The organism is Maritalea porphyrae, from assembly GCF_030159895.1.
GTDB classification, from domain to species: domain Bacteria; phylum Pseudomonadota; class Alphaproteobacteria; order Rhizobiales; family Devosiaceae; genus Maritalea; species Maritalea porphyrae.
In genome coordinates this window covers 1,080,306-1,310,991 of record NZ_BSNI01000002.1, presented here as the reverse complement: position 1 = coordinate 1,310,991, position 230,686 = coordinate 1,080,306, and the positions used below count along the sequence as shown (strand labels likewise).

General features: G+C 50.5%; 217 protein-coding genes, 3 tRNA genes, 3 pseudogenes and 1 riboswitch (1 of these 224 running past the window's edge). Of the genes and pseudogenes, 104 read left to right on the top strand and 119 right to left on the bottom strand.

Annotated features, from left to right (window positions below):
• Nucleotides 1-365, bottom strand: partial view of a histidine--tRNA ligase gene (gene hisS, locus QQL65_RS09800; RefSeq protein WP_284364076.1) — the start only. 1,120 nt of this gene lie to the left of the window's left edge; only the first 365 of its 1,485 coding nucleotides appear in the window; it begins with the start codon at nt 363-365; its stop codon lies beyond the left edge, outside the window.
• 122 nt (nt 366-487) lie between these two features.
• Nucleotides 488-1,108 (bottom strand): DNA-3-methyladenine glycosylase I, encoded by a 621-nt coding sequence (locus QQL65_RS09795; protein ID WP_284364075.1) that lies wholly within the window; start codon nt 1,106-1,108, stop codon nt 488-490.
• A gap of 118 nt (nt 1,109-1,226) precedes the next feature.
• On the opposite strand from QQL65_RS09795, the gene QQL65_RS09790 reads away from it, so the two are divergent.
• From QQL65_RS09790 to QQL65_RS09780, 3 genes are all read left to right on the top strand, one after another.
• A complete protein-coding gene (locus QQL65_RS09790) occupies nt 1,227-1,676 on the top strand; it encodes a response regulator (RefSeq protein ID WP_284364072.1) in 450 nt (149 codons plus the stop codon).
• Nucleotides 1,677-1,821: 145 nt separating this feature from the next.
• Nucleotides 1,822-2,466, top strand: coding sequence for a L,D-transpeptidase (locus tag QQL65_RS09785; protein ID WP_284364070.1), 645 nt, complete (start codon nt 1,822-1,824; stop codon nt 2,464-2,466).
• 55 nt (nt 2,467-2,521) lie between these two features.
• Nucleotides 2,522-4,129, top strand: coding sequence for a TadE/TadG family type IV pilus assembly protein (locus QQL65_RS09780; protein ID WP_284364067.1), 1,608 nt, complete (start codon nt 2,522-2,524; stop codon nt 4,127-4,129).
• A 51-nt stretch (nt 4,130-4,180) separates the two neighbouring features.
• Here QQL65_RS09780 and QQL65_RS09775 read toward each other — a convergent pair.
• A tRNA-His gene (locus tag QQL65_RS09775) sits at nt 4,181-4,257 on the bottom strand.
• A gap of 231 nt (nt 4,258-4,488) precedes the next feature.
• Between QQL65_RS09775 and QQL65_RS09770 the strand changes: the two genes are divergently transcribed.
• The 3 genes from QQL65_RS09770 to QQL65_RS09760 all read left to right on the top strand — a co-directional run bounded on the left by QQL65_RS09770 (nt 4,489) and on the right by QQL65_RS09760 (nt 10,443).
• Nucleotides 4,489-7,479 carry a histidine kinase dimerization/phospho-acceptor domain-containing protein gene (locus tag QQL65_RS09770; RefSeq protein ID WP_284364065.1) on the top strand — a complete coding sequence of 997 codons (2,991 nt, stop codon included), beginning with the start codon at nt 4,489-4,491 and terminating at the stop codon, nt 7,477-7,479.
• Between the two features lie 210 nt (nt 7,480-7,689).
• Nucleotides 7,690-8,721 (top strand): extracellular solute-binding protein, encoded by a 1,032-nt coding sequence (locus QQL65_RS09765; protein ID WP_284364063.1) that lies wholly within the window; start codon nt 7,690-7,692, stop codon nt 8,719-8,721.
• Between the two features lie 141 nt (nt 8,722-8,862).
• Nucleotides 8,863-10,443 (top strand): ABC transporter permease, encoded by a 1,581-nt coding sequence (locus tag QQL65_RS09760; protein ID WP_284364061.1) that lies wholly within the window; start codon nt 8,863-8,865, stop codon nt 10,441-10,443.
• Between the two features lie 74 nt (nt 10,444-10,517).
• Here QQL65_RS09760 and QQL65_RS09755 read toward each other — a convergent pair whose 3' ends face one another.
• Complete coding sequence (locus QQL65_RS09755; RefSeq protein ID WP_348529144.1) at nt 10,518-11,156, bottom strand: hypothetical protein; 639 nt, start codon at nt 11,154-11,156, stop codon at nt 10,518-10,520.
• A gap of 628 nt (nt 11,157-11,784) precedes the next feature.
• Here QQL65_RS09755 and QQL65_RS09750 point away from each other — a divergent pair.
• The 4 genes from QQL65_RS09750 (at nt 11,785) to QQL65_RS09735 (ending at nt 16,910) form a co-directional block, all read left to right on the top strand.
• Nucleotides 11,785-13,263: an ABC transporter substrate-binding protein gene (locus QQL65_RS09750; protein ID WP_379863719.1), complete on the top strand. Its 1,479-nt coding sequence runs from the start codon at nt 11,785-11,787 to the stop codon at nt 13,261-13,263.
• 38 nt (nt 13,264-13,301) lie between these two features.
• Nucleotides 13,302-14,264: an ABC transporter permease gene (locus QQL65_RS09745; RefSeq protein WP_284366261.1), complete on the top strand. Its 963-nt coding sequence runs from the start codon at nt 13,302-13,304 to the stop codon at nt 14,262-14,264.
• Complete coding sequence (locus QQL65_RS09740; RefSeq protein WP_379863721.1) at nt 14,239-15,105, top strand: ABC transporter permease; 867 nt, start codon at nt 14,239-14,241, stop codon at nt 15,103-15,105. The genes QQL65_RS09745 and QQL65_RS09740 overlap by 26 nt, the downstream gene beginning before the upstream one ends.
• A 266-nt stretch (nt 15,106-15,371) precedes the next feature.
• Nucleotides 15,372-16,910 (top strand): dipeptide ABC transporter ATP-binding protein, encoded by a 1,539-nt coding sequence (locus QQL65_RS09735; protein ID WP_284364051.1) that lies wholly within the window; start codon nt 15,372-15,374, stop codon nt 16,908-16,910.
• A 130-nt stretch (nt 16,911-17,040) separates the two neighbouring features.
• On the opposite strand, the gene QQL65_RS09730 is transcribed toward QQL65_RS09735, so the two are convergent.
• From QQL65_RS09730 to QQL65_RS09690, 9 genes are all read right to left on the bottom strand, one after another.
• The gene (locus QQL65_RS09730; protein ID WP_284364049.1) at nt 17,041-18,411 is read right to left on the bottom strand and encodes an aspartate aminotransferase family protein; all 1,371 of its coding nucleotides are present in this window, start codon (nt 18,409-18,411) and stop codon (nt 17,041-17,043) included.
• Between the two features lie 38 nt (nt 18,412-18,449).
• Entirely contained in the window at nt 18,450-19,946 is a 1,497-nt protein-coding gene (locus QQL65_RS09725) for an NAD-dependent succinate-semialdehyde dehydrogenase (RefSeq protein ID WP_284364046.1), read from the bottom strand.
• A 138-nt stretch (nt 19,947-20,084) separates the two neighbouring features.
• Nucleotides 20,085-20,567, bottom strand: a complete 483-nt coding sequence (locus QQL65_RS09720) for an Lrp/AsnC family transcriptional regulator (protein WP_284364043.1) — start codon at nt 20,565-20,567, stop codon at nt 20,085-20,087.
• Between the two features lie 12 nt (nt 20,568-20,579).
• The gene (locus QQL65_RS09715) at nt 20,580-21,581 is read right to left on the bottom strand and encodes a cyclodeaminase (RefSeq protein WP_284364041.1); all 1,002 of its coding nucleotides are present in this window, start codon (nt 21,579-21,581) and stop codon (nt 20,580-20,582) included.
• The gene (gene eutB, locus QQL65_RS09710; protein WP_284364038.1) at nt 21,571-22,572 is read right to left on the bottom strand and encodes a hydroxyectoine utilization dehydratase EutB; all 1,002 of its coding nucleotides are present in this window, start codon (nt 22,570-22,572) and stop codon (nt 21,571-21,573) included. The genes QQL65_RS09715 and eutB overlap by 11 nt, the downstream gene beginning before the upstream one ends.
• 6 nt (nt 22,573-22,578) lie before the next feature.
• Nucleotides 22,579-23,394, bottom strand: a complete 816-nt coding sequence (ehuA, locus tag QQL65_RS09705; RefSeq protein ID WP_284364037.1) for an ectoine/hydroxyectoine ABC transporter ATP-binding protein EhuA — start codon at nt 23,392-23,394, stop codon at nt 22,579-22,581.
• Between the two features lie 48 nt (nt 23,395-23,442).
• A complete protein-coding gene (gene ehuD / locus QQL65_RS09700; RefSeq protein WP_284364035.1) occupies nt 23,443-24,228 on the bottom strand; it encodes an ectoine/hydroxyectoine ABC transporter permease subunit EhuD in 786 nt (261 codons plus the stop codon).
• An 8-nt stretch (nt 24,229-24,236) separates the two neighbouring features.
• Nucleotides 24,237-24,998 (bottom strand): ectoine/hydroxyectoine ABC transporter permease subunit EhuC, encoded by a 762-nt coding sequence (ehuC, locus tag QQL65_RS09695; protein WP_284364033.1) that lies wholly within the window; start codon nt 24,996-24,998, stop codon nt 24,237-24,239.
• 98 nt (nt 24,999-25,096) lie between these two features.
• Nucleotides 25,097-25,900 carry a transporter substrate-binding domain-containing protein gene (locus QQL65_RS09690; protein WP_284364032.1) on the bottom strand — a complete coding sequence of 268 codons (804 nt, stop codon included), beginning with the start codon at nt 25,898-25,900 and terminating at the stop codon, nt 25,097-25,099.
• 156 nt (nt 25,901-26,056) lie between these two features.
• Here QQL65_RS09690 and doeA point away from each other — a divergent pair, with 156 nt between their 5' ends.
• From doeA to QQL65_RS09655, 7 genes are all read left to right on the top strand, one after another.
• On the top strand, nt 26,057-27,241 hold the full coding sequence (doeA, locus tag QQL65_RS09685) for an ectoine hydrolase DoeA (protein ID WP_284364029.1): 1,185 nt from the start codon (nt 26,057-26,059) through the stop codon (nt 27,239-27,241).
• A 4-nt stretch (nt 27,242-27,245) separates the two neighbouring features.
• Entirely contained in the window at nt 27,246-28,403 is a 1,158-nt protein-coding gene (gene argE / locus QQL65_RS09680) for an acetylornithine deacetylase (protein WP_284364027.1), read from the top strand.
• A gap of 9 nt (nt 28,404-28,412) precedes the next feature.
• Nucleotides 28,413-29,114, top strand: a complete 702-nt coding sequence (locus QQL65_RS09675; protein ID WP_284364025.1) for a GntR family transcriptional regulator — start codon at nt 28,413-28,415, stop codon at nt 29,112-29,114.
• Nucleotides 29,115-30,460: 1,346 nt separating this feature from the next.
• Nucleotides 30,461-30,874: a hypothetical protein gene (locus tag QQL65_RS09670; RefSeq protein WP_284364023.1), complete on the top strand. Its 414-nt coding sequence runs from the start codon at nt 30,461-30,463 to the stop codon at nt 30,872-30,874.
• Nucleotides 30,875-30,986: 112 nt separating this feature from the next.
• Nucleotides 30,987-31,223 carry an HP1242/YdcH family protein gene (locus tag QQL65_RS09665; RefSeq protein ID WP_284364021.1) on the top strand — a complete coding sequence of 79 codons (237 nt, stop codon included), beginning with the start codon at nt 30,987-30,989 and terminating at the stop codon, nt 31,221-31,223.
• A 78-nt stretch (nt 31,224-31,301) separates the two neighbouring features.
• Nucleotides 31,302-31,859 carry a hemerythrin domain-containing protein gene (locus QQL65_RS09660; RefSeq protein ID WP_284364019.1) on the top strand — a complete coding sequence of 186 codons (558 nt, stop codon included), beginning with the start codon at nt 31,302-31,304 and terminating at the stop codon, nt 31,857-31,859.
• A 69-nt stretch (nt 31,860-31,928) separates the two neighbouring features.
• The gene (locus QQL65_RS09655; RefSeq protein ID WP_284364017.1) at nt 31,929-32,342 is read left to right on the top strand and encodes a hypothetical protein; all 414 of its coding nucleotides are present in this window, start codon (nt 31,929-31,931) and stop codon (nt 32,340-32,342) included.
• A gap of 88 nt (nt 32,343-32,430) precedes the next feature.
• On the opposite strand, the gene QQL65_RS09650 is transcribed toward QQL65_RS09655, so the two are convergent.
• Nucleotides 32,431-33,432: an ABC transporter ATP-binding protein gene (locus QQL65_RS09650; protein ID WP_284364015.1), complete on the bottom strand. Its 1,002-nt coding sequence runs from the start codon at nt 33,430-33,432 to the stop codon at nt 32,431-32,433.
• A gap of 23 nt (nt 33,433-33,455) precedes the next feature.
• Entirely contained in the window at nt 33,456-35,114 is a 1,659-nt protein-coding gene (gene bglA, locus QQL65_RS09645; protein ID WP_284364012.1) for a beta-galactosidase BglA, read from the bottom strand.
• A 228-nt stretch (nt 35,115-35,342) separates the two neighbouring features.
• Here bglA and QQL65_RS09640 point away from each other — a divergent pair, with 228 nt between their 5' ends.
• Nucleotides 35,343-36,431 carry a LacI family DNA-binding transcriptional regulator gene (locus QQL65_RS09640; protein ID WP_284364010.1) on the top strand — a complete coding sequence of 363 codons (1,089 nt, stop codon included), beginning with the start codon at nt 35,343-35,345 and terminating at the stop codon, nt 36,429-36,431.
• Here the strand turns inward: QQL65_RS09640 and QQL65_RS09635 are convergent.
• The 3 genes from QQL65_RS09635 to QQL65_RS09625 are packed head-to-tail and all read right to left on the bottom strand — an operon-like array spanning nt 36,407 to nt 37,534.
• Nucleotides 36,407-36,637, bottom strand: a complete 231-nt coding sequence (locus QQL65_RS09635) for a hypothetical protein (RefSeq protein WP_284364008.1) — start codon at nt 36,635-36,637, stop codon at nt 36,407-36,409. The two genes, QQL65_RS09640 and QQL65_RS09635, sit on opposite strands and share 25 nt — an antisense overlap.
• Nucleotides 36,634-37,221, bottom strand: a complete 588-nt coding sequence (locus tag QQL65_RS09630) for an SdpI family protein (protein ID WP_284364006.1) — start codon at nt 37,219-37,221, stop codon at nt 36,634-36,636. The genes QQL65_RS09635 and QQL65_RS09630 overlap by 4 nt, the downstream gene beginning before the upstream one ends.
• Nucleotides 37,214-37,534 (bottom strand): autorepressor SdpR family transcription factor, encoded by a 321-nt coding sequence (locus QQL65_RS09625; protein WP_284364004.1) that lies wholly within the window; start codon nt 37,532-37,534, stop codon nt 37,214-37,216. Before QQL65_RS09625 ends, QQL65_RS09630 begins: the two co-directional genes overlap by 8 nt.
• 362 nt (nt 37,535-37,896) lie before the next feature.
• On the opposite strand from QQL65_RS09625, the gene QQL65_RS09620 reads away from it, so the two are divergent.
• Entirely contained in the window at nt 37,897-38,937 is a 1,041-nt protein-coding gene (locus QQL65_RS09620) for an SH3 domain-containing protein (RefSeq protein WP_284364002.1), read from the top strand.
• Between the two features lie 78 nt (nt 38,938-39,015).
• On the opposite strand, the gene QQL65_RS09615 is transcribed toward QQL65_RS09620, so the two are convergent.
• From QQL65_RS09615 to QQL65_RS09595, 5 genes are all read right to left on the bottom strand, one after another.
• Nucleotides 39,016-40,203, bottom strand: a complete 1,188-nt coding sequence (locus tag QQL65_RS09615) for a carbohydrate ABC transporter permease (RefSeq protein WP_284364001.1) — start codon at nt 40,201-40,203, stop codon at nt 39,016-39,018.
• A complete protein-coding gene (locus QQL65_RS09610) occupies nt 40,203-41,201 on the bottom strand; it encodes a carbohydrate ABC transporter permease (protein ID WP_284364000.1) in 999 nt (332 codons plus the stop codon). Before QQL65_RS09610 ends, QQL65_RS09615 begins: the two co-directional genes overlap by 1 nt.
• 123 nt (nt 41,202-41,324) lie before the next feature.
• Nucleotides 41,325-42,626 (bottom strand): ABC transporter substrate-binding protein, encoded by a 1,302-nt coding sequence (locus QQL65_RS09605; RefSeq protein WP_284363999.1) that lies wholly within the window; start codon nt 42,624-42,626, stop codon nt 41,325-41,327.
• 313 nt (nt 42,627-42,939) lie between these two features.
• Complete coding sequence (locus QQL65_RS09600) at nt 42,940-43,626, bottom strand: MOSC domain-containing protein (RefSeq protein ID WP_284363998.1); 687 nt, start codon at nt 43,624-43,626, stop codon at nt 42,940-42,942.
• A gap of 17 nt (nt 43,627-43,643) precedes the next feature.
• Nucleotides 43,644-44,159 carry a MarR family winged helix-turn-helix transcriptional regulator gene (locus QQL65_RS09595; protein ID WP_284363997.1) on the bottom strand — a complete coding sequence of 172 codons (516 nt, stop codon included), beginning with the start codon at nt 44,157-44,159 and terminating at the stop codon, nt 43,644-43,646.
• 119 nt (nt 44,160-44,278) lie between these two features.
• Between QQL65_RS09595 and QQL65_RS09590 the strand changes: the two genes are divergently transcribed.
• Together QQL65_RS09590 and QQL65_RS09585 are read left to right on the top strand one after the other, a co-directional pair.
• Nucleotides 44,279-45,028 carry a hypothetical protein gene (locus tag QQL65_RS09590; protein ID WP_284363996.1) on the top strand — a complete coding sequence of 250 codons (750 nt, stop codon included), beginning with the start codon at nt 44,279-44,281 and terminating at the stop codon, nt 45,026-45,028.
• A 76-nt stretch (nt 45,029-45,104) separates the two neighbouring features.
• Complete coding sequence (locus QQL65_RS09585; protein ID WP_284363995.1) at nt 45,105-46,199, top strand: ATP-dependent DNA helicase; 1,095 nt, start codon at nt 45,105-45,107, stop codon at nt 46,197-46,199.
• Nucleotides 46,200-46,937: 738 nt separating this feature from the next.
• Here QQL65_RS09585 and QQL65_RS09580 read toward each other — a convergent pair.
• From QQL65_RS09580 to fsa, 3 genes are all read right to left on the bottom strand, one after another.
• Entirely contained in the window at nt 46,938-48,245 is a 1,308-nt protein-coding gene (locus QQL65_RS09580; protein ID WP_284363993.1) for a GH1 family beta-glucosidase, read from the bottom strand.
• A 135-nt stretch (nt 48,246-48,380) separates the two neighbouring features.
• Entirely contained in the window at nt 48,381-49,439 is a 1,059-nt protein-coding gene (locus QQL65_RS09575) for an Mrp/NBP35 family ATP-binding protein (protein WP_284363991.1), read from the bottom strand.
• Nucleotides 49,440-49,478: 39 nt separating this feature from the next.
• Entirely contained in the window at nt 49,479-50,132 is a 654-nt protein-coding gene (fsa, locus tag QQL65_RS09570) for a fructose-6-phosphate aldolase (RefSeq protein ID WP_284363990.1), read from the bottom strand.
• Between the two features lie 188 nt (nt 50,133-50,320).
• Here fsa and QQL65_RS09565 point away from each other — a divergent pair, with 188 nt between their 5' ends.
• Complete coding sequence (locus tag QQL65_RS09565) at nt 50,321-50,839, top strand: hypothetical protein (protein WP_284363988.1); 519 nt, start codon at nt 50,321-50,323, stop codon at nt 50,837-50,839.
• Nucleotides 50,839-51,345, top strand: coding sequence for a hypothetical protein (locus tag QQL65_RS09560; protein WP_284363987.1), 507 nt, complete (start codon nt 50,839-50,841; stop codon nt 51,343-51,345). Before QQL65_RS09565 ends, QQL65_RS09560 begins: the two co-directional genes overlap by 1 nt.
• 6 nt (nt 51,346-51,351) lie before the next feature.
• On the opposite strand, the gene pdxR is transcribed toward QQL65_RS09560, so the two are convergent.
• Nucleotides 51,352-52,767 carry a MocR-like pyridoxine biosynthesis transcription factor PdxR gene (gene pdxR / locus QQL65_RS09555; RefSeq protein ID WP_284363985.1) on the bottom strand — a complete coding sequence of 472 codons (1,416 nt, stop codon included), beginning with the start codon at nt 52,765-52,767 and terminating at the stop codon, nt 51,352-51,354.
• Nucleotides 52,768-52,919: 152 nt separating this feature from the next.
• Here pdxR and QQL65_RS09550 point away from each other — a divergent pair, with 152 nt between their 5' ends.
• The 4 genes from QQL65_RS09550 to QQL65_RS09535 all read left to right on the top strand — a co-directional run bounded on the left by QQL65_RS09550 (nt 52,920) and on the right by QQL65_RS09535 (nt 56,504).
• Nucleotides 52,920-54,065 (top strand): 2Fe-2S iron-sulfur cluster-binding protein, encoded by a 1,146-nt coding sequence (locus QQL65_RS09550; protein ID WP_284363984.1) that lies wholly within the window; start codon nt 52,920-52,922, stop codon nt 54,063-54,065.
• A 37-nt stretch (nt 54,066-54,102) separates the two neighbouring features.
• On the top strand, nt 54,103-54,741 hold the full coding sequence (locus QQL65_RS09545) for an FMN-binding negative transcriptional regulator (RefSeq protein ID WP_284363983.1): 639 nt from the start codon (nt 54,103-54,105) through the stop codon (nt 54,739-54,741).
• A gap of 205 nt (nt 54,742-54,946) precedes the next feature.
• Nucleotides 54,947-55,534, top strand: a complete 588-nt coding sequence (locus QQL65_RS09540) for a TetR/AcrR family transcriptional regulator (protein WP_284363981.1) — start codon at nt 54,947-54,949, stop codon at nt 55,532-55,534.
• Between the two features lie 10 nt (nt 55,535-55,544).
• Nucleotides 55,545-56,504, top strand: coding sequence for an MBL fold metallo-hydrolase (locus QQL65_RS09535; protein WP_284363980.1), 960 nt, complete (start codon nt 55,545-55,547; stop codon nt 56,502-56,504).
• A gap of 1,381 nt (nt 56,505-57,885) precedes the next feature.
• Here QQL65_RS09535 and QQL65_RS09530 read toward each other — a convergent pair.
• Genes QQL65_RS09530 through QQL65_RS09520 form a run of 3 tightly spaced genes read right to left on the bottom strand, consistent with a single transcriptional unit; the run spans nt 57,886 to nt 59,825 of the window.
• Complete coding sequence (locus tag QQL65_RS09530) at nt 57,886-58,071, bottom strand: hypothetical protein (protein WP_284363979.1); 186 nt, start codon at nt 58,069-58,071, stop codon at nt 57,886-57,888.
• A 56-nt stretch (nt 58,072-58,127) separates the two neighbouring features.
• Nucleotides 58,128-58,670 (bottom strand): carbonic anhydrase, encoded by a 543-nt coding sequence (locus QQL65_RS09525; protein WP_284363978.1) that lies wholly within the window; start codon nt 58,668-58,670, stop codon nt 58,128-58,130.
• Nucleotides 58,671-58,715: 45 nt separating this feature from the next.
• A complete protein-coding gene (locus QQL65_RS09520; protein WP_284363977.1) occupies nt 58,716-59,825 on the bottom strand; it encodes an NmrA family NAD(P)-binding protein in 1,110 nt (369 codons plus the stop codon).
• An 80-nt stretch (nt 59,826-59,905) separates the two neighbouring features.
• Here QQL65_RS09520 and QQL65_RS09515 point away from each other — a divergent pair, with 80 nt between their 5' ends.
• Nucleotides 59,906-60,568, top strand: coding sequence for a winged helix-turn-helix transcriptional regulator (locus QQL65_RS09515; RefSeq protein WP_284363975.1), 663 nt, complete (start codon nt 59,906-59,908; stop codon nt 60,566-60,568).
• Nucleotides 60,569-60,925: 357 nt separating this feature from the next.
• Here QQL65_RS09515 and QQL65_RS09510 read toward each other — a convergent pair whose 3' ends face one another.
• Complete coding sequence (locus QQL65_RS09510; RefSeq protein WP_284363973.1) at nt 60,926-61,363, bottom strand: Lrp/AsnC family transcriptional regulator; 438 nt, start codon at nt 61,361-61,363, stop codon at nt 60,926-60,928.
• A 157-nt stretch (nt 61,364-61,520) separates the two neighbouring features.
• On the opposite strand from QQL65_RS09510, the gene ocd reads away from it, so the two are divergent.
• Nucleotides 61,521-62,588 carry an ornithine cyclodeaminase gene (gene ocd / locus QQL65_RS09505; protein ID WP_284363970.1) on the top strand — a complete coding sequence of 356 codons (1,068 nt, stop codon included), beginning with the start codon at nt 61,521-61,523 and terminating at the stop codon, nt 62,586-62,588.
• A gap of 56 nt (nt 62,589-62,644) precedes the next feature.
• On the opposite strand, the gene QQL65_RS09500 is transcribed toward ocd, so the two are convergent.
• Entirely contained in the window at nt 62,645-63,316 is a 672-nt protein-coding gene (locus QQL65_RS09500) for a glutathione S-transferase family protein (protein WP_284363969.1), read from the bottom strand.
• Nucleotides 63,317-63,444: 128 nt separating this feature from the next.
• On the opposite strand from QQL65_RS09500, the gene QQL65_RS09495 reads away from it, so the two are divergent.
• The gene (locus QQL65_RS09495; RefSeq protein WP_284363968.1) at nt 63,445-63,828 is read left to right on the top strand and encodes a MarR family winged helix-turn-helix transcriptional regulator; all 384 of its coding nucleotides are present in this window, start codon (nt 63,445-63,447) and stop codon (nt 63,826-63,828) included.
• 46 nt (nt 63,829-63,874) lie between these two features.
• Here QQL65_RS09495 and QQL65_RS09490 read toward each other — a convergent pair whose 3' ends face one another.
• Nucleotides 63,875-65,062 (bottom strand): amino acid aminotransferase, encoded by a 1,188-nt coding sequence (locus QQL65_RS09490; RefSeq protein WP_284363966.1) that lies wholly within the window; start codon nt 65,060-65,062, stop codon nt 63,875-63,877.
• A 142-nt stretch (nt 65,063-65,204) separates the two neighbouring features.
• On the opposite strand from QQL65_RS09490, the gene QQL65_RS09485 reads away from it, so the two are divergent.
• Nucleotides 65,205-66,038, top strand: a complete 834-nt coding sequence (locus QQL65_RS09485; protein WP_284363965.1) for an FG-GAP repeat domain-containing protein — start codon at nt 65,205-65,207, stop codon at nt 66,036-66,038.
• A gap of 118 nt (nt 66,039-66,156) precedes the next feature.
• Nucleotides 66,157-67,329 carry a M20 aminoacylase family protein gene (locus tag QQL65_RS09480; RefSeq protein ID WP_284363964.1) on the top strand — a complete coding sequence of 391 codons (1,173 nt, stop codon included), beginning with the start codon at nt 66,157-66,159 and terminating at the stop codon, nt 67,327-67,329.
• Between the two features lie 54 nt (nt 67,330-67,383).
• Here the strand turns inward: QQL65_RS09480 and QQL65_RS09475 are convergent, their stop codons facing one another.
• The 7 genes from QQL65_RS09475 to QQL65_RS09445 form a co-directional block, all read right to left on the bottom strand.
• Nucleotides 67,384-68,313 carry a 2-hydroxyacid dehydrogenase gene (locus QQL65_RS09475; RefSeq protein ID WP_284363963.1) on the bottom strand — a complete coding sequence of 310 codons (930 nt, stop codon included), beginning with the start codon at nt 68,311-68,313 and terminating at the stop codon, nt 67,384-67,386.
• On the bottom strand, nt 68,310-69,242 hold the full coding sequence (locus tag QQL65_RS09470) for an AEC family transporter (protein ID WP_284363962.1): 933 nt from the start codon (nt 69,240-69,242) through the stop codon (nt 68,310-68,312). Before QQL65_RS09470 ends, QQL65_RS09475 begins: the two co-directional genes overlap by 4 nt.
• Nucleotides 69,243-69,350: 108 nt before the next feature.
• Nucleotides 69,351-70,799: a M81 family metallopeptidase gene (locus tag QQL65_RS09465; protein WP_284363961.1), complete on the bottom strand. Its 1,449-nt coding sequence runs from the start codon at nt 70,797-70,799 to the stop codon at nt 69,351-69,353.
• A gap of 12 nt (nt 70,800-70,811) precedes the next feature.
• The gene (locus tag QQL65_RS09460) at nt 70,812-72,728 is read right to left on the bottom strand and encodes a beta-N-acetylhexosaminidase (protein ID WP_284363959.1); all 1,917 of its coding nucleotides are present in this window, start codon (nt 72,726-72,728) and stop codon (nt 70,812-70,814) included.
• A 63-nt stretch (nt 72,729-72,791) separates the two neighbouring features.
• Nucleotides 72,792-73,571 carry an SDR family oxidoreductase gene (locus QQL65_RS09455; protein ID WP_284363957.1) on the bottom strand — a complete coding sequence of 260 codons (780 nt, stop codon included), beginning with the start codon at nt 73,569-73,571 and terminating at the stop codon, nt 72,792-72,794.
• A 26-nt stretch (nt 73,572-73,597) separates the two neighbouring features.
• Entirely contained in the window at nt 73,598-74,464 is an 867-nt protein-coding gene (locus QQL65_RS09450; protein WP_284363954.1) for a MurR/RpiR family transcriptional regulator, read from the bottom strand.
• A 9-nt stretch (nt 74,465-74,473) separates the two neighbouring features.
• On the bottom strand, nt 74,474-74,872 hold the full coding sequence (locus QQL65_RS09445; protein WP_284363952.1) for a RidA family protein: 399 nt from the start codon (nt 74,870-74,872) through the stop codon (nt 74,474-74,476).
• A gap of 109 nt (nt 74,873-74,981) precedes the next feature.
• On the opposite strand from QQL65_RS09445, the gene QQL65_RS09440 reads away from it, so the two are divergent.
• Genes QQL65_RS09440 through QQL65_RS09430 form a run of 3 tightly spaced genes read left to right on the top strand, consistent with a single transcriptional unit; the run spans nt 74,982 to nt 78,077 of the window.
• Entirely contained in the window at nt 74,982-75,467 is a 486-nt protein-coding gene (locus QQL65_RS09440) for a hypothetical protein (protein ID WP_284363950.1), read from the top strand.
• A 12-nt stretch (nt 75,468-75,479) separates the two neighbouring features.
• Entirely contained in the window at nt 75,480-76,961 is a 1,482-nt protein-coding gene (locus QQL65_RS09435; protein ID WP_284363947.1) for a M81 family metallopeptidase, read from the top strand.
• 48 nt (nt 76,962-77,009) lie between these two features.
• Nucleotides 77,010-78,077, top strand: a complete 1,068-nt coding sequence (locus QQL65_RS09430) for a D-TA family PLP-dependent enzyme (protein WP_284363945.1) — start codon at nt 77,010-77,012, stop codon at nt 78,075-78,077.
• Here QQL65_RS09430 and QQL65_RS09425 read toward each other — a convergent pair whose 3' ends face one another.
• Nucleotides 78,078-78,488: a PaaI family thioesterase gene (locus QQL65_RS09425; RefSeq protein ID WP_284363943.1), complete on the bottom strand. Its 411-nt coding sequence runs from the start codon at nt 78,486-78,488 to the stop codon at nt 78,078-78,080. It lies immediately after the preceding gene.
• A gap of 199 nt (nt 78,489-78,687) precedes the next feature.
• On the opposite strand from QQL65_RS09425, the gene QQL65_RS09420 reads away from it, so the two are divergent.
• Nucleotides 78,688-79,074, top strand: coding sequence for a nuclear transport factor 2 family protein (locus QQL65_RS09420; RefSeq protein ID WP_284363941.1), 387 nt, complete (start codon nt 78,688-78,690; stop codon nt 79,072-79,074).
• An 85-nt stretch (nt 79,075-79,159) separates the two neighbouring features.
• Here the strand turns inward: QQL65_RS09420 and QQL65_RS09415 are convergent, their stop codons facing one another.
• From QQL65_RS09415 to QQL65_RS09360, 12 genes are all read right to left on the bottom strand, one after another.
• A complete protein-coding gene (locus QQL65_RS09415; protein ID WP_284363939.1) occupies nt 79,160-80,284 on the bottom strand; it encodes an ABC transporter ATP-binding protein in 1,125 nt (374 codons plus the stop codon).
• Nucleotides 80,285-80,356: 72 nt separating this feature from the next.
• Nucleotides 80,357-81,574 carry an ABC transporter substrate-binding protein gene (locus QQL65_RS09410; RefSeq protein ID WP_284363937.1) on the bottom strand — a complete coding sequence of 406 codons (1,218 nt, stop codon included), beginning with the start codon at nt 81,572-81,574 and terminating at the stop codon, nt 80,357-80,359.
• Nucleotides 81,575-81,614: 40 nt separating this feature from the next.
• Nucleotides 81,615-82,457 carry a carbohydrate ABC transporter permease gene (locus QQL65_RS09405; protein ID WP_284363935.1) on the bottom strand — a complete coding sequence of 281 codons (843 nt, stop codon included), beginning with the start codon at nt 82,455-82,457 and terminating at the stop codon, nt 81,615-81,617.
• Nucleotides 82,454-83,344: a carbohydrate ABC transporter permease gene (locus tag QQL65_RS09400; RefSeq protein WP_284363933.1), complete on the bottom strand. Its 891-nt coding sequence runs from the start codon at nt 83,342-83,344 to the stop codon at nt 82,454-82,456. Before QQL65_RS09400 ends, QQL65_RS09405 begins: the two co-directional genes overlap by 4 nt.
• Entirely contained in the window at nt 83,345-84,544 is a 1,200-nt protein-coding gene (locus QQL65_RS09395; protein ID WP_284363931.1) for a Gfo/Idh/MocA family protein, read from the bottom strand.
• 174 nt (nt 84,545-84,718) lie between these two features.
• Nucleotides 84,719-85,468: a copper homeostasis protein CutC gene (locus QQL65_RS09390; RefSeq protein WP_284363930.1), complete on the bottom strand. Its 750-nt coding sequence runs from the start codon at nt 85,466-85,468 to the stop codon at nt 84,719-84,721.
• Complete coding sequence (locus QQL65_RS09385) at nt 85,468-86,388, bottom strand: ROK family protein (protein ID WP_284363927.1); 921 nt, start codon at nt 86,386-86,388, stop codon at nt 85,468-85,470. The genes QQL65_RS09390 and QQL65_RS09385 overlap by 1 nt, the downstream gene beginning before the upstream one ends.
• Entirely contained in the window at nt 86,388-87,584 is a 1,197-nt protein-coding gene (nagA, locus tag QQL65_RS09380; protein WP_284363924.1) for an N-acetylglucosamine-6-phosphate deacetylase, read from the bottom strand. The genes QQL65_RS09385 and nagA overlap by 1 nt, the downstream gene beginning before the upstream one ends.
• Complete coding sequence (locus QQL65_RS09375; protein ID WP_284363922.1) at nt 87,584-88,369, bottom strand: GntR family transcriptional regulator; 786 nt, start codon at nt 88,367-88,369, stop codon at nt 87,584-87,586. Before QQL65_RS09375 ends, nagA begins: the two co-directional genes overlap by 1 nt.
• 227 nt (nt 88,370-88,596) lie before the next feature.
• Nucleotides 88,597-89,508 carry a carbohydrate kinase family protein gene (locus tag QQL65_RS09370; protein WP_284363920.1) on the bottom strand — a complete coding sequence of 304 codons (912 nt, stop codon included), beginning with the start codon at nt 89,506-89,508 and terminating at the stop codon, nt 88,597-88,599.
• Between the two features lie 137 nt (nt 89,509-89,645).
• Nucleotides 89,646-91,517 carry a nucleoside-diphosphate sugar epimerase/dehydratase gene (locus QQL65_RS09365; protein WP_284363917.1) on the bottom strand — a complete coding sequence of 624 codons (1,872 nt, stop codon included), beginning with the start codon at nt 91,515-91,517 and terminating at the stop codon, nt 89,646-89,648.
• 88 nt (nt 91,518-91,605) lie between these two features.
• Nucleotides 91,606-92,622, bottom strand: coding sequence for an MraY family glycosyltransferase (locus QQL65_RS09360; RefSeq protein WP_284363915.1), 1,017 nt, complete (start codon nt 92,620-92,622; stop codon nt 91,606-91,608).
• Nucleotides 92,623-92,765: 143 nt separating this feature from the next.
• On the opposite strand from QQL65_RS09360, the gene QQL65_RS09355 reads away from it, so the two are divergent.
• The 4 genes from QQL65_RS09355 to rfbC are packed head-to-tail and all read left to right on the top strand — an operon-like array spanning nt 92,766 to nt 97,589.
• On the top strand, nt 92,766-95,195 hold the full coding sequence (locus QQL65_RS09355) for a tetratricopeptide repeat protein (protein WP_284363913.1): 2,430 nt from the start codon (nt 92,766-92,768) through the stop codon (nt 95,193-95,195).
• A complete protein-coding gene (rfbF, locus tag QQL65_RS09350; RefSeq protein ID WP_284363911.1) occupies nt 95,192-95,965 on the top strand; it encodes a glucose-1-phosphate cytidylyltransferase in 774 nt (257 codons plus the stop codon). The genes QQL65_RS09355 and rfbF overlap by 4 nt, the downstream gene beginning before the upstream one ends.
• Nucleotides 95,966-95,967: 2 nt before the next feature.
• Nucleotides 95,968-97,035, top strand: coding sequence for a CDP-glucose 4,6-dehydratase (gene rfbG, locus QQL65_RS09345; protein ID WP_284363908.1), 1,068 nt, complete (start codon nt 95,968-95,970; stop codon nt 97,033-97,035).
• Complete coding sequence (gene rfbC, locus QQL65_RS09340) at nt 97,032-97,589, top strand: dTDP-4-dehydrorhamnose 3,5-epimerase (protein ID WP_284363905.1); 558 nt, start codon at nt 97,032-97,034, stop codon at nt 97,587-97,589. Before rfbG ends, rfbC begins: the two co-directional genes overlap by 4 nt.
• A 62-nt stretch (nt 97,590-97,651) precedes the next feature.
• Here the strand turns inward: rfbC and QQL65_RS09335 are convergent, their stop codons facing one another.
• Nucleotides 97,652-98,464, bottom strand: coding sequence for an NAD-dependent epimerase/dehydratase family protein (locus QQL65_RS09335; RefSeq protein WP_284363902.1), 813 nt, complete (start codon nt 98,462-98,464; stop codon nt 97,652-97,654).
• Nucleotides 98,465-98,570: 106 nt separating this feature from the next.
• Between QQL65_RS09335 and QQL65_RS09330 the strand changes: the two genes are divergently transcribed.
• Nucleotides 98,571-99,413, top strand: coding sequence for a cephalosporin hydroxylase family protein (locus tag QQL65_RS09330; RefSeq protein WP_284363901.1), 843 nt, complete (start codon nt 98,571-98,573; stop codon nt 99,411-99,413).
• Nucleotides 99,414-99,423: 10 nt separating this feature from the next.
• Here the strand turns inward: QQL65_RS09330 and QQL65_RS09325 are convergent, their stop codons facing one another.
• From QQL65_RS09325 to QQL65_RS09255, 14 genes are all read right to left on the bottom strand, one after another.
• Nucleotides 99,424-100,416 carry an MDR family oxidoreductase gene (locus QQL65_RS09325; protein WP_284363900.1) on the bottom strand — a complete coding sequence of 331 codons (993 nt, stop codon included), beginning with the start codon at nt 100,414-100,416 and terminating at the stop codon, nt 99,424-99,426.
• A 126-nt stretch (nt 100,417-100,542) separates the two neighbouring features.
• The gene (locus QQL65_RS09320) at nt 100,543-102,126 is read right to left on the bottom strand and encodes a carbamoyltransferase family protein (RefSeq protein ID WP_284363898.1); all 1,584 of its coding nucleotides are present in this window, start codon (nt 102,124-102,126) and stop codon (nt 100,543-100,545) included.
• 48 nt (nt 102,127-102,174) lie between these two features.
• The gene (locus QQL65_RS09315) at nt 102,175-103,323 is read right to left on the bottom strand and encodes a class I SAM-dependent methyltransferase (protein ID WP_284363896.1); all 1,149 of its coding nucleotides are present in this window, start codon (nt 103,321-103,323) and stop codon (nt 102,175-102,177) included.
• The gene (locus QQL65_RS09310) at nt 103,320-104,120 is read right to left on the bottom strand and encodes a phytanoyl-CoA dioxygenase family protein (protein ID WP_284363893.1); all 801 of its coding nucleotides are present in this window, start codon (nt 104,118-104,120) and stop codon (nt 103,320-103,322) included. The genes QQL65_RS09315 and QQL65_RS09310 overlap by 4 nt, the downstream gene beginning before the upstream one ends.
• A 119-nt stretch (nt 104,121-104,239) precedes the next feature.
• Nucleotides 104,240-104,315 (bottom strand) — tRNA-Phe (locus QQL65_RS09305).
• Between the two features lie 187 nt (nt 104,316-104,502).
• On the bottom strand, nt 104,503-104,712 hold the full coding sequence (yacG, locus tag QQL65_RS09300; RefSeq protein WP_379863448.1) for a DNA gyrase inhibitor YacG: 210 nt from the start codon (nt 104,710-104,712) through the stop codon (nt 104,503-104,505).
• Nucleotides 104,713-104,714: 2 nt separating this feature from the next.
• The gene (locus tag QQL65_RS09295) at nt 104,715-105,350 is read right to left on the bottom strand and encodes a Maf family nucleotide pyrophosphatase (RefSeq protein ID WP_284363890.1); all 636 of its coding nucleotides are present in this window, start codon (nt 105,348-105,350) and stop codon (nt 104,715-104,717) included.
• A gap of 35 nt (nt 105,351-105,385) precedes the next feature.
• Complete coding sequence (gene infA / locus QQL65_RS09290; RefSeq protein ID WP_027833738.1) at nt 105,386-105,604, bottom strand: translation initiation factor IF-1; 219 nt, start codon at nt 105,602-105,604, stop codon at nt 105,386-105,388.
• 63 nt (nt 105,605-105,667) lie between these two features.
• A complete protein-coding gene (locus QQL65_RS16550; protein ID WP_348529143.1) occupies nt 105,668-106,627 on the bottom strand; it encodes a UPF0262 family protein in 960 nt (319 codons plus the stop codon).
• A gap of 36 nt (nt 106,628-106,663) precedes the next feature.
• Entirely contained in the window at nt 106,664-107,044 is a 381-nt protein-coding gene (locus QQL65_RS09275; protein WP_284363879.1) for a hypothetical protein, read from the bottom strand.
• Nucleotides 107,045-107,127: 83 nt separating this feature from the next.
• A complete protein-coding gene (hisD, locus tag QQL65_RS09270) occupies nt 107,128-108,420 on the bottom strand; it encodes a histidinol dehydrogenase (RefSeq protein ID WP_284363878.1) in 1,293 nt (430 codons plus the stop codon).
• Between the two features lie 14 nt (nt 108,421-108,434).
• The gene (locus QQL65_RS09265; protein WP_284363876.1) at nt 108,435-108,869 is read right to left on the bottom strand and encodes a DUF2948 family protein; all 435 of its coding nucleotides are present in this window, start codon (nt 108,867-108,869) and stop codon (nt 108,435-108,437) included.
• A 118-nt stretch (nt 108,870-108,987) separates the two neighbouring features.
• A complete protein-coding gene (murA, locus tag QQL65_RS09260) occupies nt 108,988-110,280 on the bottom strand; it encodes a UDP-N-acetylglucosamine 1-carboxyvinyltransferase (RefSeq protein WP_284363875.1) in 1,293 nt (430 codons plus the stop codon).
• A gap of 154 nt (nt 110,281-110,434) precedes the next feature.
• Entirely contained in the window at nt 110,435-110,584 is a 150-nt protein-coding gene (locus QQL65_RS09255) for a hypothetical protein (RefSeq protein WP_284363874.1), read from the bottom strand.
• A 146-nt stretch (nt 110,585-110,730) separates the two neighbouring features.
• On the opposite strand from QQL65_RS09255, the gene QQL65_RS09250 reads away from it, so the two are divergent.
• The 3 genes from QQL65_RS09250 (at nt 110,731) to QQL65_RS09240 (ending at nt 114,871) form a co-directional block, all read left to right on the top strand.
• Nucleotides 110,731-110,805: transfer RNA gene (locus QQL65_RS09250), tRNA-Thr, on the top strand.
• A 149-nt stretch (nt 110,806-110,954) separates the two neighbouring features.
• A complete protein-coding gene (locus QQL65_RS09245) occupies nt 110,955-113,132 on the top strand; it encodes a putative bifunctional diguanylate cyclase/phosphodiesterase (protein WP_284363873.1) in 2,178 nt (725 codons plus the stop codon).
• Nucleotides 113,133-113,215: 83 nt separating this feature from the next.
• Nucleotides 113,216-114,871: a U32 family peptidase C-terminal domain-containing protein gene (locus tag QQL65_RS09240; protein ID WP_284363872.1), complete on the top strand. Its 1,656-nt coding sequence runs from the start codon at nt 113,216-113,218 to the stop codon at nt 114,869-114,871.
• Here the strand turns inward: QQL65_RS09240 and QQL65_RS09235 are convergent, their stop codons facing one another.
• The gene (locus QQL65_RS09235; protein ID WP_284363871.1) at nt 114,872-115,897 is read right to left on the bottom strand and encodes a LacI family DNA-binding transcriptional regulator; all 1,026 of its coding nucleotides are present in this window, start codon (nt 115,895-115,897) and stop codon (nt 114,872-114,874) included.
• 203 nt (nt 115,898-116,100) lie between these two features.
• Between QQL65_RS09235 and QQL65_RS09230 the strand changes: the two genes are divergently transcribed.
• The 12 genes from QQL65_RS09230 to QQL65_RS09175 all read left to right on the top strand — a co-directional run bounded on the left by QQL65_RS09230 (nt 116,101) and on the right by QQL65_RS09175 (nt 129,216).
• Nucleotides 116,101-117,336, top strand: a complete 1,236-nt coding sequence (locus QQL65_RS09230; protein ID WP_284363870.1) for an ABC transporter substrate-binding protein — start codon at nt 116,101-116,103, stop codon at nt 117,334-117,336.
• A 130-nt stretch (nt 117,337-117,466) separates the two neighbouring features.
• Nucleotides 117,467-118,363, top strand: coding sequence for a carbohydrate ABC transporter permease (locus tag QQL65_RS09225; RefSeq protein WP_284363868.1), 897 nt, complete (start codon nt 117,467-117,469; stop codon nt 118,361-118,363).
• Nucleotides 118,364-118,385: 22 nt separating this feature from the next.
• Nucleotides 118,386-119,267, top strand: coding sequence for a carbohydrate ABC transporter permease (locus QQL65_RS09220; protein ID WP_284366256.1), 882 nt, complete (start codon nt 118,386-118,388; stop codon nt 119,265-119,267).
• 2 nt (nt 119,268-119,269) lie between these two features.
• The gene (locus tag QQL65_RS09215; RefSeq protein WP_284363866.1) at nt 119,270-120,346 is read left to right on the top strand and encodes an ABC transporter ATP-binding protein; all 1,077 of its coding nucleotides are present in this window, start codon (nt 119,270-119,272) and stop codon (nt 120,344-120,346) included.
• A 26-nt stretch (nt 120,347-120,372) separates the two neighbouring features.
• Complete coding sequence (locus tag QQL65_RS09210; protein ID WP_284363865.1) at nt 120,373-121,119, top strand: sugar phosphate isomerase/epimerase family protein; 747 nt, start codon at nt 120,373-120,375, stop codon at nt 121,117-121,119.
• A 13-nt stretch (nt 121,120-121,132) separates the two neighbouring features.
• On the top strand, nt 121,133-122,254 hold the full coding sequence (locus tag QQL65_RS09205; protein WP_284363864.1) for a Gfo/Idh/MocA family protein: 1,122 nt from the start codon (nt 121,133-121,135) through the stop codon (nt 122,252-122,254).
• A gap of 21 nt (nt 122,255-122,275) precedes the next feature.
• Nucleotides 122,276-123,916: a glycoside hydrolase family 43 protein gene (locus QQL65_RS09200; RefSeq protein WP_284366255.1), complete on the top strand. Its 1,641-nt coding sequence runs from the start codon at nt 122,276-122,278 to the stop codon at nt 123,914-123,916.
• A complete protein-coding gene (locus QQL65_RS09195; RefSeq protein WP_284363863.1) occupies nt 123,916-124,974 on the top strand; it encodes a sugar phosphate isomerase/epimerase family protein in 1,059 nt (352 codons plus the stop codon). The genes QQL65_RS09200 and QQL65_RS09195 overlap by 1 nt, the downstream gene beginning before the upstream one ends.
• Before the next feature lie 8 nt (nt 124,975-124,982).
• Entirely contained in the window at nt 124,983-126,116 is a 1,134-nt protein-coding gene (locus tag QQL65_RS09190; protein ID WP_284363861.1) for a Gfo/Idh/MocA family protein, read from the top strand.
• Between the two features lie 67 nt (nt 126,117-126,183).
• Nucleotides 126,184-127,464, top strand: coding sequence for an NAD(P)/FAD-dependent oxidoreductase (locus tag QQL65_RS09185; protein WP_284363860.1), 1,281 nt, complete (start codon nt 126,184-126,186; stop codon nt 127,462-127,464).
• Between the two features lie 117 nt (nt 127,465-127,581).
• Nucleotides 127,582-127,710 (top strand): hypothetical protein, encoded by a 129-nt coding sequence (locus QQL65_RS09180; protein WP_284363859.1) that lies wholly within the window; start codon nt 127,582-127,584, stop codon nt 127,708-127,710.
• Between the two features lie 117 nt (nt 127,711-127,827).
• Nucleotides 127,828-129,216: a serine hydrolase domain-containing protein gene (locus QQL65_RS09175; protein ID WP_284363858.1), complete on the top strand. Its 1,389-nt coding sequence runs from the start codon at nt 127,828-127,830 to the stop codon at nt 129,214-129,216.
• On the opposite strand, the gene QQL65_RS09170 is transcribed toward QQL65_RS09175, so the two are convergent.
• The 3 genes from QQL65_RS09170 to QQL65_RS09160 form a co-directional block, all read right to left on the bottom strand.
• On the bottom strand, nt 129,213-129,692 hold the full coding sequence (locus QQL65_RS09170; RefSeq protein WP_284363857.1) for a tryptophan-rich sensory protein: 480 nt from the start codon (nt 129,690-129,692) through the stop codon (nt 129,213-129,215). The genes QQL65_RS09175 and QQL65_RS09170 overlap by 4 nt on opposite strands.
• A gap of 117 nt (nt 129,693-129,809) precedes the next feature.
• A complete protein-coding gene (pcp, locus tag QQL65_RS09165; protein ID WP_284363856.1) occupies nt 129,810-130,457 on the bottom strand; it encodes a pyroglutamyl-peptidase I in 648 nt (215 codons plus the stop codon).
• Nucleotides 130,454-131,803, bottom strand: coding sequence for a mechanosensitive ion channel family protein (locus QQL65_RS09160; RefSeq protein WP_284363854.1), 1,350 nt, complete (start codon nt 131,801-131,803; stop codon nt 130,454-130,456). Before QQL65_RS09160 ends, pcp begins: the two co-directional genes overlap by 4 nt.
• 138 nt (nt 131,804-131,941) lie before the next feature.
• Between QQL65_RS09160 and QQL65_RS09155 the strand changes: the two genes are divergently transcribed.
• On the top strand, nt 131,942-132,931 hold the full coding sequence (locus tag QQL65_RS09155; RefSeq protein WP_284363853.1) for a zinc transporter ZntB: 990 nt from the start codon (nt 131,942-131,944) through the stop codon (nt 132,929-132,931).
• 2 nt (nt 132,932-132,933) lie between these two features.
• On the opposite strand, the gene QQL65_RS09150 is transcribed toward QQL65_RS09155, so the two are convergent.
• Nucleotides 132,934-134,394, bottom strand: coding sequence for an NAD-dependent succinate-semialdehyde dehydrogenase (locus QQL65_RS09150; protein ID WP_284363851.1), 1,461 nt, complete (start codon nt 134,392-134,394; stop codon nt 132,934-132,936).
• 289 nt (nt 134,395-134,683) lie between these two features.
• Between QQL65_RS09150 and QQL65_RS09145 the strand changes: the two genes are divergently transcribed.
• On the top strand, nt 134,684-135,166 hold the full coding sequence (locus tag QQL65_RS09145; RefSeq protein ID WP_284363850.1) for a TspO/MBR family protein: 483 nt from the start codon (nt 134,684-134,686) through the stop codon (nt 135,164-135,166).
• On the opposite strand, the gene QQL65_RS09140 is transcribed toward QQL65_RS09145, so the two are convergent.
• A complete protein-coding gene (locus tag QQL65_RS09140) occupies nt 135,163-136,164 on the bottom strand; it encodes an EAL domain-containing protein (protein ID WP_284363849.1) in 1,002 nt (333 codons plus the stop codon). The two genes, QQL65_RS09145 and QQL65_RS09140, sit on opposite strands and share 4 nt — an antisense overlap.
• 438 nt (nt 136,165-136,602) lie before the next feature.
• Between QQL65_RS09140 and QQL65_RS09135 the strand changes: the two genes are divergently transcribed.
• The gene (locus QQL65_RS09135) at nt 136,603-138,063 is read left to right on the top strand and encodes a pyridoxal phosphate-dependent decarboxylase family protein (RefSeq protein WP_284363847.1); all 1,461 of its coding nucleotides are present in this window, start codon (nt 136,603-136,605) and stop codon (nt 138,061-138,063) included.
• Nucleotides 138,064-138,067: 4 nt separating this feature from the next.
• Here QQL65_RS09135 and QQL65_RS09130 read toward each other — a convergent pair whose 3' ends face one another.
• Nucleotides 138,068-139,321, bottom strand: a complete 1,254-nt coding sequence (locus QQL65_RS09130; RefSeq protein ID WP_284363845.1) for a Mur ligase family protein — start codon at nt 139,319-139,321, stop codon at nt 138,068-138,070.
• A gap of 83 nt (nt 139,322-139,404) precedes the next feature.
• A complete protein-coding gene (locus QQL65_RS09125; RefSeq protein ID WP_284363843.1) occupies nt 139,405-140,652 on the bottom strand; it encodes a Mur ligase family protein in 1,248 nt (415 codons plus the stop codon).
• Nucleotides 140,653-140,982: 330 nt separating this feature from the next.
• On the opposite strand from QQL65_RS09125, the gene QQL65_RS09120 reads away from it, so the two are divergent.
• The 3 genes from QQL65_RS09120 (at nt 140,983) to hemA (ending at nt 143,265) form a co-directional block, all read left to right on the top strand.
• Nucleotides 140,983-141,516: a DUF2975 domain-containing protein gene (locus QQL65_RS09120; protein WP_284363842.1), complete on the top strand. Its 534-nt coding sequence runs from the start codon at nt 140,983-140,985 to the stop codon at nt 141,514-141,516.
• Nucleotides 141,517-141,528: 12 nt separating this feature from the next.
• Entirely contained in the window at nt 141,529-141,738 is a 210-nt protein-coding gene (locus QQL65_RS09115) for a helix-turn-helix domain-containing protein (protein ID WP_284363841.1), read from the top strand.
• 246 nt (nt 141,739-141,984) lie between these two features.
• Entirely contained in the window at nt 141,985-143,265 is a 1,281-nt protein-coding gene (gene hemA / locus QQL65_RS09110) for a 5-aminolevulinate synthase (RefSeq protein ID WP_348529142.1), read from the top strand.
• On the opposite strand, the gene QQL65_RS09105 is transcribed toward hemA, so the two are convergent.
• Nucleotides 143,262-143,660, bottom strand: coding sequence for an ACT domain-containing protein (locus tag QQL65_RS09105; protein ID WP_284363839.1), 399 nt, complete (start codon nt 143,658-143,660; stop codon nt 143,262-143,264). The two genes, hemA and QQL65_RS09105, sit on opposite strands and share 4 nt — an antisense overlap.
• Before the next feature lie 174 nt (nt 143,661-143,834).
• Nucleotides 143,835-144,473 carry a response regulator transcription factor gene (locus tag QQL65_RS09100; RefSeq protein WP_284363838.1) on the bottom strand — a complete coding sequence of 213 codons (639 nt, stop codon included), beginning with the start codon at nt 144,471-144,473 and terminating at the stop codon, nt 143,835-143,837.
• Between the two features lie 502 nt (nt 144,474-144,975).
• On the opposite strand from QQL65_RS09100, the gene QQL65_RS09095 reads away from it, so the two are divergent.
• Nucleotides 144,976-146,565 carry a hybrid sensor histidine kinase/response regulator gene (locus QQL65_RS09095; RefSeq protein WP_284363837.1) on the top strand — a complete coding sequence of 530 codons (1,590 nt, stop codon included), beginning with the start codon at nt 144,976-144,978 and terminating at the stop codon, nt 146,563-146,565.
• Here the strand turns inward: QQL65_RS09095 and QQL65_RS09090 are convergent.
• Nucleotides 146,562-146,912 (bottom strand): antibiotic biosynthesis monooxygenase family protein, encoded by a 351-nt coding sequence (locus tag QQL65_RS09090; RefSeq protein WP_284363836.1) that lies wholly within the window; start codon nt 146,910-146,912, stop codon nt 146,562-146,564. The genes QQL65_RS09095 and QQL65_RS09090 overlap by 4 nt on opposite strands.
• A complete protein-coding gene (locus tag QQL65_RS09085; protein WP_284363834.1) occupies nt 146,912-147,235 on the bottom strand; it encodes an NIPSNAP family protein in 324 nt (107 codons plus the stop codon). The genes QQL65_RS09090 and QQL65_RS09085 overlap by 1 nt, the downstream gene beginning before the upstream one ends.
• 70 nt (nt 147,236-147,305) lie before the next feature.
• Between QQL65_RS09085 and QQL65_RS09080 the strand changes: the two genes are divergently transcribed.
• On the top strand, nt 147,306-147,995 hold the full coding sequence (locus QQL65_RS09080) for an ArsR/SmtB family transcription factor (protein WP_284363832.1): 690 nt from the start codon (nt 147,306-147,308) through the stop codon (nt 147,993-147,995).
• On the opposite strand, the gene QQL65_RS09075 is transcribed toward QQL65_RS09080, so the two are convergent.
• A complete protein-coding gene (locus QQL65_RS09075) occupies nt 147,992-148,654 on the bottom strand; it encodes a response regulator (RefSeq protein WP_284363830.1) in 663 nt (220 codons plus the stop codon). The two genes, QQL65_RS09080 and QQL65_RS09075, sit on opposite strands and share 4 nt — an antisense overlap.
• A gap of 97 nt (nt 148,655-148,751) precedes the next feature.
• A complete protein-coding gene (locus QQL65_RS09070) occupies nt 148,752-149,159 on the bottom strand; it encodes a MerR family transcriptional regulator (protein ID WP_284363828.1) in 408 nt (135 codons plus the stop codon).
• A 206-nt stretch (nt 149,160-149,365) separates the two neighbouring features.
• Between QQL65_RS09070 and QQL65_RS09065 the strand changes: the two genes are divergently transcribed.
• From QQL65_RS09065 to QQL65_RS09045, 5 genes are all read left to right on the top strand, one after another.
• Nucleotides 149,366-152,854: a peptidoglycan-binding protein gene (locus tag QQL65_RS09065; RefSeq protein ID WP_284363826.1), complete on the top strand. Its 3,489-nt coding sequence runs from the start codon at nt 149,366-149,368 to the stop codon at nt 152,852-152,854.
• Nucleotides 152,855-152,980: 126 nt separating this feature from the next.
• On the top strand, nt 152,981-153,910 hold the full coding sequence (locus QQL65_RS09060) for a sulfite exporter TauE/SafE family protein (protein WP_284363824.1): 930 nt from the start codon (nt 152,981-152,983) through the stop codon (nt 153,908-153,910).
• On the top strand, nt 153,907-154,671 hold the full coding sequence (locus QQL65_RS09055; protein WP_284363823.1) for a TIGR02186 family protein: 765 nt from the start codon (nt 153,907-153,909) through the stop codon (nt 154,669-154,671). The genes QQL65_RS09060 and QQL65_RS09055 overlap by 4 nt, the downstream gene beginning before the upstream one ends.
• Before the next feature lie 7 nt (nt 154,672-154,678).
• A complete protein-coding gene (locus tag QQL65_RS09050; RefSeq protein WP_284363821.1) occupies nt 154,679-155,137 on the top strand; it encodes a DUF3429 domain-containing protein in 459 nt (152 codons plus the stop codon).
• Nucleotides 155,137-155,580 carry a GNAT family N-acetyltransferase gene (locus QQL65_RS09045; protein WP_284363819.1) on the top strand — a complete coding sequence of 148 codons (444 nt, stop codon included), beginning with the start codon at nt 155,137-155,139 and terminating at the stop codon, nt 155,578-155,580. The genes QQL65_RS09050 and QQL65_RS09045 overlap by 1 nt, the downstream gene beginning before the upstream one ends.
• On the opposite strand, the gene pdeM is transcribed toward QQL65_RS09045, so the two are convergent.
• From pdeM to QQL65_RS09030, 3 genes are read right to left on the bottom strand one after another with little or no spacing between them, the layout of a single operon-like run.
• Nucleotides 155,577-156,290 carry a ligase-associated DNA damage response endonuclease PdeM gene (gene pdeM / locus QQL65_RS09040; RefSeq protein ID WP_284363817.1) on the bottom strand — a complete coding sequence of 238 codons (714 nt, stop codon included), beginning with the start codon at nt 156,288-156,290 and terminating at the stop codon, nt 155,577-155,579. The genes QQL65_RS09045 and pdeM overlap by 4 nt on opposite strands.
• Nucleotides 156,287-156,739, bottom strand: a complete 453-nt coding sequence (locus tag QQL65_RS09035) for a GNAT family N-acetyltransferase (protein ID WP_284363814.1) — start codon at nt 156,737-156,739, stop codon at nt 156,287-156,289. Before QQL65_RS09035 ends, pdeM begins: the two co-directional genes overlap by 4 nt.
• Nucleotides 156,740-156,743: 4 nt before the next feature.
• Nucleotides 156,744-159,287, bottom strand: a complete 2,544-nt coding sequence (locus tag QQL65_RS09030; protein WP_284363811.1) for a ligase-associated DNA damage response DEXH box helicase — start codon at nt 159,285-159,287, stop codon at nt 156,744-156,746.
• Between the two features lie 80 nt (nt 159,288-159,367).
• Between QQL65_RS09030 and QQL65_RS09025 the strand changes: the two genes are divergently transcribed.
• The 5 genes from QQL65_RS09025 (at nt 159,368) to QQL65_RS09005 (ending at nt 163,154) form a co-directional block, all read left to right on the top strand.
• On the top strand, nt 159,368-159,667 hold the full coding sequence (locus QQL65_RS09025) for a hypothetical protein (RefSeq protein WP_284363809.1): 300 nt from the start codon (nt 159,368-159,370) through the stop codon (nt 159,665-159,667).
• Nucleotides 159,668-159,793: 126 nt separating this feature from the next.
• A complete protein-coding gene (locus tag QQL65_RS09020; protein WP_284363806.1) occupies nt 159,794-161,149 on the top strand; it encodes an MATE family efflux transporter in 1,356 nt (451 codons plus the stop codon).
• Between the two features lie 920 nt (nt 161,150-162,069).
• Nucleotides 162,070-162,471 carry an MAPEG family protein gene (locus QQL65_RS09015; RefSeq protein ID WP_284363804.1) on the top strand — a complete coding sequence of 134 codons (402 nt, stop codon included), beginning with the start codon at nt 162,070-162,072 and terminating at the stop codon, nt 162,469-162,471.
• Between the two features lie 150 nt (nt 162,472-162,621).
• Nucleotides 162,622-162,831 carry a hypothetical protein gene (locus QQL65_RS09010; RefSeq protein WP_284363802.1) on the top strand — a complete coding sequence of 70 codons (210 nt, stop codon included), beginning with the start codon at nt 162,622-162,624 and terminating at the stop codon, nt 162,829-162,831.
• A 5-nt stretch (nt 162,832-162,836) separates the two neighbouring features.
• Entirely contained in the window at nt 162,837-163,154 is a 318-nt protein-coding gene (locus QQL65_RS09005) for a YbjQ family protein (protein ID WP_284363800.1), read from the top strand.
• Nucleotides 163,155-163,157: 3 nt separating this feature from the next.
• Here QQL65_RS09005 and QQL65_RS09000 read toward each other — a convergent pair whose 3' ends face one another.
• Nucleotides 163,158-164,252: a 2'-deoxycytidine 5'-triphosphate deaminase gene (locus QQL65_RS09000; RefSeq protein ID WP_284363798.1), complete on the bottom strand. Its 1,095-nt coding sequence runs from the start codon at nt 164,250-164,252 to the stop codon at nt 163,158-163,160.
• An 87-nt stretch (nt 164,253-164,339) separates the two neighbouring features.
• A riboswitch (SAM riboswitch) is annotated at nt 164,340-164,418 on the top strand.
• Nucleotides 164,419-164,453: 35 nt separating this feature from the next.
• Between QQL65_RS09000 and metZ the strand changes: the two genes are divergently transcribed.
• Nucleotides 164,454-165,683 carry an O-succinylhomoserine sulfhydrylase gene (metZ, locus tag QQL65_RS08995; RefSeq protein WP_284363795.1) on the top strand — a complete coding sequence of 410 codons (1,230 nt, stop codon included), beginning with the start codon at nt 164,454-164,456 and terminating at the stop codon, nt 165,681-165,683.
• On the opposite strand, the gene QQL65_RS08990 is transcribed toward metZ, so the two are convergent.
• Nucleotides 165,680-166,291, bottom strand: a complete 612-nt coding sequence (locus tag QQL65_RS08990; protein ID WP_284363793.1) for a CDP-alcohol phosphatidyltransferase family protein — start codon at nt 166,289-166,291, stop codon at nt 165,680-165,682. The genes metZ and QQL65_RS08990 overlap by 4 nt on opposite strands.
• A 139-nt stretch (nt 166,292-166,430) precedes the next feature.
• Here QQL65_RS08990 and QQL65_RS08985 point away from each other — a divergent pair, with 139 nt between their 5' ends.
• Nucleotides 166,431-167,876 carry a TrkH family potassium uptake protein gene (locus tag QQL65_RS08985; protein WP_284363791.1) on the top strand — a complete coding sequence of 482 codons (1,446 nt, stop codon included), beginning with the start codon at nt 166,431-166,433 and terminating at the stop codon, nt 167,874-167,876.
• Between the two features lie 467 nt (nt 167,877-168,343).
• On the opposite strand, the gene QQL65_RS08980 is transcribed toward QQL65_RS08985, so the two are convergent.
• The 5 genes from QQL65_RS08980 to QQL65_RS08960 form a co-directional block, all read right to left on the bottom strand.
• Nucleotides 168,344-171,499 carry an efflux RND transporter permease subunit gene (locus tag QQL65_RS08980; RefSeq protein ID WP_284363789.1) on the bottom strand — a complete coding sequence of 1,052 codons (3,156 nt, stop codon included), beginning with the start codon at nt 171,497-171,499 and terminating at the stop codon, nt 168,344-168,346.
• 2 nt (nt 171,500-171,501) lie between these two features.
• Nucleotides 171,502-173,034, bottom strand: coding sequence for an efflux RND transporter periplasmic adaptor subunit (locus QQL65_RS08975; protein WP_284363787.1), 1,533 nt, complete (start codon nt 173,032-173,034; stop codon nt 171,502-171,504).
• 94 nt (nt 173,035-173,128) lie between these two features.
• A complete protein-coding gene (locus QQL65_RS08970) occupies nt 173,129-174,130 on the bottom strand; it encodes an Hsp33 family molecular chaperone (protein WP_284363784.1) in 1,002 nt (333 codons plus the stop codon).
• Nucleotides 174,130-175,059, bottom strand: coding sequence for an ornithine carbamoyltransferase (gene argF, locus QQL65_RS08965; RefSeq protein ID WP_284363782.1), 930 nt, complete (start codon nt 175,057-175,059; stop codon nt 174,130-174,132). Before argF ends, QQL65_RS08970 begins: the two co-directional genes overlap by 1 nt.
• Before the next feature lie 51 nt (nt 175,060-175,110).
• Complete coding sequence (locus QQL65_RS08960) at nt 175,111-176,283, bottom strand: aspartate aminotransferase family protein (RefSeq protein ID WP_284363780.1); 1,173 nt, start codon at nt 176,281-176,283, stop codon at nt 175,111-175,113.
• A 376-nt stretch (nt 176,284-176,659) separates the two neighbouring features.
• Here QQL65_RS08960 and QQL65_RS08955 point away from each other — a divergent pair, with 376 nt between their 5' ends.
• Together QQL65_RS08955 and QQL65_RS08950 are read left to right on the top strand one after the other, a co-directional pair.
• On the top strand, nt 176,660-177,223 hold the full coding sequence (locus tag QQL65_RS08955) for a GcrA family cell cycle regulator (RefSeq protein WP_284363778.1): 564 nt from the start codon (nt 176,660-176,662) through the stop codon (nt 177,221-177,223).
• Nucleotides 177,224-177,355: 132 nt separating this feature from the next.
• Nucleotides 177,356-177,742, top strand: coding sequence for a VOC family protein (locus tag QQL65_RS08950; protein ID WP_284363774.1), 387 nt, complete (start codon nt 177,356-177,358; stop codon nt 177,740-177,742).
• A 3-nt stretch (nt 177,743-177,745) separates the two neighbouring features.
• Here the strand turns inward: QQL65_RS08950 and phoB are convergent, their stop codons facing one another.
• From phoB to QQL65_RS08910, 8 genes and pseudogenes are all read right to left on the bottom strand, one after another.
• Nucleotides 177,746-178,447: a phosphate regulon transcriptional regulator PhoB gene (phoB, locus tag QQL65_RS08945; RefSeq protein WP_284363772.1), complete on the bottom strand. Its 702-nt coding sequence runs from the start codon at nt 178,445-178,447 to the stop codon at nt 177,746-177,748.
• Nucleotides 178,448-178,479: 32 nt separating this feature from the next.
• Entirely contained in the window at nt 178,480-179,184 is a 705-nt protein-coding gene (phoU, locus tag QQL65_RS08940) for a phosphate signaling complex protein PhoU (protein WP_284363769.1), read from the bottom strand.
• A gap of 25 nt (nt 179,185-179,209) precedes the next feature.
• Complete coding sequence (gene pstB, locus QQL65_RS08935) at nt 179,210-180,016, bottom strand: phosphate ABC transporter ATP-binding protein PstB (protein WP_284363767.1); 807 nt, start codon at nt 180,014-180,016, stop codon at nt 179,210-179,212.
• A 35-nt stretch (nt 180,017-180,051) separates the two neighbouring features.
• A pseudogene (pstA, locus tag QQL65_RS08930) lies at nt 180,052-180,867 on the bottom strand (phosphate ABC transporter permease PstA); the annotation flags it as partial.
• Nucleotides 180,868-181,401: 534 nt separating this feature from the next.
• Nucleotides 181,402-181,890 (bottom strand): annotated as a pseudogene (locus tag QQL65_RS08925) (DUF3333 domain-containing protein); the annotation flags it as partial.
• Nucleotides 181,883-183,274 carry a phosphate ABC transporter permease subunit PstC gene (gene pstC, locus QQL65_RS08920; protein ID WP_284363765.1) on the bottom strand — a complete coding sequence of 464 codons (1,392 nt, stop codon included), beginning with the start codon at nt 183,272-183,274 and terminating at the stop codon, nt 181,883-181,885. The pseudogene QQL65_RS08925 and the gene pstC, both read right to left, overlap by 8 nt.
• An 83-nt stretch (nt 183,275-183,357) precedes the next feature.
• Nucleotides 183,358-184,359, bottom strand: a complete 1,002-nt coding sequence (locus tag QQL65_RS08915; RefSeq protein ID WP_284363763.1) for a PstS family phosphate ABC transporter substrate-binding protein — start codon at nt 184,357-184,359, stop codon at nt 183,358-183,360.
• A 233-nt stretch (nt 184,360-184,592) separates the two neighbouring features.
• Nucleotides 184,593-185,879: a sensor histidine kinase gene (locus QQL65_RS08910; RefSeq protein WP_284363760.1), complete on the bottom strand. Its 1,287-nt coding sequence runs from the start codon at nt 185,877-185,879 to the stop codon at nt 184,593-184,595.
• Between the two features lie 160 nt (nt 185,880-186,039).
• On the opposite strand from QQL65_RS08910, the gene ppk2 reads away from it, so the two are divergent.
• On the top strand, nt 186,040-186,900 hold the full coding sequence (gene ppk2 / locus QQL65_RS08905) for a polyphosphate kinase 2 (RefSeq protein ID WP_284363758.1): 861 nt from the start codon (nt 186,040-186,042) through the stop codon (nt 186,898-186,900).
• Between the two features lie 4 nt (nt 186,901-186,904).
• On the opposite strand, the gene QQL65_RS08900 is transcribed toward ppk2, so the two are convergent.
• From QQL65_RS08900 to QQL65_RS08885, 4 genes are all read right to left on the bottom strand, one after another.
• Nucleotides 186,905-187,606, bottom strand: a complete 702-nt coding sequence (locus QQL65_RS08900) for a L,D-transpeptidase family protein (RefSeq protein ID WP_348529141.1) — start codon at nt 187,604-187,606, stop codon at nt 186,905-186,907.
• 158 nt (nt 187,607-187,764) lie between these two features.
• A complete protein-coding gene (locus QQL65_RS08895; protein ID WP_284363756.1) occupies nt 187,765-188,556 on the bottom strand; it encodes an IclR family transcriptional regulator in 792 nt (263 codons plus the stop codon).
• Between the two features lie 18 nt (nt 188,557-188,574).
• Complete coding sequence (locus QQL65_RS08890; RefSeq protein WP_284363754.1) at nt 188,575-190,743, bottom strand: malate synthase G; 2,169 nt, start codon at nt 190,741-190,743, stop codon at nt 188,575-188,577.
• Nucleotides 190,744-190,829: 86 nt separating this feature from the next.
• Nucleotides 190,830-191,195: a YbaN family protein gene (locus tag QQL65_RS08885; protein WP_284363753.1), complete on the bottom strand. Its 366-nt coding sequence runs from the start codon at nt 191,193-191,195 to the stop codon at nt 190,830-190,832.
• A gap of 271 nt (nt 191,196-191,466) precedes the next feature.
• Between QQL65_RS08885 and QQL65_RS08880 the strand changes: the two genes are divergently transcribed.
• Entirely contained in the window at nt 191,467-192,459 is a 993-nt protein-coding gene (locus QQL65_RS08880; protein ID WP_284363751.1) for a DUF4424 family protein, read from the top strand.
• Between the two features lie 78 nt (nt 192,460-192,537).
• Here the strand turns inward: QQL65_RS08880 and QQL65_RS08875 are convergent, their stop codons facing one another.
• The 5 genes from QQL65_RS08875 to QQL65_RS08855 form a co-directional block, all read right to left on the bottom strand.
• Nucleotides 192,538-195,060 (bottom strand): methyl-accepting chemotaxis protein, encoded by a 2,523-nt coding sequence (locus QQL65_RS08875; RefSeq protein WP_284363749.1) that lies wholly within the window; start codon nt 195,058-195,060, stop codon nt 192,538-192,540.
• Nucleotides 195,061-195,263: 203 nt separating this feature from the next.
• Entirely contained in the window at nt 195,264-195,653 is a 390-nt protein-coding gene (locus QQL65_RS08870) for a response regulator (RefSeq protein ID WP_284363747.1), read from the bottom strand.
• An 84-nt stretch (nt 195,654-195,737) separates the two neighbouring features.
• Nucleotides 195,738-196,802: a protein-glutamate methylesterase/protein-glutamine glutaminase gene (locus QQL65_RS08865; RefSeq protein ID WP_284363745.1), complete on the bottom strand. Its 1,065-nt coding sequence runs from the start codon at nt 196,800-196,802 to the stop codon at nt 195,738-195,740.
• On the bottom strand, nt 196,799-197,650 hold the full coding sequence (locus QQL65_RS08860) for a CheR family methyltransferase (RefSeq protein ID WP_284363742.1): 852 nt from the start codon (nt 197,648-197,650) through the stop codon (nt 196,799-196,801). The genes QQL65_RS08865 and QQL65_RS08860 overlap by 4 nt, the downstream gene beginning before the upstream one ends.
• 341 nt (nt 197,651-197,991) lie before the next feature.
• The gene (locus QQL65_RS08855) at nt 197,992-198,573 is read right to left on the bottom strand and encodes a chemotaxis protein CheD (RefSeq protein ID WP_284363740.1); all 582 of its coding nucleotides are present in this window, start codon (nt 198,571-198,573) and stop codon (nt 197,992-197,994) included.
• Nucleotides 198,574-198,732: 159 nt separating this feature from the next.
• Between QQL65_RS08855 and QQL65_RS08850 the strand changes: the two genes are divergently transcribed.
• The gene (locus QQL65_RS08850) at nt 198,733-199,089 is read left to right on the top strand and encodes a hypothetical protein (RefSeq protein ID WP_284363738.1); all 357 of its coding nucleotides are present in this window, start codon (nt 198,733-198,735) and stop codon (nt 199,087-199,089) included.
• An 83-nt stretch (nt 199,090-199,172) separates the two neighbouring features.
• Here QQL65_RS08850 and QQL65_RS08845 read toward each other — a convergent pair whose 3' ends face one another.
• Genes QQL65_RS08845 through QQL65_RS08830 form a run of 4 tightly spaced genes read right to left on the bottom strand, consistent with a single transcriptional unit; the run spans nt 199,173 to nt 202,837 of the window.
• Nucleotides 199,173-199,652, bottom strand: coding sequence for a chemotaxis protein CheW (locus QQL65_RS08845; RefSeq protein ID WP_284363737.1), 480 nt, complete (start codon nt 199,650-199,652; stop codon nt 199,173-199,175).
• 22 nt (nt 199,653-199,674) lie between these two features.
• The gene (locus QQL65_RS08840; protein WP_284363735.1) at nt 199,675-202,149 is read right to left on the bottom strand and encodes a chemotaxis protein CheA; all 2,475 of its coding nucleotides are present in this window, start codon (nt 202,147-202,149) and stop codon (nt 199,675-199,677) included.
• A 30-nt stretch (nt 202,150-202,179) separates the two neighbouring features.
• A complete protein-coding gene (locus QQL65_RS08835; protein ID WP_284363734.1) occupies nt 202,180-202,539 on the bottom strand; it encodes a response regulator in 360 nt (119 codons plus the stop codon).
• A 7-nt stretch (nt 202,540-202,546) separates the two neighbouring features.
• Nucleotides 202,547-202,837 (bottom strand): STAS domain-containing protein, encoded by a 291-nt coding sequence (locus QQL65_RS08830; protein WP_284363731.1) that lies wholly within the window; start codon nt 202,835-202,837, stop codon nt 202,547-202,549.
• A 237-nt stretch (nt 202,838-203,074) separates the two neighbouring features.
• Here QQL65_RS08830 and QQL65_RS08825 point away from each other — a divergent pair, with 237 nt between their 5' ends.
• Nucleotides 203,075-203,686 (top strand): pyridoxamine 5'-phosphate oxidase family protein, encoded by a 612-nt coding sequence (locus tag QQL65_RS08825; protein WP_284363729.1) that lies wholly within the window; start codon nt 203,075-203,077, stop codon nt 203,684-203,686.
• Nucleotides 203,687-203,697: 11 nt separating this feature from the next.
• On the opposite strand, the gene QQL65_RS08820 is transcribed toward QQL65_RS08825, so the two are convergent.
• The 3 genes from QQL65_RS08820 to QQL65_RS08810 form a co-directional block, all read right to left on the bottom strand.
• On the bottom strand, nt 203,698-204,480 hold the full coding sequence (locus tag QQL65_RS08820) for an EAL domain-containing protein (protein WP_284363727.1): 783 nt from the start codon (nt 204,478-204,480) through the stop codon (nt 203,698-203,700).
• A gap of 75 nt (nt 204,481-204,555) precedes the next feature.
• Nucleotides 204,556-205,755 carry an MFS transporter gene (locus QQL65_RS08815; RefSeq protein WP_284363725.1) on the bottom strand — a complete coding sequence of 400 codons (1,200 nt, stop codon included), beginning with the start codon at nt 205,753-205,755 and terminating at the stop codon, nt 204,556-204,558.
• Nucleotides 205,752-208,964 (bottom strand): VPS10 domain-containing protein, encoded by a 3,213-nt coding sequence (locus tag QQL65_RS08810; protein WP_284363723.1) that lies wholly within the window; start codon nt 208,962-208,964, stop codon nt 205,752-205,754. Before QQL65_RS08810 ends, QQL65_RS08815 begins: the two co-directional genes overlap by 4 nt.
• A gap of 299 nt (nt 208,965-209,263) precedes the next feature.
• Between QQL65_RS08810 and QQL65_RS08805 the strand changes: the two genes are divergently transcribed.
• The 5 genes from QQL65_RS08805 (at nt 209,264) to QQL65_RS08785 (ending at nt 215,059) form a co-directional block, all read left to right on the top strand.
• Nucleotides 209,264-210,244: an ABC transporter ATP-binding protein gene (locus tag QQL65_RS08805; protein ID WP_284363721.1), complete on the top strand. Its 981-nt coding sequence runs from the start codon at nt 209,264-209,266 to the stop codon at nt 210,242-210,244.
• Entirely contained in the window at nt 210,234-211,217 is a 984-nt protein-coding gene (locus QQL65_RS08800) for an ABC transporter ATP-binding protein (RefSeq protein ID WP_284363719.1), read from the top strand. Before QQL65_RS08805 ends, QQL65_RS08800 begins: the two co-directional genes overlap by 11 nt.
• A 106-nt stretch (nt 211,218-211,323) precedes the next feature.
• Nucleotides 211,324-213,024: a peptide ABC transporter substrate-binding protein gene (locus QQL65_RS08795; RefSeq protein ID WP_284363717.1), complete on the top strand. Its 1,701-nt coding sequence runs from the start codon at nt 211,324-211,326 to the stop codon at nt 213,022-213,024.
• Between the two features lie 105 nt (nt 213,025-213,129).
• A complete protein-coding gene (locus QQL65_RS08790) occupies nt 213,130-214,143 on the top strand; it encodes an ABC transporter permease (protein WP_284363715.1) in 1,014 nt (337 codons plus the stop codon).
• Nucleotides 214,136-215,059, top strand: coding sequence for an ABC transporter permease (locus QQL65_RS08785; protein WP_284363713.1), 924 nt, complete (start codon nt 214,136-214,138; stop codon nt 215,057-215,059). Before QQL65_RS08790 ends, QQL65_RS08785 begins: the two co-directional genes overlap by 8 nt.
• 56 nt (nt 215,060-215,115) lie before the next feature.
• Here the strand turns inward: QQL65_RS08785 and QQL65_RS08780 are convergent, their stop codons facing one another.
• Entirely contained in the window at nt 215,116-215,439 is a 324-nt protein-coding gene (locus QQL65_RS08780; protein WP_284363711.1) for a hypothetical protein, read from the bottom strand.
• Nucleotides 215,440-215,778: 339 nt separating this feature from the next.
• On the opposite strand from QQL65_RS08780, the gene QQL65_RS08775 reads away from it, so the two are divergent.
• The 16 genes from QQL65_RS08775 (at nt 215,779) to QQL65_RS08700 (ending at nt 228,784) form a co-directional block, all read left to right on the top strand.
• Nucleotides 215,779-216,372, top strand: coding sequence for a 50S ribosomal protein L21 (locus QQL65_RS08775; protein ID WP_284363709.1), 594 nt, complete (start codon nt 215,779-215,781; stop codon nt 216,370-216,372).
• A 17-nt stretch (nt 216,373-216,389) separates the two neighbouring features.
• Entirely contained in the window at nt 216,390-216,656 is a 267-nt protein-coding gene (gene rpmA, locus QQL65_RS08770) for a 50S ribosomal protein L27 (RefSeq protein WP_269392790.1), read from the top strand.
• 134 nt (nt 216,657-216,790) lie between these two features.
• The gene (locus QQL65_RS08765; RefSeq protein ID WP_284363706.1) at nt 216,791-217,354 is read left to right on the top strand and encodes a GNAT family N-acetyltransferase; all 564 of its coding nucleotides are present in this window, start codon (nt 216,791-216,793) and stop codon (nt 217,352-217,354) included.
• Nucleotides 217,354-217,890 (top strand): GNAT family N-acetyltransferase, encoded by a 537-nt coding sequence (locus QQL65_RS08760; protein WP_284363703.1) that lies wholly within the window; start codon nt 217,354-217,356, stop codon nt 217,888-217,890. Before QQL65_RS08765 ends, QQL65_RS08760 begins: the two co-directional genes overlap by 1 nt.
• A gap of 8 nt (nt 217,891-217,898) precedes the next feature.
• The gene (locus tag QQL65_RS08755; RefSeq protein WP_284363702.1) at nt 217,899-218,432 is read left to right on the top strand and encodes a GNAT family N-acetyltransferase; all 534 of its coding nucleotides are present in this window, start codon (nt 217,899-217,901) and stop codon (nt 218,430-218,432) included.
• A gap of 29 nt (nt 218,433-218,461) precedes the next feature.
• Nucleotides 218,462-219,505, top strand: coding sequence for a GTPase ObgE (gene obgE / locus QQL65_RS08750; RefSeq protein WP_284363700.1), 1,044 nt, complete (start codon nt 218,462-218,464; stop codon nt 219,503-219,505).
• Nucleotides 219,506-219,509: 4 nt separating this feature from the next.
• Nucleotides 219,510-220,664, top strand: a complete 1,155-nt coding sequence (gene proB, locus QQL65_RS08745; protein WP_284363699.1) for a glutamate 5-kinase — start codon at nt 219,510-219,512, stop codon at nt 220,662-220,664.
• Nucleotides 220,665-220,669: 5 nt separating this feature from the next.
• A complete protein-coding gene (locus tag QQL65_RS08740) occupies nt 220,670-221,947 on the top strand; it encodes a glutamate-5-semialdehyde dehydrogenase (protein WP_379863723.1) in 1,278 nt (425 codons plus the stop codon).
• Nucleotides 221,944-222,576, top strand: a complete 633-nt coding sequence (locus QQL65_RS08735) for a nicotinate-nucleotide adenylyltransferase (RefSeq protein ID WP_284363696.1) — start codon at nt 221,944-221,946, stop codon at nt 222,574-222,576. Before QQL65_RS08740 ends, QQL65_RS08735 begins: the two co-directional genes overlap by 4 nt.
• 133 nt (nt 222,577-222,709) lie before the next feature.
• On the top strand, nt 222,710-223,096 hold the full coding sequence (gene rsfS, locus QQL65_RS08730) for a ribosome silencing factor (protein WP_284363694.1): 387 nt from the start codon (nt 222,710-222,712) through the stop codon (nt 223,094-223,096).
• A 3-nt stretch (nt 223,097-223,099) separates the two neighbouring features.
• Nucleotides 223,100-223,582: a 23S rRNA (pseudouridine(1915)-N(3))-methyltransferase RlmH gene (gene rlmH / locus QQL65_RS08725; protein ID WP_284363693.1), complete on the top strand. Its 483-nt coding sequence runs from the start codon at nt 223,100-223,102 to the stop codon at nt 223,580-223,582.
• Between the two features lie 100 nt (nt 223,583-223,682).
• Nucleotides 223,683-225,014 (top strand): murein hydrolase activator EnvC family protein, encoded by a 1,332-nt coding sequence (locus QQL65_RS08720; protein ID WP_284363692.1) that lies wholly within the window; start codon nt 223,683-223,685, stop codon nt 225,012-225,014.
• A 15-nt stretch (nt 225,015-225,029) separates the two neighbouring features.
• Entirely contained in the window at nt 225,030-226,337 is a 1,308-nt protein-coding gene (locus QQL65_RS08715) for a S41 family peptidase (protein ID WP_379863725.1), read from the top strand.
• A 60-nt stretch (nt 226,338-226,397) separates the two neighbouring features.
• Nucleotides 226,398-227,573, top strand: coding sequence for a divergent polysaccharide deacetylase family protein (locus tag QQL65_RS08710; protein ID WP_284363690.1), 1,176 nt, complete (start codon nt 226,398-226,400; stop codon nt 227,571-227,573).
• Nucleotide 227,574: 1 nt separating this feature from the next.
• Nucleotides 227,575-228,096 (top strand): RNA pyrophosphohydrolase, encoded by a 522-nt coding sequence (locus tag QQL65_RS08705; protein WP_284363689.1) that lies wholly within the window; start codon nt 227,575-227,577, stop codon nt 228,094-228,096.
• Nucleotide 228,097: 1 nt separating this feature from the next.
• On the top strand, nt 228,098-228,784 hold the full coding sequence (locus QQL65_RS08700; RefSeq protein WP_284363688.1) for an aspartate/glutamate racemase family protein: 687 nt from the start codon (nt 228,098-228,100) through the stop codon (nt 228,782-228,784).
• 13 nt (nt 228,785-228,797) lie between these two features.
• Here the strand turns inward: QQL65_RS08700 and QQL65_RS08695 are convergent, their stop codons facing one another.
• Nucleotides 228,798-229,742: an RICIN domain-containing protein gene (locus tag QQL65_RS08695; protein WP_284363687.1), complete on the bottom strand. Its 945-nt coding sequence runs from the start codon at nt 229,740-229,742 to the stop codon at nt 228,798-228,800.
• A 232-nt stretch (nt 229,743-229,974) separates the two neighbouring features.
• Between QQL65_RS08695 and QQL65_RS08690 the strand changes: the two genes are divergently transcribed.
• Complete coding sequence (locus QQL65_RS08690; protein WP_284363686.1) at nt 229,975-230,313, top strand: hypothetical protein; 339 nt, start codon at nt 229,975-229,977, stop codon at nt 230,311-230,313.
• Between the two features lie 87 nt (nt 230,314-230,400).
• Here the strand turns inward: QQL65_RS08690 and QQL65_RS08685 are convergent.
• Nucleotides 230,401-230,686 (bottom strand): annotated as a pseudogene (locus tag QQL65_RS08685) (methyl-accepting chemotaxis protein); the annotation flags it as partial.

Genomic DNA, 230,686 nt, shown 5'->3' with positions numbered 1-230,686 from the left:
CCTGGCTTTTCATTGCGGAAAACATAGCCTTGACGATATGAGCGGTATGGTTTTGGCAGCGCATCATAGTTTTGCGCGAAATAACGGGCCAGCGGCGCGGTCAAATCATAACGCAGGCTTAGCCACTTTTCATCATCATCTTGCAACGAGAACACGCCAGCGTTTGGTCGGTCTGTATCTGGCAGAAATTTACCCAAGCTCTCAGTATACTCAAACAAGGGTGTTTCCACCGGGTCAAAGCCATAGCGCTCATAAACCGAACGAATGCGATGAAACATTTGCTCCAAGCTTGCAATTTCAACCGCATCACGGTCGACAAAGCCTCGGGGCAAAGTTGGTGCTAATCGTTTGGTTTTCTTGGCCATAATCGCCTCTGAAATGTACTGAAAAATACGCGTCACGCGCGCGCGTCGAGTGGGTTGTTAGCCGATCATGTTACCCGACACAAGTATTTGGGGAAAATGTCGATTAAGCCTAGGCTTATCGTCTAAGCGCTTTTTGGCTTTGGCGGCGTGAAATTGGCGCGTGCGGCAAGCGCTTTCTCCCGGCAAAAACAATCATCCGTATGGTCGTTGACCAACCCCATTGCCTGCATAAATGCATAGGCGGTCGTTGGGCCAAAAAATTTCCAACCACGCTTTTTCAGGTCTTTTGCGAGCTCTTTGGACTTGTCCGTTTGCGCAAGCTTGCGCACTTCCGCCTCTGACATTTCATCAGGACGCTCAGTCGCATCAGGCTCGAACTGCCAAAAATAGGCGGCAAGTGTGCCAAACTCTTTTTCAAGTTCGATTGCCCGCGCCGCATTATTAATAGTGGCTTCGATTTTACCACGATGCCGCACAATGCCCGCATCGCCTAATAAGCGATCCACATCATCTGGCCCATATTGGGCAACTTTGTGATAGTTAAAGCCATCAAATGCTTTTCGGAAGTTCTCGCGTTTTTTCAGTATCGTCAGCCACGAAAGACCTGACTGAAACCCCTCAAGACACACTTTTTCGAACAAGCGCACGTCATCGTCGACAGGGTATCCCCACTCGGTGTCGTGATAGTTCGTGTAGATTTCATCGTTGCCTGACCAGAAACAACGGCCGATATATTCGTTCATTGTTATATTTATGTGTTGCAATCTTTGAGAATTTGACTAAGTTCCAACACCAATTCATTAACTGTTGTGTTAAGTCAGAAGTCGTGTGACCCAAAAAGTGCAAAAGTCCCCAAGTGAAATGAGTGTTTTGATTGTCGATGACAATCAATATGCATGCGCGTTGGCTGCTGCACAACTCAAAAAGCTGGGCATTGGTTCAACAAACAGTGTTGCCACTGGCGCTGAAGCGGTGTTGCGGTTGATGGAAAATGACTTCGATGTCCTGCTTACCGATTGGTATATGCCTGATGTATCTGGCGCGGGGCTTCTCGGGGTGTTGCGTGATCAGCGCTTTGGCCGCAACGGCAACATTGCGGTTGTGGTGATGACTGCCTATGCAAGCAGTGACAATTTGGAACGTGCATTGGCACTTGGGGCCGATGAAGTCGTGGTGAAACCCGTAAACAGCGCGGACCTTGGCAAAGCCATTGCCAAAGCGATTACCAAACACGAAAAACCCAAAAAGATGCCCGCCAATGACGAAATCATCCATCTTGATGATGACGAAGACGGCGCAGTTCTTCTTTAAAAAAACTGATTTACCTCTGATAAACCATTCTTGCTAAGTTCTTACTTACCAAGTCTTTTCACCGTTTATTCTTCGCAATCCAATATGGTTTTACTCAAATTGTATCGGCTTTCAATTCGAGAGCCGTCGAGTAACGAGTTGAACCATGCGTATTTCCCTCAAGATCTTTGTATTGGCTTTTGGCGCTTTCGCGCTTTTGTTTGGCACCGGTGCGTTCGCCGATGGCGGCTTGGTCAAAACAAAAAATCGATTTGGCCAGACAATATACGTTTTGCCCCCTGCCGGCATGAGCATTGCCAAGGGTGAGCCCAAACACAAATTGCAGGTGAAAAACCCATATGGGCAGCACCCTGACCTATTGCGCCAAGTTGTTACCTACAATAGCGAATATTCGGCTGGCACAGTGGTTGTGGATACAAATGCGCGGTTTTTGTATCTTGTCATGAGCGGCAACCGCGCAATGCGTTATGGCATCGGTGTGGCGCGATCAGGTTTTGAATGGTCGGGTACACATAAAATTACAGCTAAACGCGAATGGCCCGGCTGGACACCGCCTGCCGAGATGCGTCAACGCGAACCCCATTTGCCTGCATATATGCCTGGTGGCATTGATAATCCATTGGGTGCACGCGCGCTTTACATTGGCAACACGCTCTATCGGTTGCATGGCACAACACAGCCCTGGTCCATCGGCAAAAAAGTATCGTCCGGATGTATTCGGCTTACGAACGAAGATATTAAGGATTTGTACACAAGGGTTCGAATTGGCACCCGCGTGGTTGTGATTTAATTTACCTTTAACGCGCACGATAACGGCTGAAATTTCAACTGATTTGGCCGACAAAATGAAGTTCATTCTTTCAAGACTTAAGAGTTTTGGTCGCGACGAAGGCGGTGCCTTCGCCGTGATCTTTGGCGTAATCGCCGTGGTATTGATTGCCACGGGCGGCTCTGCCGTTGATTTTGTGAATATTCAGCAAGCACGCAAAACCACTCAAATCAGTCTTGATTCAACGGTGCTGTCTCTTCAGCCAGAAATTTACAAGAAGAACAAAACTTGGATCAAAAACCGGGCGCAAAAGCTTGCGACCGAAGCAATGAACGGCACAGATATTTCCATCGCCATCGACAAGGTTGAAATTGACACCGAGGCGGGCCGCCTGATGATTTCAGCCAAGATTTCTCGACCAACCCTGTTTGTGCGCCTTGTTGGTGTAAATGAGATGAAGGCAACGCTTGTTTCAGAAGCAACACGGGCAAAAAACCGGCTTGAAGTTGTTATGGTGCTCGACAATTCTGGCTCTATGGCCTCATACGGCCGCATAACAGCTTTAAAAACTGCATCAACGCTCGCAGTTGACATTCTATCGGGTGGCGATGCCGAACCGGACAAAGTGTTTATCGGCATCGTTCCGTTCACAATGGCGGTGAATGTCGGCGAAAAGAACAAAACCGCAAAATGGTTAGATACGAAAGGCGTATCATCTATTAGCTGGGACAATCTGGATGACGACGACAACTCTAGCACCGGACATGATACTTCAAACCCCAGCGACCGAATGAAGCGCATTCAGCTTTATGCCTCGATTCCAAATGTAAGCTGGAAGGGTTGTGTCGAAGCTCGGCCGCATGACAAAAGCAAACCCGTTTCACAACGGCTCGACGTGAATGACGAAGAGCCCAATATGGGTGATCCAGACACATATTTTGTGCCGATGTTCAACCCCGATCAGGCTGATACATCGGGCGGCTCAAAGCGCGGATATATGCAAGATACAAAAGGCTCATGCGGCAACAAAGGAGGCGGACTGCCATGGCTCGAGCGTCATGAACGTGAATGTAAATATCGCGGTCAGAAAGCGTCGCCATCAACAGGTATTAACTCGCCAAACGGCCCTTGTGGCGATGCCGAAATTTTGCCGCTTACTAACAAGATGAGCACAATCAAAACAGCGATTAATGCCATGGTCGCCAGCGGTGGCACAAACATTCACCAAGGTGCGATTTGGGGTTGGCGCGTTTTGTCACCAACAGCACCTTATGATGAAGGCGTACCTTACGATGACGGCGCCAGCAAAGTAATGATTTTGATGACTGATGGGCAAAACTACGCATCTCAGACCAAAAGCAACAATTATGGCTCGCATTATTACAGCGCATATGGTTGGCCGATTAACGAGCGATTGGGCAAATGGGGCTGGTCGAACTGGCAGGTCATCAAAGAAATGGACAATAGAACCAAATGGGCCTGTGAGAATGCAAAGTCTAGTCCGTCAAAAATCGAGATCTACACAATTGGACTGGGAATATCGGCAAGTTCAACCAACGGTAAGATGCTCTCAGATTGTGCGACGAGCAGCAATCATGATTTCTTCCCGTCTAGTTCGTCTGACCTTATCGACACGTTTGAGACCATTGCCGATCAGCTTTCTGATCTGCGGCTCTCAAAATAGAGACAGCAGTTCAGCGTCAAATTCTGGATATCAATCATTTTAGGGGGGGGGTGGTACCGCCTCCCCGGCTCGAACGGGGGACCCCTAGTTCCACAAACTAGTGCTCTAACCAACTGAGCTAAGGCGGCATATCCAATTGTGGGCCGATACATAAGCCCCACTTGCGCGGTTTGCAAGAGTGCTTTTGCGCCAAATTACATTTTTTTCCACACCTTCCCGATCTTAACCATGAAACCTGTCTGTTTGGGTCCAGCATACGGTTTTTATGGACCAACGTCGCCATGCGCGATATTTAATTATAGGTAAACTAATGGTGCCAGAAATGTATCAAAATGGCACAAGGGAAGTTAAGAGTAGCTATGCAGCAAGACTGGATTTACACCAATGTAGGGCAACGCGTTTTAAGTTACGCGCTTGATCCTCGTCCAGTTTGGTTTTGGAATGAGGACGGTAGCGAGCTTATTTGGCGCAATCTGGCGGCAAAGCTGTTTCGCTCGAAGTTCAAAAAAAAGGGCCTCAAGTTTCTGCCCGATCCAAAGCCGCTTAAAGGGCAAGTCAATCGCCTGATCAAGCTTGGTCACGATGGCCGCGCCTCTGTTTCCCGTATGCGGTTTCAAATGGGCAAGAAGCCTGTTTCCGCGACATGTTCCTGCATACCGTTAAAAACTGATCAGGGTGAAAATGGCTTGCTGGTCATTTCCACCGATGCGATCGATTTCAACCAGTTTGATGGTGATGCATATGCGCTTGTTGCAGATGAACAGATGTTCTCGCCAGCGCAAACCTATGTGATCATCAATGCCGAAAATGAGATTGTTGCTGGCGCCACTGAGCACGAAAACGAAGACGATTTACAGCGACTTCTCAACAGCAGCTTTGCGCAATTAAATGATGCATCGCAGCTTGATGTGAGCCTTAAGGCCGGGGCGTCGATGCTCATGCTTGATTTTGCCGCACTGGCTAGTGCGTGGAAAGCAGAAGTAGAAGCAGAAGCAGAAGCAGAAGCAGAAGCAGAAGCAGAAGCAGAAGCGGAAGCGGAAGCGGAAGCGGAAGACGAGACCAGCGCAGCTGATGAAGAGCAAGAGGAAACAGTCAACCAAACGATCGCTGCTGAAAGTGAGCCAGCACAAAGCGTTGCGTTGGCAAATGACGCCCCTTCAACAATCAGCCCGCAAGAAGATCAAACGCTAGTTTCTAGCGATCAACCTGAAATGTCAGTCTCTGATACGCTTAATGATGACGACGCGCAGGAACCAGCCATCGCCACGTCGGAGCCAGAAGACATAGAAGAGTTCGGCGACGACGAATATGACATTGAGCATCTCGCGACGCTGGACGGCGCGAATGATGCCGATGAAGACTTGTCTGCAGACGCCGAGCCACAAAATGATACGGCTCAAGACCAAGATGAACCTGCAGCTGTTGCCCCAACTGGGCTGACGGACTTAATTGATCATCTTTATAGTTCAGGCAACAACATCACCGCCGATGCGCTAGATGATACTGAATTGCTGGCTGCAAACCGTATTGATGCGAACGAAGACTTTGCTGATCCAACAGACGAAGCAGCTATTGATGACGCGGCAGAGAAGCCCCAAGTCCAAGGCGTTGAAAACGAGCAGTTGAACGCAGTGCGCGACGAGTTGGCCGAATTGGACGATGGTTCGACCGAAGAAGATCAGACCCCAGCGCTTTGGAGCATTTCTGCGACGCATGTTTTGCGAGAAGCGGATGAAGAAACGCAAAAGCTGACCGCAGAAGTCGCGGACAAGACCTCAAAATACAACTTTGATGAGCTTTCACGGATATTGCGCGAACGGGTGAACACTGAAGAACCCGTCAAAGAAACGGTCGAACCTGAAGCGCCAGTGCGTGAGCCGGGCAAAGTTGTTGCGATGACGCCATCGCCGCAGCGCGACCTAAATGGAAAATCGTCACTTGTTTCGCTTAGCGACGAAGCACTTGTGTTGAACAAATTGCCATTGGGCATTCTGATATTCAGAGATCAGGACGTATTGTTCGCCAACCGGTCAATGGCAGATCTTGCAGGCTACAACACCACCAATGACCTTCGCGATGCGGGACTTGACGCCATTTTGCCTCGCGCTGATGACGCGGGTCACGATTTTGGCCCCATTGCAAAAATTCAGCGCCAAGATGGCGAAATGGTTGAGGTTTCTGCGCGTTTGCAAACAACAGTTTGGCAGGGGCAAAATGCCTATATGCTGACGGCGCGCGAAGAGCAATCAGGTCGCACCAACAATGGCATAATTGCGCAAGAGCGTGATGATGCGCAGGTGAGCTTTGCGAAAATCGCCAACGCTTTGGGTACGGGTTTCATTCAGCTTAATCGCGCTGGCTATGTGCTTGAACTCGATGGTGAAGGCAGCCGCATATTTGGGCCATCGATTGACCTGTTGCGCAATCGCCCAATCCTTGAATATGTCTCAACCGACACTCGCGGCACCTACCTCAACATCTTATCCGGAGAAAGTGACAGCGGCACGATCAAAGCCTTTGCTGGCGCTGAGCATTGCGAGATAAAACTGTTTTTGGGTGATGTGGAAGACACCTCAAGCCCAATCTTCGGTCTGATTTTTGCGCAAAAACCAGATCAGGCGCAAATTGACCACCAAAAAGATGAACTCAACAATGTGCTGCCAATTCTAAGCCGCGAAATTCGCCGCCCGTTGGCCAGCATTGCCGGATTCAACAGCTTGATGAAAGACGAAGCCTACGGGCCAATCGACAATGATCGCTACAAGGAATATATCGGCGACATTCATTCTGCGACCCGACAAATTGAAAAAGTCATTGGTGAAATCGACGATTTGAGCCGCCTCAATATCGGCGAAGTCGAACTACTAAACCAAGAAATTGATTTAGGGCTATTGCTCAACCGCTGCATCGTGCGCATTCGCGCTCAAGCAAATGCGCAGCAGGTTTTTGTACGCAGCGCGATACCAGAAACCAGCTATTTCGTTGAAGCGGATGAAAAGCTTTTGACCCAAACCATCATGAATCTGCTCGCAAGTGCGGTCACGCTGACCCCGGCTGGCGGCAATGTGGTGCTTAGCGCTGTGCGTGACGAAGACGATAATTTGATGATCCATGTGCGTGATATGGGCGAACAGGGGCAAGACCGTGCCGAACAGTTCATTGTTTATCATGAACCTGAAGGCGATGAGGCCGTTCCCGCCGATTTTGTACGCTCTGGTGTTGGCCTTTCGCTGACACATGCCTTGGCCAAAGCCAACGCTTTCTCACTTTCATTGGATCATATTGGACGCACTGGCATGCTGATGGAGCTGGCGATTCCGGCTGATCGGGTGTTTGGCACTACAAACTAGTTGCGACATTCTGACGCACCTTTGTGTCCCGCCCAAATTCGTGGAACTGCTTATTTATATAGAGTTTTGAACTCCAGTTTAGAACCATTCAAAAAAGCATACTCAAATACTCGACTTTGACTTGATCTGCATCGTTGACGGGAATGCAAAAACCAAAGAAAACCCCATGCAACGGAGGGACATCAACCCCTTTTTAGATGGAGTGAAGAAATGAATTTGTCCAAGTCGCTTGCAGCTACTCTGATCGCTGGTTCATCATTTTTTGGTGCCGCAGCAGTTGCTGAAGAAATCAACGTTTACAGCTATCGCCAGCCAGAGCTTTTGAAGCCACTTACTGACGCGTTTGAAGCCGAAACAGGCATTAAAGCAAATGTGTTGTTTGCAAAGAATGGTCTAGTGGATCGTCTTGGCTCAGAAGGCGAGAACTCACCAGCTGACGTATTGTTGACCGTTGATGTTGGCCGTTTGGACGCGATGAAGCAAGCTGGCATCTGGCAAGCTATTCCAACAGACATCACCGCAAAAATTCCTGGTGAATTTGTCGACCCAGATGGCGCATGGGCTGCGTTGTCGCTTCGCGCTCGCATATTCTACGTTTCAAAAGACCGCGTGAGCGATGAGGAACTATCCTACGCTGATTTGGCCAATCCAAAGTGGCAGGGCCGCGTGTGTACACGTTCGGGCCAACATGCGTACAATATCGGCCTAATCGCTGCGCAAATCGCAAATGAGGGCGAAGAAGCAACCAAAACATGGCTTGAAGGCGTTCGTGACAATCTTGCACGCAAACCAACTGGCAATGACCGCGCCCAAGTGAAAGCCATCTTCTCTGGTGAGTGCGATATCTCAATCGGCAACACCTATTATATGGGCAAAATGGTCACAAACGACAAAGAGCCAGAGCAAAAAGAATGGGCTGCTTCTGTTCGTTTGGTCTTCCCAGGTGCTGCACAAAACAAAACCCACGTGAACATTTCAGGCGTTGGCTTGGCTAAGCACGCACCAAACCTTGATGGCGCTAAGAAGTTCATTCAATTTTTGTTGTCTGAAAAAGCGCAAAGCATCTACGCAGAAACAAACTTTGAATATCCTGTTTTGCCGGGCGTTGAAGCATCTGACCTTGTAAAAGGCTGGGGCGAGTTGAAAGCTGACGATCTGTCGCTTGCTGAAATCGCTGACAAGCGCGACGAAGCCAGCAAATTGGTGGACGAAGTCAAGTTTGACGAAGGCCCACAAAACTAAGCCTTTGCACAAATTCCAAATCCGCTATACCAAGAAACGGATAGCGGATTTGATTGGAGAAGAACGATCGCTGGTCAAAGCGACAAAGCTCACAACTTAATTGCAGGCGCGGTTTCGCGCCTGTCTTTTGTTGAGCTATTTGTGATCTTTTCCATGGCCCTGCCCACACTGGCCCTTGGCTGGTTGGCCCTTGGTGCATTTGGCACAGAGGGCGGATTATTCTCCCGCATGTTGCCAGTTGCTTTGCGCGAGACGGGACTTTTGCTGCTTCTGGTTGGCCTTTTCACAGGTGTAATCGGCCTGTTGAGCGCTTGGCTTGTTTCCAACTTTGAATTTCCAGGGCGCAAGCTTTTTGAATGGGCGTTTATTCTGCCGCTTGCCATACCTACCTACATCTCTGCCTATGCGTGGGTTGAGGTAATGGACTTCACTGGTCCTTTGCAAACCGCCATCCGCACATTCACCGGCGCAAAGTCGATGCGCGAATATTGGTTCCCCGATTTCCGCACCATTGGCGGCGCCGCCTTTGTGATGAGCTTGGTGCTCTATCCGTATGTCTACTTGAGCTGCCGCGCGTTTTTCCTGATGCAATCAGGTGTGTTGGTTGCCGCCAGCCGCACCTTGGGCGCTGGCCCATGGCGTACGTTTCGCGACGTCATTTTGCCACTTGCGCGCCCTGCCCTAATCGTTGGGGTTTCGTTGGCACTGATGGAAGTGATCAACGATGTGGGCGCGGTTGAGTTTTTCGGGGTGAACACCCTCACCGCAATTGTTTATGCCACATGGCTCAATCAATCGAACTTGCCCGGCGCGGCGCAATTGGCGGTCACCACCGTGATTATCATCGCTGGGCTTATTTGGCTCGAACAGCACGAACGCCGCAAACTAGATTATCTCACGCGCCGCGATAGCCGCGTGCCCCCTGCCCGGGTCAAAATTCCACCAACAATCGCAGTTTGGGTGACGTTATTTTGCACCGTTATTGTTGGTTTGGGCTTTGTGGTGCCGGTGCTAGAACTGTCTTCGACCGCCATGGTGCGGATCGCGCGTGGTATCGTTGGCTTTGAAATTCTTGAAGCCTTGTGGACCACGGTGTGGCTCGCCTTTGTTGGCGCTGCCATTTGCGTTGGCATTGGCTATTTTACGGCACGGCGCATGGTAAATGCGGACGGAAGCCGTAATCTTTCCTATCTCGCCACCTTTGGCTATGCGGTGCCCGGCACCATTTTGGCCATTGGCGTTTTGGTGCCGCTTGGGTTCCTTGATGGGGTGATTAACGACGCGACCCGCGCTTGGTTCAATGTCACCGTTGGGCTTGTATTATCCGGGTCACCAATTGCCATTCTCTACGCTTACTCGGTGCGGTTTCTAACCGTTAGCCACAATTCGCTTGAAGCGGCGATGAAAAAGCGCGGCGTCAACTTGCTTGAAGCCGCTCACGTGTTGGGCGCAAATCGCTGGCGCTCTTTAATTGAGGTTGATCTGCCCACTTTGCGCCCTGCCATTGTTGCTGCGCTGACATTGGTTTTCGTCGAGTGCATCAAAGAACTGCCCGCAACCCTCTTACTGCGCCCCTTGGGCCTTGAGACGCTTTCAACCTATGTTTACGCCGAAGCGAGCCTTGAGAATTTTGAAAGCGCGGCTGTTCCAGCTTTGCTCATCATTGCCATTGGCCTTGTGCCCGCCATTTTGGGCGGCAAGCTGCAGGGTGGTGAAAGGTAGGGGTTTTGGCAAAAGGTTGCCCGCATTTATGCACACCGATTTGGTTCTAGTGACGAAAGAGAAACCGTCCGCTGCTATAACTGAAGGTGAATATGGTCGTCATGACGAGCGGCTCTACAACCTTGAAATCTGATTTTCGGATTGTGAGCTAGAAGGCGTGACTTTAGATGCGGCTCAATAAAAACCTTACCGACACGCTCATCTTCGCCCAACAATTGCAAGGCATGCGCCATGCGTCGCGGCTCTAAATCGTAGTCGGGCCAAAGCATTTGCAACCAAGCCAAGTCCCACCTCAAGGTTATCATATTCTCAGCACACTCGGTCGGCCCATTTTCAAAAGCAAAATACCCAATTGGTGACCTGGTTATTCCGTTTAAGAAACCACTGTCGTCTTTATAAAAGAAGGCAAGATCAACTTTTCGACCATCATTGTGCGAAAGATGAGGCAGCAACGGGAAACCTGAAATGAAGGGAAAATTTGCATCTAAGACTAGGGTCGTTGTATCCGGAAATTGCTGTTCCATGTTGATTGAGAAATCCAGCAATACAGCCTTTAGTTCAGGCGTAACATATTGCCTGTTCAATGCACAAAACAAAATCGATTTCATTTTAAAGGTGCTTTCGGACACACATGGAATTGGCTCGCGCCCCAACACTGGGGCGATTGCAAGCGCGCCAACCGATAATGCCAAGTAAGCCGAGACGAAAACCAATATTCGCCGCCTAAAACACGTAGCAACTAGCCAAGCCACACCTCCTAGCTGCGTAAGGAGAGTCAGAAATACAATTAGGAGTGAATGAAACAATATACGGGCCATACGAAACGTATATCGCAACTATTGGTACGATAATAGTAACGCTCCTTCATCACCCTCATGCAACAAGGTGGTGTTTGCGCCACGCAGGCTGGCCTAAGTATGACGGCGGTTTTAACCGCATATTGATTGGTCCCGCATCAAGTGCGGGACGGTGCAAGAAGACAAGCATCACTCAAAACCGTACCGCCCCGGACGGAGCACGCAAAGCGTGAGGAGATCCGGGGCCAATTTCGTTATCTTTCTGTAGATCCCGGCTTAAGGCCGGGAATGCCCCTTCAGAGGCTTTTGCACACTGCCGTTGACGCCGCTTGGCGACAATTTCCCCAACTCACCGATTATTGCCCATACCAATCTTGCGGTTTGCGCACCGCGCTTCTTCCCACCTCGTCTTTTACGCAAAAATACTGCATCACGAAGCTTTCATCCGTTCAACCAAAGTTGGCTTTTGCATTTTTGCCCATATCCGATAGAACTAAGTTCAGGTTTGACCCACACAAATCAGGGATGAGATACAGTGCAAATTATTGAAAAGACGGTCAAAAAATCGCTCGCATTCGCAGCAGTTCTTGGCCTTTCCACCTTTAGCGCGTTTGCCAGCGACATACGCGTTGGCATGGTTTTGGAGCCGCCGCATCTCGACCCGACAGCTGGTGCAGCCGCTGCGATTGATGAGGTGGTTTACGCAAACGTATTTGAGGGCTTAACTCGGATCGACCAAAATGGCGCGGTGCAGCCTTCTTTGGCAACCTCCTGGACCATCTCAAATGATGGCACGACCTACACGTTCAACCTCAAGCAAGGTGTCAGCTTCCATGATGGCACAAGCTTTGATGCGGACGATGTACTGTTCACTTTTGAGCGCGCACGCGCTGAGGACAGCACCAATGCGCAAAAGGGCATTTTTGCGCCGATAACCTCGGTGACCGCCATCGACCCTGCAACAGTGGAAATCAAAATTGCCCAGCCGCAAGGTGACTTTTTGTTCAACATTGGCCGTGGCGATGCGGTGATTGTGGCGCCTGAAAGCGCTGAGAAAAACCAATCTAACCCAGTTGGCACCGGCCCATTCAAGTTCGTACGTTGGGACCAAGGCAGTCGCGTGATTTTGGAAAAAAACGCCGACTACACTGGCACGCCAGCGCATATGAACAAGGCGACATTCGTGTTCATTTCTGACCCGAACGCGGCACAAAACGCCATGTTGGCGGGCGATGTGGATGGCTTTGCCAACTTCCCCGCGCCGGAAAGCCTAGCGATTTTTGAAGCGGACCCACGCTACCAAGTGGTACGTGGCTCAACCGAAGGCGAAACGATCCTTTCGACCAACAACGCCAAAGCGCCGTTTGATGATGTGCGCGTGCGCAAAGCAATTGCCCATGCCCTTGATCGCCAAGCGATAATTGATGGGGCAATGTTTGGTTATGGCACGCCAATTGGCACCCACTTCGCGCCGCACCACCCATATTATGAGGACTTGCTTGGCACCCACCCGCGCGACATTGAAGGCGCGAAAGCATTGCTGGCCGAAGCGGGATATCCTGAAGGGTTCAAAGCAACGTTCAAATTGCCACCGCCAACATATGCGCGCCGTGGTGGACAAATCATCGCCGCGCAATTGCGCGAGATTGGCATCGAGTTAGAGTTGATCAATGTCGAGTGGGGTCAGTGGCTGGAAGACGTGTTCAAAACCAAGAACTACGACCTTTCCATCGTCAGCCATGTGGAGCCATTTGATATCGGCATCTATGCGAACCCGGGCTACTATTTCCAATATGACAATGTGGTTTTCCAAGCGATCATTGAAAAGCTCAATGTGACCGCCGATGAAGCCAAGCGCGAGCAATTGGCCCGTGCTGCCCAGCGCATATTGGCTGAAGACGCGGTGAACGGCTATTTGTTCCAATTGGCAAAGACTGGCGTTTGGAATGCCAACCTTGAAGGCATGTGGCCAAACTCACCTGTTGAGGGCAATGATTTGACCGCTGTTCGCTGGACGAATTAGGCTTGACTTTAGAGCGCTAGCAGGGCCGATTGACCACTATGATTGGCTTTGCAGCAAAACGGATATTTGGCGTCGCGGTTACCCTTTTGGTGGCCGCGGCGATCATATTTTTCCTGCTTGATATTCTGCCCGGCGACCCAGCGCGCTTCATGCTTGGGATCAATGCCACTGACGATGCAGTTGCGGCCTTGCGCACCGAATTGGGCTTAGATCAATCCGCTTTCAACAGGTTCTTTATTTGGCTCTTCGGTCTTTTTCAGGGCGATTTGGGCATAAGCTTTTCGCAGCGCATGCCTGTGACGCAATTGATGGCCGAGAGGTTGCAAGTTAGCCTGCCGTTAGCGCTTGGTGCACTCACACTCTCAACGCTTATCGGTCTGCCCATTGGCATTATCGCCGCGCAAAATCGCGGCAAGTTGGGTGACACGTTGGCGATGATTTTGGCGCAAGTGGGCATTGCCATCCCAAACTTCTGGTTCGCCATGCTGTTGGTTCTCGCTTTCGCCGTCACTTGGCGAATTTTCCCACCCGGCGGCTTTGTACCCTGGAGTGATGACCCGTTGCTGGCCGCCCGTTCTTTGGTGTTGCCCATCATAGCGTTGGCATTGCCGCAGGCGGCGATCTTGGCACGCGTGATGCGCACATCTTTGGTGGATGTGATGCAGGCCGACTTCATCCGCACGGCACGCGCCAAAGGCTTAACCCAGAGCCAAGCCATTTGGCGGCATGGGGTGCGCAATGCTTTGCTGCCTGTCCTTACCATAATGGGTTTACAATTCGCGTTTTTGATCGCCGGCACCATCATCGTTGAAAACGTGTTTTACTTGCCCGGGTTGGGCCGTCTGATTTTCAGCGCTATCTCTGCCCGCGATTTGATTGTGGTGCGCAGCGCGATTTTGGTGCTGGTGGCCATGGTGATTTTGGTGATGTTCATTGTCGACTTGGCTTACGCATTTGTGGACCCGCGCATTCGTGCTGGCGGAGGACGAAGCGATGGCTGAGCAATCCACATTCGCCCGCGCCTTATCCCACCCCAGTTTTCGCGTTGGGCTTTTGGGCAGTTTCATCTTCATTTTACTGGCGCTGATCTCTGTGGTTTGGACACCTTATGCCACCGACATCGTGGACATTCCCAACCGCTTCGGCAGCTTCTCTGCCAGCAACTGGCTCGGCACAGATTATCTCGGGCGCGATCAATTCTCGCTGTTGATGGTTGGCATTGCCTCTAGCCTAAAAGTGGCGCTGTTGGCCGTGGCGATTGGCGCATTGGTTGGCGTGCCTTTGGGACTGATGGCAGCGGCGCAACGCGGTTGGCTAGAAGCGATAATCTTGCGATTCAATGACTTTATCTTTGCCTTCCCGGCCATCATCTCAGCCATCATCATCACGACGCTATTCGGCCCCTCGGCAATCAATGCGATGGTGGCGATTGGTATTTTCAACATCCCGGTTTTCGCCCGCGTGGCGCGTGGCGGGGCGCTCAGCCTGTGGACGCTCGAATATGTGGATGCGGCAAAGCTTTCCGGGCTGACGAGTGCACAAATTAGCTTGCGCCATATCTTACCCAATGTGGCCAGCCTGCTGATTGTGCAAGCCACCATTCAGCTCTCGCTTGGCGTGTTGGCAGAGGCTGGTCTTTCCTATATCGGGCTTGGCACGCAGCCACCGGATACGAGCTTAGGGCTGATGCTGAAAGAAGCGCAGAGTTTCTTCTTCGGCTTCCCCATGCAAGCGATCATCCCCGGGCTAGCGATTGTGCTGTTTGTGATCAGCTTCAATCTGTTAGGTGATGGGTTACGCGATACGCTCGATCCGAAATTGACAAGGGTTAGCACACTCTAATTATTATGAAATGGCGCGTGATATGACAAAAAATTCAAGGAAAAGTCTGATGGTCGGGTTATCAACCCGGTCAAAGGCTTTGACGTACGAATTTTGCCGACATTGCGCCGCGTCCAGAGGATGGAACGAGCTACCAGTTCCCGTGCGTTGTGTATGCTTGAAAGCCACAACGGCTTCCTGCGCAATCACGCCTACGGCAACAAGAAAGCTCGCTTCCACCATTTCGCAAGAATTAGAGAGTGCTAACCCGTTAGCCGGAGGCGTTGATGTCGCTGGTTGAGGTCAAGGATCTATCTATCAGCTTTGGTGACCACGCGGTGGTACACGCCATTTCGCTTTCGATTGATCCGGGCCAACGGGTCGGCGTGGTGGGAGAAAGCGGATCGGGCAAAAGCCTAACCGCTTTGTCGATTATCGATCTGCTGCCCGAAAGCGACAAGACCAAAGGCGACATCGTTCGCAACGTGCCCACGGGCGAGAGCTTGCGCGGCAAGCATATCGGCATGGTGTTTCAAGAACCCATGACCGCGCTGAACCCGCTGATGAAGGTCGGCGACCAAATCCGCGAAGCGCTTGAGTTGCATTTGCCGGGCATTGACTTTGTGGCGCGTGTTGCCGAGCTGATCGAAGAGGTGGAGCTGCCACCAAGCGTTGCGAACCGCTATCCGCATGAACTATCGGGCGGGCAACGTCAGCGCATTGGATTGGCAATTGCTTTGGCGGGGGAACCTGAATTGCTGATCGCGGATGAACCAACGTCAGCGCTTGATATGATCACGCAAGCGCAGATTATTGCGCTGATCAAACGGGTTTGCAAAGCCCACAATATGGCGCTTTTGTTTATCTCGCACGACCTCGGGGCCGTGGCGGCGCTGTGCGACTTTGTGCATGTGCTTGAGCGCGGCAAACAAGTGGAAAGCGGCACTACTAGCTCTGTTCTGAAATCACCGCAGCAAGCCTATACCAAACGCTTAATCGCCGCTGCAAAGCCAACCCGACGTCGTCTCACGACGCGCACAATCGGTCCGCCATTGTTGGAACTGGATGGCATTTCAAAACGCTTTAAGCTGCCCGGTCCGATTTGGGCGAAAAAATCTTATGTGCAAGCGCTCAGCGATATTTCACTGACCATTCGCGAAGCAGAATGTGTGGGGCTGGTAGGCCCTTCCGGCTGCGGCAAAACCACCTTGTCGCGAATTATCGCCGGGCTGCAAACTGCACAACGCGGCACCATCCAATTCGATGGTCATGCGTATGGGCGCAAATTGGGCGAAATGCCCCGCGCCGCGCGGCGTGAGCTTTCAATGGTGTTTCAGGACCCATTCGGCAGTTTTGACCCGCGCCTTAATATGGCGCAATCGCTCTACGAACCGCTCAATTTGATGCCCGAACTTGACCACGCCGAGCGGCGAGAGCGGGTGCATATGGCGCTTGAACGGGTTGGGCTGACCCCTGAGATGCTCAAACGACACCCGCATGCCTTTTCCGGCGGGCAGCGCCAACGCCTCGCCATCGCGCGCGCGCTTGTGTTGCGCCCCAAACTGGTGGTGCTTGATGAACCTGTTTCCGCGCTTGATGTGTCCATTCGCGGCGATGTGTTGGAATTGCTTGCCGACTTACGTGAGAACTTTGGCATCGCCTATTTGTTCGTCAGCCACGACCTAGACGTGGTCCGCGCCGTTGCTGACCGGGTGCTGGTGATGGACAAGGGCAAAATTGTTGAACAAGGCGATGTGGACACGGTGTTCGATGCGCCACAAGCTGAAATCACGCAGCGATTGTTGGATGCGAGGTTGGGGGTTTGAGGGTGCAGGAGCAGATGTCTGCTACGCGGACTTTTCTGAAATTCGCTAGGGTATTGCGAGTTAGCAAATTGGGTGGAGAGCGGGCATTTGCTATGCAGACGCCCAACCCGCACTGGTTCGCCCTGAGTATTTAAAATGAAAATGACTTCACAACGTCAGTCGTTTTTGAAACCACTTCATCAGCCTCTTCTTTCGTAAGACAAAATGGGGGCGCGAAGCCGAGAATGTCGCCCTGCGGCATGGCGCGACCAATCACGCCTTTTTCAAGCAAGCCGGCGGCAATTTGTGGGCCTATTTTCTGCGCCGGATCAAAGAAATTGCGTTTTTCTTTGTCGGCAACAAATTCAATGGCACACATCATACCTTCACCGCGCACATCGCCGACGTGAGGATGCTCGTGAAGCGCTTGGCGCATTTGAACATTCAAATAGCTGCCAACTGTGCCCGCATTTTCAATCAGACCCAGGCTATCGATGAGATTGAGATTTGCGACGCCTGCTGCAGCGCCGATTGGGTGCGCGGAATAAGTCCAACCATGTCCGATCGGGCCGTTTTCGTCGGTGCCTTTTTCCAATACAGTCCACATTTTCTCGCCAACGATGGAACCTGACAGCGGCGCATAAGCGGAAGTCATGCCCTTGGCGATAGTGATGAGGTCTGGTTCGATACCATAATGCTCAGATCCAAACATTGTTCCCAAACGACCAAAACCAGTCACAACTTCGTCCGCCACCAACAAGATGTCATGCTTTTTCAACACTTCTTGGATTGCGGCCCAATACCCAGCAGGAGGAGGTACAATACCACCTGTACCCAAAATGGGTTCACCAATGAATGCGGCGATAGTATCTGCGCCTTCAAGGGATATCAGCGTCTCCAGCTCAGCAACACAGTGCGCAACAAACTCGCTCTCGGTCTGCTCAGCATTCTCACGTCGGAAGAAATATGGAGCCTCGGTATGCACGACTTGTTCTAGAGGCAAATCAAATTTTTTGTGGAACAGTTCAAGACCTGTGAGTGAGCCGGTCATCAAGCCTGAGCCATGATATCCGCGCCATCTTGAAATAATCTTCTTCTTTTCCGGGCGACCCAAAATGTTGTTGTAGTACCAGATCAGCTTAACGTTAGTCTCATTTGCATCTGAGCCACCTAGGCCAAAATAGACTTTGGACATATTTTTTGGGGCTCGATCCAAGATCATTTTCGCCAAAGTGATCGAAGCTTCGGTGCCATGACCAACGTAAGAGTGATAATAGGCCAACTCTTTTGCCTGGTCAGCGATTGCCTCGGCAATCTCTTTGCGGCCATATCCCACATTCACACAATAAAGACCGGCAAACGCATCCAAGAGTTTGTTGCCTTCCCGATCAACAATGTGACAACCACTACCCCCGGTCACAATCCGCGTAGGACTTTCACCACGGGCATGCTGGGCTAAATGCGTTGAGGGGTGGAAGAAATTCTCTCGGTCCCATTGGTCCAGTTGATCATTTTTAAGCATAGAATTACCTCTGAAAATTTTGTGAATTTTGTGCGCAACTATGCCCAGTCGCGGCACACATATTTGATTTCGGTGAAGGCTTCCAAACCCTGGCGCGCACCCTCACGTGCCAAGCCGGATTGTTTAAATCCGCCAAATGGAATTGGCGCGCCCGTTACTTTCGAGCGGTTGACTGCAACCATGCCGAATTGCAATGCACGGGTCATGCGATAGATGCGTTTGGGGTCCATGGTGTGCAAATAGGCAATCAAGCCATATTCGGTTGCGTTGGCCATTTGGGTGACCAAGTCTTCATCAGAAAATGTTTGTATTGCGGCCACCGGGCCAAATGTTTCTTCTTGCATGATTTTCGCGTCGTCAGAAACATCTGCAAGAATGGTGGGCTCATAGAACAGGCCACCCAATTGATGTGGCTTGCCGCCGCATAGAATGCGCGCGCCCTTAGCCACCGCGTCACGCACATGTTCCACCTGTTTGTCAAAGGCACTTTGGTTCATCAATGGGCCCAGATCTGGATCTTCTACGCCCGGCCCAATGGTGAGTGCAGCTGTGGCTTTGGCGAATTTTTCGCAAAATTGTTCATACAGTTTTTCATGCACATAGAAGCGATTCGCGCCTAAACAATCTTGTCCGGTTGTCGCAAATTTGGCGGCGATGGCTTCTTTTACAACTTGGTCGAGATCGCAATCGTCAAATACGATGAATGGCGCGTGGCCACCAAGTTCCAGCACAAGGGTTTTCACCGTGTCAGCGCATTGTCGATACAAAAGCCGACCGACTTGCGTGGAACCAGTGAAAGAAAGCGCCCTCACGCGCGGGTCTTTGGTCCAAGGTGCAACAATGTCTGGCGCAACACCAGTGACCACATTGAACACACCGCTCTCAAAACCGGCCCGTTCTGCCAACTCTGCAAGTGCGAGAGCCGAAAATGGAGTTTCAGCTGAGGGGTGCGCCACGACAGTACAGCCCGCGCCAAGCGCTGCTGCCGCTTTTCGCGTAAGCATGGCCGACGGGAAATTCCATGGCGTGACCAGTGCGCAAACCCCAACAGGTTCGCGCCAAAGCTCCACCTCGGCATTATTGAGATGAGAGGTGACGCCTTCAATATTAGGTCGTTTCGCTTCTTCTGCGTAAAACTCAACAAAGGACGCAGCATAATCAATTTCGCCCAAAGCTTCGGATAAGGGTTTGCCTTGTTCAGCCACCATGATCTGAGCAAGGTCGGACTTATGCTCAAGAATTAGCTCGTACCAGCGACGCAGCAACTCGGCCCGTTCTCCTGGTAGTTTCTGAGACCAATGCCCAAAAGCACGCTGCGCTGCATTTACGGCTTCTTCGCTTTGAATGGAGCCAAGCGAAGACACTTCACCCACCCAACTTCCGTCTGCAGGGTTGGTGACAACAATCGAATTGCCATTCGCGCTATCGACCCATTTCCCGTCAATATAGGAAAATTGACGCATCAACTTTGCGTCGCGCAAATTCAAATGGGTTCGGTGCTCGTCTCCCGCTTCCAATATTTGATTAATGCTCATAACGACCTCCCAGTATTTCAATGAAAGACTAGAAAATAAGTCGCAGAAGATGGCACCAATCTGGGCGCTGTAATCAGAGGAGTTTTCTGCAAATGTTGGCAAGAAAAGACGATTTGACCTGCTGAATTTGCGCCGCGGTCAGTGATCACTCAAAAGCACATCAAAAGGGAGTAGGTTGGTCTGTTTCACTGGTTTGGTGACGATGTACGTGAAATAGCGGGCAAGTCCAATTTTTTGGTCCAGTAAATCGTCGATAAGCCGTTGATAGCTATCAATACTGGTGGTGACCACATGCATAAAATAATCCAACCCACCGCCGATGGCCCAACAGGATTGAATTTCCTCATATTGATCAATCGCGTCTTCAAATTGTCGAAAACTTGCCGCCTGATGATTTTCCAATTCAATCGCCACGAAAACCGTTACCGAGCTTGCGATTTTCTTTAGTGAGATATTGGCGTGGTAAGATTGGATAATCTGCGCTTTCTCCAACCGTTTTAGACGCTCCCAGCACGGGGTTGGAGATAAGTTTACACGGGACGCAAGTTCGGATTTTGATATCCGCCCCTCTTGGGACAAGACCTTGAGCATTTGAATGTCGCGATCATCAAGTTTAAGCATGTTTTGATCCCGCTAATTGTGCGATTTAATGGGCGTGCCCATATTTTTGGCCCGTGCCAAATCGTAGGCATAGTTGGCAATTGCAGTGTCTTGCGCCCCGGTTCCCGTTAGATCGCAAACTGTAATCTCACTATCACTTTGTCGACCCAATGACGGATCGACCACAAGGTCGCCCAACTCGATCGGCGTTCGTTCAATGTCCCAAGCACCTGCATCGATAGCACCTGCAAGCTCGCCAAGCTCTATACATTGTGAAACCCGGTCGCACACAAACCGGTCAGCTCGTGGCAGAATTTGCGGATCGAGTTCTGTTTTCCCGGCTTGATCGGAGCCCATAGCGGTGATGTGCAAATTTGGATGCAACCATTCTGCATCAATAAGCGGAACTCGCGATGGCGTGGTGGTGATTACCAATTGAGATTGTCTCACCAACTCCTCACGCGCCGCGACCGGATAAGTGGGCACGCCAATTTTATCTGCAATGTCTTTTGCACACTTGCGCGCATGATCATCATTGCGGCCGCAAACAAGCACCTTTTCAAATTTGCGCTCGTGATAAGCGGCTTCGACTTGCAGCCGGGCTTGCGCGCCAGTGCCGATAACGCCGACAGTTTTTACATGTTTGGGCGCAAGATGGCGCGCCGCAACACCGCCTGCCGCAGCCGTGCGCAGGTCCGTTAGATAGCCATTGTCTAGAAAAACAGCTTTAGCCAATCCAGTCCGAGCGCTGAGCAGCATCATTAGTCCATTGAGGCTAGGGAGACCAAGATTTGGATTATCAAAAAAGCCCGGTGAAACTTTGATTGCAAACCCGTCAAAGCCAGGAATGTAAGCTGTTTTGACGTCGACCTCGGCATTTATGTGCGGGATATCCATCGACATTACCGGGGGCATAATGACGTCTTTTTGGGCCAAAGCGGTAAAAGCACTTTCGATCAGGTCGTTGGTTGCACGACTTAGGCCAAGCAATATTTGTAGTTCGGCTTGTGTAACAATTAGAACATCATCGCGCATAGTGTTGACCCTTCACATGATACTCGCCCAACAAAACATCATTTCCTGTGATGATATTTGTAAAAAGGTCCATGTCTAAATTTCGGCCCGTAATGATTGTCGCGGTTGGTCCGACAATATTGATTTTGCGACTTAGCAGCGCGGCGACGCCGACAACACTGGCCCCTTCCGCCACCAAACGATCTTCGAAATATAGTGCCTGCATCGCACGATATATTTCTTCTTCTGTCACCAAAACCAATTGGTCCAGCATGTCGCGACAAAGTGGATAAGACAATTTATTGTTCATACCGATGCCGCCGCCAAGACTATCAGCAAGGCTTGCCACTTCATCCAGTTCCACGGGGCGTTGTGCCCGAATTGAAGCGGCCATTGCGGCGCCTCTATCCATTGAAATGCCAATGATGGTGATGTCAGGATTTATGGCCTTTGCCGCCACACAAATTCCTGCCGCCAATCCACCGCCAGATAGCGGCACCAGCAGTGTGCGAATATCGGGACGATCTCGCAGTAACTCCAGCCCAATTGTGCCTTGCCCCGCAATGACATTTTCATCATCAAAGGGAGAGATTTCAACAAAGCCTTGCTCACGGCTTAGGCGGTCGCTTTCGGCCATAGCTTCGTCTTGGCTTTGCCCCACAACTCTCACGGTAGCACCCAATTGTTCGACGCCCTCCACCTTTGCTTTTGGCACAAGCGAGGACATGCACACCACGGCTTTAAGGCCTCTCAGTTGGGCCGCATATGCAACGGCGCGGCCATGATTGCCGGTGGAACAACAAGTTACCCCAACAGCTTGATCATTTAGTCTCATAATGGCGTTTATGGCACCGCGCAGCTTGAATGCGCCCATGGGCTGCGTGATTTCAAGCTTTAGCAGAACCTGTTGCCCGGTTTTCTGAGAAAGAAATGGAGATGGGATAAGCGGGGTATTGTCCGCATGGCCAGCAATGGTTTTTTGCGCGGCGAAGATATCGGACAACTGGACCATTAGCGATTAATCCGCAGACTTCACAGCACTTAAGAATTGCTGTGTGCGCTCGCGTTGCGGGTTGTCAAACAAGGCAGTAGGTGTCCCCTGCTCCTCGATCTTGCCGTCAAAAAAGAAGCAAACCCTGTCTGAAATATCGCGAGCAAAGCCCATTTGGTGGGTCACCATGAGCATGGTCAAATTGTGTTCTGCCACCAGTTTCTTAATCACATTTGTCACTTCACCGATCACCTCAGGATCAAGGGCAGATGTCACTTCATCCAAGAGCATAACTTTTGGCCGCATGCACAAGGCGCGAGCAATGGCGACACGTTGTTGTTGTCCACCTGAAAGGCGTATGGGGTGTTGATCTTTTTTGTCTGCAAGACCCACCATTTCAAGCATGTCCTCGGCTCGCTCAATCGCTTCCTTCTTGTTCATCTTGAGCACATGAATTGGCGCTTCAATACAGTTTTGCAGCGCAGTCATGTGTGGGAACAAATTGAAGTGCTGGAAACACATGCCAATATCGCCCTTAACTGAGCGGATATAACTGTCCGAAGCGGGCACGAGTACGCCATTTTTTTCCATATGGGTGAGCGGTTTACCGTCGACATAAATCACCCCCTCATTGATCTTTTCCAAGGTCATGAGCATGCGCAAAACTGTGGTTTTACCAGAGCCTGATGGGCCAATAACGGTGACCATTTCACTTTGTTGAATGTCCAAATTGAGCGCGTCCAAAACTGTCAAATCGCCATAGCGTTTGCTCACATTCATAAACCGTACCATTGGTACGTCATCGCCGTTCAACTCCAATGGGTATTGAGACATATCTTCCATTTTATGAACCTTGTGTTTGAGCGGTGGTGCAAATTTGGATGGCAAAAGTCATCGTGTCATGCCGAGTTTTTGGCGCACAAACGCTTCGATAACGCGCAACAATGCAGCTGTGGGCAAAGACAGGGCCAAAAAGATCAGTCCAACAATTGTCATCACCTCAGTGTAGCGCCAGTATTCGGAACCGATAGCTGTTGCCACATGCATCATTTCTGCCACACCGATGACCATGAGCATGGGGGTGTCTTTGAATATGCCGATCAGATAATTGCCCATCCCCGGAAGGGCTAAGGGCACAGCTTGGGGCAAAATAATGCCAAAGAAGGAGCGCCGCGCCGATAGATTAAGTGCGATGCAGGCTTCGGCCTGTCCAGCCGGAACAGCCGCCAATGCCCCACGATAAACCTCGGATAGATAGGCTGCATAATGCAACCCAATAGCGATCATGCCTGCCACCCAAGGGCTTAAGGTAATGCCAAATTGGGGGCCAACAAAGAACACAAAGAAGATCTGCACCACCAAAGGCGTGGAACGGATAAACTCGACAAACTCACGAACAATTCTTGTAAGAATCTTGCTCTTAGTGCGTTGTCCCATCGCCAACACTAAACCGACTACCATGGCGATGCCATAGCCAAGAAAAACAGCGATCAATGTGTTGCCCAGTGCCCCGAACAAAGTTGTGCTCAATGCTGGATCTTTGCAGGCTGCGGCGAAGCCTAAATCTGTGTAGGCAGTGCCAAAAAGCTTGGGGAATACAACACATTGCACAAGCTCCCCATTCCAATCTAAGCGCTCGCCAACTTGGGAAAAATAGTCCGTGATAAAAGTGAACATATCTGGCCCTAACTTCGCTTCAGATTGCGAGAAAGTCGTGTTTCAAGCGCCCGCATGGACGGGGTGATGAGCAAACGCGCAATGAGGTAGTAAATGATCAAAATCGTGCCAAAAGTTTCAATCGCTGCGTAACTGAGCGAATAAATCTGACGCGATTGAAACATCAAATCTGTCACACTGATCAAGCCGACAAGGGCTGTACCTTTTAGCAGCTCGATTAGAAGATTGCCCCATGCAGGCAGCATGATCACAACAGCTTGGGGGAAAATAATGCGACGCATGCGCAACCTTGCAGACATGTTGAGTGCGTAGGCCGCCTCATATTGTCCACGCGGCACAGCCTGTATGGCACCGCGCACAACTTCGGCCCCGTATGCACCAAGGTTGAGACCCACAGCGATAAATCCAGCTGGATAAGGATCTAGAACCACGCCGAAAAAGGGCAGGACATAAAATATCCAAAACAGTTGGACTATCAAAGACGTGCCACGGAAAAATTCAATGTAGGTGGTGGAAATGGACCGGATAAGCAACGATGTTGAAACCCGCCCAACGCCGAAAATGGTTGCCATGATCACCGCAACAATGATCGCGAGCAATGCTTGCTCAAGCGTGATGAATGCACCGTCGACCAAACGATCCCCGAATTTGGCTAAGAATTCGAGGTAATTATCAACCCGACCAGAGACCTCTACTCCGCTGAGCAACGCCGCCAAAAGGCTCTTAATGGCCGATTGGATGCCTTCGTAGATGCTAACGATCGGTCCCATTGCAATTCTCTTTAGCGGCTTGAGTGAAAGACTTTTTTTGGAGCCCAAAAGACTGGGCTCCAAAATTTGTCAAAATGCGGTGATGGTTCGCGCCTTGACTAGTCGTTTGCGTGAAGCAAACAAGCTTCGCCCACTGTTGTATCGCCAGGCAAATTGGCTTTTGAGTAGCCATATTCAGCAACGTCGGCCAGCATTTTGTCGGTGCCAACATATTGATGAATGGCGGCATTTACCGCTGTTCGAAGCTTGTGATTGCTTTTGGTGAAGCCAAAGCCAACATAGTATGTTGAACCGGGAATGGCTGTCATTGTTAGGTTATCGTTGTTCGCAATCGCTTCTGCTGCTGTGAACACGGTCACGCCACCTGCCATTGCACGCCCTGCTTCAACTGCTGCAACAATTTCAGCCGGTCCCGGCACTTCAAGGATTTTGCCTGGCGCGCCGCCAGCATCCGCCCATGCTGCTACTTGGTTATAGCCTGCACCAGTTACAAATGTGCCGCCAGCGTCAATAATGTCCTGATAAGATGTGACGCCTGCGTCACCGCTCATAACAAATGCATCATAGGCTTGCATGATCGGGTCAGAAAAGGCGATGGCGTTACAACGTGATGGGGTAATGTACAACCCGCCCGTGACCATGTCCGAACGTCCAGCTTCTAGACCTGGGATCAATCCGCCCCATTCACTTACCACTGAGTCGGTGCCGTCATAGCCAGCGATCTCCAACACGTTCTGCGCAATCACATTTACGAACCCGAGCGGTTCATTGCCTTCACCTGGATAGGCCCAAGGCACTTCGTTGGCAAAACCAATTTTTACATTGTCTGCATATGCACCAACAGCAGAAAACGCCGTTAGAGAAGCCGCTGCTGCTGCGGCCAAAACCATTTTGAAATTCATGTTACTTCCTCCCTGTGAGTTCTATTAGTTGTACACATCATGCCCAAAACAATAGCGCTGTCAAATGAAAAACCCCAACATAATGGGACTTTCATTGCTTGACCCTCACATCATTTTGCTATGTTGTACACATCTAATGATTTTTTGGAGCTTGCGATGATTGCAAAAAATATCCCATTTTCGTCGAATGAATACGCGCGAAGGCTAACAAAAGTCCGCCAATCCATGGCCCAGATGGGTCTTGATGTCTTGTTTGTGGAAGACCCATCCAATATGGCATGGCTAACCGGCTATGATGGGTGGTCGTTTTATGTGCATCAGGGAGTTGTGATATCTCACGACCAAGATCCAATTTGGTGGGGTCGCTTGCAGGATGCAAATGGCGCTTTGCGCACAGTTTGGATGGCGGATGAAAACATATCTTTTTATCCAGACAATTATGTGCAGTCCACCGACAGGCATCCGATGGAAAATCTCGCGCAATTACTTGATCAACAGGGATATGCCAGCAAGGTCATCGGTGTGGAGATGGACAATTACTATTTTTCCGCCAAAGCCTATTTGTCGCTCGAAAGCAAACTGCCAAACGCAACATTTGCTGATGCCACTGCGCTCGTAAACTGGCAACGCATGATCAAGAGCGATGAAGAAATCACCTATATGCGCAAAGCTGCCAATATTTCCAACCGCATCATTGATGGTATTGTTGAACGGGCAGAGCCTGGTTTGCAAAAAAATGAAATGGTGGCCCAAATATATGGCGATGCGATCCGGGGCACCGGCGATGATTGGGGTGACTACCCAGCAATTGTTCCTTTGCTACCCAGCGGAGCGGATGCTTCTGCGCCACACCTGACATGGGACGGACGGAAGTTTGAAAATGATCAAGCTACTTTCTTTGAGATTTCAGGCTGTTTTCGTCGTTATCACGCGCCCCTAAGCCGCACAGTGTATTTGGGCAAGCCACCCCAATTTTTGGTGGATGCAGAAAAAGCTTTGGTTGCAGGCATAGAAGCAGGGCTTGAAACCGCAGTTGCCGGCGCTAGGACCCGCGACGTGGCGAAGGTGTTGGCCAACGAACTTGAGAAAGTCGGCATCAAACGCTCGTCCCGTGCTGGCTATCCGATTGGGATTTCCTATCCCCCAGATTGGGGAGAAAGAACCGCATCCATTCGCCCCGAAGATGAAACTGTGTTGGAACCGGGCATGACGTTTCATTTCATGCCGGGCATTTGGGAGGCTGACTGGGGATTGGAAATCACTGAAAGCATTTTGATCAAAGAGAATGGCCCTGCTGAATGCTTATGCGACCAGCCTCGAAAACTATTTGTGAAAGACTAGCTTAATGCACGATGATTTTGAGCAAGTTTTTTCAAAACTCATTGCTTTTCCAACCGTCTCGGCAGACAGCAATCTTGACCTCATTCACTTTGTGGCCAACCGGTTAAATGAGGTCGGTGCAAAGATTGAACTACAGCAAGATGAATCGGGGAAAAAGGCCAATATTTTCGCCACGATCGGCCCCGATATTGCCGGCGGCATTGTTTTGTCTGGCCACACAGATGTAGTGCCGGTTGCGGGCCAAAATTGGTCGAAAGACCCGTTTGCTCTCACCGCGCATGAGGGTAAATATTTTGGCCGCGGCACTTGTGATATGAAGGGTTTTTTGGCCGTCGCCTTAAACGCTGCACCGCTATTTTCCAGCTTAGATCTTAGAGTGCCTATTCATTTCGCTTTTACTTATGATGAAGAAGTGGGCTGTTTGGGTGGGCAAGAGCTCGCAAAATTGTTGCGCAATCGTCCCCATTTGCCCAAAGCGGCGATTGTAGGTGAACCCACCAAAATGCAAATTGTTGACGGCCACAAAGGCTGTTGCGAATACACTGTGCAATTTGAAGGACTTGCAGGCCATGGCTCGATGCCAGAGAAAGGCGTCAACGCAGCTGAATATGCGGCCCGTTTCGTGTCTAAATTGATGCAGTTGCGCGAGCTTTTGAAAGACCGTGCACCGACCAACTCCAAATTCGACCCTCCTTGGACGACTATCAATGTCGGCCGCTTAGCCGGCGGGTCTGCGCACAATGTTATTGTCAGCCAAGCAGAAGTTGACTGGGAAATGCGACCTGTCACTGCTTTAGATGCGGTTTGGGTGAAGACCACTTTGCAAGAGTTCTGCGATCAAACACTTTTGCCCGAAATGCGCACGATTTGGCCAGGGGCGAACATCACCAATCAAACCATTGGTGAAATCTTGGGTCTGGTGCCCATGCAAAGCAATTCTGCCCGTGAAATCGTCGCACGACTTACCGGGACAAATGAAACCCATTTGGTGGCATTTGGCACCGAAGCTGGGTTGTTTCAGCAATTGGGAGTCGAAACCATCGTCTGTGGCCCAGGATCGATTGAACAGGCCCATAAGGCGGACGAGTTTATCGAAATGGCGCAGATTGCAGCGTGTCAAAATCTGCTTGAAAAGCTTGCCTATTCGCTGGCCGAGGGCTAATTCAAATAGATGGACAAAAGCCCAACAAAAAAGTCTGACGACGTCGACAACAAATCTGAAAGCGCAGCAGGTCGTCGCTTTCGACAGATTTATGAAGAGATCAGGTCGCGCATTTCTTTGCTCGATTATCCTCCAGGCACACGCTTAAGCGAAGAGGCTTTAGCGATTGAATTTGGGGTCAGCCGCACCCCATTGCGGCGCGTATTATTTCGTCTGCAAAGTGAAGGATTGCTTGAATCCGTGCAAGGTGTGGGCACAATTGTGACCGACATTTCTAATGAGGACCTTTATCAAGTCTATCAATTGCGCATGGAGTTGGCCCCGCTTTTAGCCCGGTTGTCGCCTTTACCAATTACCGAAGAAACAGTTGCAAAATTTGAAGATCTTTACCGTCAAAGCGAAGAACTGACCAAAGACCCAAGCGCTCACGGCTATTGTGTGGTCAATATTGCCACCTTCCATGCCCTTGCCGATCTAACGGCCAACATGCCCTTGCGTAAGGCGATGGAACTACATTTTTATCAAACCGCCAGTATCTGGCTAAAATCTCTTGGTGAAGATGATGTGGCGCGCGAATGCCGCAATTTGAATGATGAGATCCGCGACTTTTATCATGCTGTCAAAATCGGCGATATTGATGCTCTCAGCCATCTGTGGCGCGCACATACTTCGGCGAGCGTCACACGCCTCAGGCAAAAACTTGGAGACTAAGGGTGTAGAGCGACACGTTGCGACATTGCGCTGATACTGGAGGGCGTTGCGATCCAGAACCACTCTGAGAATCTCATAGTTGTTGCGTTTCAGCCTTTTTTGTCGTTAGCTCAGTCGGCGCCGCTGGAAAGTCCGCAATGGACCGGGAGTGCCGATAAGTTCTGAAAATCGAATATCCGCTTTGGGCTCAAAGCAAACTTTAGCAAAAGCTTTTCCCAACCCCTCGTCACCCTCGGGCTTGACCCGAGGGTGACGAACGGGACTTCATCTGGCACAGAGGAAAACGATAAAATCCTACAACGCGAATAATCCCTGAGTCATTCCCGCGAAGGCGGGAATCCAGGCAGGAGTATCCCAATACACACAGCTTCATTCTGATGACAACCCGACCTAGATCCTCGGGTCTTATTTGCACGCTTGCGCAGCGCAGGCTGGCCCGAAGATAACGCCCCAGGGCAAATCATGTGATTCCTCATCAGCCTGCGTGGCGCGAACGTCACTTTGTTGTGCGGGACGGTTCAGGGTGTGAATTTCAGTACATCCCTCCATCACCCTGAGCTTGTCGAAGAGTGAAAAGAGAAAACCTGTCATCCTTCGACAAGCTCAGGATGAGGCAGTGGTCGCTGCAACGGCGGCGCGAAAAAGTAAAAACTTATCCCCGCCCCTTTTGGCTCACCTATACTCACTCCCATCTTCTTGCCCCAAGCGGCCATCGACGGATGGTGGGGAGGTGAGGTGTACTGCATGTGAAATGCGACTTGTTTGGCGCTAGGATTTTCTGCCTCACGGCTCGCAACGCTTTTCGGCATGACGCGCTAAGACCGCGCTATGCCTTCAAGCTGAGCCTCCGGCGGGGCGGCCAAAAAGTTGGCCGGGGTCCTCGCTCCGCTCGTCCTTCATTTCCCATGCATAACTTCGACAAAGAAGAGGCGGGTGACCCACGCTGCCGTGTGTGGGGAACGCGATAAACATATGTCCAGTCTGACGCCGAAGGCAGCCGTCAGTCATCAGTGGGTCTGTTCCCATTCAAAGCACTAGTGCTTTGGCTTTTCGGCACTCGAGATGAGTGCATAGCAGCGAAAACGCGATGCAGGTAAAGGGGATAGAAGGGTGAGCACCCCGGGGCATAGGTCTTATCGCGCAAAGCACCTGTCCACACGAGGCGTTTATTGTCTCACTTTTTACTTCACTTTCGAGACGAAAATCGCCTCGTGTGAAACGCAAATGAGTAAAATTCGGGAACCGTTGGTTGGCCGAACGCTTTGCCGTGTGTTGTTACCAGCGGTTGCCTAACAAGCAGTGGAGCAATTAGCATAAGCGGCGTGATAAATTTCTTGGAGAATTTAATGACACTTTTGGCAAAACTGAGATTCATGGTAACCAGCGCCCTTGTTCTTTTGGCAATGAGCGGCCCTGCCCTAGCTACCTCATCCCTTGATTGCACCGCCAGCGGCGCAGATGCTGGCGCATCAATTTTGTTTGGCGCTGGCCCCATGCTGAACGCCATTGATGCGGATGCCTTTTATGATGATCTGTTTGTTGCCACACGGCCATTCGACAAGGCGCAACAAGCCTACATTTTGCAGTTTTCAGGTGATGTTAAATCGATTGTTTTGCAACTGATGGATGATCAGGCAGACAAGCACCTGGCAACATTGCGTGTTTTGCGGCACATCGGTGACGAAGGGGAACAATTGCAGGTAGGGATTTTGCACGTGGTTGGCAAACCAGCGGTGGCGGTCGTCTGCGAAGGACCTTGATTGTTTTTATTGACCCACGTCAAAACGAATTCGCACAAACAGGTATAGCCTTAAATCATGGTCAGGGGGATGAGTTCTGGCCACGGATTAGATCAGCAAAAAGGAAATGCCAATGTCGCACACACCACATGAATTGCACGAAGAGTTCCCCGAGCACGCCGACCGTATTCACGCGCTCAAAACAAGTGATGCGCACTTCGGCAAACTGTTCGACGAGTATCACGAAGTAAACCGCGCAGTGCATCGCGCAGAGACTGATATTGAGCCAACTGACGATGTGAACCTTGAGAATATGCGCAAGCAACGCATGGTGCTCAAAGATCAAATTTATGCACTATTGAGCACCTAAGGGCGTTGCGGAAATCGCATCGCGCTAGAGGGTAACAATTCTATGCAAAGGTGCGATCGACGTGCTTAGATTGTTGTCATGAGTGACCTTGTGATTCCCGACGACAGCACCCGGCCCGCCGTGCCAGATGTGCCTGAGCTAAACGAAACCCAAAAGCTGCCCATGCGGCACTTGCGGGCAATACACGAACACCATCGACGCAATATGCGGATGATGGCTGGCATGATTGAGGGCGTGCGATCTGGCGACACTAGCGCCAGCGAGTTGCACGCCCATATCAAAGACAATCCAATCCTTGAGAACTATCGCGTGTTTGGCAATCTGTGTGGCCAACATTGCCAATTGGTCAATGGACATCACTCTATTGAAGACGCGCATATGTTCCCCGCTTTGACGGGCAAAAGCGCAGCGCTCGACAAAGTTGTGCGTCGACTGCGCGAAGAACATGAAGTGGTGCACGCGCTACTGCTTGAACTCGCGAGTGAAGCGGAAAAGCTTATTGCCAGCCCAAGCGAGGCGCAATTTGAGAGGACTATTGTTGCGCATCAGCGCTTGGAAAAACTACTCCACTCTCACTTCAGCTATGAAGAAGACAGCGTTGGCCCCGCACTTGGCCTGTACGATATCGGCATTTGAGGCACATCATTTGCGATCTTATCCCCCCTCGCTATAGTTCAACTATAATTTGAGCATTGGGAGGACGCGATGAGCGGCATTTTAGACTATTTCGATTTACAATCGGACGAACGGAAAAAGCAAAAAAGCGCAAGGGATTTGGGTTTGCAGACCATGGTCGACCCCAAAACGCCAGGCGCACCAGATGCGGCAACGCCGCCTCAATTCGCGCCGGTATGGCCGCAATATATCGCGCTCGTGTTGGGCATTGTGGCGGACCCTTTTATCAAGAGTTATATCGCCACAAAAAGCTTTGGTATGGACCTTGGCGCAATCGGGCCATTGCTGGCCTTTTCAATTGTCATGGGCATCATGATTTTGCCCGGCGTTTACAAAAACAGCTTCGCGCCGGACAAACCAATATTGGTGCAATTGGCCGCCATTTTCACCGCCGGGGTGGGTTGGCAGACGCTGTTTGAAGCGGCCGCCAAAACGGTGAGTTAGTTTTTCGCGCCGCCGTTGGTCGCTTCGCTCCCGACCCCGGCACCCCCGCCAATTGGTGCAAAAAGCCAGCGTGGGAATGAGCGATTAACTAAACAGGCTTCCCTTCAGAATCGAAGCGATGCAGGCGGCCCTCTTTGGCTTTCACGCCGATCTTGGCATGCACCTTCACCGGCGCATTGCCTTCTTGGCGGACGACGAACAATTCCTCGTCACCAATGTTGAGGTAAATGTAAGTATCAGAACCAAGGATTTCAGTGTGGACCACCTCGCCTTCCCAATCAGCGCCCTTATTGACGATGTCGAGGTGCTCGGAACGAATGCCAACGGTTGAACAATCAAATTTGGCTGCATGGGCACCGGTCAAAAGATTCATCTTCGGCGAGCCGATAAAGCCGGCAACGAACAAGCTTTGTGGCTTCTCGTATAGTTCCATGGGTGTGCCAACTTGTTGGACGATGCCATCTTTGAGGACCACAATCCGGTCGGCCATGGTCATGGCTTCCACTTGGTCGTGGGTCACGTAGATCATGGTTGTGCCGGGCAATTGCTCCTTTAGACCTGCGATTTCCATGCGCATTTTCACGCGCAACGCAGCGTCTAGGTTAGACAAAGGCTCGTCGAACAAGAACACTTTCGGGTCGCGCACAATTGCGCGTCCGATGGCCACGCGTTGACGTTGACCACCGGACAAGGCCTTTGGGAGGCGTTTCAAATATTCGGTAAGCTGAAGCTTGTCGGCGGCGGCTTCAACCTTCTCCTTGATCTCTTGCTTGGAGAATTTTTGGATCTTGAGCGCATAGGCCATGTTGTCGAACACCGTCATATGCGGATAAAGCGCATAGGATTGAAACACCATAGCAATGCCGCGCTTTGATGGGGCCACATCGTTGACCACGCGCCCAGCAATTTCCAACGTGCCACCGGAGATGGTTTCAAGGCCAGAAATGGTCCGCAAGAGCGTTGATTTACCGCACCCGGAAGGACCCACAAACACAATGAATTCGCCCGACTTAATGTCGAGATTTATATCTTTAAGCACATGGACATTGCCATACGACTTATCAAGATTTGTAATTTTAATGTCAGCCATGTTCCCTCCCCCGAAACGATGGATTAGCTGGCGTTTACGCCAAAGTAAGATGAAAGGGCTGGCAATGAAAGTTGATTACCAGCAATTGTTGAATTCGTTTTGCGCGCCGCAACACCAAAATCGGCAAGCATCGGTAACTCAATCGTTGCAGCTTGATCGCTCATGTTGAACACACAAAGCATCTGCTCGCCGTCCAGCTCGCGGATGAAAGCCAATACTTGATCTGTTGCATCGATGATCTTGATATCACCTTCGCGCAATTGTGGCGTAGCGGTGCGGAAAGCCAAAAAGTCTTGATAGTGGTGCATAACAGAGCCATCAGTTTGTGCATCAACGGCACGGCGCTGATGTTCAACTGGAATAGGCAACCATGTGCGGTTTGCAGTTGTGAAGCCAGCCTGTCCGCCTTCATGTTCCCAAACCATTGGCGTGCGACACCCATCACGACCTTTGTAGTTCGGCCAAAACTCAATGCCATAAGGATCCACAAGGTCCTCAAATGCAACCTCGGCTTCGGGCAGTGCCAGCTCTTCGCCTTGGTATAAGCAAACCGACCCACGCAATGACAGAAGTACTTCAGCCGATAGTTTGGCGAACGCGACTTGTTGTTCAGGCGAAATGCCCCAACGCGAAATATGGCGTTGTACATCATGGTTGGAGAACGCCCAGCAGGGCCAACCATCGGTCAAAATCGCTTCAAGCTCGGAGATCTTCTGCGCGAAATATTTGGCGTTGAAGTCGCCACCCAGAAAATCAAAGGTATAAGCCATATGTAACTTATCCCCGCCCGATGTATATGCGGCCATAATGTCGAGCTGACGCTGTGCGTCCCCAATTTCACCAACGGTAGTGATGTGGTCATATTCATCGAGCAATGCACGGAGGCGCTTTAGAAAATCAATATTCTCAGGGCGGCTTTTATCATTGACATGATCTTGCCAATTGTACGGGTTTACCGCTGGCGCAATGGTTGAATTGATTTGATCTTTTGGCAGCGCTGGATTGTCTTCCAAGCTTTCATTGTGAACATAAAAATTCACCGTATCGAGCCTAAAGCCGTCAACGCCGCGATCTAGCCAAAAACGCACTTCGTCGAGCAACGCGGCGGTCACGTCGGCATTATGGAAGTTCAAATCTGGCTGGCTAGTCAAGAAATTGTGCAAATAATATTGGCAGCGGCGCGGGTCCCAAGTCCAAGCGGAACCGCCAAAGATAGACAACCAATTGTTCGGCGGCGAACCATCTGGCTTTGCATCCGCCCACACATACCAATCCGCTTTCGGGTTGTCCTTGGAGGCGCGCGATTGCTTGAACCAATCGTGCTGGTCCGAAGTGTGCGAAATCACTTGGTCGATCATCACTTTGAGGTCCAGCCGATGCGCTTTTGCGAGCAGTTGGTCAAAATCCTGGAGCGTGCCGAAAATCGGGTCGACGCCACGATAGTCGGAAACATCGTAGCCAAAGTCTTTCATTGGTGATGTGAAAAACGGCGATAGCCAAATCGCATCAACACCCAAATCGGCCACATAGTCCAAACGGTCAGTGATGCCCTTAAGGTCACCAATGCCGTCGCCATTGCTGTCCTGAAACGAACGCGGGTAAATCTGGTAAATGACCGCACCGCGCCACCAGTCTTTTTGTTTTGTCAGTCTGACAGCGGAGTGAGAATCAGGCTGGGTCATATGGTTCATCAATGGTCTTTCTTGCCACTTTACTCTGGTGCACAGGCGAATTTTGCCATTTCTCACCAAATAGATTATCGTTGGTTTCAGGGCTTCCAAAACGTTTTGGTAGACTATTTCTACCCAAGATGGATTGCCCTCGTCAACCAATTGTTGAAGGTTGGCAAAGAGTTTTTGAACAAAGCATGCCAAAAAGACCGGAAATCCAGAGCCAGAACGAAATAATCAATGCCCATAAACGACGGACCAAATAGCAGCAAAGACCAAAATCAGGTGACGATTAAGGACCTGGCGCGTGAGCTAGAACTGTCGATCACCACAATTTCACGTGCATTGAACGGCTATTCTGACGTCGGAGCCAAGACCCGCGACCGGGTGCAAAAGGCAGCACGCGAAATGGGATACACGCCGAACCGAAATGCGCAGCGTTTAGTTACGCAAAGGTCCCACTCTATCGGCTGGATCAAAGGTGATGGTCCGCAACATTTCGTTGATCCGCACTTTGTTGAGGTGTTTGCGGGTGTCTTACGCGAAGTGAAGCATTATGATTATGATGTGGTGTTTGCTTCGGGTGCGCAAGACGAGCTTGTGGCATTGTTTGATCGTTATGTGCGCGACCAAAGCGTTGATGGTTTCATCCTAGAATTGCCGCGCCCGAATGATGATCGCATCACCTATTTGCTTGAAGCGCAGCAGCCGTTTGTGGTTCATGGCCGCGAAGAACGGTCGGACAAATATGCATGGGTCGACGTTGATAATTTTGGCATGTTCGAAACCCTGACGAAGATCATGCTAGACGCTGGGCATAAAAAAATAGCGTTCATCAATGGTGATGAACACTACTCATTTGCTGTGGAGCGACGACGGGGTGCTGAACGTGGCCTTGAGGTGATGGGCGCGAGCCATGATGATTTGGTGGTTTATAATGCCGTGCACCCAATGGTGCATGCAGGCTATCAACTCACCAAGAAAGCGCTTGAAGACCCCGACGTCACATCAATCCTTTATTCATCCGCGGTAATGGCGGTTGAAGGGCAAGCGGCAATTGCAAGTTCTGGCCGCGAGATCGGGCGAGACATCGAAATCGCAACCATGGACGATGAACTGCGCCATGTGGACCTTAACTCACTTGAAGGGCAAATTAGCTTTGTGCGCTCACCGCTAAATGAAAGTGGGCACGCGCTTGTGCGCCAGTTGATGAAGCAAGTGCAAAAGAAAGGCCCGCCCGAAGGCGAGCTTATTCCGGCGCGGTTTAGCTTAAGACCAAACTTGCCGCGAGGGCAAATTCCGGCTCAGTTTGAAGTTGAAGACGCCTGATTTTGAAGTGCCTCATATCTCTTCCGCGCTTTGGAAAACCAAACCGCGAGAATTGAATTGACGATCACAAAGGCGATCAACACATATTGCACAGCAGTGTCGCCCCAAAGAAAATCGACGAGAAAGATCACACACACCCAAGCAATTGCGTGAATGATGAGATAAAGACCGCCACGGGTGGCAAATTGGATTTCAAATTCACTCATGATTGCACTCCGTTTCGTTTGGAGAAAGCGCCTTGCCATCGCAAAACCACCAAGCCACATGCACCCAAGCCAAGTATGGCAAATGTCAGCTTTGCATAGTCTGTGTCGAGCAACACCCAAGCGAACAAGCCCAGTATTCCCGCAACTACAAAGCACCAACCAGCAAACCGTTCTGCCGCTTTGGTTTTTGCAGGGTCGCAATTGTGCGCATCGAGCGGTCGCACAATCTTGGGCAAATAGTTCCCGGTGACGATCAACAAAACGGACATGATAATACCAACGACTCGCTTTTCAATACCGGGCGAAACAATGCCATTTGCCCCCGCCGCCGCAGCGCTCAACGAAGCAACAATGATCAATGCACCGGCAAACATCGAAGCGTTTATGGTGGATGCAGTTGCGTTTTCAGGCGACGTTCGGGCCCGCACAATTGTCAAACCAATTAGGGCAGCAAACATGCCAGCCATCACTAGACCCCAAACCAATGCACGCTCAGGTGTCAGGTACCAATTGTAACCCAGCAAGATAATGGCAATGAAGATTGTCGTTGCCGCGGGCAATTTAGAAATAAGGCGGTCATTCATTGGATTGTTCTCCTGTCTTAACCGGAATGGGGGCAACGTCATCAACTGTTTTCAACTCCCAACCAAAAGTTTGGGCAAAGCCAAGTAAGGCTTCTTCCAACACTGATATTTTGAGTTGATAGATCACTTGCTTGCCTTGCTTTTCGGACGCAACCAAATTGGCTTCACGCAACACCGCAAAGTGGGCTGACATTGTTGGCTTTGACACGTCGAATTGTGCCGATAATTCGCCTGCTGTCATTGGGCCCTTCTTCAAATGCTCAAGTACAGCGCGTCGCGTTGGGTCCGATAATGCTTTAAACACGTTGCTCATGAGTCGATATTTAGCTAATTATCGAATTGTTGTCAATTATGCATGCGACAACGGGCAACTCGACATACTTGTGCATGCCGTGCCAAACTGTTGCTAAGGGCATCGGCAAAGCAAATATTTCCGCTGTTCGCCGCGCATTGATTGATGCGCTAATTGCTAAAAATGCATAGTGCGCGATGTCGCATAACCGATAAAAACAATAATATTTTCCATAGGTTACGCCCAACACCTCGCACAAACCCTGTTTAAGCTGAACGATACTGAACTTGTCGTTCAGAAACCGTTCAGGCGAAGTTTGCTTTTCTTTTGTGCAGAGGGGCAGCCCGAGACAGGGTGCTACAAATTGATTGGGAGCGAGGAATATGAATTCTCTTAAAACAACTATCAGCACTGCAATTGCATTTGCAGGCATTATCGTAACAAGCGGCGTTGCATGGGCAACCACAGCGCAATCCACCACAGCATTGAACGTTCGTTCTGGTCCAGGCACATCTTATGGTGTTGTCGACACTTTGACCCCAGGCGAGACCGTTGAAGTCAATGAATGCGTTTCAAATGGCTGGTGTTATATTGAGCATACTGGTCCAGATGGCTGGGTCAGCTCAAACTACCTAACACCTGTAAGCGGTGGCGGCTCGTCTGATCCAGACTGTGCTTTTTCAATTACCATCACCCCATCGGGTCCAAGTCTGACACTAAAATGTGGTGATGCAGAAGTTTCCACACCAACACCGACTCCAACGCCTCCACCCCCTGCCCCACCGGCTGGCAATGTGGCGTGTTTCTATACTGGTGCAAACTATACCGGCTCAGAATTTTGCCATGGCCCGGCGACCTTGAACACACTTGATGCAACGTTCAACGACAATATCGCATCGGTGAAACTGCATGGCAGCGCTAAAGCAAAACTGTGCCGCAATGCGAACATGACTGGCATCTGTAAGACCTACACCAGTTCAAAGCCTGTATTGCCGAACTCAATTCGCAACAAAGCATCATCATTGCGTGTCTTCACCGGCATAATCGTGGTGCCACCTGTGTTGCCTGTTGCACCAGTGACCCACTCAACAGGTCCGATCAACTTGCAGCAAACTTATACTGCAAACTTGGACAATGGCGCGATTGGCGGCGGCGGTGCAGACATCTGGTATCGTGCAGTGACTGCGGTACAAAAGTACATCAAACCGATTAACGGTGCGAAACTAGCTGTAGGCAACAAATCAAACCGTGGATTTGCAGGATGTAAAACAGAGACTTACTCATCAGCACAAGTTTCGATCTGGACCCTGCCTGTTGGATCATATGTCTGCGTAAAGACAAACCAAGGTCGTATCTCTCAGTTCCGCCTGAACGGTTACACCGGAACGACCATGAAACTAGGTTACACAACGTGGGCAAACTAATGTGAGCGCTTCCTACGTTGCAAACAAGAAGGCCCGGGAAACTCCCGGGCCTTTTTCGTTTTGGGCTCAAAGCTGATGCTATTTCACTGACCCTGCCAGTAGGCCGCGTACGAAGTAGCGCTGCAGCGAGAAGAACACAGCCAGCGGTACGATGATCGATATAAACGCACCGGATGTTAGAATTTCCCAGTTGTCGCCGCGTGAGCCAATTAGTTCACGCAAACGGCCCGTTAGCACCAACTCATTATCACCGACGCCTAAGAATACGGTTGCGACCAACAAGTCATTCCAAGTCCATAGGAATTGGAAAATAGCAAAACTGGCGAGCGCTGGGAAAGATAGCGGCAGCACCATTGTGGTGAAAATCTTAAAGTGTGAGGCGCCATCCATGCGCGCAGACTCCATGATTTCCTTGGGCAAGCCAGCCATATAGTTGCGCAACAGATAGATCGCTAGCGGCAATCCAAATCCGGTGTGCGCAAGCCAAATGCCCAAATATGACTTTGCTTCAACGCCCAACATAGGCGCAACATTGTTGTAAAGCTGCAAAATTGGAATGAGCGACATTTGCAACGGCACAACCAGCAATCCAACAACAATCGCAACAAGATAGCCGCGCCCGGGGAATTGCATCCAAGCCAGCGCATAAGCGGCAAAGGCGGCAATAAGTATTGGGATAATGGTTGCAGGAATGGTCACCGTAAAGGAGTTGATGAACGAACGATCAATCCCTTCTGAGGTCAATACCTCCACATAGTTTTCCAACGTGAAGCGCGGCGGAATTTGCGCCACATACAGCACCCGCTGACCTCGGCTAAAATCAAATTCCTGGTCTGAAACCCAGCGATAGTCGCCATTGGCAAATACGGACAATTCACCGCCCGCTTTTGGCACCACACTGGTGCCGACTGGGTTTTCGCCGAAGGTTTTATTTGTCAAACCAAAGGCCGAAATCGTGCGCCCTTTTTCGTCCTCAGAAAGCAAATTGCCTTCGATTACGAACTGACCATCGACGAATTTCTGCGCCTCAGCGCCTGAAGTACGACCGCCTCCGGTGCGCTCGGTGGTTGTGAGGGCAGACCACCAACCGGAGACGGTAAGCTGGTCTTTGTCCCGGACAGAGGAAACTAGCAACCCAACAGTGGGCAGTGTCCAAACGATGACCAGCAAAAGTAAAACAATGTGCGTGGCGAGCTTTGACCAATCTATGTTTAGAGAAAATGAGGGGTTTTTAGCGGGTATATCCGCGACAGCGACGTTGGCCATTATCGTGTTCCCTCTTCTTTGTTCACTTCACGGATATTCCAAATCATAATTGGCAGCACCGCGATCATAATCACCAAGGCAATGGTGGAGGAGCGACCGAAGTCTACGCCCCGTGTGAGCCAGTCAAACATCAAATTGGCGAGCACTTGGGTGTCCCATTGGCCGTTGGTCATTGCCAGCACAATGTCGAAGACCTTGAGCACAACAATTGTGATTGTTGTCCATACAACGATGATGGTGCCGAAGATTTGCGGGATCATGATGGAGAAAAAGATCTGCAAATCGTTCGCGCCATCAATGCGGGCAGCTTCCAATGTTTCTTCAGGAATACCACGCAGCGCTGCTGAGAGGATGACCATTGCAAACCCGGTTTGAATCCAGATCAGGATGACCATCAGAAATACATTGTTCCAGAAAGGGATTTGCAGCCAAACCTGCGGCTCCATGCCCAGACCGTTGACGATGGCGTTTAGGATACCGATCTGCTCGCTTTCACCAGAGCGATAGTCGTAAACGAATTTCCAAATGACTGACGCGCCAACAAATGAGATCGCCATAGGCATAAAGATCAACGATTTGGCGATATTACCCCACCACAAGCGATCGGCCATGACGGCAACGATCAGCCCAAATACAGTGGCGCCGATTGGCACGATAATCAGCCAAAGGAGATTGTTGTACACGGACTGCAAGAAATTGCCGTCTTGTATCGCCCAGATGAAGTTGGCAAGGCCCACAAAGTTCTCTCCGCTCGCGCCATTTAGGCTTAGCCACATTGTCGCGAAAACGGGATAAATCAAATAAAGTGAGAGAAAGAAAAGCGCTGGAAACAGAAAAATCCAAGGTCGAATTTTTGTGCGCAGTCCGTCATTTGCAGAGGTCTGCTCATCGCTGCCAAGCAAACGGTCAAGAACCCAGTTGGCGCCCCAAAAATATAAAACGCATACACCTACACCTATGACGACGGTCAAAAGTGCGTTGAGCACTTGGTCTAACATCTTATTTCCCCCCAAGGAATGCGGGTGCATTTTGACCCGACATCGACACCGATTTTTGGTGTTAGCGCGATGGGAGCCACTCTTGGCACCCACCGCGCATTTTACTTAGCTATTCAATCAAGCTTACTTGATCGAATCCCAGCTGTCTTGGATGTCTTTGGCGACATCAGCTGCTGGTTTACCACCTGCATAGTCCACCATGCCGGTCCAGAATGAGCCAGCGCCCACTGCACCTGGCATCAAGTCAGAACCGTCGAAGCGGAAGGTTGTTGCGTTGAGCAGAATACGGCCCTGACCACGAAGTGTGTCATTTGCGTATTTGTCCAAATCAACACCTTTGTGCGGTGTAAGGAAACCAGCACGTGCCATCCAAATCTCGTGCGCTTCAGCCGACTTTAGATAGTCGATCAACGCGTGAGCGCCTTTAGATTCGTTGGTGATGGCAAACAATGTACCGGCACCAAGAACAGGCGAACCAAGATTTAGGTTTTTATAGGCTGGGAAGTAGAAGAAGTCCGCGTCTGTGCCCAATTCAGTACCCTCAGGGAAGAAGGATGGAATAAAGGAAGCCTGACGGTGCATGTAGCACTTAGGCGGCACAGAAAATAGACCTTTCGGGCTATCGCGGAAATCAGTTGCGGAGACCGCAGCTGTTCCACCATCAACCCACTCGTCGTTCCGAGCGAACTTACCGAACTGCTCGATTGCAGCAACAACGCGTGGATCGTTGAATGGAATTTCGTTTTTCACCCATTGGTCATAGACTTCAGGTGGCTGCGTGCGCAGCATCATGTCTTCGACCCAGTCAGTTGCTGGCCAGCCAGTAGCGCCGCCAGAACCCAGACCGATACACCAAGGTGTGCCACCATCAGCAACGATTTGATCGCTAAGCGCGAGCAAGTCTTCCATTGTTTCTGGTACGGTGTAGCCGGCGTCTTCAAAGTTGTCTGGTGAGTACCAAACGAGTGATTTCACATCAACTTTGTAGAAGAAGCCATAATGTTGTGGGTTACCGTCTTTGTCGGCGTATGTGCCCAAATCGACCCAAGATTGGCCAGCGGCATAGTTTTCTTTAACCCAGTCAGCGGTGCCTTCGCTAAGTGGCACAAGGTGCCCTTTAGACGCAAGGTCAGCAGCCAAACCAGGCTGTGGGAAAATCGAAACGTTTGGCGCTGAACCAGCTTGAGCATCGATAACGATTTGCTGCTCAAAGCTGTCAGAACCGGCATATTCTACATTCGCGCCGGTTGCTTCTTCAAATGGTGCGAGCACCGCTTCGATGTGCTCTTTGTCGACACCAAGCCATGGGCCAAATACGGTGATGGTTTCGCCTTTGAGGTCCATGTGGCCATCAGCAAACGCTACCGCGCCACTTGCCATCAATAGAACCGCTGCCGAAACACCAGTGATTAGATTTTTATGCATGCATTCCTCCCGTCGCATGTCGAGCATAACTCTTTAGAACAATTGCGCGACCATTCCGTTTGCGTTTGCACTTGAGGTGAGAAAGCAAACACTAGTTCACTTAACTCCCCTTCAGATCGCATCTTCCAAAACGTTTTGGAAACTCGACCCAAATGCCACGCAAAAGGTGGTTCCCCTTTAGGCTTGCATATCTTTTTCGCTTTGCCAAGAAAAATTTGCGCAACATGCGCTTTTACATTTTCAACAAATATTTCAGCCACTTATGCATAGGCAAAAGCGCCATATTGGGCAATTTATTTGCTTTATATGCGTATTACCCAACAAGCCTTGGGGTTTGATCTTCTACAAAATCAGTGTTTGCCCGTTTATAAAAATGCTGACGCCAATTTTTGGCTAGTTCGGGATACTCGCAAAGCTCTTTGGCGATCAATCGCGGCAGGTTTTTGTCGAAACGTGCGCTAATCAGCCTGTTCAGCGGCCATTGCTCAATCGGCCGCTCTATCAGTTTCAGCTGATCCCCAAGCTGGACTTCACCCTGCTGCAAAACACGATAGTACCAGCCTGTTTTGCCGCTATTTTGCAGTTCCACAGCCATATGTTTCACCCGCGAATGCATGTTCAATTTCCAGCAGGGTTGTCGACCTTGTGAGATTTGGACACGCGCCGTGCCAAGCTCAAAAATATCGCCAAGGCAAACATCACTTTCAACAATACCGGCTGTTGAAATATTCTCGCCAAAACCGCCGGGCCTAAACGCAAATGAGGTGTCGAATTTTTTGGCTTGCCAAGCTGAGTAATGGTCAGCGGGATAATGGTGGACCGCCTTATCTGCGCCGCCATGAACGCGCAAATCGGCTTGTGCATCGGTTACAAAACCAGTTTCGATGAGCTGCTGTCGGCCATTTGCGGCGAACTTTGCAATGGCGCTTGGCGGTTTCCCGGGCCAACGTTCTTTTGCTTTACCAACGAACAGGCCCAAAACTGGTGTTGTGAACTTCATAAAATCTCTCAAAAAACTTAAGCCGCAGTCTCATGTTCATGACAGATCTGATCAATTTCGTGATCTGCCAGTTCAACATCAAGCAATCGACAGTATGGCCGTTTTGCTTTCATTCCATGATGCTTGCAGTTCTTACAAATACCAAAACTTTTGCCGCCCCGAGCGCGCAATGTCATATGCAACACATTACTTAACAATTTTGCAAGATGCGCTCTTTCATTTTCGTCTAATTGCTCAATTGCACTATCAGTTTGGGTTGGTGAACCCAATAGAGCGTGTCCTTGAGGCGTTACATCATATCGGGCACGACGCTTATCTGATGAAGATCGGATTTGAGTGATAAGCCCCTTACCGTCCAACGTTTTTAAAGATTGCGAAACCGTTCCGCGCGTTGCCCCCAGATAGTCTGCGACATGCGATGGCGCTCGCGAAAATTGGTTTGCAGCGACCAAATAGCGCAATGCCGCCAACTGCGCAGGATTCAACCCATCATCCCAAGACTGAGACTGGTTTAGGCGACTGATTCGATCCAACAGATCGCTGATTCGTTGTTTTGATTCTGACATGCGAAAGTAATAGCGAGTCAAAACCACTATTGCAATAGTTTCGATTCGCTATTATATGTCGCTCCCATCAACCAACGGAGATTGAAATGAATAAATTAGCTATCGCTTCCGCTTTGACAGCAACACTCACCCTTCCCAGTTTTGCTGACGGCGTTCACGCGCACAAAATGGACAACGCCATCAAGTCAGGGGCAAATGAGGCCGTGCATGCATCATTTGACATTTTGGCCGCACACGCCCACCGCAAGGGCAATGTGGTGACTTTTCACATGACGACAGCGGGCAAATCGGGCGCGGAGAAGCCGTCCGCGCATGGTGAATTGGCCGGCGCCCCGGTTTATGCCTATGTCTGGCCAACATCGCTTGACCCTTCCACAGTTGGCTTTGAAGCGAAAACGGGCATTCTTGCATTGGCTGCCACCAGCCACCCTGACTTTGATGACACACCGCTTTACGATGAAAACGGCGATGGCGACTTGGCCAATGACGGAGATCTTTGGCATTCACACTGGGTGGTTATGACTGGAAACGATGCATGTGGTGATGGCGCATTGGCGGTTCGCGACATTGCCGATGGCACAACGCCCAAATTGCCCCTCACCTGGCCAGGACTACCCATATTTATCGACAGCCCCGGATACTCCCCAGTGTTTGATGGCGACGAGATTGTGGTCAACGCGCCCTTCTCACAAGACACAGATCTTGCTGGCACCAACTATGATGGAGTGACTTCAGCATTACGGGTCAATGCGAGCATTCACGCGCCTCTATTGTGTGTCACGAATGTATTTGATGTCGCATCAGGCAACCTGAGCCTGCCCGGCGAGCTGAAATAGACACAAGAGCTGTTGGCTCGAATCTTTTGCCCATTTATGGTGCAGGTTCACAAAACCTAATTCGAGCCAACAATTCATGCAATGGTCGCCCCAACAAGATGAAGCCCTAAAGGCTGTTGATGCTTGGCTCAAAGACAAAAATGGGCCGCAAGTATTCCGCCTATTTGGATGGGCAGGCACTGGCAAATCCACTCTCGCGGTGCATTTAGCGAAGAATGTGGGCAGCGTTGTATTTGCAGCATTTACCGGCAAAGCAGCCTTGGTGATGCGGCGCCGTGGGTGCGAAGGCGCTTCCACCATTCACAGTCTCATCTACAAATATGTGAATGACAAACAGGGCAACCCGCAGTTCAAATTGAACGACGATAGCGATGTGTGCGACGCGGAGCTGATCGTGATCGACGAAGTGTCGATGGTCGGCCAGCAATTGGCGGAAGACTTGCTGTCTTTTGGCACCAAAGTGCTTGTTTTGGGCGACCCGTTTCAACTGCCACCGATTAATGACACAGGCTATTTCACCCAAGCCGAGCCTGACTTCATGCTCACTGAAATTCACCGACAAGCAGCAGACAATCCAATTGTGCGGCTATCTTTGGAAATCCGCGAAAATGGCCGATTGGATTATGGCACCTATGATCAGTCCAAGGTGGTGCGGAAACGCGATGTGGAGCGCGAAGAGGTCCTCGCCGCCGATCAAATCCTGTGCGGCACCAACGCCACCCGCATCTCCTACAATGATCGCGTGCGTGCCCTCAAAGACTTACCAGCGCAAGAGCCTGTGGTTGGCGACCGCTTGATCTGCTTGAGAAACAACCATCAAAAACAGTTGCTTAATGGGCAACTCTGGATTGCCGAAGATGTGGTCTATAAGGGCCTTGGCGTGCTCGATATGGTCCTTAATCCAGACGATGCTGGCGACCGCACGAACCGCGCCAACGTCACCACGCACGAAAAATTCTTCCACGGTAAAGAAGAAGAACTAGGTTGGGGTGAGCGCAAGAAATATGACGAGTTCTATTTCGGCTATGCCCTCACCGTGCACAAGGCGCAAGGCAGCCAGTGGGATGATGTTTATTTGTTTGACGAAAGTTGGGCATTCCGCGAAGACCGCGCGCGGCACCTCTATACGGCGGTAACGCGTGCCGCAGAACGGATCACGGTGGTGCGGTAGAGCCGCTGGTCCTCGTTAGAAATAGTCACGAAACGTGTACTAAATGAAGGCTAAATCATTGGGCTTAGCTAAAAAATTGGGTAGCTTTCACCATCATCTAGTTTTACTACAACCGCATAAAACGAGTTTTCTTAAAACGTGAACCTGCTAAATTTGTTACTATTGTTTTTAATCGTTGCGCCTCTATTCGCCCATATTCGACGTTGGAAACCACAAGCTCTGTTTACGATAGCTGCACTGATTTACGGCGTTTTTGGTATTGCTTCCAATATTGAAACTCAAATTATGCTAAGCGATCCACGCGGTCAGGCTACACACGATGCCGATACACACTATATGGTGACAACTGCGGGCCCTTCTCTGGTGTTTGCCCTAATCATGACCACGTGTGCGCTTGTGACGTGGTTTCAAGTCCAATTTGGCGCGATGCGACTCCCGCGAATTACCACTCTCTTGTTTTGGCTGTTACACATTTCTCTGATCTGCACGAGTTGGCCGCACCTTGTTTTGGTTCTTGGATTTCCAAAACCAACAAGATACATCGAGTACGCGGAAATATTTAAAGCAAGCAATCTAATCAGCTCGTTGGGAATGCTAGTTGCATTGGCCTCTTTGCTTTCACTTTTTTTGTTGTTGGTCTGGTCAGTGGCCAGCTCTTGGAAAGAAGGACGAATAAGCTGAGTAGATCCCGCCCCTCAACTAGACCGATGGTGAAGGCTGCAGGATCACGGTCGTGCGCTAATCCTTCAGCAATTTCTGGAATGCGCGGTAGGAGCTTTTTGGTGTACGTTTTTGCGTTTCATAATCCACGTGCACCATGCCAAAGCGTTTGTCATAACCTTCTGCCCACTCGTAATTATCGAGCAGCGACCAAGCAAAATAGCCCCGCAAATCAACACCTTCTTGCTTAGCTTGTAGCGCCGCTTTGTAATGCTGATCATAGTATTTCACGCGCAACTGATCATCGTACAGTTCAGCGTCAGCGAGGCCGTTTTCTGTAACATAGAGCGGCAAGTCGGTGTAGTCTTTGGCAACGCGCTTTAAAAGCTCCGTCAGCCCTTGGGGGTAAATCTCCCAGCCCAAATCTGTCTTTTCCAACGGGCCCGGCACACTAGAAATCTGGAAATTTGGCACAGATGCGTCGTGCTTCATGTGTGAACGCGTGTAATAATTGATGCCGAGCCAATCAAGCTTGGTGCCAATTGTTGGCATATCATCCTGATAGTTATCAGGCATGTATGGCTCAAGGACATCCATGACATTTTGCGGATAGTTTTGCTTGAACACACCGCCCAGGAACCACTTATTGTAGATGCTGTCCCAAAGATCGGCCGCCGCTTTATCCTCATCACTTTCAGTTGCGCCTTTGGCAAATTCGAGGTTTAGAACGATCCCCAAATCCTTTGCACCCAGACTGCGCAATCTTTCAATCGTTGTGCCATGCGCCAAAAGCACGTGGTGCATGGCGCGCGCAGTTGCTCGCAAATCACGATAGCCTGGTGCATGGACACCCAAATAGTGGGACAGAAACGAAACGCACCACGGCTCGTTGATGGTGGCAATTTTGGCCAATCGATCGCCAAACTTTTGATAGACCAGCTCAGCATAGTCAGCGAGCCAATTGGCGATATCGCGGTTTAGCCAACCGCCCTTGTCCTGCAATGTGGATGGCAGATCCCAGTGATACAGGGTGGCAAATGGTTTGAGGTTTCGCTCAAGCATGCCATCGATCAAGCGGTCATAAAAATCTAGCCCCGCTTGATTAATCGCACCCGTGCCTTGAGGCAAAATACGCGGCCAAGCAAAGGAAAAGCGATAGGCGTCAAACCCTGCTTCTTTGAGCAGATCAAGATCTTCGGGCCACCGATTGTAGTGATCGCACGCGATTTCGCCCGTTTCTTGACCCGCTACGTTGCGACCAGTGGCAGCAAAGCTATCCCAGATGGACATGCCCTGCCCTTCAGTCTGCCCGCCCTCGATTTGATAGGCAGCCGTTGCGGCGCCAAAGGTGAAGTCACCAAAGTCTTGCTTGTTGAATGTAAACATTGGGCCCCACAGTTTCAGAATAAGCGACCGTCGCTCTTTAAGTTGGATTCGATATGTAATCGATTACATATCTCGACGCAACCAAAAAATCGCAGGAACTGTGCGCCAAAGGTTTTGCTTAAAGGGCTTTTGAGCTTAGTTCACCAACTCGGCGACTGCGATGTAAGCCTTTGCTTCATCGCTTTCAGGCGCGGTGGCCACAATGGGCGTACCCGCATCAGAACGCTCGCGAATATCCATGTGCAAAGGAATTCCGCCAAGGAATGGCACGCCGAGTGATTTTGCTGTGTCTGCCGCACCGCCTGTGCCAAAAATGTCGGAACGCGTGCCGCAAGATGGGCAAAGGAAATAGCTCATATTTTCCACAATGCCTAAAATGCTGACCTGCGTCCGAGCGAACATGTCGATGGCTTTTTTGGCATCAATCAGCGCCAAATCTTGCGGCGTTGAAACCACAATCGCACCGGTTAACGGCACGGTTTGCACAAGCGAAATATGCACATCGCCAGTACCCGGCGGTAGATCAACAACCAACGTATCGATTTCGCCCCAGTCCGTTTCGCGCAGCAATTGTCGCAATGCCGACGTCGCCATAGGCCCGCGCCAAACGACCGCTTGGTCGCCTTCTAGCATTGAGCCGATTGACATCACTTTGATGCCATAAGCTTCATGCGGGGTGAAAATGCCATCGTCGCGCATGGCAGGCTTACCCTCAATACCGAGCAATTTGGGCATGGAAGGGCCATAGATGTCAGCATCCAAAATCGCTACTTTTTGGCCCCTTGCCTTCAGCGCTAGCGCAAAATTTACTGCGGTGGTGGATTTGCCAACGCCGCCCTTGCCTGAAGCAACGGCGATGATCGACTTTATGCCCTTCACCGGCTCTTTTGGTGGTGGCCCAGGTTGGCGCGGCGCGGCAGTGGCTTGCGCTTTTTGCGCCTGCTGCTTGTCCGAAGTGATGGAAATCATCACTTTGCGCTCGCCGGCAATCTTGCTGACCGCTTTTTGAGCCTGATCGCGCACCGGGGCAAAAGATGCCTCTAGTCCCGGTGCAATGGTGATGGCGAACGCAATGGCGCCTTTGGTGATGATGATATCGCTAAGGCCCGCATATGTGGCCAATGGCGCACCGCCGGGCAGTTGAACTTGCCCTAGCGCCGCACGCACTTCATCTTCCAAAGCTTTGTCGCTCATGGTTTTTTCCGTTCGCTTCTATTTGTTTTCAGCTGGTCGTTAGAGAATTTTCTGACCTGTTGATGCCCAGTCCTTCACAAAGGCATCAAGGCCCTTATCTGTCAAAGGATGCTGCGCCAATTTGCGGATCACGCTTGGCGGTATAGTTGCCACATCAGCACCGGCAAGTGCGCTATCTGAAACATGATTTACTGAGCGGATTGATGCCGCCAAAATTTCAGTTTCGTAACCGTAATTGTCGTAGATGGTGCGGATATCTTCGATCAGCTGAATGCCGTCGAGGTTGATATCGTCCAAGCGGCCAATAAATGGTGAAATGTAAGTTGCGCCAGCTTTAGCGGCCAACAGCGCCTGGTTGGCAGAAAAACACAATGTTACGTTGGTTTTGATGCCCTTGCCGGTGAAGTATTTACAGGCTTTCAATCCGTCCATAGTCAATGGCAATTTGATCACAACGTTATCGGCAATTTTGGCAAGATGCTCGCCTTCAGCAACCATACCGTCATAGTCTGTTGCGGCTACTTCTGCAGAAACCGGACCATCAACGATGTCGCAAATCTCTTTGACCACTTCCAAAAAGTCGCGGCCAGATTTTGCGATCAAACTTGGGTTGGTTGTAACACCATCCAAAAGACCGGTTTCATTGAGTTCTTTAATGTCTGCAACTTCAGCAGTGTCGACGAAAAATTTCATGGCTCACCTAGTTTGGTTCTCGCGTCAAAATGTTGGGCCGTTGTCTCACAATTTGCCCCCCTGTCGCAAGGTGCAATGCACTTTTTACCTTCACGACAGGCGGCGACCATAATTGAGTTTCAATTATTTATCAAATGGTCAAATTTTGTTTGGTTGCGATCTCTTCATCTGTCAGATAGCACTGACCCATGCCCGCCAATTTGCATAATATCAAACTTGAACCAGATTGCGCAAATTGCGCCGCCTATTGCTGTGTGGCGCTGGCTTTCGATAAGTCTACAATGTTCGCTTATGACAAGCAGGCAGCAGAACCTTGCAAGCATTTGGACGCTAAGCACGAATGCACAATCCATGATGATCTAAAAACCAAAGGCTTTAGGGGCTGCGTGCGCTATAATTGCTTTGGTGCTGGGCAGCGCGTGTTCAACGAACTGTTTGATCGTCGCTCGTGGCGAGATCACCCAGAACAAGCTCAAGACATATTTGATGCCTACCGCGTGATGCACAATGTGCATGAGTTTTTGGCCATGCTGCAAGCGGCGAAAAAACTGACGCTGGATGAAGCGCAACTTCGCCAAGTTTCGGTCTTTGAAGCAGAGTTGACCCCCGCCGCTCCATGGTCAGTTGCGACACTAACTGCTTTCCAGACAAGTGGCACTTTTGAAGAAATACGCAATTTTTTCAAAAGCTTAGGAGACAAGGTCTAATGGGGTACATCGATGAATTAATTTCAGACTGCAACCGGGCAGCCGCGGCAGAACCAAAAGATCAAATGGATTTCGAATGGCAAGTCGGAGACGAAGTTAAGACAGCACTTGAAGACATCCAAATATTCAAGCAGCGCACAAAGCCGACGAACGACTCGACTGGGGGTTATGTCTACGTAATCCGCGAGCTTGGCGGCAACCCAATTACAACATTTGAGGCAGCAAAAGAATACAAGTCGGAACGACTAAGAAACTGCCCGAGAATGAACTCCCCCTCTCCTGTGATGTATGTGGGCTCCTCAGCGACAGACATAAGAAAGCGCGCAAGAGAGCATTTAGGATACGGATCTATAAGTACTTATTCTCTTCATTTGGCCCATTGGTTTCGCGGCACTATTTGTGTTGAAATCAAGTATTATGATGTAAAATCTAGGGTACTTCAGATTATCGAAGATGAACAAGCCCATGATCTGAAACCTGCATTTGGGAAGATGGGCGGTAAGTGATCAAGTCTAATTAGCCCTTTGAGCTTTCTTAAAACAAGAGCGTAGAACAAGCAGCGCTGCTTCCATTTCTTGGCGGGTGTGGGCACAATATCCCAATATCAACCCGTTAAGTTGCCCCTCCCCAGAAAGAGAAGCAGAAAGTGGATGCAATGCCACTCCCTCTTTCGCGGCCAGTTCGCTGATCGTGGTGTCCTTCAAGTCTGCTTGAAGATGGAAAACGATCTGCATCCCTGCTTGATTATCTGTGAATGTACCAAAATCGGCAAAATCCGACCCGAGCCGGTGCAACAGGAAGTCCCTTCGTTCTGCGTAAATGCGACGGGCACGGCGCAAATATTTGTAGAATTCGCCAGATTCAAAAAATTCAGCCAATATTTGTTGAGGCATAATGCCAGCCTTCATGGAGAAGGTATCAATGCAATTGTGGAACTGCTCCACCAAACTCTCGGGCACAACTGCGTAGCCGAGCCGAAACGCATTGGAGAACAATTTGGAGAATGTCCCAATATAGATTGTGCGCTTTAGTCTATCTGTTCCCGCCATTGCAGGTATTGGTCGTCCGGCGAAACGGAACTCGCTGTCATAGTCGTCTTCCACAATCCAAGTGTTATTCTGATCAGCCCATTTTATGTATTCTAATCGACGTTGCGGAGACATTGTGCCTCCCAACGGATATTGATGCGATGGGGTGAGAATGGTCAATTTTGGCTGCGAGGTGCCTTTTGGGAGTTCTGCCCCCTCATCATCAACTTGCAAAAATTGCGGGCGCAACCCCATGGCTTGAATATATCTAACCAATGGCACATACCCGGGGTCCTCAACGCCTACACCATCACCCGATTTTGACAATGTCCTCAGACACGCTTCCAAGGCACCCATGGCACCAGAGGTCACTATGACTTGTTCGGGCGAGACCGATATACCGCGCCAATTCAACACATGATCGGCAATTGCACAGCGCAGATCATGGTTGCCAAAAGCCGATCCCCCAACCAACAATGATTGCGGATTTGTTCGACCAACCCGTGACAATGTCTTTGCCCAACTCCTGTAAGGAAATATGCGCATATCAGGCTGACTTGGCTCAAACGGCAGTGGGCGGCCGGCCTCGGCTGGCTGTGTGTCCACAGACTTAGGACGCTGCAATTTATTCATTTCGAGGCCCGCCACGGAGCAGACTTCATACCCAGCCCCTCTTTTGCCCAACAGATACCCTTCGGCAACCAACTGATCGTATGCGGCAATCACTGTTGACCTGGACACCCCCAGATCGGCACTCAACTCTCGCGTTGCGGGCAGAATTTCACCCTTCTTGAGACCATCAGAATTCGCCATTTTTCGAACAGCTTGGCAAATTTGCTCAAAAAGCGGTGTGTCTGAACTTCGATCCAAAGCAAATGTAAGCGAAGGCTTTTGCTTCATATTGGTATGCTCATTTTATCATATTTTGGATATTTCTATATATCCACTTTACTGCAAATTGTCCAAGCCTTCGCAAATAATGACAGACGCCCGGTCAGAAGCAATTTGCAATAACGAACCCAACGGCAGTGAAAGAAGCAGGTGAAATGGCAATGGAATTTAGACCGTTCCGCGTACGCAAAAAGCAGATAGAATGCGACAATATCGTCTCGTTATTTCTCCAGCCGACGGATAGCAAGCCGTTGTGGCCAGCTGCACCTGGACAGTATCTAACCCTCAAAGTCCCGACCAACGACGGTCCCGTCAATCGCACATACTCATTGTCATCTGATTGCGATGACCAGCACATATATCGCATTACCGTAAAGCGCGAGCCAGCTCCTGTTGATTCACCTAGTGCGCGGGCGGGAATTGGTTCAACTTGGATACATGACCACGTCAAGGTTGGTGATGATTTGCAAGTTGCCCCACCAAGAGGTTCATTTGTTTTGGACCAGACTTCAGATCGCCCTGTGATCTTGCTTGCCGGGGGTGTGGGGCTAACGCCTCTGCTTTCAATGCTTCATGCGCTTGCCAAAACGAACCGCAACGTTTGGTTTTTTCACGCCTGCAAAAATGGTAGCGAGCACGCCTTGCGCGAGGAAGTTGAAAAACTCTCAAGAGCTTCAAAGGGACGCATTCGATCGCACTTCACCTACAGCAGTCCAACCAAAATGGACCAAGAGACGATGGGTTTTTACAGCGCGGGCCGCATCAACCAGGACACCTTGCAGCGCGAGCTACCACTTGATTGTTATGACGCATATATATGCGGCCCGACGCCGTTTATGGTGGCAATGTACAATCTTTTGGTTGACCTAGGCGTCTCGCCGCCAAACATCGCATATGAATTCTTTGGGAAAGCGCACTCTTTAGAAGAACTTGCAACGGCAGCACGCCAACCAATTGCTAGGCCTACTAATGTTGCTCGTCTTGGTGCAACTTTGGCAGCAAAAAACCCGAATAATAGCCGGCAATTAGAAAGCTCAGCCTTGCAGGGTGAGGAACCGCTGGTCACGTTTGCAAAGTCCGGCAAATCCATAAGGTGGAATGATGCCAATTCGTCCTTGCTTGAGGCCGCTGAAAATGCGGGCCTAACGCCAGAGTTTAGCTGTCGCGAAGGCATATGCAACACGTGCTCGTGCGCGTTGCTATCAGGCGAGGTCGAGTATTTTGAAGAGCCGTTGGACGCGCAAAAACCCGACAAAGTCTTGATCTGCTGCTCCCGGCCAACGGGCGATGTTGTCCTAGACATCTAACGCCAAACACTGCGTCAAAATAGAGAAGGAAAACGAGATGTTTCAACCACCCATTTTCAGAGAAAGCCGCGTCGACCAAATCCACAATTTGATGCGAAGTTCGCCTTTTGCATCGCTCTCTACATATCAATCTGGGCGGTTAGAAATGGATCATATTCCAATGATGATACATGAGGATCTGTCTGAAAAAGGCGTTTTGCGAGGGCACATTGCGCGCGGCAATCCGATTTGTCGCCTAGAAGAAAACTCACATCAGGCACTTGTGGTCTTCCAAGGGCCGCAAACTTACATCTCTCCAGGTTGGTACCCTTCAAAAGAGGAGCATGGAAAAGCTGTGCCGACATGGAATTATGTTGTGGCGCATGCACGTGGTCAATTGAAGCTGGTCAAAGATAACGATTGGCTGCTAGAGCATTTGGCTTCGTTATCGCATCAACATGAAGCCCAGCGAGAGAAACCATGGACGCTCTCAGACGCGCCCGATGATTTCATAACTCGCCAGTTAAAAGGCATTGTTGGATTGGAAATCGAAATCGAGGAGCTTGATGCGGTCTGGAAAGCAAGCCAAAACAAAGACGCACGCGACAAAGCTGGAATTGTGACAGGGCTGCGCGGCGAAGGGACTGCGAATGCAGAAGCTTTTGCTCAGTCGATACAAGCCAACATGTCAGATTAGAGCGCGACCAAACTGTGTCGTTGAGGCCTGAAAACTACGCACCGCAACACATGACGTGAACAGAAGATCGTTGCCAACCGCAACACAAAACGTAGCAGGCGCCCAACTTCAACACAACCACACTTCAACCTCAATCATTTTTATATAGACTGGTCTATTTTATTGCGATAGAAATCGGTTGAGAGTAGATGGAGTGAGGTGATTTATGACCGCGCAAATAAACAAGAAGACCAAAGGCGAGATAACCCGCGAGAAACTGGTTGGCGTTGCGGCGACACTGTTTCACGAAAAAGGGTATCACGCGGTTGGCCTGAACGAGATTTGCGCTGTCGGCGACTTGCCCAAAGGGTCGCTCTACTACCATTTCCCAAAGGGCAAAGAGCAGATTGCCGTTGCGGTGATTGACGCGGCGAAACATCAAGTTGCGACGGATTTGGGTGAAGCGACGTCTTCCGCAAAGAGTGTTGATCAATTTATCGACATTTTGCTTGCGCGGTTTGCACAAAATCTTGCGCAATCGGACTTTAACAAGGGCTGCCCGATCACCACGATCAACCTGGAGATGGCAGGCTCTTCAGAACCCATTCGCGCGGCGTGCGCTAGCGCATTCGCGCATTGGATAGACCTTTGTGCTGCGTCGCTAAAGCAAACAGGCATTGCAAACGTAAAGGCGCGCGACCTGGCAGAATTGATTTATGCCAGCGTAGAAGGCGCAATGATTTTGGCGCGTGCGCAGCGCGACGTCGCACCGATCTTGAGGGCTGCACCACACCTCAAAAAACTTGTCGCATAAGGAGTATCAAATGCGAATTCTCAAAATCTCCCTTGGCGTTATCTTTGCCCTAATTTTGGCCATCACTGGCTTTTTCACCTACCAATTCTGGCCACGCACGGTTGAAACATTTGCCGATCTAGATGCGACGATCCCAGCGATGTCTGGCCCCTCGCCCATCCGACTATCCGCCTTTTCGACCGGGTTCAATGAAAGCCCGGAAGCGGTGATTTACAGCGGCGGCAATTTGTTCAAAGCGCATCAAAGCGTTTATTCTGGCTTCGTGATTGAACACCCAGACGCCACCATTTTGCTCGAAGGTGGCATTGGCGAAAACATTGCAGCGGAACATGCCGAAAACTTCAATTTATTCGAGCAACAATTGTTCGCCTACACCAAAACTTCGACCGCGAAGGAGCGCTTGGATGCGGCGGGATATGACAGCTCCAAAATCGACAAAATACTGCTGACCCACCTGCATTGGGACCATGCAGCGGTGATCCCTGACTTTGATGGCGTGCCGATTTTGACCAGCCAAACAGAACTTGAATTCGCCCGGGCGGAAGCCAAGGCGCATTTTTCGATTTTTGAAGAACACTTGACCCGTGATGGCACCAATTGGCAACCCTTTGAACTTACCGACATTGCGTTCGGCCCGTTCGACAAAAGCCTAGACCTTTTTGGCGACCAAAGCTTTGTGATTGTGCCGCTTGAAGGCCACACAACGGGCAGCGTTGGCGCTTTTATCACCACCAGCACGGGCAAGCGTTTTTTCTTCATCGGCGATTCCAGCTGGTCGCTTGCCGGCGTGAAAAATGCCAACCCAAAAATTCCGCTGGTGCAGAGCATGGTCGACAATGACAAGGCCCGGACAGAACGTACTTTGGCGCTTTTGCACGAAATCGCCAAGGACAATCCGGACCTGAATATTGTGCCCACCCATGATGGCCCGGTGGTGGCGCAATTGGCGCAATTCCCCGCATTCGAATAGGAATGGCTGGTCCCGGATTGGCCCGTGCGGCGCGAACGCCACCTAGTTGTCCGGGACCCTGCCTCTTTTTTTTGCGCTCACGCCGCGCAGGCTGGCCCGGCACCCCCGAGCATTTTACATTGCCGCCGTCGCGGTCTTACGACCGCTTCCCCGGCACCCCTGAGCATTTTACATTGCCGCCGTCGCGGTCTTACGACCGCTTCCCCGGCACCCCCGCCGATTGGTGCCCATCACTATTTCCGAGCAAATGAGGGACAAGATGGACGAAGCGTTTGATTAGAAACGCAAGGACCCCGCGCAACTTTTTGCGCGCCCCGCCGGAGGCTCAACTATTCAAACAGACCGGTCTTAGGTCGTCGTGCCGAATAGTGATGCGAGCCGTGAGGCAATTAAACCAACACAAAGGTCGCCATGCTATGGTGGGCATCGCGTATTGACATAAATGCAGCATGCGAGGTCTTTATCGTCTCGTTATGCGCTAGAAAATTTGTAATGAGACCATAATGACCTCGCATGTGATGATGTGCGTTGCTTGAGGCAAACTATCCCGGGGTGCTCACCCTTCTATCCCCTTTGCCTGCGCTCCACCCATATTGTTTTGGGTCTTTGCCCAATGGATGATTTTGGGATTTTCGCCCCAAAAAGACGGTAAAACAATACCCGCCAAGCGACTTACAGGTGCCATCGGTGTCTGACTGGACAGATGCTTCAATTAACGCGTGTGCCGCAACCGTCGCCACGACCCATCACCATCTTCCGAAAAGATCACCCCCAATGGAACCCACTGACGGATTACCCGACCACCCCCTGCTCGTCAGCAAGCTGCGTGGCTAAACGAAAGACGAGACCAGTTTCGCATGGGTTGAAAGGGCGGGGATAAGTTTTTTGGGTGCAAATCACAATGAACCCCAAAAGCTCATCCAAGCGAAGAAAGGTCACAAGGGAAAACCGCCGCAGCACGCATCCCATGCACCCCGCCTTTAGTCCCTCCCCATCAAGGGGAGGGAAACTTGGCCCCGGATCAAGTCCGGGGCGGTGCGAGGGGAAAGGTCGAGGTGACAAATTGCACCGTCCCGCACAACCAAGTGGCGCTCGCGCCAGACAGGTAGATGCGGGACCAATAGAACCTATGGTGGCAACCGATGTGTTTTGCCGTAAACGGTGCGCACGCCGGAGTTGTCGTGCCGTAACCAACAATGCCCAAAAGTGAAAGTTGTACAAACCCGATGCAACCCGCCCCCCGTCATCCTCGGGCTTGACCCGAGGATCCAGTGCTGGATTTGAAGCAGATCTATAACCCTCAGGTTTCTCGACAGTCCGACCTGGATCCCCGCCTGCGCGGGGATGACAGACCTTGGCGTTAATAACCTTGTTGGGAAGGTCATATGCTGGCCTCTAAAGGCTCGATTTCGTCCTGTGTCAGGTCAAAAAGTTCGTAAACGAGTTTGTTGATTTCATCTTCGTGCTGTTTGATTTGCGCGCTGAGGGGGGGAATATTGGCTTTGAAAGATTTTTTAATCTCGGCGCGGAAGGCGGCGACGCACGCATTTCTCAAATTGCCTCCCATCCCATCGCTATTACATGCTGGCTAATTTGACCTGCTAGTAGTTGAAGGCCATTCGTTTACGTGCGCAATTCATCGAGTGTTTTTGGGGCAGCGACTTCCGACGCTTTGCCTGTTTGAACGTCGTAAAGCAGCGCAGATACTGTGATTGAACCGGGGATTTTTTCCGCCGCAGTTAGCCGGTCGATGTCCGCAATCAGGTCCGTATTCTGGTTGGTGATGGCCATCGCTGAGACATCCACATCTAGTGTGGTCTTGATCTCAGCGGCGAAAGCGGGGTCAGCCAAGCTCTGCGCACCGCAATTGGTGTGTTGCATCAAGACAACGGCAAAGCTTGGGTCCTGTTGTGCCCCTGTCATCCGTTTGACCATAGCTGACAACGCGGAAAGCTCATCGATGAACCCCGGTGTGACCCGACCGCCATTATTGCGAAAAACAACAACCTCGCCAAGGTCGACACCCAGCACGTGGGCCGGGTCCACCCGTGCGTCTATACAGGTCAGAACCATGGTGTTCAAAGACGGTAAAGCGGGCATCTCGCCGTGTTCGAAGGTCTCAGCAATCCGTGCATTTCGGTCGAGAAATATTGCGTGGGTGGACATGTCGTCCTCCTATTCTGGCGGTTGAGATTAATATGTAGTTTGAGGCTACATCATATTGGTTTTGGGGGCGCGCGGGCCTAAAATGGACAGTCGCCCAGTCATGGCAGCGGCTTGCCACTCGGCGTTTTTGTGCCCCGGCTTAGGATCGGCGATGCGAGTCGAACCCTCTGCGGCTTCGAAAGCCATGAAGTCGGGTGCGGGCGTCAGCAGGATTTTCAACATGAAGAGCAACGCGCCAAGCGTGGACAGTTCGCGCAGATTGGGCGCGAGCCGGCGCACATCAGCAGCATAATACGCAGCGGTCTCTCTAAAGCTCTCAGCAGGGCTACCGGTGAGTTGCGCGACATGATTGGTCGGCGCGCCGATGGCGAAGGCACCCTGTTCGATCTCCTCAGCATAGTGCCGCAAATTGTGCATGTCGAACTCCGCTGCGCCCATTGCGCGCGCGGCCTTGGTGAACATCCTGAATGAGATTGGTTGGTATTTGATCGTGCGACCAAGAACATCGCTGAGGACCTCAGCGACATCGGCGGAGGAGAGCAGTTGTGGGCCGGTCGGCCGCCACGTCGTCCCTGCGTATTTCTTGGGTTCCTTGAGCAACGCAACTCCTGAGCGTGCAATATCGCGTTCGGAAACAGGCGCGTTTAGTCCTTCCCCGAATGGCAAGGGGAGCACCCCGAGACGCCGCGTCACAGAAATCGTCAGTAGGTAGGTGAAAGCGAATATCCCCGGGGTCAGATGAATAACATCCACATTGGGCATCCAACGCGCCACATTGTTTGCAATCCAATGTTCGCGCGTCAGCAGGGACGGATGCGACGGATTAGGATTCCAGCCCGACAACAACACCATCGCCTCGACCCCCGCTTCCTGCGCCGCCAGACAGGTCAGCATGGTGTTGTGCAGCAGATGCGGCGCAAAAGGCGGTATGTGGAAAACACGCTGTACGCCGATCATCGCGTCGGACAAATCACGAAAATCATAAAGGTTTCCGATGAAGACCTCAGCGCCTATTTCCGCAAGGGCCCGTGAACGCCAGTCATCACGCCGAACGAATGCGCGCACCTGATAGCCGCACTCAACAAGCAAGCGCACAGCATGCTGACCGATATGACCAGTTGCAGAGGTAACGAGGATTTTGGTTGACGTTGACATCTGTTTTCTCCCGACTACAAGTTGGTTAGACAAATAGAGTGATCACTTTATTTTTTAAAGTAACGTTTTTGTGAGGCCCTATGCCCAACCGTCGAAGTTACAAGCTCCTTTGCCCAATCTCCCGCGCGCTCGATCGCGTGGGCGACCGCTGGTCCCTCTTGATCCTGCGGGACCTTCTCGCGGGGCCTGCGCGCTTTTCGGAACTGCAACGTGGTTTAGTCGGAATCGCCGCCAATCTGCTCACTGATCGACTTGCCGCACTGATGGAGGATGAGCTGATTACTCAAGTGGAAAGCAATTACGGCGTGACACTCTATCAGTTAACCCCGCTAGGGGAACGCAGTTCGGACATCATCTTCGAACTTGCTCGTTTCGGCGCAGTATTTCCGCCAGTGGGAAAGGTGGTTAAACCAGGCAACCTACGGACTGTCGCAACGACGTTGGGTGCCGCAGCAAAACGGGTCGTAACACCCGAAATGGGTTTCGACGCGGTGCTTATTGTGGATGGCGAAACCATCGCTTTGACCATCGCCAACGGCATCGCAAGGACGGAAGTTCGCACAATGAACGATGCTGATCTGGTATTGGAAACCAGCTATACCGCCCTACTTGACCTGACCGAAGGCAGGCTCTCGGTTGAAGAATTCCAAAACTACCACAGCAAACTGGATATACGCTCACCGGAAATTCTGGCTGAATTCGAAACCTTGCTGCTCGGAATTTTGATGGAATTCAGCCGCTGACTCTTCCTTCAAATCTCAGCTCTAAGCAATTTCCGCCTCGGCAACCACTGGCGACAATAGATATCGAGCTGAACATGCTTAGCGTGCCATTTGAATTGCAGATGGATGACGTCATTTTATCCACAAAACTGACTTTGCATTAGCCCTCAGGTCAAGTCTGCCGGTGACGAAGGGGAAATTCGCCGTCGCACCTTCAGTGCTTTCCCGGCACCCCCGACTGCTTTTTTCTTGCCGCCGTCGCACAATCTGTGCTTTCCCGGCACCCCGACTGCTTCTTTCTTGCCGCCGTCGCACCTTCGGTGCTTCCCCGGCACCCCCGCCAATTGGGGCTCAAAACTGGCGCTATTTCCTTTGCACCTACATCGCCGCGAGCTGTAAGTTTGTTTCGGAATTCAATATCCCGTCGATCATGCGCACCTTGCGCAAGACATTGTCGAACTCGGACAAAGAACCGGTGTGGATTTCGGCGATCAAATCCCAATTGCCATTGGTGGAATGGATCGAGCGCACTTCGGGCAGGCCACGCAGTTTGCGCACAATGTCTGCAGTCGATTTGCCCGCAATTTCAATCATCATGATCGCGCGCACCTGATCATTGTCATAATCTTCGCGCATACGCACCGTGAAACCCAGCAAAGTGCCAGACGCCATCAACCGATCAAGGCGGTTTTGCACCGTGCCGCGCGACACCTTAAGCACTTCGGCCAGTTTGGCCAAAGAAGCACGCCCATCTGAGCGCAAAAGCGACACCAATTCATGGTCTAAGGAATCAAGGATGAATTTGTCGTTTTGCATGACGCCTATCACTTTGCTTAATCTTCGGTGTGAATTTTAACAGTATCCTGCAAATTTTTGCAAGCTTTTGCCATTTTCATTGATATTTTCGCGCGTTAGAATTGTCCTTTGTTCATTCACCCGTTCAAACGGGTTGTAACTACAGGGCCATAAACCAATGAAATTTGACCCCAATTCGCTAAACATTGTTCCCTTTGTGAGCGTAGATCACATGATGAAAATCGTGTTGCAGATCGGCGTGGAAAAAATGCTTAAGGGCATTGCCGAATATGTTGAAGACGATTTCAAACGGTGGGAATTGTTCGACAAGACGCCTCGGGTCCCTTCCCATTCTGAAAAGGGCGTGATCGAGTTGATGCCCACAAGCGACGGGGAAGTTTACGGCTTTAAATATGTGAACGGCCACCCAGCCAACACCAAAGAAGGTCTGCAAACAGTAACCGCTTTCGGCATGTTAGCGGATGTTGAAACAGGCTATCCTGTTTTGCTCTCAGAAATGACGATTTTGACCGCGCTGCGTACCGCCGCCACATCTGCCGTTGCGGCAAAGCATTTGGCAGCCAAGAACGCCAAAGTGATGGCGATGATCGGCAATGGCGCGCAATCAGAATTTCAAGCGCTGGCTTTCAAAACCATTTTGGGCATTGAGGAAGTTCGACTTTACGATATCGATCCGGCAGCGACAGAAAAGTGTGCGCGTAACTTGGCGGGTCGCGGCTTGAATGTGGTGAGCTGCACCTCATCACAAGAGGCACTTGAAGGCGCGCAAATTGTCACCACCTGCACTGCCGACAAGCAATATGCCACGATCCTCACGGACAATATGGTTGGCTCTGGCTTGCATATCAACGCGATTGGCGGCGACTGCCCGGGCAAAACAGAGTTGCACAAAGACATTTTGCTGCGCTCCGGCATCTTTGTGGAATATACGCCACAAACCCGCATCGAAGGCGAAATTCAGCAGCTCGACGATGATTATCCGGTGACTGAATTGTGGGAAGTCATTACGGGACAAAAAGAGGGTCGCACCAGCGATGGCCAGATCACCTTATTTGATGGCGTGGGCTTTGCAGTCGAGGACTTTTCGGCACTTCGTTATTTGCGCGACCATTATAAGGAAACAGGGTTCTACGAAGATCTTGATATGATCGCTGACCCTGACGATCCACGCGATCTATTTGGCATGGTGCAACGGGCGAAAACACCCGAGCAAGCGGCCAGCTAAGATTTCCACCCAAGAGTGACTTTGGCGGGGCAATGCCCCGCCTCTTTTTTGTTTGGCTACGCCGCTTTTGGCTCGGTGATGAAGGATGCTAAATAGCCGTCTTTCTTCTTGGTGAAAGCCAATAGTTGGTCCGCATAGTCAGCCGGTGCGGCATCAATTACGCTTTGGCGCGATAGCACCTTATTGTGCCAAGTACGCAGCTTTTCCGAACCCTGATAGAAGTCGAAGTCGCCAAGGGTTTCAAAAACGCTGATATAGCGGAACACGGTACCCCATACACCATCTACCAGGTGGAATTGGTCACCAGCGAAATATGGGCCCTCAACCTGTTCACTTACGCGTGCGAATTTCTCAGCCAGTTCTTTGCGCTTTGCTTCGAACGTCTCTTCAGTTTCCGAGGTGTATAGGCCCCAAAGGGTCGCCAGTGTTTGCGAAGCAAACTCAATCCAAGCGCGATGTTTAGCCTTTTGCAAAGGATCAGTTGGATGCAGCGAGCCTTCGGTAACCTCGTCGAGATATTCGGCAATCACTTGGCTTTCAAACAACACATTATCGTCTGCCTGCAACACAGGCACTTTGCCCAAGGGCGATAGTTCTAGGAACCAGTCTGGCTTATTCGCCAAATCAATATCGACGCGTTCAAACGGCACGTTTTTTTCTGCCAATACAATCAGCGCGCGTTGAACATAGGGGCAAAGGGGGAAACTTATCAGTTTGTAATTTGGCATTTTCATCTCCATAAACATGCAATTGCATCTACATAGATGGACTTGCATTTAAATGCAACTGCATCTATTTTCACATTATGGTGATACCAAGTGATCAAACTCAAAGTGCATGGTGTGCCCTTTATCGGGTGCATAAGATCTTTCATGAACAGGTTGAGGCAGAGCTGAAAGCCGCCAACCTGCCGCCATTGACGTGGTATGACGTGCTTTGGGAACTTGAAAAAACTGAGCATTGTGGACTGCGGGCATATGAGTTGCAGCCAAAACTCCTATTGCCGCAATATGGCATGTCACGCATTTTGACGCGCATGGAGGCGGCGGGCTTAATCCAGAAACAGGAATGCCCAGAGGATGGGCGCGGGCAAGTGCTCGGGATTACCGAAGCAGGACGCACCACCCGCGCAAAGATGTGGGCAATTTATGGCAAACTGATGCACGACATGCTTGGTGCAAAATTGTCGGAAGAAGAAACAACAACGCTTGCCGCTCTGCTCAACAAACTGGCCAAATAAAAAGGCCCGCTAGCGCGGGCCTTTCAAAATTCAGTATTGAATGATTTTAGCTGCGTGAAACTTCGGCAAGCGCGTCGGCAAAGATGTCGATTTTGTCGACGCCAAGACCGGCAATATTCATACGTGAGTTGCCGACCATATAGACGCCATGGTCTTTTTTCAGCTTTTCTACGTCGTCTTGCGAAATGCCGATCAGCGAGAACATGCCCCGGTGTTCAGCGATAAAATCATAGTCCGCGCTGTTGGAACGCTTGCGCATGGCTTCCGCCAAATTCTTACGAATGGTCACCATGTGGTTGCGCACATCGGTCAACTCAGCTTCCCACTCAGCCCGCAAGTCTTTGTCGTTTAGGATAATGCGGACAATTTCTGCACCATGATCAGGCGGCATAGAATAGTTTGCGCGGGCCGCGCTAAGTAGTTGTGAGAAGGTGACATTCGCTGATGGTTCATCAATGCCAATGATCATCGCGCAGCCAACGCGTTCACGATAAAGGCCAAAGTTCTTTGAGCATGATGCGGCTACCGCCATCTCAGGCAATGTGGCAGCGAGTTTGCGCACGCCATATGCATCGTCAGTCAGTCCGTCGCCAAAACCAAGATATGCGATATCGACGAGCACAAACACGCCTGCATCTTCGATAATGTCAGTGAGTTTGTCCCACTGCTCGTTGGTCAGGTTGGCGCCAGTTGGGTTGTGGCAGCAGCCATGCAGCAACAAAATATCGTCGCTGGTCATTTTCGATACTGCTTCGCACATATCGTCGAACCGCACATTGCGCTTTTCAGCGTCAAAATATGGGTAGGAGGCGGTTTTGAGGCCGGCTGCTTCCATCAAAGGAATGTGGTTTGGCCAAGTTGGATCAGAGATGTAAACCGTTGCGCCAGGCTTTGCGACATTGAGCAAATCTGCAATCAAGCGCAAAGCACCTGTACCGCCTGGTGCTTGCGCCGCGCGCACACGATTTTTGCCGACACTATCGCCAAGCACCAAATCTACCATCGCATCATTAAAGCCCACATTGCCGGCCATACCGACATAGGTCTTGGTGGTTTGGTCTTTCACCCGTTTGGCTTCCGCCTTTTGCACTGCTGTCATAATCGGCGTGTTGCCGGTAGCGTCTTTATAAACGCCTACGCCGAGATCGATCTTATTGTCGCGCTCGTCTGCTGCAAATTCAGCGATTAGCGCAATGATTTTGTCTTGTGGTGCGGGTGATAGTTTTTCAAACATGACCTTGTTCCGGTTTAGTTGTTTGTGCCGGATGTGGCACAGCAATTGTGTTAACCAGCGCAAACGTAACAAGCAAGTGATTTGCATGGGAATTTAGTTCAATTCAAACTGGTTTTATTCGACCATTTGATCAGGAAATCATATGCGCCTGCTTTTCATTCTTTCCTTGGCTATGCTTTTGCCAGCATTCGTTTCGGGCGCCATGGCACAGCCCTACCCCCCGATCAAAAACAGCTATGTAGCTGTTGGGCAAAAGCAAATCGCGCGCGCTTGGTTGAGTGAGCCAACAACTAGATATCAGCATTTCGTGCTTGGTGACCGATTTGAAGCCTCCCGGCTCGTGGTGCAATTGGCGAATGGCCAGCAATTTAGCCATGAGTTGCCCGCCTCCTTTGTATTTGAAGATCGGCATGTCCGCTTGGCCGACTTAAACAATGATGGCGCGGACGAACTTGTCGTGGTGATGAGTTCGATAAGCTTGGGAGCTGCTCTGGCGGTGTTCAACGCGGACCAAAGTGGGCTGCACCTATTGGCGACAACGCCACATATTGGCCTACCCTATCGGTGGCTTAACCCGGCAGGCATCGCTGATTTTGATGGCGATGGAAATCTAGAAATTGCGTTGGTGCAAAAGCCTCACTTGACCAAGCGCTTAGAATTCTGGCGTCTCGATGGAGAGAGGCTGGTGCGGGTTGGCTCAGCTAACGGCTTTTCGAACCATCGCAACGGATCGCGTAACCAACGTATGAGCGCGGCATATGACATCAACAATGATGGTGTTGTTGATCTGCTCATACCGAGCGCGAACAGAACGGAAATCATCGCAGTTACGCTGGTGCCGGAGATAAAACAATTACGCCGTTGGCAGCTCCCCTCACCCGCAGATGGCGACTTTGAATTGCAAGTGGATAAGGCGCCTCATCAAGTCGTACTGAAGCTGGAGAGTGGGGACAATTTTGTGATTGCCTTGCAATAGGCGCTAAATTGTCCGACATTCCTCTTTTCAATTTGCGCCACTTGGTGCACAATAATGGTCCAACCAATGCGCATGCCTTTGGCGAAGCGCAACCAACAACGATCTTTGGGAGAAACAAGTGCCAATTATAAATCGTATTGCCGAATTTCATGACGAGATTACTGCATGGCGCCGCGACCTGCACGAAAACCCTGAAATCTTGTATGAGGTTCACCGCACAGCGGGAAAAGTTGAAGAACTGCTGAAAAGCTTTGGCTGCGACGAAGTTGTGCCGGGTATCGGCCAAACAGGTGTTGTGGGCATCATCAAAGGCAACAAAACCGGCAGCGGTCGGGTTATCGGTTTGCGTGCAGACATGGATGCGCTACCAATTTTTGAAAAAACCGGATTGCCTCACGCTTCTAAAACAGAAGGTGCGATGCACGCGTGCGGCCATGATGGTCATACTGCGATGCTACTTGGTGCCGCGAAATATTTGGCTGAAACGCGCAATTTTGACGGCACTGTTGCTGTTATCTTCCAGCCAGCTGAAGAAGGCGGCGCGGGCGGCAAGGCCATGGTTGACGACGGGATGATGGAACGCTTTGGCATCGAAGAAGTGTTCGGCATGCACAACTTCCCCGGCATTCCAGTTGGTCAATTCGCGATCCGCGAAGGCGGCATCATGGCGGCAGCGGACCAATGGACCATCAAGGTGACGGGCGTTGATAGCCATGCGGCCATGCCACACCTATCAGTCGATCCTGTGGTGATTTCGGCGCACATCATCACTGCACTTCAAACCATTGTGTCTCGCAATGTGGACCCGATCCAATCTGCGGTTTTGTCGACCACAAAAATCAATGGTGGTTCTGCGTTCAACATTATCCCAATGAATGTAGAGATTTGCGGCACGGTTCGTGCGCTTGATCCTGAGGTTCGTGAAAACGTAAAATCACGATTGATCTCAACGGCTCAGAACATCGCGGCGAGCTTTGGCGGCAAGGCAGAAGTTGACTACAAAGACGGTTACCCTGTGACCATGAACGCACCGGCACAGACAGAGTTTGCCGCTTCAATTGCGCAAAAACTTGTGGGCGAAGATCGTGTGGACACAAATGTGTTGCCAACAATGGGTGGCGAGGACTTTTCGTTTATGGCCAACGCGCGCCCAGGTGCGTTCATCATGATTGGCAACGGCGACACAGCTGGCCTTCACCAAGACACTTATGATTTTAACGACGAGGTGATCCCTTACGGCTCATCTTATTGGGCACAATTGGTTGAAACAGCCATGCCCGCGAACCAATAGGTTCCTGACCTCAATGGTCACTTGGCCCCGCCTTTGTGCGGGGCTTTTTTGTGCCTAAATCACCGGGTCTAGCAATTCGCCTTTTTCAAAATAGGCGACCAGATTTTCAACAACTTGGCTGCTCATTTGCGCGCGCGTTTGGCGGGTCGCTGAGCCTTTGTGTGGCGACAAAATAACATTATCGAGCATCCGCAAGGCTTCAGGCACTTCTGGTTCGCCATCAAACACATCCAGCGCTGCCCCGCGCAATCCGCCATTCGACAGCAGGTCAATCAGTGCGTCTTGATCCACCATATTGCCGCGAGCGATGTTGACGAAAGAACCATTTGCCCCCAAGGCCTGAAGCACTTCACGGGTAATGATCTTGTGTGTCCCCTCGCCACCCGGCGCAATCACCACCAACCAGTCAACGTTTTTGGCCATATCGGTTAGATCGTCAAAATAGTGGTAAGGCTGATCTTTCTGGTGCGTCCTGCCATGATAAGACACTTCCATATCGAACGCGGTCAAACGCACAGCGATGGCTTTGCCAATTCGCCCAAGTCCCAATATCCCAACGCGCGCGCCAGCAAGTTGAGCAGTCAGCGGCGTTTGACCTTCGCTCGCCCAACGCCCGGACTTAACATAGGCATGGTTTGACGGAATTTCGCGTGCCAACGACACCATCAGGCCAACGGTCAATTCTGCGACAGCAGCATTGAGACGGTTTGGGGTGTTTGACACGCGAATACCGCGTGTGCTTGCAGCGCCGACATCCACATTGTCATATCCAACGCCATAGTTGGCGATGACCTTCAGATTAGGCAGTTGAGAAATCAACTCGGCATCTATGCGCCCGCCCGTAACTCCATCGATTTTATCACCGTGCTCCAACAAAAATGCATCGCGATTTGCAGCCTCATAGAGTTTGAACAACTCAAATTTGTTTTCAAGCATTTCAATGCAATCTTGGGGCACCTGCCCCGCAAGCAATATCTTTTTCATGATAGGAACCATAACCAGAATGAAATTGAAAAGATGCTGACCAGCGTTGAAAGCAGCACGGTGGAAGTAGCAACGTCCAGCGCTCGATTGTAATAGGTCGCAAAAATGTAGGCATTGATGCCTGATGGCATCGCCGCCAACAGCACCACGGCGCGAGCGATTTCGTGGGGCATGCCCAAAATCGGAACCAGAATAATCCATGCGAGCAATGGGTGCATGATGGTCTTGATCGCCGACATGGCGGCAGCGGGCAAAACCGCCTTCTTGATGCTATATTGGGTCAGCGCTGCGCCAAGGCCAAACAGCGCAGTTGGCAAGACAGCGGCAACCATCATGCTGGTCGCATCGTCCAACACTTTTGGCAGTTTCAGGCCACTCAAGTTCAATGCCACACCGCACGCGATACCGATTAACAGCGGGTTTGAAACGATGCGCTTGAGCGCATCAAGAATGGCGACAGACAAGGGCCGCCCATCGCGACGCGACAATTCCATTGTGAGCATGCCGATGGTCATCAGACTTGGCGCGTGAAAACCAATGATGAGGAAAATAATTGGCAGCGCTTCAACACCATAGGCGCGTTGCACAATTGGAATGCCCAGTAAAACGGTGTTGGTGAATAGCGCAGAAAAGCCAACAGACACGGCCTCGCCTGGCCTGTAGGCAAACAGCTTGCGCGCCAATATGATGCCCAGCACAAATCCTGATATGCCAGCAACATAAAAGGGCAAGATGATTTTGGGGTCCAGCGCCGTCGAAAAGTCTAGCGTCAGCATAGCCCGGAACAACAGCATCGGGGCGGCGAAATTATTGGTGAACGCGATCAGCGCATTTATGCCCCCGCTGGGGAAAATGCGCAGTTTCACCGCCACATAGCCAAGAAGGACTATGACGAAGACTGGCGCAACAACGTCTATGACGAAATACATATATCGGCGTGCTTTCTGGTCGCGGTCCCCAACTTGGGGAAGGACCAAAAGTGGAAAGGAACACGCAAAGCTTATTCAGCCCAACTTAAGTCGTCAATCAATCACGCGCTATTTCGGTGCTCTTTGCGACAAGTAGCAGACTGGCGAAAGGTCAAAATCTGTTTGAAACGGATAAGTCGGTCTTGGCCGATTTTTGTTTTCCAGCGCCGGAATATCTTGGTTTACCGCGCCATCGGTAAGCGCCATCAAGTTGGGGTTTGCGATCTTAGCCATTGCTGGTGAAATGTACCCGCACTTGATGACGACGATACGCTCTTGGGCTAAGTCGATTCCCAAGGGTTCTACATTTTCCGGCTCATGGAATGTGTAACGACGATCCGAGATGACGATACGCAATCCGTTGCAGTTCAGCAGTGCAAGTTTGTTTCCGCGCTTATTATCGGTTGCAATCTTTTCTATCCGAACATGCCCGCGCCAAGGTTTCGAGCGCGCTGGATCAAGCGTTGCGCCGAGCCAAATATCTGTGAAGACACCTTCCCCCAATCCAAAACACTGTTGGACCGCCGGCGCGTCTGCGATGCCAACAATCAGCGCGTCGCGGATATTGTTTTCAACGCAATATTTCAGCACACATGCGCGGTCACCGACACCGCCGCCCCCGGGGTTGTCGCCGGAATCGGTTAAGATAACGGGATGTGTTTCGCTGCTGGTGGCAAGCTGCATCATTTCTCGAAGTGAGCCGGTCGTTGGCCCAAACTCAAAATTGGCGCGCGCGTCGAAATAGTTTTGCGCTAACTTTTCCGCTTCGCTTTTTACGGCGACTTGATCGGTTCCCGTTATCACCGCCGCGGCGTTAGCGCGCGCCACATCGGCCCAGACATAACCCACCATCAAGGACGCATCAGTGATGCCATCAACACGATCGATTTGCGGCAGTTGCGCATAGAGCGATTTTGCGGGCTCATCGATTGTACTTGTGCGCTCGCCCGGCAACAAAACGGGAATTGGCACCCAGCCGACAAAGGGCCGCTCGCCAGTTTCAATCACCTTGATGAGCCCATTGAGGGCGCGCTCCATGGTCTCTTGGGTGTCGATGTGCGGCGCATGTCGAAAGGCGGTAAACAGATCGATTTGATCGATGATTTTTTGACTGAGATTGCCATGGAGATCGAAAGAAACTGAAATTGGGCACATGGGCCCAACGAGCTTGCGCGCGGCCGCAATCCAATCCCCTTCGGCGTCGTCCATGCCATGCACGTGAACCGCACCATGCATGGCCAAATATAGCCCATCAATTGGCGCGTCTGCGATGGTCATTTCAAGTTTAGACAAAAACTCTTCTTTAAACTCGTCATAGGTGGCGCGGGCAACCGCGCCGCCAGGGGTTGAGCGCGCATGCATGAGCGGCACTATTTCCGCCCTCGCCTTTGGCAAGAAGCAGAAAAAGTCAGAGATCATCAAATCATTGCCGCGCAACACTTTGAAGTCGTCTGTTTTTTGCAGCACATCTGTGTATGTGCTGCATTCTGTGTGCATACCGCCTACTGCAATGCGCATTGGTGCAGCCGCCTAGAGGCGTGGCAGGTGATGCGACTGCGCTGCGAAACGCAACCAGTTTTTGTTTTCTGGTTCGGTCCAAGCTGCTTCCGCAATCGCGCTTAGGCGTGGGAATACCATGTGGTTGAACAGTTCTCGACTGATCAAATGCTCAGACCAAATACAGGCCTGTACGCCTTTAATGCGTGGCTTGAGTTCGTCAGAAAAGTCGCCAGCGGCTTCAAACTCATATGTGGTTTGCGGGGATGCAGTTCCCGCCCAGCTCGCGCCCGGCTCTTGCCATTCTTCAGATTGGGCCATATCCAAATAATAGGCTTGGCCTGGGGTCATGACCACATCATAGCCTTCTTCGGCCAAGGTAATGCCGACTTCAGCCTTCTGCCAAGCGAACAGCAAAGTACCGCCCTCTTTTTCGATACCGCCGCCATGGGATACTTCATCCCAACCGCCAACAATTTTGCCCTTCTTCTTGATCATTTTTTGAACCTTGCCCAAGAAGTGCGCTTGCACCTGCATGGTGCCGTTCAGGCGCTCCTCATTCATCAGTTTTTCAACCGCTGGAGATTCCATCCAAGAGTTCTCATCCACTTCATCGCCACCCACATGGATGAACTTTGAGGGAAACAGGTCTGCGATTTCCTCAACGACGGTTTCGATGAATTTGTAGGTCGCTGGTAAGCCCGGGTTCAGTGCATTATTGGGATAACCTTGAATTGAGCGATAGCTTTCTTCGGGCTCATCAGGATCGCGCAAATCAGGATACGCAGCCAGGACCGCGGTGCAGTGCCCCGGAATATCAAGTTCGGGCACGATCTCAACATTGATCGCTTCACCGTGCGCAATCAGCTCTTTGATTTGTTCTTGCGTGTAAAAGCCGCCATAGGTTTCGAAACCCGAACCCAATTGTGCTGGCATGGCTTCATTTGCGCCCCGCTTTGCACCCGCATTGGTGAGTTCTGGATAGGCCTTGATTTCAACACGCCAGCCCTCATCGTCGCTGAGGTGCCAGTGTAGGATATTCATCTTGTTCCATGCCAAAATATCCACGAAGCGCTTTACGTCTTCAAAAGGATAGAATTGACGTGAGACATCCAAATGCGACCCGCGCCAGCCAAAGCGTGGCGCATCGTTGATAGTGCCCACAGCCGGGAACTGAAATTTGGTTGGGTCAGACTTTGGCCCATTGATGATTTGCGCCAGTGAAATCAGACCGTTGATCAAGCCCTTTGCTGCACCATAAGCCAAGGAAACACCCGCGGCTGCAAATGAGACACTGTATCCTTCTTCGGCCAGATTGCCGTCGTGTGACAAGCTAAGCGTCAAGCCACCCGGCACTTCAATAAGCGAAAATGGATTAGGCAAATCAGTGAACAAACGATCACTCAACCCATTCACCCTTGCCGCCGCCGCTTTTTCCTCACGCGTTGCGGACGCAAGCGAAAATGCTACCGGCGCATCGCTAAACTGTGAGACTGAGATTTGGTTTGGCCAAGGCGAAAGCGCGATTGGCAGATCAAGTTTGCCTTCAGGCACCAACACCCCGCCAGTTTTGCTAACCCGACCTTCAAGCGCCATATCGCCAGTATCGACTTTGACATGAGTGCCGTCTTTTAGGGTCAGGTAAGCTGACTTTGGACCATCATTACGATGCTTTGGAATATGGGTGAGTTTTTCCAACTCAAACGTCCAGCTTTCGCCGGAACCCAGCACCAAGCCATCAAGCGGATCAAATTCATGAAAGTTAGCAAAGCGACGGATAAAGGTCGCGTTATGCGCCACATGCTCTTTGGAGACCCGCAAAAGCGAAGTGTAAGCCAAACGGAACCCACTAATCGGTTGATCAGAGAGGTTGGTCAGCGTGAGGATCATTGATCCATTTTTCGGGTCAGTTTCGCGCCAAATGGCGTCGAGACGGAATTGTGATGTCATTTGTAGAAACTCCTCTAACGGGCGTTTTTTGAATTGTGAACTTAGTTGTTTTATCTCTGATCGTTAAAAGTCAGATGATTGAGAAAATGTGCCAGCCAACTCAGCTTGACCTGCGGTCAAGCCGCAATCAACTGGCAGGCAAATTCCGGTAATGGCATCGGCGTTGGACGAGCTTAAAAAGCTCACCGCATTGGCAATGTCTTTTGGGTCTGCGACCCGCTGCAGCGGGTACCAGCGTTTCGCCTCTTCAAATACTTTCGGGTTTTTTTCTGCACGGTCATTCCATGCCTTTGTGCGAACAGTCCCTGGCGCCACAGCGTTGATGCGGATGCCGAATTTGCCATATTCAACGGCGGCAAACTTTGTGAAGTGCACCAATGCCGCTTTCATGGCGCTATAGCCAGGATGACCATAGACCCCATAGCCATTCACCGAGGCGATGTTGACCACAACACCTTGGTTCGTCTTGAAGTCGCTTTCAAAGGTCTTGAAGCACGAAACTGCTCCTTTGAGGTTTAGATCAAAATCGTGTTGCCAATTCTCAATGGTGCTTTCTTGAATGGAAGCGCCCGAAATTGCGCCGACATTATTGACCAATAGCCTTGGCGCACCCATTGTTTTGGCCGTTTCCAGCATTGTTTGCTGATCAACCGCATCCAAAATATTCACTGTCAATGCTTGCGCCTTGCCACCATTGCCTTTGATGATGTCCACGGTCTCGGCGTTCAGCTCTCGGGCAATATCAACGCACAGAACTGCGAAACCGTCTTGGCTAAGCTGAATAGCAATGGCGCGGCCAATGTCGCCGCCGGTGCCAGTGATGATTGCAACTTGTTCGGTCAAAGTGAATTCCTATCAGGGTTCTAAAGCTAATCGCCAAGGGGTTGAGAATCGTCGCCATCGCGATGTGTGACCAATTGGCGCTTAATCCGGCGCAGTGGCTCAATGGCCAAGTCTTTGCGTTTGATCGCAACCAAATGCGCAAGAATGTCGATTGTTGCCAGAAATGCAAAGCGTGCTGACGATGGGCGGAGCACATCCACCCCTTCTGCCAAATCTATTGCAACATTGATGCTCGCTACTTCGGCAACAAGACTATTTTGTTTGGTCAATGTGATCACTTGTGCGCCATAGCCAGACGCAACTTCTAGCGCACGAACCAATTCGCGGTTATTGCCAGAAATGGACAGACCGATCACAACGTCATTTTCCGAAACGGTGGAGGCCGTCATCAGCTGCATTGAATGATCATTTGTCGATGAGGCTCGAAGTCCCAATCTAAACAGCCGATTTTGCACTTCACCAGCGAATAGCGACGAATTACCACCAGACCCAAAGGCATAAATCATGTCCGCCGAGGCGATGGCTGTTGCAGCTGTCTCAATGGCATCAACGTCCAATTGATCATGCAAATTGTGAAGAACCGACTGCGCGCGTGTCAGTATTGTATCAACGACCTCTGTTGCATTTGAGGCGTTAGATTGTGGCTCTTCATATCTTTGACCAATGAAAGCGCTCTGCGCCAACCGGACTTTGAAATCTGAAAAACTCTGGCAACCCAAACGCCGACAGAAGCGCGTAACGGTTGGGGGTGATACTTCGGCACGCGCAGCCAGTTCAATAATGGACGCATTCACCGCGAATGGACGATCATCGAAAATGATCGTTGCGATGCGCTGCTCGGACCTTGAAAGTCCATCCATCTCTTGACTGAGCGTGCCTAATATATCGACCATGATTGCGTTTTATCCTCGTGACTTTCGATTTGGATCGAAAGCAACACAATCAACTTCAACCTTACAGTCAACCATTAGTGCGGATTGCACACAGGCACGTGCTGGCGGGTGCTCGCCAAAGTAGCTCTTATACACGCCATTGAACGACCAAAAATCGCGCGGATCATCCAGCCAAACGCCAATGCGCACAATATGCTCTTTGCCGTAACCAGCTTCATCAAGAATCGCGAGAAGGTTTTTAATGGCGACGTGAGTTTGCTCGACGATATTGCCACCGGTGACTTCACCGTCTACCATAGCCACCTGGCCAGAAACATGCAGCCAGCCATCTGCTTCCACAGCACGGGCGAAAGGGAGATTTTGGCCACCGGCACCGCTTTTTTCGGCACCATATCGGATGATTGACATTTCAGTCCTCCAACGAATTTATGTAAATTATTTTCTTGTTGATTGACATATCAACAGAATTGAGCGAGTTTTTCTATAGAAAAAACGCAAAAAATGAAAATAATTTGTCATGTCATCACAATTTACAAATCCATTTCCAAAAACTGATCCTGATCGCTACGCGATTTGGGAAATGCTCGTTGACCGCGACATCACGGCCTTCTTGGCCGCTGATTGGTCGATGGTTGAAAATGATTTCGCCAAAGATCGCTTTATGGGCGTGCATGGGCACGGCACAGCCAACCCAGATCACTGGCGTTTGGCGTTTCCTTCACTAGAAGAATATCGCGATGAATGGCTGCGCCAGGCGCAAGATTTCCAAAAAGGAAGCTATGCAGACGACCCGCGCACGGCAATTTTTTCGGCGACCATTTTGCGCGACATTGAGATCAATGGTGATCGCGCGATCGTTCATAAGAAATTTGATGGGCACATCACCAAAGCAGACGGTGAAAAGGACATAATGAACTGGCAGACCGTTTATTATTGTCATCGAGTTGATGGAAGTTGGAAAATCGCTGGCTTTAACGGCTATTTGCCCAACCCGATGGGATAGGCGCTCGCTCGTATGACCAAACGCTTTTTCACAGCTGTACTCGCCACCGAATCGAACACCTTCTCGCCGATAGCCATTGATAGGCGTGGGTTTGAAGCGTCGCTATATGCAAAACCAGGTGAACATCCTGAAACACCCACCCTTTGCTCCGCGCCGCTAACCGAGGGACGCGCATGGGCAAAGAAACGCGGTTATGAATGGATTGAAGGCACTGCAGCATGGGCTGACCCAGCCGGTCTGATCAATCGCGAGGCATATGAAAGTTTACGCGATGAGATATTGGACCAACTTCGCGCAGCCTTGCCGCTAGACGGTGTCGTTTTGGGTCTACATGGCGCGATGGTGGCCAATGGTTATGATGATCCCGAGGGCGATCTGCTCGCCCGGATACGTGAGATCGTTGGCCCTAATGTTATTGTGTGTGCAACGTTTGACCCGCATAGTCAGCTTTCTCAAAAACGCGTTGAAGCACTTGATTTCTTCCTTGCCTTTAAAGAATTCCCGCACATTGATTTTGTTGAGCGCGCGCAAGACCTTTTGCGTATTCTTGACGAGACAATTGCGGGCAACGTGAAGCCTTCAGTGTCGGTATTTGATTGCAAAATGATAGATGTATTCCCGACATCATTTGAGCCTATGCGCTCATTTATTGATGACATCATGCATATCGAAAATGCCGACACTGAAGTGCTGTCGATTTCGGTAATTCACGGCTTTATGGCTTCGGATGTGCCCGAAATGGGCAGCAAACTTGTTGTTGTGACCAACAACAACAAAGCCCAAGGCGACAAATTGGCCAAAGAGCTGGGCATGCGCTTGTTTGATATGCGCGGCAAGGTAATGCCAGAACAAATCAATGAAACACAAGCCGTAGGCCAGGCCCTTTCGATCTCTAGCAATAAACCCGTGGTCATCGCAGATGTTTGGGACAATCCGGGCGGCGGCACGGCGGGCGATGCCACAGTGCTACTTCAGGAACTGATTTCGCGCGGCGCGACAAATGTGGCTGTGGGTACCATATGGGACCCAATTGCCGTTCAGATTTGTTTTGCAGCTGGCGAAGGCGCCACCGTTCCCTTGCGGTTTGGCGCCAAATCTGCGCCGTTTACCGGCAACCCAATCGACAAGACGGTGACGATCAAGAAACTGGTCGCGGACGCCGAGCAACGTTTTGGCGACAGTTATGTACCGATGGGCGATATCGCAACCATCGCGTTTGACGGCATTGAAGTGGTGTTAAATTCGACCCGCGCACAGAGTTTTGACAAAAGCCTGTTCACAGTTGCGGGCGTCGATTATGCGTCAAAGGACATTTTGTTGATAAAATCGACAAATCATTTCTATGATTCATTTGCGCCAATCGCAGCAACAATATTATATTGCTCCGCAGGACGACCTTATCCCAACAACCCAGCGACCAATGCGTACAAAAAGGCGCCAAAGAATATTTGGCCCATGATTGAAGATCCACACGGACTTTCAAACGCGGTCTAGTTTTGTTCGGACTAAGTTCACTGGCATTTGAAAAATTGGTACGCACCCATGGCACAACAAGGTTCTGTTTTTTCCCTCACCACTCCCGCTGTTTTGATCGACGAGATAATTGTCGACAAAAACATTGCGCGGGTGCAAAAATATATGGATGAGGCTGGGTTGAAGGCGCGGCCACATATCAAAACACACAAAATTCCTGAATTCGCCAAAAAGCAACTGGCAGCAGGCGCTGTGGGCATTACCTGCCAGAAAATTTCTGAAGCACAGGTTTTTGCCGATGCAGGTATCAACGACATTTTGCTCACCTTCAATATTATTGGCGAAGAAAAACTTGAAGCGCTTAAAGCGCTGCACAATCAAATCACACTGACGGTGGTCGCAGATAGCACGCACACTGTTGATGGACTAGCCAAGACCTTTAGCGCCGAACGCCCGTTGCGCGTGATGGTTGAGTGCGACACGGGTGGCCAACGCTGCGGTGTACAAACACCTCGTGAAGCGACCGAGCTGGCGCAATATATTGCTGAGCAACCTAGCTTGAAGTTTGTTGGGTTGATGACTTATCCAATGCCCAACACAGAAGACAATGTAGAGGCATTCTTTGAACAAACCGCCGGTCTTTTGAAGCAAGCTGGTCTCGAATGCGAGATATTCTCGACAGGCGGATCACCTAGCCTGTTCAGCGCAGAACGCACAACAATTGCGAACGAATATCGCGCAGGCACATATATCTACAATGATCGCTCACTTGTGCGCGCGGGCCATTGCGGGTTTGACGATTGCGCCATGCACATTCTGACAACTGTCGTTTCGCGCCCAACCGAAAGCCGTGCTGTGCTCGATGCAGGTTCCAAAGCGCTAACCTCTGATCTTCTCGGCTTTACAGATTTCGGCTATGTGGTGGATTACCCTGAGGCTGTCATCACGGGACTATCAGAAGAGCACGCCGTAGTGGACCTTTCAGCTTGCACAAAGAAACCCGAGATAGGCGAAAAGATCCGCATCATCCCAAACCACACCTGTGTGGTGTCGAACTTGATGGACAATATCTATGTGCACAAAGGCGGCGAGTTTGACCGTAAACTGGACGTCGCTGCTCGTGGCAAAGTTTGGTAGCTAGTCGCTGATTGCTCGATCATAGACTGCCATTATCGATGCGCTCATTGTCGCCACTTTGGTTTCGGCACCGTGCGCATCGATTGCAGTTGCCGTTGCTTCACAGAAATTAATGTTACGGCCTGGCTTTATCACTTTGCCAAGGATGAGGAACCTTTCGCCAATGGCTGGGCGCAACAAGTTCGTTTTAAACTCAATACTCAACACCGCAGCATCTTCCGGCATCAACGAAAATGCCGCGTAGCCACACGCTGTATCCAGCGCTGTTGTGATGATACCGGCGTGCATAAACCCGTGTTGCTGTGTGAAGTTGCTATTGAAAGGCAATGTAAACAGCGCCTCGCCTGCCTCGACATTGCTGAGCTTCAATCCAATTGATGCGCAAGCCGTCTGCTTTTGAAAGCTCTTCATTACACGCTCTTTAAAATTTACTACCGCCGGCTGCATACTTTCTCCTAATTGAACAAATGTTCATTTCTGGAACATTGTAAGCAAATATGACGGACCTGCAAATGTCGTTTTTGGCATTTATTTAACGTTCATTGTCATTTACGCCACTGGCGAATATGCGAGTAATGAGTGAAATTGGCTCCAGAAAGAGGAGCCATCTATGACCCGCACCGAAGAACTACTCACCGCTATCAACACCTATCTCGATGTCATCTATTATTGCGACGTTGAAAAACTTGAATTCATTTTTCACCCATCAGCCAGCCTGTTTGATGCCGACGAAGGCAAAATCTTTGTCGACCCGGTTGGTGAATGGCGTAAAGACGTTGCCTCTCGCCCCTCACCTGCGGGTGCTAACCAAAAACGCGACGATAACATTGTTTCGATTGATTGGCTGTCGGACCTAAGCGCGGTGGTGAAACTTCGATTGCAATCGCTCGGCAATGTTTTTGTCGACCATCTCAGCTTCGTTTATGGCGAGAATGGCTGGAAGATTGTTGCAAAGGTTTGGCACCTTGACGGCAAGGCACCAATTGAAACGCTTTAGGCCAACCTCGAAAACCAGAAAAGCCCCGTCAATGACGGGGCTTTTTGGGTCGTGGGGAGGAAATTGGAATTAACGGAAGTACGCGCTAGGCGACTTCTGGCAATCCCAAATTAGACAGATCAATATCACGCTCAAATGCAACGCCTTCCTCATCAAAGAGGTGGCAATCAATTGCGTTGATACCAATGCTGAATTCTGAATTTGCTTCGATTGGTGCAGTGCCTTCTTGCACGGTGCAAAAGACTTCATCGTCATTTGGCAAGTTGGCGTAAGTCACGGTGTGAATGCCAAGACGCTCAACAACATTTGCGTGCAAGTTAAGAGTAAGGTCAGATTTTGTTAGACGGGTATGCTCTGGGCGAATGCCAAGTGTTAGCGTCTTGCCTTTAATGTCGCCGCGCGGTGCAACCGGAACGGTGATCTCACCAGTATCTGCAACTTTGACCTTTATGCCCGACTTGGTTGTGCCCGTACACTCAACTTCAATGAAGTTCATTTTTGGGTTGCCAATAAAGCCAGCCACAAACAAATTGTCTGGCTTGTGGTAAAGCTCGAGCGGTGTACCGACTTGGGCGATGAAGCCAGCATCCAGCACCACAATACGGTCCGCCATGGTCATGGCTTCCACTTGGTCGTGCGTCACATAAATCATGGTCGCATCAAGATCGTGATGCAGTTTTGTCAACTCAACCCGCATGGTGGCACGTAGCGCGGCGTCTAGGTTGGAAAGTGGTTCATCGAACAGGAACACGCTTGGCTCCCGCACAATCGCGCGGCCAATAGCAACACGTTGGCGCTGACCACCTGACAGTTCGCCAGGCTTGTGTTGCAAGCGTTCTTCCAATTTCAAAATGCGCGCTGCGACCATTACCTTTTTGTCGACTTCATCATTCGAGAGCTTGTCGACGCGCAATGGGAACGCGATGTTTTCATAAACTGTCATGTGCGGATAAAGCGCGTAGGATTGGAACACCATCGCGATGCCGCGTTTTGCAGGTGGCAATGAGTTGACCACACGGTCATCAATATGCACGTCGCCTTCGGAGATTTCTTCAAGCCCTGCAATCATGCGCAACAGGGTGGATTTGCCGCAACCTGATGGCCCAACGAATACGATGAACTCGCCATGTTTCACATCCAGCGAAACGCCTTTGATGACTTCTGCCGTACCGAAGCGTTTTTTTACATTTTCAAGCTTGAGTTGACCCACGGTCATTCTCCCAATTACTAGAATTCTTGGAGGGTGAGACCCGGCCATTTTGGCCGGATCCCACCTGTTTGCTTATTTGTATTCTTCGAGATCTTCTGCTGCTTGTGCAACAGCGTCAGCAGCTGAAGCTTCACCCAATACAACTGATTGGATAGCTTCGTTGATGACATCTTGAAGGCCAACATAGTCAGTTACGAAAGGCTCTGGACCACCAGTTGCAATTGCATCAAGGAAGGCGCCCCATGTTGGGTCAGCTTCGCGCAATTTAGCAACTTCTGGGTGATCAGGACGAAGTGGTGTCAAGCCAGCAGCAATTTCAAATTCCATTTGATTGTCTGTGCTGGTCATGAATTTCGCCAAGCTCAAAGCAGCTTCTTCAACGCCTGAACCTTTGAACACTGCATATGAGTCAGTGATCAACAATGTACCTGGTGTGCCGTTTGGACCCACTGGAAGTGGTGCAACACCCCAGTTAACCGCGTCGCCAGTTTGGCTGCGGCCCCAAGGACCAGAAATGTACATGCCGATTTTGGCTTCGTTGAACAAAGGAACCAACTTACCGCGGTCATAAGCAACAGGGCCAGGTTGTGAAACTGAAGCCAACTTGCCGTAGAATTCCATTGTTTCGACGTTGTTTGGTGAGTTGAAGACGATATCACCGTCTGCATTGATCACTTCACCACCGTTTGTGTAAACGTAGTTCATGAACTGGTGCATGGTGTTATCGAATGATGCAGCAGCCAAACCGATGCCATCAGCATCTGTTTTTTCTTTAATCGCAGCAGCTGCGCTGTACAACTCGTCCCAAGTTTTTGGTGGTGAGTTTGGATCAAGGCCAGCGGCTTCAAACAAATCTTTGTTGTAGTACAAAGCTTTTGTTGAGAAGGCACGTGGTAGGCCCCAAATTTTGCCGTCAGCAGTAACAGTGCCCAAGATTGGAGCAGCGTATGAGGCAAGCTCTTCTTCGGTTAGATCATGTGACATGATCAACTCGTTTTGAGCCAACTGCTTCAATGTGCGTGAGCCCATATAAGCAATTGCTGGTGGGTTGCCAGATGCAGCCAAAGTTGTGGCTTTATCTTGACACTGACCCCAAGGCACATACTCGATGTCTGTCTTAAAACCTGGGTTTGAAGCTTCCCATGCAGCCATGTGTGCAGCGTTTACTTCGCCACCCCATGTATCGTCACCGCAAAGGATGATGTGGATGCGTTGGTCTTCAGCATATGATGCGCCGGCCAATGAGCCGAGCACGACTGCTGAGCCGAGCAAGATTTTAGCTAGTTTCATTGTGAACTCCCTTTTTGTTGCCAAAATTGTAACATTCCTCCTACTCCTTCACCGCGCCAGCAGTTAGGCCAGCGATAATGTAGCGCTGGAGGAAGATGTAGATGGCGAGCACTGGCAAGATGCCGACCAAACTCGCGGCCATCACTTCGTTCCAAACGACTTGTTGACGACCGAAAAACTGATTGATGCCCACAGGCAGTGGGTAGAGATCGCTCGATGAATTAAATGTCAGAGCGAATAGGAATTGTTGCGCGTAGGCACCGATGAAGGTGGCAATAGCGACCACGACAATACCAGGCATTGCGATTGGCATGATCACGCGGCGCAGGATGTAAAGACGCGACGCGCCATCAACCCATGCTGCTTCTTCAAGCTCGCGTGGAATTTTCATCAGGTACGAACGCAACAACCAAATGCCTGTTGGAATAAGGAACGCTGCACCGGGCAAAATCATTGACCAATAAGTGTTGAGCAAGCCAACATTTTTCATCAATTTGAAAAGCGGGATAATCAATACCGCGCCGCCAACCATGTTGATCGCTAGGAATGCTCCTAGCAAAGCGTCGCGGCCCTTAAACTCAAATCGTGCAAATGCCCAAGCTGATGGAATTACCGCGAACAGCGCCAGCAACGTCACACAAGTCGCAACAAAGAAGCTGTTCCACATATAAAGCCAAAGCTTTGGCACGTTGTGCCACATAGAGAAGTAAGCATCAAAGCTCATGTTCTCAGTGAAGATTTTATAAGGCACTGAGTTGATCTGGTTGAGCGGGCGCAGCGACACCAAAAACGCTTCAAGGAATGGCGCTAGGATAAAGGTGAGGAACACCCCAATGCCCAGATAGATGCCAACCATTTCTAAACGGCTATATTTGTTGATCATTTGGCCAAGCTCCGTTTTGCGAATTGCTTGAGCATGAAGAAGTAGAACCCAGCAAATGAGGATAGGAAAATCACGATCATCACCGCGCGGGCTGCGCCTTCACCATATTTGTTACGCGAAATCGCCGTCTTATAAGTATCGATGATCATCGTTGTTGTGGCATCACGTGGGCCACCCTTGGTCAGGATCCAGATGATATCGAACGAGTTGAATGTCCAAATTGCTGACAATAGTCCCATCGTTGCAATAGCTGGCAAAATGAGCGGCAAGGTAATCCGGCGGAAGCGATACATGCGCCCTGCGCCATCCACCCAAGCGGCTTCATGTAGATCAGGCGATATAGACTGCATCGCTGCGAGCAGGTAAATCGTGACCATTGGCGTGCCGATCCAAATATCGGTCACAATGGTTGAATAGAAAGCACCTGTGCGATCGCCCAAGAATTCATATGGTCCAGCAATAATGTGCAGATATTGCGCGACACCTGAAATCATACCGAACTGACCGTTGTACATCCACGCCCAGATGAACACACCGATAGCGATCGGCACGATCCAGGGCGGCATAACCAATACGCGGAAAAAGTCACGTCCTGGCACGCGCGAGTTGAGCAACATTGCGCCCATCGTGCCGACGATCATTTTCAACGACACAGAAATCGCCATCCAGTAGAAGGTACGGCCAATAACCTCTGGGAATTTTTTTGAAAAGATCTTCTCGTAATTGGCAAAGCCGACAAAATTCTCTGTTGGCTTTAGCGCTGCGTCAGTAAATGAAAGGCGCACCGTCTCCACCAGTGGCCAGGCAACAATCACCAAAGTGATGATTAATGCTGGCAACAGCAAGAGATACGGAAATATGTTCGGGCGTCCCCCAAGTGATTGCATTTATGCAACCTCCCCATTCGAGAAGTTAAAATTGTCAAACCGCGCCCACATTGATGTGAGGTCGATGACCTGGCGCGATTGACGGGCTTCGTCTAGTTTGATTGCTGTCAGACCTGCTGCCAAACCATCCAAAATGGACACCGGCAACGGCGTGCCTTCGCGCAGATGCGCAAAGATATCTGCAATCATTTGTTCGTCAGCACCATAGTGCACAGATAGCTCCGAGCCTTGGTAGCTTTTGTCTTCAAGCGTCTCGCGTGATTTCGCGTCCGTCAACTTAAAGAAGTTGCGAATGAAATCACCTTCCGCCATGCCTTTGGAGCCAATGACGGCAAAGCGACGGAATTCATCCGGCACGTTCATATTGGTGTGAAAACAAAGGTTCGCACCGTCTTCATATTCAATGATCGCGGTTTGGTAATCGATGATATCTCCATCGCTTGAAAACACTTTGTTTGAGCCCATCCAGCCCGATGGTTTGAACTGATAGACATCAATATCGTTTTCAACTTCACGCGAAGGCACAAAACTTTTTCGGCCACCAAAGCTGGCGACGCGTAAGGGGCGCGTTCCAACCAGCCCATTGTAAAGGTCAAGATCGTGGCAGCATTTCTCCAGCATAAACCCGCCTGAATACTCAGAGTACCGACGCCAGTCCCGCATGAAAAACCCACCGTGATATGGCGCAATATGCTCGGACGCTTCGATAGAAGCGATATCGCCCAATGTGCCCGCGTCACGCGCTTTGATGAGATCGCGATATAGTGGCGCATAACGAAGCACCAAACCAATCATCAGTTGGTCAGTGTTGCCGCCGTGCTTGGCCAAAAGATCAAGCAACTCAAATGTTTGTGCTTCGGTTGTAACAACAGGTTTTTCAGTGAACGTTTTCACGCCAGCTTCGAGCGCTGCGCGAATATGTTCAAGGTGCATGTGGTTCGGGGAACCGATCATCAACAGGTCGAGATTTCCCTCATCGATCATCTGATCAAGACTATCGAAATGGCGACCTGGATTGAAAGACTTCAAAGTTGAAGGATCGATGCTCAAACCTTTGACGCCCTCGCCCGTCACCAACGGCAAACCGGCAGGCGATGGATCGACATAGCCGACAAATTCGATATCAGTTTGAGTTTGACCAATGACTTGGGCGAGATAGCCTAAACGGTATCCAAGCCCGACAATTCCGATACGGGTCATAGCGCTGACCTCCCATCACACACCATGTAATTTTTTTTCTCATATTGTGCAATTATTTTCATAAGGTCAATCAAAATGGCGCCAATTGCGTGTAATTTGTGAAATTTATTTTCATAAATTGTGAAATTATCGCTGAAAACTGAAAAAAACCACATTTTGGATTGCTGAGTTGGACTATGCATGTGCCGCCTCCATGTGAATGGAATCAACGGTTGCGCGCATTTCTGAAACCCGTAGAGCGCTTGTTACCCTCAGCCCTTGGGCCGGCGAAAATGCCATCTCTTCAACTTTTCCTGAATGCGACTTTTCCGCTTCTGAACAGGAGGCATGCACATCGCTTACGCCGGTTTTTCCCACGATCTCCGCTACATTTTGCGCTGTAACACCAGACCCTGCCATCACCTCAACGCGCCCAGAAGCTTGATGGACCATTCTAGCGATTGCCGCCGTGCCATCCTGTGCTTTTCGTGCACCACCGGAAGTCAGAATGCGATCGAAACCAAGACCAATTGCTTGCTCTGTCGCCTCAAGAATATTTGGCGTCAAATCAATAACGCGGTGGAGTGTGCATTGAATACCTGTGGCAGCGGCACGTAGCTTTGCCAACGCGTCTAGGTCCAATGTGTCATCGTGATTGGCAACGCCCAAGACCACACCCGCCAAGCCAAGCTGTTCAGCGGTTTTGATGTCGTCGCACATCGCAGCAATTTCCGCTGTCGAATAACAGAAGTCTCCTCCACGCGGACGCACCATGGCATGCACAGAAACATCAAACTCGGCCGCCACTTTCATGAAGCCAAAACTCGGGGTAAGGCCACCTTCGCTGAGGGCCGCGCACAATTCGATGCGATCAGCACCGCCAGCAACCGCAGCTTCCAGCGATGCCATGCTATCAACGCAAACTTCAAGTTTGATCGCAGACATTATGCCACCCCCTTGATGGAAGGAACATCAAGCTGTGCTGCGCCAACAAGCCCAGCATTTTTTGCAAATTTGGCTGGCAGCACCAAAGGCTGATCGGCTGGAAACAAGCAGCGTTTGCGCACCTTTTCATCCAACAGCGCAATTAGTTCGGATGCATTTGAAAGGCCGCCGCCAACAGGCACCACATCTGGCCCCAAAAGGTTTACGATCATTGCCAGAGGCCCAGCCAACATTTCGGACCAAACAACGATTGTTTTGTTGGCATTGATGTCGCCATCAAGCCACATGCTCACAATTTGTTCGCTGGCAAGATTGTCGCTGTGAAGAGAACGATGAATGCGCTCAAGTCCGCGAGCACCACCAACAGTGTCCAAACACCCAACTTGACCACATCCGCATTTGAATTGCCCGATGCTCGCGACAATGCCATTGGCGGTTGGATCAACCACAGGCCCGTGGCCCCACTCACCGGTTGCACCATTGCGGCCAACAACAAGATTACCATCCAAAACCAGCCCACCGCCAACGCCGGTGCCCAATACAATAGCAAAGACATTGTTTGCATCTTTTGCAATTCCAACGCGGGCTTCGGCAAGTGCCAAACAATCCGCATCATTTGCCACCACCGCCGGAAGGCCAGTTTTTTTGGTCAGCTCATGTGCAATATCCACGCCGTCAATGGCTGGAATATTGGCTACGCGCACCTTGTTTGTTTCTGGGTGGACAACACCAGTTAGTGAAATCGCAATTGAGTTATGGCGGCCGCGGCCTTCATGCTCAATCAAGCCAGAAATTGCTTCGACAAATTGCGCAAGCGAATGAGTCGGCGTTGGCACCGAGTGAATAACCGGCACGTCGCCGTTCCCCTCGGGCATACCGAACCGAATATTCGTGCCGCCAATGTCAAAACAATAAGGCATTAGCTATTTGCCCCCTTGCCCTTGATCCAAGTGCGCACAACCTTGTCGGCGGCTTCATCAATCAGCGCAAAGTCAGCATCAAAGCCCACAGCAATTTTGCCGATTTGATTTTCCAGCCCCAAATAGGTCGCTGGGTAGAGTGAAGCCATGCGCAGCGCTTCACCAAATTCAACACCAAGTTCATCACGCGTTAGGCGCACAGCGTCCATCATGTTGAGGTCAGAACCTGCCAACTGGCCTTCGCTTGTTGCCAACCGACCGTTTTCAACAAAAATCTCAGTGCCATAGAGATTGAAGCTTTTCTTGTCCGATCCAACAGTCGCCATCGCGTCAGTGACCAGCATGATTTTTTGCGTCGACTTGCACGAAATCACAGTACGCGCTGTTGAGTGGTGCAAATGGTGGCCATCCACAATCAAGCCGCAATAGATGTCGCTGTGATCATATGCAGCGCCAATGAGGCCGGGTTCACGGTTCATCATTGGCGGCATTGCGTTATAGAGATGGGTGACCCCTGAAACCCCAGCCGCGAAGCCGCCTACGGCCTGCTCGTAGGTTGCGCTGGTGTGGCCAGCACATACGCGCACACCAGCGTTGCTGAGCGCGTTGATGAAATCTGCAGGCACCTGTTCTGGTGCAAGTGTAACAATCGTTGCGCCCAAACCATCTTGCGTGAACAAATCAAGCGCACCATCATCCACAGCGCGAACAAATTCTGCCGCATGAACACCCCGGCGTTCCATCGAAAAATAAGGCCCTTCAAAGTGTACACCTCGAATGCCGGGCAGCCCTACTTTGATCGCGTCTTGCATCGCACCTGCTGCAGCCTGCATATTTTCAAAGCTATCGGTAATGAATGTGGGCAATAAAGTCGTTGTGCCAAACTTGCGATGACCATTGGCGATGGTTGCGAGCGCATCTGTTGACTGTTCATCGTTGAACATCACACCACCACCGCCATTGACCTGCACATCAACAAAGCCAGGCACCAAAAGCTTGCCACCCAAGTCTTCGGCATTGGCGACATCAGAACGCAACTGATCTTCTTCAACAATCAATGAGACTTTACCGTTTTCAACGAGCACGGCTTTTCCCTCTTGGAAGGTCTCGCCGTCAAAGAGCTTCAAATTGCGCAGCAACAAGGAGTGCTGTTTGTCAATTTGACTATCTGAAACTGGGCTCGTCGTTAGTCCCATTAGTTGCCCACTTTCATTTCAACAATAAAGTCATAAGCGTCGCCCCGATAATGGGTGCAAACATATTCAATTGGCGCACCTGATCGTACGAAGCTTTGCTGCTCCACAAACAGACAAGGTGAGCCAGTTTTAAGATTTAGATATTGCGCTTCTTGCTCTTCCAACAGTTCAGCACGTACGCGCTGAACACCGCGGATTGGCTTTAGATTGCATTTCGCCAAATAGGCATAAAGCGATGTTGAAATGTCAGCATCAACAGGCAAAACACTGGCTGGCAAACAAGCAAGTTCAACACAAAGTGGCTTGTCGTCAGCAAATCGAAGGCGATGAATGCGTGTAACCTTGTCGCCCGGTGAAAGCTCAAGCATATCAAGTTCAAGGGCTGTCGGTTCGCCCTGTGTCATGTTCAAAATTTGACATCGCGTCTTGTGACCGTTGACCGCCGCATCAGACGAAAATCCACTTGATGTGGATAGTGGTGCAGCAAAGCGTTCGGCAACAAATTTTCCCTGCCCTTCGCTTTCGCGTAGCACGCCGGCACCAACCATTTTGTTGAGTGCACTTTTGACCGTTTTAATCGGCACACCGAAGGAGCGGGAAAGTTGAGTTTCTGTCGGCAACTGATCGCCATGCCCCAACACACCATATTCAATGGCGCACCGCAGCGCTGACTGAAGCTTTTTATTGAGCGGCGATGTGTTTTTGTCATCAAGCGGCATGAACGCAGAAATCTGATCGCTTATGCAATCGAACCTTGTATCGCCACCAATCGCGCTGTTTTGCATTCGACAGGCCTCCCTTGGCTCCAAATAAAACCAATAAGATACCATTTTGCAACCAAAAAATTACCAATGTACGCAATTTCAGCAAGTCAATGCGCGAGCACATCGCGCAACGCGTTGAAAATCATCAATTATTTTGGATTAACTCTTGTGAACAAAGAAGATCGGAATCTTCGGTTTTGAATGTTGCATGGCGAACCGAGCCATCAGATCAGCAACAATTTTCGGTGTTAGTCGACAAATACGCCATATAGTCGTGGTGAGGTGGTGACGGCAATTCGAGCGACCGTAAGCCCGGATTCAATTGCCATTTGCAACCCCTCACCGGCCATCAATGAATTGAGAAACCCTGCATTAAAGATGTCGCCAAATCCAACCGTATCTTCAGAATCGATCGCTTCACAAGTTGCTGTGGCAACTTTGCCCTGGTTCACGGCATCAACACGCGTTAGCCCGCGCAAAACGACCAAAATTTGGTGACTGGCGAGACTGTCGGCAAGTTCGGCTTGCGCCTCATCCGTATTGTCATTGTGCATGATGGTTTGCAGATCATCTTCTAGAACAATAATGATATCAGATGCGCGCGCCCAATTGCGATAAACGGATATGGTGTCTTCGTTCCAGCCTTCAGGTGGACGCCCATAATCCATAACGGTCGACCAGCCCATTGTGGACAGCATTGTTAGCAGTTGCGACATGCCTGCGGTGATGCCCGGCATCAAATTGATACCCGTCACCAAAGCAAAAGAGGAGCGCGACGTTGCTGGGGGAATTGCATCGAGCATTGTATCAACGGTTGCGGCACCAAGATGCCCTTGCGAGGTAAGGAATACACGTCCCTTTTCATGCAAAATGCTCACTGATACCGATGTGTTGGCAGGCACGGCAGTCCAAGATGTGGTGCTGGGTTGAAACTCACCTTTCAACCAAGTACCCAACTCGTCATTGCCAATTGCGGCAATCAAGCGATGCTCAACACTCAGTCCGGCAAGCGCAAGCGCGGTGTTGCCCGCAGCGCCGCCCGCCCGCAAATTGGACGTGGACATGATGGTCTCGCTTTCAAACTCTGGCCATTCGGTCAAAGTGCCTAAGATTAGTTCTAGGTTTACATTCCCTAGCACCAACAATGGTGGTGTCGCCATTTTGCCCCCAAAACCCTCGACTCGGTGTGTAAGGCTATTGTTTCGCGCCAACTTGTCAAAGAGATTATCGACCAAGCGTTCAATTTTTTGGACAAATGGACCAAATGGAGGTAATCAAGAATGAAGCGAGTAGCGCTCTATTTCCTACGAACGAAATCAAAAAGTACGTTGCGAACCTCAGTTTCATCCTTGCGATCTAGCGCTCTTTCGAGTTGTTCCAATGCAACTGGAACGTTGTTGGATGAATTTGTACTTTGTGTCTTGGCACGCATAATTTTGGTATGAGTAGTGCGTGTCACTGTGGCCTCATCATAGAAAAGCTCTTCATAAAGTTTTTCACCTGGTCTAATACCGGTTTCAATAATCTCAATATCACCATTGGGATTTGAAGCGTCTCGCACCGTCAAACCGGCCAGTTGGATCATGTTCCGTGCCAATTCTATAATTGGAACAGACTTGCCCATCTCTAAAACGAAAATATCACCTCCCGACGCAAGGGCACTGGCTTGAACAATCAGCTCAGCAGCTTCGTGGATAGACATAAAATACCGGGTCATTGCAGAGTCGGTTAGTGTGATCGGTCCGCCACGTTCGATTTGTGCTCGAAACTTTGGAACTACCGACCCGTTCGAGCCAAGGACATTGCCAAACCGCACACACGCAAAAACCTGACCTGTTTTGCGTTCATCTGCCAAATTTGCGTGATTTCTCATAATTTCTTCGGCCCAGCGCTTGGTAGCGCCCATTACATTGGTCGGTCGAACCGCTTTGTCGGACGAAATCAACACTACTCGCTCGACGCTCGTTTCAGCGGCCACTTCGGCCACACATTTGGTTCCCAGGATATTGTTGCGCACGCCCTCAATTACGTTCTCTTCCAATAGCGGGACATGCTTGTGCGCGGCGGCATGAAAAATAACGTCAACATCATTGTCCATAATTGCTGACTTTAACGCACTGCGGTTTTCGATTGATGAGAGGACCGATACAACGTTTTTAAAACCTCGGTCTAAAAGGGTTTGCTGGATCGTATAAAGCGCAAACTCGTTTGCTTCATATAGTACAATTTTCTCTGGGTTCCATTTTATGGCTAGCTTGCACAACTCGGCCCCGATGGACCCACCCGCGCCGGTAATCAATATTGATTTATTTTGCAACGCAGTTTCCAACAAATCTGCTTGAGCTGGCACTGATGATCTTCCAAGCAATTCATCGATATCAATGACACGGATTTGGTTGATGAGATACTTGCCTTCCACCAGGTCAGATAAAAGCGGAAGTGTGCGGATTTTTACATTGTACTGGCTAAGCGCGTCCACGATATCCCGCCTTTTGCTGGCGGAAATAGATGGAATAGAGATGATGATTTCTTTAACACCGTAGTCTGAAATCAAACTATCGATGCGCTCCGGGTTGTGCACGCGTACGCCAACGACTTCAGTGCCCCAAATTGTGGGATCGTCATCAACAAATCCGGCAACATAATTATGGCCCTGCGCAGCAATGGCTGAACAGAGTTGGGATCCCGCATTTCCTGCGCCATATATGAGCACCGCATTCCCTGCAATAGCGGATCCTTTTGGACCAACAATGATCGACTTTGCAAAAAAACGGCTACCGCCAATCACAAGGACAGCGAACGCGAAGTACAACAAAGGAATCGAGCGGGGCACACCCTGCCCACCAGTCATTTCGGTGGCAAAAGCAATAAAAACCCACGCAATGGTGGCAAGGCCAACGGCGAACAGAATTGTCCAGATTGCCCTTTCGGGCAAATATCGAATTACGGCTCGATAAATGCCCAGTCGAATAAAAATTGGAATGGCAACAATCGGCGCAGCCAACATTAACATGAACTGTTTACTGCTTGGCGTGAACATCACTCCAAAACGCAATGTGTAGCTCAGCCAAACAATAGAAATCAGCGCAAAAAAATCAAAACACAAGAACACCAAACGTTTCTGGCTCCTCGGCAATTCCAATGCAAATTTGCGCAGCCAATCTCTCATGTTAAAAATCTTCTCCAAAAAAGAACCCTGCAAATTGGCTCCGAATGATTGTTTATATTGGCTGCTGCCGCGACTGCAAGCAATGATGTTAGTCTTGGCGACCTGCCCCCAACACAATGCACAAGACAAAGCCAGCAGCGTAACCAACAAATAAAAATAGTGGTGCAAATAATGGCAAAAATGCGCTTAAAACCCCTAAAGGTAAAAAGACAAACAGGGTGCACGCAAGATACACTAGAGTTGCTGCTCTGTGGCTAGCCCAACGACGGCTAAGCTTTTGATAAAGATGTTGGCGGTGAGGCGCATACCATTTCTCACCACCGAATAGTCTGACCAGCAATGTCGTAGTAGCATCACAAGCCAACGGCGCGGCTAACAATAGCCACATACTAATTAGCTCGCCACGTGTCATCAACGTGTGCAAGAACTGCAACAGCAATAGCGCGGCAATAAAGTAACTGCCCGCGTCACCCATAAATATTCTTGCAGGTGGTAAGTTAAAAACCAAAAAACCAAAAACCGCAAAAGACGTGACTATAACCCATACCTCCACATGGGACATCGGCTGATCAAATATCAAGTTGGTGACAAAGTAACCTGCGATAATGATTGCACACGCCTGAGTTGCAACCAAACCATCAATCCCGTCCATGAAATTGACAAGATTGAGCCACCAAATTGATGCAACAAACATGCCAACCAAAAGCGGGATCGTGAAGTATCCATTCACAATCTGCCCTGTACCGCCGAACACCCCCACATGCCAGAATAAAAGCAAAGTCAAAACCACTTGGACCACAAATCGCAGCGCCGCAGGAAGGTCGAAGAGATCATCCAGGAAGCCTAGTAAGGACAAAATCAGCGTGAACAACACGTATGGAACAAGAGAGGCCGACATCAGTGAAATGAAAAACCCAGCCAGCAATCCGGCAACCGCAAACGACACACCTCCCCCGGTTGGCGTAGGCTCTGTGTGAGATGAACGAGCGTTGGCGTACTGCAATAACGAAAAGTGTGGCGCCGCGTGTATGAGGCCAAATGTGGCCAACGCCGCGAAAAAGAAGCTGGCCAAGCAAAGGATGCCAATGATGCTAAGGTCTACCACAGTTTTTCAAATTCGATTTCTAAAAATGGATGCCGAATTAGGTATCTGCAATTGATCTCGCGTGCAAGTCGTAGCAAATGGGCCAAGCGGTGCTACGATAGTCAGCGAAAAACTGATTCTTTTAAAGATTGCAGGGTGCGATAATGAACAGGGCGCTGAGACGGCAGCAAAAGAAATTGGCCAAAAAGGGCGTGCATGTCGGCAGTCAGGAGTTCATGCAGATCTTGCAAACTGGCTTGCAGCACCACAAAGCTGGCAATTTGCCGGCGGCTGAGCAGCATTACCAGCAAGCGCTGAAAATGCAGCCCGACCACCCTGACGCAAACCATCTTATGGGCACACTTGCGCACCAAGCAGGGCGCAATGATTTGGCCCTGCCATATTTGAACAAAGCCATTGCCGCCCACCCGCAAAATGCAAACTTTCATAATATCAAAGGTTTGGTGCTGAAAAACCTTGGCGAAAACGACGCTGCCGAAGTAGCCTATAAAGAGGCAATCAGGATCGATCCAAAATTTGCTGCGGCACATAATGGGCTGGGGCTACTTTACAAGGATGCGGAAAAGCTGGATGAGGCGCTGCAAAGCACTCAGAAGGCAATTGAGTTACAAAGCAATTTCTTGGAGGCTTACAACAATCTTGGCAATATTTATGAAGCCCAAGGCGCGTTGGACAAAGCGATTGAAACATATGAAAAAACACTGTCGCTGAATGCTGATTTCGTACCAGCTCGCTACAACTACGCGCGGGCATTGCAACAAAAAGGCGACGACCTGCGCGCTTTGGAAATCTACCAAGGGATACTAAAAGAACAGCCCGATTTCCCAGAGGCGTTAAGCAACTATGGTCTGGTGTTAAGAGGGTTGAAGCGCTCGTCCGATGCGATAGCACCATTACAACGCGCGGCGGAACTACAACCACAATCAGAAGAGCACTACTATAATCTTGGGCTCGCCCTGATGGATATTGGGCATAATGCAGAGGCCATTGAGTGCTTTGAGGGCGCAACGACAATCCAGCCTGAATATCCACACGCCCATAACGACCACGGCAATGCGTTGTTGGCAATGGGACGCGCCAGTGATGCTATTCCGCATTTCCAAAAGGCACTGGAATATGCCCCCAATTCGTCAGGTATGCACAACAATTTGGGTGGCGCACTGGTACGGTCTGGACGCTTGCAAGAGGCGCAAAGCAGTTTTGAGCGCGCCCTAGAGCTAAAACCTGACTTTGCCGAAGCGCATAACAACCTCGGGAATCTACACCAAGAATTGGGTGAATTTGAACAGGCGCATTCATGTTTTGAGCGGGCGTTGGTTGCCGACCCGCTTTATCTAGAAGCACATTCAAACATGCTGTTTGCCTTGAACTACGATCCAGACAAATCTGGTGAAGAGATATTCACCCACTATCGCGCTTATGAAGAGCGTTTCGCGCGACCGCTCTACGCTATGCAAAAGCCACACACCAACAACGCGGATCCCAATCGGCGCATCAAGATTGGGTATGTGGCGCCGACTTTTTACAAGCACGCCGTAAGCTTCTTCCTGCTGCCACTGTTTGATCTTGCAAACCACGACGAGTTTGAGATCTACGCCTATGCCAACCTTTCAAAGGCCGACCATTTTACCGAACAATACCGTGACGCCAGCGACCACTTCATTCTAACAAAAGGTATGAGTGACGAGGAACTAGCCGAACGCATTCGCGCAGATGAAATAGATATTTTGGTAGACATTGCGGGCCACGCCAATGACAGCCGGTTGGGTGTATTTGCGCGCAAACCCGCTCCGGTTTCGCTTCACTGGTTGGATTTTGGCTACACAACCGGTTTGAGCAGCATCGACTATTATTTAGGCGATCCAGTTGTGACGCCTGAAGGACAGGACCATTTGTTTGGCGAGAAGGAAGTATGGCGGATTGATGGGCCATCATTCGTCTACCGGCCAGCGGAAGGCATGGGTGAAGTGGGACCGCTTCCAGCGCTTGAAAAAGGCTACATCACCTTCGGCACATTGTCGCGATCTGTGCGCATAAATGAGAAAACTGTCAAAGCATGGGCTGAGATTCTTAAACGTGTTCCAAACTCAAAATTGCGCGCCGATAGCCGAAACTTTGCCGACCCAGTTATGTGTGATCGCCTCGCTGCCCGGTTTGCCAAACATGGTATTGAGCGCGACCGGCTGATTATGGGCTTTAACAGCCCGCCATGGGACGTTTTACGGGACATGGACATTGCTCTTGATTGTTTCCCGCACAATTCTGGCACCACCCTTTATGAGCACCTTTATATGGGCAACCCAGTTGTGACCCTCTATGGGCGGGCGAGCGTTGGTACACTTGGGGGCACAATTGTGAGTGGCGCAGGGTTTGGCGAATGGGTTGCAAAGTCTGAAGAAGAATATGTCGATATTGCCACAAATCTTGCCAGCGACCTGGACACACTTTCACAAACTCGGGAAACGATGCGCGAAAAATTTAAGGCAAGCGAGTTGATGAATGAACGCTTGTTTGTTGATCGGTTTGAAAATGCGTTTCGGCAAATGTGGCAAAGATGGTGCGAAAAAGCATGAAGGCGGTCATCTTAGCTGGCGGACTGGGCACACGGATTTCGGAAGAAACGCATCTGCGGCCCAAGCCAATGATTGAAATTGGCGGCATGCCCCTGCTGTGGCACATTATGAAAGTCTACTCGACCCACGGCATAAACGACTTCATCGTTTGCTGCGGTTACAAGGGCTATGTGATCAAGGAATATTTCGCCAACTACTTTTTGCACAAATCTGACGTCACATTTGACATGGCCAACAATCAAATGCATGTGCACGAACAACATGCAGAACCGTGGCGCGTGACACTTGTTGATACCGGGTTAGAAACACAGACCGGTGGGCGCTTAAAGCGCATTTATGATCACATCAAGGATGAAGAAGCATTTTGCTTCACCTATGGCGATGGGCTTTCCGACGTCAATGTTTCCGAACTTGTGGACTTCCACATGCAGCGCGATCAATTGGCAACCCTAACCGCCGTTAGTCCACCAGGACGTTTTGGTGCATTACATAGCGATGGTGAAAAAGTTGTTGGATTTGACGAAAAACCCCGCGGTGATGGCGCTCTAATTAATGGCGGTTATTTTGTCGTTTCGCCCAAGTGCGTGGAACTGATCGAAGGTGACCAAACATCTTGGGAAGAAACGACGTTGAGCCAGCTGGCGCAAGACGGTGAACTGAACTCGTTTCGCCACAATGGGTTCTGGCAACCTATGGATACGCTGCGTGAAAAGAACCGGCTTGAACGATTGTGGCAGACTGGCGAAGCGCCTTGGAAAATTTGGGAATAGCCATGGCGGCCACAAAACCAAATACAGGTTTCTGGGCTGGCAAGCGCGTGCTGGTCACAGGTCACACCGGGTTTAAAGGGGCATGGCTAAGCCTATGGCTACATCGTCTAGGTGCACAGGTTTCTGGCTTGAGCCTTGCGCCAAAAACTGACCCCAACCTGTTTTCACTTGCGCACTTGGACGACACGGTTGCACACCAGATTTGCGATATTCGTGACGCAAAATCTACCGCGAAAATCTTTGCTGAATTTCAGCCTGAGGTCGTATTTCATTTGGCGGCCCAGGCATTGGTGCGACCCAGTTACGACGATCCGCTTGAAACATTTGCGATTAACGTCATGGGAACGGCACACGTGCTCGATGCTATTCGGCGCACCCATTCCGTTGCAGCATGCGTGGTGGCAACAACTGACAAGGTCTATCGCAATACTGAGCATGGCATCGCGTTTGAAGAGCAGGCTCCCTTGGGTGGTCATGACCCTTATAGCGCGAGCAAAGCAGCCAGCGAAATGGTGGTCGAAAGCTACGCCAAAAGCTTTTTGGCAGAGCATGGCGTCGCGCTAGCTTCGGCACGCGCTGGTAATGCGATTGGCGGTGGAGATTGGTCGCAAGAGCGATTAATTCCGGACGCGATCAGAGCATGGAGTAAAGGCAGCTGTCTTGATGTCAGGCGGCCAAACGCTGTGCGCCCGTGGCAGCATGTGTTGGAACCTTTATTTGGCTATATCAAGCTCGCCGAAGTAATTTGGGACAATCCAAATCTTGCGCAACCGTTCAACTTTGGCCCTAATGCGGATGATGTGTTCACCGTGCGCAATGTGGTTGAGCAAGCAAGCACAGCCTTTGGCAAAGGTGATGCAGAGTTTGCGCAGTTTGAAACTGGTCCGCACGAGGCGCACTTGCTTAGCCTTGACAACACGAAGGCAAAAAAGAAGCTAGGTGTTGGACCAAAATGGCGCACCGATGAAGCAATATCTGTGACCATGAATTGGTACCGGCGGCATTTTGACGGAGCGGACGCGCGCGATCTCTGCATGGCCGATATTGCAGCATATGAGGCCGCAGCATGAAATTTGAACTGGTTGAAGAACCAATGCTGGGCCTCAAACTAATCAAGAGGCAATGTGCGGGTGATGAGCGCGGATATTTCTCTCGCTTGTATTGTGAAAAAGCGTTGGGTGAGTTTGGCTGGCCAAGTGAAGTCGCACAAAGCAATTTCTCCAAAACCAATGCGGTTGGCGCAATTCGTGGTTTGCACTTCCAGTATCCTCCAGATGCGGAAGCGAAACTGGTCACCTGCGTCAGTGGTGCAGTATTTGATGTGGCTGTGGATTTACGAAAAGGCTCTTCAACATTTGGTCGCTGGTTTGGAACGGAATTGAGCGCTAAAAATCAGATGAGCTTGCTCGTTCCGAAAGGTTTCGCGCACGGTTTTCAAGCGCTAGAGAGCGACAGCATGTTGGTCTATTTCGCGTCTTGCGCCTATGCGCCTGAAAATGAAAGCGGCGTCATCTGGAATGACAAAGACTTGGCAATTGATTGGCCGCTTCCGCCCAGCACGATCTCAGCGCGCGACCAAGAAATGCCCCCGCTCAAAAGCATTGGCGATGGCATTAAAGTCTAACTGCAAACACTTGGTATTCAGCGGACTTGTCCACTTGTCAGTTTGGAGCCCGTTTCTATTTTCTATTGCTTTTGCCGCGCGAAATCTAACAATGCTGGTAGTTCTTCCAAAAGCTCGGACTTCGCGCGGTCAAACTCGGTTGTTAACCGTTCAACATTGATTTGCGGCGAGACCAGTGTTGGCGCATTTTGGCGAAAAGTTATACGAACACCTTCTTGTTCGAGCACATTTGCAATCTCTTCATTCGAAGTATTTGCGCCCTTGGCCACGTTGTAGATCCGCTTATTTCCCCGCAGCGCGATTTTTGGCAAAATGCTCACAACGTCATTCAGTGAGATATAGTCTTTTGCCGATTGCGGTGAAGACAAAAATTCAACGCTTCCCGTCCGCACAGCTTCATCCAAAATCGATGCCAAGGAGACAATATTTTTGGTGAATTGGCCGTAGACGTTGGACAGCCGAACAACGCGCACATTCTTGGATGGATGAGACAAACAAAGGCATTCCGCTGTGGTTTTGGTTAACGTGTAAATGTCATTAGGATCAGTCGGTGATATCTCAAATTTTGCTTGCTCATCCGATGCTGCGGCACCGGCGTAAAACCGTGTCGATGAGAGATAAAGAAAGGAGGAGTATTTATATTCTTCTAGAATTTGAGCGGGCAATGTCGTTTGGGATCGCACCGTTTCGAAAGGTACTTTTGCGTAGTGAGATGTCATGCCTGCAGCGTAGATTACGTGGCCAAGATCGGTATTCTTCGCCGGCCAATTGTTGCGCGTACACTCGAGCACCTCATGGCCCAGCGAGCGCAAATGATCCACCATCGCGCGACCGATAAACCCGTTGGCACCGAATATTGTGAACTGCTCCGGCATGTTGATCGGCTCCAACTATTCAGATTGTCCACTCAAAGGATTAGTGTTCAAGTTGACGAATGTTGCAATGTGGTTTGTGATGACAAAATCGCGTGATTCGAGATGAATGACAAACAAATTGGCGACGAACGTTCGCCCAATTTCAATTCATCATTTTCCATTTGTGTTTGGGCAGAGCTTGATGATTATTTTTGATGACAAAAAAGGCACCGTAACAAAGCAGCACGACGATGGAACTGAGGAAGTTTATCCGCTCGAAAGCGCAAAAGCATTTGAAGTCATGTCTGAGGCTTGGCTGCGTGCCAGTTGGGACACAAAATACATCTATAGCTTTTCTTGGTTCGGGCGCCCAATCATCCAACTGCCAGAGGACATGATCCGCATCCAAGAAGTAATTTGGGACCACCAACCTGACGTTATTGTAGAAACCGGCGTCGCACATGGCGGTTCGCTAGTTTTTTATGCAAGCTTGTTCAAGGCTATTGGAAAGGGGCGCGTTATTGGTGTTGAAATTGAATTGCGCGACCACAATCGCAAAGCAATCGATGCTCACCCCTTAAGAAGCCTTATTGAAATCGTTGAAGGCTCATCCATCGACCCGAAAACAATCGAGACCGTAAAGTCGAAGATCAAGCCGGGCGAAAAAGTAATGGTGATGCTTGATTCAAATCACAAGAAGCCTCACGTTTTGAAAGAGCTAGAGGCATATGGCGAATTGGTTACCCCCGGTTGCTACATCGTTGCGGCTGACGGAATCATGGAATTGGTAGCGGGTGGCCCGAGAACTGGCGAAGATTGGAAAACATCCAACCCCAAAGCGGCCGCGATTGAGTTCACCAAAAACAATTCGAACTTTGCTATTGAAGAGCCCAAATGGCCCTTCAATGAAGGTGTTTTGGAAAAACGCGTAACTTATTGGCCAAGCGCTTTCGTTAAGCGATTACGCTAGCGTATCGCACTTAGGCATTTACATCCACCACGACGCGGCCGCGCACTTCACCGGCTAAAATGGCTTTGCCAAGCGCCGGCAGGTCTTTCAACGTTGCTGGCTCAACCATTTCATTCAACTTGTCCATTGGCAGATCAGTTGCCACACGCTTCCATGCCCGCACGCGATCCTCATATGGGCGCCGCACTGAATCGATGCCCAACAGGTTCACGCCGCGCAGCAAAAACGGAATGACCGTTGCAGGAAGATGCGCGCCACCGGCCAAACCAACAGCGGCGACAGAAGTGCCATATTTCATTTGGCCAAGCACGCGCGCCAGCATTTCGCCACCCACAGCGTCGATGCATCCAGCCCATGTTTCGCTTTCAAGTGGACGTTTGACCGTTTCATTTAGTTCATTGCGCGGCACAATCGTTGTGGCGCCAAGTGATTTTAGATATTCCGCGGTTTCAGGGCGCCCCGTCACACCTGCAACTTCATAGCCCAAATTGGAGAGGATGGCCGTCGCCACAGAGCCCACACCACCGGCAGCGCCAGTTACCAATACTGGGCCGTTCTCCGGCTTAAGGCCGTGATCTTCCAAAGCCATGGTGGCCAACATTGCGGTGAAGCCCGCAGTACCAACCGCCATTGCGTCTTTGGTGCTCAAGCCTTGAGGCAATGGGACAAGCCAATCCGCCTTTACACGTCCCTTTTGCGCGTAACCACCCCACCAGTTTTCGCCCACATTCCAACCGGTCAGCACAACTTTGTCGCCGGCTTTATATCGCGCATCGTTGGAGGCTTCGACCGTTCCGGCAAAGTCGATACCCGGAACATGGGGGTAGTTTCGAACCAATCCACCACCAGGACCCAAGCACAGGCCATCTTTGTAATTCAGCGTTGAATACTCAATCGCTACAGTTACGTCGCCATCGGGAAGTTGATCAAGCTCGAGCTGCTCGAGTTGCGCTGAGGTTTTACCCTGATCATCTTTGCGCACCACCATTGCATTAAACGCCATCGTCTCACTCCCGATTTTCATAAGTTGAAATTCAGTTTGCACAAAGCTTTTGACGGGCGCAAACCCAATTAACGCAAATCGGTCTTGTAATTTTGCGAGGACGATTGGTCGCGCCTCACCGAATGATTAGTTTTTCACCAACAAAACATCTTCGATAAAAAGCGCATCAATATCAGTGCCAAGGAAACACTTTATGGCGTCTTCGGGCGTTTCGACGATCGGCTCACCTGCAACATTGAAGCTGGTATTTAGCAATACGGGAACGCCGGTTTTTTCGTCAAAAGCTTCAAGTATCGTATAGAGCTTGCCGTTAAAGCTTTGTGTGACCGTTTGCACACGAGCTGTCCCATCAACATGAGTGACAGCTGGGATGACGTCGCGCTTGTTCGGCAGAACATTTGGCACCAGCAACATATAGGGACACGGTCGATCGATGTCGAAATAGTCTTGGCTGTGCTCTTCCATCACAATCGGTGCGAACGGCCGAAACTCCTCGCGGAACTTTACACGCGCATTTAGCACGTCTTTGTTTTCGGCAATCAATGGGTTCATCAATATTGATCGATGACCTAACGCCCGTGGGCCCATTTCGCTACGCCCTTCAAAGCGCGCAACTATTTTGTTGGCGCACAGCATCTCAATTGCTTGTTTCAATGCATTGTCTCGGACAATCTTGTAGCCAGAGAAAACCGCAATAGCCTCGTCGATACGTTCGCTAGAATAGGTAGGGCCCAAATAGGGTGAAATCTCCCCTGCCCGCCGCTTGTTTTGCCCCAGAGCATAGTGCCCATAATAGGCCGCACCTAGCGGTATTCCCGTATCGGAGGCGGCTGGGTTGATGAAAATATCGTCAAAAATCCTCGCCTTGAGCAAGGAGTTGTTTGCTACAGAGTTGAGTGCGACACCGCCTGAAAGGCAAAGGTTTGGCATGCCCGTCACTTTGCGGGCATATTTCCCCAAATGAAGTAACGCACGTTCGCACTCCATCTGTGTTTCATAGGCAGCGCGTGCTTGTTCAGCAAAGGTAGATGGCGATAAGATGTCTTGGCGAAGCGAATAGTTTCCTTCAACACAAAAGGTCTCGTAGCTGGTGCGGATGCCTTCAAATCTGCCATCAAAATCATATGCAAGCGGCGGCTCATTTGCGCCGTAGGGGGCCAAGCCCATGGTTTTTCCCTCTTGCAGATTGCCAAAACCGATATGCTGGGTCATCGCCGCATAAAGCAAACCAATACCAATTGTATCTGTGCCTTCAATGAACTTGATCGAGTTGCCTGAACCAATAAACAGCGATTGGGTTTGCTTGTTGGATCCCCGCCCATCCACAATCAGTATCGCAGCTTCCTCAAACGGCGAGGTCATAAATGCAGCGTAAGCATGGCACAAATGGTGGTCGATCATATGGATGCGCTCGGGCACAACATCGCGCAGCAGATTTTCCGTCGAACAAGGTCGCCGAAACTGATCAAGACGCCAGTCTTTGTCGGTTTCTATATAGTCCATCACGACGGCATCGAACTGGGAGATGCTGGGTACATCGAGATGCCGCATACACGCTTCAATGGACTTCTGAGGGAACGCACGGCTGTCTTTTACTCGATCCAGCCGCTCTTCAGACAAGAACGCGATATTGTATTCGCCATCATGGCCCGAGATGGCGCATGCACCTGTATTGTGCCAAGGATCTTTGTGAAGGCCTAGAGATTTCATACCTGAAGTCGCTTTTCTTGAATCCAACAATCTCAACTACTTGCGGATCTAAATTCTGAACGAATTGTTTGTGATTTTGTCTTTGAGCATTTCGCAGTTGCGCATCAACTCATCTGATTTCTTATGGCTCATGCGACGGGTAAGAAACAACAAGGTTTCCAATTCGTCGCTTGTCGACGCGAAGACTAAGTCCTGGGGCATCGTGTTGATCGCATGGCACAAATATCGCCATAAATAGAACAGTTTATCTTCAAATGACGCTGGTTGCGCGCCGGCAAACCAGCTATTGAATATCCCGATGGCAATGTTTGGTTTTGATTGCGCCGGCGCATGTTGCACGACTAAATCAAGCGCTTCGCCAATCACCTTATATTCATCGATATATTGATGAGCATTTGCAATCGGTTCAATTGTCTCCTCTTGCGCGGCATTTGCCTTTAACAACAAAATGTAAGGATCAAACTCGGGGGCAAGCGACTTGTTCTGAAAATTCGAAAAGTCTTTTTCTTGTCCAATTGGTTTCAAGCCAGCATCGTTTGCGACGTCTACCAACTGTTTGGGGGTCCAAAAACTAACTATCGGTGCAACTAAATCATCGACTGCTCGGTGTCGTGCCAGCGGGTGCAGCGCGAGTTCCCAACTAGGTTCAGGTTTTTCGGTCCCCAACAATTTGCGACATGCAGAAACCAGCATCTCCCGCATTGAACCCGCATCATAGGCATAAGCAAGTATTTGACTTTGCTCATCTTTCAACCAATGACGCGCACTGCCAAGTAGTCGTTCTGGGTGCTTTACGTGATGCAAAATGCCGTAAAGGAAAACGATATCCGCTTCAATGTGCAGCTCTTGATCATCAGTATTTCCCAATTGAACCGATATGTTTTGAATTTCGTGATCTTTTACATACCGCTTAAAGTTTTCAGCTGCGTTTTGCGACGCTTCAATGCTGATTACATGTTCGGCACCAAGCTGTCTAAATGCCAAACTCCAATTGCCCCGTCCAAAGCCGTAATCGACCACTGTTTTGCCAGCGATTTTGTCACCAAAAATGCACTGCAAGTATCTTGCACAATCGTCGATCCATGCTTGATGGATGTTTTCCCCTTGGAACATTGAGCTGTGATAATGGTTGATTTCTATCCCAGCTGAATCAAGGGCCTTCACTTGCGCGGAACTGAGTGCACTTTTGGAACTCACGACGCTTGAACCAATTTGGATCTCAACTCATCATGGCGCAGAATTGTCGTCGTATCCCCCATAGGACAGCCAAACTCTCGGTAATGATCTTCAAGCGCATCACTTATGCGCACTTGTATCGTCCATCTCGTATGGGGACCTGCATGCTCTAAGCTGCGGTGCAATAGGAATTGTGAAAACACAATGCCGTCACCGTAATCAAGCTCCACAGCTTGCCTTGGGTCCATTGGCTCCTCTGCAAGCGCTAAGTCATTTGGCGATAGTTGACCAGTTTTGGCGCTCGCTTCTTCATTGATAATCTTGAATTGGCGCAAGTTTTCTTTGTGCGAACCTGGCACTATTTCGATCCCACCAAGAGTTGCTGAGACTGGCTGCAGTGGCAGCCAATAGGTGACCGAATTAAGCGAACCAAGCAAATAGGTGTAGTCTTGGTGCCAGTGAAACTTGTTGGGGTTGTGACCGCCCTGATCCATGCGGATATTGCTCGCATTCATCACGAGCGGAAGAGATAAACCAATTTGTTTGCTGGCGTTGGTCAAAAGAAGACTATTCGCCAACCTGCCAAGACTGGGTAGATAGCGCAAAGATCGATAGAATCGATGCCGTTCATCACCTTGCGGGGGATCGAAATGGGCTTGATCATCGCCAAACGGATCGGCGAAGCCATACGAGCGAGCTAGCGTTGAAATTTCTTCTTTAATATCATCAAGATAGGGCCGAAGATCGGAAACATCTTTGAATGTTGCGAAACCAAGCTCTTGGAAGTGCACATTATCCTTGGACGAAAAAATATCCATTTCGGCTGCCGCTCGCGTTCATGAACCAATTGCTCTTTCGAGCATCTCTTAATTCGACGCAAACAGTCAACGGCAATCGCACAATTGCAATTGTTGTCCATCAGTTTTTTGAAAGGAAGTGGTGCCCGGAGGCGGATTCGAACCACCGACACGCGGATTTTCAATCCGCTGCTCTACCAACTGAGCTATCCGGGCATCTTGTTGACCATTCTCGAAACGAAGCGAGAAATCAAACATGCTGGCGGGTTTATAGGTTGAGAATTCAGGCTTGTCTAGCGGGGAAAGACAAAATTTTCCACTTATCTCGCAACTTTCCCGCGATCCCGCAAAATCCCAACATATTTCAGAATGTTACCGCGCTTGAGACGCCGACGATCTGGCCCTATTCTGGATCGTAATCTTCCAATTGCGCGCCATCCTCTTCCACAACTGGAATGGCGTAAGATCCGTTGAGCCATTTACCTAAATCAAGGTCAGCACACCGCTTTGAACAAAAGGGATGAAACTCGCGAACGCTTGGCTTCTCGCACATCACACATGGCTTTGAAGGGCGCAATCCAGTGATGTTAGAACGGTCTGACTTATCTGCCACAGTTAGATTCCCGAAGTAGAATTGAGCCAGTTGAACTCGATCGGATAGTTTTCGCTGCGCAACAATTGCACCGTCTCGTATAATGGCAAACCCATGACCGCATGAAACGAGCCTTGCAGCTTAATCACAAACGCGCCCGCGATGCCCTGGATTGCATAGCCCCCTGCTTTGCCTTCCCATTCGCCACTGGCGAGATATGCGTCTACTTCAGCATTCGAAAGACGTTTGAACCGCAACCGTGTTTCGACCACCCGTCGTTTGCTGCCGCCTGATGGATTGAGCAAGCAAATGGATGTGAAAACACGATGCGACCGACCACTGAGCAAACGCAATGATGCTGCTGCATCATCGAGCATTTCCGCTTTTGGCAAGATCCGGCGGCCAACAGCTACAACGGTGTCGCCACCCAAAACCAGCGCATTGTCACCAATGCCGGTTTGGCGAGCTTTGTGTTGAGCGGCCAGTGCCTTGGTGTGCGCAAGACGCGCAGCAAGTTTTCGCGGAATTTCGTTTTTCAGCGGTGTTTCGTCAACATCGGCTGGAATCAAATGGTCCGGTTCCACGCCAATCTGATTCAATAGCGCCAGGCGGCGCGGTGATGCAGAGGCAAGGATGAGTTCGGGACGAGCAGCGACCATTTTAGTTTTGGCTCATTTTGAGGGGCACGTACCGCTTATTTGAAGCGGTATGTGATCCGGCCCTTGGTGAGGTCATAAGGTGTCATTTCAACAAGCACCTTATCGCCTGCCAAAACACGGATGCGGTTTTTGCGCATACGACCCGCAGTGTGGGCGATGATTTCGTGGTCATTTTCGAGCTTCACGCGGAATGTTGCGTTTGGCAACAACTCCTGTACGACGCCCGGAAATTCGAGCATTTCTTCTTTTGCCATTCTATCTCCTGATAAGCACCTTCAAGCGCAAAAGCGCTTGAATTGGCGGCAACCTATACAAATTCAAACGATTTGTGAACCGTTTGTCACCAGCGATTGCAGCTCGGTGTTAATACGGTTGTTTAAGTCTTCGCGCAAGGCTCGATATGCATCCAGTTTTTGCGCTCGGTTGCCATCGACCAATGTAGGGTCGTCAACTTCCCAATGAAGGCGCTTGCCAACTTCATAGTTGCGCGCGTCAACAGCGGGTGGTGCCTCATCCGAAAGGGTCACGATCAGGTCAAATGAACTGGCGACCAACTCGTCCATTGTGTGGGGCGTGTGCACGGACATATCAACCCCAATTTCTTCCATAACTTCGTGAACGAAGTTGTCCACTTTGCCGGACCGAACGCCAGCAGACCTTGCGATGATGCGGGTTGGAAACGCTCGACGCGCCAAGGCTGCTGCCATTGGTGAGCGCACCGAGTTCATTGAACAGACAAACAAAACCGTTGGCATATCCGGTTTTGAATTTGTGCGCTGATCTGCATAAGGCTGCACGGCACAAATCAGGGTAAACAGCCGCCGTGCGGTGTTTTCGTCCATTTCGAGCTTGCCATCCAATCGATGGCGCAATAGCTCGGCGGCTTGGTTATGCAAACCACGGCGAGCCATATCGACGGTTTCGATCTGATAGGGTTGCGCACTCTTAATCGCATCATAATAGCTTTCGCGGATGCGGAAATAGTCGCGAATGAGATGTCTGAATGGGGTCAAAGACAAAAAGTGTGCTGCAATTGGCTCGTTGGTCGTTGGGTTACGTACATCCAAGCCCAGATGGTTGCCTTGAATTGAAACGTGCAGAGCGTACGGCCCATGCGCCTCTTCGATTGACGTAATCGGGGCGAATTGGTTTTCTTCAACCAAATCAAACACGGCAATACGACGCTCATGCACTTCATCCGGATCAATCGAAATGATTGTCTCTGGATCAAGTGTAACCGTGACCAGCTTATCCGTGTCAGGATGTGCGATATCCATTAGGCCTCGAAGAATGAATCGAAGATTGCCGCTATATTACCGCAATAGCAAAGCGAAAAGAAGCACGACAATCAAGCCCAATAGCATTAGCGCCTGAAAGCGGAAGGCTTTGGCGGCCTTTTGCTCCTCAACTAGAAAATCAGCAAGTGCCTGTTGGTTAAACACAGCTTGTTGGGCAAATTTACGGGCACGTGTGGTGAACCCTTGCAAAACACCCGTCGCCTCGGTGTCATTGTCGTCCAGCGTGCGAATTGGTCCATCTTCCACAAGCACTTCATGCGCCGCACGATAATCGTTTCGCTTTAACTCCGCGAACAGATCGTCGCCCTCAACTTCGCTGAGTTGCCGTGTCAGCAAATCTTCGAGTTGTTTGACTTCGGCCAAATATTCTTCAGCGCCGCGTGATGTTTCGTTCATGCTAATAAACCCACTTTTGCCACCTTCAATCAGATGCAGGATAGCAAACAAGGGTTAGCGCAAAAATAAACGAACCTGTCGAATTAGCGATTAAGCCTAATGGAAACTGAACGTCCGTGAGCCTGCAGGTCTTCAGCTTCAGCCAAGGCAACAGCATCTGGGGCCAATGCGCTGAGCGAAGATGGCGTGCAGCCAAGGATCGAAATGCGCTTGATAAAATCGTGCACATTGAGACCTGACGCATAGCGCGCAGAACGTGCGGTTGGCAGCACGTGGTTCGTACCACCGATATAGTCGCCAATGGCTTCTGGCGTATGATGGCCGAGGAAAATTGCGCCTGCGTGCCGCACTTTGCCCACGAGCGCCTGCGGATCATCAACTGCCAATTCTAAATGCTCTGGCGCCATGCGGTTCGAAAGCGCGATGGCCGCATCAATGTCTTTGACAACAATAACCGCGCCATAATCGTCCCAAGATGGGCCCGCCAAATGCTTCTTAGGCAAAATTTCAAGCTGGCGTTCGACTTCTTTTTCAACCGCGTCCGCCAATGCGGCATCTGGTGTGATCAAAATCGACTGTGCGGACTTGTCATGTTCTGCTTGGGCCAGTAAATCGGCTGCGATCCATGCTGGATTGGCGCTATCGTCGGCAATCACCAACACTTCAGAAGGGCCAGCGATCATATCGATGCCCACGGTGCCGTATACTTGGCGCTTTGCGGCAGCCACATAGGCGTTGCCAGGTCCAACGATCTTGTTGACCGGCTTGATTGTGTCTGTGCCAAAAGCAAGCGCTGCAATGGCTTGTGCACCGCCGACGCGGTAAATTTCTGTAACGCCTGCAATTTTTGCGGCTGCCAACACAGTTGGGTTCACCACCCCGTTCGGCGTTGGCACAACCATAGCGATGCGTTCAACACCTGCGACGCGTGCCGGTGCCGTGTTCATCAAAACAGACGACGGGTAGCTCGCCAGCCCGCCGGGCACATAAATGCCCACAGCATCAACAGCATTCCATTTAGACCCAAGTGTTACGCCAGCGTCGTCCGTGTATAATTCATCTTTTGGCAACTGACGCTCATGATAAGCGGTGATCCGCTTATAGGCATGATTGAGCGCGCCAATGAGTTGGCTGGATGTCTCTTGATAGGCAGCGTCAATCTCGTCTTGTGTGAATGCAATACCGGTCTGATTGAGATCGAGATGATCAAACTTGTTGGTCAAATCCACTAGCGCTCTGTCGCCACGCATCCGGACATCATTGATTATCTTTTCAACTGCATCGCCCACCTCAATGGAGGTTTCGCGCTTGGCACCCAAAAGCGACAAAAATTGCTGCTCGAAATCGGCAGCAGATTGATCCAGTCTAACCGGCATAGTCGAATACTCTTTTAGTTGGCAAGGTCGTGCTGCGGGGTCGCTTTTGCGCCCCACGCTGCGCCCAAATCTTGCATCCGTGCTTCAAGACATTCCACCACCAGCTTGATCGTGCCACCACCAGCAAATGACAGCAAAATCTCGCCTGAAGGCTCGTCAGTTGGCTCAAACGTCATGGTCAGCAACTCAAGAACACCGTCTTGAGCGTGCAGATCGATGCCATGAACTTTGACATCAGTCACACGATCGAAATGGATCGCGGTGCGCTTGCGTTCGCCCTTGCCTCGTTTTTCGCTTTTTTCCCAAGCAAAACGGTTCATCAGGAAAGCGAAGCGCTGTTCGTTGGCCACATATCCCATTTCGGCAACACGCACCACGGCGTCCTGAGTGTGGGCCGAAATAACTTCCAAGTCTTCACTATCAAGTGCAAGCAATTTGAGATCAGTCATGGATCGAAGAACTTTCTTTTTGCGGTCGCGGCTTTGTTTTCTATCAACTACCTAATGCGCGCATATTGCATACACAAGGGCAGCACCCAGAAAATCGGTGATCCTGCCGCTCAACCGATTAGCCGCTAATGCGCTCAATTTGTGCGCCGCAACGGCTCAACTTGTCCTCTAAACGCTCAAAACCGCGATCAAGGTGATAAATGCGGTTAACGATCGTTTCGCCCTTGGCAGCCAACCCTGCGATAACAAGTGATACTGACGCGCGCAAATCTGTGGCCATTACCTGAGCACCTTTTAGCTCTGCCACACCTTTGACATGTGCTTTTTGCCCGTCAACAGCAATATCTGCGCCGAAACGCATAAGTTCAGCCACATGCATGAAACGGTTCTCAAAAATCGTCTCCCGCACAGTGGCTGTGCCATTCGAGCGGGTCATAAGCGCCATATATTGCGCCTGCAAATCTGTTGGAAAATCTGGATACTCAGAAATCTCTGCATCAATTGCGTGAATGGCATTGCCATTTTTGACAATGCGCAAACCATCTGCTTCGCGGCTAATTTTCGCACCAGTTTGTTCAAGCACTTTGAGCGGTGCCTCTAGGTGGTCTGCATTTGCGCCTTTGAGCAAAACATCGCCACCTGTCATGGCGACAGCCATTGCATAGGTGCCGGTCTCAATCCGATCTGGAATGACATCAGTTTCTGCGCCGTGCAGTTCTTCAACGCCTTCAATCGTGATCGTGCGTGTGCCCAAGCCAGATATTTTAGCGCCCATCGCGATCAAGCATTCGCCCAAATTGACAACTTCGGGTTCCATCGCAGCGTTTTGAATGGTTGTTGTGCCCTCAGCCAAAGTCGCCGCCATCATGATTACATGTGTTGCGCCCACTGAGATGCGTGGGAATTTCACTGGGCCGCCTTTCAAGCGACCATTTGGTGCGGTGGCATTCACGTATCCGCCATCAATTTCAATGGTTGCGCCAAGTTGCTGCAAGCCATCGATATAAAAATCTACCGGCCGTGTGCCGATTGCGCAGCCGCCGGGCATTGAAACACGTGCTTCGCCTTCGCGTGCAAGCAGCGCACCGATGACCCAAAAGCTGGCGCGCATGGTTGCGACAAGTTCGTATGGCGCGCATGTATCAACAATGTCTGCAGCAGAAAAAGTGATGCGCTGTCCGCGCATCTCATCTTCGCCGCGACGGCGCCCCTGCACGGCTAGATCAACACCATGATTTTCAAGAATTCGTTCGAGTTGCTTCACATCTGCCAATCGCGGCACATTGTTTAGTGTCAATGGCTCTTTGGTCAGCAAACTTGCGATCATTAGCGGCAGCGCAGCGTTCTTTGCACCTGAAATCGGCAATTCACCGTGAAGCTCATTACCACCTACAATACGAATTCGGTCCATGTGTTGTTCCTTTGAAACGGCGCGTGTCGCTCGCCGTTAATTATAGCGAAGTTCAATAAATTACCAGTGCGATGAATAGTCCGAAGCGATTTTGGCGATTTGGCGGCCAAACCAAGGTGAAGCTGCGTTGATAATTTGACTTTTGATCGTGAGGTTAATCTGCTTTTGGCGCGTTCTTTTCCGAGTCTGAGCGGGCTTTGACTTGCTGCTTGCGACGACGCAGATTGGCGCGCAATTGTTGTGTCAGGCGCTCTTCTCGCGCACGACGTTTAGTTTCAACGGTATTTTCGCGTTTTTCATTCATTGATTTGTTGCCAGGTTGTTGGCCGAGTTGGCAATTGGATATGCTTTTTTGCACATTTTTCCCACTCAGGTCCAGAACCCTCTTGCTTTGACGAAAAGCTTATGGCACTACCACGGCGCTTTCAGGATTATCTATCCTTGCATATTGCTGCCGTAGCTCAGTGGTAGAGCACTCCATTGGTAATGGAGAGGTCGGGAGTTCAAGTCTCCCCGGCAGCACCATTTTTTCAGAAGAAGAGTTTAGTTCAACAAGCGCTTTCGCTTTTCGCGAAACCTATTGTAGAATTCTTTACCATCTAGCAAATTGCTGACCTGATTTAACCACCGCACAACCTCCAATTGCTAAGCTTTGGGCAATTGTTGGGGTACCTATGAGCGAGAACATGAAATCCGAATTGGCCAAACTGCGCGAAAAATGCGCCATGTATGAATCATGGCTGCGCGCGCTTGATAAACACGGCAAATTCGACCTTTGGTTCAAAGACGCAAATAGCCAATATCGCTTTGTGAATGAATACTTCGCCAATACCATGGGGCGCACAAAGTCAGAGTTGGTTGATAGAACCCCCGAAGAGGTCTTTGGCGCAGAACGTGCCGATCGGGTTCGCACCATGGATCGCCGGGTGATGGAAGACGGGCTGTTGCAGCGGGTGGTGCCTTGCGACGAATCTGGCGCTTTAGAGGTTCACGAAGAAAACCGGTTTGTGGTAACGGACGACAATGGAAATGCCGTTGGGCTTGGTTGTTTGGCGTTTGAGACCACCGAAAAGTCCTTGGCTGAAGAAGCATTGTCGCAGGCTCAGCAGCTCGCGCGCTTGGGTAACTGGCGTTGGTCGGTCCGAGATAAATGTCTGATTTCATGTTCAGAACAGTTTGCAAGTATTCTCGGCGTTTCTTTCACCGATGCGTTTTCAGTGATGAAAGATCGGGCGAAGAGCGTTATTCACCCCGATGATCGCGACATGGTCCGAGAAATCGACCAGCGCAAAGGCGACCCGTCATTTGGTGCATATGACATTGAATACCGCATTATCACACCGGAAGGGGATGAACGATTTGTACGCGAAATCGCAGAACCCTTGATGGGCAACGATCTAACACCCGTGGAATATGCGGGTACGCTCCAAGACATCACAGACAAGAAAACAACTGAACTTGAATTGCTGCGCGCACGTGACGAATTAGAACTTCGGGTTCAAGAGCGCACAGCGGATTTGCAGCATTTAGCCAATCACGACGTCCTTACTGGGACGCTTAACCGTTCGGCGTTTGTCAAACAGATTGAAAATCGGTTGGCCGAGCTTGAAACGCCGAGGGCCGCCTTCATTGTTTTGGACCTGGATGGCTTTAAAAATGTAAACGACTGCTATGGACATGCTGCCGGCGACTTGTTGTTGCAGGTTGTGGCCGAGCGCCTAAAACAACGGGCAGACGGCTCGACACTCATTTCTCGCTTGGGCGGAGATGAATTTGGGATATGTGTGATGTCCTCCGACGTGGATGTCGAATCCGCTACTGAGATTTGTGAAGATATTCAGCACGCTATTGCTGCAAAGATCAAACTTGGTTCGCGCGAAGTTTATGTGGGCTGCAGCTTCGGCATCTATATGATTGAAAGCCCAAAAGCCGACATCGCAGAAGCCTATAAGTCCGCTGATATTGCGCTTTATCGCGCCAAGAATTCTTCCAATCGCTCAATAGTGCAGTTTGAGAAGAAAATGGCAGAAGAAGCCGCCTATCGCCACCAGTTGGAACAGGACTTGCGCAAGGCCGTGAGCCATGGTGACCTTGATCTCGCACTGCAACCCCAAGTGGTCGTTCAAGGCGAAAAGCTGGTTGGCTTTGAAGCGCTTGCGCGCTGGCAGCACCCAGAGTTCGGCGCCATTCGGCCCGACTTATTCATCGAAATTGCAGAACAAACCGGCCTGATCTGCGAACTCGGCAAACAGGTACTCAATCGCGCGTGTCGCGAAACTGCACTTTTGAACACTCAATTCGACAAGTCATTCCGGATTTCAGTGAACCTGTCTTCATTGCAATTCCAGAACGAAAACCTCGTGCAATTTGTCGAAGATGCATGCCGGTCGCATGGTTTGGCACCAGAAATGCTTGAACTGGAGGTCACCGAAAGCTTGTTTTTGAGCAATTCTGAGCAAACAAAAACCGCACTCGCTGCTATTCGGGGCATGGGTGCGCGCATCGCGCTTGATGACTTTGGCACCGGATACTCATCTTTGAGTTACTTGCGCGAATTTGCGATTGACCGCATCAAATTGGATCGCTCATTCATTAAAGACGTGAGCTGGAGCGCCAGTGACCAGCGCATCGTTAAGGGCATTATCTCGCTTGCCAAAAGCTTGGACATCTCGACCATTGCCGAAGGGGTTGAAACCAACCAACAGCGCGAATTTCTAGAAGAGTGCGAATGCGACGAAATCCAGGGTTTCTATTATGGCGTGCCAAGCTCAGCAACTGACCTGAGTTCCTTGATGAAGAAAGGTGGAGAGCGCTATGCAATCCACCACCTACCTGATGCATTAGCGGTTTAGCCAACGCCACACTGCTTGACTCAAATCAACGCAATCATGTGATTTTCGCGGCAAAAGCCTCGCTTTCAGCGAGGCGAAGCGAAATGAAAAAAGACCACCGTTCTGAACTATTGATGCCAGCGGGCAATCTGCGCAAACTTAAGATGGCTATCTTATATGGCGCGGATGCGGTTTATCTTGGCACACCCGATATGAGCCTGCGCACCAAGTCTCAGTTCAGCTTGGAAGAGGTGATTGAAGGGGTTGAGTTTTGTCATCAACATGGCAAGCGCGCCTATCTAACGCTCAACCTGTTCTCCCACAACAAAGATATCGCCAAGCTTGATGAATATGTGGAGACTGTGCGCAAGGTTAAGCCTGATGGCTTGATCATTGCTGACCCTGGTGTTTTTCAATATGTGAAAAGTCGCGCGCCAGAGTTGGAACTACATATCTCCACACAAGCGAATATCTGCTCTTGGCTTTCGGTGCAGTTCTGGCAGGACCAAGGCGCATCGCTTTGCGTTCTGGCGCGGGAAGTCTCCTATCCTGAACTCGTAGAAATTCGAGAAAAGTGCCCAGACATCAAGCTCGAAGCATTTGTTCATGGTGCCATGTGCATGACCTATTCAGGCCGTTGCCTGTTGTCCAATTTCATGGCGGAACGCGGCGCCAACCAAGGCAATTGTGCCAATTCTTGCCGATGGAACTACAAGCTAAAGATGCGCCTGAAAGATGGAACTGTCGAAGAGCTCGAAATAAACGAAGACAATAAAGACATGTTCGAGTTCTTGCTCGAAGAAGGCTGCCGACCGGGTGAATTTATGCCCATCGAAGAGGATGGTCGCGGTTCCTACATAATGAATTCGCGCGATTTGAGCATCATGCCCAAGCTCGATGACTACCTCAAGATTGGCGTCGACAGCTTAAAAGTGGAAGGACGTGGAAAGTCCGAGTATTATTGCGCGGTTGTGGCCCGCGCCTATCGCATGGCGATCGACGATTATTACCAAGACCCAGAGAACTGGGACCCGAAGCCATATATGGCGGAACTCGAGGCCGTGGGCAATCGTGGCTATACCCTTGCCTTTCACGATGGGCGGTTGACCAACTATGCGCACGACTATGAACACACCGCATCGATCGCGCAGTGGGAATATGCAGGTGTTGTGCGCGAAGTTGAAGACGACGCCTTTTTGGTGGAAGTGAAAAACAAGCTAGAGCCGGGCGACGTGCTTGAGTTTATCTCGCCAATTGCACGCCACACTATTTTGCTCCGCATATACAATTTTGAGCACGCTGAAAGCGGCGAAAATACTGATGTTGTTCATGGCGGCACCAAAACAGTAATTCGACTGCCCTTCTCCCTGTTCGATCACGAAGACACTGACGATCTCAAAGCGTGGTTTCCAGAGTTCAGCGTGATGCGTAAGGAACGCGCGCTGACAGACGAGCAATGGAAGCGCATTAAGTTCGATAAGCTGACCCAAGAAGCAGAGGTCAAAGGCAAGCCAAATGACGCAGCTTATCAAAAACGACGCGATGCACTCGTTGCCAGCATCCAAAAAGGTGGAAACGAGACCCGGTTCAAAACCAACCGCGTTGGCACCGACGGCTGCTGCGGAAAAGGCTGCAATGGTTGCATGATGTTTTGGCAGGACGACATCTATGCCAAAGCACGCGATGAAGTTTTAAAGCGGAAACAGGGTGAATTGCTCAGCCGCGCAGAAGCAACCGCCATGAAGGGGGCTGCGGAGTAATTAGCCCTTCAATGGTGCTGTGCTGCCACGCGGGACCAACAAAACGTCGACCAATTGCACATTATCAGCGCTTGTGGCACCTCGACCGGACAAATGGCCCATCAAAGTCGTTGCGGCCAGCACCCCAAGTTGTGTTCGATTTTGGCGAATTGTGGTGAGCGGTGGAATGAACCGATCGGCAATTTCAATGTCGTCAAAGCCCACAACCGACATATGTTTTGGCACGGATATTCCGCGCTTGTGCAACTCTGAAATCAAACCCATCGCAATCAAATCCGAACCACAAAAAACAGCCGTTGGCTGATCACTCATTTCGACGAATTGTCTTGCGGCTTGCGCACCGGCATCTAGCGAAAAGTCCCCGCCATCAACCAACCAATTGGGGTTAATGTCCAAACCAAATTCAAGCATCGCGGCTTCAAATCCTATAAGTCGCTCTTTGGTCAGCACGTTACTTCGGGGCCCCAAAACATGGCCAATCTTACGGTGCCCAAGTTCCACCAAATGGGCGACAGCTTGATGTGCTCCGCCCCTATTATCGCTTCTTACAGATGGTAGGGATGTATTGGGTCGCCACTCGCACGCAAATACCACCCGATCATCAGGTGCGGATTGCGCTAGATCGTCCAACACCGATTGCGGGATAGCACCATCGAGCAGAATCGCTCCATCTGCTCTGGTATCGCGAAAGTAACCCGTAAGCTGATCTTGCTTGATACCATTTGTATCCGCAATCAACACGCTCAGGTCGGAAGTCGCAAACACACTTTCGATGCCCGACAATATCTGTGAGAAGAATGGATTACCAAGGTTGGGCAGCAATACAAGTACGGCCCCGGCTTGCCGTTTCCTGAGATTTTGTGCAGCGCGATTTATGCGGTACCCTGTGCTCTCAACAGCGGCCAAAACAGCCTCTCGCGTTTTCTCCGATACCAAATCTGGATTTGAAAGCGTGCGACTGACCGTGGCTGTGGAAACGCCAGCTTCTGCTGCAACCTCTTGAATTCTTGGACCTTTGGCGTTCATTCGCAAACTTTCAGATTCTAAACTTGAACCTTTTGTAAACATTTTCTTGACATATGCAAATCTGTGTTGGAATATCATGTAATCGATTACAGATGTGTGTTGCAGCGCCTGATGTAATCGATTGCAGTGTTTAAGTGAAATGCTCGAATGACTTGAGCATTTTGTTTGTATCGAGGCTTCGGCCTCACCCCAGGGAGGAAGAGATGAATTCTTTGAAAAAACTATTGGTTGCTACAACAGCAATCTGCTCGGTAACAGCTGGCGCATTCGCCACCGATTTGGAAGTCACCCACTGGTGGACATCCGGCGGCGAAGCAGCTGCGGTTGCTGAATTTGCGAAGGCATTCAATGCAACTGGCAACAATTGGGTTGATGGCGCGATTGCTGGCGGTGGCGGCGTTGCTCGTCCAGTTATTATCAGCCGTATTTTGGGCGGTGACCCAATGGGTGCTACTCAATTGAACCACGGTCGTCAGGCTGAAGAGCTTGTTGAAGCTGGCTTGATGCTTGACCTAACAGACATCGCCACCGAGGGCGGCTGGCGCGATATCGTAAACCCAACAGGTTTGCTTGATAGCTGTACTGTAGACGGTAAAATCTACTGTGTACCTGTAAACATTCACTCTTGGCAGTGGATTTGGTTGAGCCACAAGGCGTTTGCTGACGCCGGTGTAGATGTTCCATCAAACTGGGACGAGTTCACAGCGTCTGCCGATGCACTAGTTGCAGCTGGCAAAACACCTTTGGCTATGGGTCAACAGTCATGGCAGTCATCAGGCGCTTTCGGCGTGATCAACGTTGCTATCGGTGGTCTTGATCTTTGGACAAAAATCAATGTGAACAAAGACGCTGAAGCTGCTGCTGGTCCTGAAATGGCCAAAGTGTTTGAAGCCTATGGTGCTGCTCGCGTGCTTTCTGAAGGTTCAAATGTTCAAGATTGGAACCAAGCGACAAACATGGTTATCACTGGTGAAGCTGGTGGCCAAATCATGGGTGACTGGGCGCAAGGTGAATTCCAAGTTGCTGGTCAAACTGCTGGCGTAGACTATACATGCCTTCCAGGTTTGGGCGTAAACGAAATCATCTCAACTGGTGGTGATGCGTTCTACTTCCCGAAAAATGACGATCCTGAAGTGACTGCAGCACAAAAAGAGCTTGCAAAACTGATGATCTCAAAGCCGGTACAAGTTGCATTCAACCTGAAAAAAGGTTCATTGCCAGTACGTGGCGACATCGACATGAGCACAGCCAACGATTGTATGCAGAAGGGTCTTGAGATCCTTGCAGCCGGCAACATCATGCCAGATGGCAACCAAGTATTGTCTGCGGACACATCAGGTCAAATCGAAGATTTGATGGTCGAATTCTGGAATGACACAAGCATGACACCTGCTGAAGCTCAAGCAGCTTACGCAGCGATCATCGCTGAAGCTGACTAATAAAGTCTCACTCCCGGATTGATGCTCCCGAAGCCTGTCTTAAAGCTTTGGGGGCATCAACGAATTGATTTCGCGCGGGCTATGCTCATAGTCTAGCGCGTCTTCATTCTCGATGCTGAAAGGCGATACAATGGCGCAATCTACCCGCCCAAACCGCTTATTCCGAAATCTAAACGCTAAGATCGCAGCCTTGCCGATGATTGCAACGGCGCTGGTGGTTTTTATTGGTTTTACCGTTTGGACGATCGTCCATTCGTTCACCAAGTCAAAGCTACTACCTAAGCTAGATTTCGTCGGATTTGCTCAATATGAACGACTATGGGGCACGCGCCGCTGGTTGGTATCAATCGAAAACCTAGCGTTCTACGGTATATCTTCTCTGGTATTCTCGTTGACCATTGGCTTTTTGCTCGCATGTTTGCTTGATCAAAAAATCAGGTTTGAGAACACCTTTAGAACCATCATTCTTTACCCCTTCGCGTTGAGCTTCATCGTGACAGGTTTGGTATGGCAGTGGATTTTGAACCCTGAATTTGGTGTGCAAAACATTGTCCGTAGTCTTGGGTTCTCAGAATTTGTTTTTGATCCGCTCTATAACGCCGACGTCGTGATCTTCGGCATTTTGATTGCCGGACTGTGGCAAGGCACCGGATTTATTATGGTCATCATGCTTGCTGGTCTTCGCGGCATCGATCAAGAAATTTGGAAAGCCTCCCGCATCGATGGCATTCCAAGCTGGAAAACATATATTTTCGTCGTTATCCCGATGATGCGCCCGGTATTCATTACCGCTTTGGTGCTTATCGCAGCGGGTATCGTCAAAGTCTACGATCTGGTTGTCGCTCAAACAAATGGTGGACCGGGCAATGCGTCCGAAGTTCCCGCCAAATATGTTTATGACATGATGTTCAAAAACCAAAACCTAGGCCAAGGCTTCGCGGCTTCCACCGTGATGCTCTTAAGTGTGCTCGTCATCCTTATACCTTGGGCTTACCTCGAATTCGGAGGACGCAAAGGTGACAAATAGTTCGTCAAATACAACAGTTGAAATGACAGGCCCGCGCGGCGCAAAACCAAAACGCGCCCTTTCACCACGCAACATCATGATCTACGGCGTACTTTTGGTTGTCGCATGCTACTACCTGTTGCCGCTGTACGTCATGATCGCAACTTCACTTAAGGGTATGCCCGAAATCCGACTTGGCAACATTTTCGCGCCCCCTGTCGATATTACGTTCGAGCCTTGGGTCAAGGCATGGTCGCAGGCATGTACGGGTTTGAACTGTGAAGGTTTGAGCCGTGGGTTCTGGAACTCAGTGCGCATTTTGATCCCGTCTGTTGCAATCTCAATTCTGATTGCGTCTGTAAATGGCTATGCACTTGCAAACTGGAAGTTTAAGGGCGCTGAAGTCTTTTTTACGATCCTGATTTTTGGTGCATTCATTCCGTATCAGATCATGATTTATCCAATGGTTATCTTCCTTCGCGAGTTGGGCTTGTTCGGTAAACTTGGGGGCTTGGTATTGGTTCACACTGTTTTTGGTATGCCAATTCTAACTCTGCTGTTCCGCAACTACTTCACCTCGCTGCCGGAAGAGCTGTTTAAGGCGGCTCGTGTCGATGGCGCCGGATTTTGGGGAATCTACTTCCGCATTATGCTACCGATGTCCATCCCAATCTTTGTTGTTGCGATGATTTTGCAAGTGACCGGTATTTGGAACGATTTCTTGTTTGGCGTGATTTACACCAAACCTGATGCGTACCCAATGACAGTTCAACTGAACAACATCGTAAACTCAGTACAAGGTGTGAAAGAATACAACGTCAACATGGCAGCCACGCTGCTGACGGGTGTCGTTCCTCTTGTTATTTATTTTGCTTCTGGAAAACTGTTTGTCCGCGGTATCGCCGCTGGCGCAGTGAAAGGCTGATCATGACCAGTGTTTCAATCAAAAACCTCGACCTGAACTTTGGCAGTGTCAAAGTTCTTAAACAACTCAACCTTGAAATCGACCACGGAGAGTTCCTGGTTCTCTTAGGGGCTTCTGGCTGTGGCAAGTCTACACTGCTCAATTGTATTGCGGGCTTGCTCGAGGTCAGCGACGGGCAAATCCACATCAACGACAAGAACGTAACTTGGGAAGAACCAAGTGACCGTGGCATCGGCATGGTGTTCCAATCATATGCGCTCTATCCGCAAATGACCGTAAAAGGCAATCTCAGCTTCGGCCTCAAGAACGCGCGCGTTCCAAAAGACGAGATTGAAAGCCGCGTTGCGCGTGCTGCAGAAATTCTGCAAATTGAACCATTGCTCCATCGTAAACCCGCTGCCCTATCTGGCGGTCAACGCCAGCGTGTTGCGATCGGCCGTGCTTTGGTTCGCGATGTGGATGTGTTCTTGTTTGATGAACCACTGTCCAACCTTGATGCAAAGCTTCGCGCCGACTTGCGTGTGGAGATCAAGCGACTTCACCAGAAGCTGCACAACACGATGATCTATGTAACGCACGACCAAGTGGAGGCTATGACCCTTGCTGACCGTATTGCGATCATGAAGGAAGGGCTAATCCAACAATTGGATAGCCCGGCTGAGATTTATAATCGCCCGGTCAACAAATATGTTGCTGACTTTATCGGCTCACCTTCAATGAACTTCCTAGATGGCGATATGTCGACCAAAGGAAAATTCAAGACAGGTGGTACTGAAATCGATCTGGGCAACTATGAATTTGTTGATGGTCCGATTGGCGCACCGGTATGGTTTGGATTTAGACCAGAGCACGTAATTGTCGGTGAAGCTGCAACCTCTCAACCATTCTCTACCAAGGTCGTTGCTGAGATTGTTGAGCCGATGGGGTCGGACACCCTTGTGTGGACGAGCATTGAAAATCAACCGTTCCGCGTTCGTGTGGATGGTCAAGCCTCAATTAAGACCGGCGACGAGTTCTTGCTTGGGTTCGACCCAGCCCGCGCCTCAATATTTGATAAAGAAAACGAATTGCGGGTTTAGCCCCGTTCTTACTAAGGATTATGCTCATGGATTTGAGTTATCAGCTTTATAGCGCACGCAATGCCACACCATGGCCAAATGTATTTTCTGCCCTGGCGGAGCAAGGTTATACGCAGGTTGAGGGCTTCGGCGCAATGTTCGACAATGTTGCAGAATTGGCAGCTGATTTGGACAATGCTGGATTGAAGATGCCATCGACGCATCTTGCGTTGGACTTGCTTGAGACAGACTTTGACCAAGCATTGGCGATCATCAATACACTTGGTGCAAAACATGTTTATGCGCCATATTTGGTGGAAGAAGAGCGTCCTACAGATGCCGCCGGGTGGCAGGTTTTTGCCCAGCGTTTGGCCAAAGTTGGCGACAAGTTGGCCGGACTGGGCATTACCTTTGGATGGCACAATCACGACTTCGAATTTGTGGCCCTTCCTGATGGTCAAATTCCAATGGCTATCCTTCTCGACAATGCCCAGAACATCACTTGGGAAGCAGATATTGCTTGGGTGATTGTTGGTGGTCAGGATCCGCTTGAGTGGATCGAAAAATATGGCAACCGCATCACCGCAGTTCATATGAAAGACAAAGCGCCAGAAGGTGAAAACCTAGATCAAGACGGTTGGACCGACGTTGGTACTGGCACCATTGATTGGGCCGGATTGATGACCGCGATTAAGGCGAAAACACTCGCGAGCCTGTTCATCATGGAACACGATAATCCTGCTGATGCAATTGCGTTTGGCGCGAATTCTATCGCCTACGCCAAAACTCTATAATTGAGTGAGTATTATGACTGAAAAACTTGGCGTCGGCATTATTGGAGCCGGCAATATCTCGGCTGCCTATTTGCGATTGTCACCAAACTTTGTTGGCATTGAAGTTCGCGCGGTTGCAGACATCAATATGGACGCAGCCACCGCTCGGGCAGAAGAATTTGGTGTACGCGCAGAGACCGTGGACGGGCTTCTTGCGAGCGATGATATCTCAATTATCATCAATCTCACTATTCCCGCAGCGCACTTTGAGATTTCCAAACGCATCTTGGAAGCAGGCAAGCACGTCTATTCTGAAAAGCCTTATGTGTTGACGCTTGAGGAAGGTTCAGAGCTGGCCAAAATTGCGGCGGCAAACAATCTTCGTATTGGGTCTGCGCCTGATACTTTCATGGGCGGCTCGCACCAACATGTACGTCATATGATCGATGAGGGCCTTGTGGGCACGATCACGTCTGGCACGGCATTTGTGATGGGTCATGGCATGGAGCATTGGCATCCAAACCCTGACTTCTTCTATCAACCTGGCGCTGGCCCGGTTTTGGACATTGGTCCTTATTATGTGACCAACCTTGTTCAGCTCCTTGGTCCTGTGAAACGGGTTGGCGCATTAACGGCAACACCTCACAGCGAACGGCTGATTACGTCAGAGCCCCGTAATGGCGAAAAAATTCCGGTTGATACACCGACAACAATTCACTCGCTCCTTGAATTTCAAAGCGGTGCGGTGGTGACGATGGTCACCAGCTGGGACGTTTGGCAGCACGGGCATTCAAACATGGAGTTGTACGGCACTGAAGGCACAGTACATGTGCCCGACCCGAACTTCTTTGGTGGCGACATTCGTATCACCAAACGCAGTGACGCTGCTGAATTGCCGAGCGATTGGGACCATCCATTTGCTGTTGTTAATGATGGCGAGAATGCAAACTATCGCTGTGCTGGGCTATCAGACATGGCAGTGGCAATTGCTGAAGACCGTCCACACCGTTGTTCGCAAGAGCTTGCACTTCACGTTGTTGAGGTCATGACGAGCGTTTTGATATCTGGCGAAAAAGGTCAGTTTGTCGAGATGACCACAAGCTGCGAACGCCCTGCGCCTCTTGGCCCAGAGGCAGCTAAAGCCCTGCAAGCCTAAAGTTAGGTCGTCGCGATGCAAATGATTCAAAACCCGATCCTCAAAGGATTTAATCCTGATCCCTCCATCTGCCGGGTTGGTGAGGATTATTACATCGCGACGTCTACCTTTGAATGGTATCCTGGTGTCCAGATTTTCCATTCGAAGGACCTGGTCAACTGGTCATTGATCAAGCGTCCGCTTGATCGCGCAAGCCAATTGGACATGCGCGGCAACCCGGATAGCTGCGGCATCTGGGCGCCGTGCCTTTCTCATGCAGACGGACAGTTCTGGTTGGTTTATACCGACGTCAAACGACTAGATGGAAGCTTCAAAGACGCCCACAACTATATCGTGACAGCGCCTTCCATCGAAGGCCCTTGGTCTGAACCCATTTACGCAAATTCCTCCGGATTTGACCCATCGCTGTTCCATGATGATGACGGGCGAAAATGGTTCATCAACATGAAATGGAACCATCGAAGTGACGCCAAATGGGCGCATAAGGCAAATCCAGCATTCGACGGAATTCTCTGCCAGGAGTTTGATCCCAAAGTCGGAAAACTAGTTGGTGAGATCGCGAACATCTTCGCTGGCAGTGATCTAGGCCTAACCGAAGCACCTCACCTTTTCAAACGTGACGAATACTATTACCTCACCACCGCAGAGGGTGGCACAGGTTATCAACATGCGGTGACATTGGCGCGCTCAAAATCCATCAACGGACCATATGAGCTGCACCCAAACAAGCACGTTATGACCGCGGTTCAGAACCCAGAATCGCCAATTCAACGTGTTGGGCATGGCCAAATTGTCGACACCCCAACCGGTGAAACTTACCACACTTTCCTTTGCGGCCGTCCGCTTGAACTCAATAGCGCTGCAAAGAAGCGCAATTGCCCGCTTGGGCGGGAAACCGGTATCGCAAAATGTGAGTGGCGCGATGATGGTTGGCTTTATCTGGCAAACGGCAAAATGGTGCCTGATATTGAAGAGATCGCGCCATTTTACGTTAAAGGCACCGCGAAAAACAAAACAATCAGCTACGCATTTGCTAACGAACTCCCGATTGACTTCCAATGGCTGCGCACCCCAGAGCCAGACCGCATATTCACTATGACAGGCAATGCGTTGCGCTTGATCGGTCGCGAGAGTATCGGCAGCTGGTTTGAGCAATCGCTAGTGGCGCGGCGCCAAGAGCACTTGCGGTTTCACGCAACGACAACGATTGAATTTGAACCTAAAGATTACCAAGAAAATGCTGGCTTGCTGGCCTACTACAATCGGCATAAGTTCCACTTTCTAACCCTTACGCACGACCCTGAGATAGGACGCTGCTTGAGCATCTTGAGCTGTTCTGGTGACTGGCCAGAATGCCGATTGAGCTATCCGCTGGATCAAGATATTGCGCTTGATGGGCAAAAAGAAGTTGAGTTGGGCCTGATCATCGAAGCAGACCTGCTACAATTCTATTGGCGCACCAGCGACGACTGGCAGGCAATAGGACCAAAACTCGACGCTGCGGTTTTGTCTGATGAAGGCGGGCGCGGCGAACATGCTTCATTTACAGGAAACTTCGTCGGTTTGGCGGCATTTGACCTGTCTGGTAGGGCCGCCACCGCTGATTTTAAATCATTTACTTATGACCCGCAGTGCGCGGCAATAACCACTGGAGAGAATTGATGGCAAATACAATGAAAGGACCAGGCATATTTTTGGCTCAGTTCTTGGGTGACGAAGCGCCATTCAACTCGCTTGAATCCATAACGAAATGGGCTGGCGATCTAGGCTATAAGGGCGTTCAGATTCCGGTTTGGGATGCTCGCGTCTTTGACCTAGAGAAAGCCGCTTCCTCACAGACCTATTGCGATGAAATCAAAGGCATTTGTGCCGACAACGGCGTTCAAATTACGGAACTGGCTTCACACTTGATCGGTCAACTCGTGGCCGTGCATCCTGCGTACGATACGGCTTTTGATGGATTTGCGCCTGAAGCAGTTCGCAACAACCCAAAAGCGCGGCAAGAGTGGGCCGTGGCACAAATGATCAACACCGCAAAAGCGTCTCGCAATCTTGGGCTTGATGTTTCTGTCTCTTTCACCGGCTCATTGGCATTCCCATACCTTTACCCTTGGCCACAGCGCCCTGATGGCTTGGTTGAAGAAGCTTTTGCAGAACTTGCCCGCCGCTGGAAACCGATTCTGGACACCTATGAAGACCATGGTGTCGACGTTGCTTACGAGATACACCCTGGCGAAGACGTGTTTGATGGTGCGACATTTGAAATGTTCCTAGATGCACTTGGTGGGCACAACCGCTGCATGATCAACTACGATCCATCACACTTTTTGCTCCAGCAGATGGACTATTTGGCGTTTATCGACATCTATCATGAACGGATTTCCGCCTATCACGTCAAAGATGCTGAGTTTAATCCCGACGGTCGCCAAGGCGTCTATTCTGGCTACCAGCCATGGCTAAATCGAGCTGGACGCTTCCGTTCTCTTGGCGATGGACAGGTCGATTTTTCTGGCATTTTCTCAAAGCTCGCCACCTACGGATATGACGGGTGGGCCGTGCTTGAATGGGAATGCTGTCTAAAGCATCCTGAAGATGGCGCGCGAGAAGGCGCACCGTTTATCGCCGACCACATTATTCGCCGCACTGAACGTGCTTTCGACGATTTTGCCGGCGGTGAAACAGACAAGTCGGCATTGCGCAAAATGATGGGCATTGAGTAGGAGTTATCATGCATAGACGTTTGAAGCTTGGCATGGTCGGCGGCGGGCAAGGCGCGTTTATTGGTGCTGTGCATCGCATCGCGGCACGCATCGACGATCAATTTGAACTGGTCGCAGGCGCGCTTTCCTCAAACGCAGAACGTGCAGCTGCTTCGGCAGCGGAACTTGGAATTGATGCTTCGCGTTCTTATGCCTCATACGAAGAAATGGCAAAAGCTGAAGCTGCGCGCGACGATGGCATCGACGCTGTTTCAATAGTCACGCCAAACCACATGCATTACCCAGTCGCAAAAGCTTTTCTTGAAGCTGGCATCAATGTGATATGCGACAAACCCCTCACCTCAACCCTTGATGATGCGTTGGCACTGCGTGAAGTCGCGAAGTCGTCTAGCGCAGAGTTTTTCCTCACCCACAATTATTCTGGCTATCCGATGGTTCGGCAGGCGCGCGATATGGTGCGCTCTGGCAAAATCGGCAAAGTTCGCAAGGTTCAAGTTGAGTATATTCAAGACTGGTTGAGCGCGCCAATTGAAGCTGGCGCAAACAAACAGGCCGATTGGCGGACAGACCCCGCCCGTTCAGGTTTAGGCGGCGCAATTGGTGATATTGGCACTCATGCATTTCAACTGACCGACTTCATTTGCGGCGAACCGCTCAAAGAGCTGGCCGCGGACCTGACAAGTTTTGTCGAAGGCCGGTTGGTCGATGATGATGCGCATATGCTGCTGCGCTATAAAAATGGCGCGAAGGGCTATTTGTGGGCAAGCCAAGTTGCACCCGGTCACGAGAATGATTTGCGCATTCGGATCTATGGCGAGCGCGGCGGATTGGAATGGCGACAAGAAAATCCAAATCAATTGTGGGTTGGCATACTAGGGGAACCCAAACAATTGCTAACCCGTGGCGGGCACGGCACAGGCGAAGTGGCAGCAAACGTCACCCGAGTGCCTGCCGGTCACCCAGAAGGCTACCTTGAAGGCTTTGCAACAATCTACAATGAAGCCGCTGATGCCATCCGCAATGGTCGGAAGAGCGACAGTCTGTCCGTGACGCTTGATGAAGGCATTTTGGGCATGCGCTTTATTGATGCGGCGATCCGTTCATCCAAAGCAAATGCGCAATGGACATCACTTGGTGCATAAATTCTGTTTTGCGCACCAATAGTCCCGTGTAAAAATTGGCCGAGTTTAAACTAGTCTCTGGTCGACAATGCCTCACATTGATAGCTATTACGCCTCCACGCAAATTGCAGAAACCAATTACACTCCCCTGACGATAGACACTGATGTTGATGTGTGCGTTGTTGGTGGCGGACTTGCGGGGCTTACCGCAGCGCGGGAACTCCTAAAGCACGGCAAGTCGGTTGCGCTATTAGAAGGCAATAAAATCGGATGGGGCGCTTCTGGTCGCAATGGCGGCTTTGTATCTGATGGATACGCTGAGGGCGTTCTAAATCTTGAAAAGAAACTTGGCGTAGATCACGCGAAAGCGCTCTTCGATATCAGCCGCGAAGGCACTCAATATGTTCGAGAGAACATTGGCGGGTTCGCAAAGACGGGCCAAGACCCAAGGAACAATTGGCTCAGTGTTGTTCGTCACGATGTGGGTGATGGACTGCAAAAAGATGTTGAACGGCTCACCTCAGTCTACGACGCCAGCTATGAGTATTGGGAAACCGACAAGGTGCGCGAACACCTTAAAAGCACGCGCTACTTTCAGGGTCTTTTGGATCGCTCTGCGTTCCATATTCATCCGCTCAATTATTGCATCGCGCTTGCGAATGACATTAGCGCGCAGGGCGGGCAGATATATGAGAATACACATGCGCGTGCGCTAAACAAACATGCAAACAAATTCACAATCGAAACGGCATCTGGTGGCACTGTAACAGCCGGAAAAGTTGTCCTTTGTGGCAGTGCTTACATGCACGATCTGTACCCCAGAATTGAGGGAGCGGTATTGCCGGTGGCGACCTATGTGGTGACAACCAAAAAGATGAAAAGCCGTCTAGCGGAAGCAATTAGTTTTGAGGGTTGCATTTCTGACAACCGGCGCGCAGGTGATTACTATCGACTAATTGAAGGCGGCGATAGGTTGTTATGGGGCGGCCGGATTACGACACAAAAGTCTGAGCCACATGCACTGTCTGATCTGTTGCGCGCGGATATCGAAGCGATATACCCACAGCTTCAAGGCATGGAAATTGAAAAAGCTTGGTCCGGCTTGATGGGTTATTGCGTCCATAAAATGCCCGTTCTTGCGGAACTAGAACCCGGCATTTGGACAGCAACCGCGACGGGTGGTCATGGGCTAAACACCACCGCTGCAATTGGCATTGTGGTGGCCGAAGCGGTCGCTGAAAAATCGGATCGCTACAGGCACTTTGCGCCATTCACGGCTCGGTGGGCGGGTGGACCTATTGGTCGTTTGGCGACGCAATGCGCCTATTGGGGGATGCAACTTCAAGATTGGTGGGATGAGCGACGCTAACCATATCCATGCAGTTGGGATGCCTGCTAATTAAGCATTTAACCATTTGTTCATTGTGTTGACCTTCCCAACGGCGCACCATGGCAGCGCAAATCTGTGTTTCAAGGGGGGAAACAAATGATAGAGCTGTTCCATGCCTATGTTCAGTCAAAGGGGCGCGAGTACCTAGGTGGCATGGCCTGCGTGTTGCTCGCGGCACTTATCGTCTGGGGTGGCGGGCTCTTTTTGCTATTGCAGCTAACATAAGGGCAAGCACAACGCGTGCTCAAATAGCTCAGCTTTTACCCAAACAATAATCGCTTGCACCTTACGTCAAATATGATTTGATAGCGCCAATTGTTCTACTTGAGGGAGGCAGAACAAATGCGGTGGTTTGGGTTCGCCATTAAAGGCCTTTTGGGCCTTTTTGTTTTTTTAGTGATTGTTGTAGTTGGCTATTTATTTATTGCACCGCCGGACATGTTGCGGGTTGCCACCAACTATTCTGCCAAAATTGTTTGTTCAAACGTGTTTCTGGCTGGGCGCGACCCAGTCGAAGTACAAAACATTGACGTACAGGCAGGTGGGCATCCAATCCTTGGATACATCAATGTAGAAGTGGACGAACCCAAAGGCGTTGTGACCGCCAGGATGCTTGGACTATTTGCGACAGGCAGCGCGGTTTATCGGGATGGTTTGGGCTGCGCGAGCGCACCGGATGGCAATCTTGAAGCGGTCAAACAAGTCAATTTGGCCGACACACAAATCGAAAAATATACTCAGCTGAGTGACTGGCCCATGGGGCCAAATAACATCGCTGTTGATAATATATTGGTTGACGAAGAATTGGTTGGCCCCGCAATGCGTGCTGTTGTGGTGATCAAAGATGGCAAACTAATCGGTGAAACTTACGGATCTGGTTTTGATGCTGAGACCCCACTATTGGGTTGGTCAATGACCAAGACCGTCACCGCACTACTTTTGGGTGCTGCTTTTGAAAATAATTTTGACCCAGAGATGACGGAACTCTTTGACAATTGGCACGATGATATTCGTAGCAACTTATCACTCGGTACTTTGATGAGCATGAGTTCTGGCCTGCAGTGGAACGAAGGCTATGGCAGCGTTTCAGACGTCACCCGCATGCTTTACCTCGAGCCTGACATGGCGGCATTTGCTGCCTCGCTACCGATCGACAACGAAAACGCACCTAAGCGTTTTCATTACTCTTCCGGTACAACGGTATTATTGTCGCGCATTTGGCAAGACCATGTGGGAGATAAGGCGCTCGCCCTACCACACGAAAAACTATTCGGACCGCTGGGCATGCGAACTGCGACGTTAGAAACTGACGCGGCGGGCACATATGCAGGCTCGTCCTATCTCTACGCCTCAGCGCGCGACTGGGCACGAATTGGGCAGTTAATCGCCAACAAGGGCGTTTGGGCGGGCAAGCAATTGGTAAACGAAGAGTACTTGTCGTGGATGGTGTCTCCTGCGGCTACATCGATGGCGGCGTGGGGTCGAGCCAAATATGGGAATGGGCAGATATGGCTACATGGCCCATCAAGAGGCGTTGCGGAAGGAATAGACCCGGATGCAGGGTTTGATCTGCCGCTTGATACGCGTTGGCTGCTGGGGCATGACGGCCAAGCCATAGCGATCATTCCATCTAAGGGACTAGTTGTGGTGCGGATGGGTTTGACGCCATCCAATTTAGGCTATCGGCCCCAAGCGATGGTTTCAGCGATTTTGGACGCGACAGGTTCTTAGGTTGCGAGGTAGATGATCAACGCTGCAAAACCGCAATAAACTGCAGCTGGTAGCAACGTTAAAACGGCTGTGAGTGTGCTTCCCCTTGAGAGCGGGATCAAAGCTACATACACAATCGTAAGCAATAACTGGGACAGCGCGGCAAAAAACAGGCTTTGCATTGCAAAGAACAAAATGACAAATCCCCATGTGAGCAGCACCGTTGCAGCCCAAAGCTGAAAAAACAGTCTATTGCCATGTACTCGTCGCTCAGCCGCCACTTGATAGGCAACCAGGACATGCGACGCCAAGTATGCAAGGGCCCAAAACTTACTCATTGGCGTAAAGCTCGGCCACGTGATTGAGCGAAACCATTCAGGATTTGCCATTATGCTCGGGCCAGTAAGGATTGGGAAAATCGTCACGGCAAAAATGATAAACGTAACACCAGCACGACGCGGAGCTTCAAGTCCAAAATGCTCTTGTACGTTGCTCATCATCTGCCCCTTTTGTGCTTTGACGCACAAATCAGAATAGAGCCCACAATCAAAGATCGCGTTAAATCAACCGGTTAATCTTTTACTATGGAGACAAGTAAAAAGCGGGCAATTGGGCTACTGGATATTGCCTGCATTGATCTTCACGTCCGCTTCGACATTTACCGCTGCAGCAATTGCTTTGCAGATGGCGTTGACCATCTGCTGCAGCTTGATGGTTGGTATGTTGGGGTCGCTACAAAACTCGGTTGCCTGCGGGACATGGATGAAGCCGGCCCTGATCGGAAGCTTGTTACGTTCAATATGATCCAGCGCACCGTACATCACGTGATTGCATACAAATGTGCCTGCGCTAAACGATACCGCGCCGGGGACGTTCTCAGTGCAAATGGACTGCGTCATGAGATTGATGGGTAATGTGGAAAAGTGCGCTGCAGCGCCCTCAGCCCGAATGGCTTCACCAATTGGTTGATTGCCCGCATTGTCCGGAATGCGAAAATCATCGAAGTTGATTGCGACTTTCTCCGGTGTAATGGCTGAGCGTCCAACCGCAACTCCCAATGCAATGACAATAGTTGGTTCGATTTTTTTGATCAGCTCGACAACACGATTTACTGATTTGTGTCGCACAACCGGCAGAATAGCAGCTTGAATAATAAATCCTTCGCTCTGATAACCGTCCAGCGCTTTGGCGATCTCCATACTGGGATTTGTCGCCTCACCGCCAAATGGTTCAAAGCCGGTCAGCAAAATGCGTTGCGTCACGACTTTGCCGGCTCCTGACCGTGCAGTATCGGCTTGACGCTAGGATCAAGCAGCAAATGACGGTGCGGATATGGGATCTCAATATTGTGTTCTTTGAACGCATCCCAAATCGCTAAGAACACGTCGCCGCGGATATTGGTGATACCGTTCGCAGGGTCAGAAATCCAAAAGCGCAGTGTGAAATCAATTGAGGATTCACCAAATGCAATAACGTGGCACACGGTTTGATATTCGCCGGTAGCCCGGATGGTGCGTGGATGATCCAACGTCGCTTCAACCGCCACTTTCTTCACCAAATGCGGGTCAGAATTGTAGCTCACACCAAATTGAATATCGATGCGAATGTAGGGATCGTTGAATGACCAGTTTTCCACTCGCTGCGTAATCAAGTCTTCGTTCGGGATCAGATATTCGCGGCCATCGCGCGCGGTGACCGACACATATCGCGCGTTCAACGATGTGATCCAACCAAACGTGTTCCCGACCGAAATAACGTCGCCCGGTTTAATCGACCGATCGAGCAACAAAATAACGCCTGAGATCAAGTTTGAAACGACCTTTTGCAGACCGAAACCAATACCCAAACCGATGGCACCAGATACAAGCGTCAGCGCCGAGAAGTCGATACCGATCATCGAAAGGCCAATTACGCCTGCAAGGGTCAACAAGACGAATCGCGAAATTTTGCCAACCAGAACCCGCATGGTTGGCGAGATGTCTTCAAACGCTTGGAACTGTTTTTCCAATAGTCGGCTAATCGCCATCGCGGCCCAAAAAAGAACCGACAGCAAAACAACGCCTTGTACCACCATCAAAAGCGAAAAGCGGAAGCCGCTCATTTCAATGGCTAGCTCATCGAAAAGCGTTATGGTTTGTTGCAGGATGCCAAGCGTGTAAAGCGCAACAACTACCCAACCAAAAGCTGCGACCAAGCGCGACAGGGTTCGGTTTTTGATGACACGCGAAGCGAACGAAATGAACAGCCAAGACGTTGCAAGGCTCGCCACCGCCGTTAGCAAAAACGAACGGCTATCCCATGTACTCGTCTTGAGCAAAAACACAGAAATCCATAGCAACACGACAAAGATTGCCCATTGGGTACGCCGTAGCGCCACCGCAACCATGCGCAATCGATTGCCCTTGATGGACATCGCTCGCACGCGCACCTCGAGTTTTGGCTCAATTTTTGCGTTTATGAATTTTGCTAAAACATAGCTGGCCAGAATGAGCGCAATTTGAACGGCGCCCCAAAACAGGTGGCCCTGGTTCAATGAAAGGCCAAAAATCTGCAGGAAGCTATTTAGCGCCTGCGCCATCTGCTCAAGAATGGGACTAAATTCATTCATATTGGCATCTTATCCACTTTTGTTGTCAGACGGAATAACTATTCAAATATGTCCGAAACACGACCGAACAGTCGAATTTGGCGTGACAAATCAGAATTGCAGTGCTTCTTTGAATTCATGACAGATAGGAATGCTGACGTGAACACAAAAAATGCAACCAGCGAGGCTTTTGCGTTTGCTTTGGATGGGCGCGGGCATGCTCAGGCTCTTGCTTCTGATGCGAATGCTCAAATAGAAAACTCGAAGCCGGCCAAGTCTGCATTTGTTTGGCGTCATTTTTTGCGCAATGACGCAACAACACGACCACAGCTGCAGGAACTGGCCGGAGACAGTTTTGTGGTTGATGCGCTCACCGCATCCGAGACCCGTCCACGCTGCACGGTTCATGGTGAAGGCGCATTGTTGATTTTGCGGGGGGTCAATATTGAACATGGCGCAGAGCCTGAGGACATGGTGTCCATTCGTTTGTGGATCACCGCTAATCAAGTGCTAAGCGTTGGGCAGCGCCCGTTGCGTGCGCTCAATGATTTGATGGCAGCAATGCTACGCGACCAAGCCCCGAAGTCTCCTGGCGATTTGGTTGCAAAGCTGGCCTTGCGTCTGGTGGATGAAGTGGAACCCCTCGTTGCTGATATTAACGCGCAAGTAGATGATTTAGAAGAAAAAGTGCTGGATGCATCGGCGGAAACATCGCGAGGCTCTTTGGCTGATATCCGGCGCATCTCAATCGTCTTACGACGTTATATGTTGCCTCAACGCGATGCGCTGACCACCCTACTAATTGAAGATTTGGCTTGGCTGAAAGAGCGTGACCGCTCGCGGCTACGCGAAGCAAGTGAACGGGTTACTCGACTGGGCGAAGATTTGGACGCCATCCGCGACCGCGCGCAGGTGGTGCATGATCAATTGATGGACAAACGCGCAGAGACAATGAACAAGCAGATGTTCTTGCTGTCCATTGTCGCTGCATTGTTTTTACCGCTTGGTCTTTTGACGGGCCTATTGGGCATAAATGTGGGCGGAATGCCAGGGGTTGATAGTCCCTATGCATTCACCATTGTTTGTATCAGCCTAGTTGCAATTGGCGGCTTCCAATTTTGGCTGTTCAAGAAAATGGGGCTGATGTAGCGCTATTTTCCCAAACCACCCATCAACACATATTTGACTTCCAAATAGTCGTCCAAGCCATAGTGCGAACCTTCGCGACCTAGACCCGACTGCTTAACGCCACCGAAAGGCGCTTCGACAGCGGAGGTGATACCCTCGTTCACGCCGACAATGCCACATTCAAGCGCTTCGGCAACCCGCCAAACACGACCTATGTCACGCGCAAAGAAATACCCCGCGAGGCCAAATTCAGAATCATTGGCTAAGTCGATGACCTCTTCTTCTGTCTCGAACTTGATCAGCGGGGCAACAGGGCCAAAGATCTCCTCCTTGAGCACACGTGCATTAAGCGGCACATCACGCAAAACAGTTGGCGCATAATATAGGCCACCAAGCTCATGTGGTTTACCACCCGTTGCTGCAGTTGCACCTTTTTGCACCGCATCGCCCACAAGTTCCTCAACTTTTTTGAGCGCATTTGCATTGATCAATGGCCCTTGGGTGACACCATCATCAAAGGCATCGCCAACTTTGAGGTCGCCAACGCGTTTGGCAAATGCCTCTGCAAACGCATCATAAATGCCCGCCTGCACATAGATGCGATTGGCACAAACGCAGGTTTGGCCAGAGTTGCGGAATTTTGAGTTTAACGCGCCTTCAACAGCGTCATCCAAATTGGCATCGTCGAACACGATAAATGGCGCATTGCCGCCCAATTCAAGCGAAAGCTTTTTCACGGTGTCTGCGCCGTTTCGCATGATCAAACGTCCAACATTTGTAGAGCCGGTAAACGACACTTTGGCGATATCTTCATGCTTGGTCAGCACGTCGCCAACTTCAGTGGTGTGCGTTGTAGGCAAAATATTGAGTACGCCTTTTGGTATGCCGGCTTCTTCTGCCAAAACAGCGAGCGCAAGGGCAGACAATGGCGTTTCAGGTGCGGGTTTGATCACAATTGTACAGCCTGCTGCAAGGGCTGGCGCTACTTTGCGCGCGATCATCGCGTTGGGGAAATTCCAAGGGGTAATAGCTGCGACAACGCCGACAGGTTGTTTCATCACAACGATTTGCGTGTTGGGACGCGCGGGCGGAATAATGTCGCCATAAGCGCGGCGCGCTTCCTCAGCGAACCAATCAATATAGCTTGCGCCATAAACGATTTCGCCCTTTGCTTCAGCAAGCGGCTTACCTTGTTCTGTCGACAATAGCGCACCGAGTTGCTCGACATTTTCCAAGATCAGATCATTCCATCTGCGCAGAATATCGCAGCGCTGCTTTGCTGTTTTGGCGGCCCAAGGCTTAAATGCAGCTTTGGCAGCGGCAACGGCAGCGAGGGCATCATCAGCAGTGGCATCAGCCACATTGGCCAAATGCGCGCCATTTGCCGGGTTGCTAACGGCAAAGCTTTTGCCGCTACTGCCTTTGACCCATTGCCCATCAATATAGGCATCCGACATTTTGAACTTTGAGGCGATATCCAACATGGCAAACCTTTCTCAACAACCGCAAGGTCTCAATTTGAACGACGATTATTGAAACAAAAACACAAAGAGGAACACTGAGCCTAGCTGGAGTTTTGGTTAGTGTCACGACCAATCATGATAATTTGATCAAAAAATCCATGATCATTTCGAATGAGGCATTCACAAACATTCATGACTGAAGGGGAAGGTGATAATAGCGAACCAAGTGAATGGTTTTTGCCTTTAGTTGATCTGTCAGGCTAACCTGCTCGTACAGAGTGCTCAAAGGGAACCGAAATTGGAACAGGTCATGGAACAAAAAAACGAACGCTATATGAAGATCGCCACTTGGGTCATCTTCTATGTTGGCACAATTGTAGCGGCAAGCAGTGCTGGGCTTTGGGATATTAAAGGATATTATTCTGAACTCACTTCGCCCTCTTTTGCACCACCCAATTGGCTATTTGGGCCCGTGTGGACAATCCTCTACATCTTCGTTGCAACAATCGGCTTCCGCCTCGTCTATATGGCCAAGGATGCTTGGAAGCCGCTATTGATAGCGCTTTGGACCCTACAATACGCCCTCAACACGATTTGGACGCCCGTATTTTTCGGCGCGTACAATCTTGGCGCCGCACTAATCTATATTGTGGCACTCGATGTGGTGATTTTAGCGTTCATCTTGTTGATGTGGAAGCGTGACCGCATTGGCGCATATCTGGCGATCCCATATTTGGCATGGGTGTCATTCGCCAGCCTTCTGAACGCTTCATTTTGGATGCTAAATGGTTAGCCGGCGCGCAGTCGCGTCGAAAGGGGCACAACCACAGAAGCTTCATAGCTGATGTCGTGATTAACGTGCTGGGCGTCTCGCGGGGTGCCCAGCAAGAAACCTTGTGCAATATCGCAGCCCATATGTTGAACAATGTAGAGTTGCTCTTCGGTTTCGACGCCTTCAGCAACGATTGTTGCGCCAAGGCCCTTCCCCAAACTGATCATAGCCTCAACGATTTTTTTGACCCGGTGATCTTCTTGGCATTCAGCGATGAAGTGCCTGTCAATCTTTAGCTTGTCCACGGGCATTTTTGACAAGCGAAGGAAGCTTGAATAGCCCGTTCCAAGGTCATCAAGCGCGATCCGCACACCTGCATCGCGCAAATCGGCCAACGCTTTGCAGGCACGTTTGCCTTCAATCACCAGTTTGCTTTCGGTCAACTCGAGTTCGAGACGCTCGGGAGGTAGATCCCACTGTTTGACAAAAGTAAGAATATCATTCGCGAAATCTTCGGTGTGCAGTTGCAGCGCTGAAATGTTGAAGGAGAGCGTTAGATGGCTAGGCCATTCCCGCGCTTCTTTACAGGCAATTTCAAACAGCAATGCCGACAGCTCATTGATCTGCCCGGTCTTTTCCGCAACATCGATAAAGATGCTTGGTGGAATGAAGCTGCCGTCGCGTTGCGGCCAGCGTGCGAGCGCTTCGTATCCTGCAATTTTGTTCGAATTGACACAAAAATAGGGTTGGAAATGGACGGTCAGTTCGCGACGCGCAATCGCGCTGCGCAATTTGTGCTCTAGGTGATCTAGATCTTCCTGAACCGAAAAACTTGCGTCTTGTTCCGCTTCATCAAATAAGTCTTGCGCACGCCGCTGCGCCAAGTTTGCGTTGTTTTCAGCAAGTGCCACATCCACTAAATGTGGGCTGCTTTGGGTAACTGTCTTTATTACAATATCCTGTTTCTTGCTGCGGCTGCGGCAGTACTGCCAGATCCGTGCCATCAACAAAACCATCATGAATGTTCCTGCATGGAACAAGGAATCCATGTTTGCGGCCTGGGTGGTTTGCATGAACCCAATGATCTTATCGGTAAGACTTGTGAATTCGCTGAACCACCAAAAAATGAAGGTGCCGGCAAGCAGGAGAGCGACCTCGTAAAGTAGTTGTGCTGGCCTTGATTTCGATCGATTTGACAAACGGCACCCCAAATGGTCCAACCAAATTTTGTGGCACATGTTTGTCGAAATATATGAAAAAACACTTACGACTGGCGGAATTTGCGCAAATTGTATCCAATTTTGACTAAAACTATGTTTTCGAAACGTTTTTGTAACAAGACAAAATGGCTCGCCCGACCAATTTTCGCGCTAAACATGATTGCTATTGAATTTTCCTCAGCATAACGCTCAACTGTCGCACCACTCGAATCCAACCATTTGAATTGCAAAATAGTTATGTCCAAAGATTTCGCTGAAACCGGCCAATTTCAAACCTACCTCTCCAAGATTGGTTCCGGACTAGATGAGTTTTTGAAATTCGAGCATCCAGACGCTTTGGCAAACGGCTCAAATTGGCGCGAAAAACTGAATGAACCCATCCCCCAAAAAGGTGTGGGCATCGAAGCCGTGAGCGAACAACTTGTCACAGATGTGATTGCCAATGGCTCTGCGATTGTGAGACCTGGCTTCACTTCATTCATTACCACAGGTGGCACCACGGCATCTGCAATAGCGTCGGCCGCCGGGTCAATCGGCTCCCCTCAACGATATACTTTAAACGCGTTCAACTATTTGGAAGAGCTTTCACTGAATTGGCTGGCCCAAATGTGCGGCGTTTCGAGGATGAAGGGCGTTTATTCGACGGGCGGCTCTGTGGCCAACCTGATCGCGTTGGGTGGCGCAAGGCAATGGGCGTTCGAGCAAGTTGGGCACGATGTGGCAGCCGAGGGCGTTGATCGCCCAACGCGGATTTATGCCAGCGCAGAATGCCACCACACAATCCAACGTTCAGCCGGAGTTTTAGGGCTGGGGCGTCGGTCAGTTCGGTTGATTGAATGCGACGAGCAAAAACGCATGCGCCCAGAGGCCCTGCGCGAGGCAATCGAACAAGACTTAGCGGCAAACATCTTGCCTGTCGCCATCGTGGCTAATACCGGCAGCACCAACACCGGAGCGATCGACCCAATCAAAGCAATTGGTGAAATTGCGCGTGCCAACAAAATCTGGTTCCACATCGACGGGGCCTATGGCCTGCCAGGCATTTTGGACGAGCGCATTGCCCAGCTCTACGAAGGACTAGAGCTTGCAGACAGCGTTATTGTTGACCCACATAAATGGTTGGGCGCATGCGTTGGCGTTGCTGCAACATTTATTCGCGACCGCGAAATCTTGCACCGCGCATTCACACAAGAGCCCGCGGACTATTTGGAAGGTTCAGTTGACCATCAAGATGGCGCAAACGCCCCTTCCCACTCAATGGATGATTTTGGCATTCCGTATTTTGACTTTGGTGTTGAATTGAGCGCCCCGCCTCGCGGTGTTGCGGTGTGGGCGATGCTGAAAGAGATTGGTGTGGAGGGCATGCGGGATCGGGTAAAACGTCATAATGATATGGCGCAACGCGTCGCCGAACGGGTGCGTGCCGACAGCAGACTTGAACTGGTGCTAGAGCCAAGTTTGTCGATTTGTTGTTTCCGCTACATTGCGCCGGGTATTGACGATCTGAACACTTTCAACCAGCGCATTCACCGCCGGTTGGTGCGTGGCAATGAATATATCCCGAGCACCACCAAAGTCGACGAAGTGCTCGCTATCCGGCCGTGCTTTGTCGGCGCGCGCAGTGTGCCGGGTCAAGATGATGGCTTGGTGGACGAAGTCTTGCGATTAGGCGATGAGTTGGTTCAAGAATTGATGTGACAAGTCAACCGTTTAAGTGCGTGCAACGGCTACATTCTGTTTTCAACATGCATGTCAACGCCTTGCACGCCACATCCTCATTGAATGCTTGGTAAGCGCGCCAAAGTTTGGATTTCCTAGCTGACTTCAGAACTATAAGTGCATCTTTATGAGGGCGAAGGCATTCCACGACCTCGTCGATAGTTCTACAGGCAACTATTCTATTGTTTCCCTGCTCTGTTTGCATCTTGCTAGCCGCAGCAAAGGAACTGCCAGTTCCGATTACCAAGTCTGCCGTTTGCAATGCATGCTCAAGTAACTCAACATGTTTTTGGAACTCATTTTCTCCGATAAAAAAGACGTCGCCCTGGACCAAAACTATCTTCCCCTCGGTTAGGTTCGGAAGGTCCTCAAAAAAGGCATGCGTCGACCAATATGGAGACTTATATGAATCTAGAAAAAAAGTGTGGCCGCTTTTGGCAACGCCAATATCACCCCTATTTTCAATAGGTTCGATTTCTTCGAGTTTTCTAATGGCGGCTTCAAGCGGAAGCCCTAACCCATGAAGAACAGCAAAGACGAGCAGTATTGTAGGCAAGACAATGGTACCAACGAACCTTGTTTGAACAAAATAGCGCGCTCCTGCGATTTCAAGATCAAAACTCAATCGATCCTTCCAGTTTGTTGTCTTAACAACAGCCCGAACATCGGCTTCCTGCTTCGAGCTAACGCTAATCAAACGCACATCCTTGCGTATTGTTTGCGCAATCTTTCGCACATTTTCATCATCGACGTTCAGGCACGCAATTCCTCCTGAAGCCAAAGCCGTCACAATTTTCTCTTTTTCGACTGCGATATGATCGTGTGAGGGAAAATACTCTTCGTGTTCACTTCCAATTGCCGTCAATACCGCGACATCCAATGGAATATTGTCGACGAGATAATCTAGGTATCCAGGTCCACCGCCTGCAGAAATTTCTTGAACAATTGTTTGATTGCTACGCGTTATTTTGCGCAGTGTGCGATACACACTTCTTTCAGTATTATTTATGTGGCCAAGATGGACATCGCGATCATATCCCTCGCTCAATATTTCACCGAGTAGCCGTGAAACCGTCGACTTGCCGCTGCTGCCAGTTATTCCAATCAGGAATGGCGACTTTTCGCGCAGTTTTCTCAATGCGCGCTGCCTCTCAATTGGGCGAACCAATCGAAACCATTTAGGCCCAAGTTTTTCCGAAAGAGCTTCGGCAAATGCTGCAAATTGTTGTTTTAGCACGGACAGTTAGCTTCTTTCGATTTCATCGTGCAACCCAAGCCCATTCTATGTAGACGCAAAAGAGAGAAATACGGTGTTGAACATCAAGCTCGCAGCATACTGCAGTTCTGACAATTCGAAACCATTCGACAATGGGTCAACTTACAAGATATTGGCTCGTTGCTGGCGGCATATACGCGCCACAATTTTGCAACGCTTGCCGATTTCAACAACACCAACGCGTCGGGATACTTCTCAAGCTCCACCAAAATATCGTCTATCGTTTCACAACCAACAATGTTTGACTCCGGGTCGCTATGCTGTCGCTTTCTAGCGGAACTCAGTGCACCAGATGTGCCAATGATTGCGTCGCAGTGGGGCTCAAGTCGGCGAATAAACTGCCGATACCTTACTGAACCACTGCTGCCTGTTTCTGAAAGCTGACCGACTACCGCAACAATCGGACCGGAACGAATATTGGCCAAATCATCTGCCAACATTTTTGACGACCAAAGCGAGGCCTTAAAAGCATCGAGGAGGAAATAACGGCCATTTGCCGCCTGTCGGATGTTCATCCGGTTTTCGCTAGGTTCGTATTCCGAAATGACTTTTAGGGCCGGGGCAATATCCAGTCCCATCCCATGAACGGCAGCGATCACCAGCAAGATGTTCGTCAACCCTATCGTGCCGGCAAATCGGGTCTGAACGTCAATAACCTTGCCGTCCAATTTTAGATTAAACCGAAGCCGTCGTTTCCAGTCCGCATGAATCACTTCTGCTGAAACATCTGCGTCCTTTTTTGCACTGACCGTAATGCAGCGAACGTCTGGTCGAATTGTACCTGCAATGGCTTCAACTGGTTCGCTGTCAATGTTTAGGCATGCAACACCACCTGGCAACAATGCGTCGACAATCTTGCTTTTCTCTTTCGCAATGTCTTGCGCATTATCAAACGCTTTTGCATGGTCTGTCCCTATTGAAGTCAATATCGCCACATTGAGAGGAATGTGTTCAACCAGATAGTCGAGATATCCAGGCGCGCCCCCATGAAGTTCTTGCACGACCGTTTCGCAACTCGCAGGCATTTTGCGCAGTGATCGATAGGCATAGCGTTCCTGATTGTTGGCGTAACCAACTTGAGTGACTTGCGAATATCCTTTGGCTAAGACCTGTCCAAGCAATCTGGTAGTAGACGACTTTCCACAGCTGCCTGTCACACCCACATAGGTTGGAGCAACTTTGTGCAGTCGTTTGATGGCGCGGCGCCGCTCATGTCGACGCACCAACTCGAACCATTTGGGTTCAAATCTGAGCGAAAGCTTTTCGCGTATACCAGCGACATTTATCCGCAATTTCTCACCCCAACATCCAATTCTTTACAACGTCTGATGGCTGCGACTGACAACCGACAGAGTATCAATAGGTAGAAATCCCAATTAGGGCAATATTGTCGGCAAATTCGGCTTGGCTTCGTGGCAAAAAGAACCATGCAATATGCTTGAATTGCAAGGATCCGAAACCAGACGACGACGCAATCCTGCATTTGTTTTTGCGCACATCATCGTTCCCAGCACCCAACATTGAGTATAGAAATGCCAAATTCTTGATCGGCAAGAGCTTTCACGTTTGACTTCTCATAATTCAACTATTACTCGTTTTATTTAAATTTAGAGGAAAGAATTATGTCACCAAAAACGATCAGTCACCTTGCCGGAATTCTTGGGCGCTTGATTTGGCCGTTCGCGATTATCCTGCCAATCGTGGCATTAATATTGATCGGGCTAACTGATGAATTTGAGTTGGAAGTGTTTGGCACCAACCAAATTATCGTTGAAAAAGGTCAGATGACACCAGGCATTCGTGCCTTATTATTCGCTTTTGCCGTCGGATATTTCGTCCTCTTTTGTTATGGTCTTTTTGCAATCCAAAAAACACTATCCGAAGCTTCAATGGGGCAATGGCTATCTGCCAAAAGCGTAGTTGGGTTTAAGCAATTTGCTGTGGCAACACTTGCTATTGTTCTGTACGAGGCTATTGTTGGGCCGATTGCATTTGCATTGATGCGGATGCAACTAACAACCGGGCAATTCAGTTTTGAGATTGGCGTCACAACCGACTTCGTTTCATCCCTATTCACCGCCCTGGTGATGCTGGTGGCGGCGCAAATCTTCAGTGTTGGCCAAGCAGCGTATGAAGAAAACAAGAGCTTCATCTAGGCGGACAGAGTTATGAAAATCATTGTCAATTTGGACGTGATGTTGGCAAAGCGCAAAATGAAGCTGAAAGACTTAGCCAAAGCGGTTGAGCTTTCCGAGCAAAACCTTTCCATGATCAAAACGGGCAAGGTCAAAGGCATGCGGTTTGAGACCTTGGCCAAAATCTGCGACGTTTTGGAGTGCCAGCCCGGCGATTTGTTGGAGTTTGATCCAGAGGACTAACATTCGATTGATTGTTGAATAGTCAAATCGTGATCAGGAAATCGCCATTTACGGGTTGCGATTTGAGAACAATAGACTAAATCTAAACTGTGGGTTGCATACATTTGATTTTTACTATGTAATTCAAAACGAATGTATGCGCTCAATTGACCTGCGTCATGTTGCCTGATCGGCGGATCAATATAGTTTGACTACAAGGAAGCGGTTTAGTTTCGCTTCTGGCCACGAAGATAGGGGTATCAATCGATGGATTATCGCGGACTGTTTGAGGACGCCATCGATACTTTGCGTCGTGAAAAGCGCTATCGAGTATTTGCCGATTTAGAACGAATTGCAGGACATTTCCCAAAAGCCATTTATCGTGACAGTGCAGACAATGAGCGCGAGATTACGATTTGGTGTTCAAATGATTATTTGGGCATGGGCCAGCATCAAAAAGTGATCTCGGCCATGCAGGAGACTGCAGGTAAGCTGGGCACTGGCGCTGGCGGCACGCGCAATATTGCGGGCACAAACCGACCATTGGTAGAGCTTGAACGCTCCTTGGCCGATTTGCACCGCAAAGAAGCGGCGCTCGTGTTCACTTCTGGCTTTGTTTCCAACGAAGCATCGATTTCAACTATTGCTCGATTGATCCCAAATTGCTTGGTGATCTCGGATCAGTTGAACCACGCTTCAATGATCGCTGGTGTGAAACAATCCGGCATGGAAAAGAAAATTTTTCGCCATAACGATATGAAGCATTTGCGCGAGATTTTGGAAGCGGCTGGCAAAGATCGCCCTAAAATGATCGTGTTTGAATCTGTCTATTCAATGGATGGCGACGTCGCGCCTATTGAAGAAATTGCAGATTTGGCAGACGAATTCAACGCCCTCACCTATATTGACGAAGTGCACGCCGTTGGCATGTACGGCCCACGCGGCGCAGGTATTTGCGAACGCGACGGGTTGATGCAGCGCATCGATATTATTGAAGGCACGATGGCCAAAGCCTTTGGCGTTATGGGTGGCTATATCACTGCCAGCCAACCCATAGTGGACGCCGTGCGTTCTTACGCATCTGAATTCATTTTCACCACGGCCCTGCCTCCGGCATTGTGCGCTGCCGCGCACGCATCGATCGAGCATTTGAAATCCTCAACCGTTGAACGCGAAGGCCAACAGCGCCAAGCACAACGCGCCAAAGAAATCTTAGGCGCGGCTGGTCTGCCGGTGATGCCAACAAACACACACATTGTACCTGTGATTGTTGGCGACGCCCGACGCTGCAAAGCGGCCAGCGATATGCTGATGGACAAGCACAACATCTATATACAACCGATCAACTATCCAACGGTGCCAAAAGACACTGAGCGTTTACGCATTACGCCGACTCCGTTGCACACAGATGAGATGTTGTTTGAGCTGCGCGATGCCTTGGTGAGCGTATGGAAGAATTTGGACCTACCGATGAATATCGACACGTCTCAACTGACCGCTCAAGCGCTTAATTCTGGCGATTTGGTTTTGCCAACGACGGGCGGCTAGGCGCTTAGCTCGTCAAGTGCTGCCATTGCAGTGTCCACCTTGTCTATGGGAATAAACAAGTGGTCGTGGTAGTAACCCGCGACCACATTGCACGGCACGCCGACTTCTTTTAGCTTGTTTGAAATTGCGGCCATAAAACCCACCGCTTCCAAAGCCGAATGCACGGTAAGCGTAATCCTTTGACAGACAAATTCATGGTCTAGACCCAACCTGATCGCATCTTCTTCGCGCAGGATCAGCGTCACGCCTTCTTCCTCTTGGAAACGCATTGCGGGTTCGCAATCTAGTTTGTTGGCCGTTTGTTGATCCGTCGTTGCGAAAGCATAGCGCTGAGACGACAATTTGGGCGACATCGACTTCAAGAGTTGGGCGATGTTGGAGATTGCGTTGGACATGGGACATCCCTTCAAAAAATCGTGCGGGTCGTCCCGGAAGGTAAAAGAATAAACGTCGGGTCGTCCCAACGGCATTTCGATCAGCGTGCAACATCGACGCATCCTGATCAAGCAAAAATTGGGTGACATGACTGCCACCCAACTGGTCCGCATTCCTTGAGCAAAGGGAGGGGTTCAACTCGTTAGAACAATGCGGACAAGATCAGCAGTATTTCGAGCGCCCAGCTTTTCCATAACGCGGGATCGGTGCACCTCAACCGTGCGCGGGCTGATGCCCAACTCGCGTCCTGCCTCTTTGTTGGATTGACCGTTGGTGATGAGTTGCAACACTTCGCGTTCGCGAGGGGTAAGCTGATTGAACCCGCGCACCTCCACTGGTCGATGGTAACCCGTTTGCACCGCCCCAATATGCACGTCACGCCGCAGCGCATCGCGGACGGCACGCACTAGCTTTTCAGTGTCTATAGGCTTGGAGATTACATCTGCAGCCCCTGCTTTCATGGCCTCCACTGCCCCGCCAACATTCTGACTGTCGGCCAACATAAAAACAGGTGCGCCGGTGCGCATGGATTTAACTCGCATCACGGTGGGCATGGTGTCTTCACCGTCCACTTGCATGTTGATTACGATCACGTCTGGCAAGCGCCGATCAAGTTTGGCCAAAAAATGCGTAATGGACTGCGAAGTCTCAGTTTGAAATCCTTCCAACCTGAACAATACGCCGAGCGCCTCGCAGGTTCCTTTGTCACCATCGATGATATGGATCAGTCGGTCTTTGTTGAAGGCATTGTGGTAGTAGATGTCGGCGGTCATCAAATGCCTCCGCTTTTATTGCAATGTACCGGGCTTAGCCGGTTTGGGAGTGCACAAAATTGCATGGCCTTGCTCCTCAATAACGCTTTAAAAAATCCACTTCCCGCGAAAATACGATGCGGAAAGCACCTAGTTAGTATGATCCCTATTCGCGCTTTGAGTAATTGGGCCAATTCCGAAATGTATAAAGACGTAGGTGGCTAAGTGCTTTTACGCATTATGGGTATCAATGCCTATCATAGGTATATTTTCCTCATGCATAATGCAACTAAAAATTGTGTTTTGGTGAAAACACAACTTAAACATGTGGAAAATCAGTATCTTTGGCGACAGAATGAAAGAACAATTCAAGCCGACATCAGGATAATATTCAGCATTTGATTGCCATTGTCGCGACTAAGGAGCCTTGATTCGTAGAGTTTGATTGCACTGAGTGGTTGCAAAGTGCTAGCTGAAACCAAGTGAAATTTGCGCACCGCACCAGCGTTTTTGGGAGAGGTTTTTGACGAATATCCAAGAAGGTCCAGCTTTTCGCATCGTCGTGGATCATTTGGGTCAAGGCATCGCCATGTTTGATGCCACCCACAAATTGGTTTTGTCCAACGCACTATTCCAAGAGCTTTTGGGCCTGCCCGACCACATGGTAGAGCCACAAACTGACCTGAGCGAAATGATTGCGTTTTTGGCGACACGCGGCGATTTCGGCCCGGGTGATAGCGCCGAATTGGCCAAATCACGCATGGCGCAAATTGCAGACAAAAGTGTCGGGCTCACCGAGCGCCCTGGGCACCAGGGACAGCATTTGGAAGTGAGAACCGATCATTTGCCAGATGGCGGTTTGGTAATTAGCTACGCCGACATTTCTAGCCGAATTGAAGCCGAGCGTGAGCTAGCACGGGTCAACCAAAATCTAGAAGCAAGAGTGCAGGACCGCACCCAAGCTTTGACCTTGCTAAATTCCGAACTTGAACGAGCGCGCGCCAAAGCTGATGCGGCAAATATCGGCAAGACGCGCTTTTTGGCGGCTGCCAGCCACGACTTGCTTCAACCCCTCAATGCGGCGCGGCTCTATACCTCCACCATGATTGAACGTGCCCACGGCACAGACCTTGCGCGCTTGGCGCAAAATATTGACGCCTCGCTTGGCGCGGTGGAAGACATCATGTCTGCGTTGCTGGATATTTCACGCATCGATAGCGGTGCGCTAAAGCCTGCAACATCTGTGTTTTCGATCCGCGAATTGTTGCGCAAAGTGCGCGTTGAGTTCGAACCGGCAGCGGCGGAGAAAAACATCAAGTTGCGCTTGGTAGGCGCGGACAGTGCCGTGCGGACGGACAGGCGCCTGGTGGCGCGCGTGGTTCAAAACTTAGTGTCAAACGCGATCAAATATACACCAGAAGGCGGTTCCGTTTTGGTGGGCTGCCGCAAGCGAGGCAACAAAGTCAGGCTCGACATTATTGATAGCGGCATTGGCATTGACGAGGGTCAGCAGTCGCTGATTTTCAGTGAATTTTCGCGCCTTGAACCCGGGGCGCGCATCGCCTCTGGCTTGGGACTAGGACTATCCATCGTCCAGCGCATTTGCTCTACATTGAACCTTCAGCTCGAAGTTGAAAGCGAAGTGGGCAAAGGCTCGCGCTTTTCTATTTACGTGCCCGAAGCAAAAGAAAAACCTGCACCTGAAATCAAAGAAGAACTGCCACAAGTGGTTCTAGACACAGGGCAATTTGCTGGCAAACAAGTGCTTTGCGTCGACAATGAAGATGACATTTTGGACGCTATGCAATCGCTCCTTTCAGGTTGGGGGTGCGACGTGCGCACCGCCAAATCTCTTAAGGCCATTTCGCAATCTTCAACCCTTGAAGGGTGGATCCCCGAACTCGTTTTGATGGACTACCACCTAGATCAAACGTCGGGTTTGGACGCGATAGAGTGGCTCCGGCAAAATGTGGGCGGCCACTTGCCCGCCGTGTTGATCACCGCCGACCGTACCCCGCAGGTGCGTGAACTGGCTGCCGCGCGCGATATCACCGTACTGCCTAAACCGGTCAAACCTGCTGCTCTGCGCGCTCTAATTGGTCGTCTAACCTAGCTCTGAGCGTGAACAGCGACACTATCTAGTGGCGCCTGCTCCCTTTCCAACTTGCTATAGTCTCGGACCACAGATGCGATGCGCAACCGATAGCCAGCAAATAGCTGCTCGCGTCCCGCTTTTTGCGCTGCGCGGTGGCTTGGCAAATTCCGCCAAGCTTTGACCGCGACCTCATCTTTAAAGAAAGAAAGCGAAAGCACTTTGCCCTCATCCGTCAGGCTTTGAAAGCGCTCGACAGAGATGAACCCATCGATCTGTTCCAATTCGAATTTGAGTTGCGCAGCTATGTCTAAATAGGCGCCCTTGTGTTCAGGCTCGGGCCAAACCTCAAAAATCACTGCGATCATTAACCCGCCTCTCCATGAGGAAGCGAAGCGAGCTTTAGGAAGGTTCGCTCTTCTTTGAGTATAAATTTTTCCTTTTGCGCAAACTCATAATTTTCTCGCCCCAACGGATCAGCAGACAGTCGCGCACGATATTGTTCGTATGCGGCCAAGTCTTTGATTGAATAGACGCCATAGGCGAGCGTCGACGAGCCTTCATGCGGTGCGTAATAGCCGATCAGGTCAGCGCCACATCTTGGGATCGCCTGCCCCCAATTGCGCGCATATTGTTCAAATTGGCCCTTTTTTGTCGGGTCTATTTGGTACTGGATAAAACATGTGATCATTGATTTTGCCTTTCGTTGCCCACAACAATCGCATATTGAAGTGCATCAATGTTTCGGCTATGGTCGAACTATGAAAGACGGACCAGACATTTCCCGCATCGGCCAATTGATCGGCGACCCAGCACGCGCCAACATACTTTCGGCCCTAATGAGCGGCAAAGCCCTCACCGCCACTGAATTGGCGCAAGAAGCAGGTGTGACGCCGCAAACTACCAGTGGGCATTTGGCCAAGCTGGCTGATGGCGGGCTGGTGCGCATTCGCAAGCAGGGTCGGCATCGCTACTATGCGCTAACTGACGATGAAGTTGCCTCTGTGCTTGAAAGCTTGATGCATCTAGCCGCCATGAAGGGACATCTGCGCACACGGACAGGGCCACGTGACCCAGCGCTCCGACGTGCCCGGGTTTGCTACGATCATCTGGCCGGTGATAAGGGCATTCAACTGTATGATGCGCTGATTAAACGAGGTCATTTGATTGAAACTGGCGACGACTTGTCACTGTCTGCCGAAGGGGAAACCTTCTTTTCCAACTTTGGCATTGAGCTTTCGTCGCTCAGCACAGGCCGCAGACCCATGTGCCGACAATGCCTTGATTGGAGCGAGCGTCGTACACACTTGGCGGGAATGTTAGGCAAAGCTGTTCTGGACGAAATCTACTTGCGCGGCTGGGCGAAACGCGAACCAAACTCGCGAATAGTCGCATTCAGCCAATCAGGCGAGAAACAGTTTGAAGACATACTGATTGCAGGCACTACCTAGCCACCAGTTGCGGCATCGATCTGACCTTGCTCAAGCTTTGAAGCGGCAATCACCGCTTGGGTGCGGCTATCCACATTGAGTTTCTGCAAAATGGCCGATACGTGCGCTTTCACTGTGGCTTCTGACACGGACAATTCATAGGCGATTTGCTTATTCATCAGCCCGTCCGACAACATCATCAAAACGCGCACTTGCTGAGGCGTCAGCGTTGCCAATCGTTTTGTGTATTCAGCAATTTCGCTGTCTTCTTCATCAAATGTGAAACCGTCTGGAACCCAAATGCCGCCATCGAGCACGGTCTTGATGGATGTGTGGATCGACTCTGGGCCAACAGACTTTGGCAAAAATCCTGACGCACCCAAATCAATTGAGCGGCGAACTGTTCCGCCATCATCAGAGGCAGAGCAAATCATCACTGGCACTTCAGGATATTGTGCGCGCACCAATAAGAGCCCCGAAAACCCACGCACACCCGGCATTGCCAAATCAAGCAAAACCAAATCGCATTCGCGATTTTGCTCAAGCAACGATGTGAGAGTTTCTAAATCACCAGCTTCTTCAATTGTGCAATCCGCACCATTTTCAGCTTCAATTGTTTGCCGCAAGGCTGCCCGAAATAGTGGATGGTCGTCGGCAATAATGATGCGATTTACAGACATTTAGCTTCCTGTGCTGCCCTTATAAATCTGGTGTAACGCAACAATGGGCTAAGAACAAGTCGCCAAGCAAGGTTTCGCGTCCACCTATGGTTTTGAGCTACTCATCAAGCGCCGTTCCGGCCTCAACCATTCCTGCAATAATCTTTTCGACCCGTTCGAGTTCTTGCAAGCTCATCTCGATGCTTTCGCGACGTTGTTTAAGCAGCAACCTTTGCGATCTGATCTTGGCCAGCGCCTTGCGCATTTGCACATCGTTGCCATCACGCAATTCATAGCTTTCTAAAAACTCCTGAATCTCGCGGATGGTCATGCCGATCTGCTTGCCGTTCAGGATTAGGCGAAGTTTTGTGCGGTCCTTATTGGAATAAAGCCGCTTTTGCCCAACACGCCGCGGCTTGAGCATGCCCTTATCTTCATAAAAGCGCAGCGCACGGTGGGTAATGCCGAAAAAGTCGGCCAAATCACCAATTGTGTAGACGTATCCGCCGCCGGCGCTTGGAGCCATTTATTCCTCACTAAACAATTGTTGTTCGGGCGGTGTGGGCCACCAGATCGTGCCAAACGCGGCGATGCGTACCGAATCGACACCGATTTTAGTCAATTTGCGTCAAGAGTTAACAGCTTCTTTACCATGTTCGCTGAATGGTAGGGCTGTTCGAGAACTAGATATTTGGGTGGTTTTACCAAACTCGCCCTTTTTATGGATAGAAAATGCCAAAAAGTCGCCCATATCCGGCCTCCGCGCCGTCAGCAAATCAATTTGGTTCCGCATCTCAACCTTGGGATGCGCTCAAGAACGAGCTTGAAGATTTGCTGGGGCAAGTTCAAGACCAAATTTCAGAGTTTGAAGGTGAGCATGTGCAAGAACCGCAGCCGAAACAATCGGTTGCGCGCCCGATGAGCGCAGCAAACGATCTCGAAATGCGTCGTCAGGAAGCGTTGGCAAATGTTCGGTCGGCTGTCGATCGCTTGGGGTCCAAGCAAGAAAAGCCGAAGAAGAAGAAATCTAAAAAGAAAAAGAGGCGGCATTCTGAGAATGATCTGGAAGCCGCAATCGCGCAAATTCGTGCATCAACTGGCCAACTTGAACGCAATGCACAACCATCTGCACGCGATCAAGTTCAGCCTGAGCCTTTCTATCAAGAACCTGTTCGCGAGCCAGCCTATGCACAAGATCAAAATGCTGCGCACATCGCTGAACTAACTGGCCAGATCGAAGGGCTTCATCGCTCAATTCGCGACCTTGCGGGCGCGGTACCTAACCGAGATAACTTCGCACGTATCGAAAACCAAATCGCAAAATTGGGCGCTGAGATTGAGGATCACAAGTCGCCGCAAGCGCTTGCGATTGGCGACCAATTGGACGGGCTGCAATATGCTCTAGAACGCTTGGCTGAATTGCAGGTGCGCCAGATTGGGCACATTGAGCAAATCAAAATACATGAAGCGAATGAAGAAACCGATGAACGCCAGCAGCGCATCGAAGAGAGCATCCGCTCCATATATGAGAAATTTGATACGCTTGAACAAAGCATCGAAAAGCCAAATGGCAGCATCGAAACCATTGCAAAGGGCATTGCGGGTATCGCGCGCGCGGTAAGCGACATGCAAAAACGCAGCGAGAATGACCAAAGTCAGAATATTTTGGCGCAAATCGAGAACGTTTCACAGCGCCTATCTGCAATGGACAATGGCCAATCAGGTCATTTGAGCGAAGATGTAAAGCGCGAAATGCAGGGCCTGCGCGGCCAATTGGTTAGCGCGCTAGAGCCAAGATTCACGGCGCTTGAAACACGGCTTGACGAATTTGCAACCGGATCACAAGTTCCCGGCAGTGCATCAGACTATCAAGATGTCACCTCGCGTCTTGAGGCGATGGAAGATCGCATCACCCGAGCAATTGAAGGCATCGCAAGCGTTGGGCCATCAATTGGCAGTGACGAAAACTCATCTGAAACATTCGTCATACTTAAGGCAATGGAAGCTCGCTTGACCGATGCACTTGAAGACTTGCGCGATGCAAGTTCAGAAGTGAACAGCGGGTCGGAGGTATCTCTTGATGCCTTGCAGGCGATGGAAGATCGCATTGCCAAAGCAATTTCTGGACTTCCAAGCGCGGCCCAGGCCCCTGTCGCGGATGACCAGTTTGACAAATTGCGCAGTATCGAAAGCAAGCTTTCAAACAGCTTGAAGCGCCTTGAAGCAATGTCTGCGGTCGAACTTACTGCGCCAAAGTCCGTGCGCGCGCCAGTGCAACCTCGCCCAGTCGAGGCTACAGTGGCACTTCAGTCCGAAGTTGAGGCTATTGTCCCCGTTGCACCAGCGGCAAAGCAAACGGAGCGGAGCGCACAAGCGGTTGAAACACGTCCAACTGTTGCGAAGTCACTGCCGAAGAAGCCTGAGCCAGAAGTTGCAAAACCAAACGCTCCACAATTGCAAGATGCGGAGGCTCCACCAGCACCGAAATCGGCATTCGCGACCAGCATTGACGAAATAAGCGAACCAACTCCATCGAAGGTTGCGCCCAAACCTGCCACTAGCAACGCAGCCACTGACGGTGAAAAATCAGCAGCGCAACAATCCCGCGAAAGCTTTATTGCAGCGGCAAGACGCGCGTCTGTTGAGCGCCACGAAGGCAAAAGCACGCCGGCTGGCGGCGGTGGCCTGCTAGGTCGTGCGCTTGATCGGTTCAAACCAAAAGCAAAGACCGAGGATGAGCTTGCTCAGGAAACGGTGGAAACACCGCCGAAGGCAAAAGCCAAGGCTGAACCCGCCAAGGTCGAGCATGCAGAACCAAAGGCCAAGAAGCCCGAAGTGCCTGCAATTGAGCCAAAACTGAAGGACGAAGAACAGCTTGATGACGCCGATGTGCGCACATTATCTGTTGGTCCAGAACCGGCAAGACCACAATCCAAATCTGAAGCGCCGCGCCCGCGTAGTGCGCTAGATGAAATGAGTGCAGCGGCAGGCAAGAAGCTCGACAATGCTGATGACGACATCGCGCCGGAAAGCTTCTTGACCCGCAACAGACAGCCCATTTTGCTGGCTGCATCCATTGTTGCGATTATTGCCATGACAGCGAATTTGGTGCTGGACAATAGTCAAGACGTCAAAGACCAAGGCATTCCACAATCGGCTGACGTATCGAGCGTTGGCGAAGCGCCGCGTCAAATCAGCCTGACTGAAGTTGAAACCGCGCTGGCAGAAGCGCAGCCAATGCCGACCGAAACGGCAATGACTAGCGCCACTTCAATGAGCGAGCAGCAAGTCGCCCTTGTTGCGCCAACGCCACAACAAATTGATACAGAAACCGTTACCGCCAGCATTCCCAACTCACCAGTTGCTGTAGAATTGCCGCCAACGGACTTAGGGCCAAATGCATTGCGTGAAGCCGCAGCCAATGGTGATCCACGCGCACAATATGAAGTGGGTATGATCTTTGCCGAGGGCAAGGCGGTACCAAAGGACTCTCAAGCGGCCGTAAAATGGTTTGAGCGTTCCGCGGCATCTGGCTTTGCGGCCGCTCAATATCGATTGGGTACAGCCTTTGAACACGGCCTTGGCATTCAAAAAGACCTAGACCAAGCCAAGCTCTGGTATTTGCGCGCTGCGGAAGCAGGCAACCGGATGGGCATGCACAATTTGGCCGCGCTTTATGCGAGCGGGCCTGATAGTGATCGCGACTTTAGCGCGGCGGCCCGCTGGTTTGAAGAAGCTGCGAAACGCGGTGTGCTGGACAGCCAGTTCAATCTAGGCATGCTCTATGCTCGTGGCCTTGGTGTCGGCCAAGACTTTGCGCAAAGCTTTAAGTGGTTCTCCATTGCAGCAGCAAATGGCGACAAAGATGCCCAGAAGGCACGCGATGATGTTGCTCGCTCGCTCGACCCAGCTCAAATGAGCGACATCAAACAAGAATTGGCCGCGTGGCAGCCGACTAAGATCGATCTACCAAGCAACTTTGCTCCAATCGGCACATGGGACAAAAACTTCAACCCAGGGCCAGAGATTGATCAACGCGAGGTGGTACTGGGTGTGCAAATCGCCCTATCCAAGCTTGGCTTCCAGTTGGGCACACCTGACGGGGTGATGGGACCAAAGACCCGCGATGCAATTCGGCAATTTGAACGCCAGTTGGGCATGAGTGAAATCGGTCAGATCAATCCGCGTTTGCTAACGGTTTTGAACGGCCAACCCGTCTAAACACTGTTCACGAATGACGAATTGGCTGGTTACTGGCCAATTCGCCGGGCTTGGGCGATTGACAGGGTATTGGCGTAAGCCTAAACCCAAAGGTACGACAGCTCTCTAGAACCGGGACGCACCCTAGTGCAATTATATTTGCCCATCGCCGAAATCTCACTCAACATCTTTATGTTGATTGGGCTTGGCGGCGCGGTTGGCTTCTTATCCGGTTTGTTTGGCGTTGGTGGCGGCTTTCTGCTCACGCCCATGCTCATTTTTTCAGGCATTCCCGCACCGGTTGCTGTTGCTTCAGTTACCGGCCAAGTTGTTGCCGCTTCAACATCAGGCGCACTTTCTTATTGGCGGCGCGGGGGCATTGATCTCAAACTTGCGTCTTTCCTCATTGTATCGGGCATCAGCGGCGCTTTTGTCGGCGTTTGGACATTTGGCATTTTGCGCGCAGCCGGGCAACTCGACCTTGTCATTTCGCTCGGCTATTTGATCTTTTTGGGCTCGATTGGCAGCTTGATGCTGTTTGAGGCAGTACGCTCCATCATCAAACACAAAGCTGGCAAATCCGTGCCGCACAAACTGCCCGGGCAACACAATTGGGTGCATGGTTTGCCGCTACGCGTGCGCTTTAAGCGCTCTAATCTTTATGTCAGCGTGCTACCTGTCGTCCTAATCGGCGCCAGCATTGGTTTTCTGGGCTCACTGCTGGGTATTGGCGGTGGCTTTATTCTGGTGCCAGCGCTGATTTACATTTTGCGTGTGCCTGGTTCTGTGGTGATTGGCACATCCTTACTGCAAGTGCTGGCCATTATGGCCGCAACCACAATTCTGCACGCAGTCAACAGCCAAACCGTTGATATTATGCTCGCCTTTTCCCTGATGGTCGGGTCTGTCATTGGTGCCCAATTTGGCGCATCTGCCGGGCAACATTTACGCGGCGAACAATTGCGTGCGCTCCTTGCCATCATTGTTTTGGCTGTGGCAATCCGCTTTGCACTTTCATTGTTGCTGACACCCGCTGACCCATTCTCGATGACGGTATTGTCAGGGGGTGCTGCATGATTTTTCGCGCCTTGGCTTTCATCGTCTTTTCGATTTTATTTGTGTTTGAAGCAGCAGCGCAACGTTTGGTCGCCTCCAGTTCAGACCCGCAAATTTCAATCAATTCGACCTTTTCAGGTGAAGAGATTACCTTTTTCGGCAATATCGAAAAAGCATTCGACCAACCTGCCGATGCGATCACCAATAATTATCACATTGTCATCGCCGTGCGGGGACCAACATCAACACGGGTTGCGCGACGCAAAACCAATCAATTTGGCATTTGGCTGAATGGCGAAGAAGTCGGGTTTAAGAACTTCCCTTCATTCTTTCACATCATTTCCAATCTGCCGCTGAACCAAATTGCAGATCGGCAAGAATTGTCCGTGAACGGCTTAGCGTTCGACAGTGCGCCATTTCTGCAACCGACAGGCAACATCGCAAAGGTTGGTGAATTTAGCCGAGAGTTGATCCGATTGATGGAAGAGCAGAACCTTTATAAGAAGGTCGAACACGGTGTGACCTTCCACTCTGATACCTTCTACTCTGCCCGCATCGATTTGCCTGCTCATGTCCCGAACGGTCATTACATTGCGATTACCCATTTGTTCCAGGACGGCAAGCTGAAAGCCAAGAAGGCCCAGCGTTTTTCGGTACAGACAGTGGGCTTTGAAAGGTTTTTATCGTCTAGCGCCAAAGACTATTCGTTTTTCTATGGACTTGTGTGCGTTTTACTGGCGATATTTACAGGGTGGTTGAGCGGAGTCGCGTTTAGGAGGTAACTCAGCGGTGAATAGCCTACCTCTATTTTGGTCAAGAACAGTGGCGTTCGCAGGACTTGCGGGCTGGATTCCCTTTTTGCTCGGGCTGGTCATCACCATTTTTCCAGACTTATCACCCTTTGAAGCCGTTGTTTTTGAACGTGCGATTGTGGGCTATGGCGCATTGATCCTCTCGTTTCTCGGCGGCGTACGTTGGGGCATTCGGCTGCAGGGCGGCGCGGGTACAGATCTCACTTATATCGTTGGCACATTCGGCTCGGTGGCTGGGTTCATCACCCTGCTCTTGCCGATCAATATCGGCCTGATTATCTTGGTGATCGGTTTTGCCATTCATGGCATTTGGGATGTGGCCGCTGGCATGAGCGGTCGTGTGCCCCAAGCCTATGCAAGGCTGCGTGCTGTGTTGACGTGGCTTGTTTGCCTCACGCTTATTCTGATCATCATCGCAAGGTTGTTTGTGGGCTGATGTTGAGATGCACCATCAGAAACGCCACCATTCGCGATAGTATCGCTCTGCAAGATGTCTATGCACACATGCATCCCAATGACCCCGAGGTCTCAGAACACGCATTTCGCAATGCGTTGGCCTTGGCAATTGATGATCCACTTCAACACATCATTGTCGGCGAATTGGACGGGCCAATCGTTGCGGTGTGCACGCTATACATTCTATCCAACTTAACACGCGGTTGTCGCCCGTTTGGCTTAATTGAAAATGTGGTGACGCATCGCGATCATCGACGTCTGGGCTATGGCCGTCAGATTTTGGCCGAGGCGACGGAACGGGCTGCCAATGCAGGATGTTACAAGCTGATGTTGATGACGGGCAGCAAGCGCGACGAAGTCCTAGCCTTTTACGAAGCAGCTGGGTTCAAGCAAAACAAAACCGGTTTTCAAATCAGGTTTTAGCGACCAATCAAATGCCGTTTCGCCACCGGATAGATTTGATCTTTTCCAAGCACAGCAATGCTCATTTCACGCCGATTGATCACAGGTTCAAATGCCGGGTTTAGTATGTTGAGACTACCAGTCGATACGCCATAGGCTGGCATAATGAGCCGATTTTTGTCTGATACAAAACACGCTCGGCGAATGGATCGCCCATTTATTCTAACGTGCGCCGCTGGGTGCAAATGCCCTGCCACTTGATGCAGTATTTCCGCATTGGGTTCATGTGATAGCGTCAGCCCATCCAGCGCGACACTTTCGCAGCACGTCCCGCCCAACTCATGCTCGGATGGGTCGTGGTTGCCCGCGATCCAAATCCATTCTGTTTTCGATGTGAGCGCTGAAAGCGCGTCCGCATCTTGGACGCTAAGGGTTGTAGTGCCTTCGTCTCGATGGAAGCTGTCGCCTAGGGAGATCACCCGCTCCGCGCCTGTGTTGGCGATGTCTTGCGCCAAACGTTTGATCGTTGCGCCTGTATCATATGGTGGCAAGAACTGTCGGGATTTGGCGAAGGACGACATTTTCTCCAAGTGCAAATCCGCCACCAACAGCGTCTTGTGTTCTTGCCAATACAGCGCGCCGGATAGTTGTGCAAAAAAGCTCGCGTCAGCAAATTCAAGCTGGAAACCGCTGGCGGTGCCTTGCTGTGGATTTGGAGCTGTTTGGTTCATTTGAGGGCCATCCTGAAATGCACAGCACGCTCCACTTCTTCAAAGCCCAACGCCATATGTGCGTTCTGACTATCAATGTTTGTCAGTTCAGCGTCAGAAGCCAAATGAGGATAGCGACTTGATTTTGCCCAATCTATTGCCGCATCAATCAGAGCTTTGCCAACGCCAAGTCGGCGAAATTCTGGTTTTATATACCAGCCCTCTAGGTAGGCGACTGGTCCGTCAAAACACCCTTCCGCAATTGAGCGTTCGGAGAGTTCCGCAAAACCAATGGCTTTGGTGTCTCGCACGGCTAACAGCACGATCTTTAAGTCCCTATCTTCGCCGGACAAGAATTTTAGCGCTTCGCGCTCCGCGTCGGCATCATCTAGCCCGTCATATAGCGTTTGGCGCATGGCCGACCATTCGCGCCATTCATCACGCTTCATTTCGCGGACTTCAAATTCCATTCAATCAGTTCCCAGACGCTTCGCGCAGCAAGTCTTCCGCAGCTTCCGCCAACACGCTTTCGCGCCCTTCGCCAAAGATTGGCACCTTGCCAATTTCCAACATCACCGGCACCGCAAGCGGAGAGATTCGCTCCAAATCACGATGAATTATATGTCGGCGAATGCGTTTTAGACAGGCCCCTAAGCGCTCAATATCAAGAAGTCCACGCGATGCATCACGGCGGGTTGCCTGCACCAGGATGTGATCTGGTTCATGTTCATAGAGCACATTGTAGATCAGATCTGACGACATGGTGATTTGGCGGCCCGACTTTTCCTGCCCTGGATAGCGGCGTTCGATCAACCCAGATATGATTGCGCAATTGCGGAAAGTTCGCCGCATCAGGCTTGATTCATCAAGCCAGTTCTCTAAGTCATCACCAAGCATATCTTCGTCAAGCAGTTCGTCGAGCGACAAACGCCCACGCTTAAACTGTGCGCCAATGTCTGTCGCGCACCAGATCGCCAAGGCATATTCCGACGCCACAAACCCGAGCGGTTTTGCGCGGTCACGCTCCAACCGTTTGGTCAGCAGCATACCCAATGTTTGGTGCGCCAGGCGCCCTTCAAATGGATAGCAGACCATGAAATATTTATCGGCCTTGGGAAATGTCTCAACGAGCAAGCTATCAGTGCCTGGCAGTGTTGAGAAATCGCGTTGTAGGCGCAACCAGTCGCTCACTTGATTGGGCAATTGCTGCCACAGTGTTGGCGTCGCCAAAGATTTTCGCACCCGCTCTGCAAGGTAAGTCGACAGAGGAAATTTGCCACCCATATATGAGGGGATTTTGGGGTTCTTCGCCACGGCACGGGACACATATGCCTCATTGTCTTTCATGGCTTCAAACGCCACGATTTCACCACCGAAAATGAAGGTGTCACCGTGTGAAAGTTGAGAAATGAAATATTCTTCAATTTCGCCGAGCACCCGTCCGCCACGTCCAATCGGCCCGGTGGTCGCGCCACGTCTTTGCCCCCTCGCCCGCACCAACCGCACTTTGAGCATTGGCTCCTCGACGATGGTGCCGACATTCATTCGGTATTGCTGGGCAATTTTTGGGTGAACGATCCGCCACGTATCATCTTCGGTTTTGCGCAATCGGGCAAAGCGCTCATAGGCTTTGAGCGCATATCCACCGGTTGCGACGAAATCAACGACACGCTCAAATTGTTCCCACTCCAATTCGCGATATGGCCAAGCGCGGATCACTTCTTCATAGAGCTCAACTGCATTGAACGGCGCTGAGCAGGCCATGCCCAACACATGTTGCGCCAGGACATCCAAGCCACCATCTTGTGGGTCTTCGCTGTCTTGTGCACGTTCTTTCACCGCTTCTTTTGCGGCTTCGCATTCAAGCACTTCGAAACGGTTGGCTGGCACCAGCAGCGCGCGCGACGGTTCATCCAAGCGGTGATTGGAGCGACCAATACGTTGCAGCAGACGTGATGATCCTTTGGGTGCCCCAATTTGCACCACCAAATCCACATCACCCCAGTCGATCCCAAGATCAAGCGTTGAGGTACAGACAACCGCTTGCAGCTTACCAGCCACCATTGCCGCTTCCACCTTGCGGCGTTGTTCAACGTCAAGCGACCCATGATGGAGCGCGATGGCGAGCCCGTCCTCGTTCAACTCCCACAAGGACTGAAAGAGCAATTCAGCTTGAGAACGGGTATTGACGAACAGCAATGTCGTACCGTTCTTTTTGATGATCTCAAGCAACTCGGGCACTGCGTATTGCGCTGTGTGGCCAGCCCATGGCACCCGATCGTCACTGGCAAGAATTTCAACCTCCGGGTCCGCGCCGCCAGTGTTGGTGACGAATGCTACCTCGCGCTCGGGCTTTGGCGTCCCGATCCAATCGCGCAGCATTTCAGGTTTTGCGACCGTTGCCGAGAGCGCCGAAATTTTCAAGTCTGGGCAGAGCGTGCCCATCCGCGCCAACCCCAACGCCAGCAGGTCACCGCGCTTAGACAGCGCCAATGCGTGCAACTCATCAAGCACGACGCGCTTGAGCGTGCCGAACAGTTTGGGCGCTTCCTTGTGCGATAGCATCAGTGCCAATTGTTCAGGCGTTGTCATCAAGATATTTGGTGGATGGAAGCGCTGCCGCTGGCGCCGCGACGACGGCGTGTCACCGGTGCGCGTTTCCACCTTAATGCTCAACCCCATTTCGCTGATCGGGTCCATCAGGTTGCGCGCCACATCGACCGCCAACGCTTTGAGCGGCGAGATGTATAATGTGTGCATACCGTCAAATGGCTGCTCGGCCAAATCGGCAATTGAAGGCAGGAACCCGGCAAGAGTTTTTCCTGCACCGGTTGGGGCAATCAGTAGCGCTGATTTGCCTCTTTTGTCTGCTTCCAACATATCCAGTTGATGCTGCCTAGGCGCCCATCCGCGGTCAACAAACCAGTCCCGCACAACATCTGGCAAGCCCCAAGCATGGGCAAACAAGTCTGCGTCCGCAGGTCTATTTTTTGTGCTGGAACTTGTTGATTTGGACATTGTGCCTATATTTAACGCACAATATGCTGACCGCCAGTGTTTTTGCGTTTTCGGCATAATTAAATTTTTGGGGAACTATGATGAGCAATTCAGAAGATTTTCGGGACCGCGAAGAAAACCGCAAGCATGACTTTTTTGGCGGCAGTCCGCGCAAGGTGTTTTTTAAGCTGGCGATCCTTTCGTTAATTGTTGGCTTTGTGATGCGCATGATGGACATCACACCAGGTACAATTTTTGGCACTTTGGGCAGCTATGTGGGCCGCACATTTGCAGATCTTGGTGGCCTAATGGGTGACATTGGCGTGTGGTTTGGCTTTGGCGCGGCAATTGTTTTTCCCCTTTATATTTTCATTCGCCTTTGGCGTCGGCTGCTTTCATAGCGCCATCAAATAATTTGATTGGCCGCTGCTTGCCTAATTGGCGGCGGCGGCTAAACTCAGCTCAATAGAATCTAATAAGCGCTGTGCATCCTGCACGAGAGTGCTTTTTCCATTGGGTGAGTTGACATGACAGCCAAGAGCTATCCCTTCAAAGTGGGCCACAAGGATGTGTGGCACATTGCGCTACCCACGGCTGTTGCCTTTGTCACCGAGCCATTGGTGGGCATTGCAGACACCACCATTGTTGGGCGATTGGGTGAAGTTGATCTGCTTGGCGGCCTGCTGCTCGGCGGCTTGGTTTTCGATTTCATCGCCGCCATTTTCTATTTCCTTCGACTATCCACAACCGGCCTGACCGCCCAAGCCTTTGGCGCACGTGACGACGCGGCGCAAGCGGCCCATTTGGTGCGCGCCGTAACGGTAGGCTTTGCGGCTGGCTTGTTGGTGCTTGCGTTGATGGTGCCAATCGCAGAATTTGCGGGTTATGCCTATGGCGCAAGTCCGGACGTTGTTGAAGCCTTCAAGGCATATTTCTTCATCCGTGTGTTGGCCGCACCTTTCGTGTTGATGAATTTCGCACTCGTCGGCTGGTTCCTTGGCCGTGGTGAGAGTTTCACCGCGTTGATTTTGCAATTGATCCTCAATGTTTCAAATATTCTCCTATCGATCTGGTTCACCTTCGGTCTTGAAATGGGCATTGCCGGGGTGGCTTGGGGAACGGTTGCCGCGCAACTGATTATGCTGGTGGTCGGCCTCGTATGGGCAGTTGTGCGTCTTGGCGGCCATTCGCGATTGTTGCGCAAGTTGACCGAAGCAGACTTGGTGAACATTAAACAAATCAAGCGCTTGTTGAGCCTGAGCGGCGACATCCTTATTCGATCCGTTTTGTTGAGTGCTGTCTTTTCATTCTTTGCATCACAAGGCGCGCGTGCGGGAGACGACATATTGGCGGCGAACGGAATTTTGCTGCACTTCTTGATGGTCGCAGCTTTCTTTCTTGATGGGTTGGCCGCCGCTTCAGAACAGCTATGCGGCAAGGCGATTGGCGCACGTTGGCGCCCAGCATTTGTTGATGCGATCAAACTCTCCTCGCTTTGGGGCTTCATCCTTTCGGGCGGTTTGACCATTTTGTTCATGATTGCTGGCCCCGCGATAATTGACTTTATGACCACCTCAGAAGTCGTGCGCCAAACGGCAAGGGACTATCTGTTCATCGCCGCTATTGCCCCGGTATTTGGCGTGTTGGCGTTTGTGCTGGATGGCGTCTTTGCCGGCGCGACCATGGGCCCCGATATGCGCAACGGGATGATCGTTTCTACCATCATATTTGCTGTGGTCTGGGCGGTTCTAACACCACTTATTGGCATTGCTGGCCTGTGGTGGGCACTGCACAGCTTCTTCATTGGACGTTCGCTAGTGTTCCTGGTCTTGCTGAAATTGCGAATGCCCGAACTCTTTGCGCGCGTCGACGCCGGTGCATGAACTTAAACAGCGTTAGCTCCACAAGCGATTTGCTTTGGAGGGATAATTGGCGGGGGTGCCGGGGTCGGTAGCGTCAGCGACCAACGGCGGCACGAAAAAATGTCAGGACGCGAGGCGTTTTTGGTCTCGTCATCTGTGTAGTTAGTAAAGAGACGTAAAACGCCTCGCGCAAATGGCTTGCTGCTTGAAAAGAAAATGCCCCGAGGTGCTCACCCGTCTATCCTCTTTAAATGCATCACAATCCGTGGTTTTGAACATTACTGCTCCAGATTGCAGATCATCGCTGATCCAATGGGAACCAACCCACTAATGACTGACATCTGCCTTCGGCGTCAGACTGGACATTTAACTTTCAAGCGAAAGGCAAACGTCTTGCCTTTCAACCATCCCCTTTTCTTTGAAGGATGTTTTGGACCCCGGATCGGGTCCGGGGTGGTGCGGGTGGAGATTATGTCTCTCTCGCACCGTCCCGCACAACTAAGTGGCGTTTACGCCACGAGAGGTTGATGCGGGACCTATTGGCGCCGTTAGCTCAACTCTCCTATCGTCACCCTCGGGCTTGACCCGAGGGTCCATGATGAGCGGACAAGTGGCAAAGCATTGTTAGCTTTACAGCGGCTTTACCACACAGCACCGCAACATGGATGCTCGGGTCAAGCCCGAGCATGACGAAAGGGAATCCCCCTAGCGCCACACCAACAACCCTCACCGCCCGACATTCGTCAATGCCCTGAGCCGTTTCAAGAAAAGGTGAGAACATCATCGCACAAGCTTTTGGGGCGGGGATAAGTTTTTTTTGCAAGTCCTTACTGCTCACTTCCCACGCTGGTTCAATTCTGCACCACGGCGCATCGGTATTTCAGATTTAACAACGGTTTGGAATTTGCTTTGTTCTCGCGAATTGAAAACTGGAGACAAGAATGACCTTCACCGCTGCACTTATTGCTTTTACGCTGCTGACCATGATCCTGCTCGCCAACCAGATCTTCTTCACCTACGCAACCCAAGGGTTTGGATATGGGTTTTCGTCGAACCGCAATGCTGACGTTCAACAATCCGCCCTCGCCATTCGCATCGCCAATACATTTAGAAACCAAACAGAATCGGCAGCTTACATCGTGCCGGTGTTGGCCGTTGCGGCCATTATTGGCCTTGATAGCAGCAGCGCTCAATTTGCGGCGACGCTGATCATTATTGGCCGCGCACTATTTAGCGTGCTCTACTATACGGGCCTGCCATTTGCTCGCGTACCGGCATTTGGATTGGCGAACTTGTCAACGCTCTACATTGTTTTTGAGATTTTTCAGTCCGGCCTATTGTAACCGAAAGTCGAAATCTAGGCAGAATGCGTCACGGATCCCAAAACATCCGTGGCGCATTTTCGCAACACAAATTGGCTTCGCTCTTGTAGCCAACACAAATGCGCCCTACCTTAACGGACATGCACATATGCAACGTCCATGGAGGGCGAAATGAGACTTGAACAAATTGCACTGCTTTTGGTTGTGTTGGCGGCACTTGCCTATTTCGGCATGATCTTTTTTGGCATCGCCTCTTCGGGCGCACCGCTTTGGCCATTCTTTATTCTTGCTGCAATTGGCATTGGCCTGCTTGGTCGCGTGATTTATCAGCGCATGACCAACGAAGAAGACAATTATTACGAAAAGAATATTGAGGAGTAGCCGCAGTGATCATTACAACAGGCATTGACGTTGCCGAAGGTGAAATCGTTGAAACACTAGGCATTGCAAGAGGCAATACCATCCGCGCCAAACATGTTGGCACCGATATTATTGCGGGATTGCGCAACTTGGTTGGTGGCGAAGTCAGCGAATACACCAAACTGATGGCTGAAGCGCGCGAGCAAGCCATGGACCGCATGGTTCGTGACGCGGAACGTCAAGGCGCAGATGCCATAATTGGGGTGAATTTCACGACCTCAATGATCACCCAAGGCGCAGCTGAAATACTCGCCTATGGCACTGCGGTGAAGTTAAAGCGGTAATGCCTAATTCGCTTTGAAATGCTTTGACAATTTAAGGTGCTGGCCTTGGTAGTTTGATCCAAGGTCCGCGCCATAAAGATTGTCTGGACGTTCAGCCATACGCTCATAAATCAAGCGACCAATGGTTTGGCCGTGCTCCACTAAAAATGGCACTTCACGAGAACGCACTTCCAAAACCGCGCGGCTGCCAGCGCCCGCAGCGCCTGCATGGCCGAAGCCCGGATCGAAAAAGCCTGCATAGTGTACACGGAATTCGCCAACGAGCGGGTCAAACGGCACCATCTCAGCGGCATAGTCCGGTGGCACATGCACAGCTTCGCGCGAAACAAGGATATAAAACTCATCCGGATCAAGGATCAATTCGCCCGTGCCGCGATCATAGAGCGGCTCCCAGAAATCTAAGACATCCAGCGCCGCTTTTTTGTCCACATCCACAACCGCGGTGTGACGTTTTGAGCGATAGCCGATAAGTCCGCCGCGATCACCGCCTTGCAAGTCAATCGACAAAGCAACGCCATTGTCGACGGGGGCATTTTCGTCAAATACGAGCGTTTGCTCTTTATGCAACGCTTGGTGCTCCGCCAAGTTGAGGCGGGTATCGCCTTCGCGGAAACGAATTTGGCTCAGGCGTGAACCTTGGCGCACCAACACAGGGAATGTGCGTGGGCTGACTTCTAGAAAGAGCTGGCCCTCATACCCTTCAGGCACCGTATCAAACGCGCGCCCCTGATCGGTGATGACGCGGGTAAAGATATCTAGGCGGCCTGTTGAGCTTTTTGGGTTAGTGGTGGCTGAAACGCTTTTTGGCAATGCCAAGCTTTCCATCAATGGCACAATATAAACGCACCCACGTTCCAGCACCGCGCCGATGGTAAGATCGATTTCGTGCAGCTTTAACTCGTTGATGCGCTCTTGCACCGAACTGCCTGGTCCGGGCAAAAAGCTGGCGCGAACGCGATAGGCGATATTGCCGAGCCGCAAGTCCAAGCTGGCTGGTTGCACCTGATCATCGTCAAACGGTTTTGATGTCTTGATGGCCCCAGCAGCGTTTAGGTCTGCAATCATGCGCGCAGAAAAGATGCCTGTTGCGTTTGCCATATTAAAAAATTGCCCCGCCCATACTTTCTTGTTGCCTCTTCCCTAGCAATCATTGGCATTGACGCCAAGGTGCAATTGGCATTAGATCACTGAAATGGTGGTGATTTGGCCGGTCTGATTGCAGCCACCTTAAACAAGTTGCTAAAGTCGACCGTATTGCCGGCCAAAATGGGTCGGCATTTTTGTTTGGAGTACAAGAATATGGCCAACGCAAAAAACCCATTGGCGGACCCGAAAAACCAGCGCGCCGCAACGCAGTTGGTGCATGGCGGCACAAACCGAAGCCAGCACGGTGAAACGTCTGAAGCTTTGTATCTGAATTCTGGCTTCATCTATGACTCATCGGCTGCTGCAGAAGCGCGGTTTATGGGCGAAGATGACGGACATATTTATTCGCGCTTTTCCAACCCGTCATACGATATGTTTCAAGATCGGATGTGTTTGCTTGAAGGCGCAGAAGCTGCGCGCGCAACAGCAACGGGCATGGCGGCGGTAACCACGGCGGTAATGAGCCAGGTGCGTGCTGGCGACCATGTGGTTGCATCTCGCGCATTGTTTGGCGGCTGTCGGTTTGTGGTTGAAGACTATTTGCCACGCTGGGGCGTTCAATCCACCATCATTGATGGGCGCGACCCTGAGAATTTTGCGCGGGCGATGAAGCCAAACACAAAAGCCATCTTCATTGAGACGCCGACCAATCCAACGCTTGAATTGGTCGACATCAAAGCCGTTGCGGAGATCGCCCACGCCCATGGCGCTGTGCTGATCGTTGATAATGTGTTTGCAACGCCACTTTATCAAAAACCGTTGGCGCTTGGGGCCGATCTGGTAACCTATTCAGCGACCAAACACATTGATGGTCAGGGTCGTTGCATGGGCGGGGTTATTCTTGGCTCTAAAGAATTGATCGAAGCGGATGTGCATACCATCATCCGCCAAACCGGCCCAACCATAAGCCCGTTCAATGCTTGGGTGTTACTCAAGGGTTTGGAAACGCTTGCGCTGCGCGTTGAAAAAATGACCGCATCAGCAGCGGCGTTGGCTGACTTTTTGGCCGATCATCCGAAAATTGAAAAGGTGTTCTATCCGCACCACAAATCGCACCCGCAATATGAATTGGGCATGCGCCAGATGAGCGCTGGTTCGACCATGTTGGCAATGGAAGTAAAAAGTAATGCGGGCGACGGGTCAGGCGATAATCAAGAAAACGCGTTCAAATTGGCTGATGCGCTAAGCGTGATCAAAATCTCCAACAACCTTGGCGACGCAAAATCAATCATCACGCACCCAGCGACTACCACGCACCAGCGCTTTTCTGAAGAAGAGCGGCTAGAAGCTGGCATCAACCGCAAACTGTTGCGCTTGTCGGTTGGTTTGGAAGACGGGCAAGATTTGATCGATGATTTTGCCTTCGCATTGGACCAAATCTAGCGGGTTGAGAATTCCTGATAAGCCAGCCAAATACGTGATGCTGCGGTGTAAAAACACGCCGCAGCGAACAAATAAGCCATGATGGCAAAATGTTGCGGCCACACGCAACACGCGACGAAAAACGCAATTGTTTCGGTGCCTTCAAGCAATCCAGTTGAGAAATAAAGCGACTTTGATCCGCGCTGCTCTGTGCTCAATTTGTGCTTTTCCGCCAAAATGGCGTAGCCCAAAAACGTGCCGCCATTAAAGTAAAACGACATCAACAAAACAGCGCCCGCAATTGCGTTGTTGGTTGGATCAAGGATAACAAAAGCGACAGGGATCGCGCCGTAGAAGAAGAAATCGGCCACGATGTCCCAGAACCCGCCAAAATCGGTTTTGTGGGTGGCCCGCGCCACGGCGCCATCAAGACCATCTGCCACACGCGAAATCAACAAGATCCAAAGCCCGGCTTGCACATTGCCTAACGCAATAAGAAGCGCAGCGATGAGCCCCAGAACGAGCCCTGCCAGCGTGACCTGATTGGCGGTGACACCGGTCTTGGCGATCTGCTTGCCCACCATATTGAGCGGGCCATCTATGATTTTGCGGGCATATCCGTCGAGCACACATTGCTCCTTTTCTTTGGTCGTTGAACACAAGCTAACACATTGTGGCAAAGTGAATTGGTCATTTTCTTGTTATCAAAGAGTGTGCTAGGGCTTTATATCTCTAGCGACAAGCAATATCGGACACGGCACAGCATATATGGAAATTCGCCCCGTTTTGATGATTATCGGCGTGCTGACCGCAACGCTTGGCTGCTCTATGTTTTTGCCAGCCATTGCCGATGCGCTTGTGGGCAACCCCGACTGGATTGTGTTCGTTACAACTGGGCTCATCACCACACTTTTGGGGGCGGGCACATGGGCTGCGACCTATCAACGTGATCGCGCATTGACCATCCGCCAGGCATTCTTGATGACCGCTTTGGTGTGGGTTGTGTTGGCGATGTTTGGTGCCCTGCCCTTTTACTGGGCTGAACTTGGCTTGAGCTATACGGACTCGTTTTTTGAATCGATGTCCGGGCTAACCACCACCGGCGCCACCGTGATCACCGGACTCGATAATCTGCCGCCCGGCATTTTGTTGTGGCGTGGCCTGCTTGAATGGTTTGGCGGCTTGGGTATCATCGTGATGGCGGTTGCCGTTTTGCCCATGCTGCAAATTGGTGGCATGCAGATGTTTAAGGCCGAAGCCTTTGACACGCCGGACAAGATTTTGCCGCGCGCGGCGCAAATCGCTTCGGGCATGATGTCGATCTATCTGCTGCTCACCCTGCTTTGTGCCATCTGCTATTGGGCGGCAGGCATGTCTTTGTTTGATGCGCTTGTGCACGCGATGACGACGGTGGCAACTGGTGGCTTTTCCACCCGCGATGCTTCAATCGGCGCGTTCAATTCAGCGATGGTCGACTATACAGCGATCACCTTCATGATTTTGGGTTCGCTGCCGTTCTTGCTTTATGTTGGCGTGTTGCAGGGCGCATGGCGTCCGTTGCTGCGCGATAGCCAAGTGCGCACCTTTATGGGGCTGATATTGGCGCTCAGTTTTGTCATGGTGCTCACCCAAATCCTGAACAATATCGAGCAAGGCGAAACCGCTGTTCGTCACGCACTGTTTTCAGTGATTTCCATATTGACCGGCACTGGCTATGCCACCACGGATTATGGCCAGTGGGGCGGGTTTGCCGTGTCGGCCTTTTTCATCATCACCTTTATTGGCGGCTGCGCAGGCTCGACAAGTTGCGGCATCAAAATCTTTCGGTTCCAAGTGCTGTTTTTAGACCTCAAACAACATGTGCGCGAAATATTATTCCCATCTGGCGTATTTGTGAAACGCTACAATGGAAGCATTTTGACCGACGATGTTTCAGCCTCGGTGATGAGCTTTATCTTCTTATATATCGCAGCCTTTATGGTGCTTGCACTGGCCCTTAGCCTCACCGGACTTGATAGTTTAACTGCATTTTCTGGCGCAGCCACGGCCATTTCTAACGTTGGCCCCGGCCTGGGCGACATCATTGGCCCTTCGGGCAATTTCTCATCCCTGCCCGATATCTCGAAATGGCTATTATCCACCGGCATGATTGTTGGGCGCTTGGAGATTTTCACAGTGATCGTGGTGTTTTTGCCGCGCTTCTGGAGAAGTTAAAAACTGATAGGCTAGCGCGGTACTCGAATGTCGGCAAAGTGGACGAGGTTGCAAAATGATTACATCCGCACTTGTCAGCGATGATACAGTGGGAATTGGATGAAGGTAGATTGGAGTAAAAACTTGCGAAAGACCAACGATCCACCAGCAAGGATCAAAAACAACGTACGCGCCATGGTAATGTGGTTCGTTGTTTTGTTGTTCTATATATTTGTCGCATCGGGTTGGAACTCTCGATATGGCTCGGGGCTTGCCATTTTATTGGTTGTTTTTCCGTTCGTAGTCGCATTTGACACTTGTCGCGCACTACTAATGTTGAAAAAACATGATAAGACCCCGAAGGGCTGACCGGAGTCCACGCAGATTTACACTATGAACCAATGTCTGAATTGGTCTCATTACCCGCCACCAGCCGCAATCGCTTCTTTCCACCTCAAATCAGAGGCGCTTGACGCACTAAGCCCTTTCTAACCCTCCAGTTCAGGACCGCGGGGCACGGTGTGGTGGTCACCGCGCAACATCCCGCGGAAGGTTGGTGCGCCTTTTCGAAGGAACAACCAACCAAAGAATGCGCCAATATCTGCGCCAATGCCGATAAAGGCAGGCACAAGGAACAGCACCAAAGTCGTTGCTAGTCCAAGGCCAAACACAATGGTGATGGCCATGGGGATCAGGAACTGCGCTTGCAGACTTGTTTCGAACAGAAGCGGTGTTAGTCCACCAATGGTGGTGAGCGAGGTCAAAAGCACTGCGCGCAAGCGGTCCCTTGCCGCGCCCGTCGCTGCTTTTTCCAAACTGTCGCCTTCTTGCACGCGCTCCTGCAATCGCGAGACAAAAACAATGGAGTCGTTCACCAAAATACCGGCCAACCCAAGTAGGCCCATCATGGAAATGATGGTGAGGCTATAGCCCATAATATAGTGGCCCCAGATTGCGCCAACGACGCCAAACGGGATGATCAGCATGACCGCAAGGGGTGCAAAGTATGAGGCAAAAATCCATGAGATGATGACATACATAATGCCAAGCGCGATCAGGCCGCCAAGTTGAAGGTCGCCAAACGCGGCGTTTTGTTCAGCCTGCGTGCCGCCAAAACTATATTCGACACCATATTTTGACGCGATGGCGTCCATGTGATCCGATTGCAGACGTTCGATGACTTCTGCACCTTGCACAATGGTTGTGTCCGTGTCAGCGCGAACCGAAACAACGGTTTTGCCTTCTTCACGGTTGATGCGGTTAAAGCCCTGACGATCAGCAAAGGAAACCACTTCAGCCAGCGGCACGAAGTTGCCCGCGTCTGAGCGGACCCACAAGTCACGCAAAGCAGCGGAACCTGTTGCGTCGGACACTTGCTCAACGCGGATGGAAATCTCTTCTTCTTCCTCGGCAACGCGACGGGCTAAATTGCCTTCAAATGTGTCACGAATTTGCGAGCCCAGACTATCAAGCGAGAAGCCAAGCGCGCGGCCACGTGGGGTCAATTCCAACACCAATTCGGGTTTGCCGTAGTTCAGGGTATCCGAAATGGCTTGCACCCCTTCAAACCCTTCTAGGATCGCCTGAAGTTCTTCGGATGCTTGCTTGAGCACCGCTGTTTCTGCACCGAAGAACTGCACGTCGATTGCCCGCCCCGGAGGGCCACCGCGTGGTTCGCGCACTGACAATCTATCGACCCCAGCAATGGTTGGGATGTTCTCGCGAATTGCCCGACCAATTTGGTTGGTGCGCACAGAGCGCGCCTCGGCAGGCGTGAGGAAAATCGACAGATTTGCACGGCCATTTTCCATATCCAACGAAGCAAAAGTCGTCACGATTAGGCTCTCGCCTTCCGGGGTGAGATCAGCTTCGACCTTTTTCACCGCATCGTCGAGCTGGTCGATCAGCCCGTACATGGCATCCTGCGGCACACCGGGTTGGAAGAACGCTGTGACGTTGACGGTTTCGCCTTCAACCGACGGGAAAAACTCAAAGTTAAGCTTGCCCGCAGGAATCAACGCACCGCCGACAATGGCAAGCGCTAATGCTGAGGCAACAGTTGCGTAGCGCCAACGATATGTTAGGTCAGCGACAAACCCGAAAATCTTCTCTTTGAAGAAATCAAAGCCATTATCAAAATTGCGACGGAACCAGCCAGGGGCTTTGCGTTCGCGTGGTAACGCGTGTGACAAGTGGCCCGGGAGCACCAAGAAACACTCGATAAGCGAGGCGATCAACACCGCGATAACAACCATCGGTAGGGCGGACAGGATTTGCCCAATAACATCACCCACCAGCAAGATCGGGCCGAAAGCCGCCATGGTGGTTAGGGATGCAGCGATAACCGGCGCAGCCATGCGGCCAGCGCCAGCGATTGCCGCCTCTTGCCGACTATCGCCCATAGCGTATCGGGTGGCTGTGTGTTCACCCACCACAATTGCGTCATCCACGATAATCCCAAGCGTGAGCAACAACGCAAACATCGAGATCATATTGATGGTTTGGCCGGTGAAATACATCACCCCAAGCGTTGCCAAAATCGATACGGGAATGCCCACGGCAACCCAAAAAGCAATACGGAAATCGAGGAAGATAAACAGGATGACGAGTACGCCAAGAATGCCCCAAAGTCCGTTTTTGATAAGCAGACCTAAGCGATCTTCAACCAATTCGGCGGCTGCATTAAACACTTCGATTTGCAGCGTCGCAGGCAGTTCACCCTTAATGCTTTCAAGATAGCCATTTAGTTTTTCAAAGCTCTCCACCGTGTCCGCAGTAGCAGATCTGGAAACTGACAATTGGATCGCCTGCTGGCCACGCATATAGCCGACGCTCTGATCATTGTCGTAGCCGTCTTCGATGGTCGCGACATCGCCAAGCAATAGCTTCTCGCCTGTCGGTGAGGTGCGAATTTCTAAATTGGCAAGTTCCGCAACATTGACGTCTTTGGCAATCGCTCGAATTTGCGCTTCCAAATCCCCTTCCAAAGTACCCGAAGGTTTGTCCGCTGTGTTTGAAGCGATAATGCGGGACAAGTCAGCGGTTGTGAGGCCAAGCTGACGCAATTTCGCATCGTCGACCAACACGCGGATTTCGCGCGAACGATAGCCAGTGAAAGTAACGCGATCGACGCCTGCATCTAGCAGCCCGTCCCGAATATCACGCGCATATTTGCGCAAGGTCGCTTCGGGGAATGGGCCAGAAATGCCAATATCGGCAATCGGGTCGAAGAATTTCGGACGGTCAATTTCAGGCGCATCTGCATCTTCTGGCAAATTGGTTATGGCAGCAACCGCCTCTTCAGCCTGCGCTTCGGCGGTGCGCATGTCCGTATTGCGCTCATATTCAAGCGTGATGGTGCCACGCCCTTCGCGGGCGGTGGAGGACATTGATTTCACACCATCCAAGAACCGCACGGTGGGTTCCACCACTTGCAGCAAGTTTTTGCGGATGTCATCAGCACTAGCGCCTGACCAACTCATTGAGATGTTGATCACGCCCACTTCAAGCGAAGGGAAAAACTGACGATTGAGTTTGGACATGCCCCAAACGCCAAACAAGATCAGCAACACCATCAAAAGATTGGCGGCGTTTTTGTGCCGGACGAATATCTCGAGCAGATTTCTTGCGCGTTGTTTGGCCATCTCTAGTTACCCGGCGTTGTTGCTATGCCACTGCCAGTCCCGTTATTTGGGCGGCGGTTTGGCCGATTTGGATTGCGTTCACCATTGCCTTGACCAGCATTGGCACCTTCGCCGCGTTCACCGGCATTGGGGCGGCCTTCGTCACCTTGTTGCCCACCTTGCTGGCGATCGCCCGCATTTGGTCGCGTAAATGGCGACGGGGCTGGTTCACCTTCATTGATGATGGCGACACCTTCACCAGCTTGGGCAATGCGCGTGGTGATAATTGAGGTTTCAGGGCGAATACGCGCTGAGATCAGAAGATGATCGCCATCGCGCGCAACGATTTCAACATTGCGTTGCGCCATGCGCCCCTCAATGTCCACATATATGTATGAGTTGTCGTAAACAGCGGATTCAGGCACCCGCAATACGTTTTCAAAGCTCAGACCGGGCACAGCGATTTTAACAAAGGTACCGGGCCGCAGTTGGGTATTGTCGTCGCCTTTGATTGTGGCGAAGACTTCAACACCGCCCTTGGTTGCGTCGACTTGCGCGCCCACGCGGGAAACAACAGCCTTCGCTAGAATAGGTTGCGGTTCCACTTCCCACTCAAGAGAAATCTCGCGACCGATCAGCCCGTCGGCCACCAACTGCCCATATTGCTGATCAGACATGGTGAACCGCACTTCAAGCGCAGATGTTTCATAAAGCGAAACCAGCACTTCATTGTTGGAGATCACGCGACCTTCTTCAATATTGTTTGCGGTGATAATGCCATCAAACGGCGCGAAAATCTTCGTGTCATCTAAGTTGCGTTGCGCGCGCTCGACTTGCCATTCAATGCGTTCAAGCGATGCTTCTTGGCGATCAACTTGCGCTTGCTGGATAACGATATTGCTCTCACGTTGAATGACCGCTTGCTGGCGTTGTGAAACCAAAAGCTCGCGATCATCGACTGTCTTTTGCGTGATCGAACCGCCCTCAAGTAGCGACTTAGCGCGCTCTAAATCGCGCACCGACAAATCATATTGGCTGCGCGTGAATTCAAGATTTGCGTTTTCAATGTTCAATCGCTCTTTGGCTTCGGCCAAACTGAACTTTGCTTCGGCAAGGCTTGCTTCTGCCTCGGTGAGCGCACCACGATAGGTAAAGTCATCTATGGTTGCGAGCAGCTCGCCTTCAGCAACAGAGCCGCCAACAGCCAAATTGTCGGCCAATTGCACGACCTTGCCTGCAACTTGCGACCGCACATCAAGACTGCGCGCAGCGATTACTTCGCCGAAATAGGTTAAGCTTGGTTGATAGTTGGCATATTGGGCGGGGAAAGACTGCACGGTAAATGTGCGTTCGCGCGGTTCGCGCTTAGGCGGTTCGGGCTTGTCCGCAATCATCACCTGAGCGTAAAAACCAGCCCCGACGAAAATGGCAATTGCCAACACAACACGAAAGAGAATGCCAAAAATCGACACACGCCGTCGCTTGGGCTTCGGCGTGCCATCTGTTTCAGCTTCTTGATTGCCCGTTTTGTGTAGCATCTCGACCGGTCCGTCCATGTTCCCAATTCCAATTCGTGCAAATGGTAATCGTGATGATCGACTACAACAAATGAAACTTTGGAAAGGTTACGGAATGAACCGGTCGATTAGATCACTCTTCGTTAATGCCGAACATGTTCGGGTTGAAGAAATATTGAGTTGAGCAAAACTCACAAGTCACTTCGATCTCACCATCTTTGATCATGGATTGAATGTCTTCTTGGCTGAATTGACCGAGCATCAATTCAATTTTGTCCGCGTCGCAGCCGCATTTCTCGACCATGTCCATTGGTTCAAAAACACGCACGCCTTGTTCGTGGAACAAGCGGAACAACAAGCGTTCTGACGAAAGGTCCGGTTCAACCAACTCCAAATCATCAATGGTCTCGGTCAGAGCCTTGGCTTCAACCCAACCATTTTCTTCTTCAAAGTCACCATCTGCGGTTTCAGGGTTTTGGTGATCGCCATCGCCGGGCAGATCAGGCATGGTGCGGCCACCATGTTCAGGCAGATGCTGAACCAGTACGCCGCCAGCACGCCATTTAGGCTGCACATCACCCTTGTTCTGCATTTCAGCAACAGCCAAGCGCACCATGGTTGGGATTTGCTCTGACTGTTGGAAATAGTTATGTGCCACCGCTTCCAAGCCAGAGCCATCAAGCGCGACAATGCCTTGATAGCGGCTGGTGTGTTCGCCTTGGTCAATGGTCATCGCCATGGTGCCTTTACCGAGCAATTGCTCTGGCGCTAGTTCACCTTTTTCCGCCGCTTTGGACAAAGCCTCTTCGTCAAACCGTGCATATCCGCGGATGCCATTTGGCGTCTGCAAATCGACAACGATTAGGTTCACGGGACCATCGGTCTGGGTTTGAAGGATAAAGCGCCCTTCAAACTTTAGCGACGACCCAATCAAAGAAGCCAACACAATTGCTTCGCCCAAAACCCGCGCCACTGGCGCTGGGTAATTGTGGCGGCGCAAAATAACGTCGAGGGCTGGACCAAGACGCACGGAACGCCCGCGCACGTCCAGCGTTTCAACAGCAAATGGCAGCACCGTGTCGTCCCCACTTTCGGGACGATCAAGGCCGACTGCCTTCATAAAATCATCGCTCATTAGAGCTCCTCAATTCCAAACACCCACGCCAAAACTGCCTTTTGCGCGTGGAGACGATTTTCTGCTTCGTCAAACACTACAGATTGCGGCCCGTCCATTACACCAGAAGTGACTTCATCGCCACGGTGCGCGGGCAAACAATGCATAAATAGTGCATCTGGCTTTGCTTTTGCCATCAAAGTTTCGTCAACACGGTAAGGCGCAAGATTTTCGCGCCGGATATTGGCATCCAAATCGCCCATGGACACCCATGTATCTGTGATCACCAAGTCAACATCCTTGATCGCTTCGGCTGGATCGCGCATCACTTTGATGCGCCCATTTGCGTTGGCGATATCCGCTTGCATGCCTTGGTCTGGGCTATATTGTTCAGGACAGGCGATATTCAAGGTACAGCCAAAAATGTCAGCTGCATGCACCCAAGAGGCGAGCACATTGTTACTGTCGCCTAGCCAAGCAATCTTGATGCCGTCTACCGGACCACGATGCTCTTCATAAGTCATAATATCTGCCATAATTTGGCAAGGGTGCGACATGCGCGTCAATCCATTGATCACTGGGATCGATCCAGCGCCTGCAAGTTCGAGCAGATCATCGTGGTTGAGCAAGCGGATCATAATCGCGTCCACATAGCGGGACATAACGCGCGCTGTGTCGGCAATCGTTTCATCGCGTGACAATTGCATTTCTTGGCCAGTGAGCATCAGAGTTTGTCCGCCAAGCTGGCGCATGCCCACATCAAATGAAACGCGGGTGCGGGTACTTTCACGATCAAAGATCATCGCCAAGATTTTGCCTTTTAAAAGCGGTGTTTCTTCACCAGCTTTCAGCTTCGACTTGATCGCCTTGGCCAAATCCAAAAGTTTGCGCAATTCCTCTTTAGAGAAATCATTGATGTCTAGAAAATGTCTAACTGCTGCCGTTGTCATAACGGGCTTCCTTTTTGAAAAGTCTAATTCTGAGAGTTGAATGCGGGCGTTTTAAGCGCTGGCCAGTGACTTTAGGCCAGCATCCATTCGTCGGATCGCCTCGTCAATCTCGTCTTTAGTTACAGTGAGCGGTGGCAACATACGCACCACATTGTCACCCGCTCCAACCGTGAGCAACTTTGCATCCCGGAGGGCCGCAACCACATCACCAACAGGCGATGAAACCTTAATGCCGACCATTAGCCCTTTGGCACGAATTTCCACAATCTGGTCTGGGTATTTTTGCGCAAGTTGCTGCAAGTGCCAAGCAAGGTGCTTGCCCATTTCTTGCACGTGATCAAGAAAACCCTCTTCGCTAACCCGGTCAAAAACCGCATTGCCCACAGTGCAAGCCAACGGGTTGCCGCCATAGGTTGAACCATGCGTGCCGGGCACCATGGCGCTACCAACTTTGTCTGTCGCCAAACATGCACCCAATGGGAAACCGCCGCCAATACCTTTGGCCAAAGCCATAATGTCTGGCTCAATGCCCGCCCATTCATAAGCGAACATTTTGCCGGTACGGCCATAGCCACATTGAATTTCATCGAGCACCAACAGCAAACCGTGCTCATCGCACAATTTGCGTACGTCACGCAAAAACTCGACGTCTAAAATATTGATGCCGCTTTCGCCTTGGATTGGCTCAAACAGAATTGCAGCGGTTTTAGGTGTGATCGCTTTTTTGAGCGCATCAATATCCCCGCGTGGCACTTGCACGAAGCCTTCAGCTTTGGGGCCGAAGCCTTCTAAGTAGGAAGGATTACCGCCTGCTGCGATCGTGCCCAATGTCCGGCCATGAAACGCACCCTCCATCGTGATAATTTCATAGCGGTCGGGTTCACCTAAATCGTAGAAGTAGCGGCGCGCGGTTTTGATCGCGCATTCCATTGCTTCAGCACCTGAGTTGGTAAAAAAGGCCATATCGGCAAAGCTGACATCCACCAGCCGTTGCGCAAGCTTTTCAGCTTCTGGGATCGTGAACACATTGCTCACATGCCAAAGGTTTTCGGCCTGCTTTTTGATTGCGTTGACCACGTGCGGGTCCGCGTGACCCACTACATTCACCGCAATGCCGCCCGCAAAATCGTAATACTCATCGCCCGTTGTTGAGAATAGTCGGACGCCCTCGCCCCTTTCAAAGGCGACTTCGGACCGGGCGTAATTCTTATAAAGAGCCGACATTGTTCTTTCCTAATAGGCAAAACGCCATAGCTGGCGTGTGAGGATTTTACATTTTGTGAAACAAGAAGACGTGCCCGTTGATCACGATGCACGCCTTATTGCGCTTCGTTATGCCTTTTGTTAGGGCCATTTGTCAATCTGACAAGCCTTTGGTCACGTCTTGGTGACCAATCGGTGGATTATTAGCAATTTTTTAAGAGGATAAGTTTGTTGGCCCCTTGTCTTTGATTCAGCCGATCCGGTAAAGTGCTTCTAGTAGGGGCACGAGATGTCGTGTGGCGGACCTACACTTAATACGATGGATGGTATGTTTGCCAAAATCTCATTTTTTGGCGGGATATCGGATTCTATCTGGCCTTATTTGCGGAGGATCTTCATGGCGTGGACTGATGAACGCGTAGCTACTTTGAAAAAACTATGGATGGAAGGTCTTAGCGCAAGCCAAATCGCTGGAGAATTGGGCGAAGGCGTGACCCGAAATGCGGTTATTGGCAAAGTGCACCGTTTGAAGCTTTCTGGCCGGGCAAAGCCTGCGCCATCAGCACCACGTGCGCGTAAGCCGCGCAGCACGAGCGCTAGTCCTTCAACACCGAGAAGACCAGCTTCAACTGGTGGTTCTGTGAGCGGGAACACTTCAAGCACGCCTCGTCGTCGCCAAACGGTTCATGCCCCTGTTTCAGGCGCGAACGCTTTGCAAATGAACACCGAAGTTGACGCCAATGTGGCGCTTGCAACTGCGCAAGAAGCTGAGATTTTCATTCCGGTTGAAGAGCGCATCAGCCTGTTGCAGCTTAGCGAAACCACGTGTAAGTGGCCAATCGGCGATCCGCTCAATGATGATTTCCACTTCTGTGGTCGCAATTCGGACGAAGGCAAGCCTTATTGCGAGTTCCACTCCAAGCGCGCTTACCATACGCTTGATCGTCGCAAGAAGAGCTAAGCATCTTTAATTGTTGATCGACAGATTGCAAAGCCGCCCTTTTGGGGCGGTTTTTTGTTGCTTGGTCTAGTCTGCATTTGACTATCTGCCCCTGCGCTGCACAATGAATTGCGAATGTAGGGGAGCCGGAACATGAAAATCTATATTACAGGCGTCTATGTGGATGACCAAGAAAAGGCGGCAAAATTTTACACCGAAGTTCTTGGCTTCAAGATCAAAAACGACATTCCAGTAGGGGAATATCGCTGGCTGACCGTTTCGCAAAATGGCGAAGACGGCGAAGTAGAATTGCTGCTGGAGCCAAGCGTCCACCGCGCCGTCGCCCCTTATCGCGAAGCGCTGGTTGCCGATGGCATTCCTCTGGCATCCTTCCAAGTCGATGACTTGGCGGCAGAACACAAGCGGCTTGCGGATCTTGGCGTGAAGTTTACCCAAGAGGTTACCGATGCCGGCGCATACAGAATCGCCACGTTCGACGACACATGCGGCAATCTCATTCAGCTTATTGAGATGGTTTAATCTCTAACCTGCCACCGCGAATTTTTCGTCAAATGCATAGCCAGCGCCGCGGACGGTGCGGATTGGGTCTTTGACGCGACCGCGGTTGATGGCTTTGCGCAAGCGGCCCACATGCACATCGACGGTTCGTTCATCAACGTAGACATCGTGGCCCCAAACGCCATCAAGCAATTGTTCGCGACTATAAACGCGGCCTGGGCTTTGCATGAGGTATTCGAGCAAACGATATTCGGTTGGGCCGAGGTGAATTTCTTTACCTGAGCGGCTAACCCGATGGGTTTCACGATCCAACTCTATGTCACCAGATTTGAGGCTGGTGGACATTAAACTTGGGTTGGCGCGGCGCAAATGCGCTTTTACGCGGGCGAGCAATTCAGGCACGGAGAACGGCTTCACCACATAATCGTCAGCACCTGTTGCAAGGCCACGAATACGCTCTTCTTCTTCGCCACGTGCTGTCATCATTATGATGGGGATGCGCGACGTTTCTTCTTTCGTGCGCCAGCGACGACAGAGTTCGATGCCGGACAATCCAGGTAACATCCAGTCGAGCAATATCAGGTCTGGTAGCTCTTCTTGCAGCTGCAACGAAGCTTCGTCTCCGCTTTCAGCGCTGGCTACGCGGTAGCCCTCAGCTTCTAGATTGTACCGCAACATGACCGCAAGGTCAGCCTCGTCTTCAACGATTAAGATGAAGGGCGCCATAGTTCGTCATCCAGTTTTCAAATCGCTAGTGGTTAGTGCAGATCAACTTTGCCAGATTCAATATCGTAATAAAGGTTCTCGCCTGTTTTCAAATAATAGGCGGCCTCTGCGATATTGGTGGCGTGGTCCCCAGCGCGCTCCAAGTTTTTGGCGCAGAACAACAAATGCGTGCAATCGGTGATGTTGCGCGGGTCTTCCATCATATAGGTGAGAAACTCACGGAACAGCGAGATATAGAGCGCATCAACTTCGTCATCGCGACGGCACACATCCAAAGCAATGTTCGCATCGCGCAATGTAAAACTATCGAGCGAGCGTTTGATTTGCGCGAGCGCCAAATCCGACATGTGTCGAATACCATTATAAAGCTGCTTGGATACGCGTTGGCTATCAATGTGCTTCACGCGACGGGCCAAGTTTTTGGCGATATCGCCGACGCGTTCCAAATCGTTGGCCACGTGAATAGCTGAAACGATATGGCGCAAGTCACCGGCCATCGGCTGGCGGCGAGCGATCATGGACACCGCTTTTTCGTCGATATAGCGCTGCATATCATCAACTGCTTTGTCCGCTTTTGATGTTTTCTTGGCCAATTCATGATCCACGCGGATCAGCGCTTGAGTGGCGTTGGTAATTGCGACTTCGACCATGCCGCCCATTTCGGAGATGGCGCGGGTGAGTTCAGTCAGTTCGTCTTCATACGACGTTACAATATGTTCGTTCGATGCGTTGGCCATTTTGCTGCCCTTTCGCCGCTAAATATTACCCGATCCGACCGGTAATGTAATCTTGGGTTTTCTTATGATGCGGATTTGTAAAAATCTGCTCGGTCGGACCTTCCTCGATCAACTTGCCGAGGTGGAAAAATGCTGTTTTTTGACTGACGCGCGCTGCTTGCTGCATGGAGTGCGTCACGATGACAATTGTGAAATTTTCACGCAGTTCGTCAATCAATTCTTCAATGATCGCTGTCGCGATCGGATCAAGCGCCGAGCATGGTTCATCCATCAACAAAACTTCAGGCTTTGTTGCGATGGCGCGCGCAATGCACAGACGCTGTTGCTGACCGCCAGACAAGCCAGTACCAGGTTGATCAAGACGGTCTTTGACCTCTTCCCACAAACCAGCGCGGCGCAAAGATGAGGTGACGATTTCATCAAGTTCGTCTTTGGTGCGGGTCATGCCATGAATACGCGGACCATAAGCCACGTTTTCATAAATCGACTTTGGAAATGGATTTGGTTTTTGAAAAACCATGCCAACGCGTGCGCGCAGTTCCACCACGTCGATAGCTTTGTCGTAAATGTCTTGGCCCTCAAGATTGATTTCGCCAGACACTTTACAAATGTCGATAGTGTCGTTCATGCGGTTGAGACAACGCAAGAAGGTCGACTTACCGCACCCAGATGGGCCGATCAGCGAAATCACCTGGTTAGCGACAATATCGAGGTCGACGTCGAACAAAGCCTGCTTTTCACCATAGTGAACGGACACATTGCGCCCGGACATTTTGACGGTTTCATTGGCCGTTTTCACGCTCGGCTGCAGAATATCGGTTGCTACACTCATTTCGAACCTTCAAATTTGGTTTCGCGATGCTGGGACTACCAGCGACGCTCAAATCGTTTACGCAGCACAACTGCAATGGCATTCATCGCAATCAAGAACGCCAACAATACCATAATGGCAGCTGATGTACGTTGTTGGAAAGCGGGTTCAGGGAAATCGGCCCACATAAAGATCTGCACGGGCAAGACCGTGGCGGGATCTGAGAAGGCCGCTGGCACATCAACCACAAAGGCGACCATACCAATCATCAGGAGGGGCGCGGTTTCACCCAATGCTTGCGCCATACCAATAATGGTACCGGTTAGGATGCCTGGCATTGCTAGCGGCAACACGTGATGGGTTACCGTTTGCAAGCGGGAGGCCCCGATACCTAAAGCCGCTTCGCGGATGGAAGGCGGCACCGCGCGCAATGCAGCGCGTGAAGCAATAATGATTGTGGGCAATGTCATCAATGCCAACACCATACCGCCCACATATGGCGCAGATCGATCGAGCTCGAAATAGTTGAGGAACACCGCCAAACCGAGCAAGCCAAACACAATGGATGGCACCGCTGCAAGGTTGTTGATATTCACTTCAATAATGGTCGTCCAACGGTTTTTCGGGGCAAACTCTTCAAGATATATCGCTGCGGCCACGCCCAATGGGAATGACAGCGCCAATGTGACGATCAATGTTAGGGCAGAACCAATAACCGCACCCAAGACACCGGCCATTTCTGGCTCACGGCTAGCGCCACGGGTGAAGAAGATCGAGTTAAAGCCATTGCGCACATAGCCGCGCTCGGCCAATTGGTCCGTCCAAACAATCTCTTGGTCTGAGAATTTGCGGTTGTCTTCAACAACATCCAATGTGCGCAATCGCCAAGTGCCGCTCGCGGCTTCAGTAACCGTCTCGTCCAACGGCAGATAAGCCACGGCCATTGCTGTATTCGGTGTTACCGAGGTCAGTTTCAGCACACTGTCGCCAACATATAAAAGGCTTGAAGGCATTTCGCCGGTGAGATTTTCACCCAATCCCTTATTCGCAATCCGTTCATCCAGCGCAACGGCCTGCTTTTCTAAAGCGTCAATTCGCTTGAGCAAAATTGCTAGGTCTTTTTCCGTTTTCGCTAGCGTCTTTTCCAAACGCTCCTTCACCGCGGCGTCGGTCGTGTTGGGCAAGCGCTCTTGCAGCGCTATAATTTCGCCTTCCAACTTCGCTTTGGAGCGCAAGGCACCGGCTTGTTGGTTGCGCAATGATGCGACTTGAACACCTAGTTGCGTTTTAGCAGAGGCCAGAGCATCGGCGAATATCGGAGAATCTGCAATCAGGCGATATTCTTTGCCTTGATTTTCGATTTTTAGGTTCGCTTTGCCGTCAGTATATGTGCTGCCCGAAATCTGGCCCTTTAGATATAGGTCGGCAAAATCTGAAATCGGCACTTCAACCTGCTTGTTCGAACCAATAATCGATGGGTCGTCCAAGATTTGCTGGCGAAGATAAACGGATGATCCGGAAGACAATATGCCGCCAAGAGCACGTTTGCCTTTGCGTGATGTCACTTCTGGGAACTCACCCCGAATTGCATCACGAATGATCCCATCATAGTCGGCTTGCTTCAAGGCATCATAGTCTGAACCATCAGTACCTAGGTTCTGAGCCGTCAGGTTGAATGGCAAGCTGACAAAGTTGAAGGTGAATGCTGGCAGACCTTGGCCGACCACAGAAGAAAGCAACAGCAACAAGAAACCAACCGATACGCCAATCGCTGCGCGCCCAATCCATTTGAAATAGGATTCCGTGCGATAGCGTTTGGCCAATCTGGCTCGCGCTTCTTCCGAGGTATGAACTGAGGTAAATTGCTGCAATTTGTCGTCCGCCAAATCAGTCATATTGCTCTCGATATTTCTGGATGACGCGCAATGCGACAACGTTAAGCATCAAGGTTACACAGAACAGCACCAAGCCAAGCGCAAAGGCTGCGAGGGTTTTTGCACTGTCAAATTCTTGGTCACCCACCAACAAGGTCACAATTTGTACCGTAACGGTGGTCACTGCTTCGAGTGGGTTTGCAGTTAGGTTTGCAGAAAGACCTGCAGCCATCACCACGATCATTGTTTCGCCAATTGCACGCGAGATGGCCAACATTAGGGCCGACACAATGCCAGGCAACGCAGCGGGAAGAATAACCCGGCGAATAGTTTCTGACTTCGTGGCGCCAAGGCCAGCTGACCCATCGCGCAGGCTTTGCGGAACAGAGTTGATCACATCATCTGAAAGCGACGACACAAACGGGATAATCATAATCCCCATCACAAGACCTGCAGCCAAAGCACTTTCGGACGAAACCGAAAGGCCAACCGCTTCGCCTGAATTGCGCAAGAACGGCGCAACTGTTAGCGCTGCAAAGAACCCATAAACAACCGTTGGAATACCGGCTAGCACTTCCAAGATTGGCTTGGCAGCGGCGCGAACACGCGGTGTTGCATAGTCTGAAAGGTAAATAGCGGACATGAGCCCAATCGGCGCTGCCACCAAAATGGCAATTGTTGTGATCAGCAATGTGCCTGCAAAAATTGGGATTGCGCCAAATACTTCAGAATTTCGGTCTGTCGCTTCTGACCCCACACCTTCAAACGCGCTTTGCGGGCTCCAATGTGTGCCGAACAAGAAGTCAAAGAACGGAACTTTTTGGAAGAAGTTGATGCTTTCAAAAATCAGCGAAAGAACGATGCCTAGTGTTGTGAGAATCGCGACACCAGAGGCGGCGATCAACGCGGCTGAAACAGCGCCTTCTACAAACTGACGTGCACGCAGATCGACCCGAATTTGGCGCCAAGCCAAATAGCCGCCACCGATAACCAAGCCAGCCATAATGAGTTGAACAACAAGGTTCGAGAAATTGTAGAAGTTGCGATAGCCTTCAATTGCAGTGAGCTCGACCGCGGTTACGTCACCAATGTTCTGACTTTGCGAAAAGCCAAATGCAGACCGCAAGAATGCACCCTGCTCAAGCTCGGTCAGCGCCTTAAACTCTTCGCCAAGCAAGCTTGCAACGGATGCGTCTGCGAAATAACGCGACACAAAAGTCCAGACAAGAAATACAAATGCTGCAGGCAGAATGCCACAAATCAGCAACATGCCGCCGTGGAAGGCGGGCTTTGAGTGCAGTGTCGTCGCATCACCATTGGTGATGGCTAGGGCACGGCTACGACCGGTGTAGAATAAACCACCACTTGCGGCGATTACGACCAATAAGGTGAGCCAGATTTGCACGACATGCCCCCAATAATTTTGCCCTCAACGAGCATAAACACCGCCCCTTTGTAAAGTCGGGGCGGTGCATAACTTAAAGATTCTTACATCTTTTGTGCAGCAACCAAACCTTCGGCGTCTGCTTTAAACTTGGCGCGATCTTCCTCTGGAAGTGGGATCAAGCCTTTTTCTGTAAGGTAACCTTCGTCACCCCAAGCATTTTCATTTGTGAATTCCGCAACATATTCCATGATGCCTGGAACAACACCCACATGCTCTTTTTTCACATAGAAGAATAGTGAACGTGAAACTGGGTAGTCGCCATCCGCAATAGCGTCGAATGTTGGCTCAACGCCATCAACATTTGCGCCTTTGATCTTGTCAGCGTTTTGATCAAGGAATGAGAAACCGAAGATGCCGAATGCTGAAGGGTTCGCTTCAAGCTTCTGAACGATCAGGTTGTCATTTTCGCCAGCGTCGATGAACGCGCCATCTTCGCGAATTTCTGAACATGCTTCTTCTTCGATGCCTTCTTGGCAGGCTTCTTCCATCACAAGTTCAACAAACGCATCGCGTGTGCCTGATGTTGGTGGAGGGCCAAGAACCTCGATTGGCTCAGCTGGAAGAGATGGGTCGATATCTGACCAGAATGTATATGGGTTCGCAACAACTTCACCGTCAACCACAACGTTCTTAGCCAATGCTAGGAAGATTTGCTCACGCGTTACGTTCAAGTCAGCACCTGACTTTGCGTTTGAAAGAACGATGCCGTCAAAGCCGACTTTAACTTCAACAGCTGTCACGCCATTGGCATTACATTTGTCGATCTCTTTGTTTTTGATGCGACGTGAAGCATTGGTGATGTCTGGTGTGCCTTCGCCAACGCCTTCACAAAACAGTTTCAAGCCACCGCCTGAACCGGTTGATTCAACAACTGGTGTTGGGAAGTCAGTGGTTTGACCGAAACGCTCAGCAACCGCTGTAGCGAATGGGAATACTGTTGATGAACCAACAATTGAGATTTGGTCGCGGGCTTGCGCGCCGGTAGCTGCCAATGAGCTAGCAACGAGAATTGCTGCTGCGCTTGCGTAAGTGGCGAATTTCATGATGTCTGCCTTTCAGAGCTCACATTCGAAACATAAAACTATCAGCCGATCTTCTTAATGCTGGCCCGCTTTTCCTTTGGCTGGGCTAGCTGATCGAACTGGGCGCACAATATGGCGGCGACAATGACGTTTTATGTCAGTTAAATGACAATTAGATGACAGTATATCCAATTGAAATATAACGTTTATTTCCGAAACTTTCTGTGAGTAACGCATGTTTGTGACACATTATGTCACGATAGGCAGATGCTGACCTTGGTGCCCTCACCGACTCGCGATGAAATCTGCAAGTCGCCGCGGTGGCGTCCTATAATATGCTTTACGATTGCCAGGCCAAGGCCCGTACCCTTCTTGCGGCGCGAAGATTCAGCGTCCACGCGATAGAATCGTTCTGTTAGGCGTGGGACATGTTCAGCGGGGATGCCTTGGCCGTAGTCTTGCACTTCAATACGCAACTTGTGATTGGTGTGCAGATTGCATGGCACAATACGCACATCTACCTTTTTGCCGCTTGTGCCATACTTGATGGCGTTTTCGACCAAGTTGGTCATCACTTGCATCAATTCGTTCCGATCCCCTGAAACAACTGCTTCTTCAACAACCTTGTCAAAACTGATTGTGATGTCTTCTTCCTTGGCCTGCGGCTGCAAAAGCTCAATAGCCTCTTTGCAGATAGTGGCAACATCAACCTTATCTGTCGGGCGCATGTGCTGGCGCAATTCGATCCGAGAGAGCGAAAGCAAATCGTCAATCAAGCGCGACATACGCTCAGCTTGGGTATGCATGATGCCCATGAACTTTTCGCGCGCGGCAGGGTCGTTAGCAGCCGGACCACGCAATGTGTCCAAGAAGCCAATGAGCGACGTCAAAGGCGTACGCAATTCGTGACTGGCATTAGCCACAAAGTCGGCGCGCATCTGATCGTGTATGCGTTGAGCTGTTTGATTGACGATTGAGACAACCAAAAGCTCAGATCTCTTGCTTGGGGCGACGCCCGGTTTTTTTGCTTCGAGCGGTGTTACGGATATTTGGTACCAGCTGTCAGCAGGCACCGTTTCATGAAACTCTCCCGTCACACGCTTGTTGCCAGATATTGCTTGATCAATTGTGTTCAAAAACGTTGGATTTCTAAGGGAAAACGCCAGTGGGTCGCCAACAGTTGAAGCCGGGAACTCGCTCGCTGCGGCATTATTTCGATAACGCAGAATGGCGCGACGATCGACAATCAGACAAGGGTCAGCAAGAGACTCGGCGAAACGTTTAAGAGAAATGTCGGGCCAAATGCTATTCTTTTTGTTCATTGGCAATTCGTTGCGCATTAGCCGCGCGCGGCGTGGCACTGCAATGGTTGCAAGGAATATCAAGGAGAACGCCAGCAGCGCATCAACAAAGCCAAGTTTGCCTGTCGCATAAAGACCGACAAATACGAGAACGCAGGTAATAAGCACCCAGCGCGCGGCGTAGAAACGATCGCGCCAGCGTTGCACTTCAGTTGGATTATCGATTGAATTAGACCCCATGATTACAATGCTTGAAATTTTGAACCGAAAGCGAAAGCAAATTTGAAGCAAACACGTTTACACGTTTAATGTAAAATTGATGCGACAGATGTTTGACTTTACTTTCAAAGCTATAACACTATTCACACACGCAATCTAGCAATCCAAAAGTAGGAACCTTATGGCCGATCGCCCTGCCCCATTTGATTTAGATGATCCAAAACTGAACAAAGAAATCGACGAAGGCGCATTCCAGAGCGGCAACTATCCTTACGAAAAGAAGCTAGACACCAAAAAATATGAAAAGACCTTGTTGGCTTTGCAGATTGAATTGGTGAAGTTGCAAAGTCATCTAAGCGCTGAAGGTGGACGTGTAGCCGCCTTGTTCGAAGGTCGCGATGCGGCTGGCAAGGGCGGCTCAATCCGTCGCTATCTCAACTATCTCAACCCCCGCCAAAGCCGCACAATTGCGCTGTCTAAACCAACTGAGCGCGAGCAAGGCCAATGGTATTTCCAGCGTTATGCCAAACACTTACCTACAAGAGGGGAACAAGTTTTGTTTGACCGCTCTTGGTACAATCGTGCGGTGGTGGAACCCGTCATGGGGTTTTGCACAGCTGAGCAAACTGAAAAGTTCTTGACCGAGGCGCCGCAGTTCGAGCGCATGATCGTTGATGAAGGCATCCACTTTTTTAAGTTCTGGCTCAATATCGGCGAAAAAATGCAATGGAAACGCTTTCACGCCCGTCGCCATGACCCGCTAAAACAATGGAAGCTTAGCCCGATTGATCGCAAAGCTTTAGGCATGTGGGATGAATATAGTGAAGCGCGTGATCGCATGTTGGATAGAACGGACACCAAACATGCGCCTTGGACGATCATTCGCTCAAATGACAAACGACGGGCGCGCATTGCGATCATGCAATGTGTGTTGTCCAATATTGACTATAAAGGGCGCGATGAAAAACTGGTGAGCGATATCGACCCAGAGATTGTGCAAAGCGCGGCAACGTTTTTGAAGCATCACCGCGCTGACGAGTGATCGTTTAGGCAACTGCGCCAGGTGTTACACGATTGTCGGGGATTACGACGATCGGCGCACCTTTGGTCACGCGACCGTACAGGTCAACAATATCGTGGTTGACCAAGCGGATACAGCCAGAAGAAGCTGCTGAACCTATTGACCACCATTCAGGTGAACCATGAATGCGGTAAAGTGTATCGCGACCATTCATAAAAATATAAAGCGCGCGTGCACCTAAGGGATTGTCCAACCCCGGAGGCTGTCCCTTAGCCCACTTTTCCAGCTCAGGCACACGCTCAATCATCTCACGCGGCGGCGTCCATGTTGGCCAACGGCGTTTCATTTGCACGGTGGCGCGGCCAGACCATTCAAAGCCTGCTTTGCCAACGCCAATACCATACCGCATCGCTTTGTTGTCTGGCATGGTGAGGTAAAGGAAGCGGTTTGGTGTGTCGATAACAATTGTACCTGGCACTTCGCCAAACGGATCATCGACGACTTGACGCCAATATTGGCGCTCAATGCGGTTACCCGGAATTGCAGGAATTGTGAACTCACCATCATCGATGGCGGCATAGCGCATTAAATCTGCACGCTGTTGATCGCGAAAGCTTGCAGCGCGCAACTCAGCAGAACCTGAAGCACCACAGGCAGCAAGCACAGATGTTGCCGCAGCACTTGTACCAAGCGCGAGGAATTGTCGGCGGTTAATTTGTTTAATCATAACACACTAAATCTAGCTGGCCGGAAATGGTTCCACCTCCGGTCGGTTATTCTTGAGTTGGTCGACACATAACGCAAAACAGAAATGTTTGATACTGCGTTTTGGCAACAGTGCAGAATTTTACAACCGGCTACCAACAACTTTTTGTGAACTCAATGTCAATTCGCGCGCGGTGCAATGCCACCAATTTGGTCCGTAATATGTCGCGCAGCAGCCATCACATAGTCGGCAAGTTCTTCTACTTTCTCAGCTTTCACCCGAACGGTGGGCCCCGAAATTGACACCGCGAATATTGGCTCGCCAAATTCATCAAATATTGGTGCGCCGATGCACCGAAGCCCAATGGATTGCTCTTCGTCATCTATTGCGTAGCCGCGCGCTCGAATGAGCTGAAAATCGGCACGCAATTGTTCAACCGTCCCGTGGGTTTTTTCCGTGAGGCTAAAAAACTCAATTTGCCCAATCGTATTGTCACGTTGTGGGCTTGGGCTAAATGCTAGAATTGCCTTGCCAACCGCACTTGCGTGAAGCGGCCCGCGCGCGCCCAGCGGCACCGCCATGCGCATCGCTTCATTACATTCGATTTGCGCCACGAAGGTCAATGTTGCGTTTTTCACAACCGCTAGGTTTGAAGTTTCCCCCGTTTGCGCCACCAATTCGCGCATGGTTTGGCGCGCCGTCGCGATATGATCGCGGCGTCGCAAATATCCCGCTCCAGCTCGAAATGCCGCCAACCCGACAAACCAGCGATTTGTGTCGGTTTCAAAACTAACAAAATCCAACGCCTGCAAGCTCGAAAGCAAGCGGTGGGTTGTTGATGGCGCCAATTCCGCCAATGGCGCAATCTCAGCCAAGGTAAGACCATCTGGATGCTCGGCGAGCAATTGCAAAAGGGCAAGCGCGCGGTTGAGTGACTGCACGCTGCCTTTTGATTGCTCTTTGTTTGCCACTTGCGCCATCTTTGGTGACTAGGCGGCAGCTTTGGCTTGTTTGCGTCGCTGGTGCAGAATTGGCTCGGTGTAACCGCTTGGCTGGTTCACGCCATCAAAAACCAAATCACAAGCCGCTTGGAAGGCGATTGAAGCATCAAAGTCCCCTGCCATTGGACGATAAAGCGGATCGCCGGCATTTTGTTGATCAACAATAGCTGCCATTTTCTTCATTGCGTCCATCACTTGGTCTTTGCTAACCAAACCATGTTCCAGCCAGTTTGCAATGTGCTGAGAAGAAATACGCAAAGTTGCGCGGTCTTCCATCAAACCAACATCATGAATGTCCGGCACCTTTGAACAGCCAACACCCTGGTCGATCCAGCGAACGACATATCCCAGAATGCCTTGCGCATTGTTTTCCAGTTCAGCGGAGACTTCTTCTGATGAAAGGTTTTGGCCAGCAAGCAATGGCGGTGTCAGAATGTCAGTGAGGCTGGCCTTGGCACGTTTTTCCAGTTCAGCTTGGCGATCGAACACATTGAGCTGATGATAATGCATGGCGTGCAGCGTTGCTGCCGTTGGAGATGGCACCCAAGCGCAGTTTGCACCGGCGTTTAGGTGGCCGATCTTTTGTACAACCATTTCCGCCATTTCATCAGGCATTGCCCACATGCCTTTGCCGATCTGCGCGGTGCCGGAAAAACCCGTTTCCAAGCCATTGTCGACATTCCAGTCTTCATAGGCAGCCAACCAAGGCTGTCCTTTGATGACGCCTTTTGGCAGAACGGGGCCTGCTTGCATTGAGGTATGAATTTCATCGCCGGTCCGATCAAGGAAGCCCGTATTGATAAACACAATCCGGTCTTTTACGGCACGGATGCACTCTTTCAAGTTTACGGTCGTGCGGCGCTCTTCATCCATCACGCCAATTTTGACTGTGTGGCGCGCAAGGCCAAGCTCATCTTCGACCAAGTTGAACAAATCATTGGCGAGTTTGACCTCGTCAGGACCATGCATCTTCGGCTTCACAATATAGATCGAGCCGGCGCGAGAGTTGCGGATGCCTGTTGATTTTTTCAGATCATGCATCGCGCACAAAACGGTCATCAGCGCATCGAGCATGCCTTCAGGCACCTCATTGCCATCTTTATCTAGAACCGCGTCAATGGTCATCAGGTGACCAACATTGCGCACCAAAAGCAAGGATCGCCCAGGCAGCGAAATGGCTTCGCCGTTTTTCCCTTCAAATGCCAAATCTGGATTGAGTGCGCGGGTCATCGTTTTGCCGCCCTTTTGGAAGCTGGCAGAAAGATCGCCCTTCATTAGCCCCAACCAGTTGCCATAGACTGCCGCTTTGTCTTCTGCGTCCACTGCAGCGACAGAATCTTCGCAATCCTGAATGGCAGTCATCGCTGATTCAACGTTGATGTCTTTGACGCCGGCCCTGCTTTGCCCGCCAATTGGATCGCTCGGATCTATGACAATTTCAATGTGCAAACCGTTGTTTTTAAGCAAAATGCCAAGTGCGCCCTTGTTGTCGCGCGTGCCCAAGAATTGTGACGGATCTGCAAGTTGTGTTTCGCCACTTTCAAGCTTGGCCACGAGATTAGCATTTGAGATCTCATAGCGAATGACATCTCCATGCTTTGCGTTAATAAGTGGAGCAGCCTCATCCAAAAATGCCGCGGCGGCAGCAATAACGGCGTCTCCGCGTTTTGCGTTATAACCCTTGCCTGGTGCGAGGTCGCCTTCTTGTGAAATAGCGTCAGTGCCGTAATAGGCATCGTAAAGGCTGCCCCAGCGTGCGTTTGCGGCATTTAGTGCAAAGCGCGCATTCATAACCGGCACAACAAGTTGTGGCCCAGCAACTTTTGCAATTTCTGGATCTACATTTTGGGTTGCGATTTTGAAATCGCCGCCTTCAGGCACTAAGTAGCCAATCTCCTTGAGAAAGGCTTGGTATTCGCCTTGATCAATTGGCTTGCCCGCGCGGGCTTTGTGCCATTCGTCAATCTTGGCTTGCAGTGTCTCTCTGAATGCAAGTAACTCGCGATTACGAGGCCCAAGACTGTTGAGGATATTTTCAAATGACGCCCACACCTGATCTGCTGTAAGGGGCAAACCATCCAACACCTTATCCGTGACAAGGTCCGCCAAGGGTTGTGCAACTTTTAGTGTTCCATATTGGATGTAGGTATCAGCCATTCAAATTCTCCCGTTTATTCCACCGCAGAGAATAGAGGAAAATTTGAACCTGTCAACAAAATGGAATGCAATTCCACATTATGGAATTACGATGATGGTCGAGTAAGGATAAAGGTTGCAACAGCGCACAATGTGACGATTTGAATGATGACCACGTGCATAGGCACACCCACCACATAGCTAATTGCGAGCACTGCAAGCATTGAAAGCACTGCTATGACTTTTACGCGCGGCGCAATGGCACCTCGTTCATTCCAATCTTGGATTGCGGGGCCAAATTGTGGATGGTTTACCAACCAATTATGCAGCCGATCCGAACTTCGTGCGAAACAAAAAACCGCCAACAACATAAAGGGGGTGGTCGGCAAAAGTGGCAAAAAGGCACCGACAAACCCAAGTCCGAAGCTGATAAGCCCAGCACTCAGCCACATTGTCCGTTTAAATGAATTCATCTGTCTCGCTTTCTGAACTCAATTCAAATGGGACATTTGGCGCATAATTACAATTGGCTCTTGCAAATCAATTTAAACATGATTATAAAAATCATGTTAATGTCACGATGTCACCTGCCTAAAACGACATCTTATCGGGCCCACTCCCCCTTTCCTTTCGTGGGCTTGAACACGCACCCGGCCTTTACAAAAGGTCGGGTGTATTTGTTTGACCTTTATCATTTGCCAAACCGGCGCCCTGTGCCAATCTTAAAAAAACAGGGAGACAATCATGCGCACAAAGAGTCTTGCAATTTTTACGGCCTGTCTGCTGGCTGCAAACGGCAATGCAGTTGCAAATGACAGTTCGGCAAAAATATCGGCTGGCGGCATTGTATTAGAAAAAACTGACAAGGTGCGTATGCTCAGCGAAGACCTCTATGTCAGCAAAGACCTGGTGAAGGTGAGTTATGTCTACAAAAACATTACCGGATCGCCAGCCAACCTAACTGTAGCGTTCCCATTGCCCAAGATTACGGCTGAGAGCGTTTATGAAAGCTACCCAGAGCATTTTGCGGACACAAGATTTATCAACTTCACCACCAAAATCGATGGCGTTGCCATCGAACCACGTGAGATCATCAACATAAAATCACACGATGGTCGCAACGTTACTGACTTCTTCAAACAACGTGGTCTGCCGCTCGCGCCGTTTGACGATTTCTGGAGTTTTGGTTTTGATAACGAATATGACGACGTGAAAAATGTCGTTTTGTTGGATGAACTAAGGCAAGAAAAATTGCTGGTTAAAGACGCCGATGGATATGAACGACGCGCCTGGACAACCGAAATATACTATGTTTGGCAGTATACCTTCGAACCGAATGTGGCTGTGCAGGTCGACCATAGCTATGCGCCAATAATTGGCGGCCAGTTTTTCGCAGGCGACGTCACCTATGACGACTGGAGCTTCAAAGCTTACTTCCAGAAAGAGTTTTGCGCCAGCGAAGGCGAATGGAATGCACTTGAGAAGATAAATGCCAAGATCGCCAACCCGCTCATAAGTGAAGTGGGCTACATCCTGCAAACCGGCAATAATTGGGCAGGAACGATTGGCAATTTCCGGCTCACTCTGGACAAGTCTGACCCGCGCAACATCGTGACATTGTGCTGGGACGGCAAACTGACAAAAATTGCGCCAACCCAGTTTAGGTTTGAAGCTGAAAACTACACACCAAACCAAGACATTGTGATGGCGGTAACGCAAGGCTACCGCGATTACTAGAATGATTAGCTGGTGTTGAGAAAAGAAAAAGGCGACCAAAGGGCCGCCTTAATTCCAAAAGTCTTTGTAGGCAGAGTTTTAGAACTCTTTCCATTCAGCGTCTGTGTCGACCGCCGCGTTACCATTTGACAGGTATGACTTGGCGACTGTGGCAACTTTTTGCTGCAATGCCTTAATACCTGTCGCCGGCTGTGGTGCCGGTGCTGGATCAGCTGCGGGCACCGACTGCGAAGAGCGGCGTGCTGCACCATCAGTGACAAACACATCAACAATCTGGTCAAGCTCGTTCGCCTGGCTCTCGGTTTGCTCAATAGCTGCATTGGTCTCTTCAACCAATGATGCGTTACGTTGTGTCATCTCATCCATCTCAGCAATTGACATTGAGATGTCATTGATTGAATTCGACTGCTCTTTGCTTTCTCTTGCAATCTCGTCCATCAATGCCGTAACGCCGCGAACTGATTCAACGATGCCATCAAGGTTCTGCGCTGCTTGCGCCACCAATTTGGTACCACTGTTCACTTCAGAGCCAGACTGCTCGATGAGCACTTTAACCTCAGAAGACGCTTCGGCCGCAGATTGTGCCAAGCGACGAACTTCAACGGCCACAACCGCGAAGCCCTTACCAGCTTCACCGGCGCGGGCGGCTTCAACCGAAGCGTTCAGCGCAAGCAAGTTGGTTTGGAACGCGATATCATCGATCATGCCGATAATATCTGAGATTTTCGCAGCAGATGCTGTGATACGCTGCATCGCTTCGTTCGCTTCGTTCATCACCTGGCCACCGCGTTCGGCGACTGAGCGGGCTTCGCTTGCTGAAGCTTGAGCTTTCTGAGCGCGCTCTGTGTTGTCTCGAACGGTTTCGGCGAGCTGTTCAGTTGAAGCCGATGTTTCTTCAATTGAAGCGGCTTGACGAGTCGTGCGCTCAGACAAATCGTTCGCACCTGAAAGAATTTCACCTGTTGCGGTTTTCAACCCACGTGATGTTGTGCGGATTTTGCCAACAACTTCTGTTAGCTGCTCACCAACGCGGTTGGTATCATCTTGCAGTTTTTTGAAGGCGCCTTTGTAGTTGCCTTCCATACGCTGCGTAAGGTCTGTATTGGCAAGCGCTGACAATACTTTAGCCGTTTCGCCAACACCACGATCTACAGTTTCAACCAAGTTATTCACGCCATGCGCCAAACGGTTGAGTTCTTCATCAGGAAATTCAGCTTGAACCCGTTGCGAGAAGTCACCATCGACAGCTGCATCAACAACCGCGCCAAACGCGTTTTGCAACTCTTCCATCATTTTGCGACGTTCAACACCGCGACGCTGTGAAGCTTCTTTTTCTTCCTCGGTCATTTGCAGCACTTTGATACCGTTCTCACGGAACACTTCAACCGCGCGTGCCATTTCGCCCAACTCGTCGGTGCGATCAGATCCGCGCACTTCAACATCAAGGTCACCCTCAGCCAAATCGCGCATGGTTGCGGTGAGGTTTGAGATATTGCCTGTGATCGTACGGGAGAAGAACAGTCCAACTAGGACAGCTATCAACATTGTTCCGCCGCCAACGAGCAGCATCATGTTGCGCATTTCTTCAACTGGTTTGTGAAGTGCCGCAAAGCTTTCTACAGCGACCATTGCCCAATTAACACCAGCGAAGGATACAGGAACTGCTTCAACATGCATCTTTTCGTTGCGGTAAGCACTGGTGATGCTTTGCGCTTGCTCACCGGCAAGTGCTGCGGTAATTGCTTCGGCTTCAAAACTTGTTGTGAATTGATCATTTTCTTCGGTAAATGTTGAATCTACACGAAGCAAATTGTCTGCACCTACAAGTAGTGTTTCGCCAGTTTCACCAAGACCCTTCTTCAGGCTAACGAAGTTTGCGATTGTATCGATCGGCACACCAAATGCCAGGACGCCTGCAACATTGCCTTTTGTATCGAGAACCTTTGCGCCCATGAAGCTTGCCGCCGCGCCATTATAGGCTGCGTAAGGCGCGAAATCTGTGAAGGCAACTTCGCCTTCTGGTACTTCAAGCGCTGACTTGTAGAGCGAATCTAGGATTGTGCCCGCTTCAATCTGCGTGGCAAAGTCGACATTCTTGAACACCGAATAAACAACAACGCCATCCGCTGAAATCATCAAAACGTCACGATAGCCCGCATTGACCGCCTGAGTGGAGAGGCTCGGGTGGATGCGAGAATGCGAGAAATCGTAGTTTGTGAATTGCTTAGCGGTATTGGCCAGATGCCGTTCGTTTTCAGCGTGAGGGTTGTTGGTTATAAAACCTTCTTGCAAAAACGCTGTCGGGTTCTTGTCAGCTTGTTCCCAAGTGCTTCGCAACTCGCTCAATGAGCTGCCCAATGCCCCGTCACCTGCGGTTTTCAGCAGGTCGGTTTTCATATTTTCCAGCAACCCGGTCATCGACTCAGCGCGTATAGACGCAATCGTCGACAATCTTTGCTCCGCCATTTGGTTTACGGTGGATTCGCTGACCCGGTAGCTTACAAGCCCTACCCCAAGTGCAACAAAAAGCGCCGCCCCCACGAGGACCATTGGCAATTTCTGGGAAATCTTGATTGTTGGCAACTTCATACTTTTTAACATCGAGTCTTCTCCACCTCGAACGAGCAATTCAATAATACAGCGCCGGTTCGCGCAAATTCGTTCGAGCGCTATTACCCCCGCGCGTTCGAACAATTATTGTTGGTTACCAAGACTACAACAGAACTCCTGAATCAAATCTAAATAAAAAGGCCCCTTTACCGAAGTAAAGAGGCCTTAAATTGGTATGTAATTTGGCGGTTGGTCTAACTCAAAGCGCCAATAACTGCTTCGATTTTCTTTTTCATCGTTCCCGCATCAAACGGCTTGATGACATAGTTATTCACGCCACAGCTGATTGCTTCCTTCACTTGCTCTTTGTCACCACGACCAGTGGCCATAATGAAAGGCATCGAAGAGGTACGCGGATGCTTTCTGATAACCTTGAGTAAGGTCAAACCGTCAACATCGTCCATATTCCAATCTGAAATAATCAGGTCGACATTTGCGGATTCGAGTTTAAGCAACGCGTCGCGCCCAGACTTGGCTTCAACAACGTTCTTGAACCCCAACTGGTTCAAGATGAATTTACAAATACCGCGCATTGATTGCTGGTCATCAACAATCAAAACGCACATCGAACTTGCTTTGGGCATTAGCAGATGCCTCTAGTTTCAGGAAACATACGATTTACTTCAGTTCTGATCTTATCCATTAACAGTTACCAATCCCTCAATGCTCTATGCCGCAGCTTTACGGCGTTCCAAAGCGCTGATGAGCTTTGCTGCTATTTTTTCTACGGACGCTTCTTCGTCCACGGCACCCATCTCCATGGCAGCACGCGGCATACCATAAATCAGGGCCGATGATTTACTCTGGCCAATTGTAAAACTTCCGGTATCGTGCATGAGTTTCATGCCGTTCGCGCCGTCTTTCCCCATGCCCGTCAAGATCGCACCTACAGCATCCGCTCCGACCTGCTTGGAGACTGATTCAAACAGCACATCAACTGACGGACGGTGACCAGAAACTGGTCCATCTTCACCCAGACGGCACTTCAATTGACCAGACGACTTTTCAATACGCAAATGCGCGTGACCAGGTGCAACATAGGCATGACCAGGTTGCAGCACCAATCTCTCGGTGGCCTCAACGACAGTCAAAGCGCAAGTTTCATCCAAGCGCTGCGCAAACCGAGCAGTAAATCCTGCGGGCATATGCTGCGCAATCACCACAGGAGGCGAGTCTTTTGGCAAACCTGAAAGTACTGTTTTCACCGCTTCGACACCACCGGTTGATGCACCAATTGCGATGAGTGCATTTGATGAAACCTTTGCGCCCGACGCAACCGGAGTTGCTGGCGTAGCTTTTTCTGGCGCAGGTTGACGTGCCATCGCACGACCACGAACATCTGATTGCGATGCCGCGATAACTTTATCGCGCACTTCCCGACCAAACTGCTCAAGACCACCAGCCAAGTCGTGACCTGGTTTTGCAACAAAGTCGACAGCGCCAAGTTCCAAAGCAAGCAGTGTTTCTTGCGCACCTTTTTGTGTGAGGGTCGAAATCATCACAACTGGCGTTGGTCGCAAGCGCATGATTTTTTCCAAAAATGCCAAACCATTCATGTTTGGCATTTCGATATCTAGCGTCACCACATCTGGGTTAAGCGTTTTAATTTTGCCTCGTGCATCAATTGGGTCGCAAGCTGTACCGACGACATGGATGTCATCACCTGCGGAAAGTAACGAAGAAAGCACTTCTCGAATAAGTGCAGAATCGTCAACAACGAGAACTTTGATCATGCGGCACTCCGTGCGCTAGCACCTAGTTTGTTTTGATAAACGGTTTTGCCAACCAGCTTAAACTTGTCAGCAACTGAATTGAGGTTTTCCGAGTGCCCAATGTAAAGAAACGCGTTTGGCTTAAGCAGCTCACCCATGCGGGTGAACATTTTTTCTTGGGTCGGCTTATTAAAGTAGATCGCTACGTTGCGGCAGAAGATGGCGTCAAACGGCCCACGCATTGGCCAAGCTTCCATCAAGTTGAGCGACTTAAACGTCACTATTGAACGAGCATGATCAGGAATGCGCACATTGCCGGCGCCATCGCGGTCAAAAAGCTTTACGCGTTCAGGAGACAGACCAGACAAGTCGCCTGCTTTGTAAACGCCGGTTTTTGCTTTTTCGACAACGTTAGTGTCGATATCAGTTGCTAGGATTTTGAAATCCCATGTCTTTAGTTTGGGATGCGCAGCCAAAAGGCTCAGCGCAATCGTATATGGCTCTTGCCCGGTAGAACAACCAGCCGACCAAAGGCGCAGTCGAGATTTGTTTGGATTGGCCGGATCATTGACGATACCACCAATATAGTCGTTCAAATGATCAAAATGGTGATCTTCACGAAAGAACCTAGTGAGATTAGTTGTTAGCGCGTTGATGAACTCTTGAACTTCATCAGCCGACCCGTTTCGATCCAAATGATCCAAATAGGCTGTAAACGTATCTAAGTTCAAACGTCGGATAATTTTTGATAGTCGCGACACAACAAGGGTGCGCTTGGCATCGCTCATCGAAATGCCTGCCAAATCATATACTTTGTTTCTTACCGCTTCGAATTCGCGATCCGACAAAGAAATTTCACCGCTATCCATGATGTTGCTGGCCCCTGTGATACGCTCGACTACAAAAAGACAATTCAGTTGGCGCCCAACTTAATCGTCTGCAACTCCTAAATTGGCAAACAAACCGCCACCCATTGCGGGCGATATTTTTGCCGATTGCCGCCTATTGTCGTCTCACACCCCTTATTTTTGGTAAATGAAACGCACATGGTGCAAAAAATTCAGGAATTCTGGGCAGCGCGAGCAACTCGAATTCCAGCAACGCAACTCCAAAATGGAGCCGCCACCTAAATTCGGAGACTAATTTGCAATGGTTAACAGAGCGTTGCCATTGGTCACTGATGTAAACCAAATGATAACAAAATGTCGTCTTAGAACAATTCGATATCGTCGTGAGTTTCGACTGGCTTGTTGGCTTTTGAAATTTCTTCTTTGATCAAGCCATCATTTACTGAGCTATCGAGGTGTTTGACAAAAACACGGCCGGGAACTGGCTGAAATACAACGCGCCGCGCATATGTCCCGCCAAGATCTTCCGCTTCGGCTTTGTACCCTTCCGCCGCGAGGAAGCCGCGGACAAAAGCTGCGTTTTTGGCACCAACATCATCCATCTTTTGGTTGATGTTTCCACCGCCAAAAACTTTGATTTCCAACTCTGTTCGTTGGCCAGAGCCCTGGGTGAGGACTTTGTTGATCAATTCTTCCATAGCGTAGGCGCCGTAGCGTGCGCTTTCACCGTATTTGTCTTTAGAACTATCGGATTGAACCCCGAGCAAGAAATGGTTCATTCCACCAACGCCGGTAATTTTGTCCCGAACACAGGCAGCAATACACGAGCCTAAAACAGTCGAGAATGCCGTCTCCGGTTCGCCAGACACATGACAATCGCCTTGATGAACTTGCACCGTTGATTGACGTGGAATGTCGCGAGGGGATCTGATCGATTCTGTCACTGATTCATCCTGTATTACTTTTGCCTACCACCCTAACCCTGAATTTATTAGTGAACTGCTAACCACAACGAGAACATTCGCTTATTTTTAGAAAAAAGAAAGTGGCAGTTAGGAATTGAATTGTAGATTGGGCGAGCAAGTTAAAGGGGGAATTTTAGTATGTCCTTGGACAAGTTAGCGGTCGAATTGGAAGAGACCGCACGCCAAACCGCTGAAATGATTGACAAAATCAACGACAGCCTCGGCGTTCTAATGAATAACAAGCTCGATAGTGACGATGCACGTAGCACCGCCATTCAACAAATGCTGGTTGCTTTGCAAGCACAAGATCGTATTCAACAACGATCTGATAATATCGCAAAAGCTGCGCGTTTGATGGCAAAAGTCATCGATGACATTTCTGAAAATATCGATCATAAAGATATTTGGTCAGAGTTGACATTGGATGAGTTGCGCAAGCCAAATCTATCTGGCATTGCCGGTCGCGCGAAGCACGACGACATCGAATTATTCTGATTTGCGGGGAGTTTATTTCCCGCAAAACAAAAGCCCGGTCAAACCGGGCTTTTTTTGCATTCTGATTTTGAAATTCTAACCGTCTAGATTTCTTCGCCAGTTTGGCCCACGACAGATTCCAAATCGATCAAACCAACCATCCGGCTATCATGTGTCACGATGCCATTTAGCAGTTCTGAATCCATATTCTCCCCTTCAGGTACAGGGTGGATGTCGTTCTTTTGAACCGTCAAAATGTCAGATACCGCATCAACCAAAATGCCGATCCATTTTTCACCAACCGCAAGCACTACAACCACATGGGTTTTTGTTGCTTCGGTGACGCCAGCGCCAAATCGAGCACGAAGATCAAAGATCGGCACGATCGTGCCGCGTAGGTTGACCACCCCGCGCACAAACTCTTTTGTATTTGGTAGTGGCGTCGCACCGTTCCACGCTCGAATTTCACGAACTGTGGTGATTTCGACCCCGTAAGCTTGCTCACCAATTGAAAATGCAATCAACTGAATGGAGTTTGCACCGCCAACTTCAAGATCATTTTCGTTGAGTTCGATGGCTTCCATGATTTCCTCTCAATCTTAAGCGTTATGCCGCCGCACTGCGATGATTTACACGAGTTGTCTTCAACCCTTGGACGTCAACAATGAGCGCCACTTGTCCATCACCTAGGATTGTACCACCGGCAATACCGTCGATACGCTCATAGTTTTCCTCTAAACTCTTAATAACCACTTGCTGTTGACCGATAATTTCGTCGACAATGATCGCGAGTTTGTTAGTACCTTCTGCTTCGCACAAGACCACGAAGCGTTCATTTTCGTCCGCATCGGTGTGCATTGCAAAGCGTGTGGCCAGATCAACAACCGGCACATATTCACCGCGGATTTGCAGCAATCGCGAACCGCTCGGCACTTTGCCAAACTCTGCGCGACCCGCTTGAATTGTTTCAACAATCGATGACAGCGGCACAACATATGGACAGCCCGCAACAGACACCAACATCACATCAAGCACAGCCAATGTAAGTGGAAGACGAAGGGTCATTCGGGTGCCGCGACCAGGATTTGAGCGCACATGCACCGAACCACCGATCTTTTTGATGTTGGACAACACAACGTCCATGCCCACACCACGTCCTGAAATATCTGAGATTTCTGAAGCCGTTGAGAAACCAGGCGCAAAGATCAAATTGTCGATTTGCTCATCAGATGGGGTCTGGTCTTGCGGAACAACACCACGTTCTTTGGCGATGGCCAAGACCCGTTCGCGGTTAATACCCGCACCGTCATCTTCAACGATAATAAGAATGTTACCGCCTGCCTGTTCGGCAGAAAGGGTAATCGTACCCTGCTCCGGCTTACGCCGCTCGGTACGTTTTTCGCAACTTTCAATACCGTGGTCGGCTGAGTTGCGGATCATATGCGTTAGCGGATCAGACAATTGCTCAATAACGGTCTTGTCGATTTCGGTGTTCTCACCAACCATCTCGAGCTTGATCTTTTTGCCCGTCTTATTCGCCAATTCGCGAACCAGACGTGGCATACGCGAGAATACAGATTTAACCGGCTGCGCACGGATAGCCATAACACTATCTTGCAAGCCACGAGTGGTTTGGGCCAATACCTCAATACCGCGCACCAACTCTTGGTATTTGTCGCGCAGTGTTTCATCCATCTGCTGGGTGAGCATTGACTGCGTAATAACCAATTCTCCAACCATATTCACTACGCGGTCGACCTTATCAAGGTCCACACGAATGGATTGAACCGGCGGTTTTTCCGGCGTTTTTGGTTTTGCTGGCGCATTACCAAAGGCGGGTGCAGTCGATTTTGCTGCTGGCTCGGACGCTGGCGGCTGTGGTGTTGGCGCTGTTTCTTTTGGCGCTTCAGCTTTTTCAGCAACAGGTTCTTCTGGTTTTGCCTCTTCTGGCGCGGCGTCCATGTCCACACCCAACTCACCAGCAAGGTCAGCAAAGCTTGGCGCATCACCGGCATCATCGGCAGCAGCGGCAGGCGCTTCAGGAACTTCTAGAGCAGGTGCTGGGGCCGATGCTTCAGCAGGCACCTCTGGTGCAGGCTCGGTTGCGGCTTGATCGTCAGCCGGACCAATTTCTCCGACTAGAATTGATGTCTGGCGCTCGCTAAGTTCACCTGGTGGCGTAACTTCGATCTCACAGTCACCTTCAACAAACTCAAAGACTTCACGAATGCGCTCTTCGGTAACGTCATCGCCCTTAAGCGTAATCACCCACTGACAGTAAGGGTGGAACGGCTCGAAGTCGTTCAATTCAGGGATTTCGCGAATATCCGCGTTCACCTGTGAATCGCCAACAATTGCGAGTTCACGGAACAATAAGAGCGGGTCATTTGCCCGTTCAAACAACGCTGGAAGTGGCGTAAATGTCAGTGTCCAAGCGTCGGCAGCTGCGCCGAATTCAGGTGCGCCATCGGTGCCGTCACCGGCAAAAACCACATCTGCGTCTGAAAGATCGTCTGCAGCATCATCGAGCGCTGCGCCAAGATCTGTGTCGGCGCCAGCGTTGAGCGGCGGGCTTTCAAAAACGTCTTCGTCATCAGGCAGTTCAGCGGCTGGCGCGTCGGCATCGGCATCGACATTCACCATCACTGGCGTAAACTCGATATCGAAGTCCTCAGGCTCTTCTTCCTCGGCACCGTCAGGATTACAAAGCGCTTCAAACTCCGCTTTTTCCTCAGCACCATAACCGTCTTCGAGTTCGCGTCCTTCTTGTGCCGCTGAAACAAAATCAGCAACCAAATCGCTTGAACGGATACAAAGAGTGAGCACTTTCTCGCTCATCTCAATGCGGCCATCACGCACGAAATCTAGAAGTGTTTCAAAGCTGTGGGCAAATCCTACAAGACCTGTAAAGCCGAAGGCACCTGCGCCACCTTTGATCGAGTGAATTGCGCGAAAGACAGCATTGAGGCGTTCGGGGTCTTGATCCCCTTCCTCAATTGCCATGAACTGCTCTTCCAATTCGGTAAGCAGTTCAGAACATTCGTCGAAGTAGGTAGCCTTAAATTCGTCTAGTTCGCTCATGGCACATCCAACGCAACTCGGGGTTTATTATTAGTGAGAGACCTTTTTGATCACGCTGAGCAGCTTGTCCGGATCAAAAGGTTTCACGATCCAACCGGTACCGCCCGCAGCTCGACCTTGATCGCGCTTATCTTGGCTTGTTTCGGTTGTCAGAATTAGAATTGGCAAGCTTTGGTATTGACCAGAGGCCCGCACATTTTTGATGAACTCGATCCCGTCCATTACTGGCATATTGATGTCAGTAATAACTACATCGACATTTTCTGCACCCAAGACATCAAGACCTTCCTGACCATTTTCAGCCTGAAGAACTTCATATCCCGCGCCAGCCAACGTGTGCTGTAGCATTGCAAGAATTGTACGGGAGTCATCAACCGTGAGTACACGCATAAACTGACTATCCTTTCATTAACGGTGCAAAAGCGCTTTCCAAACCCAAAGTCTCAAGGGCAGAGGAAAAATGTTCACTCGGGGCGCTTAGCAAGAGTTGATAATTGTGGTTGCTCGCTGTTTTTGCAGCGCTGAGCAACATGAACAATGCGTTGGTTGAAACGCGTTCAACTTTTGCAAGGTTGATTTCCAAGTTGCCGGCATTTAGTGCTTCAAGCATTTCTTCACGCAGCTCATCAACTGCGCCGATATCAGCGATTGCTGGTAATTCGATCTGCTTTGTTTGCATGTCCGCCATAAATGGCATCCCCCGAAATACACGATTCATTCTCGCGCAGTTTCACCGCGAACTGTTTAATAATTCCTAACCATATTTGAAGAAGGCCAAATTCTAGGCAAAATGGTCTGTTTTTTGGCCGATTTTGCCTTTCAATACCCAGCCACTGCGCCATAATTGGTTCTTATTGGCACACACCGAATCGCACACCAACTTTGAGGAACGGCTCGGCAACAGCATTTTTTAGTGGGGATGAATATGAGCTTTGTTTTAGATGTTGAACAATTGGCCGGCATTTATGGCACACCAGCTCAAGCGTCCATCGTCAAAGAGATCGACTACCTTGACGATGTTTATCGTCCATTTGTTGAAAAAGCCCCGTTTGTAGCGCTCGCCACCGTATCTGAAGATGGAATTGACTGCTCGCCCCGTGGGGACCAGCCTGGCTTTGTTAGAGTTCAGGATCAGAAAACACTGATCATGCCCGACAGGCGGGGCAACAATCGAATTGATAGCTTGGCCAACATTGTGCGCGATCCGCGCACATCATTTTTGTTTCTCATTCCAGGCAGCAACACCGTATTACGTGTGAACGGCCAAGCGCGCGTCAGCATAGACCCTGAATTGCTTGCTTCATTTGAAGTTGAAGGCAAAGTGCCGCGCTCAGCCATCGTTCTAACGATCGACAAAGTCTATTTCCAATGCGCACGCGCGGTCATGCGGGCAGGTTTGTGGGACATAGACACCCATATCGATCCAAAGTCTCTTCCAACAGCTGGCGAAATGCTTAGCAATCTTAGCGAAGGCACAGTGGGCGGCAAAACATATGACGAAGGATGGGCAAAACGCGCAAAGGAAACGATGTGGTGATCTGACAAAAACTATGGCTGTACGGCAACACCTTGTGGCCGACCAAGCAAATACCCCTGCACGCCGCAGCCGCCAATCGCTTCAACAAAATCTAACTGCTCTTTGGTTTCCACGCCCTCAACAATGACCATAATATCGCTTTCGCCAAAACCGTTTATGGTGCGTTTCAATTGTTGTTTGCCGCGTTGCGTTTCAAGCATCGACTTGAACCAAGAACCGTCGAGTTTGACGATATCCGGCGACAATTTTTCGATACGGTTTCTATCCGAAAAACGCACGCCATAATCATCAACGGCAACTTTTATCCCAAAACTTTTGAAGCATTCGATGATATTTGCAAACACCTGATCATCTTGTGATTTTTCTTCGATAACTTCGCAGACGAAATCTTGAGGATTTACCCCAAGCTCCTCCATGCGCTTTACCATAAATTTAATCTCGTATTCGGCCTGCGCAACATTGGTAAAAGTTGTTGGATCGAGATTTACGAAAAGAAGTTGCCCTGGTTGGCGCACCAGATGAAAATTTGAGATGTGAATGGCGCGACACATCCATTCGATAAAGAACTTATCCTCTTGGGGCACGAGCGGAAAGAAATCCAAAGGCGAGATGATTTTGCCTTCATGCTTCACCCGCAGCAGCCCCTCAAACCCACATGGCGTGCCATAGGTATCAGATGTGCAAAAAATCGGCTGGTACACTGAATTTAGCTGAAAAGGACCATAACGTCCGGTGCGCCAACCATCATGGTAAAACAGCGCATCATCGACATATCTGGGTCGCGAAACTCGCAACGAACCCCTCCTCGAATCAATTGCCATATTGTTATACGCAGTTCACGCAGTAACGACAAGTTCGCACAGAAAACATTAAATGAAATCAGTGTTTTCCTGACGGCTGGTGCGGAAGGTTATAGTAATTGCGAGCAGTAGTATAAGTGCAGCGCAGACGGAGAACAGCGTTGTATATGTGGCAAATGCCAACAGCGCCCCACCGACAACCGGCCCTGCAATCTTGCCAAGATTGCGAATAGTGCCAAGCAACCCCATTCCGAGCCCCAAATTTTGATCGGGCAGATGCTGACTATATAGCGCAATGATTGTGGGCAAGCTAACGCCAAGAGCGGCCCCCATTGCCCCGGCAATCAACAAGAACTGCATTGCCGTACTGGCAAAAGGTAGCATCGACATTGCCAGTGACAACACCAAAAGGGCCACAGCGAGTGTATTTCGTAAACCAAAATGATCCGCGAGCTTTCCGCCGATTGGACGCGCCAGCAAGTTTAGGCTCTCCTGCACGGTGAAAAACAACCCAACGGTCAGCAAATCCACGCCCAATTGCAAATGGGCATATAGCGGCAAAAAGGCTTTAATGGCGTATGTGGCCACATAAATGGCCATTTCCATTGTCCCAGCAAACCAAAGTACCGGCGAGTTTGAGGCGGTTTTGGCCGCGCGTAAGAATGTGGTCATTGGATTTCCATTTGATCGGGATACAGGACCATGGCGTCGATGCTCGGTTAGAAAGAAAACTGGCAAAAATGCAACCAAGCTAACCGCGCCGATAATCGAGAAAACCATCTCTGGTGAAAAGAACTGCAAGAGCCAAGCTGCCGCTGTGGGTGCAATCAAATAACTACCGGACCTGGCAAGGCCGAACCACCCTTGACGGGTCGCCCGCTTTTGGACAGCCAATGCCGCAACATATGCCAGGGTGACCGGCCCAAAAATGGCTGTGGCCAACCCATGAAAAAGCCTGAGCACCACTAAATGCTGCGGTGTTTCTACCAACCAATAAAGAAATGGCATCAACGAAAACACCGCAATACCAATGAGCATCCATAATCGGCGGCCGTTGCGATCCGACAAGAACCCAAAAATTGGTTTAAAGAAGAAACCTGTCATGGTGGACACTGACACAATAAAACCAAGTAATAATGGTCCAGCGCCAATGCTAGCAGCAAATAGCGGCAGCAATGGCGTTTTGCCCATCTGATATGCAGTACGCACAACAAAATCAGCGGCGGTCACACGCCACAAATTCTGAGTTACTTCTTTGCTCTCACTCATATGGAGATCGTTTTAATTCCCGCTTCTTCAATTTGCTCATTCAACGCAGCGACAGGTCCATCAATCAGCCCCTGCAACACCTCCAGTTGTGCATCCACTTTTTGGCGCACGTCCACGCTCACTTCGAGTGCTTGGCTTGTTGGCGCATGGTCTGAAATCGACATAACCCAAGCCAATTCGCCAAGCGTATCGTCTAGGCCCGCTGGATGCCGTAACACATCGCGGGGAGTCTCTTTGAAACGGTTGACCAAAGTACCCTCAATTTCAGTGAATTGGTCGATAAGGCTGTCTGTCGCTTCCGCAATCGCCTGATGGTGACGTTGCAACTTCCCTTTGAGCGCCTGCATTTGTTTGCGCAGGCTACGCAGATTATTCACGCCCTGATGTAGTTTGTCTTGAATTTCATGCAGTTCTAAGAGCGCATCAAATTGTGCGTCAAAATCTTCCTGTGAGGTATCAAGTCGCGGATCTTTTATGATCTTAAACGGCTGCTCAAGCTTGGCACCTTCAGCGTCCAACTCCACAAAATAATTACCTGGCGCGACGCGCGGCCCTCGTCCATCACCAGACTTTGCCAAAGGCTCGTATGGCTTGTCGACAAGATTGGGATCAAATGCCGTAGGGGCTGGCAAATGCATGTCCCACACAAAACAGTTCAAGCCCTTTTTTGTCGGCACTTTCTTGTTTGGTTTTTCATCTTTGTCGTTGGTGAACTTAATGATCGGCTCGCCTTCGTGATCTCTAAAGATCAAAGCGACGCGCCCTTCAGGTTCCTCATCAAACCAATAATAAATGATAGCGCCATTTGGTGGGTTTTCACCCACGTCCAAATGGACATTCTTGGTTTGCCCATCGCTCATGGTTTTAAGGTAGGTGGTGCCGCCTACGCCAAATGCTGGGCTATAGTTCTTGCCATCGCCGTCAAACACGCCGGTTGCCCAATGTAGCTTTTGACGTACGGTGTCGCGCGGTTTGAAAAGCATTTCGCCGTGTGTGACTTCGTGCTTTTTCGCCATTTCACGCAAGGGGGTAATGTCATCTGCAATCCAGAATGAGCGCCCGTGGGTTGCGACTGCCACGTCCTCGTTCTTGATTTGAATGTCATAGACCGGCACAACAGGAAAACCACCCTGCATTCGTTGCCAATGCTCACCGTCATCCAGCGAATAAAAGATGCCCGTTTCTGTGCCAACAAATAGCAGATCGTCCGAAACAGGATCAGAGCGCAATACGCGCGTGATTTCGTTTGTCGGAAAGTCGCCATTGATTGAACGCCACGACTTGCCGCTATCATCAGAAACAAACAGATAGGGCCGATAGTCGTCCAGTTTGAATCTCGTTGCAGCAAAGTAGATTTTGTCTGGATTATGCGCGCATATCTCGATTGAGCCAACGTAGCTCAGCTCCGGCATATCCGACGGGGTGACGTTTTCCCAATTCGCCCCACCATCGCGACTGACATGTATTAGCCCATCGTCAGTACCGGCCCACAATTCGCCTTTCCTGTGAACTGACTCGATAAATGTAGAAAGCGAGGCATAAGTCTCCGCCCCAGCACTGTCACCGGTCAGCGGACCACCTGAATAGTCAAGTTTATCGGGGTCGTTCAGGCTCAAATCTGGACTAATGACTTCCCAGTTCTTGCCCTCATTGGTGGTTTTAAAGACGTGATTGCCGCCCACATAGATGGTGCCGCTGTCATGTGGCGAGAAGTGGATTGGAAATGTCCAAGCGAAGCGATATTTCAGATCGCGCGGTCGATAACCTGTATTCTCCTCAGGCCATACATTTATCAATTGGCTTTGACGCGTGCGATGGTCGTAGCGCTGTAACGCGCCGCTGCCCCCAGGAGATGATCCAACGGCTCCAACATAAACAACGTTGGCATCATCTGGATGCACCGCGATGAAACCACTTTCACCTGTCCCAGGGTAAGTGCAGTCACCAATTGTTATTGCCCCCCACTCGGTCGCCGAGGGGACGGAAATTGAAGTGTTATCCTGTTGTGTTGCGTACAAGCGATATGGATATTGATTGTCGATATCCATGCGGTAAAATTGTGCGGTTGGTTGATTGTAGATCGTTGTCCAGCTTAGGCCGCCATTGAAAGAAACGTTGGCGCCGCCATCATTGCCTTGCACCATGCGCTGATTGTTTTGCGGGTCAATCCACAAGTCATGATTGTCGCCATGTGGCGTGGTAATCTCATCGAAATTGCGACCGCCGTCAGTCGACTTCCACATTTGGTAATTGGTGACATAAACTGTGTCTGGATCCGTCGTGTCCGCGAACACATGCATATAGTACCAGGGACGATGAAGAAGGTCCCTATTGGGACTGACCCGCTCCCAACTGTCACCGAAATTGTCAGAACGATAAAGCGCGCCTTCAATGCCTTTTGCTTCAACTAGCGCCCACACGCGACCAGATTGGGCTGGTGAAATGGCGACGCCCATTTTACCCAACATACCTTGCGCGAAGCCCGGGCGATTGGTGATGTCTTCCCAAGTATCGCCACCATCTTTGGAGCGATAAATTTTACTGCCCGGCCCGCCGCTGGAAAGCGTCCAAAAATGTCGGTGCGCTTCCCAGGTTGTTGCGATTAAATGACGAGGATTATTCGGGTCCATCGCCAAGTCGATCGCCCCTGCCCCGTCATTTTCATGTAGAATCAGATCCCAGTTTTCACCACCATCGATTGAGCGATAGACGCCGCGTTCAGCATTTTTGCCAAATGCGTGACCAAATGCGGCAACATAAACGATATCTGGGTTTTGTGGATGCACCCTGATTTCGGAGATATGCCGTGTTTCTTCAAGACCCATATGGGTCCAACTATTGCCGCCGTCAGTGGATTTATAAACGCCATCACCGTAGGAAACGTCGATGCGGATGGTCGTTTCACCCATACCAGCGTAAATCACATTGGGGTCGCTCTGCGCGACCGTTAGTGCGCCGACTGTCGCGCTTTTGAAGTAGCCGTCGGAAATATTCTCCCAATAAGTGCCACCATCCGTTGTCTTCCAGACACCGCCTGCGCAAGCACCAAAATAATAAGTCATTGGGTTAGTCGGATCGCCAGCAACAGCAACAACTCGCCCGCCGCGCGGTGGCCCAATGCAGCGCCAATTAAGCCCTGAGCTCACAAGATCTTTGCTGCCAAAGGGACATTGTTCATGCGGTTCGAGATTATTCTGCTTGGACGCCACTATAGTTCCTCCCACAATGACAAAATGAATGCGACTGAAGTATTGAGCGATACCCTGTCATTTTTGCCAAAAACAATCAAAGCTTTACGAAACAAAGGACATGCTTCGTATTGAACATGTTCAGCAACTAGATTGCCGAAAAATGGTTCAACCAATCAATGAATGCACCTTTACCTAAAGTTGGCAAGCATCAATTTGATGGATTGTAAGACATTTTTGTCCTTGAATTTTTTTGATCGTACGATACTGTTTTCGAAAAAAATAAATATTCCGAGGGGGGAAGGGCTATTAAGCCGGTATTGGACGTTACGGACCTAAGAACCGTATTCCACACTCAAGATGGCGTTGTGCATGCTGTAAACGGCATTAGCTTTCATCTTGAGGAGGGTGAGTTATTAAGTGTAGTTGGTGAAAGTGGATCTGGCAAAAGCGTGACGATGATGTCGCTTTTGAAGCTGTTGCCTATTCCGCCTGCAGAAATTGCATCAGGCACAGTGATGTTTGATGGCAAAGATCTTTTGCAAATGGAGCTTGAGGAGTTGCGCGAAATTCGCGGCGGCAAAATCGGCTTTATCTTTCAAGACCCTATGACATCGCTAAACCCAGTGTTCAATGTCGGTTTCCAAATCATGGAGCCCTTGAAAGAACATTTAGGGCTTTCCAAAAAAGAGGCGCGCAAGCGCGCTATCGAGTTGTTAGAATTGGTCGGAATTCCAGGCGCGGCGGACCGATTGGATGATTTTCCTCACCAATTCTCAGGTGGCATGCGGCAGCGTGTAATGATCGCGATTGCGTTAGCGTGTGATCCTCAAATCTTAATTGCCGATGAACCCACCACAGCGCTTGATGTGACCATTCAGGCACAAATTCTTGAACTGATTAAAGACCTGCGTAAGAAATTGGGCATGGCGATCGTTTGGATCACGCATGATCTTGGCGTCGCGGCCGGCATTTCCGATCGTATTGTGGTGATGTATGGCGGCTTTGTCGTCGAGCATGCCAAAGTTGATGACCTCTACAAACGGCCATTGCACCCATATACGCGCGCATTGTTGGCAACCCTGCCATCTGAAGATGGTGGTGAAGAACGTTTGAAGAGCATTCGCGGTACACCACCAAATCTTGGTGCTGCGCCAACCTCTTGCCCATTCGCACCGCGATGTGAACACGCATTTGACCGCTGCCACAAAGAAAACCCTGCCCTTGAACGCATTGAAGGCGTTCATGATGTTGCTTGCTGGTGGGATGTTGAGAAGGAGGCGCCGCGCCATGCCAGCTAATGCCGAAACTCTCGTAAGAGCGGAAAACCTAAAAGTTCACTTCCCAATCTATTCCGGCATCTTTCGTCGTCAGGTTGGCTCTGTAAAAGCCGTCGATGGTCTTAATTTTGAGATTAAGCGCGGCGAGACATTGGGCCTTGTTGGCGAAAGCGGTTGCGGAAAATCGACAGCTGGACGCGCAATGCTGCGTCTATATGAGCTGACTGACGGTCGCATTGACTTTGAAGGCGTAGATATTGCTGGTCTAAATAAAGGCGATTTGCGCGATATACGCCCTCGCATGCAAATGATTTTCCAGGACCCTCAAGCTTGTTTGAACCCGCGTATGACCGTGGGCGATATTATTGCCGAGCCGCTGATTGAGCACACGAAAATGTCCTCAAAAGAGCAGCGCGAGAAGGTGAAAAGTCTTCTAGAATCCGTGGGCATGAACCCCGATTTCGTAAACCGCTACCCACATGAGTTTTCTGGCGGCCAACGACAACGAATTGGCATCGCACGTGCTTTGGCACTTGAGCCGGACTTTATTGTTTGCGACGAGCCAATTGCAGCGCTCGATGTGTCGATCCAGGCGCAAGTTGTAAACTTGCTGCAAGATATTCAAGAGCGGATGGGCCTCACCTATTTGTTCATTTCTCATGATTTGAGCATGGTGCGCCATATCGCTGACCGTGTGGCTGTTATGTATTTGGGACGCATTGTTGAACTGGCGCCCAAAGAGCAGCTTTATAAAGATCCGAAGCACCCATACACAAAAGCTTTGTTGTCTGCGGTGCCGGTGCCGGACCCTGAAGTCGAAAAAACCCGTGAGCACATTGTCTTGCAAGGTGATGTACCCAGCCCGGCGAACCCGCCAAAAGGATGTCGTTTTTCCACACGTTGCCCTGTCGCAAAAGACAAGTGCTTCGTGGATGACCCCGAATGGCGCAAAATTGGTGATGGCGGCTTTGTCGCTTGTCACTATGCTGAATAGAATACGATGCTCGGTTCAACTTACGATCGAGCGCCGTGAAGCCGAGACAAACTTGGCTCAAATGAAAATAAAAACAAGGTTTTAGTAAGTAACCAGGAGGAACTACATGCGTAAACTTAAAACCCTCGTTCTGGCGACTGCGGCAGCATCATGCTTTGCTGCTACGGCCGCACAAGCAGAACGCGGTTCAGCTGGTCAGCTCAATATCGTATATTGGCAAGCTGCATCCATTCTGAACCCATTTTTGTCAGGCGGCACAAAGGACATTGATGCTTCATCATTGATCCTTGAGCCATTGGCAAACTATCGCCCAGACGGCTCAATGGACCCAACATTGGCGGAAGAAATTCCAACAGTGGAAAATGGTGGTGTTGCAGCTGATCTGAGATCAATCACTTGGAAGCTGAAAAAAGGCGTTACGTGGTCAGACGGTTCTGCGTTTACCGCAAACGACGTTGTGTTCTCAGCAAACTATTGTATGCACCCAGAAGGCGGCTGTAACGCGGCTTCGAACTTTGCAGATGTTGAAAGCGTAGAAGCTTTGGACGATCACACTGTTCGTGTTAACTTCTCAGTTGCTAAGCCATTCCCATATGGCCCATTTGTTGGTGCAACATCTCCAGTGATCCAAGAAGCACAGTTTAAAGACTGTATGGGTGCAAAAGCTCCTGAGTGTTCAGAAGCTAACTTCGGCCCAATTGGTACTGGTCCATTTAAGGTGAACGAGTTCCGTGCGAACGACGTGATCACTTACACTGCAAACGAGAACTACCGCGATCCAAACCAGCCTGCATTCGCAACAGCTGTGTTTAAAGGTGGCGGTGACGCAGCTTCTGCTGCGCGTTCAGTACTTGAAACTGGCGAGTTCGACTATGCGTGGAACCTTCAGGTAGAGCCTGAAATTCTTTCACAAATGGAAGCTGCTGGTAAAGGTAAGGTTGTTTCAGCGTTTGGTACTTCAGTTGAGCGTTTGATGGTTCAATTGACTAACCCAGATCCTGCTTTGGGCGACCTTCGTGGTACTGTAGAAGGTGGACCACACCCATTCTTGAGCGACATCAATGTGCGTAAAGCTCTGTCATTGGCAATTGATCGTCAGATCCTTGTTGATGCGGGTTACGGCCCAGCTGGTCAGGTAACATGTAACGTGCTTCCTGCGCCTGCTATTTACGCTTCAACTGCAAACGATGCATGTAAAACACAAGACATCGACGCAGCCAACAAGCTTCTTGACGATGCAGGTTGGGCAAAAGGTGGCGACGGCATCCGCGCTAAAGACGGCGTTCGTTTGTCAATTCTGTACCAAACATCAACCAACTCAGTTCGTCAGGGCACACAAGCTTTGATCAAGCAGATGTGGTCACAAATCGGTGTTGAAACCGAATTGCGCAACATCGACGCTGCTGTGTTCTTTGGTGGTGACCAGTCTTCTCCAGATACGTTCCAGAAGTTCTTTGCTGATATCGAAATGTACACAAACAACTTCGATGGCACAGACCCTGAAGCATATATGGGCAACTGGGTATGTTCAGAAATCCCATCTCCTGCGAACCAGTGGATTGGTAACAACATGCCTCGCTTCTGTTCAGAAGAGTATGATGCTTTGAGCAAAGAAATGGCTCAAACAGCTTCTTTGGAAGATCGTGCTGCGATGGCGAAGAAAATGAACGACATGCTGATGCAAGAATATGTGATGATTCCACTTATTCACCGTGGTCGCGTGTCAGCTCACTCAAACAAACTTGGCAATGTTGAACTGAACCCTTGGGATTCAGAATTGGCATATGCTGAAGAGTGGACACGATAGTCTTTTGATTATCTAAAAATGCTCTGCCCGCGATCCATTTGGATTGCGGGCATTGCCCCAGCCACAAACGTGGCTCAACAATAAGAGTTTATTCGGGGACATTTCATGCTGAACTATACGCTTAGGCGGCTATTGTTTGCGATACCGACGCTGATAGTGATCAGCTTCATTATTTTCGCAATCTTGGCATTGGCGCCAAGTGATCCAACTGGCAATTTGCCGCTGACAATTCCTGCCGAGGTGCGCGAGAAAATCCGCATTGCACTCGGCTTGGGTGAGCCATTGCCAATTCGTTATTTGAAATGGCTTCAACAGTTCTTCATCAATGAACCCCTGCATGCCATCGAACAAATGTTTGGCTTTAGCTTTGGTGGTGGCGAAGCGCGCACCCGCGTCGTTTCTTTTGCGACCCGCGGTCCGGTGATGGACACCATTATGGAGCGTATGCCGCAAACCCTTTGGGTTGTGGGTCTTTCATATGTCGTTGGCATTTTGATTGCGGTGCCGATTGGCGTGATCTCTGCCTACAAACAATATTCATGGTTCGACCAAGTCGGTACGTTTGTATCAATGGTTGGCTTCTCGGTGCCGACATTCTTTACAGGACCACTGCTGATTGTGATTTTCTCAGTGCAATTGGGCTGGTTCCCCTCGGTATATGACACGACTTTGGAAGTGAACAGCCTTGGCACTTTCTGGCAACAGATTAAGCAAATGATCATGCCGGTGACAGTTCTCGCGTTCTACAACGCAGCTCAGATCAGCCGATTTATGCGTGCATCAATGCTTGACAATTTGAGCCAAGATTATGTGCGCACCGCTCGTGCAAAAGGTATGAGTGAAAAAGTCGTAATCTTGACCCACGTGTTGCGCAACTCGCTAATTCCGGTTGTGACTGTGATTGCTTTGGGCATTCCGACAATTTTCTCCGGCGCGATTATCACTGAACAGATCTTCCGCGTGAATGGACTTGGCCAATTGTTGATTATCGGCATTCAAGGTGCGGATATTCCAATGGTGCAAACATTGACCTTTATGTTTGCTGTGCTGATCGTCCTTTTCAATTTGATTGCCGACATTGTGTACGGCCTGCTAGACCCGAGGATCCGCTATGACTGATCAAGCTGTATCCACCGCCGACACCACCAAACTCGGCGCGCAACGCACCCTTTGGGGCGATGTATGGCGGCAATTCGTACAACACAAAGGCGGTGTTGCCGGCACCATTGTGTTCATGACGATCGTTTTGGTCGTGGTTTTTGGACCATTCATCCATACCGTTGATCCTCAATTCCTGGACATTCGCAACAAGAATTTGGGCCCAACATTTGCGCACCCAATGGGAACCGACAATTTGGGCCGCGACATGTTCGCGCAAATTCTTGCGGGCGGCCGTATCACCTTGGCCGTTGGCATACTTGCGATGGGGTTATCCCTGGTCTTGGGCACTCTTGTTGGCGTTGTTGCTGGCTTCTTTAAAAAGCTCGATGGCATTTTGATGCGGACAACAGACTTGTTCCTCGCATTGCCATTGCTGCCTCTGTTGCTTGTGATCATCATGTTGTTCCGTGATCCGCTTCGTCAGGCATTTGGCCCCGAAATGGGCATATTTATGCTGATCGTTTTTGTGATCGGGATCACCAGCTGGATGAACACCGCCCGTATCGTGCGTGGTGAAGTGCTGGCCCTGAAGGAACGCGAATTCGTTCTTGCTGCCCGTTCAATCGGCACAAAATCGTGGACCACAATCTGGCGTCATATTTTCCCAAACGTTCTAAGCCCGGTGATGGTTTCGGCGACTTTGGGTATTGCGAACGCTATTATCACTGAAAGCGCTCTAAGCTTTTTGGGATTGGGCTTTCCATCAGATTTCCCAACATGGGGACGCCTGTTGTTTGATGGCACTAGCTTTATGACCGTGACACCTATTCGCGTTGTTTGGCCCGGCGTTATGATTTCGCTGGTTGTTTTGTCCATCAACTATATCGGCGACGGTGTACGCGATGCACTTGATCCACGTATTCGTGGTCGTTGATACGAACAAATTGTCAAAATCAAGGGGGCGATTTCGCCCCCTTTTTTGTTGGACACCTACTTCTTACGCCGATAGTTTTCTAACCATCTGCGAATGCGAATAATCGAGTTCGCAACCGGCCCACGCAAAAGCGGCAAATCAATTGCCAAAAGTAATAAGCCCAACGGCAGCATCCAAATACCTAGCAACGGTAAAATGCTGAGCGTGCCGCCAATGACAAATAATATGCCCAAAGGTATGCGCACGAGACGGGCATAGGGGTTGCGCAACCAATGTAGAAACCTCGCAAAAGGCGTAGGTGCTACTTTCTCTAAGCGATCATATTGCCGGTGAAGCCGGCTTTCGTTTTTATCGGTCATATTTTTGATTTTTGCCTGCACGGTATCGCTTGTCGTTATATTTACGCAGATGGTGTCGAAACCATGTCATAACAAGACACAAATTATTCGGCTTGCGCCATGACGCCGAAATGTCACTTTTTTGCATCTCGACTGCAGCAAAAAAACGCAAAAAAGCCAGCCCTTGCTTGACTCAAGGGCCGTTCTCCATCATAAACCAGTTCAAATTTGACGCGTGCTGGCATCAGTGCGCGCAATTTTGTTTGTAGAATGCACAGCTTAAGGCCGATTTCTCACTATAGAGGAATCAAAAGATCGACTGAAATGTCGGCGCCGCACAGCGTGACACAACAGAGCGAGAACGCTCAAAAAGGAAATGATATGTTTGCTGTGATCAAAACAGGCGGCAAGCAGTACAAAGTTGCTGCTGATGACGTCTTGGAAATTGAAAAACTCAACGCCGAAGCAGGCGACGCTGTCGTATTTGAAGAAGTATTGATGGTTGGCGCTGATGGCGATGTAACAATTGGCACTCCACTTGTGGAAGGTGCAACTGTTGCAGCTGAGTTGGTTGAACAAAAGCGTGCGAAGAAAATCGTCGTCTTCAAAAAGAAGCGTCGTCAAAACTATCGCCGTAAAGCGGGTCACCGCCAAAATCTGTCAGTTGTGAAAATTACTGACATTTTGACAGGTGGCGCGAAGCCAAAAGCTAAAGCGGCTAAAAAGCCAGCTGCTAAGGCAGAAGCAAAGTCTGAAGCACCTGCTGCAGCTGCAAAAGACGATTTGAAATTGATTTCGGGCGTTGGCCCAGCTTTGGAAAAGAAATTGCATGCTTTGGGCATCACTTCTTTGAAACAAGTTGCTGAGTTTGATGCGAAAGAAATCGAACGCGTAGATGCAGAGCTAAACTTTAAAGGCCGCATTGAACGTGAAGACTGGATTAGCCAAGCAAAAACGCTTTTGGCTGGCGAATAAGAGTAGGAGACTGACAAATGGCACATAAGAAAGCAGGCGGTTCATCCCGTAACGGTCGTGATTCAGCTGGTCGTCGTCTCGGCGTGAAGAAGTTTGGTGGCGAAAGCGTCGTTCCAGGCAACATTCTCGTGCGTCAGCGCGGCACAAAGTGGCACCCAGGTGAAAATGTAGGTCTTGGCAAAGATCATACAATTTTTGCGCTCGTAGAAGGCAAGGTGACCTTCTCGACACGTCGCAACAATAAGACATTTGTATCTGTGATGCCTCAAGAGGCAGCAGAATAACGGCGGATTAAGCATAACTCTCCCGCCGGTTTCTCAAAGAACCCCGGCGGAAAAGTTACCGCAAAAAGCTTCAAAAGAGTTTTTAAAAGGGGAACTGGGAAACCGGCTCCCCTTTTTACTTTTGGAGCGGAACAATGACATTCAACACAATTTACAGGGCATTGCCTTTACGGTTTTTGACAGACACTTTGGAACTTCGGCCAATTGAGCTTGCTGACTTGGCAGATCTGGTTCAATTGGCCAACAACAAAAAGCTAGCGGATGTGCTCGCTCGTTTGCCACATCCTTACACGTCAGAAGATGGGCTCTACTTTATCAATGACCATGCGAACGGCACTGACGAACGCGTGTGGGCGATCTGCAAACGCAAAGGCCCGATGATGGGCGTTGTTGGCATTGCGCAAAATGCCGACGGCCAGGGTGAGCTGGGTTATTGGCTTGGAGAAGAGTTTTGGGGCCAAGGCATTGGCAGCCAAGCGATAGGTGCCTTGATGGATGAGTTCGACATTGCAGTACCTGAGCTTGAATTGCATGCGCGCTGCTTGAAGTCCAATCTTGCGTCCAAAGCGCTTTTGGAAAAAGTCGGTTTTGAAGTCACCGGAGAACAAGTGGGTTGTGGCCAGCATGATGGCGCAGACGTGTGGACATTCACTCGCCCTGCCCGCGATGCTGGATACCTACAAGAAGCAGCAGAGTGATGGTTGAGATTAGAACCCAGCGACTGGTTATGCGTCCGCCTCTATTGAGTGATGCGGACGCCATTCATTCTGTCTTGGACAATTACGAGATTTCCAAATTCTTGTCGCGCGTCGAGTATCCCTTGCCACGAGAGACGTTAAAGGATTGGATTTCTCGCAACGGGCCGACGGAAATCATTGAAGATACGACCCTTGCCATGTTCGATCATAATGACAAGTACTGTGGCGTGGTCGCTCTTGATTTGGATGAAGGTCAAACCGTGCCTGAGCTGGGCTACTATATCGATGTACCCTATTGGGGAAAGGGTTTGATGAGTGAGGCAGCAAGCGCCTTGCTTGAATGGCTATTTACACATTCAGAAGTGAACGAGGTGAGTTCCGGTGCGTACACCTTCAATCCAGCGTCATTGGCAATTCAATATAAGCTTGGGTTCAAAGATGTGCGCACAGAGCAACGTATCTGCATGGCGCAAGGAAAAGAACTCCCTATTGTTGTCACCTTACTTCGTCGCGATAACTTCACGCCTATTCATTAGAGAATATTATGCCCGAACTGAAAACCCAGCGCCTATTTTTGCGCACGCCAAACACAAGTGATGCCCCGCGTATGCAGCGGATTTTGGAAGACTTGGAAGTCTCGAAAAATCTGTCCCGCGTGCCCCATCCTTACCCTGAAAATGGTGCAATTGAGTACCTAGAGCGCATCAGCGGTGCAACGGATCCCTTTGACCAAAAATTCTCAATCATCGATAAAGACAATCAGTTTTGTGGCATGACAGGTTTTGGTTTACAGGGCAAAGTGCCACAACTTGGCTACTATCTCGACCCCTTGCATTGGGGCAAAGGGTATATGAGCGAAGCGTGCGCAGCGGTAATCAAATGGATGTTTGAGGTTGCAAATCCGACATATATTAAATCGGGCGTTTTTGAACACAACGCCGCTTCTTTGGCTATTCAAAAGAAGTTCGGATTTGAAGAAGTAGGCCGCAGCACCCTACATTGCCTTGCACAAAACGTCGATTTGCCGCATATCGATACGCAACTAAAAAAGGAAGCGTTTGTCGCCCTTACGCAATAGTGCGTTGGTGACCCGCGTGAGTTAGATAAATGAAGTTTCTCGACCAAGCTAGAGTTTACATTCGATCCGGTGCAGGCGGCGCAGGCGCTGTGTCATTTCGGCGAGAGAAGTATGTGGAATTTGGCGGCCCCGATGGTGGCAATGGTGGTCGCGGAGGCGACATTATTGTCAAGTGCGTTGACGGCCTGAACACTCTAATTGACTATCGATACAAACAGCACTTCAAAGCAGGTACTGGCACCCACGGCATGGGCCGACAACGTACAGGCTCTGATGGCCGAGACGTGATTTTGAAGGTGCCTGTTGGAACGCAAATCTTTGAAGAAGACAATGAGACACTGATTGCTGATTTGACAGAAGTCGGCCAAGAAATAGTCTTGCTTGAAGGAGGCAATGGTGGTTTTGGCAATATGCACTTTAAAACCTCCACCAACCAGTCTCCGCGCCATGCCAATCCGGGCCTTGAGGCCACTGACAAATGGATCTGGTTGCGTTTGAAGTTGATTGCTGATGCGGGGCTTGTGGGACTTCCCAATGCGGGCAAGTCGACATTTCTGTCCGCTGTTTCTGCCGCAAAGCCAAAAATTGCAGACTATCCATTTACTACGCTACATCCGAATTTGGGCGTCGTTAAAATTGGCGAACGCGATTTTGTGTTGGCGGATATTCCGGGGTTAATTGAAGGCGCGCATGAAGGCGCTGGCATCGGTGATCGGTTCCTTGGGCATATCGAACGCACAAGGTCGATTATCCATCTGGTGGATGGTACCCAAGAAGATGTTGTAGGCGCTTACAAAACCATTCGTGGTGAGTTGGCAGCATACGGCCATGGGTTGGACGAAAAACAAGAGATCCTAGCGCTTAACAAAGTCGATGCTCTAAGCGACGACGACCGGGATGAAAAGCTCGCCGCGTTGCGTGAGGCGTCCGGCGGCGAGGTTTTGGCGATTTCTGCAGTGAGCCATCTCAATACCGACCAAGTGCTATATAAGGTCATTGGCACCATGGATGCGGTAAAGCAAAAAGCCGAAGACGAAGCCAAGGCGGCACTTGACGAGACTTGGACGCCCTAAAATCATGTCATCGCAATTTTCTCCCCTCTCCGCCAATAGCTTTAAGCGCTTGACCATCAAAATCGGTTCAGCGCTTTTGGTAGATGGGGAAACGGGTCAGTTGCGCAAACCATGGCTTGAAAGCCTTGCAGCAGACATAGCGGAGATTAAGGCGCGGGGCGTTGAAATTCTCATTGTGAGCTCGGGTGCAATTTCGCTCGGGCGACGTATTCTGGGTTTGACTGCGGAAAGCTTGACGCTAGATCAAAGCCAAGCGGCCGCTTCTGTAGGTCAAATCGCATTATCACAAGCCTATCGCGATGCGTTAGGTGCTCACAATGTGGTCACAGGGCAAATTTTGGTGACCCCTAACATCACCGAACAACGTCGGCATTTCCTAAATGCGCGTACCACAATCAACACATTGTTGGAAATGGGCGCGGTACCGATCATCAACGAAAATGACAGCGTTGCGACAAGCGAAATCCGCTATGGCGACAATGATCGTTTGAGCGCGCGCGTTGCTACTATGATCGAGGCGGACGGACTAATCTTATTCTCAGATATCGATGGCCTATACACCGCACCGCCCCATCTTGATCCCAATGCGCAGCACCTACCCATTATTGACCGCATAACATCGCAAATAGAAGCGATGGCCGGTGGTGCCGCCAGTCACTTATCGCGCGGTGGCATGGTGACAAAAGTCGAAGCGGCAAAGATGGCTGTGAATGCAGGCACCGCAATGGTGATTTGCAAAGGGCATGAACTGCATCCCCTCAAAGCACTTTTTGAAGGTGGCAAGCACAGTTATTTTGTGCCCAGCAATACTCCAAGAGCTGCGCGCAAAAACTGGATTATGGCCTCTATTCCAACGGGACGAGTGATCATCGATGATGGCGCTTTGCGAGCGCTGAATTCTGGTCGCAGCCTATTGCCAATTGGTGTGACTAAGATTGAAGGACAGTTTCAGCGAGGGGACGCAGTGGCGATCTTTGATCAATCGAACGGCGAAGCGGCGCGCGGACTTGCAAGCTTTGACGCCAGTGAGGCACAAAGAATAATCGGCAAACGCTCCCAAGACATAGTTGAAATTCTGGGGCCTGTCAGCCGTACTGAATTGGTGCATCGGGACAATCTGGTGCTGACCGGAGTTGAGTTGGAGGGACAAGCGCAATGAGTGCAATGGTTTCACAGTCAAAGGACGATGTTGCTGCAGTGATGCAAGAGCTTGGTAGCGCTGCAAAACAAGCTGCGCGCGCTTTAGCAACGGCAACCCCAGACCAAAAAAACCTAGCGCTGACAGCCGCAGCGGATCAGTTGCGGGTCAGCAAAGATGCAATCCTTAAAGCAAACAAGCAGGATATTGAGGCGGGCAAGGCCAAAGGCATGACCGCCGCCTTTCTTGATCGATTGACGCTTGATGACGAGCGAATTGATGCGATTGCGGATGGTTTACGCGCCATCGCTGAACTTGATGATCCGGTGGGCAAAACCATCGCCACAATTGAGCGGCCGAATGGACTGAAAATTGACCGCGTGCGCACGCCGCTCGGCGTGATCGGGGTTATATTTGAAAGCCGCCCAAACGTTACTGCCGATGCGGGTGCGCTGTGCCTGAAATCAGGCAACGCCGTGATTTTGCGTGGCGGTTCGGATAGCTACCACTCCTCCCGTGCCATTCATGAGGCACTGCAATTTGGTTTGGAAAAAGCGGGCCTGCCAAAAACGGCCATTCAGTTGGTGCCAACAACAGATCGCGCCGCGGTTGGAGAAATGCTCAAAGGTCTTTCGGGCAATATCGATGTAATTGTGCCGCGTGGCGGCAAGAGCCTTGTGGCGCGCGTCCAAGAGGAAGCACGAGTGCCTGTTTTTTCTCACCTCGAAGGCATTTGCCACGTCTATGTGGACAAAAGCGCTGACCTAGAAATGGCTGAGCAGATTGTATTGAACGCAAAGATGCGCCGAACAGGCATTTGCGGGGCTGCCGAGACATTGTTGGTCCATCGCGACGTTGCAGATGTTTTGGTGCCGCAATTATGCGCTGCGCTTGCGGCCAAAGGCTGCGCTATTCGCGGCGACGACGCGGTGCGCGCGCTTTATGCCGATGCTGCACCAGCAAGCGAAGAGGACTGGAGCACCGAATATTTAGACGCGATCCTTTCCGTGAAAATTGTGGGTGATACAGCCGAAGCGATTGCGCATGTGCAGCGATACTCATCTGGCCACACCGAAGCGATAATCGCCGAAGACGACCAATCGGTTGATGCGTTTTTTGCGCAAGTTGATTCAGCAATTGTGATGCACAACGCATCGACGCAATTTGCAGATGGTGGTGAATTTGGCATGGGCGCAGAGATTGGCATTGCGACGGGCAAAATGCATGCGCGTGGCCCTGTAGGCGTTGAGCAGCTTACCAGCTTCAAATATCTGGTGCATGGCACAGGTCAAACACGCCCGTGAGCACCATATTCTTAGACAATGCACGCACTGATGTGTTGCCACATTCTGCGCCTGGCATGCGTATCGGTCTTTTTGGCGGTAGCTTCAACCCGCCGCATGATGGGCATCGCTTGGTATCGCGCCAAGCCTTGAAGCGGCTCGGTCTCGATCAAGTGTGGTGGCTTGTTTCACCCGGCAACCCATTAAAGGATCACTCGGAACTTAAGCCACTTGCGGAACGTATTGCCGCAGCACAAAAACTTGTTGACCATCCTGGTGTTCGGATAACAGGCTTTGAAGCAGAACATGGCTTCAAATATACGTTTGATACGCTTGAGTTTTTAACCAAAAGCTTGCCCGATCGACGATTTGTTTGGATCATGGGTGCAGACAATCTCTCGAGTTTCCACAAATGGGAACGCTGGCGCGAGATTGCGAATATGATGCCGATGGCTGTTTATGTGCGTCCTGGTGACGCGCGGCAAGCGCCATTCTCCAAAACGGCAATCGCCCTTTCGGGTGACCGAATTGACGAAAGTGACGCCCATCGCCTGGCGGACCTTCAGGCTCCTGCGTGGGTTTACATGCATGGCATCATGAGCGACCTATCCTCTACCCAAATACGCAATGGCGGTGCGCCAAAGCGTTGATTGGATCAGACTTGAAAAAACGCGCCAAAAAGCGCATAATCAACTCAATGAGCGGGCGACAGTCCGCGTTGTTTTTTAAAAGGACCAAACGAACCGACATGGTTTCATCATTGTCTTATATGGTTGCTCGCGGATGACGCCGACAACCCATCAAGAGGGCGCTAAGGCCCAAAAAAACCAGCCTGACATTAATCTTATCGATCTTGTTTCTACTGTCTTGGAAGACGCCAAGGCGGAAGAAACTGTGCAGATTGATATTCGTCAGAAATCCAGCCTTGCCGACTATATGATCGTTGCCTCTGGCCGATCAAACCGTCATGTGGGTGCGATTGCGGACCAGTTGCAGCGCGCCATGCGCGAGGCTGGCTTTGGTCGCCCAAAAGTTGAAGGCTTGCCACAGTGCGATTGGGTATTGGTAGATGGCGGTGACGTAATCGTCCACATATTCAGACCTGAAGTGCGCGAGTTCTACAATATCGAAAAAATGTGGTCCGCAGATTTCCCCGGTGAGAACGCCTAACATATGCGCATCTCGGTTGCCGCTATTGGTCGGCTAAAGTCCGGCCCAGAGAGGGAGCTGGTTGATCGCTATTTGGACCGCGCAAAGGGCGCGGGCAAGCAATTAGGCTTTTCTGGCTTTGATATTCACGAATTTGGCGAGGCGCGGCAGGACAATGCGGCGCAACGCAAAGCCCAAGAAGCAGAGCAGCTAATTGGGTGTTGCCCTGAAGGGTCAAAACTGATCGTTTTGGATGAACGGGGCCGCAGCATTTCCAGCCCAGATTTTTCAAAAAAACTCGGACAGTTTCGCGACGATGGCACCCGCCAATGCACATTTATCATTGGAGGGCCGGATGGGCTTGATCCAAGCATTCGCAAGCGTGCGGATCTCGTTTTGAGCTTTTCACCGCTCACTTGGCCGCACCAGATTGTGCGGGCGCTTTTGTGCGAACAAATATATCGTGCGATCACCATTATGAGCGGACATCCTTATCACCGCGAATAGTCGGCCAATATCGACCAACAAAATCACAAAAATACATTTCTATTTGCTAGATTGAATGCACTGATTCGGTTCTATTTTCGCGCCCAGAGGTCATTTGAGTTTGGCTCGTGCTTTGTTTTCACAACTGATTTTGCGCAGCTTGCTCGTCTGCGGCATGTTCAGCGCCAGCATTGTTGGGCCAGTTTGGGCGCAGTTCGTGGACCCACAAACTGCCGAAGACGCGCGGACTGAATTAGAACGCGTTGAGCAAACCATCAATATCAGCACTGAGCGGATTGATAGTTTGCGCAAAGAAATTGCCGATATGGAAGGCGACCGGAGCCAACAAACCGCTGCGCTAATTGCATCGGCGCAACGGGTAAAACTAGCTGAAATCGAAGTAACTGCCATCTCCGAACGCATGGCGGAACTGCGGGCCGAGGAAAACAGCATCAAGGCGACATTGGACCTGGAAAACAGCGAAATCGGTACGCTACTGACAGCGCTGCAAATTATCGGGCGCAATCCGCCCCCTGCCCTAATTGTTGAACCAAACAACGCCACAAAGTCGGCACGCGCTGCGCTTTTGCTATCATCCATACTACCGCAATTGAGTAACCGCGCAGATGCGATCCGGATCGAACTTGACGCGCTTTTGGACATTAAACAGCAGGTTGAAGCAGAAGAAACGGAACTGCGCGAGAACCTCAATATATTGCGAGAAGAAAAGCTACGCATTGCAGTGCTCATTGAAGCGCGAAAAGAAGGCGTGGAGCGGGCAAGTCAAGCTTTAGACGCGGAACAGCGCGAGGCTGAGCTTTTGGCCAGCCGCGCTAAGTCGCTGAATCAATTACTCAAAGTGCTCGAAGAAGAAGTTCAATCCGTAACAGAAGCAAATGAAGCCGCGCGACAGTCGGATGAAACGCCGCGTTTTGATGTTGGCGTACAGCTAGAAAATGAAGCGATCCAACTTGCGCTGGCTGATACGAACCGAACACAACCTGCATTTCCATTTGAACTGGGCAAAGGCCACTTGGTGCCGCCAACGAACGGCGTGAGCGTCATCGAGTTTGGCAACAATGACGGGTTTGGTGGCATTTCTCAGGGCACATTTATCGTCACGCGCGCTGAAGCGCAGGTTGTTGCGCCAGCAGATGGCTGGGTGCTTTATCAGGGCCCTTACCTTAATTATGGCCAAATTGTCATTTTAAACGTTGGGCAAAACTACAACATATTGCTCGCCGGTCTGGCGCAGACAAATGTTGAACTTGGGCAGTTTGTTCTGATGGGAGAACCAGTTGGGATTATGGGCAAACGCACAATTTCTCAAACAATCGCGACCAGTGCTGGTAACTCCCGACCAACGCTATATATTGAACTTCGACAAGAAGGTGAGCCGATGGACCCTTCTGACTGGTGGGCGACCACTCGAAATACAACGCAAAACGGGTAAAAAATGAAATCTAGTATTTTCCAAGCACTGTGGTTGACCCTTGTTTTAGTTCTTGTTGGCGCAACTGGCGCTCAAGCACAAGAAGAGGCCGCGGGCCCGTTAAGCGACGATGAGGTCTATCAAGAACTAAACCTATTCGGCGAAATTTTTGATCGCATTCGTGAAGAATATGTTGACGCACCTAATGAACGCGAGCTGGTTCGCGCGGCTATTCAGGGCATGCTGACATCATTGGATCCACACTCTGGCTATCTCGATCCGGATAATTTTGAAGATGTTCGCGAAGACACTCAGGGCACATTTGGCGGGCTTGGAATTGAAGTGATCATGGAGAATGAAGTGATCAAGGTCGTGTCGCCCATCGATGAAACACCGGCGGCACGCGCAGGTGTTTTGGCCGGCGACTTCATCGTTGAATTAGATGGCGTTGAAGTGCGCGGGCTTTCGCTCGATCAAGCTGTTGACAAAATGCGCGGTGAAGTTGGAACCGATATTGAACTGACAATTATCCGCGAAGGCGTTGATGAACCGGTCAATATCAAGATCACCCGCGACATAATCACATTCCGTGTGGTTCGCACATCCGTGCGCGAAAATGTCGGGGTTGTGCGTTTAGCTCGGTTCACCGGGCAAGCCTATGCAGGCATTGAAGATGGCATTCGTGAGCTACATGAAGAGCTGGGCGACGATCTAAAGGGTTTGATCCTTGACTTGCGCAACAATCCCGGTGGCCTAGTTGATCAAGCCGTTTACATCTCTGATGCCTTCCTGGCGCGCGGCAATATCCTATCAACGCGCGGTCGCACTGACGATGAGAACACGCGCTATGATGCGAATGCTGATGACTTGGACAAGCTGATCGCCGACATTCCGTTGATCGTTCTGATCAATGGTGGTTCTGCGTCTGCTTCAGAAATTGTTGCAGGTGCATTGCAGGACCACAAACGCGCGACATTGGTTGGTACGCGCTCATTCGGCAAAGGTTCTGTTCAGTCCATTATTCCGCTAGGCGCGAACGGCGCAATGCGGTTGACCACATCACGCTATTACACGCCAAGTGGCCGGTCCATTCAGGCAGCTGGCATTACCCCAGACATCGAAGTCTTCCAAGACGTGCCAGAAGAATTGCAGGGACGTGACGAGATTATTGGCGAAGCCGCGCTTGAGGGCCATATTGATGGTGGTACCGAAAGCGAAGCGACAACCGGTTCATCGGTTTATGTTCCAGGCGATCCAGACAAAGACAATCAACTCAAATTCGCTGTTGACCTGATCAATGGGGTGGAAACAAACGAGGCCTATCCCCCCAAATCAGAGGAATAGCGACAACGAAGGTAAGCACCAAAGGCCACTGAACGATCAGGATCAAAGCAAAGGCGGCAAATGATCGACAAGCTGGACAAACCCTTGGGTCGTCGTCGCGGACAACCCAAGCAAAGTGAACCGACGCGCAATTTACCCCAATTGCCGATGGTTCCGATTGCGCTCGGCCTTTTTGCGTTGGTTCTTGGTGCACCAATTGCCTGGATGCTCCTGGTTGACAACCCAGAGGGCGGTCGGCCGGTCGCCGATGTGGAAGTCAACTCAGTCGTTGATAGCAATGAACTTGCCCGCAACCTAACTCTTGAAAATGAAAATGCAGACAATACAGCAGAAGACCAAACGCCTGTTGTCGTTGATCAAGCAGCCGATGCAGACCAGCTGGTTGTTAGCACAGATGATCTTCCCGAAGATGATGGCGAAAACGCGTTCGTTTCTGCGCGCAAAGACATGCTGGAGCAAAGCCAGCACGGCTATATTCCACAGGTTTCGAGCAATGGTGATCGCCCATTAGAAGTTTATGCACGACCTTCGATTACACTTGATTCTGCTGACGGAAAGCCACTCATCGCAGTGGTTGTGACAGGTTTGGGACTTTCCAAGGATGGTAGTATCGGCGCCATTGATCGGTTGCCGGATGACTTCACTCTTGCGTTCGCGCCTTATGGCAAATCTGGTGCTGAAGTTGCAAAGCGCGCCCGCGAAGGTGGGCACGAGATTATGCTGCAGGTGCCGCTTGAGCCATTCGACTATCCGCAAAATGATCCGGGTCCGCAAACATTGCTAGTAGGTCAATCTGCGCGTTCAAATTTGGACCGCCTATATTGGTTGATGTCCCGCATTGAAGGCTATACCGGCATCATCAATCACATGGGCGCTAAATTCACATCTTCAAGCGGCGACTTCGAACCAATCATGGAAGAAATTGCATTGCGTGGGCTCGCCTATTTTGATGATGGCTCTTCGAACCGCTCTGTTGCGCCACAATTGGCGCAACGATCCGGCACCGCATTTGCCGTTGCTGATTTGACGCTAGATGACAATCCGACACGCAACAAGATTTTAGAGCAGCTCACCCGTTTGGAGAACCGTGCTCGCGAAAAGGGCCATGCCATCGGCATTGCTGCTGTGCTGCCAATATCGGTAAGAACACTGACAGAGTGGTCACAAACTTTGGAAGATAAAGGCATTATACTTGTGCCTTTGAGCGCACTTTATACTAACAATAGTGGAACTTAAGATGTCTAATTTTGCTTTGCGCGAACAGCTGCCATATCGGCCGTGTGTTGGAGTTGTGTTGTTTAACAAGGAAGGCAAAGTCTTTGCCGCTAAACGCAAACCCCAAGACAAAGAGTTTTCAAAATATATTTGGCAATTGCCGCAAGGTGGGATCGACAAGGGAGAAGTTGCTGCCGAAGCCGCAATCCGTGAATTATACGAAGAAACCAACATCAAATCGGTTGAGATGATCGAGCGCACCAAAGAGCCGCTTTACTATGATTTGCCGGACGAGTTGTTGGGCATAGGTTTGAAGGGCAAATATCGTGGGCAAGTGCAGGATTGGTTTGCGATGAGATTTGTTGGCGATGAAGGCGAGATCAATGTAAAACGCCCAGCGAACGGGGCGCATCCAGCCGAGTTTAGCGCGTGGGCATGGAAAGAGCTTTCTGAAATGCCGGACCTGATCGTGCCGTTCAAGCGCAAAGTCTATGAGGACTTGCTTGCCATGTTCTCCCATATTGGTCCAAAGGAAACTGCATAGCGTGAAAACTATTGGCCTTATTGGTGGCATGAGTTGGGAGTCTACAGCTCTATATTATGCGGCAATAAACAAAGAGATTTCGTTGCGGAAAGGTGGGTTAAATTCCGCCCCGATTCTTCTACATTCCGTAAATTTCTCACCCATTGCTGAAATGCAAGCGAACCACGACTGGGACGGGCTGGGCAACGAAATGGCGGCAAGTGCTAAACGGCTAGATGCAGCAGGCGCCGACGGGCTATTTCTTGCGACCAATACGATGCACAATGTGGCGAACCGGATCGAAGAGGCGGTTGAATTACCCTTTGTGCATATTGCTGATCCAACAGCGGATGCATTGCTAGCAGACGGCATTGAACATGTTGGTTTGCTGGGCACTGCCTTCACAATGGAAATGCCCTTCTATCGCGATCGCCTGCAGGCCAAAGGTCTCAACGTTTTGGTACCGGAAGTGAATAGGACGAACTTGTCGGGCATCATTTATGAGGAGCTGTGCAAAGGGATTGTTCGCGAACAATCACGACAGGTCTATGTTGACGCAATTAACCAGCTTCAAACTCGCGGTGCGGAAGCCGTGATATTGGGCTGCACTGAGATTACAATGCTGATTGGTGACGATGACAGCCCCATCCCCACATATGATACGACCGCCCTACATGCGAGGGCGGCCGCTGACTTTATTCTAAGTTAGAAATGGTCGTTTATTATTCTGCGCTGACGATGATCCAACGTTGAGAGTTGTCGTTTTGTGCGCGGCGGGTGACTGCAGAATTGTCATTTGACCCTTCATGAGCATCTACAAATCGACCAGTGCTTCTTTGCTTGATGGTGTAGGTTTTGTTGCCCAGGGAAGTCATAATCCATTTTTGGGTCATATTGTTTTGCATTGGGCGGGTCACAATATCATAGCTTGTTGGACCTTGGTGCGCATCAAGATATAGGCCTGAACTCTTCTGCTGAATGGTATAGGTGTTGTTTCCAAGTAGGCGTAGTACCCACACTTGAGTTTGATTAAGCTGTGGCGGGCGGGTAACGGCTGAATTGTCGTTTGAACCTTCATGCGCATCTAAATAGCGCCCTGTGCTCTTTTGCTGAATGGTGAATTCGCCAACAATTGTGCCTGTTGGTTGCGGTTTCGGCGCAACCGCTTTTTTGACAATCCAGTGTTGGGTCAAGTTGTTTTGCGGTGGTCGGGTAACAACGGAGTTGTCGTTTGATCCTTCATGCGCATCTAAATAGCGTCCGGTGCTCATTTGTTGAAGCGTGTATGTGTCTTTGTTTTGAAGTACCAAGCGCCAACGTTGGGTGGCGTTGTTTTGCTTTGCGCGCGTCACTACTGAACTATCATTTGAACCTTCATGGGCATCCATAAAGCGCCCATTGCTCTTTTGTTGAATTGTATAGATGTTGTTGCCAAGCGGTTTGAATGTCCAAACCTGTGTTGTGTTGGATTGTTTGTTTCTTGTGACAACCGAATTGTCATTTGAACCTTCATGCGCATCGACAAATCGGCCATTGCTCTTTTGCTGAATGGTGAAGTCTCCATTTAGCGGCACAACTACCTGCGGTGATGCGATAGCGTTTCCGCTGATGAGTGTTGCTGTTAGTAAGGCGATAGCGGCTGAAGCGCGTTTGATATTCCAAGTCATTTTGATCTCCCAATCGTTATGTGTTCCCTAGTGTCCTCCCCTTTGTAGGCAAGCTGCCCTGAGGCCGCATTGAACATGGAGTTCATGTACGGTTCATGTGAATTTTCGACTGAAAGAAGTGAACGCGCGCAGCTAGTGCAGAACGGCTGAATGTAAAATGAACGCAGGCTTCAGCCCTTAAACAGATGTGGACTTGTAGAAGAGGACAATATTTTGAAAAGGGAGTAATTAGATGTCAGTTTCACGCAACACCGCACAAATCGTATCCGTTCTTATGACAACAGCAATCCTGATAGCCGCCAGTTCTGGCGCAAGTGTCGCCGCGCCGCAAGCTGCGCTGACAGCGGGTGAAAAATGCACAGTTACCTCAGGCCCAAATAAGGGCAAAACAGGTACCTATGGCGAAGATGGATGGTGCGAAGGTGATTGGGGTGGCACAGAATGTGTCGCGAGCAAATGCAAGGTTGCCACGTCAGCAGGCGTTGTTCGCGGAAAAACAAAACCCGCGCCGCGTTTCAAATTCAAACGCGTGTTTATGGTCAGTACTTCAGCAGAAGTTTTGAGCAACTAGGTCGCAAGCAATATTCGAAAAAACCAAAGCCCACCAGGAATATCTGGTGGGCTTTTTGTCGACTTCTATCCATGCTAAACGAGCGCTCTACCATTCTTCATCTGGCTCTTTCACCGCAGCGTTGCCATGGCTCAGATATGCCTTAGCGGCAGTTTGCTGCAGCCCACGCGCATCTTGCTGAGGCGCATTCTGAGGTGCTTGGTCATAGTCGTCTGCTTGAGATTGTGCAGGCGCTTGACTACCATCAATGCGGAACTGTTCCACCACCCGATCAAGTTCAGAAGCTTGGCTTTCTGTCTGATCAATCGCTGCATTGGTTTCTTCAACCAAAGCCGCATTGTGCTGGGTCATCTCATCCATCTCACGAATTGAG

Bases quoted from the DNA above. Each gene is read 5' to 3' on its own strand.
- QQL65_RS09795 (WP_284364075.1), bottom strand. From the start codon at position 1,108: ATGAACGAATATATCGGCCGTTGTTTCTGGTCAGGCAACGATGAAATC.
- QQL65_RS09790 (WP_284364072.1), top strand. From the start codon at position 1,227: ATGAGTGTTTTGATTGTCGATGACAATCAATATGCATGCGCGTTGGCT.
- QQL65_RS09785 (WP_284364070.1), top strand. From the start codon at position 1,822: ATGCGTATTTCCCTCAAGATCTTTGTATTGGCTTTTGGCGCTTTCGCG.
- QQL65_RS09780 (WP_284364067.1), top strand. From the start codon at position 2,522: ATGAAGTTCATTCTTTCAAGACTTAAGAGTTTTGGTCGCGACGAAGGC.
- QQL65_RS09770 (WP_284364065.1), top strand. From the start codon at position 4,489: ATGCAGCAAGACTGGATTTACACCAATGTAGGGCAACGCGTTTTAAGT.
- QQL65_RS09765 (WP_284364063.1), top strand. From the start codon at position 7,690: ATGAATTTGTCCAAGTCGCTTGCAGCTACTCTGATCGCTGGTTCATCA.
- QQL65_RS09745 (WP_284366261.1), top strand. From the start codon at position 13,302: ATGATTGGCTTTGCAGCAAAACGGATATTTGGCGTCGCGGTTACCCTT.
- QQL65_RS09735 (WP_284364051.1), top strand. From the start codon at position 15,372: ATGTCGCTGGTTGAGGTCAAGGATCTATCTATCAGCTTTGGTGACCAC.
- QQL65_RS09730 (WP_284364049.1), bottom strand. From the start codon at position 18,411: ATGCTTAAAAATGATCAACTGGACCAATGGGACCGAGAGAATTTCTTC.
- QQL65_RS09725 (WP_284364046.1), bottom strand. From the start codon at position 19,946: ATGAGCATTAATCAAATATTGGAAGCGGGAGACGAGCACCGAACCCAT.
- QQL65_RS09720 (WP_284364043.1), bottom strand. From the start codon at position 20,567: ATGCTTAAACTTGATGATCGCGACATTCAAATGCTCAAGGTCTTGTCC.
- QQL65_RS09715 (WP_284364041.1), bottom strand. From the start codon at position 21,581: ATGCGCGATGATGTTCTAATTGTTACACAAGCCGAACTACAAATATTG.
- eutB (WP_284364038.1), bottom strand. From the start codon at position 22,572: ATGGTCCAGTTGTCCGATATCTTCGCCGCGCAAAAAACCATTGCTGGC.
- ehuA (WP_284364037.1), bottom strand. From the start codon at position 23,394: ATGGAAGATATGTCTCAATACCCATTGGAGTTGAACGGCGATGACGTA.
- ehuD (WP_284364035.1), bottom strand. From the start codon at position 24,228: ATGTTCACTTTTATCACGGACTATTTTTCCCAAGTTGGCGAGCGCTTA.
- ehuC (WP_284364033.1), bottom strand. From the start codon at position 24,998: ATGGGACCGATCGTTAGCATCTACGAAGGCATCCAATCGGCCATTAAG.
- QQL65_RS09690 (WP_284364032.1), bottom strand. From the start codon at position 25,900: ATGAATTTCAAAATGGTTTTGGCCGCAGCAGCAGCGGCTTCTCTAACG.
- doeA (WP_284364029.1), top strand. From the start codon at position 26,057: ATGATTGCAAAAAATATCCCATTTTCGTCGAATGAATACGCGCGAAGG.
- argE (WP_284364027.1), top strand. From the start codon at position 27,246: ATGCACGATGATTTTGAGCAAGTTTTTTCAAAACTCATTGCTTTTCCA.
- QQL65_RS09675 (WP_284364025.1), top strand. From the start codon at position 28,413: ATGGACAAAAGCCCAACAAAAAAGTCTGACGACGTCGACAACAAATCT.
- QQL65_RS09670 (WP_284364023.1), top strand. From the start codon at position 30,461: ATGACACTTTTGGCAAAACTGAGATTCATGGTAACCAGCGCCCTTGTT.
- QQL65_RS09665 (WP_284364021.1), top strand. From the start codon at position 30,987: ATGTCGCACACACCACATGAATTGCACGAAGAGTTCCCCGAGCACGCC.
- QQL65_RS09660 (WP_284364019.1), top strand. From the start codon at position 31,302: ATGAGTGACCTTGTGATTCCCGACGACAGCACCCGGCCCGCCGTGCCA.
- QQL65_RS09655 (WP_284364017.1), top strand. From the start codon at position 31,929: ATGAGCGGCATTTTAGACTATTTCGATTTACAATCGGACGAACGGAAA.
- QQL65_RS09650 (WP_284364015.1), bottom strand. From the start codon at position 33,432: ATGGCTGACATTAAAATTACAAATCTTGATAAGTCGTATGGCAATGTC.
- bglA (WP_284364012.1), bottom strand. From the start codon at position 35,114: ATGACCCAGCCTGATTCTCACTCCGCTGTCAGACTGACAAAACAAAAA.
- QQL65_RS09640 (WP_284364010.1), top strand. From the start codon at position 35,343: ATGCCCATAAACGACGGACCAAATAGCAGCAAAGACCAAAATCAGGTG.
- QQL65_RS09635 (WP_284364008.1), bottom strand. From the start codon at position 36,637: ATGAGTGAATTTGAAATCCAATTTGCCACCCGTGGCGGTCTTTATCTC.
- QQL65_RS09630 (WP_284364006.1), bottom strand. From the start codon at position 37,221: ATGAATGACCGCCTTATTTCTAAATTGCCCGCGGCAACGACAATCTTC.
- QQL65_RS09625 (WP_284364004.1), bottom strand. From the start codon at position 37,534: ATGAGCAACGTGTTTAAAGCATTATCGGACCCAACGCGACGCGCTGTA.
- QQL65_RS09620 (WP_284364002.1), top strand. From the start codon at position 37,897: ATGAATTCTCTTAAAACAACTATCAGCACTGCAATTGCATTTGCAGGC.
- QQL65_RS09615 (WP_284364001.1), bottom strand. From the start codon at position 40,203: ATGGCCAACGTCGCTGTCGCGGATATACCCGCTAAAAACCCCTCATTT.
- QQL65_RS09610 (WP_284364000.1), bottom strand. From the start codon at position 41,201: ATGTTAGACCAAGTGCTCAACGCACTTTTGACCGTCGTCATAGGTGTA.
- QQL65_RS09605 (WP_284363999.1), bottom strand. From the start codon at position 42,626: ATGCATAAAAATCTAATCACTGGTGTTTCGGCAGCGGTTCTATTGATG.
- QQL65_RS09600 (WP_284363998.1), bottom strand. From the start codon at position 43,626: ATGAAGTTCACAACACCAGTTTTGGGCCTGTTCGTTGGTAAAGCAAAA.
- QQL65_RS09590 (WP_284363996.1), top strand. From the start codon at position 44,279: ATGAATAAATTAGCTATCGCTTCCGCTTTGACAGCAACACTCACCCTT.
- QQL65_RS09585 (WP_284363995.1), top strand. From the start codon at position 45,105: ATGCAATGGTCGCCCCAACAAGATGAAGCCCTAAAGGCTGTTGATGCT.
- QQL65_RS09580 (WP_284363993.1), bottom strand. From the start codon at position 48,245: ATGTTTACATTCAACAAGCAAGACTTTGGTGACTTCACCTTTGGCGCC.
- QQL65_RS09575 (WP_284363991.1), bottom strand. From the start codon at position 49,439: ATGAGCGACAAAGCTTTGGAAGATGAAGTGCGTGCGGCGCTAGGGCAA.
- fsa (WP_284363990.1), bottom strand. From the start codon at position 50,132: ATGAAATTTTTCGTCGACACTGCTGAAGTTGCAGACATTAAAGAACTC.
- QQL65_RS09565 (WP_284363988.1), top strand. From the start codon at position 50,321: ATGCCCGCCAATTTGCATAATATCAAACTTGAACCAGATTGCGCAAAT.
- QQL65_RS09560 (WP_284363987.1), top strand. From the start codon at position 50,839: ATGGGGTACATCGATGAATTAATTTCAGACTGCAACCGGGCAGCCGCG.
- pdxR (WP_284363985.1), bottom strand. From the start codon at position 52,767: ATGAAGCAAAAGCCTTCGCTTACATTTGCTTTGGATCGAAGTTCAGAC.
- QQL65_RS09550 (WP_284363984.1), top strand. From the start codon at position 52,920: ATGGAATTTAGACCGTTCCGCGTACGCAAAAAGCAGATAGAATGCGAC.
- QQL65_RS09545 (WP_284363983.1), top strand. From the start codon at position 54,103: ATGTTTCAACCACCCATTTTCAGAGAAAGCCGCGTCGACCAAATCCAC.
- QQL65_RS09540 (WP_284363981.1), top strand. From the start codon at position 54,947: ATGACCGCGCAAATAAACAAGAAGACCAAAGGCGAGATAACCCGCGAG.
- QQL65_RS09535 (WP_284363980.1), top strand. From the start codon at position 55,545: ATGCGAATTCTCAAAATCTCCCTTGGCGTTATCTTTGCCCTAATTTTG.
- QQL65_RS09530 (WP_284363979.1), bottom strand. From the start codon at position 58,071: ATGGGAGGCAATTTGAGAAATGCGTGCGTCGCCGCCTTCCGCGCCGAG.
- QQL65_RS09525 (WP_284363978.1), bottom strand. From the start codon at position 58,670: ATGTCCACCCACGCAATATTTCTCGACCGAAATGCACGGATTGCTGAG.
- QQL65_RS09520 (WP_284363977.1), bottom strand. From the start codon at position 59,825: ATGTCAACGTCAACCAAAATCCTCGTTACCTCTGCAACTGGTCATATC.
- QQL65_RS09515 (WP_284363975.1), top strand. From the start codon at position 59,906: ATGCCCAACCGTCGAAGTTACAAGCTCCTTTGCCCAATCTCCCGCGCG.
- QQL65_RS09510 (WP_284363973.1), bottom strand. From the start codon at position 61,363: ATGCAAAACGACAAATTCATCCTTGATTCCTTAGACCATGAATTGGTG.
- ocd (WP_284363970.1), top strand. From the start codon at position 61,521: ATGAAATTTGACCCCAATTCGCTAAACATTGTTCCCTTTGTGAGCGTA.
- QQL65_RS09500 (WP_284363969.1), bottom strand. From the start codon at position 63,316: ATGCCAAATTACAAACTGATAAGTTTCCCCCTTTGCCCCTATGTTCAA.
- QQL65_RS09490 (WP_284363966.1), bottom strand. From the start codon at position 65,062: ATGTTTGAAAAACTATCACCCGCACCACAAGACAAAATCATTGCGCTA.
- QQL65_RS09485 (WP_284363965.1), top strand. From the start codon at position 65,205: ATGCGCCTGCTTTTCATTCTTTCCTTGGCTATGCTTTTGCCAGCATTC.
- QQL65_RS09475 (WP_284363963.1), bottom strand. From the start codon at position 68,313: ATGAAAAAGATATTGCTTGCGGGGCAGGTGCCCCAAGATTGCATTGAA.
- QQL65_RS09470 (WP_284363962.1), bottom strand. From the start codon at position 69,242: ATGTATTTCGTCATAGACGTTGTTGCGCCAGTCTTCGTCATAGTCCTT.
- QQL65_RS09465 (WP_284363961.1), bottom strand. From the start codon at position 70,799: ATGCGCATTGCAGTAGGCGGTATGCACACAGAATGCAGCACATACACA.
- QQL65_RS09460 (WP_284363959.1), bottom strand. From the start codon at position 72,728: ATGACATCACAATTCCGTCTCGACGCCATTTGGCGCGAAACTGACCCG.
- QQL65_RS09450 (WP_284363954.1), bottom strand. From the start codon at position 74,464: ATGGTCGATATATTAGGCACGCTCAGTCAAGAGATGGATGGACTTTCA.
- QQL65_RS09445 (WP_284363952.1), bottom strand. From the start codon at position 74,872: ATGTCAATCATCCGATATGGTGCCGAAAAAAGCGGTGCCGGTGGCCAA.
- QQL65_RS09440 (WP_284363950.1), top strand. From the start codon at position 74,982: ATGTCATCACAATTTACAAATCCATTTCCAAAAACTGATCCTGATCGC.
- QQL65_RS09435 (WP_284363947.1), top strand. From the start codon at position 75,480: ATGACCAAACGCTTTTTCACAGCTGTACTCGCCACCGAATCGAACACC.
- QQL65_RS09430 (WP_284363945.1), top strand. From the start codon at position 77,010: ATGGCACAACAAGGTTCTGTTTTTTCCCTCACCACTCCCGCTGTTTTG.
- QQL65_RS09425 (WP_284363943.1), bottom strand. From the start codon at position 78,488: ATGAAGAGCTTTCAAAAGCAGACGGCTTGCGCATCAATTGGATTGAAG.
- QQL65_RS09420 (WP_284363941.1), top strand. From the start codon at position 78,688: ATGACCCGCACCGAAGAACTACTCACCGCTATCAACACCTATCTCGAT.
- QQL65_RS09410 (WP_284363937.1), bottom strand. From the start codon at position 81,574: ATGAAACTAGCTAAAATCTTGCTCGGCTCAGCAGTCGTGCTCGGCTCA.
- QQL65_RS09405 (WP_284363935.1), bottom strand. From the start codon at position 82,457: ATGATCAACAAATATAGCCGTTTAGAAATGGTTGGCATCTATCTGGGC.
- QQL65_RS09400 (WP_284363933.1), bottom strand. From the start codon at position 83,344: ATGCAATCACTTGGGGGACGCCCGAACATATTTCCGTATCTCTTGCTG.
- QQL65_RS09395 (WP_284363931.1), bottom strand. From the start codon at position 84,544: ATGACCCGTATCGGAATTGTCGGGCTTGGATACCGTTTAGGCTATCTC.
- QQL65_RS09390 (WP_284363930.1), bottom strand. From the start codon at position 85,468: ATGTCTGCGATCAAACTTGAAGTTTGCGTTGATAGCATGGCATCGCTG.
- QQL65_RS09385 (WP_284363927.1), bottom strand. From the start codon at position 86,388: ATGCCTTATTGTTTTGACATTGGCGGCACGAATATTCGGTTCGGTATG.
- nagA (WP_284363924.1), bottom strand. From the start codon at position 87,584: ATGGGACTAACGACGAGCCCAGTTTCAGATAGTCAAATTGACAAACAG.
- QQL65_RS09375 (WP_284363922.1), bottom strand. From the start codon at position 88,369: ATGCAAAACAGCGCGATTGGTGGCGATACAAGGTTCGATTGCATAAGC.
- QQL65_RS09370 (WP_284363920.1), bottom strand. From the start codon at position 89,508: ATGGCGACACCACCATTGTTGGTGCTAGGGAATGTAAACCTAGAACTA.
- QQL65_RS09365 (WP_284363917.1), bottom strand. From the start codon at position 91,517: ATGAGAGATTGGCTGCGCAAATTTGCATTGGAATTGCCGAGGAGCCAG.
- QQL65_RS09355 (WP_284363913.1), top strand. From the start codon at position 92,766: ATGAACAGGGCGCTGAGACGGCAGCAAAAGAAATTGGCCAAAAAGGGC.
- rfbF (WP_284363911.1), top strand. From the start codon at position 95,192: ATGAAGGCGGTCATCTTAGCTGGCGGACTGGGCACACGGATTTCGGAA.
- rfbG (WP_284363908.1), top strand. From the start codon at position 95,968: ATGGCGGCCACAAAACCAAATACAGGTTTCTGGGCTGGCAAGCGCGTG.
- rfbC (WP_284363905.1), top strand. From the start codon at position 97,032: ATGAAATTTGAACTGGTTGAAGAACCAATGCTGGGCCTCAAACTAATC.
- QQL65_RS09335 (WP_284363902.1), bottom strand. From the start codon at position 98,464: ATGCCGGAGCAGTTCACAATATTCGGTGCCAACGGGTTTATCGGTCGC.
- QQL65_RS09330 (WP_284363901.1), top strand. From the start codon at position 98,571: ATGACAAACAAATTGGCGACGAACGTTCGCCCAATTTCAATTCATCAT.
- QQL65_RS09325 (WP_284363900.1), bottom strand. From the start codon at position 100,416: ATGGCGTTTAATGCAATGGTGGTGCGCAAAGATGATCAGGGTAAAACC.
- QQL65_RS09320 (WP_284363898.1), bottom strand. From the start codon at position 102,126: ATGAAATCTCTAGGCCTTCACAAAGATCCTTGGCACAATACAGGTGCA.
- QQL65_RS09310 (WP_284363893.1), bottom strand. From the start codon at position 104,120: ATGGATATTTTTTCGTCCAAGGATAATGTGCACTTCCAAGAGCTTGGT.
- QQL65_RS09295 (WP_284363890.1), bottom strand. From the start codon at position 105,350: ATGGTCGCTGCTCGTCCCGAACTCATCCTTGCCTCTGCATCACCGCGC.
- infA (WP_027833738.1), bottom strand. From the start codon at position 105,604: ATGGCAAAAGAAGAAATGCTCGAATTTCCGGGCGTCGTACAGGAGTTG.
- QQL65_RS16550 (WP_348529143.1), bottom strand. From the start codon at position 106,627: ATGGATATCGCACATCCTGACACGGATAAGCTGGTCACGGTTACACTT.
- QQL65_RS09275 (WP_284363879.1), bottom strand. From the start codon at position 107,044: ATGAACGAAACATCACGCGGCGCTGAAGAATATTTGGCCGAAGTCAAA.
- hisD (WP_284363878.1), bottom strand. From the start codon at position 108,420: ATGCCGGTTAGACTGGATCAATCTGCTGCCGATTTCGAGCAGCAATTT.
- QQL65_RS09265 (WP_284363876.1), bottom strand. From the start codon at position 108,869: ATGACTGATCTCAAATTGCTTGCACTTGATAGTGAAGACTTGGAAGTT.
- murA (WP_284363875.1), bottom strand. From the start codon at position 110,280: ATGGACCGAATTCGTATTGTAGGTGGTAATGAGCTTCACGGTGAATTG.
- QQL65_RS09255 (WP_284363874.1), bottom strand. From the start codon at position 110,584: ATGAATGAAAAACGCGAAAATACCGTTGAAACTAAACGTCGTGCGCGA.
- QQL65_RS09245 (WP_284363873.1), top strand. From the start codon at position 110,955: ATGAGCGAGAACATGAAATCCGAATTGGCCAAACTGCGCGAAAAATGC.
- QQL65_RS09240 (WP_284363872.1), top strand. From the start codon at position 113,216: ATGAAAAAAGACCACCGTTCTGAACTATTGATGCCAGCGGGCAATCTG.
- QQL65_RS09235 (WP_284363871.1), bottom strand. From the start codon at position 115,897: ATGAACGCCAAAGGTCCAAGAATTCAAGAGGTTGCAGCAGAAGCTGGC.
- QQL65_RS09230 (WP_284363870.1), top strand. From the start codon at position 116,101: ATGAATTCTTTGAAAAAACTATTGGTTGCTACAACAGCAATCTGCTCG.
- QQL65_RS09225 (WP_284363868.1), top strand. From the start codon at position 117,467: ATGGCGCAATCTACCCGCCCAAACCGCTTATTCCGAAATCTAAACGCT.
- QQL65_RS09220 (WP_284366256.1), top strand. From the start codon at position 118,386: ATGACAGGCCCGCGCGGCGCAAAACCAAAACGCGCCCTTTCACCACGC.
- QQL65_RS09215 (WP_284363866.1), top strand. From the start codon at position 119,270: ATGACCAGTGTTTCAATCAAAAACCTCGACCTGAACTTTGGCAGTGTC.
- QQL65_RS09210 (WP_284363865.1), top strand. From the start codon at position 120,373: ATGGATTTGAGTTATCAGCTTTATAGCGCACGCAATGCCACACCATGG.
- QQL65_RS09205 (WP_284363864.1), top strand. From the start codon at position 121,133: ATGACTGAAAAACTTGGCGTCGGCATTATTGGAGCCGGCAATATCTCG.
- QQL65_RS09200 (WP_284366255.1), top strand. From the start codon at position 122,276: ATGATTCAAAACCCGATCCTCAAAGGATTTAATCCTGATCCCTCCATC.
- QQL65_RS09195 (WP_284363863.1), top strand. From the start codon at position 123,916: ATGGCAAATACAATGAAAGGACCAGGCATATTTTTGGCTCAGTTCTTG.
- QQL65_RS09190 (WP_284363861.1), top strand. From the start codon at position 124,983: ATGCATAGACGTTTGAAGCTTGGCATGGTCGGCGGCGGGCAAGGCGCG.
- QQL65_RS09185 (WP_284363860.1), top strand. From the start codon at position 126,184: ATGCCTCACATTGATAGCTATTACGCCTCCACGCAAATTGCAGAAACC.
- QQL65_RS09180 (WP_284363859.1), top strand. From the start codon at position 127,582: ATGATAGAGCTGTTCCATGCCTATGTTCAGTCAAAGGGGCGCGAGTAC.
- QQL65_RS09175 (WP_284363858.1), top strand. From the start codon at position 127,828: ATGCGGTGGTTTGGGTTCGCCATTAAAGGCCTTTTGGGCCTTTTTGTT.
- QQL65_RS09170 (WP_284363857.1), bottom strand. From the start codon at position 129,692: ATGAGCAACGTACAAGAGCATTTTGGACTTGAAGCTCCGCGTCGTGCT.
- QQL65_RS09160 (WP_284363854.1), bottom strand. From the start codon at position 131,803: ATGAATGAATTTAGTCCCATTCTTGAGCAGATGGCGCAGGCGCTAAAT.
- QQL65_RS09150 (WP_284363851.1), bottom strand. From the start codon at position 134,394: ATGTTGGATATCGCCTCAAAGTTCAAAATGTCGGATGCCTATATTGAT.
- QQL65_RS09145 (WP_284363850.1), top strand. From the start codon at position 134,684: ATGGAACAAAAAAACGAACGCTATATGAAGATCGCCACTTGGGTCATC.
- QQL65_RS09140 (WP_284363849.1), bottom strand. From the start codon at position 136,164: ATGATGGTTTTGTTGATGGCACGGATCTGGCAGTACTGCCGCAGCCGC.
- QQL65_RS09135 (WP_284363847.1), top strand. From the start codon at position 136,603: ATGTCCAAAGATTTCGCTGAAACCGGCCAATTTCAAACCTACCTCTCC.
- QQL65_RS09120 (WP_284363842.1), top strand. From the start codon at position 140,983: ATGTCACCAAAAACGATCAGTCACCTTGCCGGAATTCTTGGGCGCTTG.
- QQL65_RS09115 (WP_284363841.1), top strand. From the start codon at position 141,529: ATGAAAATCATTGTCAATTTGGACGTGATGTTGGCAAAGCGCAAAATG.
- hemA (WP_348529142.1), top strand. From the start codon at position 141,985: ATGGATTATCGCGGACTGTTTGAGGACGCCATCGATACTTTGCGTCGT.
- QQL65_RS09105 (WP_284363839.1), bottom strand. From the start codon at position 143,660: ATGTCCAACGCAATCTCCAACATCGCCCAACTCTTGAAGTCGATGTCG.
- QQL65_RS09100 (WP_284363838.1), bottom strand. From the start codon at position 144,473: ATGACCGCCGACATCTACTACCACAATGCCTTCAACAAAGACCGACTG.
- QQL65_RS09090 (WP_284363836.1), bottom strand. From the start codon at position 146,912: ATGATCGCAGTGATTTTTGAGGTTTGGCCCGAGCCTGAACACAAGGGC.
- QQL65_RS09085 (WP_284363834.1), bottom strand. From the start codon at position 147,235: ATGATCACATGTTTTATCCAGTACCAAATAGACCCGACAAAAAAGGGC.
- QQL65_RS09080 (WP_284363832.1), top strand. From the start codon at position 147,306: ATGAAAGACGGACCAGACATTTCCCGCATCGGCCAATTGATCGGCGAC.
- QQL65_RS09075 (WP_284363830.1), bottom strand. From the start codon at position 148,654: ATGTCTGTAAATCGCATCATTATTGCCGACGACCATCCACTATTTCGG.
- QQL65_RS09070 (WP_284363828.1), bottom strand. From the start codon at position 149,159: ATGGCTCCAAGCGCCGGCGGCGGATACGTCTACACAATTGGTGATTTG.
- QQL65_RS09065 (WP_284363826.1), top strand. From the start codon at position 149,366: ATGCCAAAAAGTCGCCCATATCCGGCCTCCGCGCCGTCAGCAAATCAA.
- QQL65_RS09055 (WP_284363823.1), top strand. From the start codon at position 153,907: ATGATTTTTCGCGCCTTGGCTTTCATCGTCTTTTCGATTTTATTTGTG.
- QQL65_RS09045 (WP_284363819.1), top strand. From the start codon at position 155,137: ATGTTGAGATGCACCATCAGAAACGCCACCATTCGCGATAGTATCGCT.
- pdeM (WP_284363817.1), bottom strand. From the start codon at position 156,290: ATGAACCAAACAGCTCCAAATCCACAGCAAGGCACCGCCAGCGGTTTC.
- QQL65_RS09035 (WP_284363814.1), bottom strand. From the start codon at position 156,739: ATGGAATTTGAAGTCCGCGAAATGAAGCGTGATGAATGGCGCGAATGG.
- QQL65_RS09030 (WP_284363811.1), bottom strand. From the start codon at position 159,287: ATGTCCAAATCAACAAGTTCCAGCACAAAAAATAGACCTGCGGACGCA.
- QQL65_RS09025 (WP_284363809.1), top strand. From the start codon at position 159,368: ATGAGCAATTCAGAAGATTTTCGGGACCGCGAAGAAAACCGCAAGCAT.
- QQL65_RS09020 (WP_284363806.1), top strand. From the start codon at position 159,794: ATGACAGCCAAGAGCTATCCCTTCAAAGTGGGCCACAAGGATGTGTGG.
- QQL65_RS09015 (WP_284363804.1), top strand. From the start codon at position 162,070: ATGACCTTCACCGCTGCACTTATTGCTTTTACGCTGCTGACCATGATC.
- QQL65_RS09010 (WP_284363802.1), top strand. From the start codon at position 162,622: ATGAGACTTGAACAAATTGCACTGCTTTTGGTTGTGTTGGCGGCACTT.
- QQL65_RS09000 (WP_284363798.1), bottom strand. From the start codon at position 164,252: ATGGCAAACGCAACAGGCATCTTTTCTGCGCGCATGATTGCAGACCTA.
- metZ (WP_284363795.1), top strand. From the start codon at position 164,454: ATGGCCAACGCAAAAAACCCATTGGCGGACCCGAAAAACCAGCGCGCC.
- QQL65_RS08985 (WP_284363791.1), top strand. From the start codon at position 166,431: ATGGAAATTCGCCCCGTTTTGATGATTATCGGCGTGCTGACCGCAACG.
- QQL65_RS08980 (WP_284363789.1), bottom strand. From the start codon at position 171,499: ATGGCCAAACAACGCGCAAGAAATCTGCTCGAGATATTCGTCCGGCAC.
- QQL65_RS08975 (WP_284363787.1), bottom strand. From the start codon at position 173,034: ATGGACGGACCGGTCGAGATGCTACACAAAACGGGCAATCAAGAAGCT.
- QQL65_RS08970 (WP_284363784.1), bottom strand. From the start codon at position 174,130: ATGAGCGATGATTTTATGAAGGCAGTCGGCCTTGATCGTCCCGAAAGT.
- argF (WP_284363782.1), bottom strand. From the start codon at position 175,059: ATGACAACGGCAGCAGTTAGACATTTTCTAGACATCAATGATTTCTCT.
- QQL65_RS08960 (WP_284363780.1), bottom strand. From the start codon at position 176,283: ATGTCGGCTCTTTATAAGAATTACGCCCGGTCCGAAGTCGCCTTTGAA.
- QQL65_RS08955 (WP_284363778.1), top strand. From the start codon at position 176,660: ATGGCGTGGACTGATGAACGCGTAGCTACTTTGAAAAAACTATGGATG.
- QQL65_RS08950 (WP_284363774.1), top strand. From the start codon at position 177,356: ATGAAAATCTATATTACAGGCGTCTATGTGGATGACCAAGAAAAGGCG.
- phoB (WP_284363772.1), bottom strand. From the start codon at position 178,447: ATGGCGCCCTTCATCTTAATCGTTGAAGACGAGGCTGACCTTGCGGTC.
- phoU (WP_284363769.1), bottom strand. From the start codon at position 179,184: ATGGCCAACGCATCGAACGAACATATTGTAACGTCGTATGAAGACGAA.
- pstB (WP_284363767.1), bottom strand. From the start codon at position 180,016: ATGAGTGTAGCAACCGATATTCTGCAGCCGAGCGTGAAAACGGCCAAT.
- QQL65_RS08915 (WP_284363763.1), bottom strand. From the start codon at position 184,359: ATGAAATTCGCCACTTACGCAAGCGCAGCAGCAATTCTCGTTGCTAGC.
- QQL65_RS08910 (WP_284363760.1), bottom strand. From the start codon at position 185,879: ATGGGGTCTAATTCAATCGATAATCCAACTGAAGTGCAACGCTGGCGC.
- ppk2 (WP_284363758.1), top strand. From the start codon at position 186,040: ATGGCCGATCGCCCTGCCCCATTTGATTTAGATGATCCAAAACTGAAC.
- QQL65_RS08900 (WP_348529141.1), bottom strand. From the start codon at position 187,606: ATGATTAAACAAATTAACCGCCGACAATTCCTCGCGCTTGGTACAAGT.
- QQL65_RS08890 (WP_284363754.1), bottom strand. From the start codon at position 190,743: ATGGCTGATACCTACATCCAATATGGAACACTAAAAGTTGCACAACCC.
- QQL65_RS08885 (WP_284363753.1), bottom strand. From the start codon at position 191,195: ATGAATTCATTTAAACGGACAATGTGGCTGAGTGCTGGGCTTATCAGC.
- QQL65_RS08880 (WP_284363751.1), top strand. From the start codon at position 191,467: ATGCGCACAAAGAGTCTTGCAATTTTTACGGCCTGTCTGCTGGCTGCA.
- QQL65_RS08875 (WP_284363749.1), bottom strand. From the start codon at position 195,060: ATGTTAAAAAGTATGAAGTTGCCAACAATCAAGATTTCCCAGAAATTG.
- QQL65_RS08870 (WP_284363747.1), bottom strand. From the start codon at position 195,653: ATGCCCAAAGCAAGTTCGATGTGCGTTTTGATTGTTGATGACCAGCAA.
- QQL65_RS08865 (WP_284363745.1), bottom strand. From the start codon at position 196,802: ATGATCAAAGTTCTCGTTGTTGACGATTCTGCACTTATTCGAGAAGTG.
- QQL65_RS08860 (WP_284363742.1), bottom strand. From the start codon at position 197,650: ATGGATAGCGGTGAAATTTCTTTGTCGGATCGCGAATTCGAAGCGGTA.
- QQL65_RS08850 (WP_284363738.1), top strand. From the start codon at position 198,733: ATGTCCTTGGACAAGTTAGCGGTCGAATTGGAAGAGACCGCACGCCAA.
- QQL65_RS08845 (WP_284363737.1), bottom strand. From the start codon at position 199,652: ATGGAAGCCATCGAACTCAACGAAAATGATCTTGAAGTTGGCGGTGCA.
- QQL65_RS08840 (WP_284363735.1), bottom strand. From the start codon at position 202,149: ATGAGCGAACTAGACGAATTTAAGGCTACCTACTTCGACGAATGTTCT.
- QQL65_RS08835 (WP_284363734.1), bottom strand. From the start codon at position 202,539: ATGCGTGTACTCACGGTTGATGACTCCCGTACAATTCTTGCAATGCTA.
- QQL65_RS08830 (WP_284363731.1), bottom strand. From the start codon at position 202,837: ATGGCGGACATGCAAACAAAGCAGATCGAATTACCAGCAATCGCTGAT.
- QQL65_RS08825 (WP_284363729.1), top strand. From the start codon at position 203,075: ATGAGCTTTGTTTTAGATGTTGAACAATTGGCCGGCATTTATGGCACA.
- QQL65_RS08815 (WP_284363725.1), bottom strand. From the start codon at position 205,755: ATGAGTGAGAGCAAAGAAGTAACTCAGAATTTGTGGCGTGTGACCGCC.
- QQL65_RS08800 (WP_284363719.1), top strand. From the start codon at position 210,234: ATGCCAGCTAATGCCGAAACTCTCGTAAGAGCGGAAAACCTAAAAGTT.
- QQL65_RS08795 (WP_284363717.1), top strand. From the start codon at position 211,324: ATGCGTAAACTTAAAACCCTCGTTCTGGCGACTGCGGCAGCATCATGC.
- QQL65_RS08790 (WP_284363715.1), top strand. From the start codon at position 213,130: ATGCTGAACTATACGCTTAGGCGGCTATTGTTTGCGATACCGACGCTG.
- QQL65_RS08785 (WP_284363713.1), top strand. From the start codon at position 214,136: ATGACTGATCAAGCTGTATCCACCGCCGACACCACCAAACTCGGCGCG.
- QQL65_RS08775 (WP_284363709.1), top strand. From the start codon at position 215,779: ATGTTTGCTGTGATCAAAACAGGCGGCAAGCAGTACAAAGTTGCTGCT.
- rpmA (WP_269392790.1), top strand. From the start codon at position 216,390: ATGGCACATAAGAAAGCAGGCGGTTCATCCCGTAACGGTCGTGATTCA.
- QQL65_RS08765 (WP_284363706.1), top strand. From the start codon at position 216,791: ATGACATTCAACACAATTTACAGGGCATTGCCTTTACGGTTTTTGACA.
- QQL65_RS08760 (WP_284363703.1), top strand. From the start codon at position 217,354: ATGGTTGAGATTAGAACCCAGCGACTGGTTATGCGTCCGCCTCTATTG.
- QQL65_RS08755 (WP_284363702.1), top strand. From the start codon at position 217,899: ATGCCCGAACTGAAAACCCAGCGCCTATTTTTGCGCACGCCAAACACA.
- obgE (WP_284363700.1), top strand. From the start codon at position 218,462: ATGAAGTTTCTCGACCAAGCTAGAGTTTACATTCGATCCGGTGCAGGC.
- proB (WP_284363699.1), top strand. From the start codon at position 219,510: ATGTCATCGCAATTTTCTCCCCTCTCCGCCAATAGCTTTAAGCGCTTG.
- QQL65_RS08740 (WP_379863723.1), top strand. From the start codon at position 220,670: ATGGTTTCACAGTCAAAGGACGATGTTGCTGCAGTGATGCAAGAGCTT.
- rsfS (WP_284363694.1), top strand. From the start codon at position 222,710: ATGACGCCGACAACCCATCAAGAGGGCGCTAAGGCCCAAAAAAACCAG.
- rlmH (WP_284363693.1), top strand. From the start codon at position 223,100: ATGCGCATCTCGGTTGCCGCTATTGGTCGGCTAAAGTCCGGCCCAGAG.
- QQL65_RS08710 (WP_284363690.1), top strand. From the start codon at position 226,398: ATGATCGACAAGCTGGACAAACCCTTGGGTCGTCGTCGCGGACAACCC.
- QQL65_RS08705 (WP_284363689.1), top strand. From the start codon at position 227,575: ATGTCTAATTTTGCTTTGCGCGAACAGCTGCCATATCGGCCGTGTGTT.
- QQL65_RS08695 (WP_284363687.1), bottom strand. From the start codon at position 229,742: ATGACTTGGAATATCAAACGCGCTTCAGCCGCTATCGCCTTACTAACA.
- QQL65_RS08690 (WP_284363686.1), top strand. From the start codon at position 229,975: ATGTCAGTTTCACGCAACACCGCACAAATCGTATCCGTTCTTATGACA.